Source organism: Parabacteroides sp. CH2-D42-20 (assembly GCF_003670185.1).
Lineage (GTDB): Bacteria > Bacteroidota > Bacteroidia > Bacteroidales > Tannerellaceae > Parabacteroides > Parabacteroides distasonis.
In genome coordinates this window covers 1-186,504 of sequence record NZ_RAYG01000012.1, presented here as the reverse complement: position 1 = coordinate 186,504, position 186,504 = coordinate 1, and the positions used below count along the sequence as shown (strand labels likewise).

General features: G+C 48.0%; 168 protein-coding genes, 3 tRNA genes, 1 rRNA gene, 1 other RNA gene and 2 pseudogenes. 89 read left to right on the top strand and 86 right to left on the bottom strand.

Annotation, left to right across the window (positions count from 1 at the left end; genetic code table 11):
- From D7V92_RS09740 to D7V92_RS09715, 5 genes are all read right to left on the bottom strand, one after another.
- A 16S ribosomal RNA gene (locus D7V92_RS09740) occupies positions 1-63 on the bottom strand; the annotation flags it as partial.
- Between the two features lie 897 nt (positions 64-960).
- Entirely contained in the window at positions 961-2,538 is a 1,578-nt protein-coding gene (locus D7V92_RS09730) for a sulfatase (RefSeq protein WP_121772781.1), read from the bottom strand.
- Between the two features lie 78 nt (positions 2,539-2,616).
- The gene (locus D7V92_RS09725) at positions 2,617-4,089 is read right to left on the bottom strand and encodes a glycoside hydrolase family 125 protein (protein ID WP_121772780.1); all 1,473 of its coding nucleotides are present in this window, start codon (positions 4,087-4,089) and stop codon (positions 2,617-2,619) included.
- 108 nt (positions 4,090-4,197) lie between these two features.
- Positions 4,198-5,058: an RNA polymerase sigma factor RpoD/SigA gene (locus D7V92_RS09720; RefSeq protein ID WP_005641668.1), complete on the bottom strand. Its 861-nt coding sequence runs from the start codon at positions 5,056-5,058 to the stop codon at positions 4,198-4,200.
- 139 nt (positions 5,059-5,197) lie between these two features.
- A complete protein-coding gene (locus D7V92_RS09715) occupies positions 5,198-6,721 on the bottom strand; it encodes a Do family serine endopeptidase (protein ID WP_005862015.1) in 1,524 nt (507 codons plus the stop codon).
- A gap of 406 nt (positions 6,722-7,127) precedes the next feature.
- Here D7V92_RS09715 and rnpB point away from each other — a divergent pair.
- From rnpB to D7V92_RS09700, 3 genes are all read left to right on the top strand, one after another.
- An RNA gene (gene rnpB / locus D7V92_RS09710) (RNase P RNA component class A) lies at positions 7,128-7,482 on the top strand.
- A 29-nt stretch (positions 7,483-7,511) separates the two neighbouring features.
- Complete coding sequence (locus D7V92_RS09705) at positions 7,512-8,882, top strand: YihY/virulence factor BrkB family protein (RefSeq protein WP_005862013.1); 1,371 nt, start codon at positions 7,512-7,514, stop codon at positions 8,880-8,882.
- Positions 8,883-8,907: 25 nt separating this feature from the next.
- Positions 8,908-10,263 carry an MATE family efflux transporter gene (locus D7V92_RS09700; RefSeq protein WP_008780858.1) on the top strand — a complete coding sequence of 452 codons (1,356 nt, stop codon included), beginning with the start codon at positions 8,908-8,910 and terminating at the stop codon, positions 10,261-10,263.
- A 97-nt stretch (positions 10,264-10,360) separates the two neighbouring features.
- Here the strand turns inward: D7V92_RS09700 and D7V92_RS09695 are convergent.
- From D7V92_RS09695 to D7V92_RS09685, 3 genes are all read right to left on the bottom strand, one after another.
- Positions 10,361-10,432: transfer RNA gene (locus tag D7V92_RS09695), tRNA-Met, on the bottom strand.
- A gap of 146 nt (positions 10,433-10,578) precedes the next feature.
- Positions 10,579-10,896 (bottom strand): chaperone modulator CbpM, encoded by a 318-nt coding sequence (locus tag D7V92_RS09690; RefSeq protein ID WP_005862009.1) that lies wholly within the window; start codon positions 10,894-10,896, stop codon positions 10,579-10,581.
- Positions 10,897-10,909: 13 nt separating this feature from the next.
- A complete protein-coding gene (locus D7V92_RS09685) occupies positions 10,910-11,824 on the bottom strand; it encodes a DnaJ C-terminal domain-containing protein (RefSeq protein ID WP_121772779.1) in 915 nt (304 codons plus the stop codon).
- A 477-nt stretch (positions 11,825-12,301) separates the two neighbouring features.
- Between D7V92_RS09685 and D7V92_RS09680 the strand changes: the two genes are divergently transcribed.
- The gene (locus D7V92_RS09680; RefSeq protein WP_121735230.1) at positions 12,302-12,508 is read left to right on the top strand and encodes a hypothetical protein; all 207 of its coding nucleotides are present in this window, start codon (positions 12,302-12,304) and stop codon (positions 12,506-12,508) included.
- A 377-nt stretch (positions 12,509-12,885) separates the two neighbouring features.
- Here the strand turns inward: D7V92_RS09680 and D7V92_RS09675 are convergent, their stop codons facing one another.
- Complete coding sequence (locus tag D7V92_RS09675) at positions 12,886-13,413, bottom strand: hypothetical protein (protein WP_121735231.1); 528 nt, start codon at positions 13,411-13,413, stop codon at positions 12,886-12,888.
- Between the two features lie 117 nt (positions 13,414-13,530).
- On the opposite strand from D7V92_RS09675, the gene D7V92_RS09670 reads away from it, so the two are divergent.
- The 17 genes from D7V92_RS09670 to D7V92_RS09585 all read left to right on the top strand — a co-directional run bounded on the left by D7V92_RS09670 (position 13,531) and on the right by D7V92_RS09585 (position 21,813).
- Entirely contained in the window at positions 13,531-13,737 is a 207-nt protein-coding gene (locus D7V92_RS09670; protein ID WP_121735232.1) for a hypothetical protein, read from the top strand.
- Positions 13,738-13,743: 6 nt separating this feature from the next.
- Positions 13,744-13,959 (top strand): DNA-directed RNA polymerase subunit beta, encoded by a 216-nt coding sequence (locus D7V92_RS09665; protein WP_121735233.1) that lies wholly within the window; start codon positions 13,744-13,746, stop codon positions 13,957-13,959.
- Between the two features lie 19 nt (positions 13,960-13,978).
- On the top strand, positions 13,979-14,371 hold the full coding sequence (locus tag D7V92_RS09660) for a hypothetical protein (protein WP_121735234.1): 393 nt from the start codon (positions 13,979-13,981) through the stop codon (positions 14,369-14,371).
- Between the two features lie 34 nt (positions 14,372-14,405).
- Positions 14,406-14,486: transfer RNA gene (locus D7V92_RS09655), tRNA-OTHER, on the top strand.
- A 27-nt stretch (positions 14,487-14,513) separates the two neighbouring features.
- On the top strand, positions 14,514-14,726 hold the full coding sequence (locus D7V92_RS09650) for a hypothetical protein (RefSeq protein WP_121735235.1): 213 nt from the start codon (positions 14,514-14,516) through the stop codon (positions 14,724-14,726).
- A 197-nt stretch (positions 14,727-14,923) separates the two neighbouring features.
- Positions 14,924-15,148 (top strand): hypothetical protein, encoded by a 225-nt coding sequence (locus D7V92_RS09640; protein ID WP_121735236.1) that lies wholly within the window; start codon positions 14,924-14,926, stop codon positions 15,146-15,148.
- Between the two features lie 18 nt (positions 15,149-15,166).
- Positions 15,167-17,230 carry a DDE-type integrase/transposase/recombinase gene (locus D7V92_RS09635; protein WP_121772778.1) on the top strand — a complete coding sequence of 688 codons (2,064 nt, stop codon included), beginning with the start codon at positions 15,167-15,169 and terminating at the stop codon, positions 17,228-17,230.
- A 26-nt stretch (positions 17,231-17,256) separates the two neighbouring features.
- Positions 17,257-18,129: an ATP-binding protein gene (locus D7V92_RS09630; RefSeq protein ID WP_121735238.1), complete on the top strand. Its 873-nt coding sequence runs from the start codon at positions 17,257-17,259 to the stop codon at positions 18,127-18,129.
- Positions 18,130-18,170: 41 nt separating this feature from the next.
- Positions 18,171-18,782 (top strand): hypothetical protein, encoded by a 612-nt coding sequence (locus D7V92_RS09625; RefSeq protein WP_121735239.1) that lies wholly within the window; start codon positions 18,171-18,173, stop codon positions 18,780-18,782.
- Between the two features lie 15 nt (positions 18,783-18,797).
- Positions 18,798-19,226 carry a hypothetical protein gene (locus D7V92_RS09620; RefSeq protein WP_233572828.1) on the top strand — a complete coding sequence of 143 codons (429 nt, stop codon included), beginning with the start codon at positions 18,798-18,800 and terminating at the stop codon, positions 19,224-19,226.
- Positions 19,223-19,543, top strand: coding sequence for a hypothetical protein (locus tag D7V92_RS09615; RefSeq protein WP_147441524.1), 321 nt, complete (start codon positions 19,223-19,225; stop codon positions 19,541-19,543). The genes D7V92_RS09620 and D7V92_RS09615 overlap by 4 nt, the downstream gene beginning before the upstream one ends.
- Complete coding sequence (locus D7V92_RS09610; protein WP_121735241.1) at positions 19,513-20,175, top strand: DUF3164 family protein; 663 nt, start codon at positions 19,513-19,515, stop codon at positions 20,173-20,175. Before D7V92_RS09615 ends, D7V92_RS09610 begins: the two co-directional genes overlap by 31 nt.
- The gene (locus D7V92_RS09605; protein ID WP_121735242.1) at positions 20,172-20,678 is read left to right on the top strand and encodes a hypothetical protein; all 507 of its coding nucleotides are present in this window, start codon (positions 20,172-20,174) and stop codon (positions 20,676-20,678) included. Before D7V92_RS09610 ends, D7V92_RS09605 begins: the two co-directional genes overlap by 4 nt.
- Positions 20,679-20,696: 18 nt before the next feature.
- Entirely contained in the window at positions 20,697-20,924 is a 228-nt protein-coding gene (locus D7V92_RS09600) for a hypothetical protein (RefSeq protein WP_147441522.1), read from the top strand.
- Positions 20,925-20,941: 17 nt separating this feature from the next.
- On the top strand, positions 20,942-21,190 hold the full coding sequence (locus tag D7V92_RS09595; protein WP_121735244.1) for a hypothetical protein: 249 nt from the start codon (positions 20,942-20,944) through the stop codon (positions 21,188-21,190).
- Complete coding sequence (locus tag D7V92_RS09590) at positions 21,180-21,596, top strand: hypothetical protein (protein ID WP_121735245.1); 417 nt, start codon at positions 21,180-21,182, stop codon at positions 21,594-21,596. The genes D7V92_RS09595 and D7V92_RS09590 overlap by 11 nt, the downstream gene beginning before the upstream one ends.
- A 10-nt stretch (positions 21,597-21,606) precedes the next feature.
- Positions 21,607-21,813 carry a hypothetical protein gene (locus tag D7V92_RS09585; RefSeq protein WP_233572827.1) on the top strand — a complete coding sequence of 69 codons (207 nt, stop codon included), beginning with the start codon at positions 21,607-21,609 and terminating at the stop codon, positions 21,811-21,813.
- 89 nt (positions 21,814-21,902) lie between these two features.
- Here D7V92_RS09585 and D7V92_RS09580 read toward each other — a convergent pair whose 3' ends face one another.
- Positions 21,903-22,679, bottom strand: a complete 777-nt coding sequence (locus D7V92_RS09580) for a hypothetical protein (RefSeq protein ID WP_121735246.1) — start codon at positions 22,677-22,679, stop codon at positions 21,903-21,905.
- A gap of 129 nt (positions 22,680-22,808) precedes the next feature.
- On the opposite strand from D7V92_RS09580, the gene D7V92_RS09575 reads away from it, so the two are divergent.
- Positions 22,809-23,156 (top strand): hypothetical protein, encoded by a 348-nt coding sequence (locus D7V92_RS09575; RefSeq protein ID WP_121735247.1) that lies wholly within the window; start codon positions 22,809-22,811, stop codon positions 23,154-23,156.
- A 28-nt stretch (positions 23,157-23,184) separates the two neighbouring features.
- On the opposite strand, the gene D7V92_RS09570 is transcribed toward D7V92_RS09575, so the two are convergent.
- The 6 genes from D7V92_RS09570 to D7V92_RS09545 all read right to left on the bottom strand — a co-directional run bounded on the left by D7V92_RS09570 (position 23,185) and on the right by D7V92_RS09545 (position 29,457).
- Positions 23,185-23,628: a hypothetical protein gene (locus D7V92_RS09570; protein ID WP_121735248.1), complete on the bottom strand. Its 444-nt coding sequence runs from the start codon at positions 23,626-23,628 to the stop codon at positions 23,185-23,187.
- Between the two features lie 6 nt (positions 23,629-23,634).
- The gene (locus tag D7V92_RS09565; protein ID WP_121735249.1) at positions 23,635-24,108 is read right to left on the bottom strand and encodes a phage virion morphogenesis protein; all 474 of its coding nucleotides are present in this window, start codon (positions 24,106-24,108) and stop codon (positions 23,635-23,637) included.
- Positions 24,109-24,321: 213 nt separating this feature from the next.
- Complete coding sequence (locus D7V92_RS09560) at positions 24,322-26,502, bottom strand: DUF935 family protein (RefSeq protein WP_233572826.1); 2,181 nt, start codon at positions 26,500-26,502, stop codon at positions 24,322-24,324.
- A gap of 441 nt (positions 26,503-26,943) precedes the next feature.
- Positions 26,944-27,372, bottom strand: coding sequence for a phage protein Gp36 family protein (locus D7V92_RS09555; RefSeq protein WP_121772777.1), 429 nt, complete (start codon positions 27,370-27,372; stop codon positions 26,944-26,946).
- A gap of 22 nt (positions 27,373-27,394) precedes the next feature.
- On the bottom strand, positions 27,395-29,011 hold the full coding sequence (locus tag D7V92_RS09550) for a hypothetical protein (protein WP_121735252.1): 1,617 nt from the start codon (positions 29,009-29,011) through the stop codon (positions 27,395-27,397).
- The gene (locus D7V92_RS09545; RefSeq protein WP_121735303.1) at positions 29,008-29,457 is read right to left on the bottom strand and encodes a helix-turn-helix domain-containing protein; all 450 of its coding nucleotides are present in this window, start codon (positions 29,455-29,457) and stop codon (positions 29,008-29,010) included. The genes D7V92_RS09550 and D7V92_RS09545 overlap by 4 nt, the downstream gene beginning before the upstream one ends.
- 518 nt (positions 29,458-29,975) lie before the next feature.
- Between D7V92_RS09545 and D7V92_RS09540 the strand changes: the two genes are divergently transcribed.
- From D7V92_RS09540 to D7V92_RS09520, 5 genes are read left to right on the top strand one after another with little or no spacing between them, the layout of a single operon-like run.
- On the top strand, positions 29,976-30,647 hold the full coding sequence (locus tag D7V92_RS09540; RefSeq protein WP_233572825.1) for a hypothetical protein: 672 nt from the start codon (positions 29,976-29,978) through the stop codon (positions 30,645-30,647).
- A 36-nt stretch (positions 30,648-30,683) separates the two neighbouring features.
- Positions 30,684-31,703: a hypothetical protein gene (locus tag D7V92_RS09535; RefSeq protein WP_121735254.1), complete on the top strand. Its 1,020-nt coding sequence runs from the start codon at positions 30,684-30,686 to the stop codon at positions 31,701-31,703.
- 43 nt (positions 31,704-31,746) lie between these two features.
- The gene (locus D7V92_RS09530) at positions 31,747-32,079 is read left to right on the top strand and encodes a hypothetical protein (RefSeq protein ID WP_230319759.1); all 333 of its coding nucleotides are present in this window, start codon (positions 31,747-31,749) and stop codon (positions 32,077-32,079) included.
- A gap of 6 nt (positions 32,080-32,085) precedes the next feature.
- On the top strand, positions 32,086-32,550 hold the full coding sequence (locus tag D7V92_RS09525; protein ID WP_121735256.1) for an N-acetylmuramoyl-L-alanine amidase: 465 nt from the start codon (positions 32,086-32,088) through the stop codon (positions 32,548-32,550).
- A 39-nt stretch (positions 32,551-32,589) separates the two neighbouring features.
- Complete coding sequence (locus tag D7V92_RS09520; RefSeq protein ID WP_121735257.1) at positions 32,590-32,991, top strand: hypothetical protein; 402 nt, start codon at positions 32,590-32,592, stop codon at positions 32,989-32,991.
- On the opposite strand, the gene D7V92_RS21975 is transcribed toward D7V92_RS09520, so the two are convergent.
- On the bottom strand, positions 32,948-33,304 hold the full coding sequence (locus D7V92_RS21975; RefSeq protein WP_147441521.1) for a hypothetical protein: 357 nt from the start codon (positions 33,302-33,304) through the stop codon (positions 32,948-32,950). The two genes, D7V92_RS09520 and D7V92_RS21975, sit on opposite strands and share 44 nt — an antisense overlap.
- Before the next feature lie 27 nt (positions 33,305-33,331).
- Between D7V92_RS21975 and D7V92_RS09515 the strand changes: the two genes are divergently transcribed.
- The 14 genes from D7V92_RS09515 to D7V92_RS09460 all read left to right on the top strand — a co-directional run bounded on the left by D7V92_RS09515 (position 33,332) and on the right by D7V92_RS09460 (position 48,854).
- Positions 33,332-33,889: a hypothetical protein gene (locus D7V92_RS09515; RefSeq protein WP_121735258.1), complete on the top strand. Its 558-nt coding sequence runs from the start codon at positions 33,332-33,334 to the stop codon at positions 33,887-33,889.
- Between the two features lie 6 nt (positions 33,890-33,895).
- Entirely contained in the window at positions 33,896-34,381 is a 486-nt protein-coding gene (locus D7V92_RS09510) for a hypothetical protein (protein ID WP_121735259.1), read from the top strand.
- A gap of 80 nt (positions 34,382-34,461) precedes the next feature.
- On the top strand, positions 34,462-34,593 hold the full coding sequence (locus D7V92_RS22625; RefSeq protein WP_255420296.1) for a hypothetical protein: 132 nt from the start codon (positions 34,462-34,464) through the stop codon (positions 34,591-34,593).
- A 25-nt stretch (positions 34,594-34,618) separates the two neighbouring features.
- The gene (locus D7V92_RS09505) at positions 34,619-38,230 is read left to right on the top strand and encodes a hypothetical protein (RefSeq protein ID WP_121772776.1); all 3,612 of its coding nucleotides are present in this window, start codon (positions 34,619-34,621) and stop codon (positions 38,228-38,230) included.
- 1 nt (position 38,231) lies between these two features.
- A complete protein-coding gene (locus D7V92_RS09500; RefSeq protein WP_121735261.1) occupies positions 38,232-38,675 on the top strand; it encodes a hypothetical protein in 444 nt (147 codons plus the stop codon).
- Between the two features lie 32 nt (positions 38,676-38,707).
- Positions 38,708-43,438 carry a carbohydrate binding domain-containing protein gene (locus D7V92_RS09495; protein ID WP_121735262.1) on the top strand — a complete coding sequence of 1,577 codons (4,731 nt, stop codon included), beginning with the start codon at positions 38,708-38,710 and terminating at the stop codon, positions 43,436-43,438.
- 2 nt (positions 43,439-43,440) lie between these two features.
- The gene (locus D7V92_RS09490) at positions 43,441-43,944 is read left to right on the top strand and encodes a hypothetical protein (RefSeq protein ID WP_121772775.1); all 504 of its coding nucleotides are present in this window, start codon (positions 43,441-43,443) and stop codon (positions 43,942-43,944) included.
- A 26-nt stretch (positions 43,945-43,970) separates the two neighbouring features.
- The gene (locus D7V92_RS09485) at positions 43,971-44,573 is read left to right on the top strand and encodes a hypothetical protein (RefSeq protein ID WP_121735265.1); all 603 of its coding nucleotides are present in this window, start codon (positions 43,971-43,973) and stop codon (positions 44,571-44,573) included.
- Positions 44,574-44,647: 74 nt separating this feature from the next.
- Positions 44,648-44,842 carry a hypothetical protein gene (locus tag D7V92_RS09480; RefSeq protein WP_147441520.1) on the top strand — a complete coding sequence of 65 codons (195 nt, stop codon included), beginning with the start codon at positions 44,648-44,650 and terminating at the stop codon, positions 44,840-44,842.
- A gap of 1 nt (position 44,843) precedes the next feature.
- Positions 44,844-46,523: a hypothetical protein gene (locus tag D7V92_RS09475; protein WP_121735267.1), complete on the top strand. Its 1,680-nt coding sequence runs from the start codon at positions 44,844-44,846 to the stop codon at positions 46,521-46,523.
- Positions 46,524-46,806: 283 nt separating this feature from the next.
- Entirely contained in the window at positions 46,807-47,061 is a 255-nt protein-coding gene (locus tag D7V92_RS09470; protein WP_121735268.1) for a hypothetical protein, read from the top strand.
- A gap of 59 nt (positions 47,062-47,120) precedes the next feature.
- Positions 47,121-47,246, top strand: a complete 126-nt coding sequence (locus tag D7V92_RS22620; RefSeq protein WP_022192609.1) for a hypothetical protein — start codon at positions 47,121-47,123, stop codon at positions 47,244-47,246.
- On the top strand, positions 47,243-48,379 hold the full coding sequence (locus D7V92_RS09465) for a GNAT family N-acetyltransferase (RefSeq protein WP_121735269.1): 1,137 nt from the start codon (positions 47,243-47,245) through the stop codon (positions 48,377-48,379). Before D7V92_RS22620 ends, D7V92_RS09465 begins: the two co-directional genes overlap by 4 nt.
- Entirely contained in the window at positions 48,369-48,854 is a 486-nt protein-coding gene (locus tag D7V92_RS09460; protein WP_121735270.1) for a formyltransferase family protein, read from the top strand. The genes D7V92_RS09465 and D7V92_RS09460 overlap by 11 nt, the downstream gene beginning before the upstream one ends.
- A 425-nt stretch (positions 48,855-49,279) precedes the next feature.
- Here the strand turns inward: D7V92_RS09460 and D7V92_RS09455 are convergent, their stop codons facing one another.
- Positions 49,280-49,882: a riboflavin synthase gene (locus tag D7V92_RS09455; protein WP_005862004.1), complete on the bottom strand. Its 603-nt coding sequence runs from the start codon at positions 49,880-49,882 to the stop codon at positions 49,280-49,282.
- Positions 49,883-50,001: 119 nt separating this feature from the next.
- Positions 50,002-51,027 carry a DUF362 domain-containing protein gene (locus D7V92_RS09450; protein ID WP_121772774.1) on the bottom strand — a complete coding sequence of 342 codons (1,026 nt, stop codon included), beginning with the start codon at positions 51,025-51,027 and terminating at the stop codon, positions 50,002-50,004.
- A 215-nt stretch (positions 51,028-51,242) separates the two neighbouring features.
- On the opposite strand from D7V92_RS09450, the gene D7V92_RS09445 reads away from it, so the two are divergent.
- Positions 51,243-52,292 carry a linear amide C-N hydrolase gene (locus D7V92_RS09445; RefSeq protein WP_005862000.1) on the top strand — a complete coding sequence of 350 codons (1,050 nt, stop codon included), beginning with the start codon at positions 51,243-51,245 and terminating at the stop codon, positions 52,290-52,292.
- Positions 52,293-52,401: 109 nt separating this feature from the next.
- On the opposite strand, the gene D7V92_RS09440 is transcribed toward D7V92_RS09445, so the two are convergent.
- The 8 genes from D7V92_RS09440 to D7V92_RS09400 all read right to left on the bottom strand — a co-directional run bounded on the left by D7V92_RS09440 (position 52,402) and on the right by D7V92_RS09400 (position 63,404).
- On the bottom strand, positions 52,402-54,729 hold the full coding sequence (locus D7V92_RS09440; protein WP_121772773.1) for an ABC transporter permease: 2,328 nt from the start codon (positions 54,727-54,729) through the stop codon (positions 52,402-52,404).
- Between the two features lie 17 nt (positions 54,730-54,746).
- Complete coding sequence (locus D7V92_RS09435; RefSeq protein ID WP_121772772.1) at positions 54,747-57,122, bottom strand: ABC transporter permease; 2,376 nt, start codon at positions 57,120-57,122, stop codon at positions 54,747-54,749.
- 12 nt (positions 57,123-57,134) lie between these two features.
- Positions 57,135-58,385 (bottom strand): efflux RND transporter periplasmic adaptor subunit, encoded by a 1,251-nt coding sequence (locus tag D7V92_RS09430; protein ID WP_005861993.1) that lies wholly within the window; start codon positions 58,383-58,385, stop codon positions 57,135-57,137.
- Between the two features lie 47 nt (positions 58,386-58,432).
- Positions 58,433-59,767 carry a TolC family protein gene (locus D7V92_RS09425; RefSeq protein WP_121772771.1) on the bottom strand — a complete coding sequence of 445 codons (1,335 nt, stop codon included), beginning with the start codon at positions 59,765-59,767 and terminating at the stop codon, positions 58,433-58,435.
- Between the two features lie 506 nt (positions 59,768-60,273).
- Positions 60,274-60,348, bottom strand: a tRNA-Pro gene (locus D7V92_RS09415).
- A 59-nt stretch (positions 60,349-60,407) separates the two neighbouring features.
- Entirely contained in the window at positions 60,408-61,148 is a 741-nt protein-coding gene (locus D7V92_RS09410) for a murein L,D-transpeptidase catalytic domain family protein (protein ID WP_005866080.1), read from the bottom strand.
- A 34-nt stretch (positions 61,149-61,182) separates the two neighbouring features.
- Positions 61,183-62,202, bottom strand: a complete 1,020-nt coding sequence (locus D7V92_RS09405) for a L,D-transpeptidase (RefSeq protein ID WP_036612293.1) — start codon at positions 62,200-62,202, stop codon at positions 61,183-61,185.
- A gap of 113 nt (positions 62,203-62,315) precedes the next feature.
- Positions 62,316-63,404 carry an acyltransferase gene (locus D7V92_RS09400; protein WP_036651401.1) on the bottom strand — a complete coding sequence of 363 codons (1,089 nt, stop codon included), beginning with the start codon at positions 63,402-63,404 and terminating at the stop codon, positions 62,316-62,318.
- Positions 63,405-63,588: 184 nt separating this feature from the next.
- Between D7V92_RS09400 and D7V92_RS09395 the strand changes: the two genes are divergently transcribed.
- Positions 63,589-64,125: an HdeD family acid-resistance protein gene (locus D7V92_RS09395; RefSeq protein ID WP_005866076.1), complete on the top strand. Its 537-nt coding sequence runs from the start codon at positions 63,589-63,591 to the stop codon at positions 64,123-64,125.
- Here D7V92_RS09395 and D7V92_RS09390 read toward each other — a convergent pair.
- The gene (locus D7V92_RS09390; protein ID WP_121772783.1) at positions 64,120-65,025 is read right to left on the bottom strand and encodes an AraC family transcriptional regulator; all 906 of its coding nucleotides are present in this window, start codon (positions 65,023-65,025) and stop codon (positions 64,120-64,122) included. The genes D7V92_RS09395 and D7V92_RS09390 overlap by 6 nt on opposite strands.
- A gap of 311 nt (positions 65,026-65,336) precedes the next feature.
- Here D7V92_RS09390 and D7V92_RS09385 point away from each other — a divergent pair, with 311 nt between their 5' ends.
- The 10 genes from D7V92_RS09385 (at position 65,337) to D7V92_RS09340 (ending at position 75,909) form a co-directional block, all read left to right on the top strand.
- On the top strand, positions 65,337-65,939 hold the full coding sequence (locus D7V92_RS09385; RefSeq protein WP_005866074.1) for a TetR/AcrR family transcriptional regulator: 603 nt from the start codon (positions 65,337-65,339) through the stop codon (positions 65,937-65,939).
- 42 nt (positions 65,940-65,981) lie between these two features.
- Positions 65,982-67,373, top strand: a complete 1,392-nt coding sequence (locus D7V92_RS09380) for a TolC family protein (protein WP_121772769.1) — start codon at positions 65,982-65,984, stop codon at positions 67,371-67,373.
- Between the two features lie 46 nt (positions 67,374-67,419).
- On the top strand, positions 67,420-68,445 hold the full coding sequence (locus D7V92_RS09375; RefSeq protein ID WP_008774010.1) for an efflux RND transporter periplasmic adaptor subunit: 1,026 nt from the start codon (positions 67,420-67,422) through the stop codon (positions 68,443-68,445).
- A gap of 6 nt (positions 68,446-68,451) precedes the next feature.
- The gene (locus tag D7V92_RS09370) at positions 68,452-71,571 is read left to right on the top strand and encodes an efflux RND transporter permease subunit (protein ID WP_005861971.1); all 3,120 of its coding nucleotides are present in this window, start codon (positions 68,452-68,454) and stop codon (positions 71,569-71,571) included.
- A 170-nt stretch (positions 71,572-71,741) separates the two neighbouring features.
- A complete protein-coding gene (locus D7V92_RS09365) occupies positions 71,742-72,035 on the top strand; it encodes a PG0541 family transporter-associated protein (protein ID WP_005866064.1) in 294 nt (97 codons plus the stop codon).
- A 36-nt stretch (positions 72,036-72,071) separates the two neighbouring features.
- Positions 72,072-73,295, top strand: a complete 1,224-nt coding sequence (locus tag D7V92_RS09360; RefSeq protein ID WP_005861966.1) for an NADH:flavin oxidoreductase — start codon at positions 72,072-72,074, stop codon at positions 73,293-73,295.
- A complete protein-coding gene (locus D7V92_RS09355; RefSeq protein WP_008780848.1) occupies positions 73,295-74,098 on the top strand; it encodes an SDR family oxidoreductase in 804 nt (267 codons plus the stop codon). The genes D7V92_RS09360 and D7V92_RS09355 overlap by 1 nt, the downstream gene beginning before the upstream one ends.
- 124 nt (positions 74,099-74,222) lie before the next feature.
- The gene (locus tag D7V92_RS09350) at positions 74,223-74,807 is read left to right on the top strand and encodes a 50S ribosomal protein L25/general stress protein Ctc (RefSeq protein ID WP_121772768.1); all 585 of its coding nucleotides are present in this window, start codon (positions 74,223-74,225) and stop codon (positions 74,805-74,807) included.
- Positions 74,808-74,892: 85 nt separating this feature from the next.
- Complete coding sequence (gene pth / locus D7V92_RS09345; protein ID WP_005861960.1) at positions 74,893-75,456, top strand: aminoacyl-tRNA hydrolase; 564 nt, start codon at positions 74,893-74,895, stop codon at positions 75,454-75,456.
- 21 nt (positions 75,457-75,477) lie between these two features.
- On the top strand, positions 75,478-75,909 hold the full coding sequence (locus D7V92_RS09340) for an RNA-binding S4 domain-containing protein (protein ID WP_005861957.1): 432 nt from the start codon (positions 75,478-75,480) through the stop codon (positions 75,907-75,909).
- Between the two features lie 175 nt (positions 75,910-76,084).
- Here the strand turns inward: D7V92_RS09340 and D7V92_RS09335 are convergent, their stop codons facing one another.
- From D7V92_RS09335 to D7V92_RS09325, 3 genes are all read right to left on the bottom strand, one after another.
- Complete coding sequence (locus D7V92_RS09335) at positions 76,085-76,555, bottom strand: toxin-antitoxin system YwqK family antitoxin (protein ID WP_121736461.1); 471 nt, start codon at positions 76,553-76,555, stop codon at positions 76,085-76,087.
- A gap of 102 nt (positions 76,556-76,657) precedes the next feature.
- Positions 76,658-78,301, bottom strand: coding sequence for an Ig-like domain-containing protein (locus D7V92_RS09330; RefSeq protein ID WP_121772767.1), 1,644 nt, complete (start codon positions 78,299-78,301; stop codon positions 76,658-76,660).
- Positions 78,302-78,345: 44 nt separating this feature from the next.
- Positions 78,346-81,144: a TonB-dependent receptor gene (locus D7V92_RS09325; RefSeq protein ID WP_121772766.1), complete on the bottom strand. Its 2,799-nt coding sequence runs from the start codon at positions 81,142-81,144 to the stop codon at positions 78,346-78,348.
- A 196-nt stretch (positions 81,145-81,340) separates the two neighbouring features.
- Here D7V92_RS09325 and D7V92_RS09320 point away from each other — a divergent pair, with 196 nt between their 5' ends.
- From D7V92_RS09320 to D7V92_RS09270, 11 genes are all read left to right on the top strand, one after another.
- The gene (locus D7V92_RS09320) at positions 81,341-82,612 is read left to right on the top strand and encodes a DUF3843 family protein (RefSeq protein ID WP_121772765.1); all 1,272 of its coding nucleotides are present in this window, start codon (positions 81,341-81,343) and stop codon (positions 82,610-82,612) included.
- Positions 82,613-82,873: 261 nt separating this feature from the next.
- Positions 82,874-87,391, top strand: coding sequence for a glutamate synthase large subunit (gene gltB / locus D7V92_RS09315; RefSeq protein WP_121772764.1), 4,518 nt, complete (start codon positions 82,874-82,876; stop codon positions 87,389-87,391).
- Positions 87,392-87,416: 25 nt separating this feature from the next.
- The gene (locus D7V92_RS09310; protein ID WP_121772763.1) at positions 87,417-88,841 is read left to right on the top strand and encodes a glutamate synthase subunit beta; all 1,425 of its coding nucleotides are present in this window, start codon (positions 87,417-87,419) and stop codon (positions 88,839-88,841) included.
- 26 nt (positions 88,842-88,867) lie between these two features.
- Entirely contained in the window at positions 88,868-90,532 is a 1,665-nt protein-coding gene (asnB, locus tag D7V92_RS09305) for an asparagine synthase B (RefSeq protein ID WP_121772762.1), read from the top strand.
- A gap of 122 nt (positions 90,533-90,654) precedes the next feature.
- Complete coding sequence (locus D7V92_RS09300) at positions 90,655-92,376, top strand: DUF6383 domain-containing protein (protein ID WP_048928066.1); 1,722 nt, start codon at positions 90,655-90,657, stop codon at positions 92,374-92,376.
- Positions 92,377-93,130: 754 nt separating this feature from the next.
- The gene (dapF, locus tag D7V92_RS09295; RefSeq protein WP_121772761.1) at positions 93,131-93,940 is read left to right on the top strand and encodes a diaminopimelate epimerase; all 810 of its coding nucleotides are present in this window, start codon (positions 93,131-93,133) and stop codon (positions 93,938-93,940) included.
- 56 nt (positions 93,941-93,996) lie between these two features.
- Positions 93,997-95,226 (top strand): LL-diaminopimelate aminotransferase, encoded by a 1,230-nt coding sequence (locus tag D7V92_RS09290; protein ID WP_005861937.1) that lies wholly within the window; start codon positions 93,997-93,999, stop codon positions 95,224-95,226.
- Between the two features lie 36 nt (positions 95,227-95,262).
- Positions 95,263-97,449, top strand: coding sequence for a glutamine synthetase III (locus tag D7V92_RS09285; protein WP_121772760.1), 2,187 nt, complete (start codon positions 95,263-95,265; stop codon positions 97,447-97,449).
- Between the two features lie 137 nt (positions 97,450-97,586).
- Complete coding sequence (locus D7V92_RS09280; protein ID WP_121736454.1) at positions 97,587-97,844, top strand: hypothetical protein; 258 nt, start codon at positions 97,587-97,589, stop codon at positions 97,842-97,844.
- Complete coding sequence (locus D7V92_RS09275; protein ID WP_121772759.1) at positions 97,835-98,158, top strand: type II toxin-antitoxin system RelE/ParE family toxin; 324 nt, start codon at positions 97,835-97,837, stop codon at positions 98,156-98,158. The genes D7V92_RS09280 and D7V92_RS09275 overlap by 10 nt, the downstream gene beginning before the upstream one ends.
- Before the next feature lie 12 nt (positions 98,159-98,170).
- Complete coding sequence (locus D7V92_RS09270; RefSeq protein ID WP_121772758.1) at positions 98,171-100,093, top strand: NAD(+) synthase; 1,923 nt, start codon at positions 98,171-98,173, stop codon at positions 100,091-100,093.
- Between the two features lie 145 nt (positions 100,094-100,238).
- Here D7V92_RS09270 and D7V92_RS09265 read toward each other — a convergent pair whose 3' ends face one another.
- From D7V92_RS09265 to D7V92_RS09250, 4 genes are all read right to left on the bottom strand, one after another.
- Positions 100,239-103,868: an ATP-binding protein gene (locus tag D7V92_RS09265; RefSeq protein ID WP_121772757.1), complete on the bottom strand. Its 3,630-nt coding sequence runs from the start codon at positions 103,866-103,868 to the stop codon at positions 100,239-100,241.
- Positions 103,852-104,421, bottom strand: coding sequence for a hypothetical protein (locus D7V92_RS09260; RefSeq protein WP_005866029.1), 570 nt, complete (start codon positions 104,419-104,421; stop codon positions 103,852-103,854). The genes D7V92_RS09265 and D7V92_RS09260 overlap by 17 nt, the downstream gene beginning before the upstream one ends.
- Positions 104,422-104,500: 79 nt before the next feature.
- Positions 104,501-105,694, bottom strand: coding sequence for a hypothetical protein (locus tag D7V92_RS09255; protein WP_057319991.1), 1,194 nt, complete (start codon positions 105,692-105,694; stop codon positions 104,501-104,503).
- 154 nt (positions 105,695-105,848) lie between these two features.
- Complete coding sequence (locus D7V92_RS09250) at positions 105,849-106,862, bottom strand: Gfo/Idh/MocA family protein (protein ID WP_087345679.1); 1,014 nt, start codon at positions 106,860-106,862, stop codon at positions 105,849-105,851.
- Positions 106,863-107,028: 166 nt separating this feature from the next.
- Here D7V92_RS09250 and D7V92_RS09245 point away from each other — a divergent pair, with 166 nt between their 5' ends.
- Positions 107,029-107,616, top strand: coding sequence for a DUF4251 domain-containing protein (locus D7V92_RS09245; RefSeq protein WP_005861917.1), 588 nt, complete (start codon positions 107,029-107,031; stop codon positions 107,614-107,616).
- 83 nt (positions 107,617-107,699) lie between these two features.
- Here D7V92_RS09245 and gcvT read toward each other — a convergent pair whose 3' ends face one another.
- From gcvT to D7V92_RS09150, 20 genes are all read right to left on the bottom strand, one after another.
- The gene (gene gcvT / locus D7V92_RS09240; RefSeq protein WP_121772756.1) at positions 107,700-108,785 is read right to left on the bottom strand and encodes a glycine cleavage system aminomethyltransferase GcvT; all 1,086 of its coding nucleotides are present in this window, start codon (positions 108,783-108,785) and stop codon (positions 107,700-107,702) included.
- A gap of 13 nt (positions 108,786-108,798) precedes the next feature.
- On the bottom strand, positions 108,799-110,019 hold the full coding sequence (gene pepT / locus D7V92_RS09235) for a peptidase T (RefSeq protein ID WP_121772755.1): 1,221 nt from the start codon (positions 110,017-110,019) through the stop codon (positions 108,799-108,801).
- Between the two features lie 56 nt (positions 110,020-110,075).
- Complete coding sequence (locus D7V92_RS09230) at positions 110,076-111,482, bottom strand: amidophosphoribosyltransferase (RefSeq protein ID WP_121772754.1); 1,407 nt, start codon at positions 111,480-111,482, stop codon at positions 110,076-110,078.
- Positions 111,483-111,638: 156 nt separating this feature from the next.
- Positions 111,639-111,905 (bottom strand): 50S ribosomal protein L27, encoded by a 267-nt coding sequence (rpmA, locus tag D7V92_RS09225; RefSeq protein ID WP_005861909.1) that lies wholly within the window; start codon positions 111,903-111,905, stop codon positions 111,639-111,641.
- Positions 111,906-111,927: 22 nt separating this feature from the next.
- A complete protein-coding gene (gene rplU, locus D7V92_RS09220) occupies positions 111,928-112,245 on the bottom strand; it encodes a 50S ribosomal protein L21 (protein ID WP_005861907.1) in 318 nt (105 codons plus the stop codon).
- Between the two features lie 236 nt (positions 112,246-112,481).
- On the bottom strand, positions 112,482-114,488 hold the full coding sequence (locus D7V92_RS09215; protein ID WP_121772753.1) for an FRG domain-containing protein: 2,007 nt from the start codon (positions 114,486-114,488) through the stop codon (positions 112,482-112,484).
- Between the two features lie 117 nt (positions 114,489-114,605).
- Complete coding sequence (locus D7V92_RS09210) at positions 114,606-115,457, bottom strand: polysaccharide deacetylase family protein (RefSeq protein ID WP_121772752.1); 852 nt, start codon at positions 115,455-115,457, stop codon at positions 114,606-114,608.
- A gap of 3 nt (positions 115,458-115,460) precedes the next feature.
- Positions 115,461-116,033, bottom strand: a complete 573-nt coding sequence (locus tag D7V92_RS09205; RefSeq protein ID WP_121772751.1) for a DapH/DapD/GlmU-related protein — start codon at positions 116,031-116,033, stop codon at positions 115,461-115,463.
- Positions 116,034-116,040: 7 nt separating this feature from the next.
- On the bottom strand, positions 116,041-116,856 hold the full coding sequence (locus D7V92_RS09200; protein ID WP_121772750.1) for a glycosyltransferase: 816 nt from the start codon (positions 116,854-116,856) through the stop codon (positions 116,041-116,043).
- Between the two features lie 15 nt (positions 116,857-116,871).
- Positions 116,872-117,627 carry a glycosyltransferase family 32 protein gene (locus D7V92_RS09195; RefSeq protein WP_121772749.1) on the bottom strand — a complete coding sequence of 252 codons (756 nt, stop codon included), beginning with the start codon at positions 117,625-117,627 and terminating at the stop codon, positions 116,872-116,874.
- A 39-nt stretch (positions 117,628-117,666) separates the two neighbouring features.
- Positions 117,667-118,650 (bottom strand): glycosyltransferase family 1 protein, encoded by a 984-nt coding sequence (locus tag D7V92_RS09190; RefSeq protein WP_121772748.1) that lies wholly within the window; start codon positions 118,648-118,650, stop codon positions 117,667-117,669.
- 1 nt (position 118,651) lies between these two features.
- Entirely contained in the window at positions 118,652-119,692 is a 1,041-nt protein-coding gene (locus tag D7V92_RS09185; RefSeq protein ID WP_255420297.1) for an EpsG family protein, read from the bottom strand.
- A gap of 210 nt (positions 119,693-119,902) precedes the next feature.
- Positions 119,903-120,808: a glycosyltransferase family 2 protein gene (locus D7V92_RS09180; protein WP_121772746.1), complete on the bottom strand. Its 906-nt coding sequence runs from the start codon at positions 120,806-120,808 to the stop codon at positions 119,903-119,905.
- 108 nt (positions 120,809-120,916) lie between these two features.
- Positions 120,917-122,350: a flippase gene (locus D7V92_RS09175; RefSeq protein WP_121772745.1), complete on the bottom strand. Its 1,434-nt coding sequence runs from the start codon at positions 122,348-122,350 to the stop codon at positions 120,917-120,919.
- A gap of 278 nt (positions 122,351-122,628) precedes the next feature.
- Positions 122,629-123,753 (bottom strand): MraY family glycosyltransferase, encoded by a 1,125-nt coding sequence (locus D7V92_RS09170; RefSeq protein ID WP_121772744.1) that lies wholly within the window; start codon positions 123,751-123,753, stop codon positions 122,629-122,631.
- Positions 123,754-123,770: 17 nt separating this feature from the next.
- Positions 123,771-123,914, bottom strand: coding sequence for a hypothetical protein (locus D7V92_RS22230; protein WP_005865985.1), 144 nt, complete (start codon positions 123,912-123,914; stop codon positions 123,771-123,773).
- 2 nt (positions 123,915-123,916) lie between these two features.
- The gene (locus tag D7V92_RS22225) at positions 123,917-124,054 is read right to left on the bottom strand and encodes a hypothetical protein (RefSeq protein WP_172618146.1); all 138 of its coding nucleotides are present in this window, start codon (positions 124,052-124,054) and stop codon (positions 123,917-123,919) included.
- A gap of 14 nt (positions 124,055-124,068) precedes the next feature.
- A complete protein-coding gene (locus D7V92_RS09165) occupies positions 124,069-124,470 on the bottom strand; it encodes a hypothetical protein (protein ID WP_044545354.1) in 402 nt (133 codons plus the stop codon).
- Between the two features lie 53 nt (positions 124,471-124,523).
- Positions 124,524-125,645, bottom strand: a complete 1,122-nt coding sequence (locus D7V92_RS09160; protein ID WP_121772743.1) for a transcriptional regulator — start codon at positions 125,643-125,645, stop codon at positions 124,524-124,526.
- 511 nt (positions 125,646-126,156) lie between these two features.
- Positions 126,157-127,089 carry a site-specific integrase gene (locus tag D7V92_RS09150; RefSeq protein ID WP_008780828.1) on the bottom strand — a complete coding sequence of 311 codons (933 nt, stop codon included), beginning with the start codon at positions 127,087-127,089 and terminating at the stop codon, positions 126,157-126,159.
- Positions 127,090-127,231: 142 nt separating this feature from the next.
- Between D7V92_RS09150 and D7V92_RS09145 the strand changes: the two genes are divergently transcribed.
- On the top strand, positions 127,232-127,864 hold the full coding sequence (locus tag D7V92_RS09145; RefSeq protein ID WP_121772742.1) for a BT4734/BF3469 family protein: 633 nt from the start codon (positions 127,232-127,234) through the stop codon (positions 127,862-127,864).
- Between the two features lie 26 nt (positions 127,865-127,890).
- Positions 127,891-129,690: a DUF3987 domain-containing protein gene (locus D7V92_RS09140; protein ID WP_121772741.1), complete on the top strand. Its 1,800-nt coding sequence runs from the start codon at positions 127,891-127,893 to the stop codon at positions 129,688-129,690.
- 233 nt (positions 129,691-129,923) lie between these two features.
- Here D7V92_RS09140 and D7V92_RS09135 read toward each other — a convergent pair whose 3' ends face one another.
- On the bottom strand, positions 129,924-130,163 hold the full coding sequence (locus tag D7V92_RS09135; protein ID WP_008774053.1) for a DUF4248 domain-containing protein: 240 nt from the start codon (positions 130,161-130,163) through the stop codon (positions 129,924-129,926).
- A 227-nt stretch (positions 130,164-130,390) separates the two neighbouring features.
- Here D7V92_RS09135 and D7V92_RS09130 point away from each other — a divergent pair, with 227 nt between their 5' ends.
- The 11 genes from D7V92_RS09130 to kdsA all read left to right on the top strand — a co-directional run bounded on the left by D7V92_RS09130 (position 130,391) and on the right by kdsA (position 136,887).
- Positions 130,391-130,888 carry an HU family DNA-binding protein gene (locus D7V92_RS09130; protein WP_005865971.1) on the top strand — a complete coding sequence of 166 codons (498 nt, stop codon included), beginning with the start codon at positions 130,391-130,393 and terminating at the stop codon, positions 130,886-130,888.
- Between the two features lie 10 nt (positions 130,889-130,898).
- Positions 130,899-131,090: a hypothetical protein gene (locus D7V92_RS22730; RefSeq protein ID WP_121772782.1), complete on the top strand. Its 192-nt coding sequence runs from the start codon at positions 130,899-130,901 to the stop codon at positions 131,088-131,090.
- Positions 131,091-131,155: 65 nt separating this feature from the next.
- On the top strand, positions 131,156-131,254 hold the full coding sequence (locus tag D7V92_RS22060; protein WP_158598884.1) for a smalltalk protein: 99 nt from the start codon (positions 131,156-131,158) through the stop codon (positions 131,252-131,254).
- A 220-nt stretch (positions 131,255-131,474) separates the two neighbouring features.
- Positions 131,475-131,921: an N-acetylmuramoyl-L-alanine amidase gene (locus D7V92_RS09120; protein ID WP_022192914.1), complete on the top strand. Its 447-nt coding sequence runs from the start codon at positions 131,475-131,477 to the stop codon at positions 131,919-131,921.
- Positions 131,922-131,999: 78 nt separating this feature from the next.
- Complete coding sequence (gene prmA, locus D7V92_RS09115) at positions 132,000-132,851, top strand: 50S ribosomal protein L11 methyltransferase (protein ID WP_121772740.1); 852 nt, start codon at positions 132,000-132,002, stop codon at positions 132,849-132,851.
- Between the two features lie 89 nt (positions 132,852-132,940).
- Positions 132,941-133,162, top strand: a complete 222-nt coding sequence (locus D7V92_RS09110) for a YtxH domain-containing protein (protein ID WP_121772739.1) — start codon at positions 132,941-132,943, stop codon at positions 133,160-133,162.
- Positions 133,163-133,168: 6 nt separating this feature from the next.
- The gene (locus D7V92_RS09105) at positions 133,169-133,573 is read left to right on the top strand and encodes a phage holin family protein (RefSeq protein WP_121736164.1); all 405 of its coding nucleotides are present in this window, start codon (positions 133,169-133,171) and stop codon (positions 133,571-133,573) included.
- The gene (locus D7V92_RS09100) at positions 133,533-133,907 is read left to right on the top strand and encodes a hypothetical protein (protein ID WP_121772738.1); all 375 of its coding nucleotides are present in this window, start codon (positions 133,533-133,535) and stop codon (positions 133,905-133,907) included. Before D7V92_RS09105 ends, D7V92_RS09100 begins: the two co-directional genes overlap by 41 nt.
- Before the next feature lie 185 nt (positions 133,908-134,092).
- Positions 134,093-135,094 (top strand): type I glyceraldehyde-3-phosphate dehydrogenase, encoded by a 1,002-nt coding sequence (gene gap, locus D7V92_RS09095; protein ID WP_005861834.1) that lies wholly within the window; start codon positions 134,093-134,095, stop codon positions 135,092-135,094.
- 69 nt (positions 135,095-135,163) lie between these two features.
- Complete coding sequence (gene miaA, locus D7V92_RS09090; protein ID WP_005861832.1) at positions 135,164-136,087, top strand: tRNA (adenosine(37)-N6)-dimethylallyltransferase MiaA; 924 nt, start codon at positions 135,164-135,166, stop codon at positions 136,085-136,087.
- Positions 136,084-136,887: a 3-deoxy-8-phosphooctulonate synthase gene (gene kdsA, locus D7V92_RS09085; protein WP_121772737.1), complete on the top strand. Its 804-nt coding sequence runs from the start codon at positions 136,084-136,086 to the stop codon at positions 136,885-136,887. Before miaA ends, kdsA begins: the two co-directional genes overlap by 4 nt.
- A 62-nt stretch (positions 136,888-136,949) precedes the next feature.
- On the opposite strand, the gene D7V92_RS09080 is transcribed toward kdsA, so the two are convergent.
- Positions 136,950-137,600, bottom strand: a complete 651-nt coding sequence (locus D7V92_RS09080) for a Crp/Fnr family transcriptional regulator (RefSeq protein ID WP_369799702.1) — start codon at positions 137,598-137,600, stop codon at positions 136,950-136,952.
- Between the two features lie 213 nt (positions 137,601-137,813).
- Here D7V92_RS09080 and D7V92_RS09075 point away from each other — a divergent pair, with 213 nt between their 5' ends.
- The gene (locus D7V92_RS09075) at positions 137,814-140,018 is read left to right on the top strand and encodes a DUF5686 family protein (RefSeq protein ID WP_121772736.1); all 2,205 of its coding nucleotides are present in this window, start codon (positions 137,814-137,816) and stop codon (positions 140,016-140,018) included.
- On the opposite strand, the gene D7V92_RS09070 is transcribed toward D7V92_RS09075, so the two are convergent.
- From D7V92_RS09070 to D7V92_RS09030, 9 genes are all read right to left on the bottom strand, one after another.
- Positions 140,012-140,884, bottom strand: coding sequence for an N-acetylmuramoyl-L-alanine amidase-like domain-containing protein (locus D7V92_RS09070; RefSeq protein WP_121772735.1), 873 nt, complete (start codon positions 140,882-140,884; stop codon positions 140,012-140,014). The two genes, D7V92_RS09075 and D7V92_RS09070, sit on opposite strands and share 7 nt — an antisense overlap.
- Before the next feature lie 3 nt (positions 140,885-140,887).
- On the bottom strand, positions 140,888-142,909 hold the full coding sequence (gene uvrB / locus D7V92_RS09065) for an excinuclease ABC subunit UvrB (protein ID WP_121772734.1): 2,022 nt from the start codon (positions 142,907-142,909) through the stop codon (positions 140,888-140,890).
- Positions 142,910-142,912: 3 nt separating this feature from the next.
- Positions 142,913-143,107: a PspC domain-containing protein gene (locus D7V92_RS09060; protein WP_121772733.1), complete on the bottom strand. Its 195-nt coding sequence runs from the start codon at positions 143,105-143,107 to the stop codon at positions 142,913-142,915.
- 50 nt (positions 143,108-143,157) lie between these two features.
- Positions 143,158-145,803 carry a DUF5916 domain-containing protein gene (locus D7V92_RS09055; RefSeq protein ID WP_121772732.1) on the bottom strand — a complete coding sequence of 882 codons (2,646 nt, stop codon included), beginning with the start codon at positions 145,801-145,803 and terminating at the stop codon, positions 143,158-143,160.
- A 232-nt stretch (positions 145,804-146,035) separates the two neighbouring features.
- The gene (locus D7V92_RS09050; protein WP_121772731.1) at positions 146,036-147,478 is read right to left on the bottom strand and encodes an efflux transporter outer membrane subunit; all 1,443 of its coding nucleotides are present in this window, start codon (positions 147,476-147,478) and stop codon (positions 146,036-146,038) included.
- Entirely contained in the window at positions 147,468-150,626 is a 3,159-nt protein-coding gene (locus tag D7V92_RS09045; RefSeq protein WP_121772730.1) for an efflux RND transporter permease subunit, read from the bottom strand. The genes D7V92_RS09050 and D7V92_RS09045 overlap by 11 nt, the downstream gene beginning before the upstream one ends.
- A gap of 5 nt (positions 150,627-150,631) precedes the next feature.
- Positions 150,632-151,795 (bottom strand): efflux RND transporter periplasmic adaptor subunit, encoded by a 1,164-nt coding sequence (locus D7V92_RS09040; RefSeq protein WP_005865934.1) that lies wholly within the window; start codon positions 151,793-151,795, stop codon positions 150,632-150,634.
- Positions 151,796-151,885: 90 nt separating this feature from the next.
- Complete coding sequence (locus D7V92_RS09035; protein ID WP_008774070.1) at positions 151,886-152,266, bottom strand: hypothetical protein; 381 nt, start codon at positions 152,264-152,266, stop codon at positions 151,886-151,888.
- A 167-nt stretch (positions 152,267-152,433) separates the two neighbouring features.
- Positions 152,434-153,165, bottom strand: coding sequence for a copper homeostasis protein CutC (locus D7V92_RS09030; protein ID WP_005861801.1), 732 nt, complete (start codon positions 153,163-153,165; stop codon positions 152,434-152,436).
- A gap of 240 nt (positions 153,166-153,405) precedes the next feature.
- Here D7V92_RS09030 and D7V92_RS09025 point away from each other — a divergent pair, with 240 nt between their 5' ends.
- The 4 genes from D7V92_RS09025 to thrC all read left to right on the top strand — a co-directional run bounded on the left by D7V92_RS09025 (position 153,406) and on the right by thrC (position 159,623).
- Entirely contained in the window at positions 153,406-154,371 is a 966-nt protein-coding gene (locus D7V92_RS09025; protein WP_121772729.1) for a DMT family transporter, read from the top strand.
- Positions 154,372-154,653: 282 nt separating this feature from the next.
- Complete coding sequence (gene thrA / locus D7V92_RS09020) at positions 154,654-157,095, top strand: bifunctional aspartate kinase/homoserine dehydrogenase I (protein WP_005861780.1); 2,442 nt, start codon at positions 154,654-154,656, stop codon at positions 157,093-157,095.
- Between the two features lie 2 nt (positions 157,096-157,097).
- A complete protein-coding gene (locus D7V92_RS09015) occupies positions 157,098-158,306 on the top strand; it encodes a cofactor-independent phosphoglycerate mutase (RefSeq protein ID WP_005861778.1) in 1,209 nt (402 codons plus the stop codon).
- 3 nt (positions 158,307-158,309) lie between these two features.
- Positions 158,310-159,623 (top strand): threonine synthase, encoded by a 1,314-nt coding sequence (gene thrC / locus D7V92_RS09010; protein WP_121772728.1) that lies wholly within the window; start codon positions 158,310-158,312, stop codon positions 159,621-159,623.
- 104 nt (positions 159,624-159,727) lie between these two features.
- Here thrC and D7V92_RS09005 read toward each other — a convergent pair whose 3' ends face one another.
- Together D7V92_RS09005 and D7V92_RS09000 are read right to left on the bottom strand one after the other, a co-directional pair.
- Positions 159,728-160,168 (bottom strand): DUF695 domain-containing protein, encoded by a 441-nt coding sequence (locus D7V92_RS09005; protein ID WP_121772727.1) that lies wholly within the window; start codon positions 160,166-160,168, stop codon positions 159,728-159,730.
- Positions 160,169-160,286: 118 nt separating this feature from the next.
- Positions 160,287-160,769, bottom strand: coding sequence for a ferritin (locus D7V92_RS09000; protein ID WP_005861772.1), 483 nt, complete (start codon positions 160,767-160,769; stop codon positions 160,287-160,289).
- Between the two features lie 157 nt (positions 160,770-160,926).
- Here D7V92_RS09000 and D7V92_RS08995 point away from each other — a divergent pair, with 157 nt between their 5' ends.
- Positions 160,927-161,430 carry a methylated-DNA--[protein]-cysteine S-methyltransferase gene (locus tag D7V92_RS08995; protein WP_121772726.1) on the top strand — a complete coding sequence of 168 codons (504 nt, stop codon included), beginning with the start codon at positions 160,927-160,929 and terminating at the stop codon, positions 161,428-161,430.
- A gap of 45 nt (positions 161,431-161,475) precedes the next feature.
- Here D7V92_RS08995 and D7V92_RS08990 read toward each other — a convergent pair whose 3' ends face one another.
- Positions 161,476-162,750, bottom strand: coding sequence for a DUF2262 domain-containing protein (locus D7V92_RS08990; protein WP_121772725.1), 1,275 nt, complete (start codon positions 162,748-162,750; stop codon positions 161,476-161,478).
- 371 nt (positions 162,751-163,121) lie between these two features.
- Here D7V92_RS08990 and D7V92_RS22725 point away from each other — a divergent pair.
- Positions 163,122-163,418: pseudogene (locus D7V92_RS22725) on the top strand (hypothetical protein); the annotation flags it as partial.
- 66 nt (positions 163,419-163,484) lie between these two features.
- Here D7V92_RS22725 and D7V92_RS08980 read toward each other — a convergent pair.
- The 15 genes and pseudogenes from D7V92_RS08980 to D7V92_RS22055 form a co-directional block, all read right to left on the bottom strand.
- Positions 163,485-164,435, bottom strand: coding sequence for a transporter (locus D7V92_RS08980; protein ID WP_121772724.1), 951 nt, complete (start codon positions 164,433-164,435; stop codon positions 163,485-163,487).
- 112 nt (positions 164,436-164,547) lie between these two features.
- Positions 164,548-167,118: a glycoside hydrolase family 38 C-terminal domain-containing protein gene (locus D7V92_RS08975; protein ID WP_121772723.1), complete on the bottom strand. Its 2,571-nt coding sequence runs from the start codon at positions 167,116-167,118 to the stop codon at positions 164,548-164,550.
- Between the two features lie 67 nt (positions 167,119-167,185).
- Positions 167,186-168,571 carry an SGNH/GDSL hydrolase family protein gene (locus D7V92_RS08970; protein WP_233572824.1) on the bottom strand — a complete coding sequence of 462 codons (1,386 nt, stop codon included), beginning with the start codon at positions 168,569-168,571 and terminating at the stop codon, positions 167,186-167,188.
- Positions 168,572-168,734: 163 nt separating this feature from the next.
- Positions 168,735-170,249 (bottom strand): RagB/SusD family nutrient uptake outer membrane protein, encoded by a 1,515-nt coding sequence (locus D7V92_RS08965; RefSeq protein WP_121772721.1) that lies wholly within the window; start codon positions 170,247-170,249, stop codon positions 168,735-168,737.
- A gap of 33 nt (positions 170,250-170,282) precedes the next feature.
- A complete protein-coding gene (locus D7V92_RS08960) occupies positions 170,283-173,543 on the bottom strand; it encodes a TonB-dependent receptor (RefSeq protein WP_233572823.1) in 3,261 nt (1,086 codons plus the stop codon).
- A 234-nt stretch (positions 173,544-173,777) separates the two neighbouring features.
- On the bottom strand, positions 173,778-174,983 hold the full coding sequence (locus D7V92_RS08955) for a reverse transcriptase domain-containing protein (protein WP_100263381.1): 1,206 nt from the start codon (positions 174,981-174,983) through the stop codon (positions 173,778-173,780).
- A 303-nt stretch (positions 174,984-175,286) separates the two neighbouring features.
- Positions 175,287-175,856 carry a hypothetical protein gene (locus tag D7V92_RS08950; RefSeq protein ID WP_100263380.1) on the bottom strand — a complete coding sequence of 190 codons (570 nt, stop codon included), beginning with the start codon at positions 175,854-175,856 and terminating at the stop codon, positions 175,287-175,289.
- A gap of 17 nt (positions 175,857-175,873) precedes the next feature.
- Positions 175,874-176,527, bottom strand: coding sequence for a hypothetical protein (locus D7V92_RS08945; protein ID WP_100263379.1), 654 nt, complete (start codon positions 176,525-176,527; stop codon positions 175,874-175,876).
- 38 nt (positions 176,528-176,565) lie between these two features.
- A complete protein-coding gene (locus D7V92_RS08940; protein WP_100263378.1) occupies positions 176,566-177,021 on the bottom strand; it encodes a hypothetical protein in 456 nt (151 codons plus the stop codon).
- Positions 177,022-177,341: 320 nt separating this feature from the next.
- Positions 177,342-178,643, bottom strand: coding sequence for a MobV family relaxase (gene mobV, locus D7V92_RS08930; protein WP_121698686.1), 1,302 nt, complete (start codon positions 178,641-178,643; stop codon positions 177,342-177,344).
- 213 nt (positions 178,644-178,856) lie between these two features.
- Positions 178,857-179,822: a toprim domain-containing protein gene (locus D7V92_RS08925; protein ID WP_121698685.1), complete on the bottom strand. Its 966-nt coding sequence runs from the start codon at positions 179,820-179,822 to the stop codon at positions 178,857-178,859.
- Positions 179,823-180,075: 253 nt separating this feature from the next.
- A complete protein-coding gene (locus D7V92_RS08915) occupies positions 180,076-181,281 on the bottom strand; it encodes a primase-helicase family protein (protein WP_016272186.1) in 1,206 nt (401 codons plus the stop codon).
- 306 nt (positions 181,282-181,587) lie between these two features.
- Complete coding sequence (locus tag D7V92_RS08910) at positions 181,588-181,962, bottom strand: hypothetical protein (protein ID WP_016272185.1); 375 nt, start codon at positions 181,960-181,962, stop codon at positions 181,588-181,590.
- Positions 181,959-182,171, bottom strand: a pseudogene (locus tag D7V92_RS08905) (tyrosine-type recombinase/integrase); the annotation flags it as partial. The gene D7V92_RS08910 and the pseudogene D7V92_RS08905, both read right to left, overlap by 4 nt.
- Before the next feature lie 75 nt (positions 182,172-182,246).
- A complete protein-coding gene (locus D7V92_RS22055) occupies positions 182,247-182,399 on the bottom strand; it encodes a hypothetical protein (protein ID WP_158598883.1) in 153 nt (50 codons plus the stop codon).
- 51 nt (positions 182,400-182,450) lie between these two features.
- On the opposite strand from D7V92_RS22055, the gene D7V92_RS08900 reads away from it, so the two are divergent.
- From D7V92_RS08900 to D7V92_RS08885, 4 genes are read left to right on the top strand one after another with little or no spacing between them, the layout of a single operon-like run.
- Entirely contained in the window at positions 182,451-183,680 is a 1,230-nt protein-coding gene (locus tag D7V92_RS08900; protein ID WP_121772719.1) for a site-specific integrase, read from the top strand.
- A 34-nt stretch (positions 183,681-183,714) separates the two neighbouring features.
- Positions 183,715-184,914 carry a site-specific integrase gene (locus D7V92_RS08895; RefSeq protein ID WP_199718904.1) on the top strand — a complete coding sequence of 400 codons (1,200 nt, stop codon included), beginning with the start codon at positions 183,715-183,717 and terminating at the stop codon, positions 184,912-184,914.
- Between the two features lie 21 nt (positions 184,915-184,935).
- Entirely contained in the window at positions 184,936-185,310 is a 375-nt protein-coding gene (locus D7V92_RS08890; protein ID WP_121772717.1) for a hypothetical protein, read from the top strand.
- 28 nt (positions 185,311-185,338) lie between these two features.
- Entirely contained in the window at positions 185,339-185,557 is a 219-nt protein-coding gene (locus D7V92_RS08885; protein WP_233572822.1) for a hypothetical protein, read from the top strand.
- Between the two features lie 95 nt (positions 185,558-185,652).
- Here D7V92_RS08885 and D7V92_RS08880 read toward each other — a convergent pair whose 3' ends face one another.
- Both D7V92_RS08880 and D7V92_RS08875 read right to left on the bottom strand, forming a co-directional pair.
- Positions 185,653-185,958, bottom strand: coding sequence for a helix-turn-helix domain-containing protein (locus D7V92_RS08880; protein ID WP_121772716.1), 306 nt, complete (start codon positions 185,956-185,958; stop codon positions 185,653-185,655).
- 47 nt (positions 185,959-186,005) lie between these two features.
- Complete coding sequence (locus D7V92_RS08875) at positions 186,006-186,317, bottom strand: helix-turn-helix domain-containing protein (protein ID WP_121772715.1); 312 nt, start codon at positions 186,315-186,317, stop codon at positions 186,006-186,008.
- Positions 186,318-186,504 lie beyond the last annotated feature (187 nt).

The following is a 186,504-nucleotide window of genomic DNA, read 5'->3' as shown; positions in this document are numbered from 1 at the left end:
GACTTGCATGTGTTAAGCCTGTCGCTAGCGTTCATCCTGAGCCAGGATCAAACTCTTCGTTGTTTAAATTGTTTTATCATATCCTCGCTCCGGAATCCGTTATTGTAGTCCAAAGTCATACTCTATTGACGGTATCGATCCGGAAAATTTCTTTTCCTAATACTTGTACTACTTGTTGAATTATGTAAATCTCTCAAAGAACTCTTTTGTCGCTTTCGTTTTGCGAACGTGGATGCAAAGATAAGTGTTTTTCTTTTAAACTTCCAAATTATTCCGGAACTTTTTTCAAGAAAAATTTGTTTCATTATTTCGGTATCGCCGTTCTCTCTCGAATGCGGGTGCAAAAGTAGCGCTATAAAACATAACCTCCAAACATTTTCGGCATTATTTTTCAAGTTTTTTCTCATGGCTCAACAATCCTTACTTTTAATGTACGCACACGATAAAGGCACATATATTTATCTGTACTGATGTTGACAATATCTGGATGGGCATAGAAATAGGTTTCAAGTTTCAAGGTTTCATGAAACCTTTTCCTCACACACGCACAAGTACATATAATACAGTTCCTCATGATCGCTCCGTCCGCCTCGGGTAAAGACATCATGTCGTGGCTACGCAAGTTCTTCGAGGCTATCCATCCCGCATAACAAACATAAAGGGATTTATTTGAAACCTATATAATGTACGCATCGTGTGTGTGAAGAAAAAGGTTTCATGAAACCTTGAAACTTGAAACCTGCCTATAGTCATTTTTTAATTCGATACACGCATAAGCAAAGAAGAGCCATACGATAGACTTAATTCCTTCGAGCCAATGACTTAAATCAAAGAGCGCAAAGAGCTAAGTCATCAAGCGCAAAGACTCAACTTCTCATCCCCCAAGTTCCAAGTCCTTTATGCACCTTAATCCACAACTAATTAAAAAATCTGATAACAGAACACGAATGTCCGCTCTCATCAGTCCGACACATTGAAGCGTATTCCCACAGGGTCATCATATTGTTTTTGCAGCTTATAAAGCTCGTCTCGCATGCGTTTCGTCACTGCCTCGTAACTGGGCTTACCGTAAAGGTTATTCATCTCGTGGGGATCTTCTTGGAGGTCGTAAAGCTCCCATACATCGATGTCGTTGTAGAAATGGATCAATTTATAACGATCGTCACGTACGCCGTAATGACGCTTCACGGAATGCTCGGCGGGATACTCGTAGTAATGATAGTAAAGGGAGTTACGCCAGTTCTCCGGCCGCTCGCCTTTCAGTAAGGGAAGCAAGGACTCGCCTTGGATGTCGGCTGGGATGGGGGCTCCGGCCAGTTCCAAAAAAGTGGGAGCGTAATCAATATTCTGCACGAGCTGCGGGATATCACCCTTCTTGCCACCCGGCAGACGCATCAGCAACGGGGTGCGGAAGGATTCCTCATACATGAAGCGCTTGTCGAACCAGCCATGCTCGCCCATGTAGAAGCCTTGGTCGGAGGTGTAGACGATCAACGTGTTATCCAGCAAATCGTTCTTCTCCAGATAATCGAGCACGATACCGATGTTCCGATCCACGGAATGGATCACCCGAAGGTAATCGTGCATATAACGCTGGTATTTCCACTCGGCCAGCTCCTTACCCGTGCGTTTCTTCGCCTTGAAGTCTTGGATGATCGGATCGTAATAGGCGTCCCAAGCGGCTTTCTGGTCCGGATTCATGCGGTTATAAAGCTCACGGCCGTACTTCTCCAGATCGGCGTTGGAGGAATGGATCTCGTTCTCCTTATCGGCCATTTTCAAGTCGTATACGATATCCATATCCTTGATGATGCTCATCTCCTGCTCCGAGGCGGCGATGCGGCCGGCGTAATCGTCGTAGAAGTTCTCGGGCAGCGGGAAGGTCACATCGTCGTAAAGACGCAGGTCGCAGGTATCGGGCATCCAAGTACGGTGCGGAGCCTTATGGTGCAGCAGGAGGCAGAAAGGCTTGCTCTTGTCTCGTTTATTGTCCAGCCAATCAAGAGCCAGATCGGTCGTGATGTTCGTGGCGTACCCTTCGATCTGACGCTTCTCGCCGTTATCGATGAAGATGGGGTTATAGTAATCGCCTTGGCCTACGAGGATGTTCCAGTAATCGAAACCGGTGGGATCGGAGGTGAGGTGCCATTTGCCGATCATGGCGGTTTGGTAACCAGCTTTACGCAATAGCTTCGGGAAGGTCTGCTGCGAGCCGTCGAAGGTATGGGCGTTATCGATGAAGCCGTTCTTGTGGCTGTGCTTGCCGGTCAGCATGCAGGCACGGCTGGGGCCACTGATGGAGTTGGCTACGAAGCTATTGGTGAAACGTACGCCCTCGTTTGCGATGCGGTCGATGTTGGGGGTTTGGATGTATCGCTTGTCGTAGGCGCTGATGGTTTGGAAGGAGTGATCGTCCGTCATGATGTAAAGGATATTCATGGGCTTGGCGGGCTGCCCGGACGTATTCTCTTTTTGGCTACAGGAGGTGGAGGCTATCGCCGCCAGACCTGTCAAGATGAATAGTTGATTTGTTTTCATGTATTCCGTCTAGATTTATGTGAGGATGAGACGGGGCACGCCCCGTCTCTACAATTGATGATATTAACCTTGGTGATATTAGCCGAGGAGGTCTTTCAGCTTGCCTTCGGATTGCAGCTTCACGATCAACTCGCCAAACAGAGTATTCGTCCAAGCGAACCACGAGCGGGTGTAATCGGAAGGATTGTCCTTATGGAAAGACTCGTGCATGAAGCCCGTGCCTCCGTCCGTATCACGAAGCGTCTCTATGCAATACCGGATCTCCTTCTCGTCGTTGGAAGTCGTAGCACGCATGATCAAGCTCATCGGCCAGATATAGTTGAAACCGATATGCGGACCGCCGATGCCCTCGCCGGCCTTTCCCTTGAAGAAGTAAGGATTGGAAGGACTCAGCACCAAGCGGCGGGTATTCTGGTAAACCGGGTCGTTCACGTCCACGCAACCCAAGAACGGCAAAGCCAGCAAACTCGGTACGTTAGCGTCGTCCATGAATACCTGTCCACCATAACCATCCACCTCGAAGGCGTATACCTTACCGAATTCCGGATGCTCCACGATAGCGTATTTCTTCACGGCCTCCTCTACCTCACCCGCCAACGCCTCGCAACGACCGGCCAAATCCGTGTTGTTTCTTACGGCACGAAGAATCTCAGCCACCTGACGAAGCGAGGTGATAGCGAACAAGTTCGATGGTACCAAGAAGCCGAACAGCGTAGCGTCGTCGGAAGGACGGAAAGAAGAGACGATTAGGCCCACCGGGTTCACCGGGCTACCCCAACCATCGTTCAAGAGGGTATCGCCTTGGCGGTCCGTCACACGGGAGAAACAGTACGGCCCGAGGCTATCCTTGCGCTGTTGCTCACGGAAGGTACGGTAAACGGCCTCCATCGCCTGCTCCCATTTGCTGTCGAATACGGAGGTATCGCCTACTTCCTTCCAATAATGATACGCCAAGCGGATCGGGTAGCAAAGCGAGTCGATCTCCCATTTACGCTCGTGAAGCTCTTTCTTCATCTCCGTACGGTCGCTCTCCCACTCGCTCCCGGTAGGGCCTTCGTTGAAGCCATTAGCGTAGGGATCGATCAGGATGCAGGCGGTCTGGCGATTGATAGCACCAACCAGCATCTGCCGCAAGTCCTTATCCTTCTTCGCCAAGGTGACGAAGGGGTAAACCTGCGCCGAGGAGTCACGCAACCACATGGCGTGGATATCGCCGGTGATCACGAACGTATCCGGCTTGCCGTCTACCATCTTGAACTCGCAGGTCGTATCCAAGGTGTTCGGGTAACAGTTCTCGAACATCCAAGCCAGCTTCGGGTCCTTGATACGAGCCTTGGAAGCCTTCAGCTGCTCCTCTACCGCCTTGGAGGTAAACTTACGGGCCTCGGGAGCCGGGCGCTTGCTGGCGTAATCGCCGGTCACCTTAGAGGCGATCGTGCTAAAACTCTTTTTATTGTCGGGCGTACTCACGGCGGAGTATACCTTCTCGCCAACCAACAGGCCGGCCAAGGAAATAGATCCTGTTTTCAAGAAATTACGTCTTGTAGTCATTTATATAGTTTTTATGGTATTATATTCCAGTGGCAAAGTTAAGAAAAAAAATAAAGGCTCCCAATCCTTTTCGGACCGGAGCCTTCGCCAACTCAATAATTCCTTAAATTAGCCTAAATACGATTTGAGGAGCTTGCTACGAGTTCCTTGTCTTAATCTTCTGATTGCTTTTTCCTTGATCTGGCGGACACGCTCTCTAGTGAGGCCAAATTTGTCGCCAATCTCTTCCAATGTCATTTCCTGACAGCCAATACCGAAAAACATCTTGATTATCTCACATTCTCTTTCGGTCAGTGTAGCAAGCGCTCTATCAATTTCCTTAGCCAATGACTCGTTCATTAACGACCGGTCCGCGATAGGAGCGTCATCGTTCACAAGCACATCCAAAAGACTGTTGTCTTCGCCTTCCACGAACGGGGCATCCACGGAAATATGACGTCCGGACACCTTCAAGGTATCGGAAATCTTATCCACCGGGATATCCAACTCATCAGCAAGTTCCTCTGGAGACGGTCTGCGCTCGTTTTCCTGCTCGAACTTGGAGAAGGCCTTGCTGATCTTGTTCAGCGAGCCTACTTGGTTCAACGGAAGACGCACGATTCTTGACTGCTCTGCCAAAGCTTGCAGAATAGATTGGCGAATCCACCATACAGCATAGGAAATAAACTTGAAACCTCTCGTCTCATCGAATTTCTCAGCAGCCTTGATCAAGCCTAAGTTACCCTCATTAATAAGGTCGGGCAAACTCAAACCTTGGTTCTGATATTGCTTAGCCACAGAAACGACGAAACGGAGATTCGCACGGGTCAATTTCTCTAACGCCCTACGGTCTCCTCTTTTGATAGCCTGTGCCAATTCCACTTCCTCTTCTACCGTGATAAGATCTTCTCGACCAATCTCTTGAAGATATTTATCCAGCGAAGCGCTTTCGCGGTTGGTAATGGACTTTGTGATCTTTAATTGTCTCATTCAATTTGTTTAATTGAGAATACGGGGTGCAAAGATAACCATTTTTGTTGAAAGAATTGGCTGGATGCACCCCACATCCAGCCAATTAAAAACCTTTAACAATCTTTTCACACCTATAAGACTACAGTCCTTGTTTATCTTATTCGGCAAGATCTATCGCATAGTACTTCGTACGTCCGTTCGGGTAGAAGCCTTTAATGAAGAGGCCTTGATCTTCCGTACGTCCTTGAAGTATGCTTTCCACAATCTTTTCCAAGTCTTCCGGAGCAGAGATCTTCTGGTTGTTTACAATCATGATAATGAAGCCTTTCTTTATACCGGCGTCTTTCAGCTTGCCGCTGGTCAGACCGGTGACCTCGATACCATAACTTACACCTAACTTACGTTTCTGCTCGTCGTTCAAAGCCTTGAACGCTGCGCCCATAACCTCTGCGCTGTCGCCACCCTTCACGACCTTGGTGCTACCTTGCGCATTACGGAGTTCTACCGTGAATTTCTTCGTGCTACCGTTGCGGTTGATCGTCAACTCTACCTTGTCGCCCGGACGGTATTTGCTGATCTGCTCTTGCAAAGCGCTAGACGATTTGATCTTCACGCCGTTCACGGCTACAATCACGTCACCCTTCTCGATTCCGGCTTCCTTAGCGGAGCTGCGCTCGGCGAAACCACCTACGTAAGCGCCCTCGAATACTTTCACTTTCTCTTTCTCAGCGTCGGGCACGTATTGCGGGTCTTGTATCAATACGCCTAATACGGCACGCTGCACGGTTCCGAATTGCTTCAAGTCGTTAGCCACCTTGCCGGCGATGCTGATGGGCACGGCGAAAGAGTATCCGGCGAAGTTACCGGTCTCGGAGTAGATAGCGGTATTGATACCGACTAACTCGCCTTTCGTGTTCACTAGTGCCCCACCACTGTTACCCGGGTTCACGGCGGCGTCTGTCTGTATAAACGACTCGATCTTGCTACGATCCTTGCCACCGGCGCCGATGTTGCCACGGCTCTTAGCGCTCACGATACCTGCCGTAACGGTAGAGGTCAAGTTAAACGGGTTACCTACCGCCAACACCCACTCACCTACTTTCAACTTCTCAGAATCACCAAAGGGGATCGTAGGTAAGTCGGTTGCCTCAATCTTGATCAAGGCGATATCTGTTGTCGGATCAGCCCCTATAATCTTTGCCGGGAATTTCCGGTTATCGTTTAAGGTAACCTCCAGCTCGTCGGCTCCGTCGATCACGTGGTTGTTCGTGATGATATAACCATCCGTAGAGATAATGACACCCGAGCCAGCGCCCACACGAGGTTGCTGTTGCGGACGTTGGAACCCTCCACGGCCACCGAAGCCGAAGAAATACTCGAACGGGTCCATATACTGCTGACCGCCGTCCCCGTTAGAGGCTTGCGCGTTAGCCGTGGCCTTGATATGGACAACCCCGTGGATGGCGCTCTCGGCAGCCGTAGTGAAATCGATATTCTCGGCGGCCACGGTTCCATAATTCGTCAATCGGTACGGTTGCTTGAAGGTATTCTCAACTCCGGAGGCCAACTCCGCCGGACGTTGATTCTTATTCATCAGGTAAGTACTCGTTCCGATCGCGGCACCAGAACTAATGGCTGCTATCAGAGCAACACCAAGCACATTCTTCCAGATATTTTTCATACTTTTCTTATTTAATTAAACACTTAAATTTAACAGTTTCTTTACGGCAAAGAAAACTCAAAAATTGTGCGGATATTCCATTTCCATCGTATTTTTTATCACTTTTAACGAGGCATCACAGGGGCTTAACCGCACTTAACAGTACTGTGTATTGCAAAGTACCTTTTTAACAATTAAACAGCAGACGAATTGACAGTTGACACGCGATAACTGACAGTCGGCAATCGATAAATGACAGTCGGTTACTGGCAATCTAGAATCTCTGTTCGTATAAAAAACACCTAGGAGACAGAATATGTTTACGGCTGAAAAAGAAAATGTTATCCTATCTCTCCTATGCGTCTACAAAATAATTGTCAACCGCCGACCGTCAACTGTCAACTAAAATACCTATCTTTGTCCTATCGCAGTCTGCTGGTCTGTCGCTCACCTTCGGGTGTGAGGAAAGTCCGGGCAACACAGAGCACCATACTTCTTAACGGGAAGCTGTCCGTGAGGGTAGAGTAACGTAACAGAGAATAACCGCCGGACTCGTCCGGTAAGGGTGAAAAGGTGAGGTAAGAGCTCACCGGGTCCCGTAGCGATACGGGATGCCGTACGTCTTATGGGTTGTAAGGTCATGTATACCGGCGCATGTAGGATGGCTCGTCCGATGCCGGGGGGTAGACCGCTAAAGCTTACCGGCGACGGTAAGACAAGATAAATGGCAGGCACCTCTTTCCAAAGAGGTACAGGACCCGGCTTATAGGCAGACTGCTTTTTTTATTTGCCAATTAAATCATGTGCCGATATGCCCAAAAACAAGCCACGGGAAGAAAAGAAACCTATTGGAGAACGGATCAGCGCATTATTAGCACGAACCATCCGTTTCGTAACCTACGACATTTGGCGGATTACCGAGAATGAAGTTAGTGGGCTGAAGGAGATTTATATCAATATCATCAAGACGGTTATACTCGCCGTGCGGGGTTTCCAGAGCGAGAACCTGCAAACCAAGGCGTCGGCGCTTACCTACAGCACCTTGTTATCTATCGTACCTTTGCTGGCCGTATTATTAGGTATAGCTAAGGGCTTCGGTTTCCAAGGGACGGTACGGCAGGAGTTGTTCGATTATTTCCCCGGGCACGAGATGGAGCTGAACAAGGCGTTCGAGTTCGTGGAGAGCTATCTGGCGCAGGCGCAGGGGGGAGTGATCATCGGGGTCGGTTTGATTTTATTGTTTTATACGGTGATCAACTTGATCTCGTCCGTGGAGGATACGTTCAACGACATCTGGCAGATCCAGAAATCCCGTCCGTGGTACCGGAAGATATCCGATTATCTGGCCTTATTCCTCGTGCTGCCGGTGCTGATGACGGCATCCAGCGGTTTGTCCATCTTCATGTCTACCTTGCAGAACTCGTTCTTGGGGCAATACTTGTTTTTTACGCCACTCGTAGAGCTGTTCTTGCATATAGCGCCTTATATTATCACGACATTGGCTTTCACGGGGCTGTACGTCTCCCTGCCGAATACGAAAGTAAGGTTCGTGAACGGGTTGGTGGCAGGCTTTATCGCTGGTTGCGCCTTCCAGTTGTTCCAATTTATTTATATCAGTGGGCAGATTTGGGTGAGCAAGTACAACGCTATTTACGGTAGTTTTGCCGCACTGCCTTTGTTGTTGCTTTGGTTGCAGCTTTCTTGGTTGATTTGCTTGTTTGGCGCAGAGCTGTCGTACGCCTCCCAGAACGTGAAGAAATTCAGCTTTGAGAGGGACAGCAAAAGTATCAGCCGCCGGTACAAGGATTTCTTGACCTTGCTGATCGCCTCGCTGATCGTCAAACGGTTCGTGAAAGGCGAGAAACCCTATACGGCCGACGAGCTATCCGACGCTTACCGCATCCCTATCCGCATAACGACACAGATCTTATACCTGCTCACGGAGTTGAACATCATCATCGAGGTGAACTACGGGAATGACGACCGTGTGGCATACTACCAGCCGGCGATCGATGTCAATAAGATCACGGTCAGCTACCTGCTGACCCGCATGGACGAGTATGGCTCCGAGAACTTTAAGATTGACACGAGCAAGCTTTTCAGCAAGGAATGGAAAGCCCTGCTGAAGACACGTGAGGATATGATAAAGGCAAACGACAATATCCTGCTGAAAGACCTATAGGGAATTGAAAATTGAGAATTGAGAATTGAGAATTAATACAGGAAATAGGGATTTGACGAGTGGGGCGGTATGGAAGGTGATCCTGCGTTTCGCTTTCCCTTTGCTGATCGGCAATCTGCTGCAACAACTCTATAACGTGACCGACAGCGTCATCGTCGGGCAGTTTCTGGGGAAAGAGTCGCTGGCGGCGGTATCGGCTTCCTTCTTCATCTATTACTTTATTATCTCGCTGGTGATCGGTATCGGGAGCGGTACGTCGGTGGTGATCTCACAGTTTTTCGGGGCGAAGGAGTTCGATAAGGTGCAGAAGGCCTTCTCCTCTTTCTTTATCTTCATGTTGGTCGCAGGGGTATTGCTGTCCATAGCGGGAATTATTTTTGCCGAGCCGATGTTCAGGCTGACGAACACACCGGAGGACGTGATCCCGCAGGCGGTCGCTTATTTTAGGATTTATGTAGGGGGTACGTTCTTGTTTGTCACTTTCAATAGCATTATCTCCATATTGCGGGGTGTCGGGGAGTCCGTGCGCCCCATGCTGTTTATCCTGCTTACCACGATTTTGAATATAGCCTTGGATTTACTCTTCATTGTCGTTTTCAAATGGGGGATCGAAGGGGCGGCACGGGCTACGGTGATCGCCCAAGGGATCGGCATGTGCGTGGCCCTAGGCTACGTGAACAACACCCATCCCCTGCTCTCTATCAAGAAACAGGATTTATTGTTCGATATGGGACTGTTCAAGGAAGGGCTCCGCATCGGGCTTCCCTCCAGCGTACAGCAATGTGCCATCTCGCTCGGATTGATTGCCTTGCTGGGGATCGTGAACAGTTTCGGCACGGATACGCTCACCGCTTACGGGGCAGCGGGAAAGATCGACACGATCATCATCCAAGCGGTATTGACCCTCTCTGGGGCGCTAGCTGCTTTCTGCGGGCAAAACATCGGAGCTGGGCACTTGGACCGGGTACGTGACGGGGTACGATTCGCCATGCTTGTCAACCTATTGCTGGGTCTAGCGACCTTCACGGCCATCTATTTCTTCGGGGACAAGATGATGCTGGCTTTCACCAAGGACCCGGAGGTGATCCGGATTGGCAAGGAATATTTATTGATCATGGGAGGATTCTTTATCGTACACGGCGGCTTGAACGTCTTCAACGGGGCATTACGGGGAGCTGGCGATACCCTGTTCCCAATGGCAGTAAGCATCACTTGTCTTTGGCTGATACGCATTCCCCTCGCCTATTGGTTTAGCTCTATCTGGGGACGGAGCGGTATCTGGTGGGCCATCGGCGCCAGCCTTTGCATCGGGCTTACAATCACCTATATCTATTATAAATTGGGATTCTGGAAGAACAAAGGGCCTTTACGGAAGAAATAAGCATAGCTTATTATTCGTTTCCATCGGGGTCGCATCGCCCGATCGCTTGATTGAATAGAGAAAAAGTCCTCAAGTCAATGACTTGAGGACTTTTTAGTTGCGGAGGCAAGACTCGAACTTACGACCTTTGGGTTATGAGCCCAACGAGCTACCACTGCTCCACTCCGCGATATAGTCGCTATCATTTCTTGATTGCGAGTGCAAAGGTATATATTACATTCCAAACTTCCAAACATTTTCAAGAAATATTTTCAATTTGTTTGCGTACACCCTTCGCTATCGGGCAGTGAAGCCTTGTTAAGCAGCAATTTGACACTAGAAATTCTCGATCGTATCAAAACCGAATGGTTCATATAAATGCAGACGGTTTCTCAACGATTGTATCTCCGCCTGCAAATTCCGCATCCGGTCCAGCATATGATGAATGGCCTCGATTCCCTCGATGTTAATAGACAAGTCGTAATACATACGTGTGTATTGTTCCAGATCACGGAGCTGGGAAGAGAAGAGATACCTCTCTCCATCCGTGATATTAATGTCTATCAAACCTCCCTCTTCCAGCAAAATGATGAACGAAGGGTCTATATGGCATTTCTGGCAGTATTCACTGACAATAACTAAATCTGTTTGCATAATACACCTGTTTTTAATTTAGACTTTGTATTTCCCGGAACAAATCCTTCTGTTTCTCCGTCAAGTTGGTCGGCACCTCGATCGAGTACGTGACGATCAAGTCACCAAACTGCCCCTCCTTCTTGTAAACAGGGAATCCCTTACCTTTCAACCGGACTTTCGTATTGTTTTGCGTGCCCGGTTTTACTTTCAGTTTCACCTTGCTATCCAAGGTATCGATAATCTGCTCGCCACCCAAGACCGCCGTATAGAGGTTCAAGGGGACGGTCAGGTACAGATCGTCTCCCACCCGTTTGAAACGGCTGTCGTCCGGGATAATGAACGTGATGTACAAATCACCGGCAGGGCCTCCATTCATGCCCGGCCCGCCTTGGCCTTTCAGCTTAATGGTTTGCCCGTTGGCTACACCGGCGGGAACCGTGATACGCAGGTTCTTGCCGTTCACGGTGATCACCTGCTTATGTGTCTTGGCCGCATCCATCAAGGATAAGTGCAATTCGGCCGTGTAATCCTGTCCACGGAACCCATGATTAGAACGGCCACCGCCCCCCCGGCGGGAACCAAACATAGACTCAAAGAAATCCGAGAACTCTCCATCATCGCCGGAGGAAGACCAATACGTACCTCCACCGTTCGAGAAGCCGCCGCCAAAGCCGCCACCTTGCTGGCCGTACTGCTTCCGTTGAGCCTCGAACTCATCCGCATGTTTCCAATTCTCCCCGTACTGGTCGTATTTCTTACGCTTTTCCGGATCGCTAAGCACCTCGTTCGCCTCATTGATCTCCTGAAACTTACGATGAGCGTCGGGATCGTTCGGATTCAAGTCAGGGTGATATTGCCGAGCCAACTTCTTATAGGCTTTCTTGATATCATCCTGAGAAGCGTCCTTGTTCACCCACAAAATCTTGTAATAATCGATATAGGCCATAATCTGATATGTTTAGTCTATTTTTCTCATATAATTATATAACAATAAACATACCAAGTAAGGGGGGTAAAACGAAATGCGTAAAAACAGTATAGAGTAAAACAGGCTTGTTTTAACTGAAAAACAACAGGTTAACAATATAGTTAAAGAACTGACCAAGAAAAACGAAACGCGCAAACGGTTTAATTGAATTGAACTGCATTTTAATTTTGAATGGGGTTTGAACGGATTTCTTGAACATAAGTTTAATTGGACGGCAGATTTGGTTTAATATGGGGTCTACATGGGCGCAAATGAAGCGCACTGGGGCGTTTTGTTGGCTCGGTTGATTGTTTGTCCGCTGAAAGAATGAAGAGGCTTAAAAAGAGCCTCTTTTCTTTTGCTTTGTTGTGGATTCGATTTGTTAAATCTGTTGATAGATTATTCTATATAAGTGCTATTTAGTATATTTGCGACAAAGTAAATACTAAATGCGTTATGATAAAGGTTATCCATGTACATTTGATCTACGAGAAGAAGAACTACTATTTCGGATCGATTTCGGCCATCTTTGATGTGCTAACGGAGAAAGAGATAGGCATTACCAAAAACAGCCTTCTGCACGCTGGTATGACTGACGGGAGTTGTAAGATCACCAAACGGGCTATGATCATTCAATCGCACCTGATAAGGGCTGCTAAGTAGTTGTTTTATCAGCTTTTAATACCTGTTTGAACGGTTTTTAGGTCGAATAGCGGGTTTCCTGTCGTCTTGAACGGCTGGAAATGCCGCTTTTTTCATATTGGCTGTGCACTTGGCTGTGCGTTTGCCTGTGCATTTTAAGCAGTGCAAAAACGAAACGTGCCGTTTGGCTGTGCATTTGGCTGTGCATTATCCCACATTTTTTTATGCGATTGATGTATATAAGACGCTTTTCAGACGGTTGTTTTTGTCGTTTTTGATATTATTAGTTGGGGGAAGTTGTATTTTTCAAATATTTATTCACTCCCCTATATTTTAAGTTACTTTTTTGTCTGTTAGCTATTTACCATTTTTAGGGCAAATAGTCCGCCGAATGCGTTTTAACCTACACTGGCAATGGTGGAACCATTCGCAGCCGATACAGCATCCCCCAATTCCCTTCTGAGTTGTGTAATCGTTTGTTCTAACTTTCCTATTTCTTTCGCCTGCTCTTGTATTGTAGCAAGAAGTTTATCTACTATTTCTGGATGAACCTGTTGCTTATATTCTTCAGTTTCATTATCTTTATTATTGGATGAATGAGTGATGTGCGTATGTGTTGGCTCTACCGAACGGCTTGTTTTTGACATTGTTCCGTTTCCTGTTAATAGCCATTCCGTATTAATATCTGAAAGCATGTTTGCAATTGACAGTAAAATATCACTACTTACTTCTGGATATTCATTATTTCGTTTATCCAAATTGAATACCCGATTAAGCTTTTGAGAACTTGATAGATTTATTATTTCACTAAAGCGTTTTACACTACCTTTTGCGTAATGCTCTACTAAGATTTTCACTCTTTCATTTATTGCCGGCAAAGGCTTGCTTGAAAAAATGTTTTCTTTTTCTTCTCCTTTATTGCCCATAATTGAAAACATGTTTGTATATTTGCAGCGTGATCAAAATATGACCACGCCTCAAAGATAAGCAAAGGCGGTCATATAGACGAATTTTAGAAGTAAAACTTAAAAATGACAAAGGATATGAAGGACGAGATTAAGGAATGGCAAGTACAGAGCAACAGGTTAAAGGTTGCGAACCTGCTGATGTTGGACGGTGTGAGTTTTAGCTATAACAAAGAGAATGGCATTGTGTTTTCCGCTCCAGATTCTTACGTCAAGAAAATGATTCATACCCTGAGGAACTGCTACGGATGTGGCACGAAACCGATTATAAACGAATATAAATAAGAAACGATGAAGGCAAAAGTGATTATTGCGCAGGCGACGGCAGAAACAGTAGGATTTCTTCACGAACTGGTTAAGGGAATGGCCGAGAAAACGGCTATCAAGGCTTATCCGAGTGTGGACTATCAAGCCGTGTTTTTCCCAGTAGATAAACACGATCTGTCTTTTGTAAAGCAGGTATTGGCAGATAGGAACTTTTCTTTTAAGGTGGAAAATGCTGAATAATAACAATAAATATGAAATTATGACACAAAAAGAATTTGAAGAGAGAACAGGCATCGTGTCGACACCGGAAGATTTTGAATACATCCATGAAGTGTATATGAATACCTCAATGGATAAAGACGCATTTTGCAAAGAGTTCAAGAAGCATGGAGAAAGCCAAATTATCCGAGATATCTATATACGGGTAGTGAACTGTAATGTGAAATTGAATCGACAAAAGGAAGTTACAAATGATCTTGCCGACTTCCTGATTGGTAAAGCTCATGCGTATGAAGACACTGACTTCCGCAACCAGGCGATGAAACTGGTTGGTGAGGTGGAAGTGGTCAAGCGAACGATTGAATTAGGGCTTCCACTTTGGGACGAAGACAGGAAGTGTATTCTTTCAATGATTAACGAACAAAGCAAATAGGTTTCCGGATAACTGACAGCCCGGAAAGACGGGCGGGCGATTAGTTCAGTCAGGTAGAACAGGCGAAACTTAACCATAAAGGCCATTGTCCCCGGTTCGAATCCGGGATCGCCCACGGTGATAACATTAAACAATAAATGATATGAAAGCGATTAGAGTTTCAGTGAATTTTCGCGAATGGTCGAAAGTGGATGGCTTTTTAGGCCGGTTCAAGGGAGAAGAAGACACTTTCATCTACCAAGTGGAAAACGTGACGTTTATTGCCGTGTTTGGCGGTGAGTGCGCGATGTCTTACTTCAAGGCTGAATTGGCCAAAGCGTTTGATGAAGAAATCCTTATTGTAGAACTCAGATAATATGACGATGAAGAGACGAATCGTAGTAGAACATGGAGAAGTAAAACGGATTGCCTTGCTCATGAATTGCACTTCCGAAACTGTATCGCGTGCGCTAGCATACAAGAAAGATACCAGGTTGGCCAAAGCGATCCGGAAAATGGCTTTGCTGCGCGGAGGTTCCGAAGTGGGTGACGAACCTGTAAACAATGGAAATCATGAAAGCGGACTGGTTAAAACCGTTTAGCGGTGAGATCGCCTGGTGGCGCAGCCTTACCGGGAAAGAGAAGTTATATACCGTTTACTTTCTGCTGAGTTTTACCTTGTTGGTTGGAATGGCGGATTGTAATCCGGTATGGGTGATGTTTTTGGCCGTGTTGAATTTCGGCAACTCTGCACGGCTGGTAAAAAGAGTGCCGATCGATAAACTGGAAGATTATTAACCGGTAAAACAATCGGGAATGGAATATTACAATAAAATATTGTGCGTGACATACGAAGAACTGACATCCGGGGATGATCCGGTGATCAAGCCTAACACGCTTTACAGTAATGTCCGCCGGGGAAACATCCAATGCGTCAACCGTGGCGGCGGCGAGGGGAATCGCGCCCTGTACGTCTATTCCTCCATTTGCGACAAATACCAACAACGTTTTGTCGCCAAGTATGGCGAACCCGAAGAGATCATGAGAAGAGAGATACTGCGCGGACGTGTCCGCAAAGATGAGAAGGCGGAGGACTTCTTCGAGAAGCACCGCTATGACAAGAACGGCGAGCTGGTACCGCTTCCGGAGCCGACGATCACGGCCTATACGCTGAACGCCTCGGTGCTGAATACGCTGATCGGCGATATCGCCCGCATCCGTCCCAACCGCAACAAGCTGGGCGTATCAGGCGACTACTGGGAGGAGATAATGAAACGGAGCGAAGAGCTGCGCACAGAGTTCGGCCATACGCTGCCCGGCTGTGTCGGACGGTTGAAGGAACTGATCAAGCGGTACAGCCCCGACCATTACGAGGCGCTGATCAGCGGGAAGTATGGCAACAGGAACACGCTGAAGATTGGCGAGGAGGAAGGACGGTACATCATCGCACTGAAGCGGAGCCAGATGCCCAAATATACCGACCACCAGATCTTCGAGACCTACAACCGCACGGCCCCGGAAAGGGGCTGGAAACCGCTCAAGAGCGAACGGGGCATGAAGGGCTGGCTGAACAGCCCCCGTATCAAACCCCTGTGGCACGATGCCGTGTTCGGCGAAATGCGGACACACCAGCTCTACGACCGCAAGCACCACACGTTGCTCCCCGCCAGCCGGGATTCCCTCTGGTATGGCGACGGCACGAAACTGAACCTCTATTACCGGGACGAAAGCGGAAACAAACGCACGATCAACGTCTACGAGGTGGTGGACGCCTACAGCGAGGTGTTGCTGGGCTACCATATCAGCGAGCGGGAGGACTACATCGCCCAATACCACGCCTTCCGCATGGCGATACAGCGCAGCGGGCACAAGCCTTACGAGCTGGTGTGCGACAATCAGGGAGGCCACAAGAAGAACACGGCCAAGGGGTTCTTCTCGAAGATCAGCCGGATCCACCGGCCGACCGCCCCCTACAATGGCGAGTCGAAAACGATCGAGAACATCTTCGGCCGTTTCCAGCAACAGGTGCTCTGGACGCGCTTCGGCTACACGGGGCAGAACGTGACCGCCGTAAAGGCCACCAGCCGCCCGAACCTGGAGATCATCAACGCCAATATCGACGCGCTCCCCACGCTGGACGAACTGCACGAGATCTACGAGGCAGCCCGGGAAGAGTGGAACGAGATGAAACACCCGGCCACCGGTATCTCCCGGATCGAGATGTACGAAAACAGCGTGAACGAGGAGACCGATGCCGTCAGCGTGCGCGACATGGTCGACATGTTCTGGTACACGACCGAGAAGCCCTCGACCTTCACCTCCAGCGGCATCAAGATCACCGTGCAGAAAAAGGACTATACCTACGAGGTGTATGACGACCAGGGCAATCCGGATCTGGAATGGCGTCGCCGGAACACATTCAAGCAGTTCTATGTGCAATACGATCCGACCGACATGCGCAGCGTCCGGTTGCTCTGGATGGACAAAGGCGGAGCGTTGCGCTTCGAGCGTGTAGGGTTGCCGCCGATCTATATCCACCGCGCCCAACAGGAACAAACGGAAGAGGAAAAAGCGTTTATCCGCCAGCAGCAGGAAGCCATAGCCGGCGAACGTGTCGAACGCCAGGTCATAGCCAAGGAGATCGAATACGAACACGGTGTCGCTCCGGAACAGCACGGGCTGGTCAGCCCCGACCTGAAGGGCCTCTCCAAAGAGGCGAAAGAACAGCTCGACCGCCGTACCCGCCAATACAGCCAACCGAAGAAACGGTCGCTGCGGGTGTCATTAGGTAAAGATACCAAGGAACTGAGTAACGTCACCTGGGACCAGATTGGCAGCAACAATGAAGTAGACTTGCGCATGGTGGCATGTAAATTTTAGGAACAAAACGAATAGATCATATAAATATGGAAGTATTAAGTAACAAACAGAAAGACGCCATCCGCGAAGCACTTCGCGCCTACGTCGCCAAATACCCCAGCCAGAACAAGGCTGCGGGCAGTTTGAAAAACACATCGGTCGGCACGATCAGTTGCATCGTGAACGGCAAGTATGAAAACATTTCGGATAAGATGTTCCGTGATATCGCCGCACAGATCGGTGGCGGAAAGAACGAAACCGGTTGGCAGATCGTGGAAACGTCCGCTTACCAGGAAATAAGTTATGTGCTGGATGATGCCCAACGCTGGCGCAATGTCACCTGGGTGGTGGGCGAAGCCGGGTGCGGCAAGACAACGACAGCACGTCTCTATGCCGAAGAGCACAAGGAGGTGTTCTATATCCTTTGTTCCGAAGATATGAAAAAAGGAGACTTCGTGCGTGAGATTGCCCGAAAGGTGGGTATCAAGACGGATGGGTACAACATCCGCGAGGTGTGGAATATGATCCTTAATGACATCATCCAAATGGAAGCCCCGCTCCTGATCTTTGATGAAGCCGACAAACTGACCGATCCGGTATTCAGTTATTTCGTCAGCCTCTACAATAATTTGGAGGAAAAATGCGGTATTATATTCCTATCAACCGATTACATCATAAAACGTATCAAAAAGGGAGTGCATGGCCGCAAGCCGGGTTATAAGGAGATTGAAAGTCGCATAGGACGCAAATTCTTCGAGTTAGAGGCTACCACGCCGAACGACGTTTATTCCATCTGCGTTGCCAACGGACTGAGCGACCGGAAGAAGATCGACGAAGTGATCCGCGATGCCGAACCATGCGACTTTGACCTCCGTCGCGTGAAAAAAGCCATCCATCGTGCCAAACGGATGGGCGAGTAAACAACCGTTCGAATGATATTTGAACGCAATTCAAAAACAATATGAAACGAGTAAAGAGTATAAGAGACATCGTTACAAAGAAGTATGACATCTTCCCTTTTGAAGGAAAATGGAAAGAGGCGTTCAGCAACCCCGAATGCTATGGTGTTTGGTTCATTTGGGGCAATTCGGGTAACGGGAAGACCTCCTTTGTGATGCAACTTTGTAAAGAGCTATGCAAATACGACCGGGTATTGTTCGTCTCACTGGAAGAAGGAACGAGTTTGACGGTGAAAAACTCGCTGTTACGGTTTGGCATGATGTCTGCGAATGGGAAGATGGGATTTGTAAAGGAAAGTATCCAAGAATTGTCAGCCCGCCTCAGGCAACACAAAAGTTTCAACATCGTGGTGGTCGACAGTATCCAGTACTCACAGATAAACTATAAAGAGTATATCAGGTTTAAGGAATCGTTTCCTAACAAATTGATCATCTTCATCAGCCACGCAGTCGGTAAGATGCCCAAAGGCAAAACGGCTAATGACGTAATGTTCGATGCGGATCTGAAAATTTGGGTCCAGGGCTATGTGGCATACAGCAAAGGACGATATATCGGAAGTACCGGGCGGTATGTCATTTGGGAAGATGGGGCACGTGAAGCCGGAATGATCTAATACAAATATAAATCTATGAAAGTAATACAAATGAAACCCAAACAAGGCTACGCGAAGCCCGACAACTACGCCGCTTTCTACGGCCTGCTGAAACAGATGCCGGGAGCGAGCAAAGAAGAGATCGTGCTTCAGTTCACGAACGGGCGCACCGACAGCCTGCGCAAAATGTCGCTCCACGAATACAACGAAGCCATCCGTGCAATAGAGAAGCTGACACGCGCTGAAGAGACCGAAGTCATGCGTATCCTGAAAAGCAAGCGGTCGGCCGTGCTCCACCAGATGCAACTGTTAGGTGTCGATACCGCCGATTGGAAGAGGGTCGATGCTTATTGCCTCGACAAACGGATCGCCGGCAAACGGTTTAACCGGCTCGATTACGAGGAACTGGAGGCACTATTGAAGAAGATTCGCGCTATCCGCCGGAAACAAAAGGAGGAGGATTGACAATGGCACGTTACATCCCTCTACAAGACAAACTCGACGAAATCGAGGAACAGGGCAAACGGCTGCACCGCCGTCTGGACTACCTGAAAGGCGAGCGCGACTTCCTGGTCGATATGCTTATCACTCGGCCGGTGAAGGACATGGAGGCGCAACGCCGGCTGCTGCGGGAGTGGGACGAGGAGATCGATAAACTGGACCAGTCGATCGCCTACCTCCACCGGGAATATATGAAATACAAAGAGATACAAAATAAACAGATGTGTAACAATCAAAAACAGACAACGAAATGGAAGCAACAAAACAAACAGTCGAAATGACCTTGGAAGAACAGATTGAATTTGAAGCGTTCAAAGAAGAACAGGCCGCCAAGCGAGCCAAGGAACAGGCGAAGCGTGACCGTGAAGCCTACAAGGAACTGGTGGACGAGACCATCGAAGATGTGATACCGGACCTACAAGCGACCAGTGACTGCATCAAAACCGTGAAAAGCGGTGTACTGAACAGATTCCGTCATGTGATCGACATGAAGTCGGATGTATTGAAACTGAAAAAGGACGGCCAGCGTTCGGACACCTTTACCCACTCGGACGGGAACAAACGTATCACTATCGGCGTTTACACCACCGACGGCTACCGTGACACGGTGGAAGACGGCATCGCCATCGTGAAGGAGTATATCGAAGGGCTTGCCAGTGACGAAAAGACGAAAGCCCTCGTGAAGATGGTGCTCCGCCTGTTGGCCCGTGACGTGAAAGGCACGTTGAAGGCAAGCCGTGTCGTCCAGCTGCGCAAGATCGCAGAGGAGACCGGCTCGGAACGTTTCATGGAAGGCGTGCAGATCATCGAGGAGGCCTACCAGCCCGCCATCAGCAAACAGTTCATCCGTGCCGAAGTCAAGGATGGCAACGGCGCCTGGGTGTCGATACCATTGGGAATGACGGAGGCATGAAGGTAAAATCCGCCACCCTCACCCCCGGCCGTTGGATCTACGTCTGCCCCTGCGGCTTCCGTTACACTGTGAGCCGGGTGGTGAGGACTTCGGGCAAGTGGATGGCCTATTGCTTCAAATGCAAACAACAAACAGGAAAATATTACAAAGTCATGGACGAACGATTGGAATTTGAAGAGAACTATAACAATAAACTGAACTGCGACTGTTTCACGACGATCCGCCTGCACCAGCCGGTGAAGAACGCCATCGGCGCGATCAAGCATGTCTACCTGAAAGGCGTGTGGAAAGGCGACGCGAAAATCATGTACGCCGCCACCATCCGCCTCGACCAGATCAACCGTACAATGTCGAAGCTCGACACCGGCCTGTTGCCGGGGGAGTGCCGCCGGCTGATCAAGTCGCTTTACAAGCACCGCCCCGGCATCAACTGGGAAACGCAGCAATTGGATTACATCCTGCTGGAGTATATCAAGGAATCAAAGGAGCCAAGTTTATTTTAAAGAAGAAAGGAGAACAGTATGAGTGAAATAAAACACATGCTGGAAATCAAACCGGACCCGCACGGAGCGCGGACGGAAACGAGATACGCATCCGGCTTCGCCTGCCCCCGTTGCAGCGGGCAAGGCGGTTTTCCGGATATGGCCGGGCACAACCAACGCACCTTCATCCCCTGCGATCTTTGCGATGGGACTGGCAAGGTGAAAGTGGTGGTCACGTTGGAATGGGAAGCGGATTATGAATCATAAAACAAACATGTAAACAGATGGACAACATTTTAAACAGATTCAAAAGAAAAGCGGACCGACCGGACAAGACGGACGGGCTGTTACCCAAACGGGAGAAAATAATACCACCGCATATCGTGGTTTGCAAGGTATGCGAAGGTAAAGGAGCGAAAGAGGATACAACCTGCCCGCAATGCAAAGGTTCCGGGCGTGTGATCGTATCGTGTGAAGTAACAACGTATGTATCGGCATACGTGCCGGAGAAAGGATTGGGTTATGGGATATGATTTGATACCAAAGAAAGAAGGGGTCGATAGTAAAAACGGAATGATATTCACATGGCCCGTCATACTGAACGAAACCGGTGCTTGCTACCTGTTCGGCTATGGGAACCATACATTCTCTCCGGGGAAATATATTTATGACGGTTCCCGGAAAGATGGCAGTCCGGTAAGTAATGACGGGTTTGAAGTCACAAAAGAAGAAGCCTGTATCATGGCGAGGCTCTTTAGGGGGTATGTCTCTGTAAAAAGAGCGTTGAAGGAAGAATGGGATCAACTGTCGGAACAGGGACAAATCAGGATTAAATCCATGTTAGGGGAAAAAGCTGAACCACCGGCTGAAGAGTTCTTACATAAGATAGAAATACTGGCAGATTTCTGCGAACAGTCGGAAGGGTTTAATATCAATTAAAAGCATAAATATGGAACAGTTAGCAAAACAGATGGGGCTTGTGCCCAGTGTTTCCCAATGCATCAAGGATGCAGAAGGGACAGCGGAAGCGATCAAAGAACGTCTTCCCCGATTAAGAAGCCGGGATGCCAAACGGCAAAGCAAAAGGAGCCTTGAGTTTTTCGAAGCGGTGGCTTATCACTTGAAACGGTTGCAAAAATTGGAATCAGGACAATAATTACAATCCACCTCCCGACGTTGGGGAACAACTCCCTGTCGGGAAGTGGATTTGTTTTTATCTGATAACATATCAGTTTTAGCCAAAAATCAGTCCTCAGATTTTTGATTCTGTTTTTTGTAGCAATAGTCCAAAAAATCACACGTATTGTCTATTTTCCTTTTTACAGACTCATTATTTACAGGCTTATTATCTGCTGAAAATCTGGATTTAACGCAATGCTTAAGATTAGAAAGATGTACTTCATTATTTATTTCTTTAATCAATTTGAAAGCGTATTCTTGAGAAACAGTATTTTCATTTTTGTATGGAACATTATATTGTAAACAATAAGTCTCGAATGATTTTGAGTATTGGCTGTTTTTTAAATCATTTATTACATCTTGATCGATAACTGTACCTGCCCATTCTTGAGATTCAGCTTTTTCGTGAGCCTTTACAAGCCCTTTTCCGTAGGGACATTGTACAGCATATAAAGAACTGTTAGTAGACCTGAAACTTCCCATAACATGTCCAAGAGAACCCTTAGTTAAGCATCCTCTAACAGGAAAATTGTCTAAATTACAACATTGATTATATAGGAATGAAACTAAAAACAAATTATACAAGGAATCAATGCTTGAATCTTTTGTCCAATATATAATGGTATCTGATATGTTTACACAATTTACTTTGGCTTGGGCAAGATCCGGAATTACAATATTGGGATCAATGGAACTATGTTTCATATTATTAAGAGTAAGAGAAGACTCTATGTCTCGAAAAATATGTCCCATACGTGTGTCTATATGCTTTTCGTCATTTTTTTCAATAAACTTTTTGAATCCCAATAAATCGAAATACGTTATGTAAACTTCTTTGCACATAATAATATAGTTTTTAAATTATTAGTCACAAATATAGTAACAACAAGTAAAAAAGCCAAAAAGAGGGTGAAGGTATGCATTCCTTATGTTGTTTGTTTTGATTATCTTTGCATTAAATAGGAAGATTCCATGCAACAGCAGTACGAATTGAATTTGGACGTCGAGACCAAAGGCGAGGGCATCAGGCACAGGCGCACCCGCGTATCCGTGCAGGCGGCGGGAGGCAAGACCAGCCGGCAGGAGCATGTGTACAGGCGTAACCGGGAGCTGATCGCCCGTTATTACTACTGGACGGAAATACGCCGGAGGCGTTTTGACGACGTGATGCGCATCCTGTCGGAGGAGTTCCATGTGGAGGAGCGCACGATCAGCAACGCCTTACTTGACTTCGGTGATTACCTGGACGGTTTGTACAAAGGCAAGAAAGATATACGGGAACTGAAAAAGGAATACCCGTATCGTAACTGGGAAAACTGAAAAGCGGGGCATCTGTCACCCCGCTTTTTTATTGGTATTCCTCAAAGGTGGTGCCGTAGACGAGCGTGTACGTCTTGATGCCACCGGCCATGACGGAAGGCCGTCCGCTCCGGCGGCTCAACGGCGAGAACATCTCATCCGCCGTCCACCCTTGCAGGCAATCATGCACTTCGCTGACGACGGCATAACGGTCCAACGCCTTTTCCCTTACCTTTTCAGGCGCCTTGCTGTATGATTCCCCCTGGTAGGGGAAAGCTAATTTGAGTGTGATCTTTAAATCTACCAACTGGCACAGGTCGGTCAGGTCCCGGCAACCGGAATACTCGATGTCGATCAGGCAACAGGGGAAATCCACCGCCGGCCGCGTGGAATTGCCCACGTTCAACTGCCCCAGGTCTTCATCGATCCAGCGGAGGGGTGGAACCTTCTTTTCCAAACGGTCGCATAGCGCGACAAAGATGTCTTTGTTCATAAACTGTTATTTTAATGTGTCGATATATCCTTCCAGCCGCTTGTGTATCTCTTCCGCAAGTTCGTCCGACCGCCCCATGAAAGGACGTGCCGGTATGTTCGCCTGGCGGGTGTGTTCTCTTACCTCTACATTCCCGTATTTGGAGGTATGGCGCACATGGGCGGGTACCGTTACCCGGCCGGTGAACCCTTCATTGTGGACTTTGGCATAGTCCACCTTGTCGTTGCCGGCGGATATGACCACCTTGTCGCGCCCGACGTATGCCGGGCGGATGCTGCCCATCAGGTTTCCGCTGTCGATCAGGAGCGACCCGTTCCGGCGCGGGACCTTTGCCGGCGCCCACGGATTCCCGTCGAAAGCCTTCTCGCGGAAACGCTCCTTATAATAAGAAGTAGCGGTCTCGGCCACGATCTCAGCGGCATCGTCCAGTATCTTGTCCGGCAGGGAGCTTAAATAATTTTCCAACTCGTTGAAGTTCATATTGAAATATTTTATATGTTTGTACCAAGAAGTTTTTCAGGACGTTTATCAACTGCAAGCACCTTGCGGATGACGGGGGCACGAGAGTCGAATATTGAATAAGAAAGCCCTGAAGGAATCAATCCGAAGTGGGAATCTGGCACCGGCTATCCAATCCGGCGAGGCGGAAACGTCACGTGTGGCGTATCCCAGTCGGCGGACGGACGCAAGGACTTATTCCCGCGATTTTTTTATCAACAATCCTCTTCTGTATCTCCAACGTGGGTCAATCCTACGACTTTTCTTCGTCTTATCCGCAATCTTGGCGTTTGGATAGATTTCAAACCAAGTGGCAATCCGGTAGGTTTTTGCGTCTGTCACATCGCAAATGACATTGATGACCTTCTCTTTATAGAATTTGATAAAGTTCATGTTTCGGAAATCCTTCGGCTTTACATAATCGTTTATCCATACTTCGTCCGGATGGGCCAACACGTCCGGTATGCAGTCCAACAAAGGTACCCGTGTCTTTGTGTACTTTCCGGATGTATGGCGCGTGAACACCTTTTCCGTCATCTCCACTTGACGTCCTTTGTAATCTACTATCCATTTGTGTTCGGACAGCCAATCCTCTTTTCTCCCTTCAAATGCTGCGGGGGCTTCAGTTGTGGCTTCGGCCAGTTTCTTGCCGAACGAATCCAGCCCGTAGTCGTTATAATACAGGTTGCCGACAAGTTTGTAGGCTTTGTCCGGGAACTGTTGTATGTACATCTGATTGCGGGTGAACACCTCGGCTGTCTTTCCCCGGTTCACGTCCCAGTGCTGCGCCTCGACCTGTTTCCACTCTTTCGTGTTGAAATAGTTGTCACAACGATCCTGTTCCGTTTTCAAATCCAGATTTTCTACCTCATGCCCCATAAGGGCGACAACGTAGCATCTACATTTCCACCCGTTCGGCGGGAATATTTTGTCCCACCTTGGATCATTGGCCGGAAGGACCAGACCGTCCAGTTTCCGGTGTTCCTCCCTCACCTTGTCGTCCCCGGCCGTCTTGTACTTCCAATAAGGGAAAAGCTTTGTCTTCCCGACCAGCCGTTGGTAGTTGCTTGCCGACTCGGCGGTGAGGATCGCCGTCTCATATTCGGTCTGCTGCCACCGCTTGTTGAATACGTCCGTCGTCTGCAAGGCTTTTTTGTGGAACTCCTCGAAGCTGCCGCTTTCCCGGAACAGGCTGTTCAGTTCCTGAAGCTCCGCCAGTGTCTTGGCGGCGGAGAAGTGAAAGACGTTCATCTCCATCGAGGTGATGAAAGCGTCGTCCCGTGTCCCGTATGTAAAACCGGTATCGGCAAGCCCGACCACCTTGGAACGTCCCTTGCCGACGGCACGGACGAAGTCGTCTGCGAAGAAACGGAACAGTTCCGCGTCGAACAGTGCCTTTCCCTCATTGTCCGCCACCCGGTTGATAATCCGGTTCTGCATCGTGTCGTCACTGAGGCGGATGCGGGCTTTGCCATCGGTCGCCCCGGCTTGCGGGGCTCCTGCGAAAAAATCCCAAAGACGGAGGAGCCAGTTCCGATCGTTGTTCCGGATGGCGGCCGCTTTCCCTTCCGGGTCGTCCGGATCATCCTGTTCCGGAGGCAACACGAATTGGGGGTGCTGCTCTTTCCGTGCGATGGCCTCGTCGCCTTCCGGCTGCGGTATGTTGTATTTCTCGTACAGGTAGCTCTGCGGGATGGGCAGGATGTCGGAGAGCAGGACGGTTTCTTGCACGGAAATCTCCTGCGCCTTGTCCAGGAACTTGAACCTGCCGCCACCGGCCGGATACCCCCGTTTCTCTAAGAGCGGGACGAAATACTTGTTCAACATCCGTTCGACAAACCGGCGGTCCGCCCGGTGCTTCTTCTCCTGCACGGCCATGTGGACCTGCCCCTGCGCGAGCGAGCTGCCGTCTTGCGTGGTCATGGTCTGTCCCAAGACGGTGATCAGTATCTCCTCGTTGCAGGCACCACGGAAATCGTTGTAAAGGGCGCCGTTCCCGGAGTTGCTAAGTGTCGTCTGCGTGGCTTCCGTCTCCTTGGGTATAACTAAGTAGGGAGCCGACCCGGCCTCCTCGAACGCCTGGATAAGCGCCCGGCGGCTCTGTTCGTCCATGCTGCTGTATTTCCCGATACGCTGGGGCATGCCGAAAAGCTCGACAAACTGCGCCCAGTCGCCGAAGCCTCCCCGCTTGTATATGACGAAAGGGGCGGCACGCAGGAGGATGCCGAAGTCGTCGTCCTGCCCGAACTGTATAATCAGGTCGTTTCCCGCGTATGGAATCCCGTGTTCATCCTCTTCCCGGATGGCGACCTCCTTGGTTTTCGTCCGGATATGCTTGCGCGGGATGGACTTGAAACCGAACCCGTCCAGGAACATGCATTCGACCAGCGACACGCCCCAGAAGCGCGAGAGCATGATTTCGCGCAGGAGCGACTCGAACTCCGGCGTGTCCATCAGCGCGTCCATCTCGTCGATGCGTTTTCCGTCGATGGTGAAGGCGAGGTCCGCGTCCGTCACCGCGTCGATGCGTTTGTCGATGGCGTCCGACAGGTAACCGTCGATCAAGAGGTCGGTAAACAGGTCGTACAGTTTCGTCCGGTTCCCCAAGTCCGCCAACCGGAGGGCGCTCCGCCAGGAACCGATGTCGTTCACCCCCCGGTGAATGGGGCGGACCAATATTTCAGTATAGACCGGCCGTTGTCTAGTCACGACCGAATCTGCGCCTTTTACGGCCACTTTGTTTTTTTTCTTTGCCATGATTCGTCTTTTTATTTTCGTTTGATTGTGCGGCCGTTTAAACAGCGTTCTAACGGTCTTTTAAAAATGTTGGCACCGCTTTGGATTGCTTCCATACGCAATAGGGCCGATCGGGGTGTTGCTTCCCGTTTCTTCTTCTGTTTCTCGATCGGGCAGGTCGGGCGATACATCGCCCCGCTGGACAGCCTTCAACCAATCGATAGCCCTCTCGTAGCGGTCTTGCCGGAACTGAAGTTCCGTCCCGGCATTGCACAGGTTGGTGAGATGCCAAATGGCGATATCCTTGACGAAGATCAATAGCAACTGATTTCGCTTGCTTCCTGAAGCGGAGAAAATACGTGTGCAGTCGAAACGTGTCAGGTAGCCTTTCGCCTCGGCTATCGCCGCGTCGATGGCGGCTTCCGCTATGGTAGCGTCTCCTCGCGTGATGGTCTCGACCAGTTCGTCATGCAGATGGGTATTTAATTCCTGTATTGTCAAAAATGCCATGATTTGATGTATGTTTTGGGAGTTAATATCTTTTCCTGTTCCTGTGGCGTGTTCCGACGGTACAACTTCCCGCCTTGACCGCCATTGCCTTTTGCTGGCAGATGAAGAACCCTCCCTCTATCGCGTCGGGGCCGTCGGCCGGTGCCGGTAGCCCGTCATCAAAAAGGAGGAACTGTTCCTCTAGGCGTGCCATGTTGGGGTTGTCCTTCTCGGCGACGTTCAGGATCATGCGCCCTGCCCGGTTCAGGGGTTCCAGGTTGCCCTCGATACGGACGAACTTGTCCGGCTTCTTGCGCAGGTCGGGCGATATGGGGATGATGTACCCGGTCTCTTCCCACTTCTTCTGGAAAAGCGGGACGAACACCTGCTCGTAGAAGGGGTCCTGCAACTTGTTGTTCTCGATGGAGTTGTACACCTGCGTCCGGTCGGCCACATAATCGCGCAGGTAATAATACCAATTGACGAACTCCTCGTTCTTCACATGGTCCAGGTAGCCGGTAATGACATAGAGGTTGCCGTCCAATACGCCCATCAGGAAGTTGGCCTTGTAAGAGCTGAGCTTCTTCACGCCCTTTTTGCCCGATACCCTGTTTGACGGGGCCGGGTCGCCGTAGCTGACCAGGAACGGGAACTTGTGGAGCGGCGGTACCGGTCCCCATTTGATCTCCTTGAAATAGCAGCCTTCCGTCACCGGATTGTTGAAACATTCCTTTTGCGCGCTGGCGGCACTCACCTGTGCAAGGACATCGTCGATCGTCTCCTCATCGTTCTTCTCCGGCCAGACGGAGGTCCCGTAGGCGAAATCGTTCTTGGGATCTGGGTGATTGATGTCCACCATGCGCAGGTTGATGATGTCCCAGTTCCCGATCGGGTTCTCCCGACGGGATAGCTCGAGTGCCTTCTTACCGGCCCGTGCCACACAGCAGTCCTTGGCGATGATGTTCCCACAAAAGATCGTGAGCAGGGGTTCCGAGAAGGAACGGGTGAAATACAACGCCTGTTCGAACCAGTTCCACTTGTCGTTCACGATCTCCGGATTACGGCACTCCTCGTCGGTGTCGTAATCATCCACGAGGATCGTGTCCGGACGTACCTCCTCGATCTTTACTCCACGCGGACTTTGCCGTGCACCGACTGCCATGAAGGAGGCTCCCCCCTTGGTGATGAAGTTGTCTTCCGTCCATTTAAATCCTTTTTGATCCCCGTAATAAAACTGGATGCGCTGATTGGCCTCCAGTTGCGCCCGGTAATGGGCAAGCAGCTTGATCGCGTTGTCGAGGCTGTTGGAACAGAGGATGATGTTCCGTTTCTTCCCGGTCAGTACAAGGAAGAGGACAACGAACATGACGACCGTGCTCTTGGCCAGCTCGCGTGCCCAAGACAAAACCTCGTACCAGTTCTTGGGACTATAGATCAACCGTTTTATGGCCTTTTTATGGAAGGAGGCAAATTCATATTTGGCATAGTTGGGAAACATCTCCTTGATCCAGAGCAACGGATGTTTCTCCAGATAGGTCAACCGCTTTTGCCTTTCCTCGTAGGGCATATCCAGATCGACCGCCGTATCCTTGCGGATGGACTTCAGGTAGGCGTCCCAATCTTCGAGTGCCTGCTTGTCTATGGTTTTAAGTGGTTTCATTTAAGCCTGTCCTTTATATATGCGTCAAAATAAAAGCTGAGTTCCTTTGCCTTGTCCGTGTCCGTCTTGCGTATCCAGTCGAGGATGCCCTTGGATACGCTGATGATGTCGGCGATCCCGGTCTCCTTTTCCATTTTCTCGATTGCGGCGGCCAGTTTGTTGATCGTGTCGGCCTCCTTGGAGGTAGCGAACCGTTCCCCCTCCTCACGACTGGCGATGGCCTTGTTGATTTCAGCTACTTGCCGGTAGAGGTTAGCCAGCTGTTCCTCGCGTGTCAGGCTGACGGAAGTCTTTAGTTCCTCCCATTTTTCCGTTTTCACCCATTTGCAAAGCGTCTGTTTGCTGACCCCGACACGTTCGGCCACTTCCACCTGTGTCAGGTGTTCTTTCAGGTAGAGCATCTTTGCCCATTCCTTCTTTTGCTTTATGCTTAAATCCGTACCCATACTCATCTATATTTTGCTGATTCGCACCCTCAAAAGTACGTGTGATTTTCCGGATGAAATAATCACAAAGTGCTACGATACAAGTAGATGTAAACAAACTTCTTATTGGACGTAACCGTTACAATGTGATTTTTTCAGTTCGTTTTTATCCCGCAACTTTGGGGTGGAAAATCAAAAAGACGATGCCGAAAAAGACATTCATATTACACGATGAGACCGTCAATACGCAAGGATTCCGCATGCTGACATCCGGAGCCGACCTGTCCGTATTCGAGAACAACCCGGTCATGCTGCTCAACCATGACGACTGGGATCTTCCGATAGGCCGATGGGAGAACATCCGTATCGAGGGAACCCGGATACTTGCCGATGCCGTGTTTGACGAAGACGACGAAAGGGCTGCCGCCGTCATGGGCAAAGTGGAACGCGGGTTCCTGAAGGCGGCCAGCATAGGCGCTTGGCCGGGGAAAAGCTCGGACGACCCGTCGCTGATGTTGCCCGGACAGACCTATCCGACCATGGTCACCTGGACAGTGCGTGAAGCCTCCATCTGCACCATCGGGAGCAACCACAACGCGCTGGCCCTGTACGACAAGGAGAACAACCGGATGGACCTGAACGACAAAGGCACATTGATCAAACTGTTCGATACCGCTTCCGGTATCCATGTATCACATAAAAATGAAACGCAAATGACAATTTTAACAGGTTTACTGAAACTGTCGGACAATGCGAGCGAACAGGCCATTGCCGACGAGGTCCGGAAAATTATCCGGCTCCGTGACGAGCTCCATGCGGAGAACGCCACGCTGAAAACAGAGAAAGAGGCGTTGTCCTCCAAAGTGCAAGCCTTCGAGAAAAAGGAAAGGGATGAGCGCAAGGCTTCCGCGGTCGCCTTGGTGGACAAAGCGATCAAGGAAGGTCGTCTGGACGCTAAGGGCAAGGATGCCTGGATCGGTATGTTCGACTCCGACTTTGAGCGTGCCAAGGCACAGCTTGACGCAATCCCGCCACGTGCCAGCGTGACGAAGCAGATACAGACCTCTTCTCCGGGCGGTACGGGCAGCGTGAAACTCGCCGACATGACCTTCTCCGAAATCGTCAAGGCGGACCGCCTGAAAGAATTGAAAAAAGACGGGGAGCTCTACAAACAGAAGTTTTTCGAGGCATACGGCAAATACCCTGCCTGAAAACAAGTATAAACCCTATAAAACAAACGATCGAGAATGAAAACGAAATTTATTATTTCATTGATTACGGCATTGTTGTTCAATGCCCTGACAAGCGAAGCCTTCGCCTCCTGCTTGGAAGTCAGCCACGGGGCGATGTTCGCCGTACAGACGGGGCTGTCCCTGATCCCTCTGAACCTGTCCGGATGCCTCGCTGAAGGACTGAACCGCGAGATCTGGATTCCTGAGATCATCGAGAAGTTTTACCCCTCGGACTCGTTCCTCACGCATTCGAAGAGCCTGGACGCTTGGGTGGATAACAACAAGTTGAATTTGCAGGAGGCCGGCGTGGATCCGGAGGTGTATATCGACAACGAGCTGTATCCGATTCCTATCGTGACGCGTACCGACATTCCGCACGAGATCATGCTGAAGCGTTTCGATACCGAGAACACGGTACATATCAACGCTATCGAGATCGAGGAGTCCGCGGAAAAACGCCAAAGCGTGACCGAGGGGCACCGCAATTCACTTCGGCAGAAGTTTGCCCGTCTGGCCGCCTTCAATTGGGCACCGGCAGGGAACGGCGATTTCACCCCGGTGAAAGCCGCTACCGGGGCAAAGAACGCCCGTGGCTACAAAGCCATGACCTACGAGATGGTAATGGATATGGAACTGGCTTTCGATGAGCTGGAAGTACCGACCGAAGGTCGTATCTTGATCCTTAACCCGCTACATGCTATGGACCTTAGAATGCAGGACTTGAACATGTATAAGGCATTCTATAACGAGAACAAATTGTTCTCCTTTACCGTAGTCCGTTCGTCCCTTACTCCGAGGTACAACGGTACGACAGGCCAGAAAGCCCCTTGGAATGCGGCGGTAGCGGCAACGGACGCTCCTTCCTCGCTTTTCTATTACAAGGAGGCCGTGGCCCGTGCCCGTGGTACGGTAGATATGTATTACCGCCTGAACGATCCTGAATACCGTGGTGACGTGGTCGGCTTCAATATGCGTGGTGTCGCCACTCCGGTAACCGGCAAATATTTAGGAGCCATCTATTCGCCGAAGGCATAATGTTTCACATTCAAAAACAGATACGACAATGAGTTACGTCAATATGAAATCGCGTAGGAGCTTCGATTTCTACGCCCCTTACAACGAGGAAGGCGAACGCCTTGTGACAGTACCGTTCCCGGTAGCTGTAGAACGGAAGGTCGAGGAGAGCGGCATCGTGCATGATGCCAATCCGGCATTGGTTACTGTCGCTCCGGCAGCCGCAGAAACCATTGAGGTGGAAACGAAGGTTCAAGCAGGGTCGCTCCTGATTGTCCGCAATGAAGGAACAGCCGTCGCTACTGTCGGCGGTGCGAACTGTGCTGCCTCCAAGGTGACTACCCTGATGTGGGACGGGAATGCGTATGCGGAACTGGCAACTTCCGGCATAGGATAATTTGTCATGGCACGACTCAAGTTATTGGTCATCCACTGCACCGCCACCCCTCCCGGCCGCGAAGTATCGGCAGACGACATCCGCCGTTGGCACACGGCCCCGCCCAGCGAAGGCGGCCGCGGCTGGAAGCAGGTGGGCTATACGGACATGATCCACCTGGACGGGACGGTGGAACGGCTGGTGGCCAACAACGAGGACGACACGGTCGATCCCTGGGAGATTACCAATGGGGCAAAAGGGCATAATAGTACAGCCCGGCACATCGTGTACGTCGGCGGCGTCGCCTCCGACGGCAAGACTCCCAAGGACACCCGGACGGCGGCGCAGCGGAAAGCCCTCGCTGCTTACGTGAGGGACTTCCACCGCCGCTTCCCCTCGGTCCTCATTGTCGGGCACAACGAACTGGCGGCAAAAGCCTGCCCGTCGTTTGATGTGCAGAAGTGGCTGAAGGAGCTGACAATGGATAGTTAACAGTGGACAGTTAAATCATAAATCATAATTCGTAACCACATGGAATGGAACACGCTCTTGGCCATGATTGGATCCGGCGGACTGGTCGGGTTGGTGAACTGGCTGATCAACCTGAAGGTGAGCCGCCAGAAAGCCCGGATGGACAAGGATGACGTGTCCCGGCACATGGCGGCCCGCGATAACGAGACGATCATTGAGCTATATGACAAGAACAGGGACATACTGGAGCGGTTGGCGGCATTGGAGGAGGCACTGTACAAGCTGGTGCGTTGCAAGCATTATGACACTTGCCCCGCTCGTAACAAGTTGCAAGAGTACAAGGAAAGTTACCGCTACCAACGTAATCGACAATCTCCTATGGAGCAGAAGGGGGTACGTTACCCCCGTGACAATCCCGTTAAGCCGGGCGACGCTCCGGATTCCGCTGGACAGCCTCCGTAGGCTCCCCGGCGGGGCCATCTATCAAGAGCGGGACGGACGGGCGACGGTTTCGGCCACGGTGAAGGACGGGACGCTGGTCGTCCATGCCGAATGCGACAGCCTCCAGCAGCTGGTCTATGAGCTGGAGGAGCGACTGTCCGCCCAACGGGAACAAGCCTCCACGAGGAAAGAGATAAAAGTCCCATCGCCCACGCCCGTTCGAACACGCCTCAAATGGTATTCGAGCGGCGTTCTGACAGGACTTATCGCCGCCCTCCTCTGGACACATAGAAAACGAAAAAAGGGAAACCATCCCCCATAACTCATAATTCATAACTCATAACTCATAATTCAAAAGATCATGGCAGAAAACAAGACAAGATCCATAGGCCTGAAGGTCGCCCAGTTCGGTGACGTGAACCCGGCCGGAGGTATGCCCGACACGATGAAACAGTTGGCACGTACCATGAAAGGGACGGCCTCCTTCACCACCGAGGCCGATACGACCACCGATTTTTACTGCGAGGAGGAGCCCGCCGCCCCGGTGGAGAGCATCGGGAACGAGCCGGGATTGAAGCAGATCAAGCTGAACTTCCTGGAATGGGACAACGACACCTTGAAGGAGACCTTCGGCGGTACGGTATCGGAGCCCGAGGACGTGACCATCGACGGGAAGACCTACAACGTGACGAAATACCAAGCCCCCCGTGACATCGTGACGGTGCGGAAGGCCGTGCGGGCGATCTCCCTGCACGGCGTGGTGATCGAGATCCCGAACGCGCAGGTGACCGCCCGGTTCGTATGGAACCTGACCCGCACCGACATCGCCCAGATCGAGGTGACGGCGAAGGCGCTGGCCCCGATCGGAGAGAACGAGGGGCCGTACGCCATCTATAAGTTGGGCGAACCTAAAGCGTAAGCCCGTATGGAGAAGCGAACCATCGAATCCCACGCCGCCGACGCCCTGCTGGATCGGCGGCTGACCGTCAACCTCCCGGCCCCGTGGTTGCTCCGGAAGTCGGGGAGGAAGACGATCCGTTACGGTGTCCCCTTCCCGAAGGCGCAGACCCTTTGCCGGATGGCGGCGATCTTCTGTAGGATGGATCTCGACCTGAAGGAACTGAGGGCGGGCGATCTCGGCACGACCTTGGAATGTATCGCCCGCAACGGCAAACGGGTCTCCCGGGTGATCGCCGAGGGGATGGTGGGCGAAGGCCTCCTTTGCCGCCTCTTGGTCCGGCCGCTCGCCTGGTACCTCCGTTGCCACATGACGATGCGGGGGATGGCGGAATTGGCGCAGGTGATCCTGCTCTTGGCCTCCCCGGAGGGTTTTATGAACACTATCTCCTCGCTCGCCACGATGAACCTGATGGCGCCGACGACGGAGAGCCAACCGAGGAAAGGGAGTTAAGGGAGGAATACGAGCCTCCCCATAGCCCGTTCGGACGTATCTACGCGCTGATCGCCTCCGGGGCGTTCACCTACGACGAGGTGATGCGAAAGATCCCTTGGTGCGTCATCCTCACGATGATCAACGACCAAGGACGGATGCGCAAGAAGAGAGATAAAGAGGAAATGCTTGAGACGGAAGAGGAGGAATTAGCCTTCTTCGGCCTCTCCTAATTCAAAATTCATAATTCAACAGTTCATGGTGGACGAACCTTTATACGTGACATTCGAGTTCCGCGGCAACCTCGCCGAGGAGGTCGATCGGGTGAAGTTAGGGATAGCGGGCTTGCGCAACGAGTCCGCGCGGACCTACCAGCGCCTGATCGCCGACAGCGACGAGGCGTTCGCCTCCATGAGCAAGGGCAACCAGCGGCTGGCGGTCAGCATCCAAGAGGACATCAACAGCCTCCGCCAGCTTGACGCGGCCAATAAGGCATTGGACGAGGGGTTCGCCCGCGGTACGGTCACGACCCTCCAGTACGCCGAGGGCAAGGCGAAGCTCGCCATCCAGGAAACCGACCTCCGTACCGGAATCCAAGAAAACATCAAGGTACTCCAGGAGTCCATCGAGCGGGAACGGATGGCCGAGGGGAGCATCGAATCCCTCCACTCCTCCCTCCGGAAGATGGAGGAGGCGTGGCGCAAGATGTCCGCCGCCGAACGGGAATCGGCCGCCGGACAGGAGTTGCAAGAAAAAATACGATCCCTAAAAGAAGAGCTTTCCGGGCTGGAGAGTGACGTCGGTGGCGCTACCTCCGGCTTGAGACAGTTCCAGACCCAACTGGAGTCCGTTCCCGGCCCGCTCGGCCAAACCGCGGCGGCCATCGGGAAAGTGACCAAGGCGGCTCTCGCCTTTATCGCCACCCCGCTTGGCATGGCGCTCGCCGCCATCGCCGCCGGCCTGGCCGCCGTAAACAGCTGGTTCCACCGTACCGAGGAGGGCGAGAACGCGTTGGCGGTCGCCACGGCGGCGTTCAACCAAGTGCTTGGCAGTCTGCTGGACGTTGTGGACAAGGTGGGCGAATGGCTCTACAAGGCCTTTACCGAACCGAAGAAGGCACTATCTGATCTGGCCAATTTCCTCTCCGGGCAACTGATGAACCGCCTCCGTGCCATCGGCAAGGCGGGCGAGGCGGTCTGGAAGATATTGACGGGTGATCTCAAGGGAGGGATCGCCGACTTTTCCAACGCCTGGGCGCAGGGCCTGACCGGTATCGAGGATGCCGGACGGAAGGCCTCCGCGTGGATGGCCGATACCAATGAGAAGATCAAGGAGTCGGTCGAGTTGCGGAAACGCAGGAACGCCCTCGACGTGGCCGAACGGGACCTCTTGGTGGAACGCAGCCGCATGGAGGCCCGTATCGGTGAGCTTAGAGATAAGGCCTACGACATGAGCCTCCCGGAGGCGGAACGCTCCAAGGCGTTGAAGGAGGCGATCCGCTTGACCGATGATCTGTTCGCCAAGGAACAGGCGATCGCCAAGGAGAAATACGAGATCACCAAGGCGCAGAACGCGCTGGCCAACTCCAACAAGGCCGACCTCCGCGCCGAGGCGGAAGCCCTCGCCGAGGTGAACCGCCTGGAGGCGCAACGTTATGCCTCCCGCCGCATGATGCTCCGGCAGAGCAACACGTTAGAGGGAAAAGGTTCCCGCTCTCCGGAGAAGGCCCAAGGCGATGAGCGGAGGGAGATCGAGGCGGCCAACGCCCTCAAGGCGGAGACCGCCCGGCGGGAACGGGAGATCGAGCGGCAAAAGGAGGCCTTGGCGGAAAAGGAGAAGGACGCGGAACTGGATCTCCGTCAGCGACGGATCGGCCTGATGCGGGAGGGCGCCGACAAGGAGTTGGAGCAGATCCGGCTGGACTACGACCGGAGGATCGACGAGGTCGAGCGGAAGGGACAGGAATACGTGCGGGCCCAACAGGAGATCGAGCGGGCCGTATGGGAGAAGGACAACCCGGACTGGAAGAGACAGGGCCTGTCGTTCCGGCCATCGACCTCCTCCGTATCCCAGCTCCCCGAGTCCCAGCGCAAGAAGTTAGAAGAGGCCGCCACCATCGCCGCTACCGCCCGGGAGAAGGCGGAGGCCGACCTGTTGGAGAAGACATTGCGGCAATACCAGGACCACACGGCCAAACGGCTGGAATTAGAGAAGAGATACAACGAGGACGTGGCCTACCTCACCGCCCAACGGACGGAGGCGAACGCCGAGGCCATCGACGCGGCCATCGAGGAGGCGAGACGAACCTTAAAAAAGAACCTGTCCGACCTCTCCATGGAGGAGCTGAAAGGATCCGGCCTGTGGGACAGGCTGTTCGGCGACCTTGACAGGATGGCGACGCCCTCGCTGGAAGCCTTGCTCAAGCAGGCCCGGGAGGTCAATACCTCGGCGTGGGATCCCAGGAACGTGAAGGAATACCAGGACGCCATCAAGCGGCTGGAGGAGGCCATCCATTCCCGCTCGCCATTCAAGGCGATCCGGGATGACTGGAAGAGGCTGCTGGAGTCCATCGGGAAAGGTGACAGGGATGGCATGGCCGCCGCGTTAGAGGGCATGGATACCTCCGTACAATCCCTGACAGCCGACCTCGACACGATAGCCGGCGGTATCGGCGACATCCTCGGCGACGAGGCAGGATACGCCGCCGGACAGGTGGCGGAGCTGACCTCCGCCCTGTCCGGCCTCGTAAGCGGGGCCGCCAAGATCGCCAAGGGGGATATCCTCGGCGGGGTCACCTCCGTGATCGGCGGGATCGGCAAGATCTTCTCCATGGGCAGGCAGGTCAAGGAGATGAACCGGCAGGCCCGGGAGGAGCAACAAAAATATTACGACGAGGCCATCACGGGCGAGCTGGAGTACCAGCGGCTGCTCCGGGAGCGGCTGCGTACCCAGCAAGAGATCGGCGAGACGACGCTGGCCTACAACAAGCGGATCTCCGGGGAGCTGGAGCGGCAGCGGCGGGCATCCGGAAGCGAGTACGACCGGTTGCTGGCACAGATACAGGGAGAACAATATATCAGCGGCGTAGGCTACCGCCACGGCACTTGGTTCCGGAAGGCGAAGACGTGGAACGAGTACGCCAGCCTCGCCGGGAAGAGCTACGAGGACATCGAGAAACTCTATACCGAGGGCAAGCTGGAGGAGAAGGTGGCCAAGCTGTTCGAGCAGCTGCGCGCGCTGAGGGACGAGGGAGCCGATATCGACCGGATGCTGGATGACCAGGAGGAGTCCATGCGGGAGGTATTGACCGGTACCACCACCGACAGTATCGCTGACAGTATCATACGGGGCTTCGCCGAGGGCAAACGCTCCGCCAAGGATTTCGCCGACGATTTCCAGGAGATGCTGAATAACGCCGTCCTTCAAGGAATAAAGATGAAGGCATTGGAGGAGCCTCTCCGGCAGTGGTACGAGTCGTTCGCCGAGGCGAGCGGCGCGGGGCTTACGGAAAGCGGCATCGCCGACTTGCGGGCGCAGTACGACAAGATCATCGAGGATGCGGCCCGCCAGCTGGAGGACATGGAACGGGTGACGGGTGGCAGGATCGACTCCACCCTCACCCAGCGGGCGAGGGCGGGCGCGTATACCATCGCCAGCCAGGACTCCATCAACGAGACCAACGGCAGGCTTACCTCCATCCAGATAAACGTCGCCGAGACCAAGGAGTGCGCCTACGACATGCGCACCATGCTGTCCCGGGGGCTGGAGCTACAGGAGGAGATCGCCCGGAACACCTCTTATTGCAGGAGGCTGGAACGGATCGACAACACGCTGCTGGAGATATTGAGAAACGGAATTAGGACCAAATGACATGAGGGAAGGAAAGCTATTCATCAACGACAAGGACGCCTACACGAACTATGGCGTGTTCCTGGCCAAGGACCGGGGCGGGACGTACGACAACCTGTCGGCGCTCCTGACCCCGCCGCCCGCCAAGCGGCACACCACGGTCGATTACCGGGAACGGGACGGCGAGGAGGCGGACGTATCGGACGTACGTTTCGAGGCGCGGGACATCTCCCTGCGATTGGCCATGATCACGGACAACGAGCAGGAGTTCCGGACAAAATACAAGGGTTTCATAGAGGTCCTGAGATCCGGCCTCCTGAACGTGAGGGTCTCCGAGATCGGGAAGACCTACAAGCTCTATTACCTGAGCTGTCCGGGGACGGTGATGAAGACACGGCTCCGGACAACCGGAAGGCTCGCGGCGATATGGACGGTCAAGTTCCGCGAGCCGAAACCGGATTTCTAACGATGTTGAAGCGGCATTAAAACGACACTTGAATGGAACTGAGGATATACGACAAATCGGGGAACCTACGCGCGGAAGTCTGTCCGGACGACAACTCCACGCAGCAGAAAGCGGTGATGGGAGACAACGCGCTCAGCGTCTCTTTCACCACGTGGGAGGCCATACCCTTCGACATCGGCGATTACGTGGATTACGAGGGGGAGCGATATACGCTTCTCACCGTCCCGTGCCCCACCCAGGTGAGCACGCTGGAGTATGAGTACTCCCTGCGCCTCCAGGGCATCGAGAGCGAGCTGTCGAAGGCCCTCTGCTTCCTCCTGACGGACGGTGACATGGACTCGGACTTCTCGCTGACGGACGGCCCGGCGGCCCACCTGCGACTGATCGTGGACAATATCAACCGCGTCAAGGGAACGACGGACTGGAGGATCGGGAGCGTGATCGCGGCCGACTACAAGGTCGTGACCTACGACGGGATCGATTGCCTCACCGCCCTGAACCGGATCGCCGAGACCTTCGAGACCGAGTGGTGGATCGTCGGAACGAGCCTCTACCTGGGCAAGTGCGAGCACGGGGAGTCGATGGGGTTAGGCTACGCAGCCGACGGTACGGTCGTGGGCGGGCTGCTGGGCATGAGCCGGCGGGACGAGGAGAACGAGCGTTTCTTCACCCGGCTCTACGCCAAGGGCAGTACCCGAAACATCGACCGTTCCAGATACGGTTCCGACCGCCTCCGCCTGCCTTCCCCGTTGAGATTCCTGGAGAGGAATACCGAGTACGGCATCGTGGAGCGGGAGGTGATTTTCGAGGGGATCTATCCACGGCGTACCGGGACGTTATCCGGCGTACGCTCCATCGAGCGGGAATCCGAGGGGAAGACGATCCGCGTCTACTACGTGACGGACAAGGACATTCCCTTCGACCCGAACGACCACGAGATCGGCGGCCTGACGAAGCGCGTCGTGTTCCAGACGGGGGAACTATCCGGGTATGACCTCGAGGTCAACTACGACTCGTCCACAAAGGAGTTCGAGCTGATCAACCAATACCCGGACGAGAACACCCAGATCCCGGGCGGGGTGATGGCCCCGGAAGCCGGCGACACCTATATCCTCTACAACATCCGGATGCCGGACGAGTATTACACGCTGGCGGAGGAAGAGCTGCGGGAGACCGCCGATGCCTACCTGTCCAAATATAGCGTGGACAGCGCCGTCTACAGTGGCGACAGCGACCCGATCATCCTCAAGAAAAGGGGGATCCACGTTTCCTTGGGACAGCGTGTCCGGTTGCATAACCCGGTCTTTTTCCCCTCCACCGGCTACCGGGACAGCCGGATCATCGGGTTCACCCGGAAGTTGGCCGATCCCTACGACATGCGGATCGACATATCCGACACGGTGACCCCTACATGGCGGGAATCCATCGAACGGAAGGTGGACTCCTTCCTGCCGATGCTCAGCCAGTCCGGGGGAGCGATCAACCTCATCAGGAGCGGCGACGATACGGTACCCACCGACAACAACGTATTCTCGGCCTTGAGGGCGATATCCACCTTCCTGCGCAAGGACAGGCCGGACGAGACCCGGTACCTCATGAGATTCATGGGCGGGCTGGTCTCCGACAATATCGAGTCACAAGACTTCACCGCCGGGCCGTTCGGCTCCGGGTTCGTGGTGAAACGGGATCCGGAGACGGGCAAGTCGTACATCGAGGCGGACGAGATCTACATCCGGCTGAAGGCCTACTTCGATACGTTGGAGATCAAGCGCCTCTCGCACGTGGGGGGACGGATCGTCCTGTCGCCGGCCTCGATGGAGTGTATCCGCGTGGAGGAGGTATCGGCCGAGTACGAGGACCTGCACGACAGAGCGGGCTCCATCCTGTACGATTCCGGGAACGACAGGCTGCGTGCCGCCGTGGATGGCGGCGAGCGCGCCTACCGTTGCTATTTCAAGCAAACGGACGGCGAGCGGGAGATCGTGAACGAGTTCGCCGTGGACGACCTGGCGCAATGCCGGGAGTTCAACGTGAAGGAGGGCACCTCCCAGAACGTCAGCAACCAATATTACTGGCGGCGGGTGATCCATGTCGGCGAAGACTATATCGACCTCTCCACCACGGATCGCGACACGGGCAGCATGATCCCGCGGGCCGGCGACACGATCGTCACCGTCGGTAACAAGACGGACGCCGCCCGGCAGCACGCGGTGTTCCTCTCCTCGTACGACGATGACGCGCCTTGTATCAAGCTATATTCCGGGATCGACTCCTACTCGATGGCGGGCAAGGAGGTGACGGTGATCTCGCCGAACGCCGACAAGAACGTGTTCACCGGCAAGATGGTGATCAAGCCGGGATCCACGGGCTTCGGGAACCTGACGGACGCACCGGACATGACGGTCATCGACCGTGAGATCCGGGAGGCCAAGGACGCGGCGGCCGACGCGAGCAAGGAGGCATCGGACGTGCGGGACAGCGTAGGCAGCCTGAAGGGGTACGTGGACGGGGCCTTCGCCGACGGGCTGGTATCGGAGGCGGAGGCCAAGGCGATCGAGAAGTACGTCAACGTGGTGAGCAACGAGCGGCAACAGGCGTTGGCCACCTACAACGGACTGTACAACAACCCCTATTTAGAGGGCTCTGCGAAGACCTCGCTGTACAACGCCAAGGTTTCCCTCTTCTCCGCCACGGACGCGCTGGTCAACGCCATCAACGCCGCCATCGCCGATGGGAAGGCGACCACCGCCGAGAAAAACAACGTGGATAGCCGGTACGCCACGTTCACGACCTGCCACAACAAGTTCCAAACGGCAGTGGAGACGGCCAACCAGTCCATACAGGACAAGCTGAAAGGCTACTCGGACAACGCCCGGAAGGCGGCGGACGAGGCCAACAACACGGCCTCGCAGGCCATGGAGGGCGCGAACGCCGCCAAGGATGCGGTGAGCGACCTGAACAGGTACGTGGACGGGGCCTTCGCCGATGGTTTGGTATCGGAGGCGGAAGCCAAGGCGATCGAGAAGTATATCAACACGGTAAACGCCTCCAAGCGGGAGGCGGACGCGACCTATACGACCCTGTACGCGAACCCCTTCCTTGCGGGCACGGAAAAATCGGTCCTGTACGCGGCGAAGAACAGCCTCAACACGGCCACGACCAACCTGATAGCCGCCATCAACTCCGCCATCGCCGACGGGAAGGCGACAACAACGGAGAAAAACAACGTGGACAGCAAGTTCGCGGCGTTCAACAACGCCTACGCCTCGCTCGCCACGGCCATCGAGAACGCGAACAAGGCGATCCAACGGAAGATCAAGCAGGAGGCGATAGACGAGTCCAAGAGCGACCTGTCCCAACAGATCGGCGAGGTGTCGCTGAAAGACCGGAACGACATCGCCAAGATGATGGGATACAAGGATTACGAGGAGCTGGTCTATTACGCGGAGCGGGGCATGTCTGTCATCAAGGGCGGCAGCATCAACACCTCGCTCATCAACGCCGACCTGATAATCACCTCCGCGCTCATCGCCAAGGCGATCCGGACGAATACTCTGAACGTGAACGACCGGTTCAAGATCCACACGGACGGGTCGGTGGAAATGGACGGGGTCTTTCACTCGTTGGGGCCGAACACGGAGCTCATCCTGTCGAACGGGTACGTACGGATCACCCATGACGGGATCGACGTGGCGAGGCTATCCGTCAATAACGGCACGCCGGAGCTTAACCTGTCCAAGGGCGGCAGGAGCGCGGTGGTGACCCCCGGGTCGCTTACCCTGCGAAGCGCGAGCGGCAAGTTCATGACCTTCTCGGCGGACGACCTGAACCGGAGCGGGAAGGTGTTCACGAACGATGACGGGGTGTTGCGGGTGGCCGAGCAGGATTACGAGATACTCACCTGCTTCGTCTCCGTCTCCCCGACAGGCGGCGGAACGACGGTACCGGAGGCCGGGGGCTACCTGAAACGGATCGGCACGTCCGAGTACATAGAGGCCATACCGGCAGATGGGTACGAGTTCGTCCGCTGGAGCGATAACGGGAGCCGCAGGCACATGATCACGTGGGGGCAGCCCAACAACTCCTTCACGGCCTATTTCAGCAAGATACAGGTCGAGCGGTTCACGCTTTCCCTGTCGGTCAGCCCATCGGGAGGCGGATCCGTCACGGGAGCGGGAAGCTACGAGAAAGGAACCAAGGTGACGGTCAACGCCACGGAGGCCAGCGGTTGGCGGTTTATTCGCTGGTCGGATGGCGGGTACCAGCGACATACGGTCACGATGGACGCGAACAAGAGCCTTACGGCCTATTTCGAGCGGTACACCGTCACCGGGGACGAGATCCTGCAAGGGACGGATCTCACCAGTACGTCCTATTGGAACGCTTACGGGAACTCTTCCGTCCAGTCGGTCAGCGGCGGCGTGGCCACCTTGCGGTTCGGCGGGGAGGCCAATACCGACCAGGTGATGTTCAACAAGGGACGCATGGGCGGCAAGCTGGAGATGGGACACCGGTACCGGCTATCGTTCCAGGCGAGGACATCGTCCGGGACGACGAACATCATATCGGCGATCGGCGACAATAGCTTTGACTTCATCAATACCGACGATGTCATCTATGGCGAGGAGGCGAGCGCGTCCTACAAGACGTTCTCGGTGGAGTTCAGGGCGGATCGGGACAGCACCTCGGGGGATGGACTGCTCTTCACGGCGATCTCGGCGTGCGTACTGCAAATACGGAACATAACATTAAAGGAGGCGTGACAATGAAGAATGAAAGTAACCTGTCGATAACCGGCACGGAGATGAAGTTCGCCCTGGGCCTCGACCTGCCGGGCGGGCTCACGATGGACGACGTGGAGTTCGAGGCCCTGTTCTACATCTATTCCAACCGGACGGCGACGATCCCCAAGTCCGGGATGGGCCGGATTGACGAGAACACCTATGTCGTAACGCTCGACACCGCCCGGATCGGTGGTGGCGGACGGATCAAGTGCCAGGTGAGGGTGGAGATCCCGGACGCGAACATGGCGGACGGCGTGAGGACGGAGATCATAGGGATCGAGACGGTACGGGTGGAGCTGGAACGGATCGGGAGCGTGAGCGCCACCCTCCGTAGGATGGCCCGGGTCGGCGCGAGGCTCACCAAGGTCTGCGGCGTGGATTACGGGGCGTGGCTGTTGGTATCTCCCGACGAGCCCGTATGGGTGACCGATGAGATGCCCGCGCTGTTCGGGGTGAGGTCGAACACGGAATGGAGAATCGAGTGATTAACAAATAAAAAATACGAAAGATCATGGCGAAAGCGGCATGGGCGGTGGTCACCCCGCCCCAAGGATCGGGTGACAAGGAGGTAAGCGTAAGGTCGGACGCGGAGCATACCGGCCGGAACGCCCGGAGTACGGTATTGACATGGAAGGCGGTGAACTGCCCGGACGTGCAGCGGACGGTCATGCAAGCGGGCAAGCCCGAGTACGTGGACATAGCGGACACGGCGGCGAGCGAGAAGACGGGAAAGGTGGTCACCATATCAGGTGTCAGCAACTCAAAAAAGCTGACCTTCTCCCTCGGCATGGGAGACCTGGATATAACGCTGCCCGGCAATTATACGGCCAACAGCGTGTTGACGGCCAACGGCGAGGCGATAGCGGGCGATCCCGGGGGACTGGCGGTGTATGATTTCTCGATAGCCGTGACGGTACCGGCGAACGAGGAGATCGAGCCGCAGACGAGGCAGGTCATCGTGACAGATGACGGCGGGCACCAGGACGTGTGCCTGTTGACCCTGGCCGCCGGCGACGCCTACCTGCGTGTCGCGGAGGGCGAGATCCTGCTGGATTACCAGGGCAACCCGGTGACCGTGAACGTGGAGTCAAACACGGACTGGACGGTGGAGTGATGGCTACCGTCACGATACCCTGGGGCCAAGGGGGCGGCGATATCACGGTCGCCCTGCCGGAAACCGGCGATGGCGTGGCCACCCTCTCGACCGGAACGGTGAACGAGGGCGTGGATCGCTCCCGGACGGTGACCTTCAGGACCGTACGAGGCGGGAACGTGGAGGTCATACGGACGGTACGGCAGGAAGGCAGGCGGGAGTACCTCCGCAACGCCTCCGGCGACCTATTGAGAGATTCGAACAACGTGGAACTTAAAGCATTGAAATAAGATGGGACTATTGAATTACACGACGGCCAAGATCAACGAGCTCTTGGCGAAGGTGGCGGCCTTACCCGCCAAGGTGATGGACGGCGACACCAAGATCCCGTCCAAGACAAGTGACCTGGAGAACGACAGCAAGTTCGTCAAGGAGACCGGGCTGAAGACCGTGAACGGGCATTCCCTGCTGGGAACCGGCGACCTGACCATATCCGGCGGCTCCGGAGGTGGCGTGGCAGACTCGGTGGACTGGAGCAAGGTGCTCAACAAGCCGGGCTGGGTAAACTCCCAGACCAAGCCCTCCTACACGGCCAGCGAGGTAGGCGCGTTGCCTTCCGACACCGCCATCCCGTCCAAGACAAGCCAGCTGACGAACGACAGCAAGTTCGTCAAGGAGACCGGCCTGAAGACCATCAACGGGCAGTCGTTGCTGGGTACCGGCAACATATCCATATCCGGCGGCTCCGGGGAAGGAAGCGGCGGAGGAAACGTGAACGTGATGAACGCGGCGGAGCTGAAAGCCGTGAGGAACTACGTGTTCAAGCCCTCTAACGATGGATCAACGGATGGAACGTTTTCCGCACTCAATATCGCTACCCTAAATGAATCTGGATTGATGAGCACTCAACAAGTCAAAAAATTGTATGATATCAAGGACGTTTACAAATTCCCGGCAGCTGTATTGGGCTTGACCTCGGCATCCACCAGCGATGAGATCTTGGCGGCATTCGGGCTTGATCCAATCCAAGAGAACGGAAATCTTGCGTACATAATCTATTTATTATCATCTGGGCAATCTGCAGATTACAATGAAGAATTTCCATCGTTATTCATCGGTAATTACGCATGTTATGTGTACGCTACTATGGGCTCAAGCACGGGAGAGATGGAATTGTCATATATAGGACAAGGAGGAGTGCTCAAGACTGTCAAAGTAACGTGCAAAGATGCGGCGGATGATAAGTTTACCTATTCTGTGTGTTTCTACGAAAGCGGAGGTGAAGAATTTTATTTACCTTCCTCAATCTTTGATTTGACAAAAACATCTACAAAAGAGGAGGTAGCGGCTGTATTCAATCCTCTTGGAGGATTAGATCATATAATAGAATTGGCAAAAAAAACGACAACTAAATTCTATATTGTTGATGCTTCCACAGGAACAGGAAATAACCGTTCTTGCGTTAACCTGGGAGGGCATATAGCTGCTAGTGTACTTCGCTATATAAACATATCTTATGTTGATAAGTTTCTTGTCTCACATTATATTCAAATATCCGGGATTAAAACAGCTTATCTTGTATCTGATAAAAAAGATATAAATCTTAAATCTGCCATAAACTATGAAACGGTTAGCCCAGAGGTTTATGCCTTGACATCCCAATCGACATCTGAAGAGATAAGGTCTGCGTTCTTTTCTTTAAGCGAATTTAAAAGATATATCGAGGCCGCTAAAAAAGGATACATATTACGAACGAGTATTCCTGAATCCATGGGATTAGATTATAAGAATCCAATTTATCTCAATACGCTTATCGCTCATGTCACAAATGATGGTGACGCTATTTTGGAGTATATAATAGCTGGTCCCGGAATAAATGGCTATGCAGGGATGCAGATTGTATTTATAAGCTATACTGCGTCCAGTGATTCTTTTTCTATAAGCGTATTGCCATTTTCGACTGGAAGTTAAGCTTATAAAAAAGAGATCGGGATAGATCCTAAAGAAATATTTATTGAATTCTTTATTCTTGTAATAAAAGCAATGATTGTCGATTGATTTTATCAAGACAACTTAGAGACCTTATCGGGGACAGGCAAAAAAGAAAGCCCCCGGCTGTTAGTAAAGACGCCAATCACATACTAACGAACAAATGCGAGACACCGCACGACCGGGGGCTGTAAGCCTTCAGCCGCGATGTCTCGTTTTGTTTTATGTGATTGGCAATACAAATATACTTTAATTTTTGGAGATTATGACAATATACGAGATACTTTCTTTCAATAAGGAATTGCTCCAGCGTCTATTTAATGCCGGAATAAGGACAAGCGATTGTTTGTATGTCGATTTGTTCGATGATTATACCCGAATGCGGGCGGCGGGTGAAAAGACAACCTATATCGTGGCCGTCCTTTCTGACAAATATGCCTTGAGCGAGCGAAAGGTGTACGGTATCATTCGCTATTTATCAAGCGACTGCATAGGCCGTGCAGTGCAAGGTCAGGCGTAAATTCGCTCACTAGATAGTTTGGTTCTACCTTTGTCCCAAATCCTTAAAACGAGACAAGTATGGGCAAGTACACTTACAAGCCGCAATATGGCGTGATCGTCATTTGTGCAGATGAAAAAGAGCAAAAGGAGATTTATGAGCGTCTCCTGAAAGAAGGTCTAACCCTTAAAGTGGTGAATGTATGAGAATAGAGGTACAACATCATTGTAGCGACTTCAACAGCTATCGGGCCGCACGGGTAAAAAGCCTTTTCAACGCGGAGAAAGGCTGCGACTGGAAAAAGACGGTAGAACTACCCATCGAAAACCGGGTATGGCAAATCGGACTGATTGTCGGTCCATCCGGTAGCGGAAAAACCAGTATTGGAAGTAAGATTTTCAAAGAACCTATTTATGACCTCTATTCCGGCTGGGATAAGAATAAACCTATTGTGGATTGTATCGCCCCCGATGGGGACTTTAACACGGTGACGGGTATGCTTTCAGCCGTTGGCCTCGGCGATGTTCCGGCGTGGCTCCGGCCGTTCCACGTGTTGAGTAATGGAGAGAAATTCCGGGCGGGTCTCGCACGTTTGGCGTGTGAACGACCGGAACACGCTGTAGTGGATGAATTTACGTCTGTCATAGACCGACAGATAGCCAAGGTAGGGGCCGCCGCATTCTCAAAGACATGGAGACGTGGGGACGGGCAGATCGTACTTCTCTCCTGCCACTATGATATAATCGAATGGTTACAGCCCGACTGGGTGTATGATACTGCGGAGGCACGGTTCTATGACCGTGACTGCCTTCGGCAACGTTCAAAACTCGAACTTCAAATTTATAAAGTCAGGGGAACTATATTCCCAAGATTGTTTAAGCAGCATTATTATTTAGACCTTCCTATGCCGGTTGCGGCCGAGTATTTCGTTGGCTTTGTCGGTGGTGAGCCCGTCTGTCATTTAGCGGTAACACCACTCTTTACGGCAAAGGCTTACCGGTCCACCCGGTTGGTAGTACTTCCCGAATGGCAGGGAATAGGCGTTGGTACTAAATTTTTAGCGGCCGTTTGTGAATATCATCTTCAGGGACATGGTAGATGTGGTAAACCTTACCCGGTATTCTTTCACACCTCACACCCGCAACTATGTGGGGCGTTACGCCACTCTAAAAAGTGGATACAAACCGGAGCGCGTTTATATGGGGATAATAAAGGGCGCAGCGCGGCTTCGATGACACGTTCGGCCCAAAGGTTAAATAAGTCTGATCGTGCGGCAACCGGTTATGGCGGCCATTTCAGGGCGGTTCAGACATTTAAATATATAGGGAATGGTTATTAAAATATTGGGAAATTGCGAGTCGGTGGCATTCAAAGCGGCCGAAATGTTCGTTAAGGCAAAAGGGCATACGCTTTGGTGTGATGGGTATCGGTGTGATCTTGCCATTGCGCCACTCCTTACGGTGAAAGTTTCCGATGAGGAACTGAAAGAGGCGAACTGGGGTATGTTGATATTCCATCCCTCTCCACTACCTTACGGGCGCGGGGCATCATCTATCAAATGGGCGTATAAACGAGGGGAACCGATAACCGCCGCCACATGGTTTTGGGCAGACTCCGGCTATGACACCGGCGATATTTGCGAGCAGGAGATAGTAAAAATAGACTATGGTGTGCGGCCTCGCATCTTTTATGAGCAAGAAATCATTCCGGCCATGATCCGGACGTTAGGACGTTGTTTAGACAACATCGGGAAAGGTATTATACGTCGCGTCCCGCAAGTAGAAGCCTATTCGACATACGATAAAAGGCTATAACAATCCATCTTAACTACCTTGTAAAGGTACGAAAAAAGTACGGAATAAACAACTTTAGTAGACGCTTTTTTACCACAGCCGGCAATAAAAAGACGGTATTCAAATAGGGTTAGAAGTCCATTTGAATGCCGTTTATTTTTTAATGAAAAGAAGGTGTTTTGCTTTGATTTTGCAAATGGACGGTTGCTTTGCGGATTAAATTTGAAGCACATTTCGTTTTTGATAGAAAAAACGCATTTCGTTTTTCACAACCATCACGTTTCGTTTTTCGGGATTTACAAGGATAGTTTTGGTTAGTGAAAATTTACTTAAAACGTTTTTAATCGTACACGCACGGAATTAAGATTGTCTGTAGATAGAAAAGGCTCTAGCCGGGATCATCAGATACCGCTAAAGCCTTTTATGGATAGGAAATTCTTCGAACCTTATTTAAACTGCATCATCTTGCTGATATACTTCCCGACAATATCGAACTCTAGGTTCACTACCGTACCTTTCTCGATCTGGCAAAAGTTCGTGTTATCGTGCGTATAAGGGATGATAGCGACTTGGAAACTGTTTTGCTGGGAGTTGCATACCGTCAGACTGACGCCGTTCACGCAAACGGAGCCTTTCTCCACGGTCATATACCCCTGCCGGGCCATCTCCTTATCAAAAGCGTACTCGAACGTATAGTACCAGCTGCCGTCCGCCTCCTTCACCTCCGCACAAACGGCAGTCTGGTCCACGTGCCCCTGTACGATATGCCCGTCCAGACGGCCGTTCATCAACATGCTACGCTCCAAGTTCACCTTATCGCCCACTTTCAGGTTCCCGAGGTTCGAACGTTCCAAGGTCTCCTTGATAGCGGTAACCGTATACGTATCTTCCGTCATGCTTACCACCGTAAGGCAAACGCCGTTGTGAGCCACGCTCTGATCTATTTTCAGCTCATTCACGAATGAGCACTTCATCGTCAGATGAAGGTTTCCTTTATCGGATTGGAGGGCTACTACCTGAGCCGCTTCTTCTACAATACCTGAGAACATAATCAAATCGTTTTTAGTTTGTACTCCCAAAACTGTTATTTATTCATGGGCAAAGATAACGCCTTTGAGGTAATAAGCCCGATAAAAAGGAAGTTATTAAATGTTTTTAATTTACGATATTATTTATCGTCCAAGGAGACCAAATCATACCGCTGGCTTCCCATACCCAACGCCTCCGCATGCTCGACGATATGGATGCCATGGCGGGATTCCATGCGCTCGATCAAGTGGACACGGCCAGGGTCCGGCGAGGCGTAAACCATATCTACGCAAGCCTTATCCAAGGCCACGGGATCGAGTGAGGCTAGCATACCGATATCCGCCATTTTCGGCTCTTCCGGGTTCGAATCGCAATCGCAATCTACGGAGAGTCGATTCATTACGCTGATATAAAGTATATTTTCGCCACAATGGGTAGTCACGGCCTTAGCCGCCTCGGCCATTGATTCCAAGAAATGATCCTGTTCGGGAAGGTTGTTCCACAAGTCGGTTTTCGTCTTACCCGCCGTATGTATCCAAGCCTTTCCGGCGGATGAGGCTATACCGATAGAGATATTTTTCAGCGCTCCCCCGAAACCGCCCATGGCATGTCCCTTGAAATGGGAAAGGACGACCGTAAAATCATAATCCAGATAATGGGAGCCTACGAAATCCTCTTTCAGGTGTTTACCGCCTTGAACCGGAAGAGCCACCTCGCCGTCGGCATCCATGATATCCACCTTAGCGATGGCCGTGAAGCCATGATCGGCGGCGGCTTTCAAATGGCTGTCGGTATCCGCGCGTCCGCCTCCGTAAGCCGTGTTACATTCCACGATCGTACCGTTTACTTTCTTTACCAAGTCTTTGATAAGTGTAGGTTGCAGGAAGTTATGGCCTCCCGGCTCTCCGGTAGAGAGCTTCACCGCCACTTTCCCCTTGGCCTTCCGTCCCAAGGCGTCGTAGAGACGGATCATGTTCTGAGGAGTGATATCTTTCAACATATATACCTTCGAAACTCCGGCAGAGGATTCGCTTTTCGCAATCTCCGGCCTCACTTCGCCTGCGATACTCTCTACAGGTATAGAACCTGCCACCATCCATGCGCCACCCATAACGACCGAACTCCGTATGAAGTTACGGCGTGACATTTTTTGTTTTGCTGTCATGATATAGAATTTAAATTCATATGTTTCTTATTTAATCGATACGCGAAGTTCTTTAAAAACTTGAAAAATAAGACTCCTTTACGAACAAAACGAATTTTGAAAGCCTAAAAACGAAATGGGGGTTGTTCACACGGCTCCGTATCCCGTATATCATTCTAAAACATTCCTTAAAGCCACTTGTTTCATAAATAGATTATCCTAATAATATAGATCTTATGAAATCAAAGAATTTAACACTGGCCTCTCTTTTCGCCGGCTTGTTCATGTTCATGAACCCTATGGGAAGCGAGGCGTGTACAAGGGCCGTTTACCTCGGGCCGGACGATATGGTCGTAACCGGACGTACCATGGATTGGAAAGAGGACCCGCAATCCAACCTGTATCTCTTCCCCCGGGGCGTACAGAGAAGGGGAGCGATATCCGATAATACCATCCAATGGACCTCGAAATACGGAAGCGTGGTGACCGCCGGGTATGATATCGGTACGTGCGACGGCATGAACGAGAAGGGACTTGTAGCCAACCTATTGTTCCTCACCGAGTCATCTTATTTCCGACCGGACGATAACCGCCCGGTTATGGGGCTTAGCATCTGGACGCAGTATGTACTCGATAATTTCGCCACGGTAGATGAGGCGGTTGCCGAGTTAAGCAAGGAGGTCTTCCGCATCGACGATCCGGATCTTCCGAACGGGGCGAAATCAACCTTGCATCTCTCGATCTCGGACGCATCAGGGAATAGCGCTATCTTCGAGTACCTAAATGGGAACTTGGTTATCCATGAGGGACGGGAATGCCAAGTCATGACGAATTCCCCTACATACGATAAGCAACTAACCTTAAACGACTACTGGCAACAGATAGGTGGCTTGGTCATGTTGCCGGGTACGAACCGGGCTTCCGATCGTTTCGTGCGTGCCTCTTTCTATATCCACGCCATCCCGCAGACAAGTAATTTCCGGGAAGCGGTAGCCGGGGTATTCAGCGTAATGCGTAACGTATCGGTACCTCTGGGAATCACGACCCCGGATCAACCGAATATCTCCTCTACCCGCTGGCGTACGGTAGCCGACCAGAAGAATAAGGTATATTACTTCGAGTCTACTTTAAGCCCGGATATCTTTTGGGTCGATTTCAAGAGCTTGGACTTCAAGGCAGGTACACCTATCAAGAAACTAACGCTCACAAACGGCGAGATTTACGCCGGAAACACCGCCAAAGATTTCAAGGACAGCAAGCCGTTACCGTTCTTGTTCGGGATCTGAAGGGCTAGAAAAACAGACAAGAATAAATAAGGGGAGGTATCAAAAGTCGGTATTTACTCCCCCCTTATTTTTAAACAAGCGTTATTACCTTTTATGATATGCTTAACAATTAAAGCCTATGCCTAAAGCTATCCACCGGATTCGATGTGGCAGCCCGGTAGCTCTGGAAAAAGACAGAGACAAACGAGATCACGAGGCAGAATAAGCCGGCAGCGATAAATATCAGCGGGCTTAAACCGATACGATACGAATAGTCGGACAGCCAATCTTTCATAAAGTACATAATAATAGGTATGGCGATCACGAAAGCGATCAGCACATAGTTCAAGAACGTGAATACGAGCTTAACCAATATCTGCCGGTTGCTGGAACCAAATACCTTTCGTACGGATACTTCTTGCAAACGCTGTTGGATAAAATAAGTGGACATCGCCAATAAGCCTAGCAAAGAAATAAGGATGGCGATTATCGAGAATACGATTACGATCTTTGCCAAACGGATTTGCGAGTCGAATGAGTTTTGTAAACTCTCATCCATGAAGAAAGCCTCAAACTCAAGTCCGGTCACTTTCTCATATACTTTACCGATAGCCTCCTTTGCGGCGAAAGGATCACCTTGTGTCTCGATCAAAATCATCCAAGGAGCTTCATTATCTTTCAAGAAACGGAACATGACAGGGTTCATCCCTGTCGTCACATTTCCAAAGCAATAGAAATCCCGGACGATACCCGCTATCGCTATCGGCCTTTCGTGCCTATCCAACATAAAAGAGGTCGCATCCTCCGATAAGTTCATCTCACGCATCGCTTGCTCGTTTAGGAACCAGCCCTCTGTCGTTAAATGGTTATCACGCAAAATCTCCAATCCCAGCATATCGTAACAATCCTTATCCATAACGAATTGCTGAAAAGATATATTTTGCCCCTGATAAGTAGAAGTCCAATTATTACTACCGAATAAAGGCAATCCTTGAGTCTTCCCGACCCTATCTACGCATGACAAACCTTTCAACTCACCGACAAAAGCGGATAACTGCCTTTCATCCACCGATCGCATAGCCAATAAATTCTTCGTTTTATATCCGACAGGAGCGTTGATCATATGAACGATCTGGCAAACCATCGTGATAGAGGCGGCGATCATCGTGATCGTGATCACATTTTGGAATACGATAAAGAACTTACTGAATACCATTTTCGTCTTAGCCCGGAACGTACCCCTTACCACCTCGATCGGTTTAGAAGAAGAAATAATGATAGCAGGCAGTAAGCCGGATAAAACTCCCACGACAACCGTTAATGAAACCAAAGCCAATAGCCAGACAGGTCTACCCAATACATTCATATCGACACGTGTCTGCAATAAATCATTGACAAACGGCACGACTGCCAAGGCAAGGAGAACCCCGATAACCAAAGAAATAAACGTAAGCAAAGTAGACTCCAGCATCAAGCGCATGAATAACTCGCCCCGTGAAGAACCCAAAAGGCGCCGGGTAGCCATCTCCTTCGCCCTGAAACCCGCTTGGGCAACCGTCAAGTTTATATAATTAATGACCGCGAAAATCAAGATAAGGAAACCTACGGACATCAGCACGATCACGAAACGCCAATCTCCCTTTCGCAAAGAAGAGTAAGAAGCGGCTTTCGCAAAATACTGCTCACTAAGCGGCAATATGCGTACCTCCTTTGCCGTCCCATATTGATACGGCCAATAAAACTCCTTGAACCAATGGGCCATATCCTCCGCACGAGAAGGGAAATCACTACCCTCACGCACCAAGACAAAAGCCGATGTACTTCCGGCATTCCCCAACTGATCCGGGGCTAAGCTGGGGTTAAAACAGCTAACCTGCTCCCAACGCACGATCACATCCGCTTCGGGAATAGAGGAATGAAGTAAATCCTCCACCACCCCGTTTATAGTAGCCGATATGGTATCTCCCACCACTAACTGCCGTCCCATCGGATCATCCGTTCCGAACATCTTACGGGCGAACGAAGAGGAGACCACCGCATAGTTCCCGGCGGCCAACGCTTGCTCACGAGTGCCTTGTAACAGCCGGAAATCAAAGAAATCGAAGAACGTGGAGTCCGCAAACATCACGTTCGCCTTCAGTTTCCGATCACCGGAAACTACAACTATATTGCTTGAATTATCTGCCACTACCGGGCAAACTTTCTCTACCTCCGGATAGCGTTCCTTTATCTTATAAGGAATGGCAGCTCCGGTGGCCATCCAATTTTCATTCCCGACCAGATAGATACGATCCGCCTTGGTATGGAATTTATCTGTAGACATCTCCTGTACCGTATAGACCGCTATCAATAACACAAACATCAACGATACAGACAGACCAAACACGTCTATCAGCGTATAAGCCTTATTCCTTCCGAGGAACTTGAAAAAGGACTTAAAGTTCAATAAATTATTCATGAATTATAAATTTTCAATTACTCAGATTTCAAGCAGTTCACCGGATTATCATTAGCCGTCTTGCGGGCATCCAGACAAACCACGGAATATATAATCAATAAGACACATACGCCGCAACCCAAGAATATGTACCATGACAAAGGTACTTTCTCCGTGAATTGCTCTTGCCACTTTTGCAAGACAAAGTATGCTATGCCACCGCCTAATATGACCGCATAGATACAGATATATCCGATATCCTTTATGAACAACCTCAATATATCCCATAAGGTAGCTCCATTCACCCGGCGGACGGCGATCTCCTTACGACGACGGCTCACCTCATCATTCGTATAGCCTATAAGTCCTATCAACGTAACAAGAAGCGTGACCAGACCTCCGATCATCACGGAATCACGGAATTGGCGGGAGTCCTTATATAGATCCATGATCTCGGAACGGAAAGAGATAGCGCTCAGTTCACGATCCGGAAATGTCTCGGATATCTTCTGCTGTAAACGAGCCATATTATCGTTGGTCAGCTCATGGAACTTCACCTGCAAGGTGTACATGGGCTTATGCGCATAGAATAATACGGAGGGCCGCATATCTTGGTTCGAGATTCCTCCCAGACGGATATTCTCATACACGCCGCAAATCGTGAATGGCTCCTCATTCCATTTGCTATGCTCGGTGACGCAGATATCCTTCCCGATCACATCATCCGTCCAACCCGCTACCAATTTCATTTTCTCCACGAAACGGCGGTCTACCATCACCTCTCTTGAATTGGTCACATTTTCCGTGAACGAGCGGCCTTGGATCACGGGAATCTCCATCATGTCCAAATATCCGTTACCTACCCAATAGAGATCGGCGATATTAAAAAGCTCTTGAGTCTCACCCGGTAAAAGAATATTATTACCGGAAGCATGCTCGAAAGGCAATTGATAGACGGTGGTAGCCGCAACGACCCCCGGAAGCCGCATCACCTCATCCAGAATCTTGGCACGAGAGGTAGAGTCCACGCCAGCTAACCCGCAGTAGGCAAGGTTCTCATAGGCATATCCCGGACGATCGTTCACCATAAACGTATATTGACGGGCAACGAAAACAAGCATCGTTACCAAAAAGCCCGTGGCTACAAACTGGACAAGCAACAAGGCTTTCTTCCAGATACGCTTATTCTCCCGGTAATTACGGAAAGCGGAGGCCACCGGAATCCGGGCGTATAATGATCCCGGCATAAAACCAGATACGAAAAACACCAAGATACATATTCCTAGCAAGACCAAGCTACCATTAGACAAGAGCAAGGAATCTAACGAAGTCGCCAACAACTCCTCTACCGTACCTCTAAACGCAAGGATCAACAATAAGGCCAAGATCAGTGAAAGCACTATATGTACCAACGCCTCACCAAACATCATACCATGAATATTATTCTCGCTTGCCCCATAACATTTATGGACAGCCACCTCCTTCGAGCGATTTACGATAGAGGATATCACGATCAAGATATAGTTCATCACCGCCGTAAAGATCAAAGCGAAGGCCAGTAAGGAAAGTATCCACGTCATTCGCTTGACTTGCGGCAACTCCTTGTGTAGATTATCTAGCTTATGAAATGAGAAATCAATGCTTAACCCGACCTTTTGCTGTTCCTCCGGAGGGAAATAAGAATTCACAAACGTACGCACCTGTTCCTCCAAAGCTAAAGGATTCACCCCCTTGTGCAACTTCACATAGCTTATGTAACGATCGTTTCCCAACATATTAGTAGGCGAACCCTCCCACATGAACCGACCCGCCGAAGCCATGGAAACAATTACATCGTAACGGGAATGAGAATTTTCCGGAACTTCCTCAAAAACGCCACCAATAGTCATAGTACGTCCCGGCGAATTGTCTACCGTGAAGTTTTTCCCGATAACATCGCCTCCGATATTTTTCGCTATACGACTTGATATCAACACGTACATCGGGGTGGAAAGAACCTCTTTCGCATTTCCGATCAACATAGGACGAGGAAGAATATCAAAGAAACAACTATCCGCAATGATACAACGACCGGAGTATTTCATCTTGGTGTCGGTCATCGTAAAGGTCCAGTCTCCAAAACTCGTGTATCGGGTGACGGTCTCGATCTCGGGTATCTGTTGTTGCATAGTTGGAGCGATGCCACCGCTTGTTTGCGGATAATCCTTCAACTCCCCTCCATTTTGCTGGTATTTCGCCCAGACTTGATAGACCCGGTCTCTATCCGGATAAAAATCATCATACGATTGTTCGAAATAGACTTTAGCGATCAATACCAAGCCTACCGCTAAGCCGATTCCCAACGATACGATTTTCATCACGTTATGCCGCCCTTTCTTAAAAATGGAACGAATGGCGATTAGTATGTTTTTCATATTATATCGATTTTATTCCAGCACCAGCACTTCATTATCCTTATAACTCTCATAACTGGACACAATCACCTTCTCACCGGCTTCCAGACCTTCAAGAACCTCATAATATTGCGGGTTCTGACGGCCGATCTTGATAGAACGCCTGTAAGCTTTCTTTCCATCCGGATCAAGAACAAATATCCAGCTTCCGCCCGTGCTCTGGAAGAAAGTTCCCTTCGGGATAATGATACTCTCGGTAGGTTGCCCCAGCTCCAAGTTGATATAGTAGGTCTGTCCACTACGGATATTATCCGGACGCTCACCCGTGAAAACGAAATCCGTACGGAACTTACCATCACGAACCTCGGGATAAACTTTGCGCACCGTTAAGTCGAAAGACGAGCCTTGACGCTCGAAAGCGGCACTTAAGCCCGGTTTCACACGGTCTATATAATGCTCGTCGATCATGGCCTCAATCTTATAATCGGAAAGGTCGTTAATCTGGCCGATCTTTTGTCCCGGATTGATACTTTGCCCCAATACGACATCCAACAGTCCCAACTCACCGTCGATCTGGGAACGGACATTCAAGTTTTCCTTACGTTCGCGGATCAACAGGATATTCTTCCGCATGTTCGCCAAGCTGGCCTCCATCTCATCCATCTGGATCGTGCGGGAGATAGAGTCTTGGCGCAAGCGCTCGGTAATCAAGGCGTGCTTTTGAGAGGCTAACTCGAAGTCCTCCTTCGCTTTCAGATAATCCTCCTTGGCGATCAAGTTCTCTTTATACAACTGCTCTTGTTGGTTGAACGAGCGGCGGGCCCGGTTCATGTCCATATCGTATTGAAGTTTCTCCATCTGATTGGTCAGCTTATCCTGCTCCATGGTAACCTGCGTATTACGAAGGAAGTTCTGCTTCTCCGCCAACTCGGCCTCAGCGTTCAAGATCTGCAAATCTAGATTTGAGTTGCTCAGACGAACAATGATATCGCCTTTCTTCACTTGGGCACCCTCTTCCACGACTTTCTCCTGTACGATACCGCCCTCCTCGGGGCTAAGCTGCACGACCGTGATAGGTTGCACCTGACCATCCATACGAAAGAAGTCGTTGAATTGCTCACGGGTCACATTACCGATGCTAATCCCTCTCGCGTCCACTTTCAACGTAGAAGCATGATCACCAAAGATAATCCATCCCAACAAGATAACGAACAACACGCCACCCGCTACATAAGGAATATGCTTCTTCTGAAGACCTTTCTTTTTCTCTAATTGTATATCCATCGTATTCTATATTTTTTATTATCATCTAAATTCTATGTTCTCAATTCTTATTCATTGATAAGAGGCTTGCCCTTATAATAATCTACCAACTTGCTTTTCAATAAGTACATCAATCGCTTTTGAAGCAGATTGGCCTTGGACTCCAACAGCGTATTCGCGCTTGTCTGTACATCCAGCGTGCTCATCAGGCCTTCCTCGTACTTCCGTAGGGTAACACGATAAGCCAACTCATCCGATTTCACCTTCTTATCCATCTGTATGGCCTCTTTAGCGTATCCCTCACGATCCAAGACCGATTGCTCTACCGCTGTCTGCAACTGGCGAAAGACCTCTGTCCTTGTCTCCCGTGCGATCCGCATATTGTTACGGTAACGACGAGCGTTCGTTAGTCTGCTCAAACCATCGAACAAGGGAAAGCTAAGGCTAAAAGATACATATTCACCACGGTTATTTTTAAACTGATCCTTGAAACCTTCCGGGGCATTATCAGACTTCAGGTTCTCGAAATAACTCGTAGAGATTCCGGCATTCAAATAAATGCTCGGCAGCAACTTTCCTTTATAAATACGATATTGGTATTTACTTTGCGTTAATTGATACTCGGCTTGCAAGGCGGTAGGGTTATTCCCGGACGCATAAGCGAAAATCTCCGCCACATTCTCTACTTCCGGGATATAATTGATATCCGGTAATAAAGTATCTACCTCCAGTTCTAAATCTGATGGATAATTCATACATTCCCTCAAGGTAAGCAAGGCCGTATTGAAAAGATTCTGCTGGTGGGTCAATGTATAATCATCGGCCGCTACTTGAGCCTCGAATTGAGCTACATCCGCTTTCCCTTTCAAACCCAGCTCTTCTTGCCGGCGAGTCTTATATAAGGTACGGTTACTCTCCTCCAATTTCTCGGCCGCCATACGAATCGTTCCTTTATAATATACCACATCCATATAAGCCTGCATAGCTTTCATCGCTAAATCATCTTTCGCTTTCTGGATGTCATTAACTCCCATACGGCGATTGGATTTTGCCATCAACCATTGATTGATCAGCTGTCCGCCCGTAAAAATAGGAATAGAAGCGTCGAGGCCATAGTTATTATTAAACGTAGAAGTATTCTCATAGGTATTGGTCGCAGGGTCAATCGAACGGCCAAAACTATATTGCGCTCCGACCTTAGCCGATGCCGCCGGGAAAAAAGAAGCTACGGCGGCATTCCGTTCCGCCTTATACGTATCTGATGTATAAACTTGCTTTTTAACCGATGGGCTGTTTTCCACGGCATAGCGCATACATTCATCCAAAGTCCAAAGTTTCTCTTGGGCCACCGTCGCGGTAGCGAAACTGAGAGAAAGAACTGTTGTAAGTAATATTTGTTTCATTGCTCTATTATTTTCTACTTAAAATAATAGCAAAGAACGTGCCAAAACACATAAACAGCTAAACAACAACCAGATAACAAAAAGCCATTCTTTTAGAACTGTCCAATATTTTGACAACGCTGTCTAATTGTTTGACACTATTCCCACTTTGACACGTAAGAGCGTCTCCTCTTCTCCATAAGCAAAAAACGCTCCGCTCCTATATGAATTCTTGCTCGATAGCCTATGAATTCTTATGCGCATACTGTATAATTCTACAAACCACGACGTGGTCTGTACAGATCAAGACGTGGAATATACAAATCACGACGTGGTCTATATATTCCACGGCGATAATCTGGAAATAGATGAGATAGTAATTATATTTGTATATAGTAAGAAGAATGTTTTTTACTTGAAGATACGAACAATTGTTTTGATTACAATCGTTGACTATCCTTTAGATTTAAGGGCAGGACACAAAAAAAGGGAAACAGTTGGATATCAACCATTTCCCTTTTCCTAAGTCGGGGTACCAAGATTCGAACTTGGGACCCCCTGCTCCCAAAGCAGGTGCGCTAACCGGACTGCGCTACACCCCGTTTTGCAATTCATAGTGTTTATCTCTGATTGCGGTGCAAAGGTACGCCTTTATTTTAAACTACAAAACTTTTTGGTAACTTTTTTCATGAAAAATATCATTTTCTTGTTGAGTGGATAGAATGGAACTTTGCGTCAGATAGTTCTTATCGTTGGCGTAAATAAATAAAAGGGTTCCATTCTTTATCGTATTAATAATTGGCTTACTGACAGATACAGGCAACGCAGGGCAACCAAAGCTACGTCCTAACCGACCCGAGGAAGCTGCCACAGAAGGATCGGAATAAGAGGCGCCATGAATTACAATCGCCCTTTGCTTAGCCAAATCATTTATTCCTTTTTCCAATCCATTTAGGATAAGCGAATAGCCATTCCGGCCTTGGTACGTATTTTCCGTCAGATAAAATCCTAAAGAGCTTTTGTGGGAACCGTTCTCGTTCGAGAAAGAGGTCGCATAATTCCCTCCGCTATTCTTACCGTGAGAAACCAAAGAGGTGTAAAGTATTCTCTTTTGCCGTATATCCAATACAACCATACGCTCCGCCGTAGAAGGTTTAGAGAAATCGATCAATGTAAGGATATCCTTATTTTTCCGATCAATCTTCTCGGAACCTCTAAGCCCCTGCATAAACGCATCGAAACAAACCCATTGATCCAATCGCATCTCCTCATATAATTGGCGCCCCATAACCGCCACAGACGTTGATCCCGTTTCCGGAGATAGGGCACGCAAAACGCCACCGGTTGAAATTGAACCTACAGACAAGACAATAAAAAACAAATACAAGAAAATCCTTCGCATACTAAAAAACAATAACGCCGCAAAGTTATGATTTTTATTCTAATACAAAAACAATCGTCTCATTAACAGGCGCCCAATCGTAAACAAATTGCGCATGCGAAGTCGCGTTTCTCACACACATATGAGACCGTGGTGTCGTTCCCAACGAAGGACTATATTCGATCAACGATTTACGAGGAGCGTTGACCGGTACGCCATGGATATACGCCCCATTCGTAAAACGGTTGGCATAAGGAGCGAATCCACCTGTCTCCTTGGAACCGTCTACCAAATAGATCATGCGAGACTTTTTTTCTTGGAGAACATACATTCCCAACGGGGTTTCCTGCGCATAAGGAGGACGATGCTGTCCGGTAGTCGCAGGGTTCATGCTACGAACCAACCATTTTGAGCCGACGTGCTCCAAGGTCGCGATATTCTGGTTATGACGATCCACGAAGATCGCCTTATCGAAGACTACCGTATCCCCTATTTGCTTGATATATTTCTTCGGAGCATACCACTCCTCCTCCCCATCATACACGGTTTGTATACGAGCGAATTTAGAATCCTCATCCATCGCCTTGATACGAACCAAGCTACCGTCACGTCCATAGATCTCGGGAATCACGGTATCAGTCAGCAAATAAAGCGGGACGGATTGATAGCGTTCTACACCAAGCGTATCGGAAACCCTCTTATAGGCATCTCTCTTGAAGACTTTTACAAGAGGAGCCTCTCCATTCCTGTTTTTATAGTTCTGCAAGATCGCCCATTGAGACGGCTCCCTTTGGATCGACTCCAATAAGGATAATCTTTCTTTCATTTTCTCCCACTGGAACTCCCGTGTCGTATCTTTATAGGGGTAAGTATCTTCTAAAGTATGCTTATCGTAAAGCAGCTCTTTCTCTATTTCGATATGGGGAGGCAAAGTCTCCATGATCACAGCGGAATCCTTCGATATAGAATCCACAGGAGTTAAGACCTCGGTTTGAGCAGGCTCGGTCCTCGGCGTACAATAACTTAGCGTACAAAGGCTCGATATCAAAAGTATAAAAACTGTTCTCGTCATCATTATTACCCGGGATTTATTTGAATATCGTAAATATACGATTTTTTCCAAATAACAGGTAATCTTATCATCTTGTTTACAAAGTAACTGCGCCAAATGACAGAGCTATCCTATATTCATCCTATAATCCATTTACTGCCCGGTATTAATGAGATAATCTTTGTCGTCACATAACAGCAGATAAATGTACTTACCGCAATACATGGTATGGCGGCGACAGTAGGCAAGGCTAAGTCGTGCTTAAACACCGTTACCCACAATCCGAGCCAAAATATATGCATAAGGTACATACCGTAGCTGAGTTTAGACATCTCTGTTATGAGTCGTGGAGATTTCGAATTGCCTATGCAAGTAAAAGCGAGGAACGTACCCGCCGTAAGAAGCACACAGTTAATCGTACAGAAAGCCCATCCGATCTCTATCTCAGGTGTGACAAGAGTTACTCCGGGTATCGCTTGGACATAGAAGGAATAAATCGTCAGCAAGGCACCGACGAGCATCGAGGCGATTCCGATAACCAGACGTTTAGAACGGTTCCATGTAAGATGGACATGTATATAATGTGCCAGTACGAGGTATCCTAAATAACCGGAGAAGTACCACAGTATATGGTATTCGTTCCAAAAACATTGTCCCCACACCTCGCCGAAGCAACGATTGAGATAGGGCATACAGGTCGACAACAGAAACAAGCCGATGAAAAAACGCTCTTCTTTCGCCGTGGCTTTATTCAACCATGGCGATATTACGGGTATAAATAAATAGAGGCTGATCAAAGGGTACATGAACCACAAATGTCCGGCCTGTGAAGGAAAGTTCAAGAATATTCTCGATATATCTTTCAATGATGTCTCGGCATCTATCTGCCCCCACAGCAAGGGTAAAGTGCTGTATAGTATCATAAATATGAAAAACGGCGGTAAGATGCGGATACAACGCTGACGGTAGAATTGCCAAGAGGTCAGCCCTGCCTTCATCGGCGCAAGAAGAAAGGCGGAGACAATTATAAACAATGGCACCGCCATGCGTGAGAAACCATCGTATACGGCTACCCACAACCGATCGGCCTCATTGGCCAGATAAGATTGCGGTCCCACCATATCCGTGGAGCCCTCAGCTCCATAAAAGTTTTCACTGGCGTGGACAACCATGACAAGGAAGCACGCAAACACACGCACGTAATCCAAAAAAACTATACGCTTCATTTTTTGTTTTAGTATTATTATTCGTTAGATGATTTCAAGTTTGTCTTTTTACGCGAAGCATGCATTCAAGAGGGATATATTTCGATGTTTTTCCTGATACTGCTTTATGGCGCACAAAGGTAAAAAAAGTCGGAAAGAATATATACCTTTGTCATATTATAAATGAAATCTAAAATAAAAACATATGAGATCTATTAATGGCGCGGTTTTACGTAGCGCATTTGCGATGGTATTAGGGTTTGTTTTGGTATTATGGCCGGAAGCAGCCATAACCTATCTGGTTATCACGATCGGTATACTATTCATTTTACCGGGATTATTCGCTATCCTCAGCTATTTCACCCGACCGAAGAACGAGAACGGGGAGAAACCGATGTTTCCTATCGAGGCAGCGGGAAGCGTACTGTTCGGAGCGTGGTTGGTGATCATGCCCGAGTTCTTCGTGAATATATTAATGTACGTACTCGGAGCCTTATTGGTAATTGCCGGTGTACAGCAATTGGTTTCATTGATATCCGCAAGGAAATGGAGCAATGTACCGTTGGGCTTCTACCTGATGCCGGCTTTGATCTTGATAACCGGAGTAATGATTCTTGCCTACCCGTTCGGGGCGGCGGCAAATACATTCGTAATCTTCGGTGTAGCCAGCATTTTCTACGGGGCTTGTGAGTTGATCAACTGGTATAAGTTCCGCAAGCGTATAGAAAATACCGGATTATGATTTCCGGTATTCCATGGGTGATATACCCATATGCTTCTTGAAAAACTTACCGAAAGTGGATTGATCGGAGAAGTGGAGTATATCCGCTACTTGCTGAACCGTGGCTTGCGGGGCCTTCAACAGCATCTTAGCCTCGACGATCAAGGCGTCGTCAATCCATTTATTCGCTGATTTACCCGTTAGCTCCTTCAAGATAAGCGAAAGATACTGTGGGGTAATAAATAATTTCTCGGCATAGAAAGTAACGACGTGCTGCTCCTTGCAATGCTCGAAAAGCAATTGCAGGAACTGCTCGAAAAGCTCCTCCTTCCGGGAGAGTGTAGGTGCCGTCATCAGCTCCTTCTTACCCATAAAGATATTAGCCAACTCGATAAAGAAACCGATTAAGGCGTTCTGGAGAGCCTCCTTCTGGAAAAAATGGGTACGCAACTTCATCTTTTCCCGTAAGATGGAGAATTGGCCGGATATATGCTCAGTCTCCTCGGCGCTAATCGTAGCACATGGATTCTTACGGATCTGCATATAATGCACCATGGAGTTCTTTTTCCCTGCCGGGGCAGTATATCCATCCAGAAAAGATCTGGACACGATCAACAAACGCCCTCTTAGGTCTTTGCTCACCTTCGATACCTGTATGATATGAGTCGGCATCAAGGTTATAAACGTATTCTTCTCTATCTTATATGGAATATAGTCTACCGAGATATCGGCGGTACCTTCCTGTACCAAGATCATCAACAAGGCATTTAAACGCATTGGGGTGGAATGCTCCAGCCTTTTTTCCTCGTAATTAATCAAATCTCCGTTCAGATCCGCTATCGATAAATCATCTTGAAAGTTGTCTCTGGACTCAATTCCCTTGATTAACTCAGTGACTTCAATTAAAGGTAAATTTTTCATATCTATCTGTAGATTTTTATTATCACCTCGGACAAAGATAGAAATAAAAAGCCAAAGACCACCCACTATTTCGTTTTTAACCAATTTTCATCCAAAATTGAACGAATAACAAGAATTTTTGACAATATCCTGTTTCATTCCATACCAATACCGTAACAGTATAAACCTTTCTGGTTTTCTAAATATATCAGACCTTTGCGAATAGATTCGACGGGAATATCCGGTCATTGGTCGATTCCAACGGACGAGTCAGCGCTTTTTACTTGTATACGGGGATTGCCCTGGCTACTTTTGACGTAACAAAAACGAATATGATAAAAGAACAGATTATTAATACGGCGTTCGATCTTTTTTCTCAATATGGCATCAAGAGTGTGAGTATGGATGATGTAGCGAAAGCGGCTGGCATCTCCAAGCGTACACTTTACGAGTCGTTCGAGGACAAGGAAACCTTGCTGATCGAGGGGATCGATCACAATTCCGAATCGCTCGGACAATATCTGACGGGACTGGAAAAAGAACCTTTCAATGCCTTGGAAGTAATCCTGCTCTTCTATGAGGAGATGATGAAAAACCCGAGATGGTTCAACGAGAAGTTTTACGAGGACTTGAAGAAATATCCGAAAGCCCAACAAAAAATAGAGATGAATAAAGCGAGAATGGGTAAGAGGTGTATGGACTTGTTCACACGGGGCGTTAAAGAGGGCGTGTTCCAAGAGGGGATCAACTTCGAGATCATGGCCTTACTGGTGAAAGAGCAGACGAAGATGTTGCGGCCTTCCAATGTCTTCTGCAAGCATTCCATCACCGAGGTATACAACACGATCCTCCTCACATTCCTGAAAGGGATCAGTACCGAGAAGGGAAGAGCGATCCTAGACCGATTCGATCTCAAACAATCCTATGATTTATAGCGAACACTTAATGAGTTTAATCACAGACAAAATCTATCCTAAATGAAACGATTATTGATGAGTAGAAAAATGATGTTGGTCACATTTATGGTATTGCCTTTTCTGGCGGCGATACCGGTTCTGGCTCAAGACACCCTGAAACTGGATCTTGGGAAAGCGCTAGAGATCGCCCTTAGCGAGAACCCGACCGTAAAAGTTGCCGATAAAGAAATACAGAAGAAAAAGTACGCACGTAAAGGCTCGTACGCTTCTCTATTTCCGCAGATCAGTTTTGCGGGGGACTACAACCGTACCTTGAAGAAACAGGTGATGTATATGGATTTCGACATGGGTGACATGGGAGGCGGCAGCTTGCCCGAAGGCACGGACATGTCGAGTATGGACGAGGGCTTCGAGGTAGGACGTAGCAACAACTGGAGCTTGGGCTTCAACGCTTCCATGCCACTGGTAAACGCCTCCTTATGGAAAAGCTTGAGTATCTCGGCCTTAGACGTGGAATTGGCGGTGGAGCAAGCTCGCTCTTCTAAAATAGCGATGGTGAACCAAGTGAAAAAGAGCTTTTACGCCGTCCTTCTGGCAAGCGACTCTTACCGGGTATTCAAGCAAAGTTACGACAATGCCATGGAGAATTATCTGGATATCAAACGGAAGTATGAACAGGGAACCGTAGCTGAATACGACTTGATACGTGCCGATGTGACGGTAAAGAATACAGAGCCTAATCTGTTGCAGGCAGAGAACTCCCTTACCTTGGCTAAATGGCAGTTAAAAGCGTTATTGGGCATGGATCTGGATTTAAATATCGATTGCGACGGACAACTGACGGATTTCAAGTCCAGCCTCTTCGCCGACTATCTATCCACGGATACAACCTTATCCGAGAATACAGACTTGAAACAATTAGACCTTCAGGCGGAACAGCTGAAAAAGACGCTGGTCATGCAGAAATTCGATTATCTGCCGACCTTGTCGCTGACCGGTCTATATCAATGGAGCGCCATGAACAATGACTTCAAGTTCAAGAATTACAGATGGAACCCCTATTCGATGATCGGTATCACGTTATCGGTTCCTATCTTCTCCGGAGGTAGTAAATTTTATAAGGTAAAGCAGACGAAAGTCTCCATCGACCAATTAAACCTGCAACGGGACGATACCAAGCGTAATTTGCAGTTGGCCGTTAAACAGTACATAGATAATATGAATACCTGTATCAAGAAGTTCGACGCCGCCCAAAAGGGAGTCGAGCAAGCGGAACGGGGATATATGATCTCGCAAAAACGGTACGACACCGGAGCCGGTACATGGCTGGAGATGAACGATGCCGAACTTGCCTTGACGCAGGCCCGGTTGAACTTCAACCAATCTATCTACGACTATATGGTAGCGAAGGCAGATCTAGAGAAAGTATTGGGTAACGGACAGATGAATTGAAAATTAAAAATTGAAAGTTTAATAGATAATAATTAGGAACAATTATATGAAGACAAGTCAAATGCTGAAAGTAATACCGATAGCTACATTGGCCCTGCTGATGTCTTGCTCGGGTAATAAGAGTGAGGAAGCCACGGAAACACAGAATGAGAAAGTAAAGGTGAAAGTGGAGACGGTCTCTGTTCAAGACGTGGAGCAACTCAGTGAATTTACCGCTACGGTGGAAGCGAATATCAAAAATAATATCGCTCCCCAAACCCCATTCCGTATCGAGAAAATCTTCGCCGAGGTAGGCGACCATGTAAAAGCCGGGCAGTTATTGGCCAAGATGGACGCTACAAGCCTAAAGCAAGCGAAGATACAATTGGATAACCAAGAGATCGAGTTCAAACGTATCGACGAGTTGTATAAGGTAGGCGGTGCTTCCAAATCCGCTTGGGATGCCCAAAAGACTTCCTTGGAAGTGGCTCGCGAGACGTATAAAAACTTGGTGGAGAACACCCAATTGCTAAGCCCGATCAGCGGAGTCGTAACCGCCCGCAACTACGATAGCGGCGATATGTACAGCGGCGGAAACCCAATCTACACAGTGGAGGAAATCCGTCCGGTCAAATTAATGGTGAATGTCTCCGAGAGTCTTTTTACAAAAGTGAAGAAAGGCCATGAGGTAGACATCCGGCTGGATGTGTACGGAGACGAGGTTTTCAAGGGTAAAGTCAACTTAGTTTACCCGACGATCGATCCCGCTACCCGCACGTTCCCCGTGGAGATCAAGATCGCCAACTCGGATGAGCGAGTGCGACCGGGTATGTTCGCCCGAGTGACGATGAGTTTCGGCCATATGGATCACGTGGTGGCCCCGGATCGCTCTATCGTAAAACAATCAGGCGCCGGCGACCGGTATATCTATGTATGCAAAGACGGCAAGGTATCCTACCAGAAGGTGGAGCTAGGACGCCGTATGGGTGATAAATATGAGATCATATCCGGAGTGGAGGATGGCGACCAAGTGGTTATCACCGGGCAAAGCCGCCTGACGAACGGTATGGAAGTTGAAATCGAAAACGAATAACAGACTATGAGTTTATATGGAACAGCGGTAAGAAAGCCCGTATCGACCGCCCTTGTATTTGTGGCGATCGTGATCTTCGGACTTTTTTCCTTAAGCAGGTTATCAGTGGACTTGCTTCCGGAGATAGAGACGAACACCATCATGGTGATGACGGCCTATCCCGGCGCCAGTGCTTCGGATATCGAGATGAATGTTTCGAAGCCCTTGGAAAACGTGTTGAATAGCGTAAGCGACTTGAAGCATATCACGTCGCAATCCCGTGAGAATATATCGATCGTAACGTTGGAATTTAATTATGGCATCGATATCGATGTCGCCACGAACGATGTCCGCGACAAACTGGACATGGTGGAGTCTTCCCTACCCGATGACGTAGAGAATCCGATCATTTTCAAGTTCGGTACGGATGATATCCCCATCTTGATCCTTTCCGTGACCGCGGAGGAGAGCACGAACGCTCTTTACAAGATCTTGGACGATAAGGTATCCAACCCATTGGCCCGTATCAGTGGCGTGGGTGCCGTGTCTATCTCCGGTACGCCGATCCGTGAGTTGCAAGTGTATTGCGACCCGTACAAGTTGGAGGCTTACGGCCAGACCATCGAAGGTATCTCTACCATCATCGCGCAAGAGAACCGGAATACACCGGGAGGTAGCGTAGATATCGGCTCTAATACCTACTCCTTGCGTGTTCAAGGAGAATTCACGGACGCTAAGCAGATGCTAGACCTAGTGATCGGTAGCCAGAACGGAAAGAACGTATATCTGCGTGACGTGGCCCGTGTAGAGGACAGTATCGAGGAACGTGCGCAAGAGACGTTCAACAACGGCACGAAAGGTGGTATGATCGTCATACAGAAACAGTCCGGAGCGAACTCGGTGAACATCGCCAAGAAGGTACACCAGAAACTTCCGGAGATACAGGCTAGCTTACCCTCAGACGTGAAGCTGGACGTAATCATGGATACTTCCACGAATATCTTGAATACGATCGATAGCTTGAAAGAGACGATCATGATTACCTTTATCATCGTTATGTTGGTGGTATTCGTGTTCTTGGGACGTTGGAGGGCCACGTTTATCATTATCTTGACCATCCCGATCTCCTTGATCGCTTCTTTCGCTTATTTGCTGGCCTCGGGTAATACGTTAAACATTATCTCGTTGAGCTCACTTTCTATCGCTATCGGCATGGTGGTGGACGACGCTATCGTGGTATTGGAGAACGTAACGACCCATATCGAGCGGGGTAGCCAGCCGAAACAGGCCGCCGTACACGCCACGAACGAGGTGGCTATCTCGGTTATCGCCTCCACCCTTACGATGTTGGCGGTGTTCTTGCCGTTGACGATGGTTACGGGTATGGCGGGTATCTTATTTAAGCAGTTGGGATGGATCGTTAGTATCATCATGATCGTTTCTACGGTAGGCGCCTTGACATTGACCCCGATGCTTTGCTCACAGTTATTACGCCAGCAACCGGAGAAGGGTAAATTGTACCGGATGTTCTTCACGCCTATCGAAAAGGGATTGAACGCCTTGGATCGCGGTTACGGACGCTTCTTGAACTGGGCCGTACGCCACCGGAAAACGGTGATCGTAGGCGCTACGCTGATCTTCATCGGCAGTATGATGCTGATACCGGTCATCAAGACGGAATTTTTCCCGACGCAAGATAACGCACGCATCGGTATAACGATTGAGTTGCCGATCGGTACACGGCAGGATATTACCCGTGAGTTAGCTCTCGACATCGACAAGAAGTTCCGTGAGAAATATCCGGAGATCCTAATCAGTAACTTCACGGAAGGTACGGCGGATACGGATAATACCTTCGCCCAGCTAAGCAATAACGGTACGCATATTATCGAGTTCAATATAAACCTAACTAGCGTGGGCGACCGTGAGAGAGGTCTTACCGAGATTTGCGAGTTGATGCGGCAGGACTTAGCCCAATACAGCGAGATCAAGAAATTCGAGGTACTCGCCGGAGGGCAGGAAGGTTCTATGGGTGGAGAGACCTCGGTTAACATCGAGATCTATGGTTTTGATTTCGCCCAGACGGATGCCGTGGCGAATGAGATCGCCCGTCGTATGAGAAATGTAAAAGGATGCTCGCAAGTAAATATCAGCCGTGAGGATTATATCCCGGAATACCAGATCGACTTCGACCGGGAGAAACTGGCCATCAACGGGCTGAACGTAACAACCGCCTCCATGTATCTCCGAAACCGTGTAAATGGTTCCACCGCTTCAAAATATCGTGAGGATGGAGATGAGTATGATATCAAGGTACGTTACGCCCCAGAGTTCCGTGAGTCCGTAGAGGATCTTGAGAATATTTTGATCTATAACAATGAAGGCAAAGGCATCCGCATCCGTGATTTAGGCAAGGTAGTGGAACGTATGACTCCCCCGACCATCGAGCGTAAAGACCGTGAGCGTGTGATCACCGTATCTGCCGTAGCGGGTAAGGGAGCGGCATTGAGCGACTTGGTTGCCGCCGCCCGGAACGAGTTGAAACAAATGGATATCCCATCCGACGTAAGTTGGCAGTTGGGTGGAACATTCGAAGATCAGCAGGATACATTTACCGATTTAGGTATCTTAATGGTATTGATCATCATCTTGGTATTCATCGTGATGGCTGCCCAGTTCGAGTCGTTGGTAGACCCGTTCGTGATCATGTTCTCTATCCCGTTCGCCTTTACAGGTATCGTATTGGGATTGGCGGTCACGCAGACACCATTGGGCGTTATGGCTTTGATCGGCGTGATCATGTTGATGGGTATCGTGGTTAAGAACGGTATCGTGCTGATCGACTATACGATCTTATGCCGGGAGCGTGGCATGGGTATTATCACGTCGGTAGTGACTGCCGGTAAATCCCGTCTCCGTCCGGTATTGATGACAACGTTGACGACCGTTTTGGGTATGATCCCGATGGCGGTGGGAACCGGCGAAGGTTCCGAGATGTGGCGCTCGATGGGTATGACTGTGGCTTGGGGTCTTTCCGTATCCACCTTGATTACCTTGATTATCGTTCCGACGGTCTATGCCGTATTCGCTGCCAACGGCGTAAAACGAAGACGCCGCAAAATAAGGAAGGCATTACGAAATAATTAATTATCTTTGCGTACCATAGGGAAGCCGAGGCCAAGCAAACCTCGATGGGCATTGTTAGGTCATAACAATGCCCATTGTAAGGTGCTTACGATGCCCATTATAAGCAGGCTTGAATGCCCATCGTAAGAAAAGCTTCCCTACGGATATGCGATCTCATAAAAAACAACTATATGAAAGCGATATTTATATCTTTCAATCAAGCGTATTACGAAGCTATCGTCAGTATCATGGACCGTAATAACCTTAAAGGTTTTACCTATTGGGATGTCGTGCAAGGACGGGGAAGTAAAACAGGCGAGCCACATTACGGCAATCACGCTTGGCCTACCTTGAATTCAGCTATCCTTACGATGGTAGAAGACGAGAAGGTCGATCATTTTCTGGAAATCCTACACAACTTAGACAAGGAAACGGAAGCGCAAGGGCTTCGGGCCTTCGTCTGGAATATAGAGAAAACCATCTAACTTAATTTTTCGAAACAACTATATTAATCTATTGATATGGACAAATCAATCCTGTTTACACCCGGTAAGATCGGTCCGCTAACACTTAGGAACCGCACGATCCGGGCCGCCGCATTCGAGAGTATGTGCCCGGGAAACGCTCCCTCGGAGCAGTTATTCAACTATCATACATCCGTAGCCGCCGGAGGGATCGGCATGACGAACATAGCTTATGCCGCCGTGACGCAAAGCGGCTTGTCGTTCGAACGTCAGCTGTGGATGCGTCCGGATATTATTCCCGGCCTCCGCAAGCTCACCGACGCTATCCATAAAGAGGGAGCCGCCGCTTCCATCCAGTTAGGCCATTGCGGTAATATGTCGCATAAGCGGATTTGCGGATGCACGCCTATCTCAGCGTCCAGCGGGTTCAACCTCTACTCTCCCACGATCGTACGAGGTATGAGACAATCCGAGATCGCTTCCATGGCTCGTGCCTACGGTGAGGCCGTACGATTGGCACGTGAGGCAGGTATGGACGCTGTCGAGATCCATGCCGGGCATGGTTATCTGATCAGCCAATTCCTTTCCCCGTACACCAACCACCGGAAAGACGAATATGGAGGAAGCCTTGAGAACCGTATGCGCTTCATGAGAATGTGTATGGAAGAGGTGATGAAAGCAGCAGGTTCCGACATGGCCGTAACCGTAAAGACCAATATGCGGGACGGGTTCAAGGGAGGACTTGAAATAGACGAATGCCTAGAAGTAGCCCGTACACTCCAAGACCAATGCGGAGCGCATGCCTTAGTACTAAGCGGCGGATTCGTGAGCCGTGCCCCCATGTATGTAATGCGGGGAGAAATGCCGATCCGTACGATGGCGTATTATATGCCTCGCGGCTATCTACCGATTGGAATCCGCATGGTAGGTAAATATATGATTCCCTCGGAACCGTTTAAGGAGGCTTACTTCCTTGAAGATGCGTTGAAATTCCGCAAAGCCTTACATTTACCTCTTATTTACGTAGGAGGATTGGTCTCCAGAGACAAGATCGAGGAGGTACTGAACGACGGGTTCGAGTTTGTGGCCATGGCACGTGCCTTGGTGAACGAGCCGGGCTTCGTCAACCGTATGAAAGAAGACGAGCACGCCCGTTGCGATTGTGGGCATAGCAACTATTGTATCGCCCGTATGTATAGTGAGGATATGGTCTGTCATAAGAACGTGAAAGGTCTTCCGGAATGTATCGTACGTGAAATCAAAAGGCTTGAATATAAATAATGGAAAAGAAATGGGCTTTAGTCACGGGGGCCAGCTCCGGAATAGGTCTCGCCTATGCCGAGGAACTAGCCTCACGAGGCTATCAGTTAGTGATCGTCAGCAATGAGGAACAGGCGATCCGGGAGAAAGGTGAGTTTCTCTCCGAGAAATATGGTATAGAAGTTTTGCCGCTTTATCGTGATTTGGCGATCCCCGGGGCGGCCAAGGAGCTATATGATACTTGCCAAGAGAAAAACATCCCAATAGAGGTATTGGTCAATAACGCCGGTATGTTTTTTTTCTGCGAGACCTTACAAGCTAAGGCCAACATCGTCGAGAAAATGCTTTACCTCCACGTGACCACTCCTACCCAGCTTTGTTATTATTTCGGTCAGGAGATGAAGAAACGGCGTCATGGATATATCCTCAATATGTCATCCCTATCTTGTTGGCTACCTTATCCGGGAATTACGCTGTACGCTTCCACCAAGCGATACTTGAAAAGCTTCTCCCGAGGCTTGCGTTCGGAGTTACTGGATTATGGAGTAAGCGTAACCGTACTTTGTCCCGGTGCCGTCGCCACGAATTTATATAACCTAAGCGACAACTTAAAGATTTTAGCGATCCGCCTAGGTATCATGATGCGTCCGGAAAAACTGGCTAAAAAAGGGATTAATGCCTTGTTTCACCACCGGGCTTCCCTATTACCGGGTCTCTTCAACAAAATATGCACACCCCTCGTAATGCTCCTCCCCCACGGCCTTGTCCGTTGGATCATGCGAACCACGAAATTAGTGAAGCTGGATCGACAATCCGACAAATAACATGCGAAATATTTGTCACATCAAACAAAAATCGTATCTTTGCACCGCTTTTTAGCCCCGTACCGTGTGATGGGAAATTAGGAAGCAAAATAACTAATTTTGAGTAACACAAAAATTAAAGAAAATGAAGACATTTGAGTTAGAAGGAAAAGGAAGAGAGATCGTCGCTCGTTCCGCTGATCAGAAAAGAGCCTTGAAAGCAATGCGTAAGAACAATGAAATTCCCGCTGTATTATACGGTGGCGAAAAAGTAATTCACTTCACGGTTACAAAAGAAGCCGTTCGTAAGTTGGTTTACACTCCGGAGATTTTCGTTGTTGAGTTAAGCATTGACGGTAACAAGACGATGGCTATCGTTAAGGACATGCAGTTCCAACCTGTAACTGACGAGATCCTTCACATGGACTTCTTGGAAGTATCTAAGGACAAAGCCGTAGTAATGGAAGTTCCGGTTGTTTTGGAAGGTCACGCAGAAGGTGTTAAAGCCGGTGGTAAGTTGTCTCTTCAAATGAGAAAACTGAAAGTGAAAGCTATATACGATCAAATCCCTGAAAAGTTGACGATTAATGTGGATCACCTTGGCTTAGGTAAGACTATGCAGGTAGGTGCTTTGCACTTCGAAGGTCTTGAATTGATGAACGCTAAAAACGCTGTTGTTTGCGCCGTTCAATTGACTCGTGCCGCTCGTGGTGCTCAGGCTAAAGGATAATCTGAGGTAAAAACATTATTACAATACATGAAGGGGAGGATATTCATAGAATGTTCTTCCCCTTTCTTTTATAGATTCGAGGATAATGAAATATTTGATAACAGGACTTGGTAATATCGGTTCCGAATATTGGGGAACCCGTCATAATATAGGTTTCCGGGTTGTCAACCATTTGGTAGAGAGCGTAGGAGGCAATTTCACTGAGGAGCGATACGGGGCAATCGCACGCATACGGGTGAAAAACTGTGACTTGATCGTGCTAAAGCCGAATACCTTTATGAACCTCAGCGGCAACGCCGTTCGGTACTGGTTGCAAAAAGAGAACATTCCCGTGGAAAATCTATTGATTGTCGTAGATGATCTGGCATTGCCATTCGGAACCTTACGTCTGAAACCAAAGGGTAGCGACGCCGGGCATAACGGGTTGAAGAATATCGCCCAGTTATTGAATACGCAGGAATATTCCCGCCTTCGTTTCGGCATAGGCAGCGATTTTCCACGGGGCGGACAGATCGATTACGTGCTAGGGAAATTTCCCCCGGAGGAATTGCAATTGATGCCAGAGATATTGGATCGTGCGACAGAGATCATCAAGAGCTTCTGCCTCGCCGGCATCCAGATTACGATGAATCAATTTAATAATAAATAAAAAGAGACTGAGAATACAGATATGAACGAGGTACGTATCGATAAATGGATGTGGGCGACCCGTATCTTTAAGACCCGCACGATAGCCGCGGAAGCTTGCAAGAAAGGGCGTATCATGATAGGTGGAGTAACGATCAAACCTTCCCGCATGATCAAGGTTGGCGATGTGATCCAAGTGCGTAAACCGCCGATCACCTTCTCTTTTAAGGTAATCGGATTGATCGAGAATCGTGTGGGCGCGAAGCTCGTCCCGAATTACTTGGAGAACGTGACAACCCCGGATCAGTATGAGATTCTGGAGATGAACCGTATCTCCGGTTTCGTGAACCGTGCGAAAGGTCTCGGACGTCCTACCAAGAAAGACCGTCGTGAACTGGAGCAATTCACTGAGCCGGAATTCATGGATGACGGATTCGATTTCGAGTTCGACTTTGGAGAAGAGGATGAGGAGTAAGCATGCTGATTTCCATTCAATTACATTTACCAATATTTTCATCAAGAAGTAAAAGTATTTTCACCTAGAGGTAAAACTGTTTACATACTGATGTAACGACATTTACCTCTAGAGGAAAAAACATTTACCATTAGAGGTAAATGTCGTTACAACGGTATGTAAACGGCAATTATTCCTATTGATTCTCCTCGGAAAGCAGATTCCCCTCCTCATCCCAGCTACGCCAGACACCAGATTTCTTCCCTGCCGTATAGAACATCTCATACAACAAATTTCCCTTATCGCTCCAGATACGCCAAGGGCCGTCCTTTTGCCCTTCCTTATAAGAAGCCAGGCCGATCAGCTGGCCGTTATCGCTATACGTGCGCCATTCACCATGGAAGATCCCGTGATAGTAGGAACGCACCTCGGCGATCTTGCCATCCGGATAATAGATCACATAGGTTCCCTCGGGACGGCCGTCCTTCAGGTACAGCTCCATCTTGAGCATGCCATCCTCATAGAATTCCGTATAGCGGCCCGTATACGGGGTGGTTTGTGTCTCATCGGTATAGTACTGCCCCTCGCTCAATACCAAGTCTTGCGCCTGCACGGTCAAGGAGGCTCCCGCCAGAAAAGCGGAAAGTAACAATAGCTTTTTATTCATGATACATTCTTATCTAAATTATACATAAAAAGACACCGAGGGATCTTTCCGGATACCTCAGTGCCTTAAACAAATTCACAACCTATTCAATGCCAAGCTTGATTAATATTCGGTATTTTGAGGATCCCAATTAGCCCAACCAGCAGTCCAGTCATTCTTTCCGTCGAAAGCACCTTTGTAAGTTACTTTCTCGAAGAAGCTGTTGTTCAATACTTCATCGACAAATTCAGCGCCTTGCACAGCTGAAGCTACGACAGAAGAGTAATCACCATCTTTAGAGATAATCTCGTTGGTCGTTGCCAGAGTCCTGTTGCTACCGGCAAGATTGAAGAAGTTCTCACTTACCTTATCATCCTCATAGAAGTTTTTCCACATACCAGCAAAGATCACATTCTTGATGGCAATGCCATCGTTTGCCGTACCTTTCTTATCAGTAGCACGAAGTCCGTAAGGCCAGCCGGTGAATACGGAGTTGTAAACATTCAAGCTGGTGTTACGACGCAGGTGCATGGCTGCCTGAAATTTACCACCCTTGGCACCGTTAGCAGCGTCGGCTGTCTTGGCTTCCACCTCAGCCTGTGTCTTATCGGATACCTTGCCATAGAAAGGACCTATCAAGGTTACGTTGGAGAAGACCGGCTTGGTAAGCGGAGTGTTGGAAGAACCGTCACCGTCGTTATCAGATTCAAAACCGTTAGAGTCTGAAGTATCAGCGATATTCTTATCACGTACGCTCAACAAGAATTGCAGTTTACCCGTATAACCGAAGTCTGTATCGAAATCATCATCCCAGCCTTTGTAAGCGATCAAGTGTTTGGCATTTACCGTTCCACCGAACCATTCGTAAGAATCATCGTTCGAATATGAAACCTGAATGAACTCGACTTCCGTGCCGCTACCAACGCCGCCGAAGGTTAAGCCATTGATTTCCTTGTCTGGCTCCAAAGGATAACCGGCGAACTCGATACGAACGTATTTCAATTTACCGGAACTTTCCGTATTAAACTCATCGGAGGTCGTATTTCCATATAATGTACCAGGTCCTCCTTCGATAGTTGGTTGATTTGTACGATTCACACGAGCGTTACCACAAATAATCAGACCGCCCCAGTCACCTGTCAAACGTTTACCCGGCTCTTTATCGGATGTAAAGACGATCGGTTTATCAACAGTACCTTCGGCGATGATCTTAGCGCCCGGCTCGATAATCAAGGAAGCGGCTTTCTCGCCCGGACTAACGGACACACCTTTGATAACAGAACCAGCCTCAATAGTCAATGTAGCGCCTGATTTCACGTATACGAAGCCTTTCATGAAGTTCTTGTCGGCAGCGTTGATCGTAAAATCAGTCGTGATATTTCCTTCCAATATCACCTCCTTGGAAGACGGAGCATCATTAGAGACAGTCACGGTACAAGTAGCCGTTTTACCGCCATCCTTCGTAGTTACAGTAATCGTAGCGGAACCTTCGGCCACAGCTGTTACCTTACCGGCATTGACCGTCGCGACCTTTTCATCGGAAGTACTCCATGTAACCGTTTTATCCGTAGCATCACTTGGAGTAATAGCCGCGGACAAGGTAGTGGATTCGCCCACCTTGATAGTAACGGTAGTAGGACTGACTGCCACAGCCGATACAGCTACGGAGCCATCAGGTTTATCATCGTCATCACTACACGATACAGTCCCAAACATAACGGCCATCGTTAACACAGAGGCCAAACCTTTTAAGAGAAATCTGTTCATAATAAAAACATTTTGTTTGTAATAGATATATATTCAATTAAACATCAAAACCTAAGGGAAACACCGACATTGATATCCACTCCCGGGCGATAGCTGCGGATCAGTTGCTCACGCTCGCTCTTGCCGCCTTTGTCGTCCGTCAGTTTCACGAACTGCTTGTACTCGACCTTGGAGTTCAACATATCCTGGATTCCCGCCTTGATCTCGACAATCTTGCCAATCTTCTTCGAGAAAGTAAGGTCCAACGAGTTGCGGGGCATCTCATATATATCAGGGATATCCTCGTTCTGGTTCTGCATCGGGACACCGACCGACTCAATACGCTTCCCGATCCGGTTATAGAGCAGGGAGGCGGAAATCCCCTTGTCATCGTACTGGTAGAAAAAGCCGGCATTAACCAAGTAGGGAGATTGCCCTGCCAAAGGGCGATCCCGCTCCGGCGCCCCTTCCTCGAAACGGACACGGCTATAGATATATGCGGCGTTGCACACAAAGCTCAAGCCTCGCAGCCCTATAAAGTCGAGGTTCTTTTTAACGTCCAACTCTACGCCGAAGGTCTCGGCGTTCTTCGCGTTATGATAGGTATATTGCAGGCCGGAACCAGCCTCGTTGTACGTCTCCTCGATAGGATCCTTGAAGTGCTTGTAGAAACCGCCGATCGTGATCATTTCGCCCGCGGCTGGATAGAACTCATAACGAAGGTCGATATTGTCAGCATAGGCATTCTTCAGCTCCGTATTTCCCACGATGTTTGCGTCTCGCTCGAAGTTGAAGTACACATAAGGCACTACCTCTCGGAACTCCGGACGGTTGACCGAGCGACCGTAAGCGGCGCGGACCAAATGTTTTTGTGAGAGGTTGTAGGCAACATTAACTGAAGGGAAAAAATCCGTCGTCTTATTATCCAAGTGTACCGGGGTCGTACCGTCGGAGCTATATCCGTCCATCTTCAATTGGTAGTATTCCATACGAACACCGATATTAGCGTTCAACACCTCCCCATAATTCAGTTTAGCGGAGACATAGGCGGCTCCCAACATGTTCTCGGAAGTATAAGAGTCACTGTTCGTAGTTGTTTCACGCATCCATATCTTATCCGCCGAGATATTTTCATTGGCGAACAACTCCGTATAATCCCAATCCGCATACCGGTCGTAGCCGCTACCCAACAGGTTGTAGCCAAAGCGACGGGCAGCGAAGGTACGGCTCTTATATTCACCGTAGACACCTCCATTGAGAACAGGGGCGAACCTATCGGATACGGTGAATTTATGTTCGTAGTTGGCGGCTATAGAGGCGCTATGATCCTTCAATTCTTGGTAATAACGCATCGGGTCAGAAACATAGTAGTTCGGCTGTTCCGTACGGTTCTCGTCAAGGATGGAGTTCACGATCTTACGATCCGGCTCACGGTAGGAGGCAAAGGCATAGCCCGCCGTCCAATCCACCTTGTTAACATTCTCTCGCAAGGTATGCACACCGCTGATCTGCCCGGAGTAAGTGGTACGCCCGGTATAGAGGGATTCCCACTTACGGATATTCTTGTCGGAATAATAGTTCATTCCTTCCCTTTGTGTCAGAGCGGAAACGCCACGCTGGCTGAAGAAGTTGCGAAGCTCATATTTGCTGCCATCCCGTTGGAATGACCAGTTAAAGAGGGCCCCTAGCTTGGAGGTATTCTTATAGCGGATATCGTTGTACTCAAAGCGGGGACGGGATACGTCGTTCTTCACGTCGTAGGCAATGTAGTTGTTATTCACCGTCTCCGAGTAATCGTACTCGGTACTCCAGTTCAAGTTCGTGATATTTCCGATCTTCCAGCCGCCCACATCATAAGAGCGGTGCGAGGTAAGGGATATCTTCTGATCGGGGATGGCGGTGAACTTGTTGATCCCCCAACGTTGGTTGATTTGGCGGGTAAAGGCAGCCGCCTCATCCGTGGAGTGTTCTCCTAGGTGAGCGGGGAAAGAGGAAGGCAGGTTTCTCACGCCCGCTCCGAATCCAAGGTAATCCTTTGCCGTGCCGTCCGTCAGCTGGAAGTTACGGAAGGTGGCGTTCGTGTTGAAGCCCATTTGGTAGGATACGTTGAAGGTGTTCCCGTCCGGGATATTCTTGGTCATCACCCGCACGAAACCGCCGGAGAAATCCGCCGGAAGCTCGGCCGAGGGGCTCTTGTATATCATCATGTTATCGATCAAGGAAGAAGGAAGCACATCGAACGAGAAGGCACGGCTGTCCGTCTCGCTGGAAGGAGTCGTGGCGTTGTTCAGCCATACATTATTATAACGTTGCGCAAGCCCTCGAACTACGATAAAACGATCGTCCACGATGGTGATTCCCGGGATACGGCGTAGTACCTCGGCGGCATCGCTATCCTGTGTTTTACTGATTTGCTGGGCGGAGATACCATTCACGACCGGAAGGCTCTTGCGTACGGTATTTAATACGGCCATCTCGGTTCCCAATTTCCGTTGGGCCACTACGACCACATTCTGTAATTGGAGGTTAGCATCGGAAAGCTCGATATTCAACACCGCCTCTTGGCATGCGACTACCGGAACATCCTTTACCGTTTGCGTTTGGTACGACACGTAAGAGGCGGCTACCGTATAAGTACCTGGTTTCACGTTCTCGATACGGAAATTACCGTCTATATCCGTGATAGCGCCAACCGTAGTCCCCTCGATCACAACCGAGGCGCCGATCAACGGTTCTTTTATCTTTGCGTCCGTAACCGTCCCGCAAATAACCCCTGTTTGTGCCCATAGAGAGAATGACAGGAAAACTCCCACCCAGAAAAGCCCTAACCTTTTCAATCTTTTGCCCCTTAAACTCTTTCCCATTATCTTACTACTTATTATTTCACCTTTGATTTCGACGCAAAAGTACGGGGGCGGTATTTCAAAGATGTTTAGATCCGATAACAATGAAGACAACAAATGTTACATTTTTAAGACCGCAACTTTTCCTTATCGTTTGACATAGCTAACGTATTTTTACTACATTTGCACTCCTGAATGCATAAAGACATTTAATAACATGAAGAACATTAAAATTTTCCCGAAAGACTGGTTGCAGTTGCATCCCTATAAACAAAGCACTCCCGTGGATTCCTATTATACCGGAATAGCGAACCGTATCTACGATATCATGGAGAAGACCGAGTTGGTAAACTCCTTCGAGGGCGAGGAAACAAAGCAGATCTGTATCCGCATGGCCGCCTACTTCGAAGACGTGATCTCCGGCATGGGGCTTTGGCGTGCCTTCATCCTTACCCATAAGGAGCTATACGGCAAATACCTCCCCTTCTACACTCCGGACGATCATTATTACGACGATGAGGTGAACCTTGAGGACGTGCGTTTCCTCCTTTGGCATTATACCCAGCAGTATCACGGCTATCGTAAAGGCACTTTTGTCAGTCCGGACAACCCTGCCAACGAATCCACCGGCATGCTTATCTACGACCTGTTCTGCAAAGAGTGGACCACGGCGCCGGAGAATACCCGCATGGCCAAGCTTTTCGCCCTTGATACCCGCTACGAGCGGCAAGAGGATTACGATCGTCTATTGCAATGGTTCCATTACGAATCCTATATCCTGCCTGAGTCGGCCCGGGAACTGAGCGACTTCGCCCACGACCGCTGGAAGGAGCAGCCCGACCTCAACCAAGAGCAGCTTAACAACCTGCTCGTCAACAGCCACGGCATGATGGCCTACACCAGCAAGACCTCCTTGCTAGGTCTGACCTCCCCGCAATGGCTGGCAAAGATATTGCCCGCCGAGCATCCCGACCATGAGGTATTCCAGAACACCGCCGACGAGTCCGTTGCCACCCTGCCCGACGATATGCTGGAGGAAAACCGCCAACAATACGAGACTTTCCGCAAAGCCGCAGGTGACAAACTGCTTCTCTATTTCGACAAGACCGAAGATGCACAAACATTTATCACGGAGACTTCCGGCCTTATCCCCGCCGAGAACTTCCATCTTCCCGAAGACTGGCAAGGCAAGAAACTGGCGATCTACGCCACGCCCGAGGAAGGCGCCCAAGTCATCACCCGAGACGTGGAGCTGATCAAGGATGAGAACAATCCCTTCTACGACGCCAACCGTGCCGCCAAGCAAGCGCTCTCTTTCTTCATCGTGAAACATTGCAGCGTTTACTTCCTGCCTGAGCTGGTAAAGCGAGGCATGCTGGCCGACGCGCAAACGAAAAGCCTTATCAGCCCAGAACGTGGCAAGGCGATCATACAAGAGAATTGGAAGTTCCTAGCCCGCTATTTCATCCGAGAATATCCCAATAGATAAAACAGATAGAAAGCACTGTCGCAAAACGTGACGGTGCTTCTTTTTTAGCTCATCTTTCATTTAGTAAGTCCACAAACCAAATACCTTTCAAATAAAAAGAATAAACCTAGTAAATTATTACAAATAGAAACATCAGACAAGATATTCTTATCTTTTTCCCGCTCTTTCGCCCCGGCAAGCAATCACATTATGTCATTAATACCTATATTTGTAAAACAAATTGACGCAATAATTATTTATACACAAACATAAGGTCAACAAATGAAAACAAACAAGAATCATTTTAACAGCAGACAAGGATTATACGACCCGTCTTATGAACATGACGCTTGTGGAGTAGGAATGTTAGTAAATATCCACGGCGAGAAATCGCACGACATCATCGAATCAGCCCTTAAGGTACTAGAGAACATGAGGCATCGAGGCGCTGAGGGAGCCGATAACAAAACGGGTGACGGAGCGGGAATCCTATTACAGATCCCTCATGAGTTCATCCTCCTGCAAGGAATTCCGGTTCCAGAGAAAGGCAAATATGGCACCGGACTAATCTTCCTCCCGAAAGACGAGGAACAGCAAGCGAGTATCCTCAGCATCCTCATCGAGGAGATCGAGAAAGAGGGATTAACCTTGATGCACTTACGCAAAGTTCCCGTTCATACGGAAATCTTGGGAAAGGACGCACAAGCGACCGAACCGGATATCAAACAGATATTCATCATCGGCTGCAACGATCAGCAAGAGCTGGAACTAAAGCTATACCTCATACGTAAGCGGGTCGAGAAAAGGGTATCGGCCGCCGACCTTCCGGCCAAGGATGATTTCTATATAGCGTCTCTTTCCACCAAAAACATCGTTTACAAAGGCATGCTGGAATCCATGCAGCTACGCCATTACTTTCCGGACCTGACGCAACCTTATTTCACTAGCGGACTGGCCTTGGTACACTCACGTTTCAGCACCAACACCTTCCCCACTTGGAGTCTGGCGCAACCTTTCCGCCTACTGGCACATAACGGGGAAATCAACACGATACGGGGCAACCGGGGATGGATGGAGGCCCGGGAGAGCGTACTCTCCTCCCCCAGAATCCCGGATATCAACGATATACGCCCGATCATCCAGCCGGGCATGAGTGACAGTGCCTCACTGGATAACGTATTGGAATTCTTCGTGGCCTCCGGGATGAGCCTGCCGCATGCCATGGCGATGCTGGTACCGGAGAGTTTCAACGAGAAGAACCCGATCTCCGAAGACCTAAAGGCTTTCTACGAATATCACTCCATCTTGATGGAACCGTGGGACGGGCCTGCCGCCCTGCTCTTTAGCGACGGACGCTACGCCGGAGGCATGCTAGACCGTAACGGTCTCCGCCCCGCCCGTTACCTGATCACGAAACATGACATGATGGTCGTGGCCTCCGAAGTCGGCGTCATGGATTTCGAGCCTAACGAGATCAAGGAAAAAGGCCGTCTGCAACCCGGAAAGATCTTACTCATCGATACTGAGAAAGGCGAGATTTATTACGATAGCGAGCTGAAGGAACAACTGGCGAACGCCCAGCCCTACCGTACTTGGCTGGAGAAAAACCGGGTGGAATTGGACGAGTTGAAATCCGGCCGTAAGATCCCTCATAAGGTAGAGGGATACGACAAGCTACTGCGTACGTTCGGATACAGCCGTGAGGATATCGAACGTATCATCGTACCGATGTGCACGGGAGGGGCGGAACCGGTCGGCTCCATGGGCAACGATACGCCACTGGCCGTATTATCCGCCCGTCCGCAAATCCTCTATAATTATTTCCGCCAACAATTCGCCCAAGTAACCAACCCGCCGATCGACCCGATCCGCGAGGAACTCGTCATGAGCCTGACCGAGTATATCGGGGCCGTGGGAAGCAATATCTTAGTTCCAACCGAGAGCCACTGTAAAATGGTTCGGCTGAACCATCCGATCTTGACCAATACACAACTGGATCTCCTGTGTAACATCCGGTATAAGGGCTTTAAAAGTGTTAAGCTCCCCACTTTGTTTGACGCAGAGAAAGGATGCGCAGGACTGAAAGCTGCCTTGGACGAATTATGTAAGCAAGCGGAGCAATCCGTCACCGATGGCGTTAACTACATCATTTTAAGCGACAGAAACGTAGATGAGAAAAAAGCGGTGATTCCCTCCCTGTTAGCGGTAAGCGCCGTGCATCACCATCTGATCTCCGTGCAGAAAAGGGTGCAAACAGCGCTGGTAGTGGAAACCGGCGAGATGCGTGAGGTAATGCACGCCGCCCTCTTACTAGGCTACGGAGCCAGTGCCATCAACCCCTATATGGCTTTCGCTATCTTGGATGATCTAGCAGACAGGCAAGAGATACAATTGAATTACGAGACTGCCGAGAAGAATTACGTAAAAGCCATTTGCAAGGGTTTATTCAAGGTTATGAGCAAGATGGGGATCAGCACGATCCGCAGTTACCGGGGAGCAAAGCTTTTCGAGGCGATCGGCCTAAGCCGGGATCTGGCAGATACTTACTTCGGGGGAACCACCAGCAACATCGGTGGTATCCGCTTGGAAGAGATAGCGGCAGACGCGATCGCCATGCACAATGACGCATTCTCCCACCCCACGGATTCTTTATTGGAACATAAAGGCATTTATTCCTTCCGCAAGGATGGCGAGAAACACGCTTGGAACCCGGACACCATTTCCATGCTTCAACTGGCTACCCGCTTGGGGAGCTACAAGAAATTCAAGGAATATTCCCATACGGTCGATGAGAAGGAAAGCTCGATCTTCTTGCGTGACTTCCTGACCTTCAAACAACGCACCCCGATCCCCTTGGAGCAGGTAGAGCCGGAAGAAGCGATCATGCGTCGCTTTGTCACGGGAGCGATGAGCTTCGGTTCTATCAGCCGGGAAGCGCACGAGACGATGGCTATGGCCATGAACAAGATACACGGACGCAGTAACACGGGCGAGGGTGGTGAGGACTCGGCCCGTTTCGTCCCCCGTGAGGACGGGTTATCGCTCCGCTCCGCCATCAAGCAAGTGGCCTCCGGACGCTTTGGCGTGACCACGGAATATCTGGTAAACGCCGACGAGATCCAGATCAAGGTCGCCCAAGGAGCGAAACCGGGCGAAGGAGGGCAGCTCCCCGGCTATAAAGTGAACGATATCATAGCCAAAACCCGTCACTCGATCCCGGGAATCTCTCTGATCTCTCCCCCACCTCACCACGATATTTACTCGATCGAGGACTTGGCGCAATTGATCTTCGATCTGAAGAACGTGAACCCTCAAGCCGAGATCAGTGTGAAACTCGTATCCGAGAGTGGCGTGGGAACTATCGCCGCCGGCGTAGCCAAAGCTAAAGCGGACCGGATCGTGATCTCCGGGGCGGAAGGAGGAACGGGGGCTTCCCCGATAAGCTCTATCCGTTACGCCGGAATCCCACCCGAGCTAGGTCTATCCGAGACTCAACAGACACTAGTGATGAACGGCCTCCGGGGACAAGTCCGCTTGCAAACAGACGGACAATTGAAAACCGGACGGGATATCGTATTGATGGCGATGCTGGGTGCCGAGGAGTTTGGATTCGCCACCTCCGCCTTGATCGTCTTAGGCTGTGTGATGATGCGTAAATGCCATATGAACACGTGTCCGGTAGGTGTCGCTACCCAAGATGAGGAATTACGTAAACGCTTTCATGGCCGACACGAATATTTGGTGAATTTCTTCACCTTCCTCGCCCGTGAAGTTCGGGAATATCTGGCAGAGCTAGGCTATACGAAACTAGACGATATCATTGGCCGTACGGACTTACTCATGCGTAAACCTTCCGATCATATCGAGAAACATGATCTATTGGATCTCAGCCGCTTGATCCATCTACCGGAACAAGCCGCCACGCAGGCCATCCATCATGTCACCCGTCAACTCCACGCGATCGACAACGTGAAAGATGTGGATATAATCCGTCACGCAAAGGCCGCCATCGAATCCGGACAGGAAGTATCGTTGGATTACGCGATAGCCAACACCGATCGTTCCGTAGGAGCCATGCTTTCCGGCGAGATCGCCAAGCGGTACGGGAACATCGGGTTACCGGAGAACACCCTGCATATCAAGTTCAAGGGGGCGGCGGGCCAGAGCTTCGGAGCCTTTCTGGCTCACGGCGTACATTTCCGGTTGGAAGGCGAGGCGAACGACTATCTCGGAAAAGGATTGAGTGGCGGACACATCAGTTTAATGCCTCCGGTACGCTCCACCTTTATAGCGGAAGACAATACGATAGCCGGTAATACCTTATTATATGGGGCTACCAGTGGTGAGGTCTATATCAACGGCCGGGTCGGAGAGCGTTTCTGCGTGCGAAACTCCGGGGCGATCGCTGTCGTGGAAGGTGTAGGCGACCATTGTTGCGAGTACATGACCGGAGGCCGGGTTGTCGTCTTAGGCAATACAGGCCGGAACTTCGCCGCCGGAATGAGTGGTGGTGTCGCTTACGTGTGGAACAAGAATGGTGATTTCGATTATTATTGCAACATGGAAATGGTAGAGCTTTCCTTGATCGAGGATAGCACCTCACGGAAGGAACTTCATGAATTGATCCGCAAGCATTATCATCATACCGGCAGCCATCTGGCCGGATTGATGCTCGATAACTGGAACAAGTACGTGGATGAGTTCATCCAGATCGTCCCGATCGAATACAAGAAAGTACTCCAAGAGGAACAGATGCGCAAACTCCAACGCAAGATCGCGGAGATGCAGAAAGACTACTAAATATTTACACAAAAACAAGAGAACTATGGGAAACCCAAGAGCATTTCTAACGATACATAGACAAGAGGCGGGCTATCGTCCCGTCCACGAACGTATAGATGATTTCAGCGAGGTAGAACAGACCTTGAACAGCGGCGACCGCCGTACGCAGGCCTCCCGCTGCATGGATTGTGGCGTACCCTTCTGCCACTGGGCCTGCCCGCTGGGTAACAAGCAACCCGAATGGCAAGATTTGTTATACAAAGGCCGTTACAAAGAGGCATATCACGTATTAGAGCAGACCGACGATTTCCCGGAGTTCACGGGACGTGTCTGCCCCGCCCTCTGCGAGAAAAGCTGCGTACTGAAACTTAGCTGCGACGAACCTGTCACGATCCGTGAGAACGAGGCGGCTATCGTGGAAGCCGCTTTCCGGGAAGGATACGTACAGCCTATCCAACCGGTACGCAACGGGAAAAAGGTAGCCGTGATCGGTAGCGGTCCCGCCGGATTGACCGTAGCGAACCAATTGAACCGAAAAGGATATGAAGTCACCGTATTCGAGAAAGATGAGTTACCGGGCGGCTTGCTACGTTTCGGCATCCCCAATTTCAAGCTAGGCAAGCACATTATCGATCGCCGTATCCGCATCATGGAGCAAGAAGGGATTCTTTTCCGTGTAAACACGATGGTCGGCAAAGAGATATTAGCGAAAGATGTAGTGAAAGATTTCGACGCTGTTTGCGTAGCGATCGGCGCCGAGGTTCCCCGGGATCTATCTATCGAGGGACGTCATTTAAGAGGCGTACATTTCGCCTTGGAGTTATTAAGCCAGCAGAACCGGATCTTAGAAGGCATCCCCATCCCGCCCAAAAGCCAGATCAATTGCAAAGGCAAGAAAGTCTTAGTGATTGGCGGAGGCGATACGGGTAGCGATTGCGTAGGGACAGCGAACCGTCATGGGGCGGCCTGTGTCACCCAGATCGAGATCATGCCCCAGCCACCCGTCGGACAGAATCCGGCGACACCTTGGCCCATGTATCCCCAAGTACTGAAAACCAGCAGCAGCCATGAGGAAGGTTGTATCCGCCGGTGGAACCTAACCTCTAACCGTTTTATCGGAGAGAAAAACAACCTGATAGGGGTTGAGGTAGAAGAAGTCGAATGGGTTCCCTCCCCAGACGGAGGCCGTCCGCAGATGAGGCTGACCGGCAAGAAAGAGATCATGGAGGCCGATCTGGTTTTCCTCGCCATGGGCTTCCTGCATCCGGAGCAAGAAGGATTGATCAAAGAACTGCGATTGGCTACCGACAACCGCGATAACATCGCCGTAGACAACGCCGGATATACCGCCAACAGCAACCTATTTGCCTGCGGAGACGCTGTCAGCGGAGCGAGCCTAGTCGTAAAAGCGATGGCCTCCGGCCGTAATGTCGCCCGATCCATCGACCGTTTCTTACAAACCAACTAATTTTCAACTTTCAATTTTTAATGATCATGTGTGGTATAACAGCGATATTCAATATACACGACGGAGCGCAAGCCCTGCGTAAACAAGCGTTATTAATGAGTAAACGAATCCGTCACCGGGGGCCGGACTGGAGTGGTATCTACCAAGGCAAAACCGCTATCTTGGCCCATGAACGCCTTTCCATCGTAGACCCCGCCTCCGGAGGACAACCTTTGGTCAGCCCCGACGGGAAACTCATCCTCTGCGTCAACGGAGAGATCTACAACCATCAGGAATTACGAGAACGGTTAAAAGGCGATTACGAGTTCCAAACCGGCTCCGATTGCGAGGTGATCCTCGCCTTATACAAGAAGAAAGGGATTGATTTCATCGAGGATCTCAACGGTATTTTCGCCTTCGCTCTCTATGACGAGGAGAAAGAGGTTTACTTGATCGCCCGTGACCCGATCGGCGTGATCCCGCTCTACATCGGATACGATGACGAGGGACACTTGATGGTATCTTCTGAGTTAAAAGGACTTGAAGGCTTCGCCACTCATTACGAGCCGTTCCTCCCCGGTCATTATTTCTATAGCGAAGACCGTAAACTCACGAGATGGTACACCCGTGACTGGATGGATTACGCCAACGTGAAAGATAATCCTACCGACGTACAACAACTTCACGATGCGCTGGAAGCCGCCGTCAAACGCCAACTGATGAGCGATGTCCCTTATGGCGTCCTTCTATCCGGAGGTCTGGATTCCTCCATCACCTCCGCTATCGCCAAGAAATACGCGGCGAAACGCATCGAGACCAATGGGAAAGCGGACGCATGGTGGCCTCAACTCCACTCGTTCGCCATCGGATTGAAAGATGCCCCGGACTTGATCGCCGCCCGTAAAGTAGCGGATGCGATCGGTACGGTTCATCATGAGATCCATTATACGATACAAGAAGGATTGGACGCTTTACGAGATGTCATTTATCATATCGAGACCTATGATGTCACTACCGTCCGAGCCTCCACCCCCATGTATTTATTGGCCCGTGTGATCCGGAGCATGGGTATCAAGATGGTACTAAGCGGCGAGGGTGCGGACGAGGTATTCGGGGGATATTTATATTTCCATAAGGCCCCGAATGCACAGGCTTTCCATGAAGAGACCCTGCGTAAATTAAGCAAACTGTATTTATATGATTGCTTGCGCGCTAACAAAAGCCTTTGCGCATGGGGCGTAGAAGGACGAGTGCCGTTCTTGGATAAAGAGTTTCTTGATGTGGCCATGCGTCTGAATCCGGTGGCAAAGATGTGCCCGGGTACGACCATCGAGAAGAAGATACTTCGAGAAGCATTTTCCGACAGCTTGCCCAAGGAGATCGCTTGGCGGCAAAAAGAGCAATTCTCGGATGGGGTAGGCTATGGCTGGATCGATACATTAAAGAAAATAACCTCCGAGTCGGTCACTGATGAAGAGATGGCGAATGCCGCCAAACGATTCCCGATCAATCCGCCCCAAAACAAGGAAGAGTATTATTACCGCTCCATCTTTGAAGAGCATTTCCCCAGCGAAAGCGCGGCGAGAAGCGTACCTTCCATTCCTAGCGTAGCGTGTTCTACCGCAGAGGCTTTAGCTTGGGACTCGGCTTTCAAAAACATGAACGAGCCAAGCGGCAGGGCCATAAAAGGCGTACATGAATCCGCTTATTGACGAATATTTCTTTTCTTTAGTAGTAAAATGCACCAACTTTTATGAATAATAAACGCTGGTGCATTTAATTTTTATAATAACTTTGCCAGCTAGAGTCATAAAACACTTTAAAACAAATTTATATGAAGAAAATCTTTACATGCATTAGTTTGGCAGCCGCTACATTCATGGCTACCACCCCAGTGATGGCACAACAACAAAAACAATTAACAGATAAAGAAAAAGCTGCTGTTGTTAAAGTTATTGTTCCTGCCGTTTTTGATCAAGTAAAGCAAATTAGTGGAGTTGATTTCATGTCTCTCACAAATCCTAATATCGAAAGCATAATTAATTCCCCTTTATTTTTGCCTCAAGTATCAAGCCTACGTGCAGATCAATTAAATCCAATCTCGGTTACTCCTGATAGTTTAAAATTGGATCTTAGTTCTATGGATTTTTCTGCGATAGCACCGGGAATGGGTGATTTCATCGCAGGGATCGTTAATGACGTAAAACTGACATTCAGTGATTATAAAGAATATAACGTTTCACTTAACGGACAATCCGTAAAAATTGATTTACCAGAGAAAATTGATGTATCCGCAGCTGCTTTAGTTGACGCAGAAACGGGTAAACCCACAAATTTATTATCGGTATTAATCAAGACCGGGAACAAAGGAACCATTCTTCCTTTCAACAGCTTATCCGTAGAATTGAAATTAGGTTGGTTAGGTACCGTGGGTAGCATGATCCCTAATTTCCCGCTTAAAGATGGAAAATTGATAAGCCTAACAGAAACAGCAAATAGCTCTGGTACGATTGATTATACGATTACTTTAGAAGATAATTTACGTAGTCTAGCAGCAACGTTAGCTCAAGTCCCGAACTTCCAAATATCTCTTGATATGACAAAGTTGATGACAGAAAGTACTATCAAGGCTAGCTTATTCGGTAAACCTCTACAAGCACCTAACGCAAAATTGCCAATGGGTGACGCTGTCGTATATGCAAACTTGAAATCAACTACAGGAATGCCTGCTGATTCTATTGTCTTGACTTCATATGATGCCGCATCTAGCAAAATCAAAGGATACAAGAAGTTGACTCCGACAATTGGCGTATCTGGAGCAAATCTAGTTTTAACGACAACAGATTCAGTACGTGCTGACGTAAATACAGCTTGGACTCCAATGTCTAAACAGATCGTTACAATGCCAGCAACAATGAGCACAGCAATCAATTCTATTATGTCCTCTCTTGTTAATGGTGTCGTTAGTAATCTTAAAGCAAGCGCAGAAACCAATTACACTATTACAATCGATTCTATTTACGAAGCTAAAAAAGATGAGGTTATTCGTGTAATGGAAATCGACGCAACGACAAAAGTTGAAGCTACGAGCTTAAAAGATACAAAGATGATCGTAGATGTCAACTTCTTGAAAGGAAGCAGTAAAGAAAAAGTCATGAATATCAAGGCTACGGCTCCTACAAATGATACTAAGATTACGGTAGACTTTAGTCCTGCTGTTGATCCTAATGGCGATGGCGTTAAAGAAAATGTCCGCATGGCGACATTATATATTACATCTGACGCTATGGGTATCATCACCGATAACGAGACTATCAATGACGAGGTTCAAGAGGTTACGGTATCTACAACCGCTAGCGGTCTTTATGTAAAGAATGGTAAGGGTAATTATGTAATCGTTAATATGGTAGGTAAAGTTGTTTCTACGGGTATCATCACTAGCGATGAGCAATACATCAGCACTCCGAATATGCCGAACGGCATTTATATGATCTCAATCGATCAGTCTAAGCTCTTGAGATCTGCTCATAAGACAACTGTTAAGTTCGTAAAATAAATTATCTAGATAATTAGTTAATCTGATAAAAGGAGCTATCCGGAAACAAAACCGAGTAGCTCCTTTCTTTTTGTCAATTTGTAAACCAAACTCCCGGAGAGTTGATTTTTCTGGCCTGATGTACTTCTCGTCCCTAAATATGAGAAAAAATATTAGCAAATGATTGTTTAGTAATATATTAACCAAATACGACCTTTTGTTCTAGAGAAATAATTCATGCTAGTTCACATTTATACGGGTCAAAACATGTTTTTTATACGGATAAAAGAGGCATTTCATACGGTTGTATCACCCGACGCGACTATATGTATCGCCTTACGCGACCTATCGCGTTGGCTAACGCCACTACTTGCGTCGCCCAACGCGACCTTTCGTGTGACAAAACATGACCTTTTACGTAGAAATCAGTGGTTAAATACGTATTTTCACCCATTATCTATCCCTAGTTGAGGCTTCTTGAAAAAGAGGCTCGTCAGACAAACAGACTTATTTTAAGCAAATAGATAGATATATAGCTTTTTTACTTACAGTTACAGCAACCCATATTCACAAAGCATATATTACGATATAAAACCAAAACACGCACTTATAATTATTATTTACAACTAAAAGCATATATTATAACTTCAATCTATTACAAACCTCATATTTATAAAACATTCGAGCCTCTCACCTGTTATATACTTATCAAAACGTTATATATTTGCACTACAATAAAACAAAAAGAAATAATATAAAGAATAATATCATCAAAATGACAAAATCAATCAGATTCACAAAGATGCACGGTGCCGGAAATGATTACATCTATGTAAACACGATGGCCTATCCGATAGACAATCCCGAGGAATTATCTATCGCATGGAGTAAGCCGCACACAGGCATAGGATCTGATGGTTTGGTCTTGATAGGTTCTTCAGACATCGCCGATTTCAGCATGCATATCTATAATGCGGACGGCTCCGAGGCGATGATGTGCGGAAACGCATCCAGATGTATTGGCAAATATGTCTATGAGGCCGGCCTAACGCAAAAGAACAAGGTTACCTTAGAGACCTTATCAGGTATCAAAGAGCTACAATTGAAAATAGAGCGTGAAGAGGTCACCGAGGTCACGGTAGATATGGGAAAGCCTGCCGTAGGCAAGATCGCCTTGGAGGTTGAGGCTGGAGGAGAAATTTACACCGGCACCGTCATCTCTATGGGAAATCCTCACTTGGTTATCTTCGTGGACGAGATGGACCAGGTCGATCTGGCAAGCGTAGGCCCGTTACTGGAATGCCTCCCGCTTTTTCCGGACCGGACAAACGTGGAGTTCGTGCAGGTGTTAAAACCGGACGAGGTACGGATGAGGGTGTGGGAACGAGGTTCCGGCATCACCCAAGCCTGCGGAACCGGAGCTTGTGCCACCGCCGTGGCCGGGGTCGTACGTGGGAAGACAAAGCGAAAGACGAAGGTCATCATGGATGGGGGCCCTTTAACCATCGAGTGGGACGAGCGAAGCGGTAAGGTCTTTATGACCGGCGGAGCGGTCAACGTGTTCGAGGGATTCATCAAAGTCTGACACGGGGAACAAGACAAAACAACAAAAACAACAACATAAAAACAAAAGAACTGAGTATGGCACTAATTAATGAACATTTCCTGAAACTACAGAACAATTACCTTTTCTCCGACATCGCGAAAAAGGTAAACAGCTTCAAGGTTACCCATCCCAAGGATAAGATCATTCGAATGGGTATTGGTGACGTTACGCAACCACTAGCCCCCGCCGTTATCGAGGCGATGCATAAAGCCGTGGAAGAAATGGCGAGCAAGGATACATTCCACGGATATGGCCCCGAGCAGGGATATCCATTCCTAATCGACGCTATCATCAAGAACGATTATGCCAGCCGGGGAGTCTTTATCGAACCGAGCGAGGTATTCATCAGCGACGGAGCGAAAAGCGATTGTGGAAATATAGGAGATATGCTCCGCCACGACAATAGTATCGGGGTGACAGACCCCGTATATCCGGCCTACATCGACTCGAACGTAATGAGCGGACGCACCGGGGTATTGGAAAACGGGAAATGGAGCGATGTCGTATACATCCCTTGCACGGAGGAAAACAACTTCGTACCGGATCTGCCCAGTCGCAGGGTGGACATCCTTTACCTCTGCTATCCCAATAACCCGACCGGAACGACCTTGACTAAGGACGAATTGAAGAAATGGGTAAACTATGCCCTCGCCAACGACGTGCTTATCATGTACGACTCCGCTTACGAGGCTTATATACAGGACCCGAATATCCCCCACTCTATCTACGAGATCAAAGGAGCGAAGAAGGTAGCTATCGAATTCCGGAGCTTCTCTAAAACCGCCGGGTTCACGGGGATACGTTGCGGATACACGGTCGTACCGAAGGAGCTGAACGCCTTCACGCTGGACGGGCAACGGGTACAGTTGAACAAATTATGGAACCGTCGCCAATGCACGAAATTCAACGGAACCAGCTACATAACCCAACGGGGTGCGGAGGCGGTTTATTCCACCGCCGGGAAACAGCAAGTAACAGCTACTATCAATTATTATATGACCAACGCGAAGATCATGAAAGAGGGCCTGCAAAACTGCGGTCTCACGGTGTACGGAGGCGATAACGCCCCATACCTCTGGCTAAAGACCCCGGACGGCCTCTCCTCATGGAAATTCTTTGACAAACTGCTTTATGAAGTCAAGATAGTCGGAACCCCCGGAGTGGGATTCGGGCCGAGCGGGGAAGGTTATCTACGCCTCACCGCTTTCGGCGACAGGGATGACACCCTAGAGGCCATGGCTAGGCTGAGGAAGTGGCTAAGATAAGTCATTTACTATAAACAACAATAATCATCAGGTATTATGTCAAAGTTAAGATTTAGAGTCGTAGAATCGGCGTTCGAGAAGAAAGCGACCGAGCTAGCCACTCCCGCCGAGAGACCTTCCAAGTATTACGGCGAGCTGGTATTCAACCGTGAGAAGATGTTCAAATATCTTCCAGAGAGAGCGTACGAGAGACTGGTGGACTCCATCGACAACGGTACCCCGTTAGACCGTGAGACAGCGAACGCCGTGGCCGCCGGCATGAAGAAATGGGCGATGGAAAAAGGCGCTACCCACTACACCCACTGGTTCCATCCCTTGACGGAAGGTACCGCCGAGAAGCACGATGCTTTCATCGAGCATGATGGCAAAGGCGGCGTACTTGAGGAATTCGAGGGCAAACTACTGATCCAGCAAGAGCCGGACGCCTCCAGTTTCCCGAACGGCGGCATCCGCAATACGTTCGAGGCCCGTGGCTACTCGGCTTGGGACCCTTCCTCCCCCGCTTTTATCGTAGGCGACACCCTGTGCATCCCGACGATCTTCATCGCTTACACAGGCGAGTCCCTCGACTACAAAGCTCCCTTGCTGAAAGCCTTGGAAGCCGTGAACAAGGCGGCGGTCGATGTCTGCCACTACTTCAACCCGGACGTGAAGAAAGTATACGCCTACCTAGGTTGGGAACAGGAATACTTCCTAGTAGACGAGGGCCTATACGCCGCACGTCCCGATCTGTTGATGACCGGCCGTACTCTGATGGGGCACGAGAGCTCGAAGAACCAACAGTTGGAGGATCATTACTTCGGAGCCATCCCCACCCGTGTCATGGAATTCATGAAAGACCTCGAGGTTGAGGCATTGAAACTTGGCATTCCCGTAAAGACCCGTCATAACGAGGTCGCCCCAAACCAGTTCGAGCTAGCTCCCATCTTCGAGGAATGCAACCTCGCCAATGACCATAACTTACTGATCATGGCCCTAATGCGCAAGATCTCCCGCAAACATGGGTTCCGTGTCCTGTTGCACGAGAAACCGTTCAAAGGCGTGAACGGTTCCGGCAAGCACAATAACTGGTCGCTGGGAACCGATACCGGAATCCTTTTGATGGGACCGGGTAAGACGCCAGAAGACAACCTGCGCTTCGTGACCTTCGTGGTCAACGTACTGAAAGCCGTGTACACCCATAACGCATTGCTGAAGGCCAGCATCTCCAGTGCGACCAACGCCCATCGTCTGGGAGCGAACGAGGCTCCCCCAGCGATCATCTCCAGCTTCTTAGGGACACAGTTGTCCAAGGTTTTGGAACATCTGGAGAACAGCGATACGGAAGATTTCAACCTAGCGGGAAAGCAAGGCATGAAACTCGATATCGCCCGTATCCCCGAGTTATTGATCGATAACACGGATCGTAACCGTACCTCCCCTTTCGCCTTCACCGGTAATCGTTTCGAGTTCCGTGCCGTAGGTTCCTCCGCGAACTGCGCCGCCGCCATGCTGGTATTGAACGCCACCGTAGCGGATCAGTTGAGGCAGTTCAAGGCCGAGGTAGACGCTAAGATAGCCACCGGAAAGGATAAGTTCGCCGCTATCATCGAGATAATCCGCAAGGATATCAAGGAATGCAAGGCGATCCATTTCGACGGCAATGGCTACAGCGAGGAATGGAAGGCCGAGGCCGCACGCCGGGGCTTGGATTGCGAGACCAGCGTGCCTTTGATCTTCGACGCTTATCTGAAAGATAGCAGTGTCCGCATGTTCGAATCCACAGGAGTCATGACCCGCAAGGAGCTGGAAGCCCGCAACGAGGTCAAATGGGAGATGTACACGAAGAAGATCCAGATCGAGGCACGTGTATTAGGCGACCTAACGATGAACCATATCATCCCGATGGCCACCAAATACCAGTCTTCCTTGATCGACAACGTATATAAGATGCGTGAATTATTCCCCGCCGATAAAGCCGCCCATCTATCCTCCAAGAACATGGAGATCATCGAGGATATAGCGAACCGCACGATCTTCATCAAGGAAAAAGTGGACGAGATGGTCAACACCCGCAAGATAGCCAACAAGATAGAGAGTGAGCGGGAGAAGGCGATCGCTTACCACGACCGGATCGTCCCGATGATGGAAGCCATCCGTTACCATATCGACAAGTTGGAACTGGTTGTCGATGACCAGATATGGACCTTGCCGAAATACCGTGAGCTTTTATTCATCAGATAGTCTTATTCAGACAGTAGTTTTTTGTTGATTGTTTTGTGTTAACAAGGAGAGGATGCTGCGAAGTATACCTCTCCTTCTTTTTTATCCCATACAAAATACATACCTTTGGGGCATAAATATATAGGAGGGAAATTGATATGACGACAATAGAGTTACAACAATGGAGAGAAAGCTTCGTGGAGAGATACCTTAACAAAATCGATGACATGGAGATATCGGAGGAACTGGAACGGGCTGCCAAAAAGATTTTTTCCAAGAGAAGGACACCCCGCCCTTGCGTAATCCACTCGCAAGAGGAGATGATAGCAGCGGTACGGAAATCGGTAGAAGATGCCCGAGAAGGTAGAGTTACATCAAGTGAGGATCTAGATAAAGAGATAGAGACATGGTTCTGAAACAGAAAAATCCATATTGGACAGCCAAGGCCAAAGAAGATTTGAAAGAAATTACGAAGTATTATAAGAAGGAGATTTCTATCAACATGGCCCACAAGAAAGTCAAGGACCTGAAACATTACGCCGATTTGTTAGCTGACAATCCTCTTCTCGGTTTTTATGAGCAAGCTTTATCCTCGGAGTCGCAAGGCTTTCGGTCTCTTGTTCATGAACATTACAAAATCATCTATTTTATAGAAGATGATATCATCTATATCTCCGCGATCTTCGACTGTCGTCAAAACCCCGATAAATTAAGAACATCTATCAGATAAACAATAACAAATATGAATTACGGATTCGTCAAAGTAGCGGCAGCCGTACCACAGGTTAAAGTGGCTGACTGCTTTTATAATATTCAACAGATTGAGGGATTGATGCGCCAAGCGTCCCAAAAAGAGGTCCAGATCATCGCCTTCCCCGAATTATCGGTTACGTCTTATACTTGCATGGATTTGTTCTCGCAAGAGACCTTACTCAGAAACGCCGAGAAAGCCTTGCTGGATTTAGTGAACAACACCGCCGATCTGGATTTACTAACGATCGTAGGTTGCCCGCTTGTCAGCGGAAGCCAACTGATAAACGCCGCCGTCGCTTTCCAACGGGGCGAGATATTGGGGGTAGTGCCCAAAAGTTACCTGCCCAGCTACAAGGAGTTCCAAGAAGAGCGTTGGTTCACGGCCTCTTCACACCTACAGCAATCCATGATCACGATCGGTAACCGGGAAGTGCCGCTGGATTGCTACCTGATCTTCGAGTACGATGAGGTACGTGTGGGTATCGAGATCTGCGAGGATCTTTGGGTTCCCATCCCTCCCAGCTCCGAGCTAGCCATGCAGGGGGCGAACTTGATATTCAATCTATCCGCCAGCAACGAGTTGATCGGTAAGCATGCTTACTTACGATCCTTGATCTGCCAGCAATCCGCACGTTGTATCGCCGGATACGTCTACGCTTCCGCCGGTTTCGGAGAATCCAGTACCGACCTCGTATTTGCGGGAAACGGTATCATAGCGGAGAACGGCACGTTGTTAAGGGAATCCGAGCGTTTCTCCATGGAGGAGCAACTCGTTATCAGCGAGATCGATATCCAGAACTTACAGAACGACCGACGGATCAACACCAGTTTCATGCAGGGTTATCTCAACCATAACATGGATAACGGCACCGTAGTCTCATTCAGCCTTCCCAACCGGACACTGGATTTGACCCGGGCAATCGACCCGCATCCCTTTACCCCTTCCGGCGATGCCTTGAAAGAACGTTGCGAGGAAATATTCCATATACAGGTAGCGGGACTCGCCAAGCGTGTCCTCCATGCCCACGCCCAAACCGCCGTCGTAGGCATCTCTGGGGGACTGGATTCCACCTTGGCCCTACTGGTCACCGTCATGACCTTCGATGCCTTGAAGATCCCACGGGATAAGATCATCGGCATCACCATGCCCGGCTTCGGAACGACGGATCGTACCTATACCAATGCCTGCGACTTGATACGCTCCCTTGGCGTGACCCTCCGGGAGATCTCCATCAAGGACGCTTGCATCCAACACTTCAAGGATATCGATCACGACATCCATGTACATGACGTGACGTACGAGAACAGCCAAGCCCGTGAGCGTACCCAACTTCTTATGGACGTGGCGAACCAAGCGAACGGCCTCGTGATCGGTACGGGAGACCTCTCGGAGCTTGCCTTGGGCTGGGCTACTTACAATGGCGACCATATGTCTATGTACGGCGTCAACGGTAGCATTCCCAAGACATTGGTTAAATATTTAGTGGAATGGGTGGCCAATAACAAGGTAGACGAGGCTTCCCGCGCCACGTTATTAGATATAGTAGACACTCCGATCAGCCCGGAATTGATTCCCGCCGATGAGCATGGGAATATCAAGCAGAAGACAGAGGATTTGGTAGGCCCGTACGAGCTGCACGATTTCTTCCTCTATCACTTCTTACGCTTCGGAGCCCCACCCGCGAAGATTTATTTCTTGGCGAAGCGGGCATTCGGGGAAACCTACGACGATTCCACCCTCAAGAAATGGCTCCATACCTTCTTCCGCCGCTTCTTCCAGCAACAGTTCAAGCGCAGTTGTCTGCCGGACGGCCCGAAAGTAGGTTCCATCAGCCTCTCCCCTCGTGGAGACTGGCGAATGCCGAGCGACGCGATGGCTACGCTTTGGCTGGATGAGATCGCAGGGCTTTAACATTTTTTCAATGGTATAGTCATAGACGAGGCTCTCTTATGGGCCATAGACGAGACACCTACCCCCATAAGAGAGCCTAATCTATGACCTATGAGAGAGCCTCGTCTCTCACCCGTATCAACCGAGGCCCTAACATAGATCGTAACTAATCGAACTGCGTAATCACCCTGCGAATCCGGGTGAAGCTATCCGTATCCTTCTCCAGTTTATAGATGTGCTTATAGGACAGGGCATCCTGCTCGGTCGGCGAACCATTGATCAAGAGAATATCCCGGTCGTTGGCAAATTTCAAGATCCCCGCCACGTTATTCGGGTGCAGCTTCCCGATCTCATCCATCATGCAATGGAGCCTGAAATCGGAGAATACCGTGGAGGCGTTCCGCTTGAACACGTTCAGCAACATGATATTCACCATGGATTTGACCAAGATATCCGTACCCTCGGAGCCTACGTTCGTAAGACGTTCTACGAAGCCCGTATCATTCCGGTTCTCGATCACCCGGAATTTAAGGTCGAAGAAGTCCGCCAAGCGGATCAAGTTGCCGGAATAAGCGTCCATCGACTTGATCAACTCACGTAGCAACGTCGTCGCCTTCTCCCGGGTAGCCGTATCGTCGGCTGAGGAAGCGAAGAGGTTCTGCCCCAAATCCCAGCTATATTCCTCGTTGAATCGCTTGATCTCCTTCAACAGATTGACGATCTTGTTCTGGCTCGGATCAATACGCATCTCGATACACTGGATAATCCCCACGAAGTTCTTCTCCTTGAAATCGGCGTTGATCTGATCCACCACGCCACGGATATTGCCTTCCTGAGAGACCATGCTTTTCGTGTCCGCCGTAATCTGCCGGAAGATATCGGAGTTGCGGGTATTGATACGCGATTGGTATTCCGAGACCTTATCCTCGTCGATAAACTCCTTCAAGTCGCAAGCGAAATCCATATACTCTTTATCATCCGAGAAGCTCGTCTTGAAGGCGAACACATTATCCTCGGAGAAATTGCCGGTGTAGGCGGTTATCTCCTTGCGCAACTCGGAAAGCTTCTGGGATTGCTCGCTGACGCGGATCGTGATCTCCCGTACCAAGGAACGGCAATCGCCATCCGTATCGGTACGGTTCATGGAAGAGAAGATGGATTCCCTAGAGGTAAACCAGTCCAACAGGGTAGAGCGGTGATATTCCTCCCGGTTCTCCAACGCTTTCCGATTGGCCTCCTTCAGCTCCTTCAACTCGGCATCTACCTTGAAGATACTCCGGTTCACGTCCGCCAGACGTTTTTTCAATTCCTCCCGTTCCCCGTGGATGATCTGCTGCAAGCGCAGGCTCTCCGCCGTCCAGTCGGGTACCTTATCCAGCATCTCTCGTTTATCTTTCAGATACTCGATAATCAATGCCTTGGTCTCGTTGATATATTTAATCTCCCCACCGATATACGCCAAGCGGGAATGGATCTCCTCCAAACGTTTCGGATCGCCACCGCTAGCGGTCAAGCTATCCAATTGCTCCCTGTCATATCCGGATTTGCGCTCTTCCAGCTCCGCTTTCTTGCGTGCGATCTCCTCCGAGATAGCTTCCCTTGCGATGGAGAGTTCCTTATCCAAAGCAGCCAACTCATCTTTCTCTTGCTCATCCAAGGAAGCGAGTTCCCGGTCCATCTTGCCTTGAAGCGTGGCGATCTCCTTTTGGATCGAGGAAAGGGCGGCCTCGGCAGCGTTCAACTCCTCCTCCAAGCGCCGGATCTCCTCCTGCCTCAGACGGGTCGCCTGATCCCGCAAGGCCGACAGACGAGACTCGTCTTCCTTCTTGCGGACCGCCAGTTGCTCCAACTCATATTCCGCATGATAGATATCCTCCTTGATGGGCTTCACCGAGGATTGATATTGCTTGCGAAGATTCTCTTTAGCCGCCTCCAAATCCTGCCGCGCCGTAGCGATGAACCGCTGGATTCCGGCACGTTTTTCCTCGGCCTCCTTCTTCTCCGTCAAGTAATCCTCCTTGGTCTTGACATTCCGGTGAATCCCGGAGGTGAAGCGGATTCCATAAAAGGTATCTCCCTCGCCTACCTCCGCCGTAAACTCTTTCCCGTAAAGCAGGCGCTCGTCACACACTTGCCCGATCGTCTGCTCCCAGCCGGGCTTATGCTCGGACAGCCAGTTGAAGAAGCTATCTTTCTGGTTGTCCAAGAACTCCGTCAGTTCCGCTAGCTTAGCGCTCAGGGCCTCGATCTTCACCTCGTTGGATTCCGCTAGCTTTTGATAATCCTCATCCAAATGCTTCCCGGCGGTCTCGAACTCTTTCGTCTGGTAGTTCAACTCGTACTTCAGCTCACGGATCTTCAGTTCCAAGTCCTTCCGGTTCGCGTCGTAATTGCCGAGACACCCCTTGACCGCCTCCAATTCCTCCGAGGTTCCCGACTGCCCCCGGGCAGTCTTGATACGCATATTCAAGGCGGCGACCTCCGTCGTACGTTTCTCCCGATCCACCAACAAACGCTCTTTCTCCTCCGAGGCGGCATGGCGCGATTCCTCCCGTAGCCGTCGATAATACTCCCGGCGAGCCTCCCGACGAGCATTGATCTCGGTCTCTGCCGCCAGTAATTGTTTCTGTTTCTCGTTCTCGAAGCCGGCCAACTCGTTCTTCAGATTAGCGATCAAATTGGCGTGCAAGACCGAGGCTTCTTTATTCTTGGAAGAAAGCAAATCTTTCTCCACGACTAAGGATTCCTGTTCCTGCTGTAAGATCTCCAATTTGTTACAACGATCCATCGCCGTCTGGATATCTTTCCCGGCATAGAAAACCCGTTTCGCTTCCGCCTCCGACAAGGCGTTTTTCAGCACGGCCAACTCGCCTTCCATCGTGGCTGTCCGGTTCTTCGATTCAGCGTCTAGCTTATCCCTTTGCTTATAGAAATCCGATTTGACCGCCTCCTGCTCATGTATCTTCCGGGACAACTCCGGCAAAATACGCTCCGTTTCCAGATAAGCCCCGCGCAATTGGCGGCACAGATCGTTGATCCGTAAATCCCGCTTACGGATATCGTCCGACAAGGTGGAGATCCCGGCGGCCTTCCGCGCCATGCCCGGCTCACGGAAAACACCGATATCATTCAGTTGCGCCTCAAAACCGGATAGATGGCTCCGATAACGGCTCAAGTCGATCACGCTATCCGCCTCGTTCAAGGAGGTGATGATCGTCTGCTTGATATAATCCGCCTCCAAGCGTGAATTCAGCAAGACGTTCTGGATCGTACGGATGATATTCTGATACGAGCCGCTCTCCATCAAGGAATAACAGGAGTAATCCCGTTTATTATCCGAGTTTCCGTAGAGGATATTCCGGTATTCCTCATACGTGGAGATCGCCCCGCTATACTTGATACCGTTCTTATCGAGCACCGAGCGGATACGATCCGACGGATAAGGCGCTCCCTCCTCGTCGATAAAAAGATCCGGCCGGTACGGAGAGGCGATAAAACGGTAGCAGATACGGTTCATCGTCTTATAGCTAAGTACCGTAAACCAACCATCCTCCCTCGCTACCTCGTAGATGATCGAGGAATCGGCATAAGGGAAATAATAATCCTGATACGACTTCTTCTCGACCGGGATTCCGAGACGCTGCGTATCGGCGTTGTAAAAGAAAAGGATCGCACGGAGGATCGTACTCTTCCCCACTCCCTGCGTTCCGATTAAATGTATATTTCCATCCAGCTGTACTTCCGAGTAACGGATAGCGGCGCTGTTTATAAATACTATTTTATTGAGATATCTCATCTTCGTTTTTTATGTTAATACTATGGATCATCTTCGTGAGGTAATCCCACGAGGAGAGCACTTTCCACGTCCCGTTCATATCGCTTACGCACTCGATAAAGCCCTCTTTCGTCATCCTGTCCAAGATGGTATCGAGGATATCCTTGCGTTTCTCCTTGCCTCCGGTATGTTTTTTCAACCCGTCCAGCTTCATCTCTAGATCCATGTCGATACGGGAACGTACCAATATCTCCGCCGGCGAGAAGGTGAAACCGGGCCCGAAGGCCGTATCGTACGTACAGAAGAAGTCCATGATATCGATCCAAGCGAAGAAACGCTGGAGTTTTTGCTCCAAGGTAGCCCGGGGCTCCTTGCGGGAGAAGTAGAAGTAATTATTCCCCTGCTCCAACACGAAATTGATATGCGAGAAATAATCACGTAAACGCTCAAAATTATCTTCTACGACCGAGAAGAGTGTCCTCAACTCCTTTACACTTGTATTCGAGCACAGAAAATTACCTTTCGACAGGTAATCATAGATCTGTGCGGTCTGTACCGGTAAATTATCTATCATCCTTATTATTGTTGTTTTATTTTATCCAGTTGTAGAGACGGGACGTGCCCCGTCTCATCACAGGGGACACGCCCCGTCTCTACAACAAGGTTCTTTGAATAATGGCATATTCTATATGCTCCGTATGCCCAAAACGGTCTGTTATCTCCAACTCATTTTCATAGAGGGAGAGCAAACGGCAAAATAACGTAACCTTCGCCTCGAAATCCATCTCCCGGTTATACTCGTAGCCCATCACGAAAGAGAACAAATCCCCTCCGGTCCGGCTAAAAAGATCCATCATTTTCCGGGTATTGATAGCGGCCTCCCCCACTTCTTGATTCTCCATCTGCTCGGCGGAGATCACGCCTAGCTCCTGCCGGTGGATCACCTTATCCGGTCGTATGCCGTCGGCCACCTTCAAGATGACATCCAGCGCCTCGTCCGTTTGCAAATAAGGAATGGAAATCTTGAATAAGGTAGGCTGCACGCCCTCCAATACCACGGAACGCTCCGCATCTACCACCTCCCGTACATTCGTGTTCTCTTGTAACTCAAACTGCTCCCGCAGATATTTGATACGACGCAGCTTACGGGTAAAACCCACCTGCGTACGGATCTGGTTCAAGTAATCAATGATATCCTGTTGGGAATGGATCAAGCTATGGCCGGCGCTCAATAACTCCGTCTTCAACTCACGGGCGATCGTCAACAGCTCCTCGTCCGGGACTTGGGCGAAAAAGGGAGTCCGTTCCCGATCCAGCAGCTTCTCCACTTCCACGATCAGGCGGTTGATCTCGATTCGCTTAGCGTCCAGATTCTCCAGTTTGGCGATCTTCACCTTATAGCTCGGCTCGTTCTTGAACGTATTATCGATCACCCGTTGCAAGGACACCACGTTACGCACCAAGATCTTCCCGATCTTCCGCAAATGCGCCTTGACCGATCGCAGATAGCCCAGCTTACGCAAATCGTTATCCTCCTTGCCATAATAATCGATCAATTGATACACCAACTGGATATTCTCATCGATCACCGAGGTAGAAATCTCCTCATTCGCCTCCAGAAGCAGCTCATAGAAAGAGAGATAATGCTCATCCATCTCGATATAAGGGCCGTTCCTGCGGATCACCTCACGCTCGATCAGGATATTCAATTTATTCTCATCGATAATATCCAACGCATAATCATAGCGAAACGGTAATGATTTTCTTTTCTCAAATAAGACCTCCAATAGGTCCTTTCCCAGATTTAGCGTGTTCGTTATATGGGGTATTGAATTATATATGTACATCCTAAACAATTAAGGACACAAAGGTAATAAAAATACAAGTAACCCTTTTTTCTCCGTGATGAAAAAGGATTTCCATCGTAGTGAAAAAGCTTTTTCATCACGGTGGAAAAAGTTTTTCACCCCGATGGAAAAAGAGGAAAATCACGAAGAGTTATCAATCCGCCGGATAGACAATTCCCAACTGCCGGCGTACCTCATCGATAATCTCCAGCGTGATCAAGGAGTTCTCATGGCTATTGATCTCGGACTCCCGCCGGCCGGAGAGGATAAGGTTGATAAATTCCGCTATCTCATAGTAATATTCATCCTTATCGACGCTCACGCTTATATCCTCCGGTACAGGTTCCGGACCTTTCCCCATCGCCGGAGCTAAACGGGGGAAATATGTCACTTTACGGATGATATTGATCCGGTCCAAGGTCAAGTTCCCCTCCTCCCCTTGTATCTCGGTAGGCAAGGCGGAGTTGGCGATCTTAGAATAAAGCACCGTGGCGTTCATCCCCTCATACAAGAAATTCACGGCCCCTTGCCCGTCCGCTCCTGAGGACAGGACTATGCCCGAGGCATCTATCTTCTTTGGACGACCAAACAAGACAACCATCGGATAGACCGTATAAATACCGATATCCATCATGGCCCCATTAGACAACTCCGGCTTGAAAGCGTTCAACACGATTCCTTCCTTGAACTTATCATAACGGGAGGAATACTGGCAATAGCAGGCGAAATAACGACGAACCGTACCTACACGCCCAAGATTCTCTCGCACGGCAAGAAAGTTCGGCGTAAGCGTAGGCTTCATCGCCTCCATCAACGTGACATTATATGTACGGGAAGCCTCGATCATCGCACGTACTTCTTTCGCATTGGAAGCGAAGGGTTTCTCGCAAAGAACATGCTTGCCATAGCTCATGCAAAGAATACTCTGGGAGGCATGAAGGAAGTTCGGGGAGGCAATATACACGGCGTCGATCAACGGGCTTTTCGCCATCTCCTCCAAGGAGGTAAACGTATACGGTATATTATGTTTCGAGGCGAAAGCATCTGCCGTCTCCTGAGTTCTCGAATATACAGCTACCAGTTCAAAACGCTCATCCTGCCGGGCTCCGGCAATTACCCAATCACTTATGAAATTGGTTCCGACTACACCAAAACGTACTTTATCCATATTCTATCGTATTATGTTCTTTATTTACAAATGTACGATTTCTGTTTAACATAAATACTCCGTGGAAATGTTATTGTATCTATAAAAAGGATAAGTCACAGGAACTTTTTCGCAACGACGCTGTTTAATCTATACAATTTAAAACCGTTTTAAAACTAAATCAAGTATGAAAAGAATTGTATCTTTTATCGTCGTTCTCGCTGTCGCTATGTGCGGAATGACACAAGTAATGGCTCAAAAATCGATAACAAAGGAAGCCAAAAAAGTAGAGAGAGAAATCAAAAAACAAGAGCGTCTGGCACAAGATGCCGTAGAAGGCCAAGAAGAGTTTAACGCCGCTGTACAAGCTATCAACAACCAATCATTCGTATTGGAGGCTAACAACATACAACCGATGAACGGACAGGTATTCTACGTAAATTCAAATACGAACTTCGTATCTTTGAATGACGGACAGGCTATGGTCCAGATCGCATCCAACTCTCCGTATCCCGGTCCTAACGGATTAGGTGGTATCACCGTACAAGGTAGCGCCTCCAATATCCAGACCAAGCAGGATGACAAGGGCAATGTTTATCTGAACATGAACGTACAGGGTGTGTTTATCTCCGCTACCGTTAGCTTGATGCTTACCAACGGAACAAACAACGCAACCGTTACCGTAGACCCGAACTTCTCCGGTAGAAACTTGAGAATGACCGGTACCCTACTTCCGTACTCACAATCGAACATTTTCCAGGGAACAACATATTAATCATGTCCAACTTTTCTATAATAAGGAAGGCGGTGCTCCGTGAGGAACATCGCCTTCGAACTATTTATAGATAGCCTTATCTCTTATTTACGGAAAGGAGCCTTTACCACTTGAGCCTTCAAGTTCTTATTACGCACCTTGATAAAGATATCCGTACCCGCTTTCGCGAACTCAGGTTTCACGTATCCCATACCGATCCCCTTCTTCAATACCGGAGACATCGTACCGGAAGTAACCACGCCAATTACATTCTCTTCCGCATCGGCGATCTCATAGCCATGACGGGGAATTCCCTTTTCCTGCAACTCGAAAGCACACAACTTACGGGTTACGCCCTCTTTCTTCTGACGCTCCAATTCCGCACGATTCGTAAAGTTCTTACCCTCGGCGAACTTCGTGATCCAGCCTAAACCAGCCTCGATCGGAGAAGTCGTATCATCCAAATCATTTCCATACAAGCAGAAGCCCATCTCAAGACGAAGCGTATCGCGTGCTCCCAAACCGATCGGCTTGATCCCTTCCGGCTTTCCAGCCTCGAATATAGCGTTCCAGATCGTCATCGCATCACTCGGATAGAAATACAACTCGAAGCCACCCGCACCGGTATACCCCGTGTTAGAGATAATCACGTTCTTGCAACCGGCGAACTCACCCGTCACGAATGAATAGTAAGGAATAGAAGATAAATCAACCGGAGTAAGACGTTGAAGAACCTCCTGTGCCTTCGGTCCTTGGATAGCCAATTGAGCCGTACGGTCGGAAGAATTCTCCAATTCGGCACCTACCGTATTATGGCTTACGCACCAATCCCAATCCTTGTCAATATTACCGGCGTTTACGACCAGCAAATATTTCTCCGGCTCGTAATGATATACCAAAAGGTCATCCACGATACCTCCCTTGTCATTCGGGAAGCAAGTATATTGAGCCTTGCCAAGCGGCAAGACAGAAGCGTCGTTAGAAGTTACGCTTTGAATGAAAGCCAAAGCGTTCGGGCCTTTTACCCAAAACTCGCCCATGTGGGAAACATCGAACACACCTACACCATTCACTACAGTCATGTGTTCGTCGATAATTCCGGAATATTCGATAGGCATATTGAAACCTGCGAATTCGTGCATCTTCGCGCCCAAGGCGATATGCACGTCGGTAAACGGAGTTGTTTTCATGTAATTATTGCATTTAAGATTTACGAGCCGATAGCTCTATGATTTTTATAACTGTTTCCATACTCTTTTCCAACGAACGAACGGGCAAGAACTCATAACGTCCGTGAAAATTCAGGCCTCCCGCGAAAATATTCGGGCAAGGCAATCCCATAAACGACAGGCGGGCACCATCCGTACCTCCCCGGATCGGTTTCACGATCGGTTCTACCCCAACGGAGGTCATCGCCTCAAACGCCAAATCAACGATATGCTTCTGGGGCTCCACGACCTCGCGCATATTGTAATATTGATCCCGAAGCTCCAAATGCGCACATCCCGGATGCGCTTCATTCATCTTATCAACCAACATACGAAGCAATTCTTTCTTCTCCTCGAACAACTTCCGGTCATGGTCACGGATGATGTAAGATAGAGTAGCTTCCTCAACCGAACCTGTCATACCGGTCAAATGGAAGAATCCCTCATAACCAGTCGTATGCTCCGGACGTTGCTCGGCCGGCAACCAAGAAGCAAACTCGATCGCACGCAAGGAAGCGTTTTGCATCTTATCCTTGGCGTATCCCGGATGTACGTTCAAGCCCTTGAAGATAATCTTAGCGCCGGCGGCATTGAAATTCTCATATTCCAACTCACCGATTTGTCCACCGTCAATCGTATATCCCCAATCACAACCGAACTTCTCCACGTCGAAATGATCGGCACCTTGTCCGATTTCCTCATCCGGGGTAAAAGCGATACGGATCTTACCGTGCTTGATCTCCGGATGATCCTTCAAATATTGCATAGAGGCGACGATAGCGGCTACACCTCCCTTATCATCGGCACCTAATAAAGTCTTACTATTCGTTACGATAATATCCTGTCCCTTATAATCTGAAAGCTCTGGGAACATCGATTGAGATAGTACAACATTTTCTTCCGCATCCAAGACAATATCACCACCCAGATAAGTCACGATACGAGGCTGGACATTCTTACCCGACATATCCGGACTCGTATCCAAATGAGCGATAAAACCGATAGTCGGGATTTTCTCGTCCGTATTAGCCGGCAGAGTAGCCATTACATAACTATTCTCATCCAAGGAGATCTCCTCCATACCAATCGCTTCCAATTCCTTCACCAAAGCCTCGGCAAAGACACGTTGTCCCGGCGTACTAGGAGTCGTACCCGTCTCCTCGTTCGACTGGGTATCGAACGTAACGTACTTTAAAAATCTATCTAAAACTGTCATAACTCACTCTTTTTAGCCATTAAAACATTGCAGGCATAAAAGTAGGTAAAATTTTTCTAAAAACAGCTTGAACCATCAAAGCAATGCGTACAAACCTTACACTTAGGAAGGCCGATCGCCTCCACCAAGGTTTCCAGCGTATTAAACTTCAAGGAACTCAACCCGAAACGCTCGGCGATAATTCCGACCATCTTCTTATATTCCGGAGAGTCTGTCGTAGCATATTTATCCAGATTCTTATTCTCATCCCCTTCCAATTCCTTGATAATCTGACGAGTTATCAACTCCAAAGGACTCTTGGAAGAAGTAAAACCGATAAACGGGCAACTATAAATCAATGGAGGGCAAGCGATACGCATATGTACCTCTTTCGCCCCATAATCATATAAGATCTTCACGTTATCACGAAGCTGTGTACCACGCACGATCGAGTCGTCGCAGAAAAGGATGCGTCTGCCTTCCAGCATCGCACGGTTCGGTATCAATTTCATCTTAGCCACCAAGGAACGCATCTCTTGGTTAGCCGGGGTAAAACTACGAGGCCACGTCGGTGTATACTTAGCGATAGCCCGATGATAAGGCACCCCCTTACCTTCCGCATACCCCAAAGCCATACCCACACCGGAGTCCGGTATACCACAAGCGCAATCCACCTCCGAGTCATCCTTCTGCCCCATCTTATAGCCACTCATAAACCGGACATCTTCCACGTTCTTTCCCTCATAGCAAGAAACAGGGAATCCATAATATACCCAAAGGAAAGAGCAGATCTGCATCCCTTCATTCGGTTTACGCATCTGCTCCATACCATCGGCACGCAAACGGACGATCTCGCCCGGGCCTATAAATTTCTCGATCTCATAATCCAAGTTCGGAAGACTGCTGGACTCGCTGGTCGCCGCATAAGCCCCGTCTTTCCTTCCGATTACGATCGGCGTACGCCCCCATTTGTCACGGGCAGCGATAATACCATCCTCCGTCAGGAGCAACATGGAGCAAGAGCCCTTTATCTTATTGTAAACATTCTCAATGCCCTCCACGAAGTCCTTGCCTTGTGTAATCAGCAAAGCGACTAACTCCGTCTGATTCGTTTTTCCTGAACTCAATTCCGAAAAATGCATATTCGCCTTCAATAACTCATCCTCCAATTCGTCCAAGTTATTGATCTTCGCCACCGTCACGATCGCGAATTTTCCTAAGTGAGAGTTGATAACGATTGGCTGCGCATCCGTATCGCTGATAATACCGACCCCGGCATTTCCTTTGAATTTAGGAAGCCCCGGTTCAAACTTGGTGCGGAAATAAGAATTCTCCAGATTGTGGATCGAACGCGTAAATCCTTCTTCCTTATCGTACGTAGCCATACCGCCTCTGCGGGTTCCTAGATGAGAATTGTAGTCCGTACCATAGAATAAATCCGTAATACAGTCTCCATTAGAAATAGTTCCGAAAAAACCACCCATTGTTTTTTATGTTTGTATTTATGTTTGAGACCGCAAAGTTACAAGTTTATTTATATATGTTCCAAAATTTACTTCATAACGTTTATTATCATCGGCAATAAAAAAAGGATACCCCTTTTCGGGATATCCTTTTCCTTATTCTTTGGTCGCAGAAACTTAGGCCTCAGCAACAACTTCTTTTACAGAAACGAATGATCTGTTTTCTTTTCCCCTACGGAAAGTAACAACGCCATCTACCAACGCATACAACGTATGATCCTTACCGATACCTACGTTCTCGCCCGGATGATGAACCGTACCTCTTTGACGAACGATGATGTTACCTGCTTTAGCAACCTCACCACCAAAAAGCTTAACACCTAATCTTTTACTTTGTGATTCACGGCCGTTCTTAGAACTACCCACACCTTTTTTATGTGCCATTTCTTTTCTTCTCCTTTAAACGTTAAGCAATAACTTCTTTAATACTCACCTCAGTGAACTGCTGACGGTGACCGTTCAATTTACGGTAACCTTTTCTTCTCTTCTTGTGGAATACCAGCACCTTGTCACCTTTTACCAGCGGAGATAATACCTCACATACTACCTTTGCGCCCTCTACAGTAGGAACACCCACTGTTACCTCACCGTTGTTATCTACTAACAACACCTTGTCAAACTCCACAACAGCACCGCTTTCTGCGTTCTGAATGTGATGAACGAACAATTTCTTGCCTTGCTCAGCCTTGAACTGTTGTCCGTTAATTTCTACGATTACGTACATCTGTCTTAAAATCTTTTAAACAGGTTAGGTCCCAGGGGTGGGCTCCGTCTCCGGCTCCACTTATTTACCCTCTGCGGAAAATCGAGTGCAAAGATAGAGGTTTTTATTTAAAGGACAAGGGAGAAGAGGAGAAAAAACATCTAACCAAACGTTTTCTTGTCATTCTTGTCATCCATTAAACCCGGATCAAGCACTCTTAATATAAAAGCCTTAACAAATAAAGTAATAAACAACACCTATTCATCTTTAGGCACATTTTTAAACTCAGTAGGCCCATTATAACTGAACCGACATATAATCTTGCGTTGCGTGTCTTGGAAGCCTTTGTTTTCCCATTGTTTGAGACATTCCTGTTTCTCATCTTCCGTAAATGAGACGATCGGAGAGTCAACTATACTAATCTTACATTCTTTAATGTATTGCAGGCATATCGACCTATCTACATCCGAATAGAACTCACCGCATGCAGCATCAAAAGCAGCTCGGCTAAATTTATCTGAAGATTTAATATCATCAGCTTTCTCTTTCAATATACTTTTCGGAAATAGTTTTACACTTCGATTTGTATAATTAAAAATAAATTCCGCTATCTCAGGGTCATGTTGAAAAGGTATCACCTGACGAACGATCTTGTTGAAATTTTCTTTAGGCAACATCTCTACAACAAAACCTGCTTGTTCACCCGGACGAGAAAACGGTTGAAGTCCGACAGCTCTCAACTTAGAAGATATACCAGATAATGGAATTTCAGCATAATGATAAAATACACCCGGTTCTTGTTGTGGTGTAGTGATTGGTGTATAAATGTCATCTTTACATGTCGTGGACGAAAAAAATGCTGCCACAAATTTATCTACGGTAACATCTATCAACTCTGTCTTTATTCCATAATGTTGTGCCAACGCTAAAGAATCGATATTCAATGAAACAGAATCACTACTACCATCTGGGTAATTAACATAAAGTCCGCCTGAGAATATTTTCGTAATCGGATATTCAGATATCAACAACTTAAATTCTTCATATTTTACCCGCTCAACAAACTGCATAGCAGGAGTCATCCCCTTTCGATATAGCGAAGGATAACAATCCTCATAATATGACGACTGTCCACGATAATAATCATTGAATGCGAGATTGCACGGAACTAATGAAGTTTTACCATCCGGCATCACCATAGTCTCAAACTTACCTTCATGTTCAATCCCGTGGAAAAGTCCAAGAAAGCTCCCTTGCTTATATCTCCATAATTCCTCTCCCAAAGAGAGGTGATCTAGGATGTCAAAAAGGTTTGTCGGCTCCTTTGGACCTTTATCTATATGCCAAGGGATATACGCAATTCTTGAATTAGATTCAAGCGATTTCTTTAACTCTAATAGATAATTCCTTATTTCCGATCCATGCTGTCGTTCCGCAGACCTCGCATATTTATCAAATTCTACTAAAGCAGCGTTATTGTCACCATTTTCAATACAAGCGGCAATATAAGCCTCTTCAACTATACAAATTGAAGGGAGTGCGCCATTACGTTCTGCTTCACTAATTTGTTGCTTCAAATCAGTCGTGTCTCGAAGAACATATGCTTTTACAAATCTCGCATGACGTTTTTCAAACGAATCATAATCTGTATCATCCATTTCACATACAATACGCTCAGCCTCATTTTTCAAGTTTTTATAATCATCTATATGCCGATTGAGAAGATACGCAGTATAACTTATAAGCGCCCTGTCGACCTTCGCCAAGGAAGCCAATTTTTCATTTCCTTCTTTTTCATAGCAAGTCTCGGCTTTACGAATGAAGTACAAAGCAAGTCCACTATAGCGAGCAGAGAACATTCTTGAGATTTCCATATAGATATTCCCTAAAATAGTCATATCACCTATTAATTCTGCTAATCCTAGAGTTTCCGACAAAGACGAAATACTAATACCACGCCGATTCAACATCATCTCCATTTTACTTTTATAAACTAGGATCTTAATGGTTTGCTTGATATTGGCTCGGATGGCAGATATATATTTGTCTATCTCTGCTATCCCCTCCTTATACTCTCCAAGACGGAAACATAACTCAGAACCGAGACTGAGACGGTAATATATAATGTCAGAAACTAATTCCTTTCCCCCAAACTTACTATCAAATTCTGACAGAAGAGCTTTTCCCGCCACGTGATCTATTCCATTAATAGCATCTTTACATTTATCGAGCAACTCTATTGCTTGTTTCGCTCTATTATTCATATTATCAACTTTATTTATAATAGTATAATTTTCAACCGTTAAGTTTAAAATTTTCAAAGATAGATATTTCCCCTCACATTCTTTATCAAATCTTCCACAAAGTGAACTACAAACAAATCAATGTAGCATAACGGCAGGAACTGCCTTCCAATCTATCAGACCATCCGCCGTACGTAAGTCCATAAAATCAAAATCCATAAGCCATCGTTTCAATTTCTCTTCCGCTCCACGCAAGCCATAATACGATTTGAAACGACGGATATAATTTAAGTCCTCAATCATCGGTTGCTCCGCATCCAGATCACGAGGATGGATGTAAGCCAACAAATATTCAGGACATTCACGTGTCCATTTCCTTAATAAGCTATATGGTACCAAGCGGAAATAGCCTCCTCCAGAGAAAACGATATGCTTACCCAATATCTTACGACACACGATCGGGAATTCCTTCATCCTTATCCCATTATATTCCACCCAGCTAGGTACCGTAAAAACATATGATGGCATTCCTCCATGCGCATGATGCGCAGGAAAAACCGAGCTATCCATACGAATCCCTAATTCATGCAATATCTCGAAAGCCCACCCCTCGCTCTCACGGATCGAGAACCCCGGCGCACGAAAAGCCTCTACCTTCTGCCCCGTTATATCCTCCAGCAATTTTATGGAAGAAGAGACATCCTCTTTGAATGCCTCCCTCGATTGTTGCCACACTAACTGATGATTCATCGTATGGCTTCCCACCTGATACTTGGATGCAATCTGTCGCACGATATCTGGATACGTTTTGGCGATCCAACCGATCACGAAAAAAGTAGCCTCCGTATCTGTCTCCTCCAAGATACGAAAAATGCGCTCCATATTCTCATAGATACGCACATCAAATCCTTTCCACTGTTCCTCCGAGCGTGTAGAGTCGTTATCGAGGAGATGAAACCATTCCTCGATGTCGAAAGTTAGTATGTTCATACTTTATTGAGGTACTACTTTAATAACTTTAGCAGGCCGCCCCATAGCTATAGTCCAAGCAGGAATATCTTTTGTAACCAATGAACCTGCACCAACAATTGCACCTTCTCCTATCGTTACACCGGGCATTATCATACTTCCGGTTCCTAATAAACAGCCTTTCTTCAACACAATAGGTCTTATATTATAACCCAATTTTGCATAATCATCCCCAATATGATAATTACTCAAATTCCTCTGGTGGCAAAGCAAAAAACATCTATTTGCAATATGTACATGATCTTCCAAAGTAATCATATCAGAATGCGTAACATCTAAATAAACCTCATAACCAATATAACAATCTTTCCCCATATTCGCTCCCATGACACGCCACAATAAAGGACGTATTTTTCGATAGTTTAGCGGAGATAAAATAACAGAGTACATACAATACTTCAACAGTATAGCATTTACTAAGCCCTTCAAAAAACGCTTAATAGCAAAAAAGAAAGATATTTGTCCATATTCTTCCTCTGAAAAATTAAGCCCTACAAATCTCAGAAATCGATAAGTATTACTCAGTTTAACACTCATAATTATATCAACTAGTTTTATAATTCCACAACCTTCTCATCAAATAAGATCTTACAAACAAAGGCATTATACGTATAGGAAAATGAGTAACAACATTTTTAAACAAATCCATCAAAGTATAAAATCCTATTTCATAAAAATATATAAACGTTCTTATTTCATTACTTGCATATAACCAACCTCCTCGCCTCCCAATCATATCATAAGAAGTCCTAACAAAATAAAGCACCTCTTGAACATTAGAAAAACGAGCTCCCGCCAGAAACATCCTAACCCACAAATGATAATCTTCATATAAATAACAATGTTGATAATTACCCGCTTTCAAAACCATACTCTTTCTATACATACATCCTGCATGACAAATCGGCGAACGCTTCTTTGCTAAAGCCAATATTTCATCATGAGTAGCTGGTCGTTTTTTTATTGCAACAGGATGTTGAATGTCTATATCATATAACAGAGACCAACAACTTACAACATCATAGCCTTCATTTAATTTTTCTAATTCTTTTTCAAAGCGATCACATGGCATCTTGTCATCTGTATCCATGCGAGCTATGTATTCATTAGAACAAGCCGATATTCCTTTAGCCAAAGAACGCCCTAACCCAAGATTCACTTCATTCGTCAGAATCTTAAATATAGGATGAATCGTAGCATACTCAAAGATCACCTCCTCTAACTCATCAGTCAAAGGACCATCTTTTACCAACACAATTTCATTTGGTTGAATCGTTTGAGTAAAAACACAATCAAGTGCCTCTCGAAAATATGCAGATCTCTCATTTTTATAAATCGATATTAAGACCGAAAATTCCATTTTAACACATCTTTTCTATATTTTACGAAATCTTGATTTGATATTTCGAATAACACATACAACATAAGCATGTATTTCACTTCCAAACGCAACAAATAAAAGCCTATGAATAGTCTTTTTTAAAAAATCAAAACCGCTATAATCAAGCCAGTTACCATCAAAATGATGTATCGTATATGTATTATCTGTCAACTTTAACTTTTTCGTTTGATAATTTTTTGGAGAAAAATAATCAGAAGGAAAGAGAGAGATTTCTGGCAAAACAAGAATCACATTTGGATCATCAATAAAACTAAAAACTCTATGTAACTGAAAATGAAACATTCTCGGAATTGGACGAGTATCTAAACGGCCATCCATACCAACAAAATGTCTATTTTCATAATAATCTAAAGCATTCTTTATCCAATTAGAATGTTTTTCCGATCCTATAATTGCGGCTTCTATAGCATTTGTAGAATCATATCCAATAAATGAATTCAAATTCAACAAGTCATCAAAAGGTTTAATCACCTCCACATCAGAATCTAAATAAATCCCCCCATAGTGAAATAAAGCAAAACAACGAATATAATCAGCAGCAAAAGCATATTTTTTATTCTCATATGCCTCTTTTAGCCAAATATTTGAATTAATATCAATTTTATTCTTATCCCATAAAATAAATTCATACCCCTTTAATTTTTTCCTCCAAGATTTGATACAACACTCAACTAAAGAAGGGTATGGATCTCCGCTTAACCAACAATAATGAATAATCTTTGGAATCATAGTTCTAAATCAAACAATAAATAAAAAACTATTTATTAACTAATCAAATATTTTTTGATATAAATCAAGATATAAAAAAGAGATCTTTTTTACCGAAAACTGTTTCACATTCTCTAGTCCTCTCTTTATCAAATCATGTCTTAATGTAGGAGTCTCCAGTAGAATCTTAAAACCATTACGAATGGATTCAACATTATACGGATCAACATAATAAGCCGCATTTCCTGCAATTTCGTTCATAGGTGCTAAATCTGAAGTTAAAACAGGGCGGCCTATGGCTTGAGCCTCTATGACAGGAAGACCAAAGCCCTCATAAAGAGAAGGAAAAGAAATAATATCTGCGCTAACATAAGCATTTAAAATTTCCTTATCCGTCAAATCAACCCCTATTTGATAATCAATAGAATATTTTTTTAACATTAACAATATTTCATCAGGACATACCCCAACAATAAACAACCGACATTTTATGTCACTCAAAGCCTCTATTACTCTAAACAAATTTTTATTAGAGCGAGTTCCTATATGTAAAATGACAGGTCGATCTAAGTCAAAAACTTTAGGTACATAGCTAAACTCTAATCGGATAGGATTGTAAATCACATGAATTTTGGGTCTTGCAAATGGAAACAAACAAAGTAACTGTTTTTTCACATCCACAGATATACAAGTCACCGCTTTAGCTCTTTTGATCGGAAGATAATACCAAAACATCCAAATCAAATAATATTTTATATCTTTTTTCTTGCGATTCAAATGGCTAAGATCATGTATAGTCAATATCGAATTATTCAAAAACAATGAACAATAATGAACATCCCCTACAACATGAACTCTTTCATTTCGATATTTAAAAACAAATATCATATTCAAAAAAAGCGATTTAAAAGAAAATCCCCAATAAGGAAGATTTATTTTCTCAATAGGTACTTTATTGCAGATTTCCAATTGAAGTTGGTCAAATATACGTTCTATGCTATAATAAAATCCTGCTTTTCTATGTAAAAAATAAACTTTTTTCATACTAATACATTGTTCTAAGATAAGTTGTATTTACAAATATTCCTTTATATGGAAAAAACAAGCTATTTGGAAATTTATATTCTGATTCATTCAATGCTTTATTAACAAATAATATCCCATATACAAACACACACAAAACGACAAACAATAAAGGAATTTTATTTTTTATTAAAAACACAAATTCTCCTATCAATAAAAATTCACAAACCATCAAATAAAGACTTAACCTTGACACCAAAATTTGCAAATTAGATCCATAAAACAAAAGATAAATAATCACAAATAAATAGTACATATTAAATAAAATCCTAAAATAACGATTATTCACCAATACTTTTTCCATAATAAAATAAGAAAAAAAGACAATTATAAACCTTCGCAAAACAGGAATCAACATCACAAAATAAGAAAATTGACTAAGATATTCATTTCCACTATAAAAATAATCATTTAATCTATCAACAAAAAGTATTGTTCCGCCCAACCCACTCACAAATTCAAAGAACAGTAAATCAACTAATCCAAACAGTGAAACAAATACAGAAATCAAAACACCTAATACATATATTTTAAGGCTAAAAGATCTATTTAAAAAAGCCACTATCAAAAAGAATAGAGCTGAATTATGAAGCAATGAAGCCAATAACACACATAATAAAAAACGCCAATATTTATAACAAACTACAAATCTCAACAAGTAAAAACAAATTGAGAAAGCCAACAATTGACGAATAGTCCCCATAAAAGCCAAATAGCCACAATAGAACAAAAAAAATGCGATTAACGGCATATTTGAATATTTTCTTATCGAATCACATATAAAATAGTAATAAATCAACGATATTATCAACAAAAAAATCGTATAATTTGGCCCAAATACATAATATATTATTCTATTAAGATATTGATAACCAATTTCTACTCGCATATCTGTCCTAATAAAACAATTCAAATAAATATCTTTATAATTCTCCCAATCATTTCCAGTCTCCCATCTCAACCCATCCAAAACAACCATAGCGGGAAAAAACACCAGCCACATAAAATTAGCCTGTGTATTATATCCCTTATAATAACACAATACTATTACTAGTATAAAAACATAACTATAAATATAATAACAAGAACATATATACTCCAACATAACAACCATATATTAAGCACATTATGACTTAAGTCACGTAATCATATCAAACACACAGTACTAAAAGAACTATCACATCAAAAAATGCTTATAAAATTCTCATGTATATTATTTCCATATAAATAGAACTATGTATTTAATACGTTTTATAGCAACAGATATCTTCTTCCTGCTACTCAAAAAATAAAAAAACATACGAGACAACAATGTTATACAATATAAAAATAAGGCTATATAAGTTCTTAAAATATTAGAAGTAAGTTTATAATAAGTGACATGTCCATGTTCCTCACATTGTATTTTCCAATCACTGATATGATTCTCGAAACTACCACCTACTAGATGTTGGATACATGCTTGGGGAACAGAATGTACTTCCAAACCTTTACAATTAAGACGATAACATAATTCTGTTTCTTCATAATACATAAAAAACTTAGGAGAAAAACCGCCCAATTGATTAAACACACACTGAGGCATCATCAAATCAGCACCAGTGATATAACTAACAGGTATTGCTTTGTCGGTAAAATTATGCTCTCTATTGCATCCCCATAAAGTACGTGCTATATAATCATGCAGTAAGTTATTCAACTCCCATCGGATACCGGGGAACCAACGGCGAAACGAATGACATGGTTGAAGATCTATATTATATAGATTTCCGCCACAAGCACCAACAGACAAATGAGAATCTAAATATTGAGACAATATAGAAATAGCATCATTAAGCAAAATAGTATCTGGGTTCAAAAATAAAATATTTCGTCCTTTCGCAAGTTTAACTCCCTCATTATTGGCCCTTCCAAAACCCATATTTTCAGGTAAAGAAACACATTTTACTTCAGGATATTGTTGTTGTATATAAGTCGCAAAATCATCATTAGAATTATTGTCAACAACTATTATCTCATAACTAATTTTCCGTGTTAACCGTTGTATAGAATCCAAACATTTCAATATCAAGGACACAGTTTTATAATTCACTATTATAATAGAAACATCTATATTCATAAGTACATTTTACAAATGCAAAATAGTCTGTTACATTTTGATTTATTTTCTGTCATATATAATAAATAGACACATTATTCTCTCTTTTATTTGAAACATTATCAAAATCTATATTTTAAAGAATAAATTTTTAATTCGTTCTCCAACTAAAGATCTTATTATTATTTGCAATAACATCCACAAAATACCAGCTAATACCACCGCACATCCCACCCCTAGCAATTCATTATCAATCCATCGTCCACAGCCCAAACAAATTACTACACTAGGCAAAGAGAACAACACATTTTTTCCTATTGCCTTGATAGGAATCAAGATTAATTCTTGCGATAGCACATACCACACATACATTCCGGTCACCCCCATTTCTGAACACAGTAATACGACTGCTGAGCCCACGCTTTTCACAGAAGGAACCACCAGCAAATTAATCAACAAGCTGACAACCGCTCCTATGATCGATGCTACCAATAACACCTTATCCTTCTTCATCGGCATCAATACCTGTATTGCCAATACCTGAGCCACACCTACGGCGAACGCCGCTGGCATGATAATCCGCATGGGTAATATCGCTCCCTCATAGCCGGGACCGGATAGGATATAAACAATCTGAGGGGCCATTATCATACTACAGAGGATCAAGGGGATGCAGCAAGTCGACATCACAGAGAACGAACGATTCACCAATTCTTGGAAACGATCCTTCTCTCCATTCGCCAGCAAGGAACTCATCCGAGGCAACATGACATTCGTGAATGCGGTAAAGAAACCCAAGACCACGGAGTACAGCTTAAACGCTGTTGTATAATAACCTACCTCCGTGTTATTAGACACCAGTCCCAAATACATCACATTAAAGGTGAGATACATCGAGGTCATCAACGTATAAATACCCAATGTCACGTTCTGTTTAAGATACTTGAATAATTGAATATTATTCCATCTAACCCGTACGAATTTTCGAATATATAATTGATTGATAAGAGCGTTCAATACAACCACTCCTACCGTGAGTATAAAATAAAGTCGATAGTCCGACGTATCTCTTACGAATAGGAAAACACTGATTATATAAAGAACTTTTATAAGGATAATTCTCAACGTAATATACCGGAAATTCTCTACTCCCGTAAAAAACCATTCCACTAGAAATACAGTAAAAAGTATCTTTGCCGTTCCTATATAAAACAACTCGTCATATTGACACAGCTTAGGTATTGTCACTACACAAAGTAGATATATACCCAACGATACCAAGGTGAATAACAGATTCAAGGCTAACACGCTTGAATACACTTGATCCCTACGTTTCTTATCCTCTTTTACCGCCGCTATCTCTCGAACGCCTAGGAGCCCAACCCCCATTGTAGCGAACAATAAGAAATAATTCACCGTATTATCCACAAAATTAACCAAACCGATACGTTCAACACCTAGCACCCGAGCCACGTATGGAAACGTAATGAAATTGATCAAATAAGTGGAAAGAGTCAGTACGCTTTTATAAGCGAAGTTTTTCTTTATAGAAGGTTGTAACATGAGTAATAAGCACTCAATTTAGGGCACACACCCTCAAAAGGGCACCGTACAGTGTCCTAAACCGAGTTCTGTAAAAAATTAATTCTGATTTTAACATGAGCCAGTGCCCCATGTAATTGCATCGGATATCAAATTCCGCACATAAATATACGCAAACAATTCCTCCAATTCATTTTTTAAATGAGAGAGAACCCAGGTGTCTGTTGATCACGAGCCACGAAGCCAAAGATACGGACATTTACGATTTCCCCACACCTATCCCGATAATAATTCTTTACTTACCGCAATTGCTCTCTCTCTTTCCGTTCCCGATTACGCTTAATCAGCCCATTCAAGCCTACATGCAATATACTCCAGCAAAAGAGGTTTAAGAAAAACAAATAGGTTATGTCAACACGCCATGCCAACGAGCTATTAAGCAGGATAAAGAAAGCGGAAATCGCGATGATACAAACCATCACCACCCGCACCCGCATCCCCGTGCGCAACAACTTATGATGAAAGTGATTCTTATCCGGCAAGAACGGGTTCTTGTGCTCACGCAGGCGATGCAAGACCACACGGATCACGTCCAGCAGCGGAACCAGCACCGTAGAGAAAGCGATCACCATGTACGGGTTGGACAATGTCGGAGAGACCTCGTTCGTCACGCTCATGTGAATGATCAAGAAACTGATCACGTAGCCCAGCGTAAGGCTGCCGGCATCCCCCATGAAAAGCTTATGTCCACGGTTGGCGTTACCGAACACGTTGTAGCACCAAAAGGGCATAAGGATACCCAGCGTACAGATCGCCAACAAGGCGTAAACATACTGCCCGCGAAGAAAGAATATAACGCTCAAGACCGACAAGGCGATACAACACAGGCCCGAGGCCAAGCCGTCGATACCATCAATCAAGTTAATGGCATTTGTTATATATACCACGATAAACACCGTGAACGGCACCCCTACCCAAACCGGCACCGAGTAAATACCGAACAAGCCACCAAACGAGTCGAACCAGTTACCTGACAGTACCAACAGAAACGCAGCGGCGATCTGCACGGCGAACTTATAGCGGTAGCCTACCCCCACCAGATCGTCACAAACACCCACCAGATAAAGCAGCGTCATGCCCACGAACAGGAACAGGTACTCATAAAGCATATTGAATGACAAGCTCGAGGTGTCCATATCCCAAAAGTACAGACGAAAACCGATCACCAAGAACATCGACATCAGGATCACCGGAAAAAAGGACAGCCCACCCAGACGGGGAACCGGCATCGTATGCACCTTACGGGCGTCCGGGACATCATAGAGCCGTTTCTTATGGGAAATCACCAAGATCCTCGGGATGATCACCATGCCGAGCGATACGGCAAACAGGAAACCGAATAATAGAAACAAAGATGTTTGCATGATCCTAACGTATAAGATTAATTCTTTCCTTCATCCATCTTCCCCCGCATGTAAGCGATATACCGCTCCACGGCTTCATGGGCCAGCCGGCGGAACCGATCCTCGTCATCCAGATGTTCCCAAAGGAGATCCAACAGGCGGACATAGATGCTAAAATGCATGTCTACACCTTTTTTAAAGCGTTATAGGTACTGCCGCCCATACCTCCGGTTACGCAGACGATGGATTTGGTCAGCTTGGTGACTTTCAGCAGCGTGTCGATGTAATCACCCAGACGGGGAAAGGATTGTTGTCGGTACATATGTGATAATCGTATTAATTTCTCTGAAATCCGTACGTGTGGGGATACGGCAGTCCCGATACCTCCCGCTCGTGCCACGACCGGTAATCTTCCGCAGGGAAAACGGGGACGGTCAATCGCTTATAATCCGGCTCGTCGATCCGCAAGATATGCTTGCGGGCGTACGAACGCAGCGAGCGATCCGTTACGGACACCATCACGACCGGAAACGGATACCCGAACAGGCGCATCGGCGTGGTCTCGCTGTCCGGGAACGCACGACGCAACTGATAGGCCGAACGCTCGAAGGCGACCCAGTAAGGCCCCGTACAATACAAGTGCATGGAGGTATGGTTCGCACGCTCACGTTCCATGATCTCGCACAAATGGTCGTTCAGCAACGCCACCAAACGAACGCCGGAAGGAAGGGTAGACATCAAATTTGAATTATGAATTTTGGATTATGATTTAAACTGTCAACTGCCACTTCTCAACTGTCAACCGATTCGTGGCCCAGCCATCTATCATAGTCGCCCAGCCGGCGGATCAAGGATAATTTACTTTTCTTAGGCGAGGGATCGACTTGCCAAGGATCCACTAGCTCGTGTGCCATGCGACGGTAGAGAGCGTTATCCGTACAGCCGTACAAGGTGACCAGCAACAGGGCACGGGATTGCGGTGCTTTCACGACAGGCAATAAGCCGCGCATCGTGTCGTGCAAGCGAACGAAAGCCTCCTCATCGCCCGACAGCTTATAGGTCGGGAGGAGCAACGCGCACAGCTTGCAACGCATCACGTCTGTCTCCGCACGCAAAGAGGCATATCCCCGCAGTACCTCGCCGGCCAATCGTCGATCCTCCTCGCAGACACTGCCGGAAGCATGGTAACGTCCCAAGGCCTCGTGCAGGCCCTCCGACAGGCGGTCGTTGTCCAGATGGGTATAAACGTGCTTGCTCTTCGCGTTCAACTCGATCAACTCGTACTCACCCGCCTTCACCTCGAACAAGGGTACCCACATGCAATCCAGTATGCGTGCCATCACCTCCTTATGACCGCCGCCCGGCTGGATCACCACCTCGGCCTCCATCCCGGTAAAATAACCGGACGTGATGCGTACCCGATCCCCCTTCAACAAGCGGGTGCTCTCCGGCACGTACACCGGAAGCTCGTTGGAGTAAGCCTCCGCCACCCAGCGCAAATTCGCCATCTCCTGATCCAAGAGGTGCGGGAAATAGGTCGTACTCCCGGAAGAGACACGGGGAAGGAAATTATACAAGGGGAGTGCCTGCTTCATGCGGAAGATTTCCTCTACCGAAGAACGGATAAACACGTAGTTGAACAGCAAAGGTCGCCTCGTGTTGACCAGCTTGCCACCCACCTTTCGCACCTCCACGTACGAGGGGGCGAAATACTCGAAAACAGTCTCTCCCCGACGTTCCCGCCGGGAAAGCTCCACGTCCAAGCCTTTGGAGGGGCTGATCCGGTCACGCCGTCCACCCGCGGCGGTAGGAAGCGTGAGCACGTACCAGCGCACGGCTTTCAAGTCATGACGCTTGCCGGCCTGTGTCAGGCCCCCCTTCGGACGATCGTTTCTCAAAATACGCGTCGGCATGATTCTCTTTTCCCTAAGATATACGAGGAGTTCCCCTCTGATTAAACGACAATTCAAAGCCCTGCCAAGCGTACCCTATTTACGCCTAACACACAGCACTTTAAGTTTTCAAATATGGCATTTCTGAAAATTACCATACCTAGTGAATATTTAGCTACTCGGGAAGTAGCGTAAAAGGTGCGAGAACGGTTATCACCCAGTTGTAGAGACGGGGCGTGCCCCGTCTCCCACCGTCTGACAGTAATTTAAAATACCATTTTGAGGGGATGAGACGGGGCACGCCCCGTCTCTACAAGAAGGTATGTTCGATTTTTAGAAGGGACGTAATGATGTAGGAAATACGAGGTCATTTCGTCTCTATTGTCATGTCTATACATGAGCAATAAGAACGAAGATTTAAGGAGAATCAAGGTCGAAGCGCAAACAAAAGCCTAATGATTGTTTGCTATTTGTTATTTTTTACTACATTCGCGGCATGAAAGAATACGCTACTTCCCGAGTAGCCAACCTCTTACCCCACCTCGGATACCGGTTTATACACGCTCTCAAAGCAAGCCCGGTTCACCGCCGACAGACGTTCCAAGGAAAAGCTCTTCAAGTAAATTTGCGTGGTCTTGATAGACGTATGCCCCAACAGCTCACTGATCATCTCGATCGGTACGTCCTGTTCCTTCAAGGTCGTGGCGAAAGAGTGACGGATCGTGTACGAGGTGACCGGCTCACCCACACCACAAGTCTCCGCCAGCGACCTCAAGTCGCGGTTAAAGCGCAGCAAGGCGCCGTTGTATTCCGCATAGGCCGCCTCACCCGTTTTCTTCCCGCTCAGAAACGGGAACAGGTAAGGCGAGTCCTTGTCCGTGCAAACCGCCAACTCATCCAACAAGAGCCGTACATCGGCCGGGATCTCCACCCGGATGAAAGACCCGCTCTTCTGACGATGGTACGACAAGACCCCGTCCTTGACATTCTCTTTCCGCAAATGGGCGAAATCCACGAACGCCATCCCGCTGAACGAGAACATCAGGCAAAAACACAGCTGGGTTCTCCGCATCTCCGGCTCAACTCTCGGAGTCCCCATCAACGAGCGCAAGCAATCCAAAGGCAACGCCTTCTTCCGCTTGCTCTCCACGCCAGTAAACACCCCCTTGAACAGATTCGGGATATACGAAACCTCGCCAGCCTCCACCGCCAAGTTATAGATATGCCGGATTCGCCGCATATAGGTGGACACCGTATTGCGCATACAGCCCCGCTTCGACAGCCATGCCTGATAAAGCAAGAGCCTCTCTTTGTCTATATAGGCATAAGGGATTTCCTCCATCCCGCAAAAACACTTGAACGAGCGTAAAGCGTCCAGATAACTCTTCGCAGTGGAATAACGCCCCACCTCACGAAGGTGGGCTATATAAGCCAACATACCCGCCACCACGTCTTCTTTTTTCATATAAATCCTCCTTAAATCCTTGTTTATTCTGTTATCTTTTATTTAATCATGTCAACACCATTAACATTGGGACGAACTGTTCGTCCCGCGCTTTATTTTATTAATCCGACCTTCACCGCCGTTAATCTAAGAAAAAGAATACATGAAAAATGAATTTAAAATGTCCCTTTTCGCAGCCCCGATCTCACCGGTCAAAGATAGCCTAACGGGACGAGTATCACGACCGGCTACCGTATATCCCAGTCGAGAAGTCACCTTACAGGAGGTGGTCCGACTCATCACCGGCGATCCGGCCCTCGAACGCCTCACCCGGCAGCTCCGCCTCCCGCTTGAGACGGGTGACAAGGAACGATTCAGCGAGCTGAAACGGCAAACGCTACCGTATGTCACGCCTTGCGGGACTTTCTCCTACCGGAAAAGCGATCGGCTCCTGGCCCCGAGCGGATTGGTGGTAGTGGATGTAGACGGATTGGACTCTACCGCGGAGGCGGAGGCCCTCCGAAGACAGCTGTTCGACGATGCCTACCTATGCCCCGCTCTCTGCTTCATCAGCCCGAGCGAACGAGGCGTAAAGGCTTTCGTCCCCTATCCGGAACATCCCGGAAACGAGACACCCGCCTATATCTCCGAGCATATCCTAGGCGTAATGAACTACGTGGAATATGTGTATGGTGACGGAGAGACGCGAGGCTCCCGGAAAGTAGACCCGAGCGGCAAAGACATCGTCCGCTCCTGTTTCCTATGTCATGATCCCAACGCACTTTTTAGGATTTGAAATCTAACTCATAAATCAGAAATTACATGTCAGACAGTTTATCCCGCTTAGTAGAAGCGGTTCGTTCGGCGGGTGTAGATATCGCCCCCGGATATTGTGAATACGTGCGCTTGGCGTTTGCCATCGCCAACGATTGCGGCGAGGCAGGACGAGAAGGTTTCATCACCCTGTGTTCCCTATCGGTGAAGTTTAACCGGGAGAAGGCCGAACGGCTTTTCTCCAACGCCTTGAATAAGGGAGACCACAGGATACACCTCGGTACGGCCTTCCACTTGGCCGAACTGGCGGGCGTACGTTTGGAACCTCCAAGCCGCCCCCGCGATACGCACGCAAATAATGCAAGTAATGCAAGTAATGCAGCACCTGTTTCCCACACACGTGCGTGCGATAATAATGTAGAGATCGAGGAGCAGGTCGATCCGTTCACCCACCTGCCCTTCTTCCCCGAGGGGCATGAGTGGCCCCGGATGTTGCGGCAGATCATGGCGTTCGGACAGAGCCGGGAGCAACGGGACGTACTCCTTCTGGGCGGGCTCACCACCTTGGGCGCCTCGCTCGCCCAGACGCTGCGGTTCCTATATGGCGGCAAATGGTTCTTCTCCAGTTTGCAAACCTTCGTCGTCGCTCCTCCCGCCTCCGGAAAAGGCGTGCTCGCATGGACGCGAATGCTCGTGCAACCGATCCACGACGAGATCCGGGCGACCGTGGCGGAGGAGATGAGAAGGTATAAGAAAGAGATGACCTCCTTCAATTCCTTGGGACGGGAAAAGGCGAAAGCCGAGGAGCCGGAAATGCCTCTCAACCGTATGTTTATATTCTCCGGCAACAACACCGGTACCGGTATCTTGCAGAATATCATCGACTCAGGCGGCGTGGGGATCATCTGCGAGACCGAGGCGGACATGGTCAGCAACTCCATCGCCTCGGATTATGGCCATTGGAGCGAGGTGATCCGCAGCTCGTTCGATCACGACCCGCTCAGTTACAACCGGCGGACAGACCGGGAGTATCGGGAGCTGCGGCACTCCCACCTGTCGGTATTGATAAGCGGGACGCCCGGGCAGGTGAAGCCGCTGATCCCTTCCAGCGAGAACGGATTGTTCTCCCGGCAAATGTTCTATTATATGCCCCGTGTACTTCACTGGATCAACCAGTTCAGCCTACAGCGGACCGACACGTCGCTGGAGTTCCAGAAATTGGGCAAGGACTGGATCGCTCACTTGAGAGAGATCCAGAAACTGGGGGTGATCTCGCTTCGCTTGACCGACGCGCAAATCGTCTCCTTCAACGAGGTGTTCCAAACCTTGTTCGAGCGCTCCCGAAAGGGTACCGGCAACGAGATGAACAGCTCCGTCGTACGGATGGCCATCAATATCGGACGTATCCTGTCGATCGTCGCCCTATTGCGGATAACAGGGGAATGCGAGGAGGCGGGAGACTTCGCCGCCAGCCTGCGCAAGTCGCCCCGGCTCACGCCAGACCCGCAGACCTGCTCCGACAACATCAAGGACGGGATCATCACCCGCTGGGATCTCTCCATCCAAGAGGATGATTTCCAAGCGGTCCTTTCCTTGGCCGAGCCTATGTACCTACACGCCGTACACATACTCTCGTTCCTTCCCGCCAACGAGGTGAAGAACCGGGGCATGGCCGACCAAGAACGTCTCTTCATCGCCTTGGATACGGGTTTCACCTATCAATCCCTCTTGGAAGAAGCCGAGAAGCTGAAGATACCCAAAAACACCGCATGCAGTTGCTTGCAACGTTGGCAGAAACAGGGAATCGTCCGAAAGGGAGAAAAACGAGGGGATTATAAGAAAACATAATCCCTCTTCCTCCTCTTCTTTTAAGTATGTACGCACGTGTGTGGGAAAACAGGTACTGCATTACTTGCATTATTTGCATTACTCGCATAAGTCGCACGCCCCACACGTACACCGGCATCGCCTCACGCCTACGCCCGTACAGGGCCACGCCGATATACGTGTGGGCTAACGTCAATATACGCATGAAGCGATGCCGATATACGCATGCGAAAGCGAACGTGGAAGATCCTCGTTCAAGGACGGCCCAAATAGCGAAAGATCAGTTCCACTTGCAGGGAGGTGAAAATCCGCTGCCGGTTTTGGTAGCCTGTCTCATCCAGCTCATGGCTGAGCTTCTGATGATGTCGGACCCATCCCGCCAAGCGGTTGAGAGCGGAACTCGGACTGATATCGGGAGCATAGGCCATGGCCAACTCCCGTTTGCTATAAGGGCGCACCGGCCACCCTTCCTGATATTCGTTATTTGTCTGCATAAAATAGGTGTTTTTCAATTCATTTACAGGAATAAAGATACTGAAAAAGTACGAATCCGGCAACGATCCGATCCACTAATATTCATCTTTTATCACCTTATATACCCCGATTTCACACCGCCTCTACGAGACTCATTCCGGAGGAAACCGGAAGTCGTACATTCGTAATCGAAAACAGATCGATCCCATTTTCAATTATCAATTATCAATTTTTAATTATCAAAACTATGGCATTAAATTACAGTGTGGCCCTTCGGCCCAACCCTTTGAAGAAAGACGAGCCGGCGAAAGCGTACGCCACGGCACAGGTCAATGGAGAGCTGTCGCTCAAGCAACTGAGTCGCCGGGTATCCATGCAAACCACCGTCAGCCGTGCGGACGTGGTAGCGGTATTGATCTCCACCGTCGAGAACCTGCTTGATGCCCTCCAAGAGGGAAAGCAGGTGGATTTCGGCGATTTAGGCAAATTCCGTCTACAGATACTCAACGAGGGGGCGGAGAGTCTTGAGAAATTCACATCTACAAACATCACCGGTGTCAACATCCAGTATATACCGGGTGAGGACCTGAAGAACATCTTCGCCGGACTGGAGTTCCAGCCGGTGGCCAGTCGCAAGGCTCAGCAAGCCGTGCTTCGTGCGGAGAAGGCCGGGGAAACCTCTGTCGATATCAGCAAGAAGCCCGCTTCCGGAGGGGACGACTCGGAATCGCCTGACGAGATCTAGCGTGTCACTTTTGGCTTGTACCCAATCGGTATGTCACTTTTGGCTTGACCCAAAAGTAACCAAAAGGTCAAGGCTGACGCTGACGGGCTACTTCGAGACCTGCGCTCGCTGTCGAATCCCAACTCGCTACGCTCAAACAGGGATGCTCCGGGCACTCGCTACGGTCTCTCCGCTTTACGCCCGTCCGCTGAGGCCGTCCTAAGGAAAGCGTCGCTTTCCTCTTATATCAGCCGGGATATCATTATTCACTATTAATTATTAATTATCATGAAGAAGTCTGTTTGGAGTACCATTCTCAAAGTGATCATCGCTGTTGCTACCGCCATCGCAGGTGCCTTCGGCCTGCAAGCCTGCAACCCGTTCTAGCGTAGCAGAGCCGTTCCCCTCCCCAAAGAGCCGGGACGGCTCTCCCTCCGGCCTTAGCGGGCGGCCGAAGTGAGCGACAGGAGTGTCCCTGTCTGAGCGAAGCGAGTTGGGACGCGACAGCGAGCGAAGGCCGACGAGTAGCCCGTCCGCGTCAGCCTTGAACTTTTGGTTACTTTTCTTTCAAGAGAAAAGTAACACACAAACAAAAAAAAGAATAAAAATGAAACAATATTGCTTTTACCAGAATTACAGGGAGGTTCGCCTCCTTGTAATTCATTGCAGCGCAACACGCTACGACCGGGATTTTCCAGTGGAAGCGCTTCGAGGCGCACATAAGGATCGTGGGTTCGCCGACATCGGCTATCATTACTATATCACCCGGGATGGAGAGCTGCACCGCTGCCGGCCGGAGAACCAGATCGGGGCACACGCCTCGGGCTGGAACGATCACAGTCTGGGTATTTGCTACGAGGGCGGATTGGATGAGCGAGGTCTTCCCGCTGATACCCGCACGTATGCCCAGCGTTGTACCCTGCTCGATCTCTTGCGGCAGCTACGCCGTGATTACCCGTCGGCACGTATCTTAGGACATTATCAACTCAGCACCAACATTCGCAAGGCTTGCCCCTGCTTCGACGCGGAGAAAGAATATGCGGAATTGTATTAGGCTTCGTGATATTTGAATAGGCAACAGATTTTTTCGTATGTTTGCGGACAATATAGAAAATAAACAAAAAGATACGACATGAACTACTACGAACTTAGTTTCACATACACCTCCCCTATCGAGAAAGAGATTATCAATGACGTGCTGGCCGCCGAGTTGGGGGAAATCGGTTTTGAGAGCTTTACGGAAAGCGAGAAGGGTTTGCAGGGATATATATCCGAGGCTTTATACGACAAAAAGACATTGGATGATAAACTGGCCGACTTTCCGCTAGAGAATACCCGGATCGATTACACCTCCAAATGGGTAGAAAGCAAGGATTGGAATGAGGAGTGGGAGAAAAATTATTTCAAACCGATCCGGATCGGAAACGAGTGCATTATCCGTGCCTCCTTCCACGAGGCGGAGCCCGGCTATACATATAATATAATAATAGACCCGAAAATGGCTTTCGGCACCGGCAATCACGAAACGACTTATTTGATGATAAGCGAGATGCTGAAACTAGACCTAGAAGGCAAGGAGCTACTGGATATGGGATGCGGCACAGCCGTGCTGGCCATCTTGGCCCGGCTGAAAGGGGCGAAACGGGTAGCGGCCATCGACATCGACGAATGGGCTTATAACAACGCCCTAGAGAATATCCGCCTGAATCATACCGAAGACATACAAGTTGCCTTGGGCGGCGCCGAGAAAATCAAGGAATTCGGGCTATTCGACATCGTCTTCGCCAATATCAACCGGAACATCCTCCTGAATGACATTCGTCAATATACAAACAGTATGAAACCGGGAAGCATCCTATTTATGAGCGGCTTTTATGTAGAAGATATCCCGGCGATAGAAGCAGAATGTCAGAAGAACGGGCTGAAATTGGATTCTTATAACGAAAGAAATAACTGGGTTGCCGTGAAGGTCTTAAAAGGATAACTTTTTTTAACAACGAAAGTTAAGACAAGGATAAACCTTAATCCAAATAAATACGTTATCTTAGTAGAAACTTCTAAAAAGAAAAAGTTATGAAAAGCGTAGATTCAAAATTATTACTTGGCCTTGTAGTAGGCGCGGCTGTTGGTGCCGCTGTAGGTTATTTGGCAGCGACAGATAAGAGAGAACAATTACTGGAAGAATTGAACGGTGTTGTCGGAAAAGTAAAAGAAGGTTTTAACTCCGCTCTTGAGAAGTACAAGGAAGGAAAGCGGGAAGTGATACAGGCAACGGAAGAAATCACCGCGGAGTAAGTTTGTATGGAAAAGGATTCAGGAAAAATCTTCAGTGAGCTGAAAAAAGACGTTACAGCTTACATGGAGTCAAAACTTGAGCTCCTGAAATTGAGCGCATATGAGAGAACGGGTAAAGTCATATCCGTTCTCTCGTATGGTTTGATATTATTGTTCTTAGGATTCTTCGCCATACTGTTCATATTTATGGCCGTAGGATTTTTCTTGGGCGAATGGCTAGGTTCCTCCGGAGCCGGACTAGGCATCGTGGCCCTATTATATTTGCTACTTATCGGTATCATTCTATTAACGAAGGATAGGATAAGGACGAAAATAATCAATGAGGTAATAGCCGCGCTGTCAGCAAATGATGATAAAAATGAGACGAACTATGAGCAAGCAGCAAACCCCACTGGAGAGACTGATTTCTGATAAAGAACGCATACAGAGGCAATGTAAGCGGCAAGAGCAGAAATTAAATGAGGATTTCTCTTATATACAGGAGAACGCCGGAAGCTTGTTGCTATCGGGATTATCGTCTCTCATTTTTCCCGGCAATAAGCCAACAGCAAAAAGCAACGACAAGAACACGGCGTCCATAGCGGCCGGACAACCCTCCATCGCTTTAGGGATCTCAGACTATTTATCCATAGCGAAAGGCCTGATTCCCTTCGCTTGGGATCTCGCTCAACCATTTATCATGACGTGGGGAATCAAGAAAGCGAAAAAATGGTTCTCTAATCTCTTATTCAAGAAAAAGAAATAACCTCCAACAATTAATTTATGTTAGAGGGCAGGTTTTTCTGCCTATATTATAAGGCTCGATACAAAAAACATGACTACATTTGCAGTCGTTAAAGCAAGGGATAAAATGAATATCTACTCCTTGCGATGGATTAGAGATAAAAATAAAGACTTATTATTAATAAACCCATAAAAAGTTTTATTACAATGATCAAACTAGGTATTAACGGTTTCGGCCGTATCGGACGTATGGTGTTCCGTGCTGCAGTTGCTAACTTTGGCAACGACATTCAAGTTGTAGGTATTAACGACCTTTTGGATGCTGATTACTTGGCATACATGTTGAAATATGACTCAGTACACGGTCGTTTCGACGGCGAAGTAGCTGTAGAAGACGGCGCTTTGGTTGTAAACGGTAACAAGATCCGTTTAACTGCTGAGATGGATCCTGCTAACTTGAAATGGAACGAGGTTGACGCTGACGTTGTTGTTGAGTCTACTGGTTTCTTCTTGACAGATGAGACAGCTCGCAAGCACATCCAAGCTGGCGCTAAGAAAGTTATCATGTCTGCTCCTTCTAAGGACGCTACTCCTATGTTCGTTTACGGTGTTAACCATACAACTTACGCAGGTCAAGACATTATCTCTAACGCTTCTTGTACTACAAACTGCTTGGCTCCTATCGCTAAGGTTTTGAACGACAAGTTCGGTATCGTTAAAGGTTTGATGACGACAGTTCACGCTGCTACAGCTACTCAGAAGACTGTAGACGGTCCTTCTAAGAAAGACTGGAGAGGTGGTCGTGGTATCCTTGAGAACATCATCCCTTCTTCAACGGGTGCCGCTAAGGCTGTAGGTAAAGTATTACCTGTATTGAACGGCAAATTGACAGGTATGGCTTTCCGTGTACCGACTTCTGATGTTTCTGTTGTTGACTTGACAGTAGTTCTTGAGAAAGAGGCTTCTATGGCTGACATCTGCGCTGCAATGAAGGAAGCTTCTGAAGGCGAATTGAAAGGTGTTCTTGGTTATACTGAAGACGCAGTTGTTTCAACTGACTTCCGTGGCTGTGCTAACACTTCTATCTTCGACGCTAAAGCTGGTATCTCTTTGGATTCTAACTTCGCTAAGATCGTATCTTGGTACGACAACGAGTGGGGTTATTCAAACAAAGTTTGTGAGATGGCTCGCGTTATCGCTGGTAAGTAATTTATTACCACTCTACATAGAAAAGGCTATCCTCTTTGAGGATGGCCTTTTTTTTCGTACGTTTGTATCATGAAATCATATGAACTTATCACGATTCTAGGGCCTACGGCTTCTGGAAAGACGACCTTCGCCGCCGCTCTCGCCGCCCAGTTGGATACGGAGATCATCAGCGCTGATTCCCGGCAGATCTATCGTTCTATGGATATCGGGACGGGTAAGGATTTGGCCGATTACAACGTGAATGGAAAACAAATCCCCTATCACTTGATCGATATCTGCGAGCCCGGCTATAAATATAACGTATTTGAGTATCAGCATGACTTTTTCCGGGTCTATGAGGATATGAAGCGGAGGGGTAAACTCCCGATCTTATGTGGAGGAACCGGGATGTACATAGAGGCCGTACTAAAAGGATATAAGCTATTAGACGTGCCTCAAAATCCTGAGCTAAGGGAATCCTTGAGGAATAAAACCTTGGAGGAACTGGAAACCATCCTCGCCTCTTATAAGATATTACATAATAAAACGGACGTGGACACCGCCCAGCGGGCTATCCGTGCGATCGAGATCGAGGAGTATTATAAGACTCAGGCACCAGACGTAAATGAATATAATCCGATCAACAGCCTGATCATCGGTATCCACATCGACCGGGAATTACGTAGGGAAAAAATATCCAGACGCTTGCGGACCCGGTTGGACGAAGGAATGGTGGATGAGGTTCGTACGATCTTGGCTACGGGTGTTAAACCGGAAGACTTGATCTATTACGGATTGGAATATAAGTTTCTTACTTTATATATTATCGGGGAGCTTTCTTTTGAGGAGATGGTCTCGCAACTCGAGATAGCGATCCATCAATTCGCCAAGAGGCAAATGACTTGGTTCCGGGGCATGGAGCGCCGGGGTTGCGAGATTCATTGGATAGACGCCACTCTACCGACCGAAGAAAAAATAGCGACAACAATGCGAATTCTAAATAATCAGCTATGATAACAATAAACGATCTAAATAAAAGCGAGAACTTCTTCTTGATGGCAGGTCCTTGCGTAATCGAGGGGGAAGATATGGCGTTACGTATCGCCGAGAAAATAGTGGGTATCACGGAAAGACTGCATATACCCTATGTATTCAAAGGCTCCTATCGGAAAGCGAATCGCTCCCGTCTGGATTCTTTCACGGGCATCGGGGATGAGAAGGCGTTAAATATCTTACGGAAGGTGAGCGAGACGTTCGATATTCCCACCGTTACCGACATCCATGAGACAACGGAAGCTGCCATGGCCGCCGAATATGTCGATGTCCTTCAAATCCCGGCTTTCCTATGCCGCCAAACGGATTTATTGGTAGCGGCGGCCGAGACCGGGAAGATCGTCAATATAAAGAAAGGACAGTTCCTTTCGCCGGGTGCCATGCAATTCGCCGTACAAAAGGTAGTGGACGCAGGAAATGATAATGTCATGATCACCGAGCGGGGAACGACATTCGGCTATACCGACCTTGTTGTCGATTTCCGGGGTATCCCGCAAATGCAAACATTCGGTTTCCCAGTCATTATGGATGTAACCCATTCCTTGCAACAGCCGAACCAAACCTCCGGCGTGACCGGTGGATTGCCCGCCCTTATCGAGACGATAGCGAAAGCCGCTATAGCCATAGGCACGGACGGCCTGTTTATAGAGACCCACCCGGAGCCAAGCCAAGCCAAATCCGACGGGGCCAATATGCTCAGACTGGATTTATTAGAAGATCTTTTGACACGTTTGGTACGTTTACGCCAAGCGATCCTATAAAAAATAAGGGGCCCTTACTAAAAAGGCCCCTTTATTTCTTATTTTTACGATCAATAATCTAATTATCCCATCTTGCTGATTTTCTTCAACCGATCTTCATCTATCAACTTAATCTTTCTACCGTCTAAAGCAATGATACGTTCCGCCACAAAGGTGGACAACGTGCGAATAGCATTCGATGTAGTCATATTAGATAGATTTGCCAGATCTTCACGAGCCAAATAGATGCTTAACGTAGCACCGTCTTCTTCCAGTCCGTAACTATCTTTCAGGAATAACAAAGATTCAGCTAATCGCCCACGAATATGTTTTTGCGTAAGGTTAACCGTACGTTCATCCGAGATACCGAGATCAATGGATAATTGTCGGATGAAAAACATAGCCAAATTCGGATTACTCATTAAAAGGCCCGTAACCACTGTCATAGGAATCATGCAAACCGTAGAAGCCTCGAATGCGGAAGCGTTCGTCAAGTAATCTTCTTGAGCGAAACTAGCCCGGTAACCAAAATACTGCACAGGCTTAATCATTCGGATAATCTGGCTTCTGCCACCTACTCCATCCTTGTAAATCTTCACTTTACCCTTTAACAAGCACATCATGTCCTTTGGTTCGTCGCCCTCGCAATAAATCAACTCGTTACGTTTGAAATGCTGGATCGTCGAATTACTACGGAGGATCTCACGTTCCTTATCGGTCAGAACCCTCCACACCTCTGATAAACTGGCCGATAAATCGACCTCTTCTTTTTGCTGTTTAACCACGACTGCTATATAACATACTTATGAAGCACAAATATACGATTTTTCTTTTGATAAAATAAAAACTTTTGTACGATTAATTACACCATATTGTAACATTTTACTTTCTTTCACGTCTAAACTGAAATTTATTCATTATGTTTGTCTGGAAAGAATGTAAAATCGTTGAAAAAGTTATATTCGATACTTACCTTGATTTTAATCTCTATAAGTATTTTTGCGAAGAGCACTGATACTTATAGTGATAAGATCCTGTCTTTTGGCAAGGGGAATCGAGAAACGAGAGAACGGGCGGACTCGATCATGCACCTTGTTATCGAAAAGGCAACCCAATACCAAAATACGGTATCGAAATATGAGGCTGAGATCTATATCAAAGGACGTACAGAAATTTTAAAACAAAATATGTTAATACGTCTCGCCCACCATATCTTCCCTATCGACCGAAAAAATAAGGATATGCTTTTTGAGATGGTCAGCCAATCTAAATTTAACGCTCCGCAGAACTATCTTCACGATCTAAAGGCGGTCAACGGAAACAGCATACCCAACGGGAAAAAGCAGCAGGAGGCCTTGGCCTTCTTGAATTTGAACGTATACTCCCCTACCGCTTACGATGATGCTATCTTCATGCCGATAGCTAGCAACGCTTTTAAGTTTTATACGTTCAATTTGGAAGGGCTGGAAACTATCAACGGCTTGACGATTTACAAAATCCGTTTCCTGCCGAAGCAATGGAGCCAGAAATTGGTATGCGGGGATCTATATGTCATCGACCAGTCATGGACGATCGATAAGATCGATATGAACGGTCGTTACTCTTTCGCCGAATTCAACCTAGTCATGAGCTACGGACGGGATTTCAGGCGGTTCATCCTGCCCGAGAAGGCGGATCTATTCCTCCGATACAGGGTATTGGGAAACGCGGTGGCAACCACCTACCATTCTTCCTTTAAGTATCAGGAAGTGGAATGGGTGGAGGAGGACAACGAAAGCCATAAGTGGAAATCCTTGGACCTGACCAATTATTACAAACTCTCGTCCGATACGGTTCCTATTATCAGGGATTCCACGTATTGGAATATCCATCGTGACAATCCCTTGAGTCCGGATGAAGCCCACTTATACAGTAAAGCCCAAGAGCAGAATATAAGTAAAATCGATACGGCCGATGATCTCCAGAAGTACGTTAAACTAACGGAGCAGTTGACGAATACGGTCAATATGGATTATAAAACGACCCGTATTAAATATTCCGGCTTTCTAAATCCGTTCCAATTGGGTTATTCCGCCCGTAACGGCATCACTTACAAACAGCGATTCCGTATCAGCAAGACATTCGCCCGTGACAAACAGATTCGTTTCCGTCCGGAGATTGGTTACGTATTCAAGCGCAAGCAGATATTTTTCAAGGTCGGAGGCGATTGGGAATACTCGCCGCAGAAACGGGGAATCTTATCGGTAGAAGTAGGAAACAGTAATGAGAGTTATTCTTCCGAGATCACCCAAAAGATCAATGAGGAATTGAAGGATTCCACCTTCAATTTCGATGATTTAAACCTTGAGTATTTCAAGCATTACTATGCGGAAATAAAAAACTCCATCGAGTTATTCAATGGGTTTCAATTAACGACGGGTATCACTTACCACCGGCGTATCCCCTCTAAAAAGAGAGTGGAGATCGATCCCGGGGATGATGTAGAGGAAATACTCAGCCAAAATTATAATGACTTTACGCCCACGCTCGGTTTCTCCTATACCCCCCGCCAATATTATCGCATGGACGGATACCGGAAGGAGTATGTCTATTCTTACTATCCCACGATATCAATCGAAATAGCGAGAGGTATCCCCGGAGTCGGGAAAAGCTCAGGAGATTACGGACGTATAGAGGCAGACGTGCATCAAAGCCTTATGCTTGGCCTGTGCAGACGATTGAACTATCATATCAGCGCCGGTCTTTATACACAACAGAAGTCCACCTATTTCGCAGACTTTAGGTATTTCACCCGCAGGAATTTCCCCGATACGTGGGATGATCAGATTGGCGGAGTCTTCAATCTACTGAAAGGCGAGTGGTTCAATGCCTCCGATAAGTATATACAAGCACATTTCATGTATGAAAGCCCTTTTATCTTATTTAAGGTTCTCCGCATCAACTCCACGAAAAAGTTCATGCAAACGGCCTCACGCTATATCCTCTCCGAACGCTTTTATTGGAGCCAGCTATGGACACCGGTCTTGCCTAGCTATACGGAAGTCGGATACGGGATAGGGAACCATATCTTTAATATCGGGATATTCGCCGGATTCGATCGCTGGCATTACCAAAGCATGGGATTCAAGTTTGCCTTCGAGTTATTTCAATGAATCGATAGTGGGCGGGCTACCGATATCCCTTTACAGCTCTTTATCCCCTCGGCGTAATCTCGTAAGGAGGATGCTTGGATGATTACCTTTTTAGCGGAAGAAGAGGCATGGATAAATGTCAGTTGTCCATCCTTCCAATAGGCGATCCCGACATGCGTCACGTCCAGCCCCTTGATAGAAGTAACAAAACAGAGGATATCGCCATTCTTGATTCCGGACGAACATTTCTCGATCTCCTGTTTAGGCACATAATAATGAGGACGTAGGTTTATCTCCTTTTCCTTATCAGCCATCCTTCGAACTCTTTCCGGATGGTTCTTCAGTTGCTTATAGCTATCCGGATGCGTAGAGATAAAAGATAAATCCAAAGGTAGGGAGGCACCACCGATTTCCCTCCCCATATCTTTCACGATTCCTTTTCGCTCATTCTCATAGAACCAGTCCGTCATATAATGCAAACGATCTGTGTAATCCCCTATCGTACCCTCTCTGTACCGGAGCCGTTGTAGATTCTCACAGAAGTTCTCAAAGGTAGTTTTTTCCTCTCGCAGGGTACGGGATAAAGCCAATACGGTCTCTGCGAATGTGGTGCAATCCAGTTCCCGCAGATTGACCACCAAGCCCTCCGGCTCCTTTTCCAAGGTAGAGGCGACATAAGGAGTCCCCCGGAAGAAAAGGGCGGTATGGATCATTAGCTCGTCTAGGGGTAACGACTTCTTAGGCTCCATCTGAGTACAATACCGATCAAAAATAGCACGATCCTCATCCGTACAATACAATTTACGGGATGTATGCTCTTGGGCGTTCACTAAAAACACCATACATACACACATCCAAAAACCGAGCAGTAGCATTCCCCTTCTCATAAGCTAATCCTTTTTCGTTTTCAGTAAATCCTCCAATTTCACCAGCTCGTCACGGAATTGGGCAGCCTCGATGAAATCCAGTTTCTTCGCCGCCTCTGTCATCTGTTTGCGAGTCCGCTCGATCGCCTTCTCAAGCTGCGTACGGTTCATGTATTGCACGACCGGGTCCGCTACCAAGCTTGGTTCCGGCTCTATATAAGCGTAAGGTTCCGCCGTTTGTTGTTTCTCGGCAAGCATGGATACACTGTTTTTCATGACTTGCTTCGGAGTAATGCCATGCGCCTCGTTATAAGCCATCTGTTTCTCCCGCCGGCGATTGGTCTCGTCCATGGTCTGTCGCATACTCGCCGTGATCTTATCGGCATAGAAGATAACCTTTCCGTTCACGTTTCGGGCGGCACGTCCAGCTGTCTGCGTCAAGGATCGGTGGGAACGCAAAAAGCCTTCCTTATCCGCATCCAAGATAGCGACCAACGAGACTTCCGGTAAATCCAGCCCCTCGCGTAGCAGATTGACACCGATCAGCACATCAAACAGGCCATTCCGCAGGTCGTCCATAATCTGTACACGTTCCAAGGTATCTACATCGCTATGTATATAGTTGCATCGTACCCCCATGCGGGTCATATACGTAGTCAGCTCTTCCGCCATACGCTTGGTCAACGTAGTCACCAAGACTCGTTCGTCTTTTGCCGAGCGCTGCGTGATCTCCTCCATCAAGTCGTCGATTTGGTTTAATGAAGGACGGACATCGATAATCGGGTCCAGCAGGCCTGTCGGACGTATCACCTGCTCCACCACCACTCCCTCGCTCTTTATCAACTCGTAATCGGCGGGAGTAGCGCTCACATAAATACCTAGAGGCGTCAACGACTCGAACTCATCGAAGGTAAGCGGACGGTTATCCATCGCCGAGGGCAAACGGAAACCATACTCCACCAAGTTTTTCTTCCGGGCATAATCCCCGCCATACATCGCACGAATCTGCGGGATCGTCACATGGCTCTCGTCTACGACTAGCATGAAGTCTTTCGGGAAATAGTCCAACAGGCAGAAAGGACGATCTCCCGCCGCGCGTCCGTCGAAATAGCGGGAATAGTTCTCGATACCCGAGCAATGCCCTAGCTCCCGGATCATTTCCAGATCAAAAGTGACACGTTCATACAGGCGTTTCGCCTCAAAGGGCTTACCGATCTCCTTCAAGAGATTCACCTGCGTACCCAAATCCACATCGATCTGGCCAATCGCCATATTTATACGATCTTGGGTGGTCACGAATAAATTAGTAGGATAAATATTCAACTCATCCTGCTCATCATACTCCTCGCCTGTCAACGGATTGAAAGAGGAGATGCGGTCTATCTCATCATCCCAGAACTCGATACGATACGCCATACCGTCGAAAGTCTCGATCGCTGGGAAGATATCCACCGTATCGCCATTCACACGGAAACAGCCGCTTTTGAACTCCAGCTTATTATTCACGTACAGGGCGTCTACAAACCGGCGCAACAACTTATCCCGGTCGATACGCATACCCCGTTCCAGATGCGTCACTTTCTCGGCGAAAGCCGTAGGATCCGCCATACCATACAAGCAGGATACGGATGAGACCACGATCACGTCCTTACGACCCGACAATAAGGAAGCCGTAGCCCTCAAACGCAGCTTATCGATCTCCTCATTGATCGCCAAGTCTTTCTCTATATAGGTATCGGTAGAAGGTAGATAGGCCTCCGGTTGGTAATAATCATAATAAGAGACAAAGTACTCTACCGCGTTATTGGGGAAAAACGCTTTAAACTCACTGTACAACTGGGCGGCAAGCGTCTTATTATGACTGAGTATCAAGGTTGGTCTCTGAACTTCCTTTATCACGTTAGCGATCGTAAACGTCTTACCGGAACCGGTAACACCTAAAAGAGTTTGGAAAGGGACACCACTCTTGATCCCTTCCGACAACGCCGCAATCGCCTCGGGTTGGTCACCCGTGGGACTGAACGAAGACGATATTTCAAAATTCATCCTTTACCCGATCTGTTGTTTAGGCATTACCAACCACAAGATAACGTATAACAGTATACCAAATCCGGCGAAAAGAACCATCAATACCCATACGATCCGTACGATCGTCGGATCGATATCCAAGTATTCCGCAAGACCGGCACAAACGCCACCTATCATCTTATTATTCGAACGAGTCAATCTTTTCTTCTCTTCCATATCTTATTATATCTTTATCAATATACAAAACTAATGAATCTCACTCATATTTACAAGTTGAACCAATAATTCATTTTGATCATGAACGTATTTGTAGCGGGGAGTCCCCACATACGATCCAGATTACTTCCCCAGCCGGAGGAATACCAGTTGTCCCGGTTGGACATCCGGTGTTCCCATACGAAATAAAGCGTGGAGCCGGGCAAGTATTCCCAGCGGGCTACCAAGTTGGAACGAAACTCGTTAAACCTAAAATCAGGGTTCCTGAAAGGCATCTGCCCAGCTCCCTCCCCGATGGTATAGACTCCATCCGCATAAGTTAAATGATCCGGATCAATACGTTGGAAACGGTTCTCAAAGGTATGCGACTTCGTATCCGCCGCTAATTTAAAATCATCGTATTTAGCGATGGAGGTGAACGGGGCGCCATAGAATTGAATGGAAATATCGGGGGTCACGTTCACTTGTAATTTCAGCGTGAGGCCATAGGTCTTCTGATCCATGTGGCCCATGACATAATAATAAGGGGTCAAGCTACTCGAGCTAAGCGGACTCGTCGTAGCCACATATTGCATCTCATCCGTATTCCACGCATAATCCAGTTGACCGGACAAATAGACATGGTTTCCCAAGCGGAATGTCAAGCTCGGCGAGATCGTATTGAAGCGATTTCCCTCGAAATTATGATCGCCCTCGTATTTGAGCATGAACATCATTCGTTTCGCCTTATCGGTATTGAACTTAGCGGAAGTTAAGAAATAAGAACCGAAGCGAACATCCGGTCCCCCTCGCAGCAAGCGGCTATCCAGCCAATTCCAAGCAAAGGTTTCCTTGACATCCCACTCATACCGGTTCATCGTCATACTTTGCCAACGCAAGGAAGCGTTGTTGCTAAAAGGAGTACCGCCGTAATTCCACATATTCTTTTGCGACAGGGTAAAGGCGTTGTACCGGAATATTTTCCAGATATCGGTCTGCCGATACATGATCTCCGTCTCATTCATCAGATAATCCGTTTCCTTCATATATCCCATATCATTCAAGTCGAAACCGGGTGACGACCAAGTAAAGGTCTCCGAGAAGTTCCATTTGGCGTTTCCTTTCCGTCCCACTTTCACATAACCGCCCGTTCCGGTCAGGGAGCGACGAGTAGGATCCACCCCCAGATAATCGGCGGAGGAAGCCCTTTGATAATAATGCGCCACGCTATTCTGCAAGGCCGTGATCGCTCCGGCGCTACCATGCAAGGAACTCAACATTCCCTTTACATCTATATAATAAAGGCGATTCTTGAAATACTGGGTAAAATCAATACCCGCCGTGAAAGCGTTACGCACCATGAAATCCTCCAGATAAGGCTGATCCAAGGCACGGTTTACCGAGGTCACCATACCGCCCAGCAAGGTATTCCCCTTCCAGTTCTTTTGCACACGGGCCACGGTATAGTTTGTCAAAGGCTCCACGACTTCCACATCCTCCACCCCGTTACGGGTAACCTTGGAGGAGGAACGTGCCGTTACACTCTCGATCACTCCGATCGTCAAGCCCCGTTTATTCGTACCCGTCAGTTTCAACGCACCGATAATCGGCACATTCTCTTTCGTCTCGGCATAACTGCCTACGTTGTCTATACCCCGTGGCGTATAAGAGGGAGAGGCGCCGATCCTACGGGTATAAAACATCATATCGCTACCGTTCGCAAAATCCAAGATATGTTTTCCTTCCAAGAAGAAGGGGCGTTTCTCATCGTAAAACGTCTCGTAAGCCGTAAGGTTCATTACGGAGGGGTCCAACTCCACTTGTCCGTAATCCGGATTGATCGTCATATCCAACGTATAATCCGAGAGGGCGAACTTAGCGTCCAAGCCCACGTTTCCTCCCCAGCTATGCCCTTTTTGATAAGGGCTGCCGTCTATCCGGGGTTCCTGCCTGTATTTACCCATTACATACGGCAAGAACTCGATGCCGCGAGGCTTGGGAACAGAGTCCATGCCGCTCATGTTTCCGAACGAAAAGACATGTCCGTTATTCTTCAAGGGGATCATGCTCCAATTTTGCACCTCGTTATTCCTACGGATGATACGGCGTACATGCAAGCCCCAAACGCCATCCTCCGATCGCTGGTTATAACGCAACTGGCTGAACGGGATACGCAGCTCGGCGGTCCAACTGGAATCCGCCCGGTTGATATTCGTTCGTCCTTCCCAAACGGCGTTCCAGCTAAGGTTGACGTTCAACTTATCCGTTACGACCAGATCCGTCTTATTTCCTCCTAGATTGATATTGAATTCCGGTGCCGCACGATAATCATGGTAGGTGTCGAAAGCGACGCTGATCAAATCGCCCAGACTATTATCATCCCGGTTCCCGATAAAACGATTCATCTTATCCGGCACGGCGTCCTTGCAATATACACCTACATAGATATATTTATCATCATAGAAAAGTTTTACCCGGGTCGGGGATTGAGTGATCGCCCGCTCATAAGGGATAATCTGTACGAAACGATCCGACCATTCGCCTTGCTTCGTCCAAAAGTCCTCATCCAACTTACCGTCGATCGTAGGTTTCACTCCCGATACTTTCCGGATATTATAGGTACGCTTATAAGCTTTCTCAAAAGGGACGATCGAATCTTGCTGGGCTTCGCACAACAACGAGATTCCTAAAAACACGAGTAGAGTCAGATATTTCATAATGGCCTAGACTATAAGATAACAATAAGCCTCAAAGATAAGCACTTCTTTTCAGAAAAGAGCACATCTTCCCAAGATTTATCGCAACGTAGCCAAAGGCATACGATATCAAGTATTCACTGCAACCCGTATTGCAGTAGTACTGCGACGCACGTGCAGCGCTACTGCAACCGGCGTGCAGTAACACTGCAATGCGGGTTGCAGTACAATAACAATAGCGTCACGATAAAAATCAACAACCGCCTCCCAACGCCCGGTACAGCAATATCTTCTTCCGGCATAAATCGGTGACGATATCGATATGCTCCAGCTCGCTATCCAGATAACGCTCCTCGGCGGAAAGAACCTCCAAGAAACCGGTATAGCTTAATTGGAACATCTCGCCGGCATTCACCACGGAACGTTGGTGGGCAAGGGATTCTTTCTCTTTCAAGCGGATACGCTCCGTTTGGGTCTGGCTGGCGCAATAGAGATCGAGCACCTCGGTGTAAGCGTTCAAAGCGGTCTCGTGGTATTGGGATAAAGCGATACGCTGGGAAGCCTTCGCCTCGTTCCACATCGAACGGATCTCATTGCGGCGGAAGATAGGAGCCGTGATACCCGCCGCCAAGTCGTACACCAAAGAGGCCGGAGAATGAAACCACTTACCCACATCAAACGCATTGAAACCACCACTGGCGCCAAGCACCAACGAGGGATAGAAAGCCGCCTTCGCCGCTATCACATCCGCCTTGGAGGCGATCAACCCCATCTCGGCGGAACGTACATCCGGACGCAATGTCAAGAGGTTTGCCGGAATCCCTTCCGACAAGGGAACCGGTAACTTACGCAACTCATCGAATCCCATCCGGCGAATCTCGAAGGGGAAAACACCCAACAGGCAGGCGATCGCCCGCTCCTTCTCACCGATCAACTGATCGTTTTCCAGCAACTTACTCTCGATCGACAGCACACGGGCATAAAACTGATCGACCGCCAACTGCGTCTCCGCCCCTTCCTTCTTCAACTGGCGGGTCAGCTCATGGGAACGACGGGCACTGGCCAGCGCGTTCCGCAACACCTCCTTACGCCGGTCCAAGCCGATCAACTCATAATATTGAATCGCCAAATCGGAGATCAACATCGACTGGGCAAAACGGGTAGCCTCCACGGAAGCCATCCAGCGAGCGGCGGCGGCCTGCTTCTTCCGGGTCAGTTTGCCCCAGATATCCGCTTCCCATTGAAAGCTCAAGCTCAAGCCGAAATCCCGGTAAGGGTCCGGTATATGCTTATCTTTTGGCAAAGAAGGCACGTTTGTCTCGCTATTCCCCACACCATCCATCGTATATTCACCGAAACGGTTCACGGAGGCTCCGATGTTCAAATTCACGTCCGGCAGCAAAAGCCCTTTCGCCCGTTGCAAGGCCGCGCGGCTCATGGCGATGCGCTCCATGCTCTGCCGGAAGGAATGGTTATTGCGTAAAGCCACATCCACATAGCCTCGCAATAAGGTATCTTGGAAAAAGACATCCCACGACAGCGGTTTCACGAACGTAGTGTCGTTCATTCCCATCTCGCCGGATTCCGGAAGCGAGATCCGCTCGTCCATCGATAGCTCGGGAGTCTTACAACCGGCCAAAGCAATCAGAGCCAAGGCGCAGCCTATCATTATATATCTCATCTTATCAATACACATACTCGTCTTCTTTAATTTGCTCTTTCTCTTTTCTCTTTTTAAAATAAGTAGCCAGCGACTCGAAGATCACGTAAAGCCCCGGGATCAAGAAGATACCGACAAACGTACCGATCAACATACCTCCGGCCGCCGCCGTACCGATCGAACGGTTCCCCAAGGCACCGGCTCCCGAGGCGATCGTCAACGGAATCAAGCCACTAATAAAAGCGAAGGAGGTCATCAAGATCGGGCGTAAACGACTGGTAGCCCCTTGAATAGCGGCCCCCATCACGCTGATACCTTCCTTACGGCACTGGTTCGCCACCTCGATAATCAAGATCGCGTTCTTTCCCAGCAAACCAATCAACATCACCAACGCCACCTGCGCATAGATGTTATTCTCCAGACCTACCACGTACAGCAAGAAGAACGAGCCGAACACACCCGCCGGAAGCGACAGGATGACCGGAAGCGGAAGCAATAAGCTCTCGTATTGGGCGGCAAGCAACAGATAGACGAATGCCAAACAAATAGCGAAAATCACCAACGTTTGCCCACCGGACTCTTTCTCCTCCTTCGCCACACCGGACCATTCGGTATCATAACCACGAGGCAATACCTCGGAAGCGATCTCCTCAACAGCCGCCAACGCCTCACCCGAGCTGACACCCGGGGCGGCCTCGCCGGTAATCATGGCCGAGGTAAACAGGTTGTAACGGGTAATCTGGCTCGGACCATACACACGCTCCATCGTCATGAAGTTGGAGTAAGGCACCATATTCCCCTCCTTATTCTTAGCATACAGGCTGAACAAATCCTCCGGATTCATACGATACTCCGGCGCCGCTTGCAACATGACCTTATACATCTGGCCGAAACGGACGAAGTTGGAGGAGTAGAAGCTACCTACATAGGATTGCAAGGTTTCCATGGACTCGTTCACGTTGATGCCCAACTTAGCCGCCTTCGCCAAATCCACCCGGAGCAGATATTGCGGGAAATTCGGGTTGAAGCCGGAAGTGACACCGGTCAGGCGAGGATCAGCGTTCAGCTTCGCCACGAAGTTCTTGGCAACCTCATCCAGCTCGGCGAACGTACCGGCGGTCTTATCTTGCAGACGAAGCTCGAAGCCACTTGCGTTACCGAATCCCGGAACCGTAGGCGGCAGGAAGAACTGGATGTCCGCATCCTTGATATGGGCGACACGATCGGCATACACACTCATCAACTCCGCCGCCGTCTGCTCCCGTTGATCCCAAGGGGTTAGGTTAATCATACCCATACCGAAGCTGGCACCCTCCGTCTCGGTCATCAAGCTATAGCCGGCCAAGGTAGAGATCGTCTCCACCTCTTCCAACGGCAACAAAGCCGCTTGCACCTTGTTCAAGGCAGCTTCCGAACGCTCCAAGGTAGCTCCGGGAGGTGCGTCTACGTTCACATAGATCATACCTTGGTCCTCGTTCGGGATAAAGCCGGAAGGCAACACGAACGTCATGCCCCACGTGGCCAGACAGAAAAGGATCAAGGTTGCGTACGTCAGCATCCGACGGTTCAAGAACCATCTTAAATTCAAGCGGTAACGACGCTCCAAGAAATCATAACGGCTATTGAACCCATCAAAGAAACGAGCCAGCAGATTTTTCTTTTGCTTCTTCGAGTGGGATACCGGTTTCAGCAACAAGGCGCAAAGAGCCGGAGACAACGTCAAGGCGTTCACACCGGAGATCACGATCGCCACGGCAAGCGTCAACGAGAACTGGCGATAGAAGATACCCACCGTACCATCCATGAAACCGACCGGGATAAACACGGCGGACATCACCAGCGTAATAGCGATAATCGCCCCTCCGATCTCACCGATCGCCTTTTTCGTCGCCTTCAACGGGGGCAGCTTCTCGTTGTGCATCTTCACGTGGACCGCCTCTACCACCACGATCGCGTTATCCACCACGATACCGATAGCAAGCACCAAGGCGAACAAAGTCAGCATATTGATCGAGAAACCCAGCATCTGCATAAAGAAGAACGTACCGATCAACGATACCGGAACGGCGATAGCGGGTATCAACGTAGACCGGAAATCCTGCAAGAAAAGATACACCACGATAAATACCAAGATAAACGCCTCCAGCAAGGTCTTGAGCACGACCGATATGGAAGCGTCCAAGAAACGGGATACGTCGTACGAGATATTATATTCCATACCCGGGGCAAACGTCGTTTCCTTCAATTCCTCCATCTTCGCCTTGATCTGCTGGATCACCTCACGGGCGTTCGAGCCCGGACGCTGCTTGATCATGATAGAGGCCGAGGGCTTTCCGTCCGTCATGGAGATCATATTATAATCCTCGGAATCAAACTCGATCGTAGCCACGTCTTTCAGGCGAAGCACGGAACCGTCCGGCAGGGCTTTCAAGACGATCTCGCCATATTCCTCCGGCGTGCTGAACTTACCGCTATACTGCAAGACGTATTGCAATTGCTGCGGGATCTTGTCGGAGCTGATACCCGTCTTACCCGGCGCCGCCTCGATATTCTGCGAGCGGATCGCCTCCGTAACCTCTTGCGGCGACATATTATAAGCCGCCAACCGGTTCGGGTTCAGCCATACACGCATCGCATAGTCGCGGCTACCCATGATCTCCACGAATCCCACGCCATCGATGCGCTTCAACTCACGCAAGATATTGATATCGGCAAAGTTATATACGAATTTCTCCGTATGGGTACTATCCGAGCTCATGATGTTCAGGTACATCAACATACTGTTTACCTCCTTCTCCGTAATCACGCCGGCACGGATCACCTCTTCCGGAAGCTCATCCAGCACGGTGGTCACACGGTTCTGCACATTCACGGAAGCTACGTCCGGGTCGGTACCGACCTTGAAATAGATCGTAGTCAAGGACATACCGTCGTTCGTACAAACAGAGGTCATATAGGTCATTCCGGGCACGCCGTTGATAGCACGCTCCAGCGGGGTCGCCACCGTTTTCGCCATCACGTCGGCGTTCGCTCCGGTATAACGGGCGGTAACGGTAACGGATGGGGGCACGATATCCGGGAATTGGGTGATCGGCAAGGAGTTGATCGCCAGCAATCCCAAGAAGACAATTACCACCGAGATCACGCCCGATAAGATAGGGCGTCTGATAAATATTTCAAACATAGGGCTTACTTATTATTCTCGATTTCATTAGACGATTCCAATTGGCGACGGATCGTGGCTCCATCTACCATATCGGGATTGATAGTCATGCCGTCCGTGATCATCTGGACACCCTCGTAGACGATGACGGTCTGGTCCGGCAAATCCTGTGTCACGTAATAAGAACCGTGGCGGGCCAACGGCTCGAAGCTGCGTACGCTCACCTTTCCATCTTCCGCTACCGTATATACATAGGTGAAATCCTGAATCTCGAAAGTGGATTGCTGGGGAACCAAGACCACGTTCTCCATCTTGGTCAGCATCCGGATCTTGCCGGATACGCCATGTCGCAGCAAACGTTCCGGGTTCGCGAAACGGGCACGGAAAGCGATCGATCCGGTACCCCGCTCAAAGTCGCCCTCCACGGTCTCTACCTTCCCTTTATACCGATAGGTGGATTGGTCGGAAAGGATCAGTTCCAGATTATTATACTCCGGCTGGTCGATACCGCTCAACTGCGTCCGTTTATATTCCAGATACTCCTTCTCGTTGATCTTGAAATAAGCGAACATATCCGATACGTCCGTCAAGGAGGTCAATAAGCTGCTCGGCGTAACCAAACTTCCCACCTTAAAGGGGATGCGGTCCACGTATCCCTCGAAAGGAGCCGTGATCGTCGTGTATGAGAAATTAGTCTCCGCACGTTGCAAACGGGATTTGGCCTGTTGCACCTGCAAGCGTGCCACGTCCGCCTCGGCCATCGCCTGCTCCAGACGGATCGGCGAGATGATATCTTTCTCCACCAAACGCTTGATGCGGTCTACCTCTACCTCCGCCATCTTCAACTCGGCTTGGGCCTGTTTGTGATGGGCTTGCGCCTCTTTCACCTCCTCGTACAATTCCGCCGAGGAAAGCTTGAAAAGCACCTGCCCTTTCTTCACGTGCTCGCCCTCGTCCACAAGGACGGCCTCCACGAATCCTTCCACTTTAGGTTTCACCTCTACGAACTGTACGGCTTGTACATCCGCTACATACGACTGCGGCACCTCGATCGTGGTCGTGGTTAACCGCATCACCGGCGTATGATCTTTCTTCCCGGACTTTTTCTCCCGGTTTTGGCTACAAGATACCCATACACAAGCCGTTAAGCATAGTAAGGGTAAATAGTTAGAAAACAATTTTATCCTCATAAAACTTATAGATTTATAATTATTTGAATACGACGAAAAGCACATAGGCGAATCACCCCATGCGCGACAATAAGAAACAGGTAAGTTCTGCTAAATCAGATAGGAACAGAACCAAACGAAATTCTGTGCTTTGTGTAGGTTATAAAATAAAGGAAGCTTGGCGCATTGCCGTAGTTCCAAGGAATGAATTAATTCATGTAAATCCAGAATCGTAAACAAGTCCCATATCAAATCGATCTCCAAGGCTCGGATTTGCACTTGCTCCTGACGTACCGTTCGCAAGGAGGCGTTATCGTCAAAATCCAACAACACATCGGGTGCCTCTTTATCGACTATTTCCATCGAGGTAGTGGTAATATTCTCCGGAAAGAAATCGCTTCCAATGGAATAAAACTGTAACAGCACCAACATGATCATAAGCATGATACGCTGGTGAAGCCCAAAACGATTATTCACTGTTACATTTAGCATCTTTTATCCAATGGAGGCGCAAAGATAAACAATCTTTTTGGGAAGAAAAAACATTTCACCCGCATACGAGTATTGGTATCGCCCCACGCCGGTATAGGCATGAGGCGATGCAGGTATAGGCGTAGGGCTACACCAATACCGACACAGGCTCACGCCTATACCGGCACTTAAATATATGCCTTTACCTTCTCCCGATCCGTTTGCACCGTCTCGAATTCGGAGGAGACGATACTGCTTCCCATCGGGACATTCTCATTGCGGTATTCCATTTTACTATATACGATACTTCGGGCGGACGTATGAAACTCTTTCGCTCCTGTCTCCGCCTCTATTTTCCCGATATTATTCTCACGTACGCCACATCCCGGCATGATGATGATCCGTCCGTCCGCACGTTTCACCAGCTCGGCGATCAAGGGGATTCCTTTCACGGCATCCGATTGCTGGCCGGAGGTCAAGATACGGTCGCATCCCAACTCGATTAGCTGCTCCAACGCAGTGAATGGGTCCCGGCAAACATCGAAAGCACGATGACAAGTTACGGACAGAGGTTTTGCCGCCTCGATCAAGCGCCGCATCAAGGGTACATCGATATCCCCGTCTTTCGTAAGACAGCCGAAAACGACGCCATGCACTTTTAGCTCCTTGCACAGTTCTATATCCAATAGCATGGATTGTACCTCGGCTTCCGTATACAAGAAATCACCGCCTCTCGGACGGATAATCACATTGATATCGATCTTGGAAGTCAGAGCCTTCGCCGTCTTGATCTCTCCATAACTAGGTGTAGTTCCCCCTTCGGGTATCCCGGCGCAAAGCTCTACACGGGTAGCGCCTCCCGCCTCCGCCTCCACACAGCTTTGAGCGGAGTTCGCACATATCTCAATAATTCGTTTCATGTTTATTTAGTTTGTTAAATTCTCGTTCATGGTCTTTGCTATATCAGCAGGTATATTGTTTTCAATCACAAAGATATCTCAAAATTGGAGAAATCACCTATATTCCTCTTTTTTCTTTATCAACACCCCAATAACACTTTGCTTACAGATCATTTCTTATTATCAAAAAAAAGTAAGACCTTTGTTCCCAAAAACATAAGCCTGTATACATTTATATTATACCAATCTAGGATCGTACTCATGATGAATCAAGAAAAGCTAAAGGGGCATCTCCTTATTTTAGCGGCCAACATCCTGTTCGCCATTAATATGCCCGTATCCAAATATCTACTCCCCGAGCATGTGCAACCCGAGGCGTTAACCAGTATGCGGATGAGCTTCGCTTGCGTGATGTTCTGGATCACCTCCCTATTCGTTCCCTATGAGAAAGTGCCGTTGAAAGACTTGGGACTTCTATGCCTTTGCGCCCTTTGCGGAGTAGGCTTGAACCAAGGGCTGTTTATCTGGGGGTTGAATACCACGTCGCCGGTAGACGCTTCCATCATAGCGACCGCCGTCCCCATCTTTGTCATGATCTTGGCGGCCCTGATCCTAAAGGAACCTATCACACGGATGAAAACGTTCGGGGTACTGCTTGGTATATGCGGGGCGATCTCCTTAATACTACAATCCACGCAAGGTTCCAATCAAGCGAGCAGTCTAGGGGGAAACCTCTTGATTACGATTAGCGGATTCATGTATTCGATCTATTTGGTAGTATCCAAGCCACTAACACTCAAGTACTCATCCGTCACGATGATGAAATGGATGTTCCTGTTCTCCACGCTGATTACCCTGCCTTTCGCTATCGAATCCATCTGGAATACCCCGGCTTTCCATAAAGAGGTCTTCGACGGCCAAGAGCTGGGAGCCATTTTCTTCGTGTTATTCGGGGCCACGTTCGTACCTTATTTATTAATACCGCTGGCCTTAAAGCGAATCCGCCCGACTACCGTCAGCATGTACAATTATATCCAACCGATCGTAGCTTCCTTTATCGCCATATTCATCGGTCAGGATAGTTTTAGCGTAACGAAACTAGTATCGGCCGCACTTGTTTTCTCCGGCGTCTATTTAGTGACCCAAAGCAAGAGCCGGGCGGACCTTGAACAACAAAATAGTCAATCTTTTGACAAAAACGCTTGCAATATGAAAAATAATGCGTAATATTGCCCCTATAATATAAAAGAATAAGTAGCATACAAAATCAATGATGAGTGTAGAGTCCTCATATTATACATGGGCATTGATGACCCCTTGGGGGGTTAGAATCTATTAATAAGCATTCGCGTAGACCACGTCACGCTATGTCGCAATCTCGTATTGCATCCTTTTTTATTTCTCCTTTTACATAAATAAGTTTAATCAATCGGTTATTGTCGGTTGCTAATCATGAAAAAGCCTTTTCTTGATTGTCAATCCTCGATGAACCATTAAAAATACATATCGATGAAAGTATTAAAATTCGGCGGAACATCCGTAGGTTCCGTGAATAGTATCTTAAGTGTAAAGAAAATAGTAGAGGCTATCGAAGAGCCCGTAATCGTGGTTGTCTCCGCCTTAGGGGGCATCACCGATAAATTACTGGCCACTTCTACCATGGCTTCTAAAGGCGACCTTGCCTACGAGAAAGAATTATCGGAGATCATCGCCCGCCATCTGGACGTGATCGAGGGAGTGATAGAGGACAAGGAGGTACGCATGGATGTCCAGAAGAAAGTGATGGCTTTACTGGATGAATTGAGCAATATTTTCAAAGGTGTTTATTTGATTAACGATTTATCCGCCAAGACATCCGATACGATCGTAAGCTATGGCGAGCGCCTATCTTCCCTGATCGTCTCGAACGTGATCAAGGACGCTAAGTTGTTCGACTCACGCAAATATATCAAGACAGTCAAGCAATTCAACAAGCATATCGTGGATTTCGACTTGACCAACAAGCTCATAAAAGAGACCTTCTCGCCGCTGCCCAAGGTTTCCTTGGTGCCCGGATTCATCTCTTCCAGCACGGAAACCGGAGAGGTTACGAACCTCGGACGAGGGGGATCGGATTATACCGCCTCCATCTTGGCGACCGCCTTAGACGCTAACACCTTGGAGATATGGACGGACGTGGATGGTTTCATGACAGCTGATCCCCGTGTGATCAGCTCCGCCTACGTAATCGACCGGCTTACTTTCACGGAGGCGATGGAGTTGTGTAACTTCGGGGCGAAAGTAATCTATCCGCCGACGATCTATCCGGTTTATCATAAGAATATCCCGATCCGTATCTTGAATACCTTCAACCCGACCGCTCCCGGAACCTATATCTCGAAAGAGCGGGTGAAAGAGGAAGGCAAGGCCATCATCAAGGGTATCTCCTCCATCAACGATACCTGCTTGATCACGGTACAAGGTTTAGGTATGGTGGGCGTGATCGGCGTGAACTACCGGATCTTTAAGACGCTTGCCAAGAATGGCATCAGCGTATTTATGGTATCGCAAGCCAGCTCCGAGAACAACACGACTTTCGCCGTACGTAACGCCGACGCTGATTTGGCCGTACAAGTATTGAACGACGAGTTCGCCTTAGAACGTGCGCAGGGTGATATGAACGATACCGTAGCGGAGAAGGATCTGGCTACCGTCGCTATCGTAGGCGAGAACATGAAACGTACCCCGGGTATCGCCGGTAAGCTGTTCGGTACGCTGGGACGTGCGGGCATCAGCGTGATCGCTTGCGCCCAAGGCGCTTCCGAGACGAATATCTCTTTCGTTATCAAGCATAAATACCTTCGCAAGGCGTTGAACTCCATTCATGACTCTTTTTTCCTATCCGAATATAAGGTATTGAACCTTTTCATCGCCGGTGTAGGAACCGTAGGCGGCAATTTATTGGAACAGATACGTATCCAGCAACCGAAACTGATGCGGCAAAACGGTTTGAAGCTGAATGTCGTAGGTATCTCAAACTCCAAGAAAGCCCTTTTATGCCGGGAAGGGATCAACCTCGACAATTATCTGGAGGAGCTGAAGGAGAACGGGGAAGAGAGTAACCCGGAACATCTATGCGAGGAGATCGTAAAGATGAATATCTTCAACTCCGTATTCGTGGATTGCACGGCAAGCCCGGACGTGGCGGCTCTTTACGAGACGTTGATGAACAATAACGTATCCGTCGTGGCAGCTAACAAAGAAGCGGCCTCCTCCTCCTACGATAATTATACCAAGCTCAAGGAGACCGCCCGCCACCGAGACATCAAGTTCTTGTTCGAGACGAACGTAGGCGCCGGCCTCCCGATCATCAATACGATGAACGACTTGATCAATAGCGGCGACCATATATTGAAACTGGAGGCCGTACTTTCCGGTACGCTGAATTATATCTTTAATACGATCAGCGCCGATATTCCTTTCAGCGAGGCGATCCATATGGCAAAGGAAGCCGGATACGCCGAGCCGGACCCACGTATCGACCTTAGCGGCAAAGACGTGATCCGCAAGCTGGTTATCTTGGCCCGTGAGGCCGGTTATCCGGTGGAGCAAGCCGACGTAAAACGGAACCTGTTCATCCCGGAAAAGTACTTCGAGGGTTCCCTTGAGGACTTCTGGAAGAATATCAAGGATACAGATGCCGGTTTCGAGGAGAAACGCCAGCTACTGGAAGCGGAAGGCAAACGCTTCCGTTTCGTGGCGAAGATGGAGAACGGCGCTTGCGAGGTAGGCCTACAAGCCGTAGACAGCCACCATCCGTTCTATGAACTGGAGGGCAGCAACAATATCATCATGATCTCCACCGAGAGATATCATGAATATCCAATGATCATCAAGGGATATGGTGCCGGGGCCGACGTGACGGCCGCAGGCGTATTCGCCGACATCATATCCATCGCAAATATTCGATAGGTATGAAGCACATTATCATTTTAGGCGATGGAATGGCCGACGAGCCGATAGAGGCTCTGGGAGGCAAGACCCCGATGCAATACGCCAAGACTCCTTATATGGATAAATTGGCGGAACTGGGAGTAACCGGGCAGATGAAAACCGTAGCGGATGGTTTCCATCCCGGTAGCGAGGTCGCGAACATGGCGGTATTAGGCTATGACCTGCCCTCCGTATACGAGGGACGGGGTGTATTGGAAGCCGCCAGTATAGGCGTCGCCCTGCAACCCGGCGAGATGGCGATGCGTTGTAACTTAATCTGCGTAGAAGGCGACATCTTGAAGAATCACTCTTCCGGCCATATCTCCACGGAGGAAGCGGACGAGTTGATCCAATGTCTGAACGAGCGATTAGGCTCCGACCGTGTTAAGTTCTATACAGGTGTCTCCTATCGCCACCTATTGGTAATCAAAGGAGGCGATAAGCGTCTGGATTGCACGCCACCACACGACGTACCCCTCCATCCTTTCCGGCCTTTAATGATAAAACCGGAAGTTCCGGAAGCACGAGAGACCGCCGATTTATTAAACGAATTAATCCTCAAGTCCCAAGAGATCTTAAAGGATCACCCGGTGAACCTCAAACGTATGGCAGCGGGGAAAGATCCGGCGAACAGTATCTGGCCTTGGTCTCCGGGCTACCGTCCGGCCATGCGAACGATGCGGGAGATGTACGGCTTCGGGAAAGGCTCCGTGATCTCCGCCGTCGATCTCATCCGGGGAATCGGCGTTTACGCCGGCCTCGAGGTGCTTCACGTAGAGGGAGCTACCGGATTATACGACACGAACTACGAGGGAAAAGCGCACGCCGCCCTTGAGGCCCTCAAGACAAACGACTTCGTCTACCTGCATATCGAGGCAAGCGACGAGGCCGGGCATGAAGGAGACGTAGACCTAAAGATCAAGACGATAGAGTATCTGGACAACCGTGCCGTACGTATCATCTACGAGGAAACACAAAAATGGGACGAGCCGGTAGCAATCGCTATCCTTCCGGACCACCCCACTCCTTGCTCCATACGTACGCATACGAATACCCCGGTTCCATTCCTGATTTACAAGCCGGGCGAGCAACCCGACTCCGTTACCACATTTGATGAGTTCTCCGTATCAAACGGCAAATATGGCATACTGGAAAAAGATCAATTTATAAAAGAATTTCTAAACGATTAGAGCATGAAATATTACAGCACAAACAAACAAGCCCCTGTAGCCAGCCTAGAAGAGGCCGTCGTAAAAGGTCTGGCCGGCGATAAGGGATTATATATGCCCGAGTATATCGACTCCTTGGACGAGGAGGTGATAGCCAACATGAAGAACCAGTCCTTCCACGAGATCGCCTGCACAGTAGCTCAGATGTTCTTCGGGGAAGACATCGAGCCGGAGGTATTGGACGGTATCGTAAAAGATACGCTCTCCTTCGAGACCCCGGTGGTACCCGTAAAGGGTAATATCTATAGCTTAGAGTTATTTCACGGGCCTACATTGGCCTTTAAGGATGTAGGAGGGCGCTTCATGGCTCGTCTGCTCGGTTATTTCATAAAGAAAGAGGGATTGAAGCAAGTGAACGTATTGGTAGCTACTTCCGGCGATACGGGAAGCGCCGTCGCCAACGGATTCCTAGGCGTTCCGGGCATTCACGTGTATGTGCTTTATCCCAAGGGAAAGGTCAGCCCGATACAGGAATGCCAGTTCACGACATTAGGACAGAACATCACGGCATTGGAGATAGACGGCACGTTCGACGATTGCCAAGCGCTGGTTAAATCCGCCTTTATGGACGAGGAATTAAACCGTCATATGAAACTGACCTCGGCGAACTCCATCAACGTAGCCCGTTTCTTGCCCCAATCGTTCTACTATTTCAACGCTTACGCTCAGCTGGACAAGCTGGGAAAAGCGGACGAGCTGGTCGTTTGCGTGCCGAGCGGTAATTTCGGAAACATCACCGCCGGATTGTTCGCCTATTGGATGGGGCTCCCTATCAAGCGTTTCGTAGCGGCAAACAACCGTAACGACGTATTCTTGGAATACCTGAATACAGGAACTTATACACCCCGCCCATCAGTCGCCACCCTAGCGAACGCCATGGATGTAGGCGATCCGAGTAATTTCGCCCGTATCATCGACCTATTCAGCGCATTCAATGATCCTCATAAAGAAATATGCGCACTGATCTCCGGACATCGCTATACGGACGAGGAAATCGCCTCTACGATGCGAGCCGTCTATAAAGAGACGGGATATATCCTCGACCCGCACGGAGCCTGTGGCTACCAAGGATTACTAGACAGCGATCTAAGCGAGACCGAGACGGGTCTATTCCTCGAGACCGCCCATCCCGCCAAATTCAAAGGAACGGTCGATAAGATATTGGAGGCAGATATCGAGATCCCGGCGAAACTGAAAGCCTTCATGGAAGGAACCAAGCAAAGCATCGAGCTGGCAAAAGATTTCGAGGGATTCAAATCTTTCTTGATGAGCCGGTAAAAACATGTATATAGGCATCGCCCCACACGTATATCGATATAAACCTACACGTATATTGGCGTAGACCGATATCTATATACGTGTGGGGCGATGCCTACATACGCTCAATCCACCGCCCACTCTTTCATCTCATACATATCCTTATATTCTTCCCAATCCGGATCCATCTCGGTATAAATAGAGATGGGCAGTAATTCGAAAGGAGCCAAGGCCTCATTCAAGCGTTCGCCGAATACACGCACGGTACGTGTGTAAAACACCCAGACCTTCTCTCCTCCTCCGGTATAGACACCCGTCAGGATAGCCAGCTTGTCTTTCTTTTCCATCGCCTTACGAAGCGCTTCCTCCACGGCCTCCATTTTCTCGCCAAGGTCATCGCTAGGAAGGCCTCTCTCATCTCCCTCGTATTTCCAAGTGATCTCGACACGTTCTTTGAACTTACCGGATTCGGTGAACTCATTCAACTCGTCCCGCCCGTAAACAGTAATCATTTGCCCTGACTCGTTTTCCGAGAGAGCCGTAAACCATACATCGCTTAATCTCATATTTATATTTTCTATTTATCTATAAGTATTCCTTACTGACTTTACCGGGTAAAAATACGACAAAAAAGGCTGCGTCCGGTGAAGATACAGCCTTTTTATATTTCTCGACGGAAATTTATTATCTCTTTCCTAATCTATGATCCATAATGGCGTAATGGCATTCCCCATAATTCTTCAATTGATCCACGATCTCTTTAGCCGTAGATTCTTCCTCTACTTGCTCGCGTACGAACCAGAACAAGAAATCACGGGAAGCATGATCCTTATCAGCCTCGGCGATATCAACCAATTTGTCGATCAACTCTGATACATAGCACTCGTGTTTGTAAACATGCTCGAATACCTCCAACGGATTTCCCCAGCCTGTCGGAACCACGTTGATCTGGCCGATCGTAATATCGCCACCACGATCCAAGGCGTAATCGATCAACTTATGAGCATGCTCCAATTCCTCAGCCGCTTGTTTCTTCATCCAATGGGCGAACCCGTTCAACCCTGCTTTCTGGAAATACACGGACATTGACAAATACAAATTCGAAGACCACATCTCCGCATTAACTTGGGCATTGAACGCCTCTGATAAATTTCTACTTAAGATCATAATTTTATCATTGTTTAAAAATGTTGAAGTATTATCCGTTCACGAAATTTCACTATGCAAATATAAATAAAAGTAGGATTCCTTATCTCATTTCCGCCCTTAGATATTGGCTACTTTCGAAAATTTTTCTAACTTACGCCCTTATTTGATAAACATCATGCAATACACCGACAAATATCGATCTCCCTTGGGAGAAATAACCCTAGCCAGCGATGGCGACCACCTGACAGGATTATGGTTCGACGGGCAAAAATATTTTGCCGCCACTTTATCGGCGGAACACCAAGAAAGAGAACTGCCGATATTCGAGCAAGCCAAAGAGTGGCTGGATAGCTATTTCATGGGTAAGATTCCCAGCTTCACCCCTCCTATCCATCTGGAGGATACGCCTTTCCGACTTGCGGTATGGGACTTATTGAGCAAAATACCTTATGGCGAAGTCGTAACCTACAAGGAGCTCGCCGGGGAAATCGCACGGCAAAAAGGTATCCCGAGCATGTCTACGCAAGCGATCGGAGGAGCGGTAGGCCATAACCCGATCAGTATCATCATCCCCTGCCACCGTGTCGTAGGCAGCGATGGCAGCCTAACCGGATACGCCGGAGGTGTCGACAAAAAAAGGAGCCTGCTTACAATCGAACGGGCCCCAAAAGTATCGTAAAGAGACTTTACCTTGCAAATCCTTGTGGACAAACATAGAATGTAGCTATCCCATTAACGTTATCTCCTTCACCTCATGGTCCTCGATATCAGCATATAGGAAGTGGCCGGCGAATGTGTCTTCCGTGTCTTGGAAAAAAAGCTCCAGCTCGTAATGGATGGAGCCGTCTTCTTTCTCCTTGGTCTCTATATGAACAGATTGCAATTCTACTTGGAGGGCAAACTCCTCTCTGGACAATGCCGGAAGTTCACAATCTTCCCGCCATGCGTTTGCTGTCGGGAGCAATTCGTCGGCCATGCGCAATTGCCATATCGCTTCTTCTTCCAGCTTATTCATATAGCCACTAATAGCTTTCAGATGTTTCCGGATAAGGGATTCGTGCGGACAACGGGGCTCCAGGTTTTTACCGCATTGCTTCCGGATAAGTTTGATGGCCTCATTCAAACATTCAATCTTAGTACCGGTAGAGACCGAGGGCATTTCCCAAAGTCGCTCGTATAACTCCAATCGTTCTTCAAACGAGTGAAGGGCAGACCTTGCTCCAATCTTTATATCAAGATAAGCATCATAGGCTTTAGACTCTTCCTTAGTCATATCTCGCTCAACGCCGTTTAGCTTATTCTGACCCTCATCCATGCGAGTAATGATGTCATTGGTAAATTTCACTAATTGACGTACCTGCTTGGGTGTTTTTATTTTGTTTTTCTTCGCATTTTTCTCTACGCTTTGTGCAAAGAATTGAATGGTGGCCATTGTAATTGAAATATTCGTATCCGCACGCATCAAATCATCCGGCAGTTGGACATTACGCACAAGGTCATATAATTCAATTTTATAAGGAATGAGCTGACTGATTTTTTCTTCAACGGGCAAATCCGGGTTGCTCCATATCTGGGTGCAGTCTTGAATGATTGCCTTAATCCTCTCGGCGTTCATGTAATCCAAATAGCGTTGCTCTAACGCCTCGTCCACCTTAGGCGGCAGGAGTTTTTTGAGAGCTTTTATCTTCTTTTTGAGTTCGTCTACGTAGGCTTGCTGTTCCGGGGGAAGCAGCTCATTCTTACCTTTTTCCGATTTCTCTTCAATGATAGGTAATTTCTCGGTCGGTGTCTCCAAGGGAGCGATGGAGATGCATAGGTCTACCTCCCTCCCCCAAATCGTCGCTTTATACTCTTCGGGTGTTTGATAGCCATGAAACCATGTCTGGAGTGTACTAAGCCAAAACTCCGTATGCATTTCCAAGGTCATTTTGGAAAGCTGGGCGATCTTATCTGTCAGATGAAATTCCCAACTATTTTCATTCGTTTGTTCCTTTTCCATAAGTATGAATAATTATTATACTGAAATAGACTACTTGATCACCTTTGAGCCAATAAGTTTTCCCCGTAAACGTATATCCTGCAATTAAGATAAATATATGATGGTTATAGCTTCAAAGCGTAACGAACGCTGTTCCATGTAATTCACCACGTTTTGCCCAAATCAACAATTCATACCCCATGGGGCGATTGTTGTTATCATATTACAGAGAGTCTATCATTCAACGTATTCGCAAATATAAGGAATAAAACTAAACTTATAGGACTTGATACGCATAAGAAGGCCAATGTTGCTTGATGTAGTCAAGCCTTTTTGCGGATGAAGAAATGTATAAATAAAGAATTCATGAGCAACGGAAACCAAAGCTATTCTTTGTCTATGGCTTTGACTTTGTTCACGTCGCTGTATTCCGTGGACAGAAAATCGATTTGGAGGAGCGGTTGTCTACCCGAGAGTATATCGTGGGCGGACTGCCTGTGTTACTCATCTTTTTAGGGGGATTGATCGGCGCCGTATTCGGTTTTGTGGGCGCTACGTTCAATTACAATTATATGCGGCAGGAAAAGTCTTTCATGAAACAACTGCTTGTTTCCCTAGGTGTTTCCGTTTTCTGCTATATAGCTTATTTCATATTTGGGATTTGCTTCAATTTACTGATAAGAGGATAGGAAAGAAAGTTAATGAGGCGGCTCCATCGTTATTTCGGTGTGCCGCCTTTTTCCGGGTCGCATTTATTATTCTAGCTCATTTTTCCTCTTTTTCCACAGCTGATAGCTATTGAAAATATTTTGCCACAGTACATAGCTCCCCGGGCCAACAGAAGACAAGGGGTTCAAATAGGTGTAAGACATCCAGATCGCTAACACGGTATTTTTTTGTCCCAAGGCTTGTCCGGCGCTAATACGGTCATTGTATTTCTTGCCGATGCGCTTTCCCCAATAAAACTGTGCGATACAGGTTATCAAGCCGCCTAAAGCGATCAGGATTTCTACATAAATCTCCGCCTCGCTATTAACCAAGGATTTCACGGTCTGCCCGGTCACGATAGCTAGAGCGACGGCCCAGAGGTAAAAGGCCATATCCCGAAGCCCCGCAAGGAAGCGATGGATAGGTGGTATGATTCTACGCAAGAACAAAGCGAGGAAAAACGGGAATAACAGCAATGGGAAGACTTTTCCCAAGATCTTCAAGAATGCGGCGAAGAAAGTAATCTCGGCATGCGGTTCCACTAATGGAAAGACCAGCGGCACGACAATCGCTGCCAATAGATTCGATAATAAGGTATAAGTAGTCAGACTAGAGGCGCTTCCCCCTAATTTACCCGTAATCACGGCGGCCGCCGTAGCGGTTGGGCAAATCAGGCAGACCATCGCTCCCTCGAACACATCCCGGTATTCCTCTCTCATTGGCAGCCAGAGCAATAAGGCGGCAAGCACCAAACTGGAAACCGCTTGGATAAGCAATAGCCAACCATGCCAAGGGCTGGGCATCAATTCCCGGACAGAGATCTTACAGAAGGTTAAGAGCAACTGCGCAAAAATCAAAAAGGGCGTCAGATACGCTATTAAAGTGTACATGAACGGCTTTGCAGGCTCCAGAAAAGTAACATTGGCGAAAACAAAATACCCTATCGCACCCGCTAACATGGAGATAGGGAGTGTCCATGTCTTGAAGAATTTCAACATAACGCCTATTCTTTTAATTCGGGATGCAAAATAACATCTTTCCACCGAAAGAGGCAAGAGAAACGGGGATTAATTAGGGATAAAGAGAGACGGGGCATGCCCCGTCTCTACATTAGATATTCTTACAGCTTACTTTTAATGTCCTTATCCCGTAACGAGGGATAGAAAGACGCATTGAACTGGCGCCTTTCTTCTCGGTGACGGTTAAGTCCTCAACCAGACGGTTATCCAATTCCACCAAGCTCGCTTTCACGTCTTGTCCTTGGAAGATTATCGTTTTAGGGGAGGCATCGCTTTGGGCATTGAATAGGCGGATATAAAGGTCATTCCCTTTATAGGTCATAGAAACCAACTCGTAGGCGTTATCCTCTATCCGGAAAAGGGAACCGGATGTTAAGGTAGCATCGCCGCCCAAGGTCGCAACCAAAGGCTCATTGCGTCGTTCGCTTTGTGTCCAAATACGGCTTTTCTCCCAAGTTCCGGCATGAGGGATCAAGGCATACGAGATCTCGGTCGGACGGTCTATGATATAATCCCGGCCCCACAAGCCTTTACCAGCGTATTGTACGTTCAAGGCCAATGGAAAATCCTTACCATGCGCATAGCTGGTCGTATGATCCGTGAATAATGACAGACCACAAGAGTTATCCTTGCTCGCTACATCCACCCAATTCAAGATGATGTTATGCTTGATGCTATCCCAACGATTGAAAAAGGTATTCTCCAACCGGCTCTCGCAAACATCGAACGGAGCGTCCTTATAAATCTGTTGGTTGGCGATCTGGGTAGGCAGATACACCAGAAGTTTGTAACGGTCGTCATAGAATGACTTACGAGGATTATCCGCACGGAATTCGATACCCGGCTCACCAATACGGGGGTTTCCTGTCCAATCCAGTTTAACACTCATATCGATGCGAGGCTCTCCCTGCGTTAACCGGATCGTTTGGGTAAATGAATACTTTCCGATCTTGCCTTTCACAGCTACCTTCACGAATAAGGGCCCTTGCTCCAACACGCTCACCTCAGCCGGTTGATCCATACTGGAAAGGAAACCACCCTCATCGATAAAATATCCCCGAAGCTCATTGAACCCACGTTCATTCCGGTTATCCACGAATTCCTTGCCTCGTACGGCTTTCGCTTTCAAGCTTTCTATTACACCTCCTTTAGAGGGGGTTAGCACCAAGGTGTATAAATCATTTTCCATGCGAAACGTACCGTCTTTCTGTCTCTCAGCCTTCAAGGTTCCGGACTGTTTATCCTCTGCCTTCCGGATCGCATAAGAGGCATAACCGGCCGAGGGGACTTGCGCACGGAACAGGAGTTTTGAAATGCCGTCTTCCGTCAACCATTGAGCCGGTTGTTTCTTTCCTTGCTTATCAAGAACCACCCAATCCGAGTTTCTCCATGAGACGGGGACTTCCACCGCCACCAATTCATTCCGGTCGGTAGCCAAGGTATTATATACGTACACCGTGGATTCACCTTCCTTTTCTTTCAATAAGGACAAGGCGTTATCAATTATCTGACGGCTGTTTTGAATGGTCACCCCAGTCCAATCCGTAACCGTCTCCGCCCATGTCTTTTTCCCTTGTAGTTGATTGTAAGGAACGATCCAGCAATCATGATGCTGGGACAATAGAAGCGTGCGCCATCCCTCATCGATACGTTCAGTCGGCCATTCCATGCCTTTGTATAAGCGAGCGTAAGCCGCCATTTTCTCCGCACGCACGATAGCGTTCTCGGCTACCCGTACCTCTCCGGCCAAACGCTGCATGACCTGCGTTCCCCACATCAAGCCACCTAGGACATCCTCTTGCGAGAAATGCCAATCATCCCGAGTAGTCCCGACGGAACAGTCTTGGATGTAATTCCGCCAAGTCTTATAGGCGGTCGGCGTATAATAGCCCGTCGTATCCTGTCCCAGCCAAGGGCCTTTATCCCAACCATGGCTCCATGAGGCATCTTGGATACACATGCCGACCGGGTGCTGGATGCCGGCATCCAAGCATTTATGGATGTAGTCCTCCGTATTGAACCACGAGATGGATTGCCAGCAAGAGCCGGGTTGTAAATCCTCGCAGGCGTAACGGGGGACGGTGGTAAGTCTCGTACCATCCGGCCCTACCCAATTCACCAACTCACCTCCGTAGGCGCTTACGTAGCCACCCCACATCGTATTCGGGTTCTTAGTAGAGGCATACGAGAAGCCGAATGACTTCAATATATAAGGCAGGCAACTGGTAAAGCAAGGCTCCTCCGCCGAATAGGTGGTGAATACCGCCTCAGGGAAATGTTTCCGGATTAGCCGCATTCCATATTCGAATTGGCGGATAGCGCTCTCGCCGGATGTCCCGAAGAAATAACTTTGGGCATAGGTCGGGTTTACGTACTCGATCCGCCCACTCTCCACGGATTGATCCTTAAATAAGCGCTTGAAAGCCTCGTAACCTTCAGGGTCTCGTTGCCGTACGACTTCCCATGATTCAGGCTCGATCTCGATATTGATATTCCAGTTGGGATTCTGCCTTAATTTCTGGGCGATAAAGGCGGTTTGTCCCACCGGGTAATGCCCGTAGATACCGCCATGATAGCCATCGATGAAATAGGCTTGTTGGGCATCCGCCCAACCGGCCAACAAGAATTGGCTTAATACGAATATCGCTAGTTTCTTTTTCATATAATATGTGCTATTAATTCACATTTAGAATACTTCCAGTCGGTGGAAGACGGGGCACGCCCCGTCTCTACAAGTCTGTAAATTTCTTGATCTCTATTCGCAAGGGGATTGGTTTATTTTGCTCATAGATCCGGTTAACCAGATCCTGTTGCTCATTCACGCAATCCTCACGAATCCCCTTGTGCATGTATTGTAGCCAAAGGGCGCCGTTCCATTGCAAGAAGATGTCGTGGGGACGGTATTTGCGCAAGGTGTCCACGGCAGCCTCGTCGCAGGCCCAAAGCATGCCCGTCTTCCGCATCAAGTTATATTCCACCCAATAAAATTCACGCATCTTACGCTCTTTCAACCAGCGTTCCTCGTTCATCTGGCGGATCTTCATCGCTTGTTTATACTGCGGGGTATTCTGAAGAAGAGCCATATTGATGCCTCGCTCCAACTCCCTCGCCGTAAAACGACCGATAAACTCCCCACCGATCGTCAACCCGTAATATCCATCCGACAAACCGCTCACAGACAATCCCTCATAATTCATCTCATCCATAAAAGGGATAACACTCAAGGCATCTGCCTGCGTATGTTTCTCATTATCATAATAAGAGGTATCGATAGGATACGGAAGCGATTTCGCCTCGTACGTAAAAGTAAGGTTATCCGAGGAAACAGACAAATCCGAGACACGGCAATTATCCGAGCGAGTCACCTTTTTCCCCGCTCCGTCTATCCGGATATCGGCTACCGGCTTACCAGCCAGACCTTGCGCCTTCAAGAAGAGATAAGCCATGACCAGATGCCCGTCCGTAGAGGGATGTATACGATCCTTCCCGCATAAGGTATACATGGAATCCTCCGCTTGCTCCCATTGGTTAATCGCTACCATCGGGCGATTGAAATCCACGAATCCCCATTGATTCTCCCGGGCACGGGCATTCAGGAAATCCACGATCTCCAAGATCGGCGTATTCTTCCCCGGGAAAGCGACCTTATTGAAACGAGAAGTCTCGTCATAAGGAGAACTTCCGATCAAGATTTTCCTCACCTCCGGATACTTCTTATAGACCTCCTCGATAAGAGCATAATCCCGGCAAGCTTTCTCTACCCGGTTCCGGGCGATCGTATCGGCCCCCGGCTTCCGAAAATCCATATAGCCGACATCGTTCATGCCAAAAGATAGCGTCACCACTGTAGGCTCATGTTCGAAAACCTTATCCAACCGCTGGTAAATCATCTCGGCTACATCCCCACCTACTCCCTCGTTAAAGATATCGATGCGTTGATCCGGGAAACGGGTCATATAGTATAGCCAGATATATGAATGATAATGACCACCGCAAGTAATGCTGTTTCCCACGAAGGCGATCCGATCTCCTTTCTGAAACGGAGCTATCGACTGAGCATATACTCCTGCAAGACCTGATAAAAGCAAACAGACAAACAAAACATATCTTTTCATCTCTATTTCTCTCTTCTCTAATTTTCTGTGATGAATAATATATACCGTGTTAAAAAATATTACTATCAATAGTAATCGTATTTATCATGGATAATAATCCGGATTACTACGGATAGTAATATCCTCCCACACACCTCTAGTCTAGAGAATCGCCCGCTTACTTTTAGCGAACGACATCCTCACCGAGCAAAGGGTTCAGTTCTTTCTCACGCAAAGGTACCGGGAAAACCAAATCCGATTCTTTAAACGGATACGTATGATTAACCGCCTGATAGCCGAATAAATCAACCATTTGCTTCGATACCGGATCAAACGCACGGTGAGTACGCAACATATCATACCATCCTGTAAACTCATAACAGAGTTCCCACGCACGCTCTTTCAATACTTGATCAACCGTGATTGAAGTCGGTCTCGCCTCATTGGGCAACGCACGGTGACGAACTTGGAAATAAGCATCCACAGCTATAGCGTCGGAAGTAGATCCACCATCCAAGGTAGCTTTTGCCTCCGCACACATTAATAGAACGTCCGCATAACGGTAAACCGGAATATTCGCCCCGCTCTTTCCTGTAGATTCAGCATTCTCATCCCAATATTTGCATAAATAAGGAACATCCAAAGTAATCGTTGTCTCCGGATCACCATATTTGGGTTTAGAAGTATAGAAAAACTCCTCATTCCGTTTACGAATATCTTGGTCATCATAACTTTCATAAAACTCTTTACGAGGAGCCAAACCACCCCCATAAGCCGGAGTAATGGAAATCGGTTGTTCCGGATAAGGCAAAAGGCCAAAATGGAAAGGAGCCCCGGCATCTTGCGCCTCACGCTGGATCATAAAAATATGCTCACCACTATTTTCGTTCTCTGACGCACGCAAATCCTTATAATCAGCGAACAAGCTAAAGGCTCCACTGTCAATAACCTCCTTGGCTTTCTCGTAAGCCAATTGATAATACTCATTTCCTTTTTGAAGCGGATAACCTGCCATTGTCAAATAAACCTTGGCTAAAAGGGTTTTGATTGCTCCCATAGAGACATGGCCTGTTTTATCACTCCAATCCAAACCGGACTGCTCCGCCTTTTTCAAGTCTTCCACGATCTGGTTATAAATATCTTCCTTAGGAGACCTTGGAATCTTCACCGTATTCAAGTCTACCGTAGGTTCCGTCTTCAACGGGATATCCCCGAATAATTGTACCCCTTGAAAATAGTAATACGCTCGCAAGAAATAAGCCTCTCCCTGATACTTCGCTTTCTGGCTTTCGCTAATAATATCCGTAGCGGAAACATTTTGAATCACGCTATTACAATTTTCCAAAGGAAAGAAAGTAGCCTTCCAGAAGTTACGAATAATGCCGTTACTCTCTTCCAAACCGGAAAGCAACAAGAACTGGTTCTGCTCATTACCGGCCGCACGAGGACGATAACTAGTACCTACAAGATATTCCAAGTTAAAAAGGTGAACTGTGGCAATCTCGAGGTCGGAACTCAACAGATCATCAAGCCCGTCATAAGTGCCATCCACAGCCGCCTTTATCTGGTTCTCTGTCGTATAATATTCAGAAGGACTCAAGAAGGTTTTCGGGTCTTCCTCTAAAAAATTCGTACAGGATGTAAAAGCCATTGTCGCGGAAAGCAAGCCACACATCCATACATGCGCTTTATTTTTCATATCTTAGTTTTTTACGAAGTAAAGATTAAATAATTAGAAATTAACACCTAAAGTAAATGAGTACGTACGAGGTTTGGGATAGGTATAAAAATCCACTCCCTGCTCAAATACGGCATCATAACTCGTTACCTCCGGATCACTACCAGAATAGTTCGTAATCAAGAACGCATTCTCCACATTGAATCCCAAGGATAAACTCTTGATGTGAGCGGCAGAAAGCATACGGGAACTAAAGTCATATTTCAAGCCGATATTACGTAAACGCAAGAACGAACCCGGCTCACAACTCCAAGAATCTACGTCATTCTCATATCCATCTCCCGGAAGGCGCAAGCTAGGCACCATCGTGTTTTGGTTTTCCGGCGTCCAAGCGTTCACCGGAATGTCCGCATAAGCATTGGAGAATGTCACACGGTTACCCATCAACTGGCGAGTGAAGTTAATCAACTTATTACCATATACCCATTGCAAATCAAACATAAACGTGAAGCCTTTCCACGAGAATGTATTTGTCATATTCATCTCGAATTTAGGAGCGCCATTTCCGATATAGTCTTGGTCTTCGCCATCCTTCATTCCATTACCATTCTTGTCCCAATACTTGATATCGCCGGGTTTCTTATTATACTTAGCGGCTTCTTCCGCCTCATCGGTTCCCCATGTACCTAGGCGAACATAGCCGTAAAGAGCATTTAAAGGATGTCCCTCTTCAATGCGTCCTCCCCACTTACCGATAATATTATCATTTATATCCAGTACCATCGAGCGGTTCATCGTATAATTCCAAGAGGTAGTCCATAAGAAACCACGGCTTTGGATATTGCGTGTATTCAAGCTCATCTCAAGACCTTGATTACGGATCTTACCCAAATTTGTCATAGTTTTCTCATATCCCGAGTTAGAAGGCAATTGTAGCTCATACAATAAATCAGTCGTAATCTTATGATAATAATCCGCCATAAACTCGATACGCCCATTAAAGAAACTCAAATCGATACCCGCGTCAAGTTGTCTGGATTTCTCCCAGCGTAAATCCGGATTTGCCATACTTTTCAACGTAACGATCGTCGTCATATCCTTGCCAAAAGGAAGGCGTTTATTCTCATAACGTGCCATAGACGCATAATCACCGATTTCCGCGTTACCCACCGTACCGTAGCTCAAACGGACTTTCATATCATCAATCACCTTTTTCGCGTTCTCGAAGAAATTCTCATTGGATACACGCCAAGCGGCCGAGAATGAAGGAAAGAAACCATATTGGTTATTCAAGCCAAAACGAGAAGAACCATCTTCACGGAAAGAAGCGCCCAATAAGTAACGATTGTCAAAATTATAGTTGATACGGGCATAGTAAGAATTCATCTTATTATCCGTATAGTCTGAGCCAACCTTAGAACGTACGGTGCCGACTCCCATATTATTGTACTCAAAATAATCATCGAAGAAATTCTCGGCCCCTAGCTCGCTTTTCTCTGTTTTTGAGTAATACCAACTGGCTCCCGCTACGACATTCAAGTTATGCTTATTCCAGCTTTTATCAAAAGTCAAGTAGTCCTCATTCGTCCACGACATCGTATTTCGATGTGCTTTCTCCGCTTTACCCTTTTGAGTATCTCCATAGCCGAATAAGGTACTCGGGGTATAAGATGAATTGATATAAGAACCATCTTGACGGCTGAAGCTAGTCGTTAACTTTAACCAAGAGGTAATTTTAAACGTACCGATCACATTAGCCAACGCGTACTGATTCTTATCGATATTCTTACGCTCCTTTAAAATTTTCACGGGGTTCTCCGTATCTTCCGCACCGGGATAATCCCCCTTACGGGAATAGGTACCGTCCTCATATTGGATAGGAAGGAACGGCAATGCTTCCAATGTATACCGAGAGATCGCATTCTCCGAGTTTCGGGCATTACTAGATCCTACATTCAACATGGCCTGTAAATGGAACCATTCTTTCAAATCCCATCCTACATTGATAAACGCATTCAACTGACGTTTATAAGTCTCCAACATAATACCCTGATTATCTTTGTAACTTACATTCGCCACAGCGGTCAGCTTATCGCTTCCTCCAGAGAAACTAAGTGAATGCTGATGAGAAAAAGCCGTACGGGTCACGGCATCCTGCCAGTCCGTATCATATTTCGGAGTCCCGTCCGGATTGAACAGGTCATTCTTATGCGTAAACATATTGCTCGGATCTAGATGGGGAGCGATACGTCCCGGTTGAGCCTCATAAGCACGCTTGAATACATCCAAAGCCTCTTCCGCATTTAAGACATCGACTTTACGAGCTAACGTTCCGGCAGACAAAACGGTATTATACGAGATATTCGTTGTATTTTTCTTACCTTCCTTCGTTGTTATCACCACAACACCATTCGCACCTCTCGCACCATAAATAGAAGAGGAAGTAGCGTCTTTCAAGATATCGATAGACTGGACAATATTCGGATCAATCTGGTCCGGATCCACGCCAACCACACCATCGACCACATATAGCGGTGTATTGGAAGAATTCAAAGAACCGATACCACGGATTTTTATCGCAGGGCTACCACCCGGCGCACCAGAATTCAAAGCGATATTAACACCCGCTACCTTTCCGGCCAATCCTTGGAATACGTTCGTGGCATTCGGACGCTCCAATAACTTCTCCGAGTCTACGGAACCCACTGAAGTTGACAAGTTTCGTTTCAACATCGTACCATATCCAACGACAACGACCTCTTCAAGCGCTTTATAATCCTCGGCCAACTTCACGTTAAACAGTGTACGATTCCCGACCTCGATCTCTTGCTCCGCATAGCCGATATAGGAAAATGACAGGATATCGTTATTAGCCGCATCCAAGCTAAACTTTCCATCCAGATCCGTAACGGTACCGACCGTCGTACCCTTAATCACGACATTGGCCCCGATAACCGGTATGCCATCCGGATCCGTAACGGTACCGGAGATCTTTTTCTTTTGTTGCTGTACGGCGTCTTTCTTCAAGATCGTGATGTGCTTACCTGATATACGGTAGGTCAAGTTCGTGTTTTTCAACAACTCATTCAACACGTCGGTAACTTGGCGATTCTTCACCTGTATATCCACCTGCTTACTATTATCGATATCCTCGCTCTTATAGAAAAACATGAACTCGGTCTGTTTCTCAATCTCCGAGACGACATCATAGAACGTCCCGTTCTTTACTTCTACCGTAACTTGAGCTTTTTGCGCATAGGTATCCGCCGAGACATGCAATATACCCAGTATTAAAAAAAGCAATGTGATCTTCATGATTGATTTAAATTTTTTAGGTAATAGCTCATCGCTATTCCAGACTTTTTCCATAACTTTGGAACATAATCCTTATTCATTTATAATAAGGACTTTGGGAAGATTATCCGATTTTGAGGTAACGAATTGCCAACCGTTCTTGTTGCTGTATTCTGCTTTGAATTGCACCCAAGTAACTCTATTTGATTGCAAAAGTACAAAATAAAAGTGAATCCCAAATCCACAATAAACTTTTTAACTGTGGATATTCAACCATCCATACTCTTCTCCAAATCGTATAGGATGAAATAACTTAACAAGTCGATTGTTTTGGTGTTTCCTTGTCTTAAAAATAACATCAGCTATATTAACCTTAGGTATATCTAATTTGCATTTGCTAATTTGATAATTAATTACATTATTCATCCATTTGATTTGACTATTGGGAATGTCAGTAAATGCATAATAACCACACCATTGAGCAATAGCTTTTTTAATAGATACTTCTTTTTCTTTGGAAGTCAATGCGTCTTTGAGTATGGTTTTTATTTTTCCAACTAATTGATTATAGCATTCTTTTGTTGGAAATAAATATTGACCATTAAAAATTACACCCAAATATTTCATACTGTTTTTCTTTGGATTTAGGAAAATAGCTGTTTTTGCATCAGAGGATGTTTTTAAAGGGTGTATAGTCAATTTTCGATTCTCTAATAGGTATTCCTCGATTTGAGATAGAATTAGCTGAGCATCTTCAATATTGGACACAGAGAATGCCATATCATCTGCATATCGAATCATTTTCCAACCTTTATAAATCGCTAATTTATCTAATTCATAAAGATATAAGTTACTTAATACTGAAGAAATCGGATTTCCTTGAGGTATTCCACCTTTTGGAAACTTTTCAATGTCACTTTTTTTTAGGTTTGAATAGTCAATAACTGGATTGATTCCTTTGTAAATCAAATGCTTCACATAATCATCAATTTGATATTGGTCTAACAATTGAATAAGTATTATCTTGTCTATTTCATCAAAAAAATGCTTAATGTCAATTTTTAATAAGATGTTTTCGGGATTATGTATTCGTTTTAATTGAACAAGAGCGTCTCGTGTACATTTCCCTTTTTGGTAAGCATAACTAATTGAGCTAACACTATTAAACAAATGACATAAAGAATCAGATAGATAGTCACTTATGGATTTTAAAACTAATTTGTCACTAATACTGTTTGGAATGATTAGCGGCCGATTACCTCCATCCTTTTTGGGAATCAGGATTGCTTTCCATTTACCAAAATTATAATCTTTCCGCTGAAGATGTCGTTCTATAACAGCTAATCTTGTTTTATAATTCTCTGCAAAAGAATTAAGGTATGGCATAATTACCTCTCCATTATTCTTTTTCTTCTTTAAAAAGCTATTCCATGCATTATGTAATAATTTATGCCAATTCATGAATGTTTTTTATTTTAGATTTTCAACGGTTTGATACAAACATTTGAATAATAATCATTTGACGGATTATTTGAGAGACAACGTAACGAGTTGGAGACCGTGCCATTTTCAGCAATTTGCGGTACTACGCTGTCAAATAACTCTTAAATATAAAAGTATATTTTTTTGCGAAAACGCAATATTAATATTCATCATCAGATATTATTCCAAATAATTATAGCATTGATATTCTCATAACAGAAGCGAGCCTTAGCTCTAATTTGGATTAGATGCCAAGGCTCGCTTACTTGTTTATGTCCAATCCTAAATATCATCCAAATCATTTTGTATTTTGGCTTCTACATTTTGAGAATCACGATAGCGAATCATTACCATACCTTCGTAAACTCCGGATGATTTTTCTATTGAAAGCTGTATGTCTCCACCAGTTACTTCCCATGCGCTACCGTACACGACTGTTCCCTGATGTACTTCCGCCATTAATGCTGTATTAGAATCAGAAAGAGCAGGATTATTTTCTTTTGAAATTGTTGGAACACCATATTTACGAGTATATAAATCTTTATAGTAGTCGTAGGTATTAACAAGAGTATTCCACTCACCACTTGGATCGAAGAAGACAACAACCGCAAAGACATTCTTTCCATCATCTGTAGCTGTCACTCCTACGGTTGCTTTACGACCCGTAAAGTCACCCGAAAACAAAGTTATATTGTTATCACGACCAAGTGAAGTAAAACCTTTTGCTTTGAGTTTTTGACAGAAAGCGGTCATACTTCCTTCTATAGGAATGCCTTTAAAAGAAAGATGTTCTTGCGCCATAATATTGATTACAGCAAAGAATAATGTTAATGTGACGAAAATTTTTCTCATACTTATTGTTTTATTGATTATATCGTAGTTAATATTTTAAAGTCTTCAATGGATATTTTCTCTATAGAGACAAGCCATTCAAGATAAGGAATATCATCTTTAAATTCACAGAACTGTTTTCCTTTATATTTTCCAAAATTTATTATTTTTTCAGATATAGATATATCCAAAGTTTTTTCAGCGTTAGGATGCAAGCGTTTAAGTTCCTCAAAATCAACCTTAAAAAATCTATCTGTTGCTTCTAACCAATAAAGATATTGACAATCCATATTATAGACATCACTCAAAGACTTCCCTTTGTATTTTCCAAACATAAGCACTTCATCCGCTTTATGAATAGGGAATATTTCATCAAACGATACGCCTGGAACATCTATTAAAACCCACTCACCACATCCAGCGCAAGGAATTTCTTCGTCTTTAATATTTGGATAGCATTCTTGTCTATAACTATCATCAGGCTTACCATTTACAAAGCATTTACCATAAGCCTTGCCATATTTACCATGTGGCTTTACTGTCTCAACTAAAAATGTTCTGTCTTGATTTGGGTCAATACGCCTTTCTTCACTTGATGACCGAACTAATCCCAACTCACACCTTTTAACTAAAAATGGAGTTCGTTTGCCTATATTGTAATAAATATTGAAAATATTATCGTGTGGATACATATTCTATTTTTGTTGTTATGTATATGAAATACCCTATATTAGTTAAATAACTTATTAAGCTTTTTTCTTATTGCATTTAGTGCTATACTTTGGTCATGGTTTACCGTCATTCCTATTCCACTACTTTTTATGACAACTACTCTTTGATTGTTGTTATAACCGTAAAACGTTACGGTTATATATGTATGTCCTCCATCCCATTTTTCAGATGTAACATGGATGTTTGGTGTGAGAATGCTATCTGAACACTCGATTATTTTTGACGTATTTGAGGCAGATAAAACTATTAAGTTTGTTTCTGCTATTTGATTTTGAACCGACATTACGACATCATCCAATTCTCTATCCCCAGATGTTTCATATCCGAAAATGACATACTTGTACTTATTTATGTTTGCATTATTTGATAAGACAATCTTGCCTGTTGCACAAGATGTTATTAACACAGTAATGATTGATATAGATATGATATGTTTTATAAAATTTTGTCCCATATTCTTTTCATTTCAATGGCCCTTTTAGTTCCAATTGAGCCGTTAATTACGCAGAAGCGTGGAACTGTATGCCACATTCTTACTTGAAGGTCGTAGGAAACCATAGATGCAGATGTAACAATAGCAGCCCACGCTATAGCGTGAGAACCACTATGCTATCCTTGCATCTAATTTGAAAATTTCCTACGTTTTCAAGTTACAAGATAAGCATAACGCTTCTTTCTTTTCTCATATGTTTTGGAAAGAGTTCCCTCAATCCGAATGCAAAAGTACGAAAAATCCGTGATGCTACATTCGATTATCACGGATTTTATTATGACTTACAGCTTAATACCACGATTTTGTCTCTTTGTAGGTATTCCCAACGCTTCCATAAACTCGTCTTTTTTTCGTCTGAACCAGCTAATGTGTGAAACACCGTCTATGTTGAGTTCAAATCTTCCCTCTGCATCCTGTTTTAGAGAGCAAACTGCACTATCAGTCTTGAAGTGTCTGTTGAACTCTCGGGAATATAGTTCACCTTTAATGGAAACATCTTTGAATGTGCATAGTTTTCTAATGATGGCATCGCCAAAGTTCAGAGTTTCACGTAGGAACTTTATCGTTGGTATCAGTTTCTCCACATACGGGAAGTAGCGTTTAACAAAATCCACGAACTCGGACAGCTTACGATTCTGTTGCTCGTATGCGTTTTTCATTTCCTGTATCTGTTTGGCTTGCCGTTTTTCACGTTCTTGGGTTTCATTTTCAAGTTCAGAAATGCGGTTTTGCAAGGCTGCATTTTCCCTTTCCAATGTCTTGACCTTGTTACTTCCGAAAAGAGAACCTACACTTTCGGCTATATTAGTGGCTGCTGTCGTGGCTGCACCTTTCAGTTTCTCGGTCTGCACCTCTTTCTTGGCCCGCCTGAGTTCTTCCTGTGCCGTTTTCTTGCGGTCTTGAAGTTGTTCTATGTCTGTCTGTAATTGTTCCGTCTGTTGCATCAAATCACGGTAATACTGCCGTGTGGAGATATGCCTTGCTTCCGAACCGTCAATACCACGCTGTAACCCGTAAATACTCATGGTTTGGGCATAGGTGTCCTGATAGGATTTGAGTTTGGCACGTGTCATAATCTCATCGGCACACAGTCGGGCGGCATCAGTTGGTTTCTTGCGGTATCGCCTCTTTACCTGTTCCTTCTTCTTGCGTTTGCGCTCTCCCTTGACTATCGGCACAAGGGTGGCGTGTATGTGCGGTGTCTGCTCGTCCATATGCAAGACTGCCGATACGATGTTCTCCCTACCGAATGTATCGGCAAGATATTTCAGATTGTCGCTACACCACCCATCCAGTCTGCCCTCGTTGGTGATGCGTTCCATATCCTCGTGCGTTCCCGTGAGCAGGACACGGATAGCCCTCACTTGGTTGTTGCCGATTTTGCGTGTCAGTCCTGCGGTGTCCAATCGGTGCTGTATGGCTTGTGTCCTGTTCTCCACCCCGTTGGGAAACCTTATCAGTTCCCGATTTAGGTGCGTCCTGCTCTCATCGGCATTCTTCGGTTTGATGGTGCGTTCTATATGCGCTGACATGGCGGCATCCGTTCCGCTTGTCTTCTCCATGTGTAATACTGCATAACCCATATAATAATCCTTTCTTTTTAACTTGTGAAACAATGGTTGGTGGTTTACTCTTGTACGGCTTTTGCCGTTGGCTGGGAGTGTCCAGAGAGGTGCAACCTCTTTGGCTTATTGGGGAATTTTCAGCGTTGCTTGCAATGCGGCTCGGACAAATTCCCTAATAAGCTACGGCATTTTCCGTTGGCAAATATCCGTGTCGCTGCAAGCATTCGCTTTCTACATCTTCAGCCCTCGTTTTTTCGGTGGATGCATCATCCGCCTTGCGGATTGGACTTGCTTCTCCTGCTCTATCGGCTCTACCGATTGGGACAAGGGCTTACCGCACAGGTAGTCGTTCAGGTCTTTGTGTCCGTTATAGTTGTGGGAGAAGTCCCTGATACGTCCGGCAAACTCTCCTGCCAGTTCCCAATACGCATTCCGTCCTGCTTCGTCATTGTCAAGCAGACAGTGTATGCGCTCATACCCGTGCAGCACGTCTATGGCTTTGGATACATTGGAAACGGAATTGAGAATAACGTAATCCTGCCCGTCAAGGTTGGGCATGATCGGGCAGTTCTTCATCCGCAAGGTGAGGAATGAAAGATAGTCCGTCATTCCCTCGAATACGAGGCATTTCTCTCTCGGTTCTCCCGACTGTCGGATATGGCTGATGTCCTTCGGGGCGATGCAACCCTTGAAGAAACGGTTGCGCACCTCATAGCCTCCTGCCACATTCGGGAATCCGATGGCGAAATAGGGTTTACCGTTGTGGACGAAGTGCAGTTCCTTACATTCAACCCGTGCCAATGCGGTATTTATTCCACGTTCCTGCAAATAGCGGAGCAATGCAGGGTGAGTGAGTTTTCTCACCTCCAAATGTTGGAAACTCGGTTCGGATGCCTGCTGGCGAAAAGAGAAAGACACGGGACGGACGTGCGGTGCTTGCTCCGCTATCTTCCCAAGCAGGTAAGGCACATAGTCCGAACCGTAAAGTTCCTGTGCCAATGCGATGATATTACCGCCTTTGCCTGTTCCGAAGTCGTACCATTGGTTGAGTTCAGTGTTCAACTTGAACGACGCTTCCGTTTCCTCCCTGAACGGTGATTTGTACCAAAGGCTTTTGCCCTGCTGCTTGACGGGACTGTAGCCCAGACTTTGCAGATAGTCTGCGATGCGTATATTCTTTGCTTCCTGTGTAGTCATAATCTTCCTATGGTTTTAATGGTGAATGAAAATCGTTGATTCGTTGAATGGCATATGTAACATACTTATATCCATATAAATAGGTCCTCAACATTCGCTCAACAAACCACTCGCCAAAAGAGAAACCGACAATCGGTCGGGGCTTTATGCTCAACTTCTCTTTTGGTCTGTTGAGATTTTGTTGAGAGTATATATTGCTTATTATCAGTATGATTATATCCTTATTCAACAATTCAACAAAAAGATAATGGAATTACAGCGTTTCAAGTTGCTGCCTTGTGACGGTATAGAAGCGTCCCACTCTCCTTATCGGCTCATACCGACACTCCCGATTATAGTTCAGTTGGTAGGTAGTGTATGTAAGTCCGTTTAGTGCAGGCGTGAGTTTCCAACACTCCTGCAATACTTTCCGCACTTGGTGCTTCTCCGCCTTGACATACGTGTTTGCCAACAGCGTGAGAATGTCGTTGCAGCAAAAAGAGAAAGTGTCAATACCCGTACTTGCCATGATGTCAAGTACAAGCTCGCTCATCTCAATCTCCAATCGGTTGCGGTTGCTGCGGATAATCTTCTGCAAGGCTTCGGTATGTAGCAATGACGGGGCAAACCACATACGGCTCTCTTTCTCAGTGGATAGCTGCCTGTGCTGCAAGTGGTAAAGGAAGGCTGGTATCTCCGCTTTCAGCTTTTGCAAAAAGTCGGTATCATCGGACTGCAAGCGGTCTATCTTGCGCACCCAATAACGTGTTTCCCCTGCGTCTATGATGACGGGCAGATACTCGTTGTTGGAACACAGCACGAACTTGGCAAAGAACGCAATCTCATCACGGTCTTTGCCTTTGGCTTCCACCTTGTAGGATAATGTGGTACTCAGGTTCTTCAACCGTTCGCTGTCCTCCCTGCGGCTAAGCAGCACTTCATCCACCACGATAAGCAGCTTGCCAGCCCAATCGGAATTGAATTGGCTACGGAAGTCCTCGTTGGTGTTGAATGTCACGTTGTTCTGAAACAGGGCTTTCAGAAAGTTCAGAAACGTACTTTTGCCTGTGTTGCGTTCTTCCGATACCAACAGTAGGATAGGCAACTTTTGGATGGGTTGCAGATATAGCAGTTGCAGGTAGTCCATTCCCAACTCGTATTGCTCCCCGAAGATGTGCTCCACCAACGAACGGATAGAGGGAAAATCACCCTCCATCGGTTTGTGGTCTATCGGTTCATAGAGGTTCAGGAACTTGTCCACTATCGGATGGTAATTCACATGGTCGGGAACCGTGCAGAAGCCGTCATACTTGGGGACGGTGGCGAGATAGTGCTTGCCGTAGTCCTGCCGTAACGTTTCGTTGTTCCACACGATTCGTTTCTTCACATAGCCACCGTTCAGTCGGGGCTGGTTCACTAACTTGTAGAGGGTCGTACCCACTCGGATAAACTCCTCCTTGCAGATGTCCGATTTACTCATTGTTCATACGCTTAAATGGTTGATAAATAATCGTGTGCAAAGTTAGAGAGGGTTGCTTGAAACCTTGATACGCAAATCACAGCAGAATGGCGCAAAAAACACACGGAATGAAAAACTTGCAGCATATCGGAGAATATGGCAATAAAAATCCCGAAGAAACAACCGTCATAGAGGGGTGCTTCTTCGGGATTGCCACATTCCTGTAAATGAATGACAATACGCCTACTCAATTATATATATGGATACATTGTCGGCAATGGGAATACGCATCGGTTTCATTACTTCATGTTGTCATACCAATACACTTTACGCTTGATATTCAGATGATTTTATGCTATTACATAGCGAAAAGAAGATGCTTGTTTTCTCTTTTCGCAAGTACAGCCTTTCAAGTATAGCATTGCGCACCCGTTCCGCTCCGTATGAACGGATGCGGAAAGCGAGGGCGATAACCATTTCAAGGCTGTAAACATCCACACTGATTTTGTCCGATATGCGGATATATCGTTGCACCTCATACTCTTTCAGTATTTCGTTTTTATATACTGTTTTAATTGCTGCACGGACAGATGGAGCGATAACACCGAACAGGCTGACAAGTTCCTCTTCGCTCATCCATACAATTTCATTCGGTATAGTTACTGTACCGTGTTCCGTGATTTCGATGATATTCCTTTTCATTGTCCTGCCATTGATACGTTGTTAAACGATTGGTTCAGCCTGTTGCCGAACAAGGTAAGGTCGCTATCCAGCTTCTGCGTTGTGATTTTTGCGTAGATTTGGGTCGTGACTATGTTCGTGTGTCCCAAAACACGGCTCACGCTCTCAATAGGCATACCCATGCTCAAAGCCAACGTTGCAAAGCCATGTCTGGCGCAGTGGAAAGTGATAGGTTATGCAAGGAAAAGCAGGCAAGTGAAGTAAAAACGTAAATCGTTTGAAATGAGCGGTATTTCACTATTCTGCTAAGTGGAGAAAATGCAAACGGCAACGGAATATTGAGGTTGTTCAGTTACCAAACCGTTAGCCGGGCAGTTACCGAAACGGGAATAGGTAACGGCAGGCAATGAAAAGAAATCCTCACCGTTTTGTTTGCGCTCATACACAGGGTTTTGCATATCAAGGAACGCTTATACGGCAAGTAATTTTGCACTAAAAAATATAAGCGTATGAAAGTAGAAAAATTCAAGGTGCTGCTCTACCTCAAAAAGAGCGGACTGGACAAGTCGGGCAAGGCTCACATCATGGGACGCATAACCGTGAACCGCACGATGGCGCAGTTCGGATGCAAACTGTCCTGCACGCCTGAATTGTGGAATCCACGTGAAAGCCGTCTGAACGGCAAGAGCAAGGAAGCGGTGGAAACCAATGCCAGGATTGAAAAACTGCTGTTGGCGGTAAACGCCGCATTCGACAGCCTTGTGTCCCGTAAGGTCGGTTTTGACGCCACCGATGTGAAAGACCTTTTTCAAGGCAGCATGGAAACGCAGATGACCCTCATGAAAATGACAGATGCAATCTGTGACGACATTAAGGCACGTATCGGCATAGACCGTGCGAAAGGAACTTATCCCGGTTATCACTATATGCGGCTGACACTCGGGGAGTTCATCGAAACCAAATACAAGGTCAAGGATTTGGCTTTCGGACAATTGACGGAACAGTTCATCCACGACTATCAGGCCTTCGTCACGGAAGATAAAGGCTATGCGATAGATACCGTCCGCCACCACCTTGCCATCCTGAAGAAAATCTGCCGCCTTGCCTATAAGAAAGGGTATTCCGAGAAATGCCATTTTCAACATTTCGCCCTGCCCCGGCAATCAGAAAGGACACCACGTGCATTGAGTCGCGAATCGTTCGAAAGAATCCGTGACGTAGAAATACCGCCATACAGGAAGACGCACATATTGGCACGCGACCTTTTTCTGTTTGCCTGCTACACGGGTGTGTCATACGCTGATGTGGTTTCCATCACGGACGAGAACCTGTACACGGACGACAACGGAGCATTATGGCTGAAATACCGCCGAAAGAAAAACGAACATCGGGCGAGCGTGAAACTGCTTCCCGAAGCGTTGGCACTGCTTGAAAAATACAGGGATGAAACCCGGGAAACGCTTTTCCCGATAATCTACCACCCGAACATGAAACGGCACATGAAAGCGTTGGCTGCACTGGCAGGCATCAAGGATAACTTGTGCTATCATCAGGCCCGCCATAGTTTTGCTTCGCTGATAACACTCGAAGCGGGTGTGCCGATAGAGACCATCAGCCGCATGTTGGGACATTCCGATATTTCTACCACTCAGGTCTATGCCCGTGTCAGCCCGAAGAAACTTTTCGAGGACATGGACAAGTTTATCAAAGCTACCGAAGATTTTCAATTAACCATTTAATACAGAAAACGATAAGCGAAGCACATTTTCACTGTTGCCCTACATCAACCGCAGCAAGGTAAAGGCTGACGGAACGACTGTCGTACTCTGCCGTATAACCATTGACGGAAAACAGACCGTCATCAGTACGGGAATTTATTGCCGACCGGAAGACTGGAACGGCAGGAAGAACGAGATAAAGTCCGCAAGGGAGAACAACCGTTTACAGGAATACCTGCGGATAACAGAGGAAGCCTACAATGAGATATTGAAATCGCAGGGCGTAGTCAGTGCGGAGATACTGAAAAACCATATCACCTTGAACAACATCCATCCGACGACCCTCCTGCAAATGGGGGAATGGGAAAGGGAGCGTTTGAAGAAACATTCCGAGGAAATAGACTCAACTTCTTCCTATCGGAGTTCAATGTATTACCAGAAGTACCTGACAAATTATCTCATGTCTTTGGGCAAGAAAGACATAGGCCTTGAAGAAGTCACGGAAGACTTCGGCAAAGCCTACAAAGCGTTTTTGAAGAGATGCAAGAATTTCGGGGCTTCCCAAACCAACCATTGCCTGCGTTGGTTGAACCGCCTGCTGTATCTGGCAGTCGATAAGGAGATTATCCGCGTGAACCCTTGTGAGGAAATGGAATATGAAACCAAGCCGGAGGCAAGGCACAGGTATATCAGCCGTGAGGAGTTCAAGAAGATACTTTCCACCCCGATGTATGACAAGCGGATGGAACTGGCAAGACGGGCTTTCATCTTTTCGACCCTGACCGGACTGGCGTATGTGGATATAATGCTCCTGCATCCACATCATATCGGGACGAATGCGGATGGTAGGCGGTACATCCGCATCAACCGCAAGAAGACAAAGATAGAGGCGTTCATTCCACTGCATCCCATAGCGGAGCGGATATTGTCGCTGTATAACACGACTGACGATGAACATCCCGTGTTCCCGCTTTCCAATCGGGATGCCCTGTGGTTTGAGATTCATGAGCTGGGTGTAATCATAGGGAAAGAAGACAACTTGTCCTATCATCAAAGTCGGCATAGCTTCGGTACGTTCCTGATTTCATCGGATATACCTATCGAGAGCATCGCTAAAATGATGGGACATTCCAATATCCGGACGACACAGGGGTATGCACGGATAACCGATGATAAAATCTCCAGAGATATGGACAAGCTGATGGAGCGAAGAAAGGAAATATCAGCTGGCGAAAAGAAAGAGGACAGAGAATAAACACCAAATAATAAACGCATTATGAGCAGAGGAATAATAACAATCAGTGAAACGGGTGCGGTCACGATGCCGACCGTATCCGTGTGGATGACGCAACAAGAGGTAGCCGACCTGTTCGGCGTGTTTTCCTGCCATGTCCGCAAGGCGATCCGTTCCATCTACAAGAACAAGGAACTGAACGAACTTGGCACGATGAAGTATCTCAAGCAACCGGATGGCATCAGTTACGATGTCTATAACATTGAAGTGATTATAGCCGTTGCATTTAGGATATGCAGTAAAGAGAGTATTTTGTTCAGGCAGTTTGTAATAAATAAAATCAGTGGCATTAAAAGAGAAACTCCGATTACATTGTTTGTTTCTTGTGACAGGGGTAACAACCGATGGTATAGTTGAGGTTCATTCCGTCAGCCACTCGTTCCCAATGTACGGATGCAAAGGTAGCATATGGCTTGATGGCAGCGGCAAGGTCGGGCGGCAAGCCGTTTCAGGCAGAATCTTCCTCCTGCGGAGCGTATTCAGCCCGAAAACCTTGCCACTGCCTGCCATACGCTTGAAGAGCATCCGGCAACGGAAACGAGCGACTGATGGGAAATCAGAAGACAGGAAAGAGGAACGGCTTACAGACGAAGCGGGATTTTGATGCTCCGTCCGTAAGCTGTTCCTTTCTCTTTTTGCCGAAAGTCCGTTGCTGACGCAATCACAGGGCAGACGGCAAACTGCGCTCCTTCAAGAAAATCATGTGTCTGTCAGCCGATAGGCAGAGCGGTAGCCGTCAGCAAGCATCCTTTCGATGTCGGATTCACGGTAGAGGATTTTGCCACCCAACTGGATATAGGCGATACGACCCTCGTTGCGATAATCTTGAAGTGTCCGGCGGCTCATCTTCAACCGTGCCGACACCTCCTTGTCAGTAAAGAAACGTTCACCGTTCAGTGTCGGGCGGTAATTGGCGGTCAGATGTTCGAAGCTGTCCAAAAGACGGTCGAGGCTGCCCATGAAGTGGATTATCCACTCGCTGTCCTTGTTAATCAGTTCATTCATGTTACTTTGGATTTAGTGTAATTACTTTGTTTACTATATGCAGGTGATTAAATCGTCCTGCCCTTGAACTTTGCTTCTTTGCACCTGTCCTCCACAACGGAAACAATACGCTGCACGTCATCGGGACGGTAGTAGGTCTTGTGGTTTATCTGCGAGTAAGCCAATGTGCCGTTATCACGAAGCGTCTGCAATGTTCGTGGGCTGATGTTGAGCATCCGGCAAACGTCCTGATTGTCCATCCACTCGCCCATTGTCTTCTCTCCGTGCCGCCGGCAGATGGCATCCATGCGACTGACGAACCGGTCGAACTTGGCGACCATCGCCTCAAAAGTCTTTCTTTCAATAGATACGATTTCCATATTGTCTTTCTTTTAGTTGGTATTGTTTCTTTTGCCGCAAAGGAATATATAATCTGCTGCTCTGCAATGGATTTGCCGAAAGTGGCAGCGTGTTGCGCCGATACGGTAGCCATTGTCCGTGGGTATCATACAGAAACGGTTCTTTTCGCATGAATGCTGTTCAAACAGAAAGGCTGACTATTTCACA

Excerpts from the sequence above, each read along its gene's own strand:
- D7V92_RS09660 (WP_121735234.1), top strand. The coding sequence starts at position 13,979 with ATGACACAAAAAGAATTTGAAGAGAGAACAGGCATCGTGTCGACACCG.
- D7V92_RS09375 (WP_008774010.1), top strand. The coding sequence starts at position 67,420 with ATGAAGACAAGTCAAATGCTGAAAGTAATACCGATAGCTACATTGGCC.
- D7V92_RS22225 (WP_172618146.1), bottom strand. The coding sequence starts at position 124,054 with ATGTACCGACAACAATCCTTTCCCCGTCTGGGTGATTACATCGACACG.
- D7V92_RS09185 (WP_255420297.1), bottom strand. The coding sequence starts at position 119,692 with ATGTGGCTGGTGTTTTTTCCCGCTATGGTTGTTTTGGATGGGTTGAGA.
- D7V92_RS09135 (WP_008774053.1), bottom strand. The coding sequence starts at position 130,163 with ATGCAGACAAATAACGAATATCAGGAAGGGTGGCCGGTGCGCCCTTAT.
- mobV (WP_121698686.1), bottom strand. The coding sequence starts at position 178,643 with ATGGGTTATGCAGTATTACACATGGAGAAGACAAGCGGAACGGATGCC.
- D7V92_RS09180 (WP_121772746.1), bottom strand. The coding sequence starts at position 120,808 with ATGAATATAGATGTTTCTATTATAATAGTGAATTATAAAACTGTGTCC.
- D7V92_RS09165 (WP_044545354.1), bottom strand. The coding sequence starts at position 124,470 with ATGTCTACCCTTCCTTCCGGCGTTCGTTTGGTGGCGTTGCTGAACGAC.
- D7V92_RS09625 (WP_121735239.1), top strand. The coding sequence starts at position 18,171 with ATGAAACGAGTAAAGAGTATAAGAGACATCGTTACAAAGAAGTATGAC.
- D7V92_RS09730 (WP_121772781.1), bottom strand. The coding sequence starts at position 2,538 with ATGAAAACAAATCAACTATTCATCTTGACAGGTCTGGCGGCGATAGCC.
- D7V92_RS09495 (WP_121735262.1), top strand. The coding sequence starts at position 38,708 with ATGGAACTGAGGATATACGACAAATCGGGGAACCTACGCGCGGAAGTC.
- D7V92_RS09355 (WP_008780848.1), top strand. The coding sequence starts at position 73,295 with ATGGAAAAGAAATGGGCTTTAGTCACGGGGGCCAGCTCCGGAATAGGT.
- D7V92_RS09510 (WP_121735259.1), top strand. The coding sequence starts at position 33,896 with ATGGAGAAGCGAACCATCGAATCCCACGCCGCCGACGCCCTGCTGGAT.
- thrA (WP_005861780.1), top strand. The coding sequence starts at position 154,654 with ATGAAAGTATTAAAATTCGGCGGAACATCCGTAGGTTCCGTGAATAGT.
- D7V92_RS09600 (WP_147441522.1), top strand. The coding sequence starts at position 20,697 with ATGAGTGAAATAAAACACATGCTGGAAATCAAACCGGACCCGCACGGA.
- D7V92_RS09385 (WP_005866074.1), top strand. The coding sequence starts at position 65,337 with ATGATAAAAGAACAGATTATTAATACGGCGTTCGATCTTTTTTCTCAA.
- D7V92_RS09210 (WP_121772752.1), bottom strand. The coding sequence starts at position 115,457 with ATGAACATACTAACTTTCGACATCGAGGAATGGTTTCATCTCCTCGAT.
- D7V92_RS09335 (WP_121736461.1), bottom strand. The coding sequence starts at position 76,555 with ATGAATAAAAAGCTATTGTTACTTTCCGCTTTTCTGGCGGGAGCCTCC.
- D7V92_RS08975 (WP_121772723.1), bottom strand. The coding sequence starts at position 167,118 with ATGAAAAAGAAACTAGCGATATTCGTATTAAGCCAATTCTTGTTGGCC.
- D7V92_RS08875 (WP_121772715.1), bottom strand. The coding sequence starts at position 186,317 with ATGGAAATCGTATCTATTGAAAGAAAGACTTTTGAGGCGATGGTCGCC.
- D7V92_RS09445 (WP_005862000.1), top strand. The coding sequence starts at position 51,243 with ATGAAATCAAAGAATTTAACACTGGCCTCTCTTTTCGCCGGCTTGTTC.
- D7V92_RS09360 (WP_005861966.1), top strand. The coding sequence starts at position 72,072 with ATGGACAAATCAATCCTGTTTACACCCGGTAAGATCGGTCCGCTAACA.
- D7V92_RS08915 (WP_016272186.1), bottom strand. The coding sequence starts at position 181,281 with ATGAGTAAATCGGACATCTGCAAGGAGGAGTTTATCCGAGTGGGTACG.
- D7V92_RS08910 (WP_016272185.1), bottom strand. The coding sequence starts at position 181,962 with ATGAAAAGGAATATCATCGAAATCACGGAACACGGTACAGTAACTATA.
- D7V92_RS09245 (WP_005861917.1), top strand. The coding sequence starts at position 107,029 with ATGAAAAGAATTGTATCTTTTATCGTCGTTCTCGCTGTCGCTATGTGC.
- D7V92_RS09205 (WP_121772751.1), bottom strand. The coding sequence starts at position 116,033 with ATGAGTGTTAAACTGAGTAATACTTATCGATTTCTGAGATTTGTAGGG.
- D7V92_RS09000 (WP_005861772.1), bottom strand. The coding sequence starts at position 160,769 with ATGATCTTAAGTAGAAATTTATCAGAGGCGTTCAATGCCCAAGTTAAT.
- D7V92_RS09540 (WP_233572825.1), top strand. The coding sequence starts at position 29,976 with ATGGTCACCTGGACAGTGCGTGAAGCCTCCATCTGCACCATCGGGAGC.
- D7V92_RS09310 (WP_121772763.1), top strand. The coding sequence starts at position 87,417 with ATGGGAAACCCAAGAGCATTTCTAACGATACATAGACAAGAGGCGGGC.
- D7V92_RS09640 (WP_121735236.1), top strand. The coding sequence starts at position 14,924 with ATGAAAGCGGACTGGTTAAAACCGTTTAGCGGTGAGATCGCCTGGTGG.
- D7V92_RS09045 (WP_121772730.1), bottom strand. The coding sequence starts at position 150,626 with ATGTTTGAAATATTTATCAGACGCCCTATCTTATCGGGCGTGATCTCG.
- D7V92_RS08955 (WP_100263381.1), bottom strand. The coding sequence starts at position 174,983 with ATGAATTGGCATAAATTATTACATAATGCATGGAATAGCTTTTTAAAG.
- prmA (WP_121772740.1), top strand. The coding sequence starts at position 132,000 with ATGAACTACTACGAACTTAGTTTCACATACACCTCCCCTATCGAGAAA.
- D7V92_RS09620 (WP_233572828.1), top strand. The coding sequence starts at position 18,798 with ATGAAAGTAATACAAATGAAACCCAAACAAGGCTACGCGAAGCCCGAC.
- D7V92_RS22060 (WP_158598884.1), top strand. The coding sequence starts at position 131,156 with ATGAAGAAGTCTGTTTGGAGTACCATTCTCAAAGTGATCATCGCTGTT.
- D7V92_RS09635 (WP_121772778.1), top strand. The coding sequence starts at position 15,167 with ATGGAATATTACAATAAAATATTGTGCGTGACATACGAAGAACTGACA.
- D7V92_RS09170 (WP_121772744.1), bottom strand. The coding sequence starts at position 123,753 with ATGCAAACATCTTTGTTTCTATTATTCGGTTTCCTGTTTGCCGTATCG.
- D7V92_RS09520 (WP_121735257.1), top strand. The coding sequence starts at position 32,590 with ATGGAATGGAACACGCTCTTGGCCATGATTGGATCCGGCGGACTGGTC.
- D7V92_RS09040 (WP_005865934.1), bottom strand. The coding sequence starts at position 151,795 with ATGAGGATAAAATTGTTTTCTAACTATTTACCCTTACTATGCTTAACG.
- D7V92_RS09465 (WP_121735269.1), top strand. The coding sequence starts at position 47,243 with ATGAGAATAGAGGTACAACATCATTGTAGCGACTTCAACAGCTATCGG.
- D7V92_RS08940 (WP_100263378.1), bottom strand. The coding sequence starts at position 177,021 with ATGGGACAAAATTTTATAAAACATATCATATCTATATCAATCATTACT.
- D7V92_RS09195 (WP_121772749.1), bottom strand. The coding sequence starts at position 117,627 with ATGATTCCAAAGATTATTCATTATTGTTGGTTAAGCGGAGATCCATAC.
- D7V92_RS09560 (WP_233572826.1), bottom strand. The coding sequence starts at position 26,502 with ATGTTCCTGGACGGGTTCGGTTTCAAGTCCATCCCGCGCAAGCATATC.
- D7V92_RS09725 (WP_121772780.1), bottom strand. The coding sequence starts at position 4,089 with ATGACTACAAGACGTAATTTCTTGAAAACAGGATCTATTTCCTTGGCC.
- D7V92_RS09500 (WP_121735261.1), top strand. The coding sequence starts at position 38,232 with ATGAGGGAAGGAAAGCTATTCATCAACGACAAGGACGCCTACACGAAC.
- D7V92_RS09285 (WP_121772760.1), top strand. The coding sequence starts at position 95,263 with ATGTCAAAGTTAAGATTTAGAGTCGTAGAATCGGCGTTCGAGAAGAAA.
- D7V92_RS22230 (WP_005865985.1), bottom strand. The coding sequence starts at position 123,914 with ATGCATTTTAGCATCTATGTCCGCCTGTTGGATCTCCTTTGGGAACAT.
- kdsA (WP_121772737.1), top strand. The coding sequence starts at position 136,084 with ATGATAACAATAAACGATCTAAATAAAAGCGAGAACTTCTTCTTGATG.
- D7V92_RS08995 (WP_121772726.1), top strand. The coding sequence starts at position 160,927 with ATGCAATACACCGACAAATATCGATCTCCCTTGGGAGAAATAACCCTA.
- D7V92_RS09145 (WP_121772742.1), top strand. The coding sequence starts at position 127,232 with ATGAAAAATGAATTTAAAATGTCCCTTTTCGCAGCCCCGATCTCACCG.
- D7V92_RS09050 (WP_121772731.1), bottom strand. The coding sequence starts at position 147,478 with ATGTGTATTGATAAGATGAGATATATAATGATAGGCTGCGCCTTGGCT.
- D7V92_RS08980 (WP_121772724.1), bottom strand. The coding sequence starts at position 164,435 with ATGTTGAAATTCTTCAAGACATGGACACTCCCTATCTCCATGTTAGCG.
- D7V92_RS08925 (WP_121698685.1), bottom strand. The coding sequence starts at position 179,822 with ATGACTACACAGGAAGCAAAGAATATACGCATCGCAGACTATCTGCAA.
- D7V92_RS09675 (WP_121735231.1), bottom strand. The coding sequence starts at position 13,413 with ATGGGCAATAAAGGAGAAGAAAAAGAAAACATTTTTTCAAGCAAGCCT.
- D7V92_RS09120 (WP_022192914.1), top strand. The coding sequence starts at position 131,475 with ATGAAACAATATTGCTTTTACCAGAATTACAGGGAGGTTCGCCTCCTT.
- D7V92_RS09270 (WP_121772758.1), top strand. The coding sequence starts at position 98,171 with ATGAATTACGGATTCGTCAAAGTAGCGGCAGCCGTACCACAGGTTAAA.
- D7V92_RS09515 (WP_121735258.1), top strand. The coding sequence starts at position 33,332 with ATGGCAGAAAACAAGACAAGATCCATAGGCCTGAAGGTCGCCCAGTTC.
- D7V92_RS09200 (WP_121772750.1), bottom strand. The coding sequence starts at position 116,856 with ATGGAATTTTCGGTCTTAATATCGATTTATAAAAATGAGAGATCTGCA.
- D7V92_RS09650 (WP_121735235.1), top strand. The coding sequence starts at position 14,514 with ATGAAAGCGATTAGAGTTTCAGTGAATTTTCGCGAATGGTCGAAAGTG.
- rpmA (WP_005861909.1), bottom strand. The coding sequence starts at position 111,905 with ATGGCACATAAAAAAGGTGTGGGTAGTTCTAAGAACGGCCGTGAATCA.
- D7V92_RS09505 (WP_121772776.1), top strand. The coding sequence starts at position 34,619 with ATGGTGGACGAACCTTTATACGTGACATTCGAGTTCCGCGGCAACCTC.
- D7V92_RS09370 (WP_005861971.1), top strand. The coding sequence starts at position 68,452 with ATGAGTTTATATGGAACAGCGGTAAGAAAGCCCGTATCGACCGCCCTT.
- D7V92_RS09350 (WP_121772768.1), top strand. The coding sequence starts at position 74,223 with ATGAAGACATTTGAGTTAGAAGGAAAAGGAAGAGAGATCGTCGCTCGT.
- D7V92_RS22055 (WP_158598883.1), bottom strand. The coding sequence starts at position 182,399 with ATGCAAAACCCTGTGTATGAGCGCAAACAAAACGGTGAGGATTTCTTT.
- D7V92_RS09300 (WP_048928066.1), top strand. The coding sequence starts at position 90,655 with ATGAAGAAAATCTTTACATGCATTAGTTTGGCAGCCGCTACATTCATG.
- D7V92_RS09365 (WP_005866064.1), top strand. The coding sequence starts at position 71,742 with ATGAAAGCGATATTTATATCTTTCAATCAAGCGTATTACGAAGCTATC.
- D7V92_RS09585 (WP_233572827.1), top strand. The coding sequence starts at position 21,607 with ATGGAACAGTTAGCAAAACAGATGGGGCTTGTGCCCAGTGTTTCCCAA.
- D7V92_RS08990 (WP_121772725.1), bottom strand. The coding sequence starts at position 162,750 with ATGGAAAAGGAACAAACGAATGAAAATAGTTGGGAATTTCATCTGACA.
- D7V92_RS09580 (WP_121735246.1), bottom strand. The coding sequence starts at position 22,679 with ATGTGCAAAGAAGTTTACATAACGTATTTCGATTTATTGGGATTCAAA.
- D7V92_RS09690 (WP_005862009.1), bottom strand. The coding sequence starts at position 10,896 with ATGCAAACAGATTTAGTTATTGTCAGTGAATACTGCCAGAAATGCCAT.
- D7V92_RS09450 (WP_121772774.1), bottom strand. The coding sequence starts at position 51,027 with ATGACAGCAAAACAAAAAATGTCACGCCGTAACTTCATACGGAGTTCG.
- D7V92_RS09030 (WP_005861801.1), bottom strand. The coding sequence starts at position 153,165 with ATGAAACGAATTATTGAGATATGTGCGAACTCCGCTCAAAGCTGTGTG.
- gltB (WP_121772764.1), top strand. The coding sequence starts at position 82,874 with ATGAAAACAAACAAGAATCATTTTAACAGCAGACAAGGATTATACGAC.
- D7V92_RS09570 (WP_121735248.1), bottom strand. The coding sequence starts at position 23,628 with ATGAACAAAGACATCTTTGTCGCGCTATGCGACCGTTTGGAAAAGAAG.
- D7V92_RS09100 (WP_121772738.1), top strand. The coding sequence starts at position 133,533 with ATGAGCAAGCAGCAAACCCCACTGGAGAGACTGATTTCTGATAAAGAA.
- D7V92_RS09035 (WP_008774070.1), bottom strand. The coding sequence starts at position 152,266 with ATGCTAAATGTAACAGTGAATAATCGTTTTGGGCTTCACCAGCGTATC.
- D7V92_RS09330 (WP_121772767.1), bottom strand. The coding sequence starts at position 78,301 with ATGAACAGATTTCTCTTAAAAGGTTTGGCCTCTGTGTTAACGATGGCC.
- D7V92_RS09475 (WP_121735267.1), top strand. The coding sequence starts at position 44,844 with ATGGGACTATTGAATTACACGACGGCCAAGATCAACGAGCTCTTGGCG.
- D7V92_RS09440 (WP_121772773.1), bottom strand. The coding sequence starts at position 54,729 with ATGAATAATTTATTGAACTTTAAGTCCTTTTTCAAGTTCCTCGGAAGG.
- D7V92_RS09685 (WP_121772779.1), bottom strand. The coding sequence starts at position 11,824 with ATGGCCTATATCGATTATTACAAGATTTTGTGGGTGAACAAGGACGCT.
- D7V92_RS09390 (WP_121772783.1), bottom strand. The coding sequence starts at position 65,025 with ATGAAAAATTTACCTTTAATTGAAGTCACTGAGTTAATCAAGGGAATT.
- D7V92_RS09425 (WP_121772771.1), bottom strand. The coding sequence starts at position 59,767 with ATGAAACAAATATTACTTACAACAGTTCTTTCTCTCAGTTTCGCTACC.
- D7V92_RS09400 (WP_036651401.1), bottom strand. The coding sequence starts at position 63,404 with ATGAAGCGTATAGTTTTTTTGGATTACGTGCGTGTGTTTGCGTGCTTC.
- D7V92_RS09545 (WP_121735303.1), bottom strand. The coding sequence starts at position 29,457 with ATGGGTACGGATTTAAGCATAAAGCAAAAGAAGGAATGGGCAAAGATG.
- D7V92_RS09705 (WP_005862013.1), top strand. The coding sequence starts at position 7,512 with ATGCCCAAAAACAAGCCACGGGAAGAAAAGAAACCTATTGGAGAACGG.
- miaA (WP_005861832.1), top strand. The coding sequence starts at position 135,164 with ATGAAATCATATGAACTTATCACGATTCTAGGGCCTACGGCTTCTGGA.
- D7V92_RS09565 (WP_121735249.1), bottom strand. The coding sequence starts at position 24,108 with ATGAACTTCAACGAGTTGGAAAATTATTTAAGCTCCCTGCCGGACAAG.
- D7V92_RS09575 (WP_121735247.1), top strand. The coding sequence starts at position 22,809 with ATGCAACAGCAGTACGAATTGAATTTGGACGTCGAGACCAAAGGCGAG.
- D7V92_RS09230 (WP_121772754.1), bottom strand. The coding sequence starts at position 111,482 with ATGGGTGGTTTTTTCGGAACTATTTCTAATGGAGACTGTATTACGGAT.
- D7V92_RS09410 (WP_005866080.1), bottom strand. The coding sequence starts at position 61,148 with ATGCGAAGGATTTTCTTGTATTTGTTTTTTATTGTCTTGTCTGTAGGT.
- D7V92_RS08950 (WP_100263380.1), bottom strand. The coding sequence starts at position 175,856 with ATGAGAAAAATTTTCGTCACATTAACATTATTCTTTGCTGTAATCAAT.
- D7V92_RS09160 (WP_121772743.1), bottom strand. The coding sequence starts at position 125,645 with ATGCCGACGCGTATTTTGAGAAACGATCGTCCGAAGGGGGGCCTGACA.
- D7V92_RS09460 (WP_121735270.1), top strand. The coding sequence starts at position 48,369 with ATGGTTATTAAAATATTGGGAAATTGCGAGTCGGTGGCATTCAAAGCG.
- dapF (WP_121772761.1), top strand. The coding sequence starts at position 93,131 with ATGACAAAATCAATCAGATTCACAAAGATGCACGGTGCCGGAAATGAT.
- D7V92_RS09060 (WP_121772733.1), bottom strand. The coding sequence starts at position 143,107 with ATGGAAGAGAAGAAAAGATTGACTCGTTCGAATAATAAGATGATAGGT.
- D7V92_RS09525 (WP_121735256.1), top strand. The coding sequence starts at position 32,086 with ATGGCACGACTCAAGTTATTGGTCATCCACTGCACCGCCACCCCTCCC.
- gap (WP_005861834.1), top strand. The coding sequence starts at position 134,093 with ATGATCAAACTAGGTATTAACGGTTTCGGCCGTATCGGACGTATGGTG.
- D7V92_RS09265 (WP_121772757.1), bottom strand. The coding sequence starts at position 103,868 with ATGAGATATCTCAATAAAATAGTATTTATAAACAGCGCCGCTATCCGT.
- D7V92_RS09630 (WP_121735238.1), top strand. The coding sequence starts at position 17,257 with ATGGAAGTATTAAGTAACAAACAGAAAGACGCCATCCGCGAAGCACTT.
- rplU (WP_005861907.1), bottom strand. The coding sequence starts at position 112,245 with ATGTACGTAATCGTAGAAATTAACGGACAACAGTTCAAGGCTGAGCAA.
- D7V92_RS09490 (WP_121772775.1), top strand. The coding sequence starts at position 43,441 with ATGAAGAATGAAAGTAACCTGTCGATAACCGGCACGGAGATGAAGTTC.
- D7V92_RS09380 (WP_121772769.1), top strand. The coding sequence starts at position 65,982 with ATGAAACGATTATTGATGAGTAGAAAAATGATGTTGGTCACATTTATG.
- D7V92_RS09255 (WP_057319991.1), bottom strand. The coding sequence starts at position 105,694 with ATGTACATATATAATTCAATACCCCATATAACGAACACGCTAAATCTG.
- D7V92_RS09530 (WP_230319759.1), top strand. The coding sequence starts at position 31,747 with ATGAAATCGCGTAGGAGCTTCGATTTCTACGCCCCTTACAACGAGGAA.
- pth (WP_005861960.1), top strand. The coding sequence starts at position 74,893 with ATGAAATATTTGATAACAGGACTTGGTAATATCGGTTCCGAATATTGG.
- D7V92_RS09005 (WP_121772727.1), bottom strand. The coding sequence starts at position 160,168 with ATGAGATTAAGCGATGTATGGTTTACGGCTCTCTCGGAAAACGAGTCA.
- D7V92_RS09275 (WP_121772759.1), top strand. The coding sequence starts at position 97,835 with ATGGTTCTGAAACAGAAAAATCCATATTGGACAGCCAAGGCCAAAGAA.
- D7V92_RS21975 (WP_147441521.1), bottom strand. The coding sequence starts at position 33,304 with ATGAATTATGAGTTATGGGGGATGGTTTCCCTTTTTTCGTTTTCTATG.
- D7V92_RS08965 (WP_121772721.1), bottom strand. The coding sequence starts at position 170,249 with ATGAAAAATAAAGCGCATGTATGGATGTGTGGCTTGCTTTCCGCGACA.
- D7V92_RS09590 (WP_121735245.1), top strand. The coding sequence starts at position 21,180 with ATGGGATATGATTTGATACCAAAGAAAGAAGGGGTCGATAGTAAAAAC.
- D7V92_RS09715 (WP_005862015.1), bottom strand. The coding sequence starts at position 6,721 with ATGAAAAATATCTGGAAGAATGTGCTTGGTGTTGCTCTGATAGCAGCC.
- D7V92_RS09665 (WP_121735233.1), top strand. The coding sequence starts at position 13,744 with ATGAAGGCAAAAGTGATTATTGCGCAGGCGACGGCAGAAACAGTAGGA.
- D7V92_RS08960 (WP_233572823.1), bottom strand. The coding sequence starts at position 173,543 with ATGAAGATCACATTGCTTTTTTTAATACTGGGTATATTGCATGTCTCG.
- D7V92_RS09325 (WP_121772766.1), bottom strand. The coding sequence starts at position 81,144 with ATGGGAAAGAGTTTAAGGGGCAAAAGATTGAAAAGGTTAGGGCTTTTC.
- uvrB (WP_121772734.1), bottom strand. The coding sequence starts at position 142,909 with ATGAATTTTGAAATATCGTCTTCGTTCAGTCCCACGGGTGACCAACCC.
- D7V92_RS08890 (WP_121772717.1), top strand. The coding sequence starts at position 184,936 with ATGAGCAGAGGAATAATAACAATCAGTGAAACGGGTGCGGTCACGATG.
- D7V92_RS09555 (WP_121772777.1), bottom strand. The coding sequence starts at position 27,372 with ATGGCATTTTTGACAATACAGGAATTAAATACCCATCTGCATGACGAA.
- D7V92_RS08880 (WP_121772716.1), bottom strand. The coding sequence starts at position 185,958 with ATGAATGAACTGATTAACAAGGACAGCGAGTGGATAATCCACTTCATG.
- D7V92_RS09470 (WP_121735268.1), top strand. The coding sequence starts at position 46,807 with ATGACAATATACGAGATACTTTCTTTCAATAAGGAATTGCTCCAGCGT.
- D7V92_RS08945 (WP_100263379.1), bottom strand. The coding sequence starts at position 176,527 with ATGTATCCACACGATAATATTTTCAATATTTATTACAATATAGGCAAA.
- D7V92_RS09535 (WP_121735254.1), top strand. The coding sequence starts at position 30,684 with ATGAAAACGAAATTTATTATTTCATTGATTACGGCATTGTTGTTCAAT.
- D7V92_RS09340 (WP_005861957.1), top strand. The coding sequence starts at position 75,478 with ATGAACGAGGTACGTATCGATAAATGGATGTGGGCGACCCGTATCTTT.
- D7V92_RS09720 (WP_005641668.1), bottom strand. The coding sequence starts at position 5,058 with ATGAGACAATTAAAGATCACAAAGTCCATTACCAACCGCGAAAGCGCT.
- D7V92_RS09680 (WP_121735230.1), top strand. The coding sequence starts at position 12,302 with ATGATAAAGGTTATCCATGTACATTTGATCTACGAGAAGAAGAACTAC.
- D7V92_RS09610 (WP_121735241.1), top strand. The coding sequence starts at position 19,513 with ATGGAAGCAACAAAACAAACAGTCGAAATGACCTTGGAAGAACAGATT.
- D7V92_RS09175 (WP_121772745.1), bottom strand. The coding sequence starts at position 122,350 with ATGTTACAACCTTCTATAAAGAAAAACTTCGCTTATAAAAGCGTACTG.
- D7V92_RS09150 (WP_008780828.1), bottom strand. The coding sequence starts at position 127,089 with ATGAAAAAAGAAGACGTGGTGGCGGGTATGTTGGCTTATATAGCCCAC.
- D7V92_RS09435 (WP_121772772.1), bottom strand. The coding sequence starts at position 57,122 with ATGAAAAACATACTAATCGCCATTCGTTCCATTTTTAAGAAAGGGCGG.
- D7V92_RS09405 (WP_036612293.1), bottom strand. The coding sequence starts at position 62,202 with ATGATGACGAGAACAGTTTTTATACTTTTGATATCGAGCCTTTGTACG.
- D7V92_RS09025 (WP_121772729.1), top strand. The coding sequence starts at position 153,406 with ATGATGAATCAAGAAAAGCTAAAGGGGCATCTCCTTATTTTAGCGGCC.
- D7V92_RS08970 (WP_233572824.1), bottom strand. The coding sequence starts at position 168,571 with ATGAAAAGATATGTTTTGTTTGTCTGTTTGCTTTTATCAGGTCTTGCA.
- D7V92_RS09190 (WP_121772748.1), bottom strand. The coding sequence starts at position 118,650 with ATGAAAAAAGTTTATTTTTTACATAGAAAAGCAGGATTTTATTATAGC.
- D7V92_RS09110 (WP_121772739.1), top strand. The coding sequence starts at position 132,941 with ATGAAAAGCGTAGATTCAAAATTATTACTTGGCCTTGTAGTAGGCGCG.
- D7V92_RS09320 (WP_121772765.1), top strand. The coding sequence starts at position 81,341 with ATGAAGAACATTAAAATTTTCCCGAAAGACTGGTTGCAGTTGCATCCC.
- thrC (WP_121772728.1), top strand. The coding sequence starts at position 158,310 with ATGAAATATTACAGCACAAACAAACAAGCCCCTGTAGCCAGCCTAGAA.
- D7V92_RS09130 (WP_005865971.1), top strand. The coding sequence starts at position 130,391 with ATGGCATTAAATTACAGTGTGGCCCTTCGGCCCAACCCTTTGAAGAAA.
- D7V92_RS22620 (WP_022192609.1), top strand. The coding sequence starts at position 47,121 with ATGGGCAAGTACACTTACAAGCCGCAATATGGCGTGATCGTCATTTGT.
- D7V92_RS09430 (WP_005861993.1), bottom strand. The coding sequence starts at position 58,385 with ATGGATATACAATTAGAGAAAAAGAAAGGTCTTCAGAAGAAGCATATT.
- gcvT (WP_121772756.1), bottom strand. The coding sequence starts at position 108,785 with ATGAAAACAACTCCGTTTACCGACGTGCATATCGCCTTGGGCGCGAAG.
- D7V92_RS09485 (WP_121735265.1), top strand. The coding sequence starts at position 43,971 with ATGGCGAAAGCGGCATGGGCGGTGGTCACCCCGCCCCAAGGATCGGGT.
- D7V92_RS09595 (WP_121735244.1), top strand. The coding sequence starts at position 20,942 with ATGGACAACATTTTAAACAGATTCAAAAGAAAAGCGGACCGACCGGAC.
- D7V92_RS09395 (WP_005866076.1), top strand. The coding sequence starts at position 63,589 with ATGAGATCTATTAATGGCGCGGTTTTACGTAGCGCATTTGCGATGGTA.
- pepT (WP_121772755.1), bottom strand. The coding sequence starts at position 110,019 with ATGACAGTTTTAGATAGATTTTTAAAGTACGTTACGTTCGATACCCAG.
- D7V92_RS09215 (WP_121772753.1), bottom strand. The coding sequence starts at position 114,488 with ATGAATAATAGAGCGAAACAAGCAATAGAGTTGCTCGATAAATGTAAA.
- asnB (WP_121772762.1), top strand. The coding sequence starts at position 88,868 with ATGTGTGGTATAACAGCGATATTCAATATACACGACGGAGCGCAAGCC.
- D7V92_RS09670 (WP_121735232.1), top strand. The coding sequence starts at position 13,531 with ATGAAGGACGAGATTAAGGAATGGCAAGTACAGAGCAACAGGTTAAAG.
- D7V92_RS08900 (WP_121772719.1), top strand. The coding sequence starts at position 182,451 with ATGAAAGTAGAAAAATTCAAGGTGCTGCTCTACCTCAAAAAGAGCGGA.
- D7V92_RS09070 (WP_121772735.1), bottom strand. The coding sequence starts at position 140,884 with ATGAGAAGGGGAATGCTACTGCTCGGTTTTTGGATGTGTGTATGTATG.
- D7V92_RS08885 (WP_233572822.1), top strand. The coding sequence starts at position 185,339 with ATGTACGGATGCAAAGGTAGCATATGGCTTGATGGCAGCGGCAAGGTC.
- D7V92_RS09605 (WP_121735242.1), top strand. The coding sequence starts at position 20,172 with ATGAAGGTAAAATCCGCCACCCTCACCCCCGGCCGTTGGATCTACGTC.
- D7V92_RS09055 (WP_121772732.1), bottom strand. The coding sequence starts at position 145,803 with ATGAAATATCTGACTCTACTCGTGTTTTTAGGAATCTCGTTGTTGTGC.
- D7V92_RS09550 (WP_121735252.1), bottom strand. The coding sequence starts at position 29,011 with ATGAAACCACTTAAAACCATAGACAAGCAGGCACTCGAAGATTGGGAC.
- D7V92_RS09280 (WP_121736454.1), top strand. The coding sequence starts at position 97,587 with ATGACGACAATAGAGTTACAACAATGGAGAGAAAGCTTCGTGGAGAGA.
- D7V92_RS09140 (WP_121772741.1), top strand. The coding sequence starts at position 127,891 with ATGTCAGACAGTTTATCCCGCTTAGTAGAAGCGGTTCGTTCGGCGGGT.
- D7V92_RS09455 (WP_005862004.1), bottom strand. The coding sequence starts at position 49,882 with ATGTTCTCAGGTATTGTAGAAGAAGCGGCTCAGGTAGTAGCCCTCCAA.
- D7V92_RS09260 (WP_005866029.1), bottom strand. The coding sequence starts at position 104,421 with ATGATAGATAATTTACCGGTACAGACCGCACAGATCTATGATTACCTG.
- D7V92_RS09250 (WP_087345679.1), bottom strand. The coding sequence starts at position 106,862 with ATGGATAAAGTACGTTTTGGTGTAGTCGGAACCAATTTCATAAGTGAT.
- D7V92_RS09015 (WP_005861778.1), top strand. The coding sequence starts at position 157,098 with ATGAAGCACATTATCATTTTAGGCGATGGAATGGCCGACGAGCCGATA.
- D7V92_RS09290 (WP_005861937.1), top strand. The coding sequence starts at position 93,997 with ATGGCACTAATTAATGAACATTTCCTGAAACTACAGAACAATTACCTT.
- D7V92_RS09105 (WP_121736164.1), top strand. The coding sequence starts at position 133,169 with ATGGAAAAGGATTCAGGAAAAATCTTCAGTGAGCTGAAAAAAGACGTT.